This is a genomic window from Chromobacterium sp. IIBBL 290-4, assembly GCF_024207115.1.
Classification (GTDB): domain Bacteria; phylum Pseudomonadota; class Gammaproteobacteria; order Burkholderiales; family Chromobacteriaceae; genus Chromobacterium.
Window position 1 is genome coordinate 4,745,577 of the sequence record NZ_CP100128.1, and the last position, 230,686, is coordinate 4,976,262.

Here is a 230,686-nt window from a genome sequence, read left to right on the forward strand (position 1 = left end):
ATGCATAATTCGCCTCTGAGGAAGCGCCCACCTCCCTAAGCCAGCTGCGCATCTCTCCCGTCGGCGTGCCGCTCTCCAGGCAATGGGGACAGGCCAGCGGAGCCAGCCGCTGGGCAATCACGCCAAGAAAAGACACGCCCAAAGTGGCGGCATCGACGCCCAGATCCAACAACCGGGTCAAGGTTTGCACCGCTCCGTTGGTGTGCAAGGTAGACAGCACCAGATGCCCGGTATTGGCGGCCTGCATCGCAATGCCCGCCGTTTCGGCATCGCGGATCTCGCCAACCAAAATGACATCGGGATCATGCCGCAATGCCGCGCGCAATCCCTTGGCGAAAGAAGTCCTCCCTCCGCCGGCATCGAATTGCTGCACGCCGGGCAGCAAGCTTTCGACGGGATCTTCGAAAGTAATGATCTTGGTGTCGTCCCGGTTCAGCTCATTCACAATCGAATACAATGTGGTGGACTTGCCCGAACCGGTCGGTCCTACCATCAGAAACAGACCTTCAGGTTTATTGATGATGTCCTTCAGCGCCTTTTCGCAGGTCTCGGTCATTCGCAAACGCGACAAGCTGAAATGGCTGTTGCGGGAGTCCAGCAAACGCATCACGATGGAGTCGCCCAGTATCGTGGGCACCACGCTCACTCTCACATCCACGCGACGCCCTGCCGCGAAAAAGGCGATCCGCCCGTCCTGCGGCGTCTCACGGTCGGTAATGGAAACCCTGGAGGTGGCACGCACTTTCATCAGCATGTTTTCGCCGACATGCTCATTGACGGTCATCACAGTGCGCAGCTTGCCGAACTGCCTCAAACGCACGCGCACGCCATTCTCTTCGGACTCAAGATGAATATCGGATGCCGGCAAGTCAGCGGCCTCATCCAATAGATGATTCAGGATGGCGACGGCCTCAGCGTCTGGCCTCCCGGTGGAGATGAAACGTGTGAGGCCAGCTGGAATCCGTGTCGCCCCGCCTTGCGATTCGACACTCTTCCCATTCAGCGCGAGCTCCATGCCCTCACCCTCCCGTACCGGCTCGCCAGGCCGTATCAACAGAATTTGCCCGCACTTCCGGAGAGGTATCGGCGATATCGCCTCGCTCTCCTCTTTGCAATCGCTGCCATTTCTGCCAGATCAAACCGACATAGCGCTGCTGCTTCACGGCGCTGCGCGCGTTGTAGCAACCGACCGCCTTCCATGTGGCTCCATGCGCCTTCATGCACTGCTGCAAAACCCACGCGCCGGTTTGGACATTGAGGCAGGCATCGCTCAGCAATCTCTCCCGGGTGATGCCCCAACGCGATAATGTCGGCAGCCAGCCGGTATTGATCCCCATCCAGCCAATATCGACAGAACCGTTTCGATTGGCCGGATGCGTGATGGAACGAAAATCGGACTCCTGCCAAGCGATGGCTTTCAACAGCAGGGGATCGACTCCATATTTCCCGCCAGACAAATTGAAGCAACTGGCCTCGGCCTGCGCCGCGCAAATCATGGCAAACGCCACGCGACACAGCCTGATAGAAACAGTCATGCGCTCAGCCCGCATCGGCGATCAGGCTGGCCAACGCCGCCCCTGAAAGCAGGCCTGGCCTGGCTTTCACTTGGCCGGAGGCGGACTGATAAATCAGGTAGGGCGTGCCTCGAATGCCCCACTTGCCGGCAAATGCCTCGTTCTCATCCAGTCGAACACTCGCATTCGGAGCCAGAATGCCTCCGTCGCCGTAAATTGAAGCCAACGCCGCATTGCCGTTTCCTGCCGCGATGGCCGCGCGCGCCTTTCCCTCCCCCTCCTCGTTGAAGCCAATGAAAATCCAGCGGACCTTGACGACCTGCTGGTAATCCTTCAGCGCCTCATAGGCTTTGCGGCAATAACCGCAGTTGGGTTCAGCAACGATGTAGAGCGTCTTCGCGGCGCGCGGATCGCCGGTTTCAACATATCGCGTGCTTTGCGCCTCGCCCAACATTGCGCTCAAGTCCGGTTTTGGCAGCTGGACATCCAGTTCGCTCGCGGTCAAGTTCTTGCCATCAGGGCTGAAGACTGCCCCCGCCAGCACAAATTTTCCGTCTATATCGGCATACAAAACGATGGGATCCCCTCCCCCAGGCGGGTTGACGACAAAACCAGCCAAACCAGGCGCGGAGGGGTATTCCTTGACGATACGCTCGGAAGAGCCCAGAAACCTGACCACCGCATCTCGCGCCCCACTCGCCTGAGCGCTGAACGCAACCACTCCAAGCATCCATATCCACCGTTTCATCATTCCTCCTCGCGCAAAAGCATCCCCGGCGCCATCACTCTCGTTCGTCCGCTTGATGCAATCCGTGTCTCTGCTTTAGCCAAAGCCTTCACATCAAGAGGCAGCGCGGATCTGTCACGCTCCAGATACCGCTGCCATCCAGAAAAACAAACCACTGCCAGCAGAAAAATTCCTAGCATCAGCAGCAAGGCGGCTAAGTTTGAAAATATTTTCATATATATTTGACTACATTTGCACGTATTTATATTTTCCACGCAACAACATGCCAAGTCAATAAAAAAGCCCGCCTTACATACTGGCGGGCTAAAAAATTGTCATTCCACATCAACTCTTCATGGCGTCAGGCTGAATGTCGCCGACTTCCCCTTATCCGTTGCCGCCTCCAGCTCCACCAGCCGGATGCCATCTTTCACCTGTTGCGCCGACAACCAAATCGTCGCATTCTTCACCCCCGTCTCAATCCCATTGACTCGCCATTTGTAGCCCACCACATATCCTTCAGACACTTCGCACTTAGCGGCTACGCTCAATCCAGAGCTATTCCCAGACGACTTCAACTGGCAATCCGGCACCGCCGGCTCTTTCAAAGTAAGCGTCTTATCCAGCCGCCCGGTCGAACCCAGCACGCCTTCGCTCACGACGGAAAGACGTGTTTCCCCAGGCCGATCCAATTTGATCATGGCCGACGTGCCCTGTGTTTCCGCTTGCTTGTAGCCATTGACATAGATCGTCGATTTTGCGTAACGATCGCCTTGCGGCACTTTCAACTCCATGATCTGGACCATGGCCGTAGTCGGCGCCCTTTGCCACTTGTCCTCCACCGCAACCCGGAAATCCAGGCCGATCGGCTGTCCCACGTCAACCCTTACCGCTTCGGTCATCAATATCTGCTGATTCCCGCGAGAGTCTTTCACCGTCACCGATGGCTGGAACACGCCAGCCTTGGGAAAAGACAACAATGCCATGCCATCTTTGACCGACAACTGCGTCACGCCCTCCGGCACCGCCCATTCATAACTGAGCTTGTCCCCGCCCAAGGTGACAAAAGGCGTCTTCGGGGACACCGACAAATTCACCGTCAATGGCGTCTGATTCGTCATTGCCCGAGCGGTCAGCTTGAATTCCGGAAACTTGTAAGTCCATGTCTGCAGGCTGTAAACCGCCGTCGCTTTGACATTCGGCATTTCTTTGAACCAGCTCTCGAAGCCAATGCCTTTGTCCCCTTCTTTAGGCGTATATTCGACCTCTTCTCCCTCAATCCGGCGACCATCCGGCAATACCCACTCCCCGCGCTGCGTCAGCTCCGACTTGGCGTCCCTGCCGAATGGCGAGGACAGCACCGCCTTGAACACATAACGTTTGCCGACCTCTACCAGCCGGGGGCCGCTGATTGAGGCGGGATACAATTTCGCGGTTTGCACTCGCAACATCTGATAAGCGCTGGCAGGCGCCGCCGCATCGCTGGGCGGCGCGATCCGGTCCACGCCTATCAACTTGATGGTCAGGCTCTCAGTCGTCTTCGGATCTATCGTCAGGCTGGGACCGCTAGCGGTTTGCAGCACTTTGCCGCCCGGCCTGGAAACCTCCCAGCGATAATCGGCATCCACGCCTTGCTCATTCGACGCGGTCAAGCTCACCGGATACCCCTGCACCGTGGCATTAGGCCCTGCGATATGCAATTTCATCGAATGATAGGCCACCACCTCGACCGGAGCCGTTTCATACTGCTCCCCGGAGTAGCGATTCAACACCTTAGCCTTGACCAAGGTCTTGCCCGCCTTGGGCAGGCTCAACATCCAGTCCGTTCCTTGCGGCGGCTTGCCCCGCATATCCTGCGCGTCCGCCCAGGCCGCGCCGCCATCCGCAGAGACCAGCCACTGGATCGCCCCCACATCCCTGAACCGCTTGGGGTCCTCCAGAATCAAAGACAACTGCGCCAGAAACGGGACCGCTCCCGACAATCGCCGGCCTGTCACTCGGGATGCCAGCGTTGAGCCATTGTTCACTACCGCGACAACCCGCGAGCTCGACACAGGCTCACCCACTTCCTGCCCATCCGGCTGACGCACTCGAGAGTACGCCGTCAGATAGTAGGTATCCGCGGGCAATTTGCCCAAGTTCACGACGAACGCGCTGCCCGTCACTTTTACCGGTTCCGAGCGCTTGACTTCCTTGCCCTTCAAATCAACAACCTGAACCCAAACATCCCGCTGGCCAAACTCGGCCGGATCGTAGCTCAAACCATCCCGCGAGCCCCCGGTAGACTTTCCAATGGCGCCGCTGACCAAGGCATCGCTCACCGAGTTGTAAGTCTTGCGCTCCAACAGCAACACGGGATCGGATGGAACCACCAAGAGCTCGTAAGAAGCCTGATACGGCAAGTCTGGCGCATCGACATACCACCCCTTCAAACTCACCTTGAGCTTCTGCCATAACTCAGGCGCCTTCAGCAGGATTGGATAAGTGGCGGGACGCTCGGAACGATTGCCGCCGAATTCCACCTTTTTCAACACATCGCCGCTCAGTTCGACCACAAAAGGCACGCTATGCGGCGATTTTGCGACTGCGAAACCCACTCCGCTCGCCGGCCCGCGCTTTACCGTCTTGGGCGTTTCTGGCGAACGCGAGCCCTGCAATGCAAGTTGCAACGGGTTGGGCGCGATCACCGTCAAGGGCATGATCTTATTCACTGGGCCATGAGCCAGTTTGCCATCGATAAAGAACGAAACCTGGTAAGCCACCCCCTGACTGCCTTCCTTCAAAAGACGGGCCACCACCATATCGTCCTGAACCTTCTTGATGTCCAGCTCCTTGGCGTCCGGCAAGGTGATCAGGCAGTCCGCCCTTCCCTCGTCGCCAGAGGCCCGCCTGACCCGAATGCCTTGCAAAGCACAATAAGGCGAACTGGTTTTGGTCAAGAAGGAAATAGATTCAATGCTGCGTACAGCCGTCGCATTCTGCGGGGCCATTTCCACGCCCGCAGTCGCATCGATGACCTTTACCGCCCCGGCATAGACGGGAAAATTAGGCGCATAGGAGGTGATCAACAATCGTCCGCTGGCGGGCTTGGCTTCGGCGGACATCACCGGCAGCGAGACCGAGCCATTGGTCAATGAGAAATCATAGCCATTCAACATAAGCTCTGGATTCTCTTTCCCCAGCACGGTTCCAGCTATCTTCAGCTTGTCGGCGGGCGTATCGGGAAAGAATCTCAACCGGATATCGTATTTGCCCTGAATCGGGGTTCCTAAAATGGTGACCGGCTCAGTTGTCAACGGACTGGTTCCGGTTTTCCGGTCGCGATAAGGGATGGAGGAAACCGGCAGCATCACAATGGAATTGGACTCCAGCCCGCCAAGCAGTCCGACGCGCGGCGGCTTATAGGAGAATGCCCACTCTTTGGCCGCCTCATTGCCTTTCAAATCGCTCGACACGACTCGGAACTGGTAGGGCTTATCTCCCTCCTCTGTCGGCAACAGCGGCACATAACCGATCCGGAATTGGTTGTCGCCCGATTTGACAGCCGGCATCGAGTACACCAAGCCTTCGGGGGAGGTCAATGTCACGGCCAGGGCGTTGATCGGCTCGTTGGCCGTCAGGGTCAGATCGTCGATCGAGCCCGCCGAGAACGCATCGCCTACCGCCGCGCCTTTCACGGCAACCGTAATGACCGGCGGCGTATTGTCCATCGTGCTTTTGCCTGCGCTGCGCACTGCCACGTTGCCGTAATTATCAGTTGCGACCACCTCCAGCAGATAAGTCGCATCCTGCAGCGAACTAAATGAGAAGATGGCCTCCCGTCCCCCGGTGACCGGTTGGTTCACCTTCACAGGCTCCAGCGTTCTCACCTCTCCGCTATTTTCATTGCTTGCCCGCAATTGAACCTTGCTTACGTTCACCGTCCCCCAAAGAATCCCTTCAGCAACATCGCGGGCGGTGACCGTCACCGTTTTGGCTGACTCGTCCAGTTGCGGCTGCTCGATGAGCGGATCATCCAGGTCATACATGAAATTGAAGATGTCGTTATCCGTGATCGCCCTTTTGGGATTGGCGACATCGTAGACGCTGCCGCCTAATTCCCAACCACGCGTAATCGACGTTCCAGACTCAGGGAAAGCGAAGGGATAAGTGCAGACAGTTTGTCCTGGCGACAGCGTGCACAACGCATTGCCGCCTTTGGCCACCGTCACCGCTTGCGTATAAGCACGCGGCTCGACTTCTACGATGAAACGCCCCATGCCTTTGGGCACGGTATTTCTGTTGAAACGGCCGCTGGTATATTGCTGCCCGTCGTTGGCGACGTACTTCGCGCTCTTGATGACCGGCGGTTGAGTCGTGGTGATTTTGACCGACCAATTCAGCCAGCCAAGAGACCAGGTATAACCATCCACCACTGCGCAAGTCGCAGTCTGATTGCCTTGCTCCGAGATGTTAGGCTCGCAGACCTGGTAGACATAACCATTGATTGCCGCCTCCGGCCCCGCCCAGCCAGGAAAGGCGAAACTTCTACCCAGTATCAGATCTGCGCTGGCATGCTCCTTCAATGGCATTCTGGCCAATAACTTCAGCGACTCGCCCGAGATCGGCATGCCTGGCGTATAAGGCACAAACTGCGGGTAGCGGCTGGCCACCTCGCCATCCGCCATGCGCTGCCCCGCCGCGTAGCGAGCCGGGTCGAACAAGCCGACCACCTCGGCATTGAATGCGCCGCCATCATGCCGCGCCATGTTGTAGCGCTTTTCCGCAATATTGCCGGCCTTGTCGACGGCGCGGAAAATCACCGGCCTGAGCTTGGCATCAACAGGCAGCGGAAAGTTCAAATAGGCGCCGCCGGATTTCACGCTGGCAATCCGCTTGTCGCCGTCCCACGCGCCTGTCGCCAGCTTGGTTTCACTGCCATTTGGCTGCACCAGGAAGAAAGAGAAGTCGGCGATGCCGTTTTCATCCGTCACATTATCGACGCCATACTCGCTTATCTCGACCCCAGACAGGTAATAAGTATCGCCCGAGCCATAGATGCGATAAGGCCCCTTGCGGAAGAACTCACTCATCGATGGCGGCTTTCGGTCGACCACCACTGTCTTGGACTCGCTGGAAATGACAGTATTGTTCTTATCCAAAATCCTGGCGCTGAAGGTATACGTCCCTTCGGCTTGCAGATCGAATTTCAGTTCGAAACCGACATAGTTGGTATTCCCAAGCTTGAACACATTGCCAGGCGCTGCCAGATCTGTCTTCTGGCTTGAGATCACCGCGCCGTTGAAAGCCAGGTCGACTACAGCCTTCTTCTCAAGACCCGTTTCGACCAAAACCGCCACCCCGGATTTGGCATTGATGTACTGCACCGGCAAGACAGGAGCATTTTTGCCGTCGTAGACATACATCTGCATGGCCGCCCACGCGAAGCCCGGCAGCCACAGCATGGAAAATAGCAACAAGAAAACCATCTTCAAGTGAATTGTCTTAAACATCGCAATCCCCCGGCCGCACGCGCCTGGAATAGAAATAAATGCCAAAACTATGACATCAGGCGACGGATAAATTCAAGATAAAATTAGAAAAGTGCAACATTTGCACACATTTATAAAATCATGCGCGCAAGCGATCGTTGCCAGACTGGCAACAACAGACTGAACGGGGGGGAGATACGCCAAGAAGCCGCCAAAATTACTGGCTACGCGCCAAGAACGAAAGCTTCAGACGATGTCAGGAAGATAGGATGTCGAGCACACGGGGCCCGACGCGGCGCATGCGCCGCGACTGGACCAGACAGCGCGCCAATGAGCAGGGCCCGACAAAAATAGAAATGGAAGTCTCGGATACAGATAGGCAAGAGAGGCGCTTGCGGGCAAAGGCGTCCCTTTGCCGCTTTACGCCCAATCAATGCATGCGGCTAAGCGATCAGCGGCCGCAAACGCTTGCGGGCCTCTCGCAGCATGGACACGGTATCGTCCCAGCCCACGCAGGGGTCGGTGACCGAGCAACCGTAACGCAGCAGGCTTTGGTCGGCCGGGATATCCTGCCGGCCGGCCTCGATGAAGCTTTCTATCATCACGCCGCGGATGCTGCGGTTGCCATGGACAATTTGTCCCACCACATCAGCCAGCACCACCGCTTGGCGTTCGTACTGCTTCGACGAGTTGCCATGCGCGCAGTCCACCATGATGACGGGATCGATGGCGTGCTTTTTCATCGCGGCCTCCGCCAGCGCGATGCTGACCGAATCGTAATTGGGCCGCCCGCCACCGCCGCGCAACACCAGATGGCAATGCGGATTGCCGCGGCTGCGCACCACCGCCACTTTGCCGTCTCGGTCCGCGCCCAAAAACACATGCGGGCTGCAAGCCGACTGGATGGCGTGCAGCGCCGTATCCAGCGAGCCATCCGTCCCGTTCTTGAAACCGACGGCGGTTTCCATGCCGGACGCCAGTTCGCGATGGATTTGCGATTCGGTGGTGCGCGCGCCTATGGCCACCCAGCTCAGCAAGTCGGCCAGATACAGCGGCGACACCGGGTCCAGCGCCTCGCCGGCCAGCGGCACGCCCAGCTCGCTCGCCGCCAGCAGGAAGCGCCTGGCCATATGCATGCCCTCTTCCACGCAGCAGCTGTCGTCCATATAAGGATCGTTGATCAACCCTTTCCAGCCCACCGTGGTCCGCGGCTTTTCGAAATAAGCGCGCATCACGATCAGCAAGGTGTCGCCCAGCTCCGCCGACAAGTCAGCCAGCCGGCGCGCGTAATCCAGTCCGGCCTGCGTGTCGTGTATGGAGCACGGCCCCACCACCACCAGCCAGCGCGGATCGTTGCCGGCAAGCGCCTGCCGCACCGCCAGCCTGCCCAGACGCGCCTGCCGCGCGGCCTCCGGCGTCATCGGCAGGCGGGCCAGCAGCTCGCCGGGGCTGGGCATGCTGTGATAGCTCGCATTGGTGGCAGACAGCTCGGATGCCAGCGCGGCCTCGCGCGCGCTGGCCGGCAGGCCGACAAGCTGGTTCATGGAATATCTCCGCAGTGGGCCGCGGCGCCGGATCCAGAGCCGGCGGCCGCGGCAAGGGGCGATATGGCAAGCATATCGCCTTGAAGTTTGATAAAAGCGATGCCTCAGGCGCCCAGCGTGGCGCCGCCATCCACCACCAGGTCCTGCATGGTGAGATGGCCGGCGAGCGGCGAAGCCAGGAACAGCACGGAGGCGGCCACATCGTCGGGGCGCGCCAGCTTGCCGAGCGGAATGCCCACCCAATAAGACTCCGGCCTGCCGGCGATGGTGCGCGCCTCGCCGCTGTCATCGGCCCACATGCCGCGCAGCATCGGCGTATCGGTGGAGCCCGGCGACACCAGATTGCAGCGCACACCATAGGGCGCCAGCTCCAGCGCCACAATGCGGCTCATCGTGGCCATGGCGGCCTTGCTGGCCGAATAGGCCGCCAGCCCCAAGCGCGGCACATGCGCGGAGTTGGAGGCGATATTGACGATGGCGCCGGCCCGCCGCCGCTTGAAGTGCGGCAGCAGTTCGCGCAATAAATGGAAGGGGCCGTCGACATTGACCGCAAAGCACAAACGCCAGTCCTCCAGCGACAGCGCATCGGCATGTCCCTGCCTCAACACGCCGGCGGCGTTGATCAGCACGTCCGGCAGCGCCTCCTCAACTTCCAGGCGTCGGCACAGCTCGCCCACTTGGGCCGGGTCGGCGATGTCCAGCGCGATGCGCCGCCTGCCATCGAGACGCTCGTCGCCGGCAAACTGCTTGTCCAGCTCGATCACTTCCGCGCCGGCCTCAGCAAAGGCAGCGGCGATGGCCGCGCCTATGCCCTGGGCCGCGCCGGTCACCCACACCCGCTGCCCGGCAAAATCCAGTTTCAACATGCCCTACGCCGCCTCCGCCACTTGCGGAGCGATCAGCCCCCACCAGCCATCCAACGACGGATCGCGGGCCAGATCTTCGAAACTCACCTTGATGCCCAAAGCCTGCCAGCGGGCCACCAGGGCCATCACCTGCACCGAGTCCAAACCATAGTCGATCAGGTTGTCCTCTCCCGCCAGGCTATCGTCGCCATCCTCCAGCACGGCCAGCACCTGCGCCTTCAGCCAATCGCGCGTCGGCTTGTCGGCGGCCACCGCCAGCTCGGCATGGGAGATCACCTTGCCGCAGCGCGTGGCCACATAGCGCAAGGCCATGCGGTGCTCTTCCTCGCTGAAATCCGCCACGGCGTCGCCCACCAGGAAAGCCTGGATGTCGCGCATGAAGGCGTCCGCCGCCGTCATCATGCAGCCGATGTGGGCGTACACGCCGCAAATCAGCAGTTGGTCGCGGCCCCAGGCCTGCATGCGCTCTTGCAGATCGCTGCGCTGGAAAGCGCTGTAACGCCATTTGTCCAGCACGATGTCGCCTTCGCGCGGCGCCAGCTCCGGCGTCACCGCCTGCTGGGCCGGTTCGGCGCGGGTCAGGCCCGGCCCCCACATATCGTTGAGCAAGGCGCGGTCTTGCGCGCTTTGCTCGGTGGGCTGCGCGGTATACACCACCGGCACGCCGTGGCGGTCGGCCCACTGCCGCAAATCAGCGATGCGGGCGATCAATTGCTTGGCCAACGCGCTGTCCGGCCCGTAAAAAGCCAGGAAATAGCGCTGCATATCGTGAATCAACAACACTGCGCGCGATGGTTCCAAACGCCAATCGGTCTTGTTGGCGGGAAAATCGGCCGCTTGCGGCAAAGCGTACGCGTCTAAAGAGGGAATGCTCATTGCTTGTCTCAGGCTGAAACCGCCGCGGCCAGGTTTTGGCGCAGCGTTTGTTTGTCAATCTTGCCGACGTGGGTCAGCGGCAGGCTGGCCACCAGCTCCACGCGGTCGGGAATTTTGTAATCGGCCACGCCCAGTTCGCGCAGGAATCGGCGCAAGGCCACGGCCTTCAGGCCATCGCCGCGCGGCACGATGTAGACGCAGCTTTTCTCGCCCAGCAGCGCGTCCGGCATCGCCACCAAGGCGGCCTGCGCCACCTGTGGATGGCGCAGCAGCAGGTGTTCGATTTCCTCGGCGGCGATTTTTTCGCCGCCGCGGTTGACCTGGTCCTTGACCCGGCCCACCACGCGCAGATAACCCTGTTCGTCCCGCACCACCATGTCGCCGGAGTAATAGAAGCCGTCCTGATCGAAGGCGCGGGCATTGTGCTCCGGGCTCTGGAAATAACCTTGGAAGGTATACGGTCCGCGCGTGGCCAGCATGCCCGGCTCGCCTGGCGGCACCGGATAGCCGGCCTCGTCCACCACCTTGACTTCGTCGCCGTCGCTCATCGGCCGGCCCTGGGTGCCGAATATCTTGTCGTCGCCGTCGTCCAGGCGGGTGTAGTTAACCAATCCCTCGGCCATGCCGAACACCTGCTGCAAACGGCAACCCAATACCTGCGGCACTTGCCGCGCGGTGGATTCGGCAAAGCTCGCGCCGCCCACTTGCAACAGCTTCAGGCTGGCGAGACGATGCGCCTGCCCCGGCGCCGCCTGCAGCCACAAGGCCACGGCGGGCGGCACCAGCGCGGCGATATCCACCTGATGCCGCTCTATCAAGGCGAAGCAGCTCAACGGCTCCGGACTGGGCGCCAACACCACCGCGCCGCCGGCATGGAACACGCCCAGCGCGCCCGGCGAGCTGAGCGGGAAATTGTGCGGCGCCGGCAAGGCGCACAAGAAACGGGTATGCGGTCCCAGCTCGCAGATTTCCGCGCTGCGGCGCACGCTGTAGAAGTAATCGTTGTGGGTGCGCGGAATCAGCTTGGGCGTGCCGGTGCTGCCGCCGGACAGTTGGAAGAACGCCACCTCGTCAGCCGCGCTGGGGCCGGCGGTGTCCGGCAGCTCGGCATCGCGCTGCAAAATATCATCCAGGCCATCGCCCAACAGCGCTACCGTGGACAAGCCCGGCGAGCGCTGGCGCAGCTCGTCAATGAAGGCATCGCCGGCGAACAAGGGATGGCGGCGATCCGCTATCAGCAAACGCGGCTGGATCTGGTCCGCGTAGCCGGCAAGCTCCAGCCTTTGATGGCTGAATAAGGCATTGACCGGCGCCGCGCCGATGCGCAGCAGGGCGAACAGCGTCACATAGAATTCCGCGGCATTGGGCAATTGCACCAGGGCGGTGTCATGCCGGCCAACGCCCTGGCTCAGCAGCCAGGCGGCCAGATTGCGCGACTGGCGATCCAGCTCGGCGTAGCTCAGCGTCCTTTCGCCGCAGATCACGGCGGGCGCATCCGGCCGCAGCCGGCTGTGGCGCGCCAGCATTTCGCTCAGCGGCAAATCCGTCCAGTAGCCGGCCGCGCGATATTGATCCGCCAATGCTTGCGGCCAACGGGTGTAAGGAATGCTCATGCCAATGCCTCCGCCGCGGTCAGCCCGAAAGCGCCCAGCATGGTGCCCAGCTTGGCCTGGGTTTCCGCCCACTCCGCCTCAGGCGACGAGGCCTCGACAATGCCCGCTCCGGCAAACAGCCGGACGGTTTCCTGCTGGATGGTGGCGCAGCGTATGGTGACGACCCACTCGCCGTCGCCATGCTCGTCGCACCAGCCCACCATGCCGCTGAACACGCCGCGTTCGAAAGGCTCGATCAGATTGATCAGCTTGCGCGACAGCGCTGTCGGATAGCCGCAAACCGCCGGCGTGGGATGCAGTTGGCAAGCCAGCCCCAGCGACGACGACGCGCCATCCGCCAGCTCGCCATCGATGCGGGTGCCCAGATGCCACATGGCGCTGGTGCTCAGCAAATTAGGCGCTGCCGGCACGTCCAGCGCCTGGCAATGCGGCGCCAGCACGCGGCGGATTTCATCTATCACCAGGCTGTGCTCGTAGTGGTCCTTGGCCGAAGCCAGCAAATCCGCGCCGACGGCCTCGTCCTGCGCGGCATCGGCCTGGCGCTTGGCCGAGCCGGCCAGCGGGAAGGTCAGGATCTGCTTGCCTGACTTGCGCAGCAGCAACTCCGGACTGACGCCGATCAGCGAGCTGCCGTCCAGCATAGGCAGCCGGAACTGGTAGCCATGCGGATTTTGCCGGCACAGCGCGTCGAAAATCGCATCCACCGCCACCGGTTGGGCGAAACGCAGCTCGCAAATGCGCGACAGCACGGCCTTTTTGATCTCGCTGTGCTGGAAGTTGGCGATGGCCTGGCGCACGGCGGCCTTGAAGCCTTGCTCGTCCGGCATGCTGCTGGCACGCACCACTTCGCCGCGCGCCGCCTTGCCGGCCATGGCTGCGGCCAGCCGTTCGGCGCGGTCGAAGAAGCGCGCCTCATGCGGTATGAACAGCTGCGAGGGCTGGTCCAGGTCGAAAGGAATCGCGCCCATCAAGACCGGCTGCGCGATGCCGGCGGCGCGGGCCGCGCCAAACGCGGCGGCGACATGGCTGTCGAATCCGCCATCGCCTGCGGGTGTGTTGAGCCGCCTGAAAATACCGGAAGCTCGAAGACTGCGGTGGCCGGACAAAAACAGGTATTCATCTTGTCCAGCCTGCTGGCCGGAGGTGGAAGTCTGCGGATGCATGGAATAGTCCATTATGCGATTGCACATCACTTGATAATGATAATAATTATCATTCAATCTATATCTTGCGCCGCTGAATGTCAATAGCAATCAAACACAGTCATTTACATTCCAATATCACGCCCCTCCTGCTTCGCCGCACAGCCCGCGCTCCACAAGGCCGGGAGCGCGGCGTCAACACCCCGCAAGCAGGACTCAGCCAGCCCTGCTGCGCAACGCTGTGCAAGCTTAGCGTCGCCGACCAATCGCGAAGCTCGGCGGCGCCGAAACAAAGAGACGCCGCGCGGGATCAGGCCTTGTCGCGGCGTGCTGGACGCTAGCCTCCGCCGCCCAGCGCCCGATACAACACCGCCATGTTCTCCGCCTCGACCAGGCTGGCGCTGACCCACTGCTGGCGCGCGGATTGCGCGGCGCGCTGCGCCTCCAGCAGGCTCAGATAGCCATCCAGCCCCTGCCGATAACGCGCCTCCGCCAGCCGCAGCGAGCTTTCCGCGCTGGCAAGCGATGCCTGCCGCGCCTGCTTTTCCTCCGCCAGCGCCTGGCGCTGGCTCAAGGCGTCTGCCACCTCGCGGAATCCATTCTGCAAAGCTTTCTCATAGGCGGCCAGCGCCGCCAGCCGCTGCGCTTCCGCCTGATCTACTCCGGCCTTGGCCGCGCCGCCATCCAACAAGGGCAAGCTCGCGTCCAACGCCCAGCTCAACGCGCGCGCGGGAGTATTCAACAAGCTGGCCAGCGTTACGCCGCTCAGTCCTGAGCTGGCGCTAAGCCCCAGCTTGGGCCATAGGCCCGCCCGCGCGGCGTCCACGTCGGCATGGGCGGCCCGCAGCAAATTCTCCGCCTGGCGAACATCCGGCCGGCGCAGCAAAGCATCGGCCGGCGCGTCCACCGGCAGCGCCGCCAGCGTGTAGGGCTTGTCCTCCAGCGCCGCCGGCAAGCGCGCCTGCTCCAACTCCGCGCCGACCAGCAATTGCAGCGCCAAGCGGTCCCGCTCCGCCAGCCCCTGGTAGCGGGCGACATCGGCCCGCGCCTGCTGCCGCACCGTTTCCATGGAGCTGACATCGAGCGCGGAAGACGCGCCCAGCCGCAGCCGCTCGCGCGTCAAGGCCAGCGAGCGCTCGGCGCTTTGCAGCGTCGCCCGCGCCGCGGCCAGCTGGCTGCGGTCGGCGGCCAATGCCAGGTAAGCGTTGGCGGTTTCCGCGATCAGGCTGACCCGCGCCGCCTGCGCGCCGGCCTCGCTGGCCAGATAGCGTTGCCATTGCGCGTCGCTCAAGCTCCGCACCCGGCCGAACAGGTCCAGCTCGAACGCGCTGACGCCCAAGCCGGCGCTGACCCCGCGGCTGTCCACCGCCAACGACGGATCGCCGCCGCGGGTCAGCTGGCGGTTGGCGTTGCCCTGCAGCTGCACGGTCGGCAGCCGCGCCGCGTTCTGTATCCGGTACTGCGCCCGCGCCGCCTGGACATTGGCGACGGCCGCGCGCAAATCGCGGTTGTTGGCCAAGGCCTGGGCGATGGTTTCGCGCAGGCCGTCGTCGACGAAGAAGCGCCGCCAGGCCACATCCGCCAGCCAGCCCTCCGCGTCCGCCGCCGGCCAATGCGCCGGCACCGGCGCGGCGGGCCGTTGGTAATCCGGCTGCGGCGACGCGCAGCCAACCAAAACCGCGCCCATCAATAAGCAGAAAACTCGTTTCATGGCCGCGCCTCCGCCAGCTTCACACGTCGCGCTGCGACGCGTCCGGCCAGGCCCCGGATCAACACATGCGCCAGCGGCACGAAGAACAGCGTCAGCACGGTGGCGGACAACACGCCGCCCAACACCGCCGCGCCGATGGCGTTCTGGCTGCCGGCTCCGGGCCCGCCGGCCCAGACCAGCGGCGCCACGCCGAAGCCGAAGGCCAGCGAGGTCATCAGTATCGGCCGCAGCCGCTGGCGGGCGGCGTCCAGCGCCGCGTCCAGCGGAGCCGCGCCGCGCCGGATCGCCGCTTCGGCGAACTCGATGATCAGAATCGCGTTCTTGGCCGACAGGCCTATCGTCGTCAACAGCCCCACCTGGAAATAGATGTCGTTGGCCAGGCCGCGCGCCATCACCGCCAATACCGCGCCAAGCACGCCCAGCGGAATCGCCGTCATCGCGGCGCAGGGCACCAGCCAGCTTTCGTACAGCGCCGCCAGGCACAGGAAGACAAACAGGATGGACACCGCGTACAGCAACGGCGTCTGGCCGCTGGACAGCCGGTCCTGGTAGGACAGGCCGCTCCATTCGTATTGGGTGCCCGGCAGCTTGCCGGCGATCGCCTCCACCGCCCGCATCGCCTCGCCGGAGCTGATTCCGGCGGCGGCCGAGCCCGACAGCGGCAACGCCGGCAGGCCGTTGTAGCGGTTCAGCTGCGCCGGGCCGTATTCCCAGCGCGCGCGGGCGAAAGCGGAAAACGGCGTCATCATGCCGTCCGCGCCGCGGACAAACCACAGGCCCAGGTCCTCGGGCTTGGAACGGTAAGGCGCGTCGGCCTGCATCATCACTTTCTTCACCCGGCCGCGGTCGATGAAATCATTGATGTAGCGCCCGCCCCAGGCCGCGCCCAGCGTGTCGGCGACATTGGCGGGGTCCAGCCCCAGAACGGCCGCCTTGCGCTGGTCCACGTCCAACCGCAATTGCGGCTTGTCGTCGGGCGCGCCGGAACGCACCGCGCTCAGCCTGTCGTCGCCCTGCGCGGCCTTCAGCAACTGGTCGCCGGCCTTGGCCAGGACTTCGCGCCCCACGCCGGACGCGTCCTGCAGCCAGAATTCGAAACCGTTGGTCTGCCCCAGGCCGCCGATGGGCGGCAGCACCATGCCGAACACCTCGGCGTCGCGCTGCGAAGCCAGCGCGACGGTGGCGCGGTCGGCGATCGCCTGCGCGCTGTTGCCGGCGCCCGACCGCTGCGACCAGTCCTTCAACGCGACGAAGGCCATGCCGGCGTTCTGGCCGGAGCCGCCGAAGCTGAAGCCGGACAGCATGTACACCGACTCCACATTGGCCTTCTCGGTCTCAAGAAAATGCTTCTCCACCGCGCGCGCCACCTTGTCGGCGCGCTCGTGAGTGGCGCCAGTAGGCAGCGTGAACTGCACCATCACCGTGCCCTGGTCCTCGTCCGGAATGAAAGCTGTGGGCAGCTGCGGATACAGCGCGGCCAGTCCGGCGATCAGCGCCAGGTAAACCAGGCCGCCGCGCAATGGGCGGCGCAGCCAGCTTGGCAGCCAGCGGTCGGCATAGGCCGACTGCAAACGGAGGAAACGGCGCTCAAACGCGGCCAAAGGGCCGCTATCCGATGGCTTTTCCGGCCGCAGCAGCGTCGCGCACAAGGCCGGCGTCAGCGTCAGCGCAGTCAGCACCGACAGCGCCATCGCCGCGACGATGGTGATCGAAAACTGGCGGTAGATGACGCCGACCGAGCCGCCGAAAAAAGCCATGGGCAAGAACACCGCCCCCAGCACCAGGCCGATGCCGACCAGCGCGCCGCCGATCTCGCCCATCGAGCGCACGGTGGCCGTATGCGCGTCCACGCCTTGCTCGTGCATCACCCGCTCAACGTTCTCCACCACCACGATGGCGTCGTCCACCAGCAGGCCGATGGCCAGCACCATGCCGAACAGCGTCAGCGTGTTGATGCCGAAGCCGGCCGCCGCCAGCACCCCGAAAGTGCCCAGCAGCACCACCGGCACCGTCAGCGCCGGAATCAGCGTCGCGCGCCAGTTGCGCAGGAACACGTACATCACCAGCACCACCAGCACCACCGCTTCCAGCAGCGTTTCCATCACCGCGCGTATCGACAGCCGGACGAAATGGGTGGTGTCCTCCGGATAGGCGACGCGGATGCCGGGCGGGAAATTGCGCTGCAGCTCGGCGACGCGCGTCTTCACCGCCTCTGCGGTGGCCAGCGCGTTGGCGCCCGGCGCCAGCATCACCGCCAGGCCGGAGGCCGGATGGCCATTCAGCCGCGAGCTGCTGCTGTAATCCTCCTGTCCCAGCTCCACCCGCGCCACATCGCCCAACCGCACCGCGCCGCCGTCCGGCAACGCCTTGACCACGATATCGCGGAACTGCTCCGGCGTGGACAGCCGCGACCAGGCCGTCACCATCGCGTTGAGCTGCTGCCCGGCCGGCGACGGCCGAGCGCCCAGTTCCCCGACAGACACCTCGGTGTTCTGCTTGGAAACGGTGGCGCTGACGTCGGAGGGAATCAGGCCGTAGCTGTTGAGTTTGTGCGGGTCCAGCCATATCCGCATCGCGTATGGCGCGCCGAAGGCGCGCACCGAGCCGACGCCGTCCACCCGGCTCAGCGGGTCCTGCACATTGCTAGCCAGCCAATCGGCGATATCGGTGTCGCTGCGTTGGCCGCTGACATCGTAAAAGGAAGCGATCAACAGGAAGTCGCCCTGCATCTTCTGCACCGACAACCCGTTCTGCTGCACTTGCTGCGGCAGCCGCGCCAGCATCTGGCTGACTTTGTTCTGCACCTGCACCTGGGCAGTGTCGGGATTCGCGCCCTGGCGAAAGGTGAGCATGATCTCGGCCTGGCCGGACGAGGAGCTGGTGGAGCTGAAGTACATCAGCTTGTCCAGACCCTTCAGCTCTTGCTCCAGCACCTGGATCACGCTGGTCTCCACCACCTGGGCGGACGCGCCGGGGTAGCTGGCGCTGACCATCACCGTGGGCGGGGCGATGTCCGGATATTGCGACACCGGCAGCGCGCGCAAGGCGAACAGGCCGGCCAGCATGATGACGATGGCCAGCACCCAGGCGAAGACCGGGCGGTCTATGAAGAAACGCGCCAGCATCGCTCAGCTCCTCCCGGCCTGGGCCGGCAAGGCCACCGGCGTCGCCGCCTCGCCCGGGCGGGCGCGCTGCAGGCCGTCTACGATCAGCCGGTCGCCGGCTTTCAATCCCGTGGTCACCAGCCAGTAAGCGCCGTGGGTGCCTTCCGTCGTCAGCAGCCGCTGCTCCACCTTGTTGCCGGCGCCCAGCACCAGCGCGGTAGCGCGCCCCTTGTCGTCGCGCGCCACGCCCTGCTGCGGCGCCAATACTGCCAGGCGGCGCACGCCCTGCTCCAGCTCGGCGCGCACATACATGCCGGGCAGCAGCAGACCTTCGGGATTGGGGAATTCGGCGCGCAGCGTCACCGTGCCGGAGACGCGGTCCACGTTCAATTCGGTAAAGCGCAGCTTGCCGGGATGGCGGTACGGCGCGCCGTCCTCCAGCTTCAGCCTGGCGGCCGCGCCGGCGGGCTGCAGCTCGCCGTCGGCCTGCCGGCGCTTGAACGCCAACAGGTCCTGGCTGGATTGGACGATGTCCACGTACATCGGGTCCAGCTGCTGGATGGTGGCCAGCGCCGCGCTCTGGCCCGAGGTGACCAAGGCGCCCTCGCTGACGGCGGAGCGGCCGATACGGCCGGAAATCGGCGCCAGCACGCGGGTGCGCGACAGGTCCACCCTGGCCGCCGCCACCGCCGCCTCGCCGGCCTTCACCGCGGCCAGGCCTTTGCGGTAGTCGGCGTCCGCCTCCTCGCGCTCCTGGCGGCTGACGCCGTCTATCTTGGCCAGCTCGGCATAGCGCTCGGCGCGGCCCTTGAGGCTGCCCAGCGCGGCGCGGGCCGAGGCCAGCGTCGCGTCGGCCTGCTGCAAAGCCGCCTGGTAGCCGGCCGGATCAATCTGGTACAGCAAGTCGCCAGCTTTCACCAGGCTGCCCTCGGTGAAAGCGCGCTTCAATACGATGCCGTTTACCTGCGGCCGGACTTCGGCGCTGCGGAAGGCTACGGTGCGGCCGGCCAGTTCGGCCCTAATCGCCACGTCCTTCGCCTCCAGTTTCACCACCCCCACCTCGGGCGGCTTGCCCGCCTCCGGCGCCGTGTCCGTCCCCTTGCAGCCGGCCAGGCCCGCCGCCATCACCATCGCCATCACTATCCGCATGTTTCCGCGCATTCCGGCCAAGCCCAGGACCGGCCGCCTCGCGCCCAAACGCAAGACAAACCCGGCCCGGCGGCTGGCTCATTCCCATTCCATGACAGAAGCCGCCGCAGGCCGCGCGCAAGCGAAACGCAACGGCAGACCAACCGCCTCCCCGACTCGCCAGCGACCGGCCTATCTGGACGGCGCACCCTGGCATGGGCAATAATGCTAATGATAATACTTATCAATTGCAACAATTCGGCTTGCATTGAAAGACAAAGGACCGCTCCATGCCGCTCTCTTCCCTCTCGCGCCGTCGAGCGCTGCAACTGGCCGCCGCCGGCATCGTCATGTTGCTTTCCGCCTGCGACGCCTCGCCTGACGCCAAAGACGCATCCGCAGCCAGCCATGCCAACTGGCCGCGCACGCTGGACACGCCCAAGGGCAAGCTGACGCTGGAGCAGATGCCGCAGCGCATCGTATCCACCAGCGTGACCCTGACCGGCACCCTGCTGGCCATCCACGCGCCGGTGGTGGCCAGCGGCGGCAGTTCCGCCCATTCGAAAGTGACCGACGAGCAAGGCTTTTTCACCCAATGGAGCGCGGTGGCCAAGCAGCGCGGCGTCACTCCGCTCTACCAGGGCGAACCCAATGCCGAAGCCATCATCGCCGCCCAGCCGGACCTGATCGTGATGGCCGGCACCGGCGGCGACTCCGCGCTGAAACTGTACGAGCAATTGAGCCAGATGGCTCCGACCCTGGTGGTGAATTACGACGACAAGAGCTGGCAGGAGCTGGCGACGCTGCTGGGGCAAGCCACCGGCCGCGAAGCCGACGCCGCCAAAGCCATCGCCGATTTCGACGCCGAAGCGGCGAAACTGAAGGCCGCGCTGAAGCTGCCGCCGCAGCCGACCTCGGCGCTGGTGTATTACGAGGACGGCTCCGGCGCCAATCTGTGGACGCCGCAATCGGCGCAGGGCAAGCTGCTGCAGTCGCTGGGATTCACGCTCGCCGCCGTCCCGGACAGCGTCAAGGGCAATACCAGCATGGGTTCGCGCCACGACATCATCGAGCTGAGCGGCGAGAAGTTCGCCGATGGCCTGCGCGGCCAATCGATGCTGCTGTTCAACGCCGACCAGAGCCAAGTGCCGCAAGTGCTGGCCAATCCCTTCCTGGCCAGCATCCCGGCAGTCAAGGGCAAACAGGTGTACGTCGCCGGCCTGGACACCTTCCGCCTGGATTACTACAGCGCGCGCAATCTGCTGGCGCGGCTGCGCAAGCAATTCACCTAGCCTCGGCCGCCAGCCGCGGCCAAACAAAAAGCGGACCGAAGTCCGCTTTTTTCATACCCTCAGAAATTCAAGACCCTGCGGCCTGCTCCGCCGGCTCGCCCTCGGCCTCTTCCTGCGCGTGTCCGCCGGGCAGGCGACGCAGCGAGCCGAAGCCCAGGCACATCAGCAAACCCGCCGCCGCCGCACCGGCGCCGAACCAGGCCACCGCCATCAGCGGCGCCAAGGCGCGCGCCAGCGCGCCCAGACCCAACGCGCCCAGGCTGTCGCCCACCACGTCCTGCGCGTTCCACAGGCTGTTGACCCGGCCCAGCAGATGGTCCGGCGTCTGGCCCTGCACCAGCGTGAACTGCAGCAAGGAGGCGATGGAGCCGAGATAGCCCAGCGCCACCAGCGCCGCCAGCCCATAGGCCAGATGAGTGAAGGCGCCCAGAGACGCGATGGCCAGCGACGAGGCGGTGACGCAAGCCAGCATCATCGCGCCGGGACGGCTGAGGCCGCCCACCCAGCCGCTGGTGAAGGCGCCCAGCATCGCGCCCAGCGGCACCGCCGAATACATCAGGCCCACCTCAAACGCGCCGCCGCCGTAGCCGTCTTCGGCCAGCGACGGATACAGCACCCGCACCGCGCTCAGCACCGTCTGCAGCGTGCCCACCGCCACCACCGCGCCGACCACCTTGTTCTGCCACAGAAACTCAAAACCCTCCAGCAGCGAACGCAGCGGATGCGTTGGCTCGGCCTGCTGCGGCTTCAAGGAAGGCAGGCGAGTCAGCGGAATCAGCGTAGCCAGCGTGCCGATGCCCGCCAGCAGATAGTTCCAGTTCACGCCGGCGGCGGTGATGATCACCCCGCCCAAGAGCGGCGACAGCACCGCGCCGAAGCGCACCGTCAGCATGCTCAGCGCGCCGGCGGCCGGCAGGTTTTCGCGGCCGACGATGACCGGAATGGAGGCCATCAGCGAGGTGATGCCGATGCCGCTGAAAAAGCCGTCCCAGGCCGACACCACATACAGCGCCGTCACCGAAGGATGCGTCATGAAGCCGTTCAGGGCCAGCGCCAGAAAACCTAGCCCGCAAGAAGAGCGGCCCAGCAAGATCAGCCGGCGGCGGTCCATGCGGTCGGCCAGCACGCCGCCGCACATCAGGCCGGCGAACATGCCCATGCCGTCCAGCGCCATCGCCGCGCCCACCTGCAGCGTGGAGCCCGTCAACTGGTGGATCTGCACCGGCACCGCCACCATCAGGATGCCGAAGGCGAACACGGAGATCATCCGGGCGATGAAAATGGAGCGGAAATGGGGATTCAGCTTGAGCAAGCTGAAATCCACGAAGATGGACGATTTTTTCATTTTCTCAACGCAAGGATTCGTAACAGACGCGGCATGCCGCCAAACGGACGCCGCCTGAGGAATGACAAGCCCAGCCGCGGGGCTGTCCTTTCATGTGATAAGCATGGTAACATCACGCCTTGTTATTGGGAATCATTTTCATTTGCACATGACTGCCCGCTCTGTTTCCACCCGCCGGATCGGCCTCTTGCTGGCCTGCCTGGCCCTGCTCGCCCTGCTCTGCGCGCTAAGCCTGGCCCTGGGGGCCAAGTCCATCCCGCTGGACATCGTTTGGCGCAGCCTGCTGGGCCAGGCCGATGGGCCGGACAGCGTGATCGTGCTGCAAGGCCGGCTGCCGCGCACCTTGCTGGGCCTGTTGGCCGGCGCGGCGCTGGGCTTGTCCGGCGCGCTGATCCAGGCGCTGACCCGCAATCCGCTGGCCGATCCCGGCATACTCGGCGTCAATGCCGGCGCCAGCTTTGCCATGGTGCTGGGCGTAGCCTTCTTGTCCATCGACAGCCATAGCGGCTATATGGCCTGCGCGGCGACCGGCGCCCTCCTCTCCACCTTGCTGGTCTATGTTGTCGGCTCGCGCGGCCGTCGCGCCGACCCGCTGCGCATCGTGCTGGCCGGCGTGGCGGTCAGCGCCGTGCTGATGGGCTTGTCCACCGCCATCACCCTGCTTGATCCCATCGCCTTCAACCGGCTGCGCTTTTGGAGCGCCGGCACGCTGGACGTGCGCGACATGGCCGCCGTAGCGCAGACCGCGCCCGCCATCCTGGCCGGCAGCCTGCTGGCCTTGCTGCTGGCCCGCCCGCTGGGCGCGATGGCATTGGGCGAGGATCTGGCGCTCAGCCTGGGCAGCCGCCCCTTGCTGATCCAGGCGGGAACCGTGATCGCCGTCACGCTGCTGTGCGGCGCCAGCACCGCCGCCGCCGGGCCGATAGGCTTCGTCGGCCTGATGATTCCCCACCTCGCGCGCCGCCTGGGCGGCGTGGATTTGCGCTGGAGCCTGCCCTTCACCGCCTTGCTCGCCCCGATTCTGCTGCTGGCCTCGGACATCGCCGGCCGTTTGCTCACGCCGGGCGAGCTGCGCGTCTCCATCGTCACCGCCTTCATCGGCGCGCCGGCCTTGATCTGGCTGGCGCGCAGCCAAGGCGGAAACGGAGGCCGGGCATGAGAACGGCGGCGCTGCGGCTGGGCCGCCCGGACGGCCGCTTCAATTTCCGCGTCAAACCCGGCCGGCTATGGCCGGCGCTGCTGCTGATGGCAGCCTGCGCCGCGCTGGCCTTGATAAGCCTGCGCGCCGGGGCCTTGCACCTCAGCCTCGAACAAGTCTGGAACGCCCTGCAAGGCCGCGGCAGCCGGCTGGACGTGGCCGTGGTGCAGCAATGGCGGCTGCCGCGCGTGACGATGGCGCTGGTCATAGGCGCCGCCCTGGGCATGAGCGGGGCCATTTTCCAATCCTTGCTGCGCAATCCGCTGGGCAGCCCGGACGTGGTGGGCTTCAACACCGGCGCCTATACCGGCGCGCTGCTGGTGATCACGCTGTCCGGCGGCGGGCATTTCCAGATCGCCGGCGGCGCGCTGGCCGGGGGCCTGGCTTCCGCCGCCTTGGTCTACCTGCTGGCTTGGAAGCGCGGCGCGCAAGGCCTCAGGCTGATCATCGTCGGCATCGCCGTCAGCGCCATGCTGAGCGCGCTCAACAGCTGGCTGCTGATCAACGCCAGCCTGGAATCCGCTATGAGCGCCGCCATCTGGGGCGCAGGCACCCTCAACGGCATGACCTGGAGCAAGGGCCTGCCGTCCGCGCTGTTCTGCCTGTTGGCCATGCTGGCGGCGCTGGCCTTGAAACCGTGGATGCGCTTGCTGGAAATGGGCGACGACTGCGCCAGCGCGCTGGGCGTGCCGGCCGAGCGCGCCCGGCTGTTGCTGATGGGCCTGGGCGTGGCGCTGATCGCCTCCGCCACCGCGGCCGCCGGGCCGATTTCCTTCATCGCGCTGGCCGCGCCGCAGATCGCCCAGCGCCTGCAACGCGCGCGCGCCACCAGCCCGCTCACCGCCGCCTGGACCGGCGCGCTGCTGCTGTTGGCGGCCGACTACGCCGCGCAACATCTGTTCTATCCGCGCCAACTGCCGGTTGGCGTCGTCACCATCAGCATTGGCGGCCTGTATTTGCTGTGGCTGCTGCTGCGCCAAACCGGAGGCGCGAAACCATGACCACCCTGACCCTCAAGCTCTCCCCCGGCGCAGCCGTCGACGCCATCCCCTCCGCCGCCGGCCTGCCGCGCCTGTCTGGCGACCAGCTGCGCCTGGGTTATCGGCAAAGAGTGATTTGCGAACAGCTGAACCTGCGGATTCCCGACGGCTCCTTCACCGTGGTCATCGGCCCCAACGGCTGCGGCAAATCCACGCTGCTGCGCAGCCTCAGCCGCCTGTTGAAGCCGCTGGATGGCCAGGTGCGGCTGGACGGCCGCGACATCCACAGCCAGCCGGCCAAGGCGGTGGCCCGCCAGCTGGGCCTGTTGCCGCAAAGCGCCGTCGCGCCGGACGGCATCACCGTGGCCGATCTGGTGGCGCGCGGCCGCTACCCGCATCAAGGCTTGTTGCGGCAATGGAGCCGCGGCGATGAAGACGCGGTCAATCAGGCCATGGCCGCCACCGGCACCGCCGAATTGGCCGACCGCCAGGTGGACGAGCTATCCGGCGGCCAGCGCCAGCGGGTGTGGGTGGCGATGACCCTGGCCCAGCAGACGCCGCTGTTGCTGCTGGACGAACCCACCACCTATCTGGACATCGCCCACCAGATCGAGCTCTTGGAGCTGTTCCGCCGGCTGAACCGGGACGGCGGCCGCACGCTGGTAGCGGTGCTGCACGACATCAACCACGCCTGCCGCTATGCAACTCACCTGATCGCAATGAAAGACGGCCGCATCGTCGCCGAAGGCGCGCCGTCGCGCATCGTCACCGCCGAGCTGATCGAACAGGTATTCGGCCTGCCCTGCCTGATCATCGAAGACCCGGTCAGCCATACGCCCATGGTGATTCCGCGCTGAACGCAAGCCAGCGGAAATGGACATAGGCGCGCCCGAGGTCGCATTGGCCTTATATCTCACGTCGAGAAATTTCAATCCACGCGCCCGCGTGGGGCGCGACCAAACTGGCCTTGCTACTCGGTCACATCCTTGTCGTTTCAATCCACGCGCCCGCATGGGGCGTGACTGCAGGCCATGAACATTCACAGCGCGCTAGACCTGTTTCAATCCACGCGCCCGCATGGGGCGCGACTTACCTCGGCGTGGTGTGCGGCGTAGATGTCGTCGTTTCAATCCACGCGCCCGCGTGGGGCGCGACATAACGACTGGTTTTACGAATATATTTACGGCGGTTTCAATCCACGCGCCCGCGTGGGGCGCGACGCTTCTTCACCTCCGAGGACGACAACGCATCTTCGGTTTCAATCCACGCGCCCGCGTGGGGCGCGACAAGGATCGGTGCGCGGTGTTCTGCGCTGTTGAGTGTTTCAATCCACGCGCCCGCGTGGGGCGCGACGCTTCTTCACCTCCGAGGACGACAACGCATCTTCGGTTTCAATCCACGCGCCCGCGTGGGGCGCGACCGTTTGGTATTGTTGGAGCACAACACCAAAAGGTGTTTCAATCCACGCGCCCGCGTGGGGCGCGACACCCGCTGGTGCGTGACCGGATCAACCTCCTGTTTCAATCCACGCGCCCGCGTGGGGCGCGACCTGCTCTGACCAGATGATAGGCACGCCAGGCAAGGTTTCAATCCACGCGCCCGCGTGGGGCGCGACTTCACCGCCTCTGCAATCGAGCAGGTGCGCGTGATTGTTTCAATCCACGCGCCCGCGTGGGGCGCGACGTACGCCCTGCGCGGCACTAATTCCCAAGTGGTGTTTCAATCCACGCGCCCGCGTGGGGCGCGACACGGCGACCGGCATGCCCCGGTTCCCAATAGCCGTGTTTCAATCCACGCGCCCGCGTGGGGCGCGACCGGCCAATGACATGGGGGCGACGTAAGCCATCGCGTTGTTTCAATCCACGCGCCCGCGTGGGGCGCGACCGGCCCGGCGTACTCCATCGAAATCGATGCGGCGTTTCAATCCACGCGCCCGCGTGGGGCGCGACAGGGTGCTTCAAACTGTTTGTTTGCAAAAGATTTTTCGCCAGAAAAACGCGAACCCGGTCATGTCTGGCGACTTCATGAGCTTGTTTGCCCTGCTTGGCGAAAGAGAAGCAGGCGGCGCAAGGCTTTCCGGCCTTCGCGAACCTCCCCGGGTTTCGGCATCCGCTTGCGGTTCGCGCCGGACGGCCTCGCTCATAAAACCAAAGGGCCTTGCAAGTCCAACACGGGCTTGGCGCCGACGTGCTCGACTCTCTGCTTCCAGTTATTGCCCAGATAGTAAAAACGCAGGCTGTCCTGCTTGGGATCGATTAGCGAGCACAACTTGTCGCGCAACAGCACCCATTGCGCCGGCTCCAACTCGATTTCGAATACCGAGTACTGAGCGCGCTGGCCAAAGTCGCGGCAGGCCTTCGCCACCTTGCGCAGCCGAGCAGCCCCGTCCTTGTCCTGGGTGCGAACATCATAACTGACCAGCACCATCATCGTCCTTTCCTCCTATTTCCATAAGAATGGCGGATAGGCATCCAGATCGCCGCGCAAATGCCTGGCCAGCAATTGCGCCTGGATAGATGGAAACAGACCCAATTCGGCCTTTTCATCCAGGTAGGCGTGCAGCAGGCTGTCCCGTTTGCGCTCCTGATAAGCCACCAGCACCGTTTTGCGCGCCTCGTCGCTCAGCAGCACGCCGCCGTTGTCCTGGCCGCGAAAATCTTTGGCCGCCAGTTGCCGGCGGTTGAACAAGGACAAGGCCAGACGGTCAGCCAGAACCGGCCGGAACTCCTCCACCAGATCCAGCGCCAAACTGGGGCGGCCTGGGCGGTCCCGATGCAGAAAGCCCACCGCCGGGTCAAGGCCCACGCTCTCCAGCGCGGAGCGACAGTCATGCGTAAGCAGGGTATACAGGAAGGACAGCACGGCGTTGACGGGGTCGCGCGGCGGCCGGCGGCTGCGACCGGCAAAACCCAAGGCGGGATCGTCCACTCGCAGCAGATGCGGAAAAACGGTGAAATAATTCTGCGCCGCCTCGCCTTCCACCCCGCGCAAGGCGTCTAGGTCTTCGACATGCCATAGTTTGTCGGCCAGCCGGCTCAAACGTTTGCGCGCTTGCTCCAGTTCGCAGCGGGCTTCAGCGCTCAATCCTTCGCCATGATCGCGCAGCGCGCGCGACAGCACGGCGCGCTGATTGTGCAGCTTGCCCAGCAACAAGTGCCGCGCCAACGATGCGCTGCTTGATCCGTCGTCGCTGGCTCGATATTGGGCGCGGCGCAGCAACACATTGCCGGAGACCGGCCCTTCCACCCGAGCCAGGAAACGGCCATTTTGGCTCAAATAGCTGATGGAGATGCCTCGCTCGGCACAGAAGCCCATCAGAGGCGGCGACACTAGCACGCGGCCAAAGCAAACCAGGCCTTCCAGCATATGCACCGGCAGGCGGGCGCGCTCGCTGCCCTCCACTTCCATCACCAGATTTTCGCCGTCCTTGCGCAGCCACGCGCCTTCCGTGGTGACGTAAACCGTGTTGAGTTGTCGTCTCATCTCAGGCATCCCATTGCTGTTTCAGCCATTGCTCCACGCTCTGGGCGCGGTCTAGCAGGCGCGGCCGGCAGCATTCCAACAGCGAGCAGGCGTCGCAACGGCGCGCCTCATAGCCCATGCGCGGCGTCTGCCGGCTATCGAACATCGCGCGCGCGGCGGCTATCGTTTCCAGCGTCAGCCGCCGCAAGACGTCGTCGAACGCCACCTGCCGCCGTCTGCGCGTCTTGCCGTAATACAGCGCGCCTTCGGGTATGGCCGCGCCCAGCATGTCCTCCAGGCACAACGCCTGGGCGCAAAGCTGCACTTCGTCGGCGCGGTGCGCTTTGGGCCGTCCGCGCTTGTACTCCACTGGATAGGCCCGCTCGCCATCGGGCCCGCCGTGGAATTCGACGATGTCTGCGACGCCGACGATGCCCAGCCTTGGCGAGGCAAGCGCCATGGCGCTGGCAGTGCGCACTCCGCGCCGAGTTTCCATGCCCGGCCTGTCGGCCCGCTCGTGCAGCAAGCGCCCTTCGGCCGTTTGCGCGTTGTCTTCCCATTGCTGTTCCAAATGGATCAGCGCGCATTGCCGGGGGCAGTACAAATAATGTTGCAGGGCGGAGAGCGGAATCAGGTCATCGTCTTCCATCACGCCCTCTCCTACAGCAGCTCCAGCGCCTCCACGCCGGCGGGAAGGGCGGCGCGGTCCAGTTCTACCCGGTAATCAGCGAAACCGCGCGCCGGGCTATCCCCATTTTCGCCCACCCGGCTCACGCGGACAGAGTCAAACAGGCGGTGCGCAGGCGCGTTGCCCAGCGCGCATTCGTGCTTGAACACGATCAGCTTGCGCGCCGTCATTTCGCCACGCGCGGCGGAACGGTCATGCTCAAACATATTGATCAGGCCGCGCCACAACAGCTGCAAATCCTCCTCGCCGAAGCCGGCGCGCTCGGCCAGCTTGGCGGAAACAAAGCCATGCGCGCGGTAAAGACCGTAAGGGATGATGTGCTTGCGGCCCATTTCACGATCTTTCCTCTCAGCGTCTTCCTCACTAGTGACCGCAAGCCGAGTAATGGAAATCTCAAGTGGAACGACAGGTTCAATAGATGTTGCAAAAGTTAGTTGAACTGGCCCACGAACCTGCCCTGTATTGACTTTTGTAGTCATCACCGCGCCAAAGGCGCGGACATCGAAAAAGTTCTTGCACATCCAGGCGGTCAGCTCGCGGGCCTTGGCTTCGTCCTTGGGCAGCTTCTTCGGCTCCGGTTCCAGGCTCAACGCCTCGTAAGCGCGTTTGTGCTGGTGGTTCAACACCGATTTTTCCTGCATATAGATGGCGAAGCCGGGCTCGTTTTCCTTCTCCAGCGCCACATAGTTGCGCAGCTTGCGCTTGAGGCAGACATCGGTGACCAGGCCCTGGTTGGTTTCCGGGTCCAGCCGCGGCAGGTTGCCTGCGTCCGGGTCGCCGTTGGGATTGCCGTTGCTGACATCGAACAGGTAGACGAATTCATAGCGGTTGGCGAGGCTCATGGCGGGCTCCTTATTCTTCGGTTTCTTCGCTGGCGGCCGCATCGCCGCCCTTGTTGTGATAATGGGCATGGGCCTGGTGGTAGTAGCCGATGGCGAACTGGCCTTGGGCGGCGATGCCCAGATTGCGCGGCAAGGGCGCATCCAGTCCGTTGATGATGTCGGCCAGATCCCGCTCCAGCGTCTTCCACAAACCCGGCTTGTCCTTGCGCAGCCGGCTCAGATGGTGCTGGGCGTTGCGCAGCAACAGCGGAAACACATTTGCCGGCGTGGCGGAGGCCGCGCCGTAGTAGCGGTCGCGAATGGTGGCGTTGATCTTCTCGCCCAGCGCGCCGCGCTGGATGCTTTCCAGCTCGGCGAACAGGCGGCCCAGCAGATAGCCGGGATCTCGGTTGGCAATGTCCAGACTCACGGGTAGCTCCAGGTTGATGCCGGCGACTCCCAGACGCTGATCGCGCCCGAGCACGGCTTTGCACAAGGCGACACGCGTGCCGGACAACTCGCCGTCGGCGCGCATGCGCATGATTGCGTTGACAAGCAGACTTCGGGGATAACGGCCGCCGCCCAAGATGGAGCGGGCCAGCTCGCCGGCCAGTTGCGGCGGCACGTTCTCGGCCTTGCCCTGGGCGGCGACGGCGTACAACAACCGCCAGACGCCGGGCGGCCGCCTCCAAGGCGACGGCGCCAGTTCCAGATCGCGGTAGTGCGCGGCCAAACGGGCGGCGAAGCTTTCCAAGCGGCCGCTTTCCCAAAACCGGATGGACAGGCGGGAGGCGTTGGGAGCCAGACCCAGCACAAACAAGCATGTGTCCGGCTCCAGCCGTAGGCCCAGCTCGGCGACCGGGCGACCGTCGGCGATGTCCTGCAATGCCGCCAGCGCACGCTGGGTTTCGGAGGCATCGTCGGCCGGCGGATCCAGCCAGTCGGCAAAGGCGGCCTCGGCCGCCGCCGCGCCTTCGGCGCTAGCGGCCCGCGCCCAGAACACCACGGTGGCGTCTCCAATCTGCAGCCGCTGACGGTTATCCTCTTCTCGCCGCAGCAGGTGGTTGAGCGCCGCGGTGTAGGCAAAGGCGGCGAACTCGGAGATGGGCGCGTTGGCACCTTGGCTTTTCCCGTACGAGGCAAACGACTCCAGATTGAACGACACGATGGAAGCGCCCGAACTTTGCGCGCCATTGACGCCCTTGATCGCCGGATGCAGCCGGGCCAACGGCGCGGTTTCGCCGCTCACCAGGCACATGCCCATCTCGCCGCCTCCTTCGGCCAGCATGCGCGCGCGCAGCTGCTGCGCGGCGGGGCTTTCGTGCACATACTCGCGCCGGCCATCCAGCCGGAACACCACATTGGCGTCACGCAGGCTTTCTTGCAGCTCCGGCGGAAAGGCGTCGAACTGCTCCGTCCGCCAGTCCTGCAGAAAACGGCGCAGCGCGCGCAGCCCCTCATCCTCAGTGTCCGCCAGCCATTTCGCGTGCAGCATCTTGAAAGCCGCATGTTCATCGGCCACCCGGCCGCCTGCCTTGGCGCTGACGCCCAGGACATAGCTGGTCTTGTCCCACAGGAAGTTGGCCCGGATGCCCACTGTCCGCTTCTCTGGCTGCGGCACATTCAATGCCCGCCCTTCGTAACGCTTGCCCTTGGCCACGCGGATGTCGCGCGGCAGGTCGACTAACTGCCCTGCTTCGTTCAGCAACAGCGCGTAGCTGATCTTTTCGCTGCTGAAACCGAAACGCGGCACCGCGTCCAGCGCGGCCTGGCGCTGGTAGTAATCGAGCAGCTCGGTCAATATCATGCGCGCGCCTCCCGCCACGGCGGCACCGCGATCCAGCCGTCGAGCATCTCGGCGCGGAAAAAACGCGGGGTCATGCCGTCGTCGAAGTCGATATCGTGCAGCATCCAGCCCAGGTCGCGCGCGCCGGCCAGGCTGGCGTCGGGCTGCGGCCCCGCTTCGCCATCGTCCACCAACTCCAGGCTGGCGGCGAACTCCCGCGTGCCCAAGCAGGGCGCGTGGAAATGCTGTCCCTTGCGCGCGCGCCGCTTGAAGATGTCCAGGTGCTTGCCCTCGCTGTCGTCTGCCCCGGCCTTGCCGGTCAACTCGAAGTGGGCCTCAATCACATAGCCGACATCACGCAACACAGTGGCGGCGCGCTGCTGGCGGTCATCGTCCACCAACATCGCCAGGCCATCTATCCGGCCAGCCTTCATCGCCTTGGCCACGCTGGCGGCTGACAACTTTCCGCCCACTTCGTTGCGGCGTATCGATTCAAAACGTATCGGCTTCAATACACCAATGCGGTCCACTACCCAGCGGATGGCCGGCTTCCAATGCACCGCCTCCAAAATGCCGCGTGCCGCGGATGGCGTGATCACGTCGTAAGACACGCGCTCCACCTTCATCTCCGGCCTGGTGAAGCAGGCGCGCTCGCCCCAGACATGGATTCGGATTCCGTAGCTCATCATGCACCTCGTCTTGATACTGCCCAGTTCACCAAACATTCTTCTCCGCCTCGACAAAGGTCGGATCGTCCCAGCTCAGCCCATGCTCGGCGTCGTAGAGCGCCGGATTGAGCAACTGCATGAATTGGTCGCCGAAGCGACAGGGATTCACCGGCTGAATGGCCCCCGCCGCGCGCAGCGCGTCGAAGGCCCGGCGCGGTATCTGCACCAGATACGGTTGCAGAGCGCGAGCCAGCTGGCCACAACTCTCCGCGTAAGCCAGATCTGCCAAGGCCCTGCGCGCAACCTCATCGAAAGGCACGATGACCGGCTGCAGCGCCGATTCAATCATGCGGAAATCGCGATCCAGGCGTTCCATAGGCAAGTTATGAATCCGGCTGGCGGACAACAGAGCCAGCAGGCCATTCTTGTCCAATGCCCGCTCGCCCTTGTCCCAATACAGTTGCGTGAAGTAGCCATGGATCGCGGCTTGACCCAGCGGCGAGCCCTGGTGCCGGCGCAGCGTTTCGGCTGCGGCCTGCGCTGCCTGCCTCAGCTCGGGCGGCGGCGGCCAGCAGGGGCTGCGGAAGATCAGTACCTCGCTGTCCTTGGCCGCGCGCCGTCCCTCCCGGTTGCAGCGGCCCGCCGCCTGGGCCACGGCGTCCAGCCCCGCCTCTGCGCGCCAGACGGCGGGAAAATCGATATCGACGCCAGCCTCGATCAGGCTTGTCGCCACCAGTCGCACCGGCCGGCCTTCGCGCAGGTCCGTCTTGATTTCAGCCAATACCTGGGTGCGATGCCGCGCACACATCAAGGTGGTCAGATGGCGCGCGCCGGACAGGTGCCGGATTGCCTGATACAGCTCGCGCGCGTGGCGGCGGCTGTTGACGATGCACAGCGCTTGCGGCGAAGCGGCGAAACGCGCGGCTAGCGCGGCGTCATCCTCTTCGCCGATATGGCGCACCGTGACGCGCTCCAGCGCGCGGAACAAGCGCGCCGGGTCCGGCGCCAGCTCCTCGACCTGAGCGAAGCCGCCGGCAAAATCACACTCGCTCAAGGCTGGCTGGGTGGCGGTGCACAATACAACGCTGGTGCGATAATTGCGCGCCAGTTCGTCCAGCGCCGCCACGCAGGGCCGCAACTGGGCCAGGGGCAAGGCCTGCGCCTCGTCCAGAATAACGACGCTGCCTGCGATATTGTGGAGCTTGCGGCAACGCGAAGGCCGCGACGCGAACAGGCTTTCGAAAAACTGCACCGAGGTGGTGACCACCACTGGCCAGTCCCAGTTTTCCATCGCCAAGGCTAGCTTGTCGCGCGCTTCACGCGCTTGGCCGGGGTCATCGACAAAAGCGCTATGGTGTTCCAGCACCGCTTGCTCGCCCAAGTCGCCGAAAGCTTGGCGAAACACGGCGGCAGTCTGCTCGACCACGCTGGTAAAGGGAATGACATAGATCACGCGCCGCAAGCCATGCGCCAAGGCGTGATCCAAGGCGAAAGCCAACGAGGCCAGCGTTTTGCCGCCGCCGGTAGGCACGGTCAGTGAAAACAAGCCCTGAGACAAGCCAGCCTTGCCGCGCGCGGCGTGCAGGATTTCGCCTCGCAGGCTGTTGACCTCGCCCTCCGTGGGCAGGCCCGCCAAGTGCTGATCCAGTTTTCCCTTCAACTGGAACAGGCTGACAGCAGAGCCTCTAGATGGCCTCTGCGGTGGATCAAGGCGGCGGTAATAGGCTTCGGTATCGAGAAAATCGCCGTCCACCACACAAGAAAACACCATGCGCGCCAGGAAAGCCTGTTGGAAACCTCCGCGCGCCCTATCCGGCCTGAAGCCTTCCGGGGGGGGCAGCGTGTCAGGCAGAGCTATCTCCTGTTGCCACTGCGGGTCTAGGGCCGGCAACTCGCTCGCCATCCTCTCCCGCAAGGGCGACCGCTCTCCGCGCTCTTCGCCATTGGCCAGGCCCGCGTGATGACCAGCAATGCCGTAAGCCAACAGATGCCCCAGAGATTGATACTTGCGGCAAGCCACCACCGCGCCCCAACTGGCATGATCCACCGGCGGCCCGCCGCACAGCCGCTGCTGAAACCTGTCCGTATACTTGCCCAAGTCATGCAGCCTGCCGCCGGCCTGCCCCATGGCTTCCGCGCCAAATATGCGCGCAAACGCTCCAGCCAGCTCGCCGACATTGCCCAAATGTTCCATCAAGGTTTGCCAGTCGCTTTTATCGACAGCATTGCCGGTATGCGCGAAGAATCGGGTCATGTCGCCGCCTTGCCTGTCAAATTATGACCATGATATAGACATGGCAATTGAATTTGCAGGGAAGGTCAGACTAATGAATTCTTTACCTAATTAAAATTTCGCAAACCCTCCATGCTGACATGCATGCGACGCCCCATAATGAGAACGCCGCGCCTGTTCCCAGCCGCGGCGTTGGTCCTAAATCAGCGACCTATTTGGAGTGGTTAACAAAATTCAGTTTCACGCCCGAGGCAAGACGCGCCGACACAGACCGTACAAAGAGTGCGGCAAGTCGACGCAACGCAGCATCAGGATTCTTGTTGGCCACTCTTAACTCAGCCCAAGCTGCCCACCCCCTTCAGCATGCCATCCAGCAACGGCCCCAATGTCTCCAACGATTGCGGCGAGACAATGTCCTCGTGCGCGCAATCCAGCTCGTGCACATTGAGGCCGGCCAGGTGCGGCCGCCAGGTTTCCCGCACGTCCATGCCCTCGGGCAAGGTGCGGCGGGCGACGAACAGCGTGGCCTCGCCGTCGTAGCGCGGCGTGCGAGCTTGCGACAGCAGACGCACCGCGTCCTGGTAGTTGGCCACGATGTGGCCGAACATCTCGGTCTTCTCGCGCAGCATGAAGGCGTCGGCGGCGTCCTCGGTGGCGGACATGAACTGCTCCTGCTCGCGCGCCACTTCGGCCTTGGCCTCCTCCTCGGTCGGGCCGTTCCAGTCCTGGCCCTCCGGCGGATAGGTGTCGAGCAGACCCAGGAAGGCCACCTCCTCGCCCTGCTGCCGCAGCTTGGCCGCCAATGCCTGCGCCACCGTGCCGCCCAGCGAATAACCGATCAGGTGATACGGGCCTTGCGGCTGGATGCGGCGCAAACTGGCCAGATGGCGGTCGCACACCTCGTCCATGTCGGCGCAGCGGGCGATGGCGCCGTCAGGGCGCGGCGACTGCAGGCCCACCAGCGCCAGGCCCTGCCGCAGATAGCGCGACAAGCCGCTGTACTGCCAGGCGAAGCCCGAGGCCGGGTGGATGCAGAACAGCGGCCGCCCCTTGCCGGCGCGCAGCGGCAGCACTTCGCCGAAGCCGGCCAGCGCCGGGTCGGACGAGAGGCCTCCGTCGGACAACACCGCCGCCAGCTTGGCCACTGTCGGCGAGCTCATGATCTGGCCGACCGACACCGGCAGCTTCAACTCGCGGCGCAGCGTCGCCGCCAGCCGCATCGCCAGCAGCGAGTGGCCGCCCAGCGCGAAGAAGTCGTCGTCGGCGCGCACCGCGTCGCATTCCAAGATCTCGGCGAACAAGGCGGCGATGCGGCTTTCCAGGCCCGGACGCGGCTCGCGGCCGTCGGTCGGCGCCGCAGCCGACGGCTCCGGCAGCGCCTTGCGGTCCAGCTTGCCGTTGGCGCTGAGCGGGAAATCCGCCAGCCGCATCACAGCTACCGGCACCATGTGGGCCGGCAGAACCTTGGCCAGCGCCGCGCGCAGCGCGTCGGCCTCGGGCGGGTTGTCCTGATCCGCTGCGATCACATAGCCGACCAGCTGGCGGTTGTCGGCGCCGGCGGCATTCGCCGCCTGGCCGCCCAGCGCGCGGGCGTGGACCACCGCGCGCGCCACGCCCGGCTGCGCCAGCAGCGCCGCCTCGATCTCGCCCAGCTCGATGCGCTGACCGCGTATCTTCAGCTGATCGTCGCTACGGCCCAGATACTCCACCGCGCCGTCCGGCAGCCAGCGCGCGATGTCGCCGGTGCGGTACATCCGTTCGCCATCGGCGTACGGGTCGGCGACGAAGCGGCTGGCGGTCAGGTCCGGCCGGCCCAGATAGCCGTGGGCCAGCTGTACGCCGCATAGATAAAGCTCGCCCGGCGCGCCCACCGGCACCGGCCGCAGCGCGGCGTCCAGAATGCGCAGCGCGGTGTTCCACACCGGCAGGCCGATGGGCACGCTCGCCGATTCCGGCGCCGGCTTGGCCGCCGGCTGGTAGCTGACGTCCACCGCCGCCTCGGTCGGGCCGTACAGATTGTGCAGCGGCGCGTCTATCAGGCCGGCGTAACCGTCGGCCAACTCGCGCGACAATGCCTCCCCGCTGCAAAACACCCGGCGCAAGCTGGCCGTCTGGGCCGAACGCGCCGCCGCGTCGCCCTGCATGTGAGCCAACAGCGCCGCCAGCATAGACGGAACGAAGTGCAAGGTGGTGACCCCGCGCGCGGCGATCAGCTCCAGCAACGCCTCCGGATCGCGGTGCGCGTCCGGCGGCGCCATGAACAGCCGCGCGCCGACGATCAGCGGCCAGAAGAATTCCCACACCGACACGTCGAAGCTGCAAGGCGTCTTCTGCAGCACCACATCATCCGCGTTCAGGCCGTACTCGTGCTGCATCCACAGCAGGCGGTTGACGATGGCGCGGTGCGAAACCAGCACGCCCTTGGGCCGGCCGGTGGAGCCGGAGGTGTACAGCAGATAGGCGGCGTGATCCGGCGTCAGCGCCGGCGCGTCGAAGGCCTGCGGCGCTTCCGCCAGCTCGTCCTGCAGCAGCAGCGCGCCCATGGAAGCGAAACGCGGCGCCAGTTCGGCGCAGGTGACAATCAGCGCCGGCTTAGCGTCGGCCACCATATAGGCCAGCCGCTCGTCCGGGTAGCCTGTATCCAGCGGCAGATAGGCCGCGCCGGCCTCCTGCGCCGCCATCAGTGCCAGGCTCAGATGCGCCGAGCGCGGCAGCGCCACGGCGACGATGTCGCCAGGTTTGACGCCGGCCTCCACAAGCCGGCCGGCCAGATGGGCTACCTGGGCGTGGGTTTCGGCATAGCTGAGCGCGCGCGCCTCGTCCAGCAGCGCCGGCGCGTCCGGCGTCCTGGCGGCCTGCGCCGCCAGCAGCGACGGCAGCGTGGCTTCCGGTATCGCCGCGGCGGTGGCGTTGACCTGCTCGATCAGTTCGCTCTCGGCGCCGGTCAGCGGGTTGAAGGCCGACCACGGCAGCGCCGGCTGATAAGCCAGATGCGCCAGCAGCGCCAGCATCCGTTCCGCCAGTTGCTGCGGCTGCTTCACCAGGTTGCGGTACTCGATCAGCAGGCGCAGCCCGTCGCCCGGCAGCGCCAGCACGGTCAGCGGATAGTGGGTATGGCCTCGGTTGCGCAGCGCGGCGATGCGCGCGCCGTGGTAATCACGCGACTGCATGTCCTGGTCCGGGTAGTTTTCCACCACCAGCAGCGTGTCGAACAGCGTGGTCGCGCCGGCCAGGCGCTGGATTTCGCCCAGCCCAATGCCGTCATGCTCCAGCAAGCGGATCTGCCGCGCCTGCAAATCGGCCAGCTGCTCCCACAGCGGCGCGTCCGGCCGCAGCGCCACCCGCACCGGGATGGTGTTGCTGAACAGGCCGATGTGCTCGGCCACGCCGTCCACCGGGCTGAAGCGGCCCGAAACCGGCGAGCCGAACACCACGTCGTTCCGGCCGGTCAGCACCGACAGCAGCGCGCCCCACATGCCCTGCATCGCAGTGTTCAAGGTGAGGCCGCGTTCGCGGCAGCGCTCGGTCAGCGCGTCCTCCAGCGCCTTCGGCACCACCAGCTCCAGCTCGCGCACTTCCGGCGCGGCCGTCTGCTGACCGAACAGCAGCGTCGGCTTGACGCCGTCCAGCGTCTGCAGCCACAGCTGCCGCGCCGGCGTCAGGTCGCGCGCGGCCAGCGCGCGCACCACGCTGGGGTAATCGACGCGGATGGCCGGCAGCGTTTCCGGCCCGTCGCCATAGGCGGTCAGCAGGTCGCGCAGCATGATGGGCGTGGACCAGCCGTCCACCACCAGGTGGTGCGCGGTCAGGAACAGCGTGGACTTGCCGCCGTGGCGCGCCAGCGTCGCCTGCAGCAGCGGGCCGTCGCCAGGGCCGCCGACGGCGAAATCGCGGTCCAGCTCTTCATGCTCCAGCGCCTGCAAGGCCTGCGCCTCGTCGGCCGTCGCCGCCAGCTCCAGCTCGCGCCACGGCCATTCCGGCAGCGCCAGCGGCAGCAATTGCAGCGGCTCGGCCTGGGCCTCGCTGTCGAAACCGGCGGCCAGCTGCGGGTGGCGGCGCAATACCGCCGCCAACGACGCGCGCAGCCTGTCGCTGTCCAGCGGTCCTTCGAAGGTGACGCGGGTGATGGAGTTGTACTTGCCGGCCGCCTCGCCCAATTGGGCGTGGAACAGCAGGCCCTGTTGCAGCGGCAGCACCGGCAGCGCGGCGGCCAAGCGGCCATGGCGCGCGCTCAGCGCCGCCAGTTCGGCGTCGGCCAACGGCGCGCCATTGCCGCCCAGCGTTTCGGCGGCCACCAGCGTGTCGGCCGCGGCCAGCGGATCGCGTTCGGCCAATTGGGCCAGCGCGGCGATCGCGCTATCCATCCTTTGCCCCAGGCGCTCGATGGCGTCGGCGCCATACAGCGCGTCGGCCCAAGTCCAGTTGACCGCCACCCGCGGCGCGGCGCCGGACTCGTCGACGAACACATTGGCCTCCAGCCCGTATTGCAGCGGCAGGGCCGGGTCGATGTCGACGGCGAAGGCGTCGGCGAAGCGGCCGCCGGCGGCCAGCGGCATCCATTCGCCGTCGCCGGCCTGGAAGCGGCCCAAGTAGTTGAACAGCAGCGGCGGACGGTTTTGCGCCTCCAGCGCGCCCAGCACCGGGCCGTGCTCGTCGTCCAGATGGCGCAGCACGCCGTAGCCCAGGCCATGGTCCGGGATCGCCCGCATCACGCGCTTGACCGCGCGCAGCGCCGCCAAGGCCGCTGCATCGCCGGCCGGCTGCGCGGACAGGTCGAACAGCGCCGGGTACTCGGCGGTCAGCCAGCCCACGGTGCGGCCCAGGTCGATGCCGTCGTCCAAAGCGTGGCGGCCGTGCGACTCCAGGCCTACGCGCAAGCGCTGCGCGTCGAACTCGCCGCGGCAAGCCAGCAGCAGCGCCGCCAGCAGGATTTCCTCCACCGTCGCGCGGCAGGCGTTGGGCAGCCGCTGCAGCAAAGCCGCGCTCGCCGCTTCGCCGAGCAGCGCGCGCTGGTGGCGGGCGGCATCGTGGCGGTCGCGGGCGGCATCCAGCGCCTTGGCGCTGAGCGCGTCGGCCGGTTCGGCCAGCATGCCGCGCCACATCGCCAGCTCGCCGCGGCGGGCCGGCGCCTGAGCCGCCAGCGTTTTCGCCCATTCGCGCAGGCCGAATTCCTCGCGCGGCAGTTGGACGGTTTGCCCGGCCATCGCCGCTTCGCAGGCGGCCTGCAGCTCGGGCAGCAACGCGCGCCACGACACGCCGTCCACCGCCAGGTGGTGAACCGCCAACAGCACGCGCTTGCCATCCGCACCATCCCACAAGGCCGCCTGCAGCATCAGGCCGTCCGCCGGATCCAGCCGCTCGCAGGCGGTTTCGAACAGGCTGTCCGGGGTCGCGGCTGGCTCGGCATCAATCAAAATGCGGGCGTCCAGCGCGGCCGGCGCGGCATCTATATGCAGTTGGCCATCGATGGCGCGGCTGCGCAGCGCCGGGTGAGCGCGTTGCAAGGCCAGCAGGCCGGCGGCCAGGTGTTCGGCGCTCAGCGCAGCCGGCGCCTTCAGCCACACGCCCTGGACGAAGCGGCTGTTCAGACCGTATTGCTCGGCGAACCAGCTGACGATGGGCAGCTTGCCCACCGGGCCCGCCTTGTCGTCGGCCGCCGGATTGGCGGCGTTCAAGGGCTGCAGCGCCGCGGCCATGCCGGCCGGCGTCCGCTTGGCGAACACATCGCGCGGGCGCAGCAGGAAGCCGGCGCGGCGCAGCTCGGTGCCCAGGCTCATCGCCGAGATGCTGTCGCCGCCCAGCTGGAAGAAGTCGCCGTCGGGGCTGGTCTGCTCCAGATTCAACACTTTGGCCACCGCCGCGCACAGCAGGCGCTCGGCTCCATTGGCCGGCTCGCGGCCAGCGGCGGCGTTTTGCGGCCGGATCGCCGGCAGCGCCTTGCGGTCTATCTTGCCGTTGATGTTGACCGGCCACTCCGGCAACACCGCCAGCGCCGACGGCACCATGTAGTCGGGCAGCGTTTCCGCCAGTTGCGCCAGCAGCGCGGCGGACAGGCCCGCCTCCTCATGGCGGCCGGCCTCGGCCATCGTGCAGTAGGCGATCAGGCGGTGGCTGCCGCCGACCGCCTCGGCCAGCACCACGGCGGCGTTGACGCCGTCCAGGCTGGCCAGCGCGTGCTCAACCTCGCCCATCTCGATGCGGAAGCCGCGCACCTTGACCTGATGGTCGACGCGGCCGATGAAGTCCATCTGGCCGTGGGCGTTCCAGCGCACCAGGTCGCCGGTGCGGTACATCAGCTCGCCGTCGCCGAAGGGGCTGGCGACGAAGCGCGACGCGGTCAGCGACGGGCGGTTCAGATACCCCAGGCCCAGGCCGTCGCCGGCCAGGTACAGCTCGCCGGCCACGCCTATGGCCACCGGACGCAGAGCGGCGTCCAGCACCAGCGCGCGGGTATTGGCCACCGGCCGCCCCACCACCGGCTCCTCGGCGATGGCTCCCGGCGCGCCCAGCGCGGAAATGGTGTATTCGGTCGGGCCGTAGAAATTATGGAAATGCAGCTGCGTGTAACCGCGCATCTCCTTCCACAGCGCCGGCGGCACCGCCTCGCCGCCCACCAGCACCATGCCGGGCTGCCAATGGCCGTCGTCCATCAGGCCGCAATCCAGCATCTGCCGCAACAGCGACGGCGGCACGTCCATCTCGTCGATGCGCTCGCGGCGCACCAGTTCCACCAGCTGCTGGGCGTCGCGGCGCAACTCTTCGTCGCACAGATGCACTTCCTGGCCCATCAGCAACCAGAACAGTTGCTCCAGCGCGCCGTCGAAGGACAGCGAGGCGGTCTGCATCGTGCGCACGCGGCGGCCGCGGGAACGGACAAAATCGCCGAACAGTCCGCTCTGCTGGCTCAGCAGCAGGTTGAGGAAGCTGGCGTGGGCGATCATCACGCCCTTCGGCTTCCCGGTGGAGCCGGAGGTGTAAATCATGTAGGCCAGACGGCCGCCGTCCAGCGGACGCAGCCGCTCGGCGTCGTCCAGCGGCTTGGCCGCACGGGAAGCCAGGCGCGCGCGCGCCTCGGCGTCGTCCAGGCACAGCGCCGGCAGGTCCGGCAGCTGGCCGCGGACGTCGGAGCGGGTCAACAGCAAGGCCGGCGCCGCGTCCTCGCACATCATCGCCAGGCGCTCGGGCGGATAATCCAGATCCAGCGGCAGGAAGGCGGCGCCGGCCGCCAGCGTGCCCAGTATCGACACCACGGTGTCGACGCTGCGCGGCACGGCGACGCCGACCACGCTGCCGTCGCCAATGCCGCGCGCCAGCAGTTCGCGCCCCAATTGCGCGACGCGGGCCGACAGCTCGCCATAGCTCAGCCGCTCGTCGCCGCACACCAGCGCGATTTCGTTTTCGTATTGCGCGGCGCTGGCCAGGAACACGTCCACGACCGTGCGCACGCCGGCCGGCGCGTTGACGCGCGGACCGCGCGACCATTCGTCCAACGCCGCCTTCTCCGCGGCGCTGTGCAAGGGCGCCTCGCCCACCTTCGCCCCGCCGGCCAAGGCGGCGATGAAGCCGCGCAGCCGCCAGGCGTGCCATTCCAGTTCCGCCGCGTCATAGCGCGCCGGATTGGCGCTCAGCTCCACCACCAGGGTCTCGCCCTGCTGCCAGATGCCGAATTCGATGTCTTCGATCGGACCCACCGCCAACGGCAGCGTGGTGCCTTCCACCTCGCCCAGCCGCAGAGATTGGTCATAGATCTTCAGGTTCAGCGTCGCGCCGTACAGCGCGCGGCGGGAGCCGACCATGCCGCTGTCGCGCTGGATCTGCTCGGCGTCGTAACGCTCGCGGCGGCGCACTTGCTTCAATTCATCGGCCAGCCAGCGCGACAGCGTCGTCAAATCGTCGCTTTCGCTGACATCCAGCGCTACCGGTAAAACATTCACCACCGGACCGGTCGCGCGCAGCGCCGCCGAGCCCATGCGCCGCATGAAGGGCAAGCCCATCGCCACCCGATTCTTGCCGCTCATCCGCGCCAGATAGGCGAAGGCGGCCGCCATCGCCAGCTGCGGCGCGCCCAGGGCCGCCGCCTGGCTCGTCAAGGCCAGCGATGGCGCGCCCGCCCACTCTACCCGATGCCGCAGCACGTCTACATTGGCGGTCTGGCCGCCGGCCTGGAACTCGCGCGCGGACAGCGTAAGCGGCTCAGGCAAGGCGGCCGCGTAGCTTCGCCAGAAGGCGCGGTCATCCTCATAGCGCGGGCTGGCCTGATACGCCTCGCGCTCCGCGGCCACTTCGGCATAGGACACAAACGGCGATGGCGACGGCGCCGCGCCCTGGGCCAAGGCCTGATAGATGTCGGCGATGCGCCGCGACAAGGCATTGAAGCTATAGCCATCCACGCAGACATGGTGATAGCGCTGGTACCAGAACCAGCGTTCGCCGGCGCCATCCGCCAGCTTGAACAGCTGATGCAGGCTCAAGGGACGCTCGCCGTCCGCCGGCAGGTCCGCGGCCAGATCCGCGCGCATCCAGCGCCTGGCCTGGGCTTCGGCATCCTGTTCGCCGCTCAGGTCCAGATACGCCGGCAGCCTATCGTCGGACGGCTCGCTCCCGGCGGCCATGACCGGTCCGGCGGCGGTTTCCCGATAGCGGGCCATGACGGTGTCCGCTTCGGACAGGCCTTGGCGTATCGCCTGCCGCAGCGCGGCGGCGTCGATCAGGCCGCTCAGTTCGACGCAATGGGCGACGGTATAGGTGTTTTTCGGTTCGGAAATCTGGTCTGCCAGCCAAATGCCCAGTTGCGAGCCGAACAGCGGCAGCTCGCGCGCTGTTTCGGATGATCTTGTTTCCATGCTCAACACAATGCTTCCCTTGCTGGGGTAGCCGGACCCTGCGCGGAGTCCTGGCGATGGGAATAGGCGAATTAGGCGCCGCGCAGCGAGCGCGGACGGATATCTGTCCAGTTGCGGTCTAGATATTCCACGCAAGAGGCGCGGCTATCGGGCCCGAATACCTGACGCCAGCCCGCCGGCGCGGGCAGTTGCGACGGCCACAGGCTGTGCTGATCCTGGCTGTTGGCCAGAATGAGGAATGTCAGGCTTTCGTCGTCGAAAGGATTGGTCTGCTCCATGCTCATGGAAACGCTCCGCAAAACGAGCCGCCCCGCCGGCAGGCGCACAGCGCGCCGGGGGCAGTTCTATATCGTGTTTTTTCAAAGGACGGCCAAGGGCCGCCACAGACAGGCCAGACCCTGCAACAAGCCGCCGCGCCAGCACAACCAGTCGTGTCCGCCCTCGAACAGCTGGTAATGCACCTCATGTCCGGCGTGCTCCAAGGCAATGCGCATGGTCTCGTTCACATCCACCATCACCTCCTCGCGGCTGCCCACCTCCTGAAACACCCGCAAATGCCCTGGCGGCGTGGCGCCGGACGCCAGCCGCTCGGCCAGCCAGCCGCTGCTGCCCGGCAGCCTGCGGCCGCTCGCCGCGCGCGCTTTTTCATGCAATTCGACATGCGGCCACCAGAACGAGCCGGACTGGCTGAGCACGCAGCCGAAACGTTCCGGCCAATGCAAGCCGGCATGCATCGCCGCCAAGCCGCCATAGCTTTGCCCGGCGACGATGGTGCGGTCCGGGCGCGCGCTGAACGGCGCGATCAAGGCCGCCTGCGGCAGCAGTTCGCTCTGCAGCGCCTGCCAGAAGGCGTCATTGCACGGCAGGTCTTGTTCGCGATTGCGCCCATCCATGCTATCCACCAGCAGGTACACCGCCGGCGGCAAGCGGCCGCGACGGGTATCCTCGTCCAGGGCGGCGAAGACCGGCAGTTGCTCCGCCCAGCGCTGGCCATCCAGGAGCACCGCCAGGGGGCGTTCCGCCCACTGCCCGGCGGAGATGTCGCCGGTGTGGTAGACCCAGATTCGGCGCGCCTTGCCCAAGACAGCGCTGTCCCAACGGATTTCGGTCAAACGGCGCGGGTCCGCGCCCTGCCCGGCCTCATCCCACGCCCGCCAGGCGGACTGGTCCGGCGCATCCGGCAGATGCAGGGGCGACAGTGACGCGCCCCAGCTGCTGCGATAAGCGCAGGCGGGGTTGAGCGGATCGGCGACTGCTTTATCCATCACGCTTAGCCACCATTCGCGGTGGCGTTGCCTGCTGGCGCGGACATCATCGTCCGGAGCCGGCGGCGTCTGCCCGGCCGATACCGGGATATAAGCGTAGCTGCCGCGCCAGTCGGCCGGCAAAATGGCCTGCCACCACCAGACGTCGGTTTCGCCCAAGCGCGCCAAGGACTGCGGCTGCGGGCTGTGATGGTCGGTGACGGAGTTGACGTCGGCGTACACCCTTACCGTGGGCGACGTCGCCGGACCGCCGCATGGATCGCGCCATAAAAAGGTGACGCGCACATTCCCATCCGCCAGGCGCTCCCGCAGCGGCGCGCCCGCGGCGGCCAGCTCGCTCCACCATTGCGGCGTTCCCGCCGCATGGTGTTGCAGCCAGGCCGCACTCGCCGCAGCCATTTGATTCGATTCCAAAATTTCTCCCCTAAAACCAGATTCCGATCCCTTGCGGCTACCCGCCGACATATCGTTCCAGCTAAATTATTGCAAAATGTTAATGATAAATATTATCATTCGTATCTGTTGATCGCAACGATCCCGAACGGCCACGACGGCCGCTCATGTTCCGCACGCCGCAATAGCCAACGATTCCTCGCCAGCCAGACGACGCCGCAGAACTGACGCTGATCGGCTCACAACAATCACAATGAGGAATATGGAACGATGAAAAAAGCGCCGCGCCGCCAACATAAAGCCCTGACACAAGCCACTTTGCTGGCCCTGGCCTGCCTGGGCGGACTGCCCCACTCCGTCCAGGCCGCGCCTGCGGATACCCAAGACAATCAAACCACGCTGCCCGCCGTGACCGTCACCGGCGAGAAGGTCAAACGCTCGCTGAAAGACACCACCACCGCAGTATCCGTGCTGCGCGACGTGGACAACGGCGAAACCAAGTCCATTTACGATTCCGTAGTCGCCACCCCCAACGCCACTGCCAACGGCGCCGGCATCATCAATATCCGCGGCGTGGAAGGCACTGGCCCCGGCACCGGCTATAACACGCTGGCCTCCGGCTCCCGCCCGCGCGTCAGCACCACCGTGGACGGCCTGACGGAAAGCTGGAACGGCCAGCGCTATGTCGACGCCAGCCCGTGGGATGTGGAACAGGTGGAAGTGCTGCGCGGACCGCAATCGACCACCCAGGGCCGCAACACCCTGGCCGGCGCCATCGTGGTGAATACCAAGGACCCGACTTTCGACTGGGAAGGCGCATTGCGCGCCGGCTACGAAAACAAAGCTGGCAAAACCACGCTGGCCGGCATGGTTTCCGGCCCGATCACCGAAGAGCTGGCCTTCCGCCTGAGCGCCGAAGGCCTGGACGGCCACAGCTACATCAACTACCCCGGCGCCATGCCCTGGGACGGCTCCAAGGTGAGCAACAGCAATGTCCGCGGCAAGCTGCTGTGGAAACCCGGCGCCGTGCCCGGCTTCACCGCCAAGCTGACGGTTTCTCATCGCGAAAACAAGGGCGAGTACCTGAACTACGTCGATGGCTATTATTTCGACTACAATAATGGCCGCAAAGAAATTCAGGCCCGGACGCAGGACTCGTCCAACGACACCGTCAGCACCGATTTGCAATACCAGTTCAACAGCGACTGGAGCGCCAATCTGCTGCTGGGCCATGCCGACAATGTCAGCGCCTTCAAGGACACCCAGGATTTCCGCATGCGGCTGGACGAGAAGAGCAATACCGCGGAAGCGCGCCTGAATTACGCGCCGGAAAACGGCTGGCTGAGCGGCATGATCGGCGCTTACTACTATGACCGCGATCAGAACATGGACGCGCAAACCAGCATGAAGGCGAAGGACAAGGTCAAAACCACCTCCTTGTACGGCGAGGCCACCTTCCGCCTGAACCCGCAGTGGAGCCTGGGCCTGGGCGGCCGCATTGAGCGCGAAACCCAACGCCGCGACATCACCGGCGGTCCGGGAACGCCTCGCGAGGGCCAGGCCCACTACGACATCGGCGATACGCTGTTCCTGCCGAAAGCCGAAATCACTTATAAACTCAGCCCCACCACCACCCTGGGCGCATCGGTGCGCAAGGGATACAACGCCGGCGGTTCCGGCCTGGACGACAATACCGACAAGGTCACCAAGGTCACCACCTACACCTACTACACCTACGAAAAAGAAGAAGTCACTGCCTACGAGCTGAGCAGCCGCTCCACCTTCTGGAACGAACGCGTCAGCCTGAACGCCAACGCCTTCTTCAATCAGTACACCGATTATCAGGCCATCCTGAACCGGCGCTTCACCAACATCCCCAAAGGCGAGAGCTATGGCCTGGAGCTGGAAGCCAAAGCCCGCGTCACCCCCAAACTGACGGTCAGCGCCGGCCTGGGCCTGCTCAATACCGAAGTGACCCAAGGCACGGCCGCCAATCCGGAAATCAAGGGCAAACAGTTCAACTACGCTCCGCACATGACGCTCAACCTGGGCTTCAAGCAGAAGCTGATCAACGGCTTCTACGTGGGCGGCAGCCTGAATCGCGTAGGCTCTTACTACTCGGAAATCACCAATGACCGCTCGGCCATCGCCGGCGGCTACACGGTTGCCAATCTGAATGCGGGCTATGAGGATGCGCGCTGGGGCGTTCGCGCTTACGTCAACAACCTGACTAATCGCAACCAGCTGGTATCGCAGATCAGCGTGGCCGGCCAATACGTTGTCGGCGTGGTCGGCGCGCCGCGCACCGTTGGCATGACTGTGGATTACCACTTCTAAGCCAAGCTCTCGCCCCAAGGGCCAGGCAAGCGCGACAAGGCCGCCGATATGGCGGCCTTGTCTATACATCTGCCGTCCGGCCTTGCGCCGGCGCGGCTTTGCCGGGAAGATGCGCTTCATTGCCGCCGCCGGCGCCCCTCCCCACTCGACTCATGACCGCAAACACTCTCGCCTGGGACCGACCAAACCCATTCACGCTGGCGCTTGCGCCACAAGCCGAAGACATTGATGGCTTGCAGCACACCAATAACGCCGTTTATGCCCGCTGGTGCGAGCAGGCCGGCTGGGCGCATTCGCAAGAACTGGGCTTATCGATAGACGACTATCGCCGCCTGGACCGCGGCATGGCCATCCGCCGCGGCGAATACGACTACCTCCTCCCCACCGCGGAAGGCGAAGCGCTGCTGCTGGGCACCTGGCTGCAGCCGGGCGACAGCGGCGCGGCCATGCAGCGGCATTTTCAGCTGCTGCGGCTGAGCGATGGCAAAACGGTGCTGCGCGCGCGCTGGGATCTGGTATGCATCAAGCTGTCCAGCGGACGGCCCAAGCGGCTGCCGCCTGAGTTCAGCGCCGCCTATCTGTCCGCCATGGCGGACCAGTAAGCGCCGGCAGCAATCCCGAGCAGATCGGCCTCTGGCTTGAGGCCATGCCTCTAAAACCAGCATGGCCGCAAGCGCGGCCATGTTTTCCGTCCGCCTGGATAGCTTCGGCTACGCCGCTTTATCCAGGAACAGCATCTCTTTGAGCTTGTTGGCCAGTTTTTGCGGCTCGTCCTTGGATACGTAGGCATCCACGCCCACGGACTCGCCCAGCTTCTTATTGGCCATGCCCGACAAAGACGAGTGCATCAGCACCGGGATGCCGGCGAAACGGCCGTCCTCCTTGATCATCTTGGTCAGCATATAGCCATCCATCTCCGGCATTTCCACATCGGTGAGGATCAGATGCAGGTCCTGGTTGAGCTTGCGGCCTGCCGCCTCGGCCTGCTGCGCCATTTTCTGCAGCGTTTCCCAGCCGCGCATGCCGTTCATTTCCGAGCCATAGCGGATATGCATCGCATCCAGCGTGCGCTCGATCTGCTTGCGCGCCACCGCGCTGTCGTCGGCGAAGAAGATGTAACGATCCTCCTTCACCGGCTCGATGGCGATATAGCTCTGCGTCTCCTCCATCATGCAGGTTTCAGCCAGCACCTTTTCCACATCCATCATCATCACCAGCGTGCCGTTTTCCAGCTCGGTGACAGCCGTGACCAAGCCGGCCATCCGGTTGGTGATCATGTCCGGCGGCACCCGCATCGACGACCAATCCAGCCGCAGAATGGTGTCCACCCCCTCCACCAGAAAGCCTTGGGTATGGCCGTTGTATTCCGTGATGATCATGATTTCCGGCTTGTCCTGGGTCACGATGCCGGTGTATTTGGCCAGATCGATCACCGGCACCAGCGCGCCGCGCAGGCTGACCATGCCCTCCACCGAGGACGGCATCTCCGGCGCCGTGGTGATCTCCGGCGTGCGCATCACCTCGCGCACCTTGAATACATTGATGCCGAACACCTCCTTGCGGCCGGTGCGCTGGTCATCCCCCAAGGTGAACAACAGAATTTCCAGTTTATTGGTGCCGGCCAGCTTGGTTCGGGCATCGATTTTTTTCAGCAGGTCCGACATGGCGGCTTCCTTGGATAAAAACTGATTAAGTGTTTCTTTATAGTAAATATCAAAGACAAGACTGGTCTATCCCCAGCGACAGCCTGGCGGCTTGTTTGCTATGCTGGCGCATCTGGTCAGACCAATATTCCGCAACGGATTCATCACGCATCATGGCTTACCCCAAAGTCACCCTGCCCAAGCTGTCCGACATGATCGTGCAGCAGCTGGAAAAACGCATACTCGACGGCGTGCTCAAACCCGGCGATCGCCTGCCTCCCGAGCGCCAGCTGGCCGAGGAGTTCGGCGTGTCGCGGCCATCCCTGCGCGAGGCCATCCAGCAACTGGTTTCGCGCGGACTGCTGTCCAGCCGCCAGGGAGGCGGCACTTGGGTGACGGATCGATTGGAGACGGCGTTTTCCGATCCTTGGGAAAAGATGCTGAATCTGCACGAAGAACTGCATGGCGACCTGCTGGAGTTCCGCCGCGTGCTGGAAGGGACGGTGGCGCGCTGCGCGGCCAGCCGCGCCACGCCGGCCGACCTGGAGCGGCTGCAACGCTGCGTGGACCGCCTGCAAAAAGCCTACCGCGGCGGCGATCTCGCCGAACAGGCCCAGGCCGATGTGGAGTTTCATCAGGCAGTGGCGGAGGCTTCGCACAATGTCTTGTTCGCCCACCTGTCCGGCAGCCTGCTGGCCATGCTGCAGCGCCATGTGAAGGACAATATCGCCAACCTGTTCGCCGTCGGCGAGGTGGCCGAAGCCTTGCGCGAACAACATCTGGCGATCTGGCAGGCGATACGCGACCGTCAGCCCGATGCCGCGCAACAGGCGGCGGAGCGGCACATCGATTTTGTCGCCGACACGCTGCAAAACCAGATGCTGCAGGCCGAACGCGACGCCCGAGCCCGCATGCGGCTGGCCCAGGAAAACACCGGGCGTTGACTCCCGCGCAGCGCCATGAGAAAAGCCGCGCGTCTTTCGACTGCGCGGCTTTCGCATGCATCCCTCAGGCCTGCGCTCAGCCCTGGCGGCTCACCAGCCAATCCACATAGCGATTGACGCCCTCGCTCACCGACAACATCGGGGCTTGGTAGCCCGCTTCGCGCAGCTTGGCGATGTCGGCCTGGGTAAAGCTTTGGTACTTGCCCTTGAGCGCGTCCGGGAAGGGCACGTATTCGACGATGCCCTGGCTGACCATGTCCTCCAGGCTCAACTCCGGCTTGCCTTCGTGGCGGCGGCAGGCATTGACGGTAGCGTGCGCCACATCGTTGAAGGGCTGCGAACGGCCGCTGCCCAGGTTGAAGATGCCGCTCTTGCCCGGATTGTCCAGGAAGTGCAGGTTGACCTTGACCACATCCTCCACCGAGACGAAGTCGCGGCTTTGCATGCCGTCGCCCCAGCCGTCCCAGCCGCCGAACAGCTTGACCTTGCCGTGCTCCCGATACTGGTTGAAATGGTGGAAAGCCACCGAGGCCATGCGGCCCTTGTGCTGTTCGCGCGGGCCGTAAACATTGAAATAGCGGAAACCCACCGCCTGTGCGGACAGGCCTTCCTTGATGCGGCGGCGCAGCACCTGGTCGAACAGGAACTTGGAATAGCCGTAGACGTTGAGCGGGCCTTCGTACTCGCGCTGCTCCTTGAACTCGGTGCCCTTGCCATAGGTGGCGGCGCTGGACGCGAACAGGAACTGGATTTCCTCGTGCTGACAGTAGTCGAACAAGGCCAGCGTGTACTGATAGTTGTTGTCCATCATGTACTTGCCGTCATGGTTCATCGTATCGGAGCACGCGCCCTGATGCAGGATGGCGGACAGCTCGCCCTCGTACTCGCCGTCCAGCAGCAGATGCAGAAACTCGTGCTTGTCGAGGTAATGGCTGATTTCGCAATCGACCAGATTGTGGAATTTGTCGCCACTGGACAGATTGTCCACGGCGATGATGTCGGTGATGCCGCGCTGGTTCAAACCCTTGACCAGGTTGGAACCGATGAAGCCGGCAGCGCCGGTGACGACTATGGTCATGTCTTGATCCTTGTTCGGCTATGGACCGCTTGGGTCCGGAATTCGTTCAAAAGCCCGCGCCCGGCTCGGCCAGATAGGACAACTCTTCCGCGGTGCTGGTTCTGCCCAAGGCCGCGTTGCGATGCGGAAAACGGCCGAAACGCGCGATCACCTCGCCATGGCGGCGGGCGTAATCGTAAAAGTTCGAGCCCGGCAGCTGCGCGTCCAGCGCGGCAAACAGCTCAAGCGAGCGATGCTGGTCGGCCAGCGTCTCGCTGTGTTCGAAAGGCAGATAGACAAACACGCGCGCCATCGGCGGCAAAGCCTGATCCAGGCCGGCCGCCAGCGCCTGGCTCGCGCCCTGGCGGGCCTGGGCGTCGGTGGCGAAGGCCCGCGCCTCGCCGCGGAACAGATTGCGCGGAAACTGGTCGGCGACGATCAGCCAGGCCAGCGCGGCTCGCGGGCTGGCGCCATCGAACGGCAGCGCCCCGCGCTCCAGGCTTTCCCATAAGGCGAGAAAGCGTTGGCGGATGTCCGCGTCGAAGGCGTCGTCGCGCTGAAACCAGGCCGAGCGGCCGCGGCTCAGCGCCGCGTCGTCCGCGCCGTCGAACCAGAACGCAAGCACTTCGTCTATCTGTCCCGCGCGCATCGCCATGCCTGCTCCCGCTTGTCTTATTGGGCGAACAGCTCGCCCTGGCTGCATACTGCGGTGCCCAGTTTGCCCACCACCACGCCAGCGGCCGCATTGGCCAGGCTCATCGCCGCCGGCATCTCCAGCCCGGCGGCCAGCGCCAGGCCCAAGGTGCCGATCACGGTATCTCCGGCGCCGGACACATCGTAGACCTCACGGGCGAAAGTGGGCTGATGCAAGGCGCCGGACTCGCGGAACAGCGTCATGCCCTCCTCGCTGCGGGTGACCAACAGCGCGTCCAGGTTCAGCTCCTCGCGCAGGGCCTGGGCCTTGGCTGTCAAAGCGGCCTCGTCCTTCCAGCTGCCCGCCACCTGGCGGAACTCGCTGCGATTGGGCGTCAGCAGCGTGGCGCCGGCGTATTTGCTGTAATCATCGCCCTTGGGATCGATCAGCACCGGTTTGCCCGCCGCGCGCGCCAGGCGGATCATGTCCGCGACATGCGCCAGGCCGCCCTTGCCGTAATCGGACAAGATCACCACGTCATGCTCGGTCACAATCTCGGCGAACTCCTCCAGCTTGCCAGCCAGGATTTCATGGCTGGGCGCGTCCTCGAAGTCCAGGCGGATCAGTTGCTGCTGCCGCGCCACCACGCGCAGTTTCACGGTGGTGTCGATATTCGGGTCGCGTTTGAGCGAGGTGGCGATGCCGTCGGCCTGCAGCAGGCGCTCCAGCGCGTCCGCAGCCTCGTCGTCGCCCACCACCGATAAAATGGTGGCCAGGCCGCCCAGGCCGGCGATATTGCGCGCCACATTGGCCGCGCCGCCGGCGCGCTCCTCGCTGCGGGAGATCTTGGCGACCGGCACCGGCGCCTCGGGGGAGATCCGCGACACATCGCCGAACCAGTAGCGGTCCAGCATCACGTCGCCCACCACCAGCACGCTGGCCTTGGCCAGTTTCTCGGCAAGCAGGGCCGCATCCAGCCCCAAGTCTTGCATGATACCCATGTTCAGTCTTTCAGCGGCCTATGGCCAGGTAATCAAAGCCTTGCTCGCGCAGCCAGGCCGGGTCGTACATATTGCGGCCGTCGAAAATCAACGGCTGTTTCAAGCTGCGGCGGATCTTGTCGAAATCCGGCGCGCGGAACATCTTCCACTCGGTAACAATCAACAAGGCGTCCGCATCCGGCAGCGCCTGCATCATGTCGTCGACAAAAGCCAGCCGCGGAATGCCGGCCATCACCCTTTGCGCCTCATGCGAAGCCACCGGATCGAAGGCGACGATCTCGGCGCCGCGGCGGCTCAGCTCTTCCACCAGCACGCGGCTGGGCGCTTCGCGCATATCGTCGGTATTCGGCTTGAACGCCAGGCCCCACATGGCGAAACGGCGGCCGGACAGATCGTCGCCGAAGCGAGCCACGATTTTTTCGACAAGCCGCAGCTTTTGCGCCTCGTTGGCCTCCTCCACCGCCGTCAACACGCGCAGCGTATGGCCGTTTTCCTTGGCCGTCTGCACCAGCGCCTTGACGTCCTTGGGGAAGCAGGAGCCGCCGTAACCGACGCCCGGATACAGGAAATGGTAGCCGATGCGCGGGTCCGATCCCATGCCCAGCCGCACCTGCTCGATGTCGGCGCCCATGGTCTCGGCCAGATTGGCCAGCTCGTTCATGAAGGAGATGCGCGTCGCCAGCATGGCGTTGGCGGCGTACTTGGTCAGCTCCGCGGAGCGCACATCCATCAGCAGCACGCGTTCGTGATTGCGCTGGAACGGCTTGTACAGGCGGCGCATGATGTCCGCGCCGCGCTCGTCGTCCACGCCGATCACCACGCGGTCCGGACGCATGAAATCGTCGATGGCCGCGCCTTCCTTCAGGAATTCCGGATTGGACACCACGCTGAACGGCAGGTCCGCGCCGCGGGCGGCCAACTCTTCGGCGATGACGGCGCGCACCTTGTCGGCCGTGCCCACCGGCACCGTGGACTTGTCCACCACCACGCGGTAGTCCGTCATGTAGCGGGCGATATTGCGCGCGGCGGCCAATACGTACTGCAGGTCGGCGGAGCCGTCCTCATCCGGCGGCGTGCCGACAGCGATGAACTGCACCTCGCCGAAAGCGACCGACTCGGCCACGTCGGTGGTGAAATGCAGGCGGCCGGCGGCCACATTGCGCTTCACCATCTCTTCCAGGCCCGGTTCGAAAATCGGGATGCCGCCGTTTTGCAGAATCTCGATCTTGCGCGGGTCCACATCCAGGCAGCAAACCTGATAGCCGGTTTCAGCCAGGCAGGTGCCGGTGACCAGGCCTACATAGCCGGAGCCGATGACGGTGACTTTCATGACTGCTTATTCCGATAGTGCTGAATGTCTTGATTGATCGCGCGCAGCGTGGCCAGCGGATCGGCGGAGCCGGTGATGGAACGGCCGATCACCAGGTAATCGGAGCCGGCTTGCAGCGCCGCCAGCGGCGTCATCACACGGCGTTGATCGTCATTGCCGCTCTCGGCCAAGCGAATGCCCGGCGTGACCAGCTTGAAGTCCTGCCCCAGCGCCTGCTTCAGCATCGAGGCTTCCTGGGCGGAACACACCACGCCGTCCAGGCCGCAGTCGCGAGTCAGCGTCGCCAGACGGCGCACATGCTCTTCCGGAGAAACGGAAATGCCTATTTCGGCGAGGTCGGACGCGTCCATGCTGGTCAGCACCGTCACCGCGATCAGCAGCGGGCGCTGGCTATAGCCGGCCAGCGCCTCGCGCGCGGCCTCCATCATGCGGCGGCCGCCGGAAGCGTGCACATTGACCATCCATACGCCGGCATCGGCCGCCGCCTTGCAGGCATGGGCGACCGTATTGGGAATATCGTGGAACTTCATGTCCAGAAATACCTGGAAACCGCGCGCGCTCAGCGTTTCAACCAGGTTGCGGCCGCTGGAAGTGAACAATTCCTTGCCCACTTTCAAACGGCACTCGGACGGGTCCAGTTGGCTGGCGAAATCCAGCGCCTTGGCGGCGTTGTCGAAATCCAGCGCCACCAACACCGGCGAATCGATCCGCGCATCCGCGGCGGCGATCAAAGGGTTCATGCATGCTCCATCATTCTGTTGATTCATCGCGCGGGCATCCGCCGCGCGGCCAAGCCGCTCACGTTTCGGAGCGGTTGGCGGTAAAGCTTTCCCATTCGCCGCAAGCCGGGCAATGCCAGAAGAAGGCGCGCGAACGGAAATTGCAGCACTTGCAGCGATGCACGCTCAAGCGTTGCGAATGCTTGAAAATCAAGGCGCGGGTCACTTCCGCGTCCATGCGGCCTTCCGGCGACATTTCGTCCATCTGCGCATCGATCAGCCGGTAAACGCCGGCCAGGCTGGGACGCGCGTGCACAGCTTCGCGCACTCCCTCCAGCGCCTTGGCCTCGCCTTCGTAAGTGGCGATTTTCTGGTACAGCAAGTCCGCCAGTTCCAATTGCGGGAAGGTGCGCTGGTAGCCGCGCAGCAACGCGATCCCCTCCAGCGGGCGGCCTTGCTTTTCATAGGCGTCGAACAAACGCTCCGCAGCCATGGCCAGGTATTCGTAATTCTGCTTTTCAATGCCCTGCCAGGCCGCGATGGCGGCCTCGGCATTGCCTTCGGCGAATTCGATATCGCCCAGCAATAGGCTGGCGCGCACGCATTTGCGGTTGGCGGCCAGCGCTTCCGCCACATATTGGCGCGCCTGGCTATAACTGGATTTGAACAGCTCGCCCTGCGCCAGTTCGCAATAGAACTGCGCCACCTCGTGCTGGAAAGAATGCGCGTCGCTGCGCAGTTCTTTGGCGGTTTCAATCGCCTTCTGCCAGTCGCGGTCCTGCTGGTAGATGTCCAGCAACTGGCGGCGCGCCGCCAGACCCATATTGCCGTCCAGCAGTTTCAGCAAGATTTCCTCGGCGCGATCCACCAGGCCTGCCTTGCGGAAATCCTGGGCCAGCTCGTTGCGCACCAGGTCGCGCTGCTCGCCCGGCAAATCAGCCGAGTCCAACATTTTCTGATGCAGACGGATGGCGCGGTCATTCTCGCCGCGCTTGCGATACAGCTTGCCCAGAATATGTTGCAGCTCCAATGCGGAGCCCTGCTGCCGCGCCACTTCGGACAAGGATTGCGCGGCGATGTCGGTCTTGTCTTCGACCAAGGCGTCCAGGCCGCGGAAATACGAGCTGGGCACCGACTTCGCCTGCTTGAGCACGGTGCGCATGTCGACCCGGGCCGCGAACCAGCCCAGACCGAAGAAGGCTGGAAACAACAGCAGCCACCAAAGATCCAGTTCCAAAACAATCCTTTCGGGAAGGCAAAGACAGGGCCGCAGCGGGCCCTGGTAGACATTCTCAGTCGGCGATCGCGTCGCTGGGATCGCTGACCGTGCGCGCGGCCGGCGGACGATTGCGCAGCTCTTTTTTCAGCTGCGACAGTTCGCGGCGCGTCTTCAGATAGTAGCTGAACGTGGCGAGCAGGCCGACCAAGGCCCCAGCCACGAAAAACAGCAGCAGAAATACGATGAACGGCGCAGACCATGACTGGCCGAAGAACAGCTTGAATTCCACCGAATGGCTGTTCTGCACGGTCACGGCGATCAGCAGCAGCAAGAGAGCCAGTTCGACGATGCGCAAGAGATATCGCATGGATACGCCCGATGAGTTTGCCGGAGTGCAATTCTAAACGATAGGCCGCCACAACCCAAGCGGCGCTTGCAACGGAAACGAAAAAAGCGCCGCATGAAGCGGCGCTTTTCAGCACAAGACCAGTGAAACCGGGCGATCAGGCCTGAGTCTGTTCCAGAAGGGACAGGTCCACCCGTTCGCGCAATTCCTTGCCAGCCTTGAAATGAGGCACATATTTCTCAGGAACCGAGACGCTGGCGCCCGACTTGGGGTTGCGGCCGACCCGCGGCGGACGGTAGTTCAAATCGAAGCTACCAAAACCGCGGATCTCAATCCGGCTACCTTGCGCCAGGTTGCTGGCCATCGCATCCAAAATGGTTTTGACGGCCAGCTCAGCATCTTTGTAGACCAACTGAGAATTGCGCTCGGCAAGTCTCTCGGACAGCCGCGCGATCAGCTCAGATTTGGTCATGACGCTATTACTCGTTGGAACCGGACAGTTTAGCCTTCAGCAGGGCACCCAGGTTGGTGGTGCCGGCGGAAGCGCTGTCAACGGACAGGTTCTTCATAGCAACGTTGTCTTCCTGAGCGTCCTTAGCCTTGATGGACAGACTGATGTTGCGGGACTTGCGATCCACGGCAACGATCACGGCTTCAACTGCATCGCCATCCTTCAGGATGGTGCGAGCGTCTTCCACGCGGTCGCGGGACAGCTCGGAAGCGCGCAGGTAGCCTTCAACGTCGATATCCAGAGCGATAACGGCGCCCTTGGCGTCAACAGACTTAACGGTGCCCTTAACCAGAGCGCCCTTGTCGTTCATCGCAACGAAGTTGTTGAACGGATCGCCTTCCAGTTGCTTGATGCCCAGGGAGATGCGTTCTTTTTCCACGTCGATGGACAGAACAACGGCTTCAACCTCGTCGCCCTTCTTGAACTTGCGCACGGCTTCTTCGCCAGCTTCGTTCCAGGACAGGTCGGACAGGTGAACCAGGCCGTCGATGCCGCCCGGCAGGCCAACGAACACGCCGAAGTCGGTGATGGACTTGATCGCGCCCTTCAGCTTGTCGCCCTTGTGGAAGTTGTCGGCAAACTCGTTCCACGGGTTGGCCAGGCACTGCTTCATGCCCAGGGAGATACGACGACGGTCTTCGTCGATTTCCAGGATCATGACTTCCACTTCGTCGCCAACCTGAACCACCTTAGACGGGTGTACGTTCTTGTTGGTCCAGTCCATTTCGGACACGTGCACCAGGCCTTCGATGCCTTGTTCGATTTCCACGAACGCGCCGTAGTCGGTCAGGTTGGTCACCTTGCCGAACAGACGGGTGCCGGACGGGTAGCGGCGGGACAGGCCCACCCACGGATCTTCGCCCAGTTGCTTCAGACCCAGGGATACGCGGTTCTTCTCTTGGTCGAACTTCAGTACCTTGGCTTCCACTTCGTCGCCAACCGCCAGAACTTCGGACGGGTGCTTCACGCGGCGCCATGCCAGGTCGGTGATGTGCAGCAGGCCATCGATGCCGCCCAGGTCAACGAACGCACCGTAGTCGGTGATGTTCTTGACGATACCCTTGATGACTGCGCCCTCTTTCAGGGTTTCCAGCAGAGCCTTGCGCTCTTCGCCCAGGGTTTCTTCCAGCACGGAGCGGCGGGAAACCACGACGTTGTTGCGCTTGCGATCCAGCTTGATAACCTTGAACTCGATCTGCTTGTTTTCGTACGGGGTGGTGTCTTTCACCGGACGCACGTCAACCAGGGAGCCCGGCAGGAAGGCGCGGATGCCGTTGACCATGACGGTCAGGCCGCCCTTGACCTTGCCGCTGATCAGGCCGGACAGGATGGTGCCGGCTTCCAGAGCTTCTTCCAGCTCAACCCAAGCGGCCATGCGCTTGGCTTTTTCGCGGGACAGCTTGGTCTCGCCGAAGCCGTTTTCCAGCGCGTCGATAGCGACGGTCACGAAGTCGCCGATGGCAACTTCGACCACGCCTTGGTCGTTCTTGAACTCTTCGGCCGGAATCAGGGATTCGGACTTCAGGCCGGCGTTCACGGTAACAAAGTTGGAATCAACAGCCACAACTTCGGCAGTGATCACTTCGCCCACACGCATGTCGTGCAGGGTCAAGCTTTCTTCAAACAGCTGGGCGAAGTTTTCCATGGAGAGGGTAGTCATCAAGCGTACTCTCGGTTGCACGCCTCACGGCGTGCGGGGTTAGGGTTGAACACGCGCGGGTTTTGCAATGCAACAAAACCAACGCTTAAAAAAATCAATGGCCGGAAACCTGTCTTTCCTCAAACCACACGAGGACCTTGTCGACCGCCTGGTCTATGGTCAGCTCCGTGGTATCGAGCAATAAGGCGTCCGGCTCCTGGCGCAGCGGCGCTACCGGCCGGGCGGCATCGCGCGCGTCCCGATCGATAATGTCCTGCATAATCCGGGGGAGATTAGCAGATTCCCCCTTGCCGATCAACTGCTTATGACGGCGGCTGGCGCGCTCGTCGGCGCTGGCCGTCAAAAATATCTTCAAAGTCGCGTCCGGAAACACCACCGAACCCATGTCGCGGCCATCAGTCACCAGGCCCGGCGCCAGCCGAAAGTCGCGCTGGCGCTGCAACAGCGCCTCGCGCACCTCGGGCAGCGCGCCCACCTTGGACGCGCCGATGCCGATTTCTTCCGCGCGGATATCCTGGCTGGCGTCGTTGCCTTCCAGCCACACCGCGCCGTCGGAGAACTCCACCGGCAAGTTCGCCGCCGCTTCCGCCAGCTCTATCTCGCTGGCCCAGTCAATGCCGTGGCGGCGCGCATACAGCGCCAACAGGCGGTACAGCGAACCCGAATCCAGGTAGTGGAAGCCAAGCCGCTCGGCCACCAGCGCCGCGACCGTGCCCTTGCCGGAGGCCGAGGGGCCGTCGATGGTTATCACCGCTACTGTCATCTGCAATCTGATCCTGTTTAATCCCGAGGCCGCGCGGCGCGCATCGTCGATGGCGGCGCGGCCAAACCGCGGATTGTAACCCAAGATGCGGCCCGCCGCTCGCCCGAGCGCGCAGACAAACGATTGCAAGACCCTTGCGCCGCCGGGTACAGTGTTCCCATCCGACGACTAGACACACCTTCGCCCGAACCCTATGGAACAACTCGCCCTCGCCCCCTGCCGCCGCCTGCAAGGCGCCATCAAACTCCCCGGCTCCAAGAGCATTTCCAACCGCACCCTGCTGCTGGCCGCGCTGTCCAGCGGCAGCACCCTGGTGCGCGATCTGCTGGATTCGGACGATATCCGCCACATGCTGGCGGCGCTGAAGCTGCTGGGGGTGAAGATAGAGCAACTGGGCGACAGCCGCGACTTCCGCGTGCAAGGCTGCGGCGGCGCCTTCCCGGTGAAAAACGCCGATCTGTTCCTGGGCAACGCCGGCACCGCATTCCGTCCGCTCACCGCCGCGCTGGCCTTGATGGACGGCCATTACCAGCTGTCCGGCGTGCCGCGCATGCACGAGCGCCCGATCGGCGACCTGGCGGACGCGCTCAACGCGGCCGGCGCCGACATCCAATATCTGGGCCAGCCCGGCTTCCCGCCGCTGGCCATTTCGCCGGCCTCTGTGCGCGGCGGCGAGCCTATCCGCGTCAAAGGCAATGTTTCCAGCCAATTTCTCACCGCCCTGCTGATGGCGCTGCCGCTGTTGGGCACGCGCAGCGAAATCGAAGTGGTCGGCGAGCTGATCTCCAAACCGTATATCGAAATCACCCTCAACCTGATGGCGCGCTTCGGCGTCAAAGTGGAGCGCCAGGGCTGGGAGCGCTTCGTCATCGCCGCCGATCAGCCGTATATCTCGCCGGGAGAAGTGTATGTGGAAGGCGACGCTTCCAGCGCGTCCTATTTCCTGGCGGCTGGCGCGCTGGCCGGCGGACCGGTGCGGGTGGAGGGCGTGGGCGCGGCCAGCATCCAGGGAGATGTGAAGTTCGCCGACGCGCTTGCCCTGATGGGCGCGGATATCCGCAGCGGCGACAACTGGATCGAGGCCAAGGCCGAAGGCAAGCTCAAAGCCATAGATCTGGACTGCAACCACATCCCGGACGCGGCGATGACGCTGGCCGTGCTGGCGCTGGCCGCGGAAGGCACAACAACCTTGCGTAATATCGCCAGCTGGCGCGTCAAGGAAACCGACCGTCTGAGCGCGATGGCGACCGAGCTGCGCAAAGTGGGCGCGACAGTGGAGGAAGGCCCGGATTACATCCGCGTCACGCCGCCGGCCGAGCTGACGCCGAACGCCGTGATCGACACCTACGACGACCACCGCATGGCGATGTGCTTCTCGCTGGTTTCGCTGCTGGGCGCGCCGCTTGTCATCAACGACCCAGGCTGCACGGCCAAGACCTTCCCGGATTATTTCGAGGCGCTGGCCGCGCTGCAACCGCAATAATCACAATATATTGATTCATCATCGCCCAGGCTTCACAATATATGGAAAGGAGCCTAGCCATGAGCAATCTATTCGAAATGCGCCGCGACTTCATGCGGCGCTTCGACATCCCCTCCCCCGCCCATCCCGAATTCCAACCGGAACAACTGGCGATGTGGCAGACCATGCTGGACGAAGAGCTGGCCGAGCTGCGACAGGCGCTGGCGGATTATCGCCAGCTGCCCGGCCAATCTCCCGAGCAACAGCTGCAAAGCCGCGCGGAGCTGACCGCCGAGGCCGTCGACGTGCTCAATGTGGTATGCGGCTTGCTGTTGTCGCAAGGCCTGCCGCTGGAGACCATGTGCCAGGCGATACACGACGCCAATCTGCGCAAGTGCGTGGACGGCAAAGTGGTGCGCCGCGAAGACGGCAAAGTGCTGAAACCGGAGGGCTGGCTGCCGGCCGACAAGACCGGCGTCATTCTGGCGGCGCAAACCATGGCTAAAAAGCGCTGATCGAGACATAAATCGCTGCAGCAGGCGGCTTGCGGTCAATACTTGCTCAATAATTGCGCTATAAAATGACCGGGTTGAATTCAGAAATGGAGCCGCCATGCTGCGCAATTCCCAACACAGCTACGGCCGCGTCGCCCGCGCCCTGCACTGGCTGTGCGCCGCCGCCATCATCGCCGCCTTGGTTTTCATCGAGATCAAGGGCAATTTCCCCAAAGGCAGCGATGTCCGCAGCGGCCTCAGCTACGCCCACATCCAGGCCGGCCTGATCGTCCTGCTGCTGGCGCTGCCGCGCCTGCTGTGGCGCCTGGGCAACCGTCCGCCGGACATCACGCCCAAGCCGCATCGCCATGCCGACCTGCTGGCCCATGCCGGCCACTGGGCCCTGTACGCCTTGATGATAGCCTTGCCCATCCTCGGCATCGCCTTCATCCAGGCCAAGGGCCGCGAGGTAGGCCTGTTCGGGCTGGCCTTGCCGACTTTGGTGTCGCCCGATCCGGCGCTGGGCGGGCAATTGAAGGACCTGCATGAGCTGCTGGGCAATGTGCTGTTGTGGCTGAGCATTCTTCACGCCGCCGCCGCAGTATGGCACCACCGCTTCCTCAAGGACGACACGCTGACGCGGCTGATCGGCCCGCTGCGCTAAACCCGCCGCCGGCTGGAGCCCCGCGCCACCAGCCGGCCGGCCAGCACCACCTTGCGCGCCGCGCGCTGCGGATCCTGCAGCCGCTGCAGCAGCATCGCCATCGCCTCCGCGCCTATCGCTGCCACCGGCTGCTCGATCACCGTCAAGCCTTCGCCCACCAGCTCCGTCCAGCCCTCGTTGTCGAAGCCCGCCAGCGCCACGCCGCCGGGAATCGCCGCCCCCTGCCCGCGCGCCGCCTTGACCGCGCCCAGCAGCAGCAAGCCATTGCTGGCAATCAAGGCCTCCGGCGCGTCCGCCCCGGACAGCCACGCCGCCGCCGCGCGTTCCGCCTCTTCGGCGCTGGGCGCAACGAACCGCGCCGGCGCGTCCAAACCTGCCTGGCGCATCGCGGCCTCGAAACCGGCATGGCGCTCCGAACCGGTGCTGCTGGTATTGCCGAACAGGCCGCCGATGCGGCGATAGCCCTGCTCCAGCAGATGCGCCACCAGCAAGCCCGAGGCCGCGCGATTGTCCAGCACCACCGCGTCGCAGGCGGCATCGGGCGCGGCGCGGTCTATCATCACCACCGGAAAGCCCAGCGCCCCCGGCCGCCAATCCGCCGCGCCGCTGCGGGTGGCGGCCAGGATCACCCCGCTCACCCTCTCCTCCTGCATCAGCCGCAGATACATCGCCTCCTTGGCCGGGTCTTCATCGGTATTGCACAGAATCACCCGCATCCCGGCCGCGTAGGCGGCGTCCTCCACCGCGCGGCTCACCGCGGTGAAAAAGGGGTTGCGGATATCGGACACGATCAGCCCCACCGTCTGGCTCAATTGCGAGCGCAAACGGCGGGCCGACAGATTGGGGCGATAGCCGCACTGCGCGACGGCCGCCTCCACTTTGGCTTTCAGTTCCGGGCTGACCGGGCCATTGCCTAGCGCCCGCGACACGGTGGCCACGGAAACGCCGGCCAGCGCGGCGACATCCTTGATGCTGGTGCTCATGGCTTGGTAATCGTTTTCATCACAGCTGGCGATGCTGCACCATTGCCGCCGCCATTGCAAGCCATGGCATAAAACCAATCCCGCAACATGGCGGCGCTTCTCATTGCGGCGCACGATTGACAGCAGTTATGTAATCGTTTTCAATGCAAGCCATCCCGATCCGAGACAAGAGGTGCGCCGTGCCCGACAACCCGCTGCAAGCACAACTGATCCGGCTGGGCTGCCGCCCGGCCAGCAAGGAAGACGCCATCCGCCAGGCCGGCCAGATGCTGGCCGACGCCGGCTGCATCGCGCCGGACTACATTGAAAGCCTGCTCAAGCGCGAGCAAGTGGCCAACACCTATCTGGGACACGGCATCGCCATTCCGCACGGCATGGTGGAGGACCGCGCCATGGTGCTGCGCACCGGCGTCGCCATCCTGCAAATGCCGGACGGGCTGGAATGGAATCCGGGCCAGACCACCCATCTCCTTTTCGCCATCGCCGCCCGCAGCGACGACCACCTGGTGCTGCTGCGTCAGCTGACCCGCCTGCTGCAAGACGAAGCGAGGCTGCTGCCGCTATTCTCCACCGCAGACAGCGCCGACCTGATCGCCGCGCTGGACGCGCCCGCGCAGGAACTGCCGCCGGATGCCGAAGCGCAGGATCTGGACCATGCGGCGGAATGGCGCATCGACTACCCCAGCGGCCTGCACGCCCGCCCCGCCGCGCTATGGGTGGAGGCCGCCCGCCACAGCGCGGCGCAGCTGCAAGTCCGCCACGGCAATCTGATCGCCGACGCCAAGAATCTGATCTCGCTGCTGCAGCTGGGCCTGCGCCAGGGCGATCTGGTCTGCGTCTCCGGCCGCGGCCCGCAAGCCGATGCCGGCGTGCGCCGCCTGCTGCAGGCGATGAAAGAAGCCAGCCTGGCCGAGCAGACCGCCGCCGCCATCGCCGCCCAGCGCGCGGCTGGCCACAGACAGCGCGCCGCCTGGCGTCCGCAGACGCCGCTGGTCTCGCTGCCCGGCCTGGCCGCCAGCCCCGGCCTCGCCATCGGCACGGTGCGGGTATTGAAATCCGAACAACAAACCGTGCCCGACCGCCCGGTCAGCCTGGCCGAAGGCGGCGACCGACTGCACCAGGCCCTGGCCGACACCCGCCAACAACTGGCCAGCCTGGCCGACGCCACCCAGGCCACGCTGGGCGCGGCCGAAGCCGGCATTTTCCGCGCCCAGGCCGAGCTGCTGAACGATACCGACCTGATCACGCTCAGCTGTCAATTGATGGTGGCCGGCCACGGCGTGGAGTGGGCCTGGCATCAGGCCGTGGAACGGCTGGCCGACAAGATTTCCGCGCTGGGCAATCCGCTGCTCGCCGCCCGCGCCGCCGATCTGCGCGACGTGGGCCGGCGCGTGCTGTTCGCGCTGGACCCTGCGCTGCAAGGCCATGCCTTGGGCGAATTCGGTCCCGACACCTTGCTGTTGGCCGCCGATCTGGCGCCGTCCGACACCGCCAGCCTGGACCTCGCCAAGATCAAAGGCCTGGCCACCGCCCATGGCGGCCCCACCGCCCACACCGCCATCCTCGCCCGCACGCTGGGCTTGCCCGCGCTGGTAGCGGCCGGCGCGGCGCTGCTGGACGTGGCCGACGGCAGTCCGGCCATCCTGGATGGTGACAGCGGCCGCCTGTATCTCAATCCCGGCGAAGCAGATCTCGCCGCCGCCCGCGCCTGGCAGCGCAAGCAACTGGAAGAGCAGAAACAACAACTGGCCGAACGCCAGCAAGCCGGCCAGACGGCGGACGGCAAGCGCATCGAGATCGCCGCCAACATCAACCGGCCGGATCAAGTGGCCGCGGCGCTGGAAGCCGGCGCCGAGGGCGTGGGCCTGATGCGCACCGAGTTTCTGTTTCTGGAGCGCGACTCCGCCCCGGACGAAGAAGAGCAATTCGCCGTCTATCAAGCCATGCAGCAGGCCCTGCAAGGCCGGCCGCTGATCGTCCGCGCGCTGGACATAGGCGGCGACAAGCAGGTGCCCTATCTGGAGCTGCCCAGCGAGGACAACCCCTTCCTCGGCGTGCGCGGCGCCAGGCTGCTGCTGCGCCGCCGCGAACTGCTGGAGCCGCAGCTGCGCGCGCTGTACCGGACGGCCAAGAGCGGCCAGCCGCTGTCCATCATGTTTCCGATGATCAGCTCGCTGAAGGAAATCACCCGTCTCAAGGGCATCTGCGAAAGCGTGCGCAAGGAGCTGGACGCGCCGCCGCTGCCGATAGGCATCATGGTGGAAGTGCCGGCCGCCGCCCTGCTGGCCGATCAACTGGCCCCCTATGTCGATTTCTTCTCCATCGGCACCAACGACCTCACCCAATACGCGCTGGCGATGGACCGCCAGCATCCGGACCTGGCGGCCGAGGCCGACAGCCTGCATCCGGCCGTGCTGCGGCTGATCCGCCAGACCGTGCAAGGCGCGAAGGCCCACCAGCGCTGGGTGGGCGTATGCGGCGGCATCGCCGGCGATCCGCTGGGCGCGGCCGTGCTGGCCGGCCTCGGCGTGGACGAATTGTCAATGAGCCCGCGCGACGCCGCCGCGGTGAAAGCCATGCTGCGCCGGCATGACAGCGCCCGCCTGCAAAACCTGGCCGAACAAGCGCTGTCCTGCGACAGCGCCGAGGAAGTGCGGCAGCTGCTGGAGGCGCTGGCATGAGCGCGCAGCTGCATACCGTCACCGCCAATCCGGCGCTGGACCAGACCGTCAGCTTGGATGCCTTGCAAGCCGGCAGCGTCAACATCGCGCGGGAAGCGCGGGTCAACGCCGGCGGCAAAGGCGTCAATGTGGCCAGTTGCCTGGCCGACTGGGGCCTGCCCGTCGCGGCGCATGGCCTGCTCGGCCGCGACAACAGCGGCCCGTTCGAGCAGCTGTTCGCCGACAAGAACATCGCCGACCGCATGCTGCGAGTGAAAGGCGCGACGCGGACCAATATCAAGCTGGCCGACCTGAGCCGCCATGACACCACCGACATCAACCTGCCCGGCCCGGCCTGCGGCGAGACGGATTGGGCCACGCTATCGGACAAACTCGCCGCGCTGGGTTCGGGAGACATCGCCGTGCTGGCCGGCAGCCTGCCGCCCGGCCTGGCCGCCGACAGCTGGGCGCGGCTGTGCGCGCAATTGAAGGGGCAAAGCGTCTGGGTGCTGCTGGACAGCAGCGGCCCGGCGCTGGCCGCAGCCCTGGCCAATCCGCCCGAAGCCTTGCCCGACTGCGTCAAGCCCAACCGCGAGGAGCTGGCGCAATGGGCCGGCCGGCCGCTGGGCTCGCTGGATGAGGTCGCCCGTTGCGCCCGACTGCTGCAACAAAGCGGCGTGAGCCTAGTGGCGGTGTCGCTGGGCGAGCAAGGCGCTTTGCTGGACGACGGCGAACAAAGCTGGCTGGCCAGCCTGCCGCCGCAGCAGCCGCTGAGCACGGTAGGCGCCGGCGACGCTTTCGTGGCCGGCCTGGCCGCCGCGCGCTGCGCCTCGCTCGGCCAGGCCGACAGCCTGAGGCTGGCGATGGGCTTCGCCGCCGCCAAGCTGCGCCGGCTGGGGCCGCACCTGCCCGATCGCGAAGACATCACCGCGCTGGCCGCCCAAACCAGCCTGCGCGCGCTACTCCCAGGGGAGACATCATGAAAATCGCCGTTCTGATCCGTTCCGAAGGCCGCAGCACCCAGGCCATGCTGGCGGCGGAAGCGCTGCGCGCCGCCGCCAAGCATCATCAACACGCGTTGAGCATCGAGATCGACGGCGCGCCGCCGCTGCCGGACGAACAGCTGCGCGCCGCCGACATGGCGCTGTTGATCGGCTACCCGGAAGACCAGCGCCCTTTGCCGGAGACGCGGCACAGCGTGTCGCTGGACGAAGCGCTGAGCAATCCGGCCGCGCTGCTCTCCCCCATAGTCCGCAACGCCTCGGCGCAAGCCGCCGCGGCGCGCCCGCTGCGCATCGTCGCCATCACCGGCTGCCCCACCGGCATCGCCCACACCTTCATGGCGGCCGAGGGGCTGATCCAGGCGGCGAAAAAACTGGGCCACGCCATCCGGGTGGAAACCCAAGGCTCGGTGGGCGCGCAGGACGCGCTTAGCGCAGGCGAAATCCACGATGCCGACCTGGTGGTGATCGCCGCCGACACCCAGGTGCAGTTGGACCGCTTCGCCGGCAAGCGTCTGTTCAAGAGCGGCACCAAGCCCGCCATCAACGACGGCCAGGCGCTGCTCAAGCGCGCCATCGCCGAAGCCCAGCCCTGGCAAGCCAGCGCCCAAGCGGAAGCCAAGGCCGTCTCGGCGGAGAAAAGCCAGGACGGCCCCTATCGCCACCTGATGACCGGCGTGTCCTTCATGCTGCCCTTCGTCACCGCCGGCGGCATCCTGATCGCGCTGGCCTTCGCGCTGGGCGGCATCTACGCCTTCGACGACGCCCACAAGGGCACGCTGGCCTGGGCCCTGTTCCAGATCGGCGCCAAATCGGCCTTCGCGCTGATGGTGCCGATATTGGCCGGCTATATCGCCTACTCCGTGGCCGACCGCCCCGGCATCGCCCCGGGCATGGTGGGCGGCATGCTGGCGGCCAGCCTGGGCTCGGGCTTTCTGGGCGGCATCGCCGCCGGCTTCATCGCCGGCTACGGCACCCGCGAGCTGAATCGCAGGATCAAGCTGGGCCAGCACCTGGACGGCCTCAAGCCGGTGCTGATCCTGCCGGTGTTGGGTTCGCTGTTGACTGGCTTATTGATGATCTATGTAGTCGGCCAGCCCGTTGCAGCCTTGCTGGAGGCGCTGACCACCGCGCTCAAGGGCATGCAGGGCAGCAGCGCCTTGGCGCTGGGGGCCTTGCTGGGCGCGATGATGGCCTTCGACATGGGCGGCCCGGTCAACAAGGCGGCTTACGCCTTCGCCACCGGCCTGATCGCCAGCCAGGTGTACACGCCAATGGCGGCGGTGATGGCGGCCGGCATGACGCCGCCGCTGGGCATCGCGCTGGCCACCCGCTTGTTCCGCGACCGCTTCAGCGTCGACGAGCAAGAGGCCGGCAAAGCCGCCGGGGTGCTGGGCCTGGCCTTCATCAGCGAAGGCGCGATCCCGTTCGCCGCGCGCGACCCGCTGCGGGTGATCCCGGCGCTGATCATAGGCTCGGCGCTGGCCGGCGCGCTGTCGATGACATTGGGCGTGGAGCTGAAAGTGCCGCACGGCGGCGTATTCGTGCTGCCTATCCCCAATGCGGTGGAGCATCTGGGCAGCTATCTCATCGCCCTGGCCTCCGGCACGGTGGCGACGGCGCTGACGCTGGGTCTGTTCAAACGCAAAGCCGCGCTCGCGCCGGTAGCCTGACATCCGGTCTATCCTTGCCGCGCCCTCAGCCGGGCGCGGCAAGGCCGCTTTAAAATGCACGCTCCTTCCGCGATACGCTGCGCAGCGCGCACTTCTGCAGCCTGGTTCAATCCTCCCGCTCAAGCCGAAAGTACGTCACCACGCTATGGGCGATCACCCGTTCGCTCTCATCGCTGATTTCCGCTTCGCCATACACCAGCTTGCGCCCGCTGCTGATGATGGAAGCGCGGCAATACACGTCCGATCTCGCCGGCTTCAGGAAGGTGTTCTTGATATCCAGCGTGACGATGGGCGCATCGCGGCCGACCTCGGTCATCGCCGCCAGCCAGACGCTGACATCGGCCAAGGTCAGGATGCAGCCGCCCTGGATGATTTCGCCTGGGCGATAAAACTCCGGCCGCGCCCGCAAGCGGGTATGCACCTCGCCGGGCATCACCGACAGCGCCTCGAAACCCCACATCCGGTTGAAAGGCGACGCATCCAGCACCGCTTGTGCTTCTTCCTTGGTCCTCAGCTTGGCCAAGACCTGATCCTGCCCCGCTTTTCCCATCTCCGCCCCTTGCATTCCGGTCTTCCAACTCGATGATCACGCACGATAAATGATATTGACATGGTGACGAAAATGGCAAATGATTAACAAACTCTGCGATACAGAGAACTCTATGGTGAAGAAAATGACAAGCTCGCAACAAGCCAAAATCTTGCTGCAGGAAATAGAACAAACCGAACAACGCGGACGCGCCCTGCTCGGCTATTGGCGCTATGGCGCGCTGGCGCAAATCTGGGGAGCGGTATGGGCATTTGCTTATCTGGGAGATTATTTCTTCCCCGGCCATGCCAATTGGTTCTGGCTGATAGGCGATGGCATAGGGTTGGCGGCATCGATGCTGATCTCCAGCCGCCATGAAGACAAAGCGTCGGACAAACGCGCGATTTATGCTTTCGGCTTGCTGATCGTGTTCGGCCTTGTCGCCAGCAGTCTGCTGGCCAACAAGGAAGCCGCCGGCCTGGTGTGGACTTGGCTGTTCATGACCCCGTACATGATTTGGGGCTTATGGTTCGGCAAACGTTGGTTCGTTCTCGGCGCAACCATCGTGACGCTGAGCGCGCTGGCCTACTGCTTTCTAACGCCCTGGTTCCAGCCGGCCATGGCCATTCTCGCAGGCGGCGGCCTGATGCTGGGCGGGCAATGGCTGCGCCGCGCGCGTTGAACCGGAGCTTATGATGTCCACATTCGACGAAGTGATTCATCAAAGCACGCGGCTGCGCATCATGGCGGCTCTCAATCTGCTGTCCGACGGCGAAACGCTGAGCTTCAGCCAGCTGAAGGCGCTGCTGGGCGTCAGCGACGGCAATCTGGGCACCCATCTGGACACGCTGGAAAAGGCGGCTTATATCCGCATCACCAAGCAGTTCGTCGGCAAAAAGCCGCAGACCAGCATCCAGGCCACGCCCGAAGGATTGCATGCCTACCGCGCGCATATCTTGCAGTTGAAACAACTGCTGGCGCTTTGACTTTATCAAGCGGGAAACCAGCGACGCCCGGCATGGGCGTCGCGGAATGGCGCGTGAAACGCCGCGCCGATAGAGAAACCAAGCAGGGCTAGCCGCCCGCCGAGGCCAGCACCGTCAGCAGGCGGCCGCCCAGCGCGCGCCACTCGCCATGGAAAACCATGCCCGCCGGCAAGCTTGGCGCGAGGCTTTGGCGCAGTTCGATGGAAAAAGCGCCGCCCAGCCCCTTGCCGGCATCCATGCGGATCAGCCTGGCGGCCTCAAAACCGAAATATTCTCCCACCTGGGGATACAAGGCCTTGAACAGGCTTTCCTTGGCCGAAAACGCCAGTGTCAGCAAGCGCTCGCGCGGCCAGTCGCTGCTCAAGGCATCCAGCTCTCCGGGCTGGACCAGCGAGCTTTCCAGCTCGTGGCATTGTTTGGGCGACATCCAGGCCTCCACGTCCAGCCCCAGATACGCCCCCGGCTCTTCTGGCGCCAACGCCGCCACCGCCATATCGCCGCAATGGCTGATCGACCCTAGCCAGCCTTCCGGCCATAGCGGCTCCCGATTCCGGCCGCTGCCCACCTGAGTGGGCAAGCCTTGCTCGCTTAACAGCCGCCGGCACAGGAAACGTCCGGCCAGATACTCCGCCCGCCGCTTGGGCACCGCGCGGGCCAGGGCATCCGGCATGAGCACGCCGTGCGAGGAAAACATTTCATCCTGATAAGCCTTGACGTCGAAGCGGCAAAAAAAACCCATGCCGACCGGCAGGGTGAGTGTAGAGAGATCGCTGATGAATTGGTAAGCATGAGGAGATAGCTGCAATTCCATACATGCCCGTCCTTGAGGCTTGAAATGCCAAAAGATTAAGCATCTAGCGGATGGCTGGCAAGCTTTCCCGATATAAGCCGTCCCCACAGCGCCCCGTCGGCCGCGGACTTGCTCAAAACAGCCGCGGCAGCGAGGGAAGCAACGCCTCGCCGCCGGCTTGCAAACGCAATTCGTCCTGATGCCCATGCGACACCAGCAGCGGACGCCAGCCCAGCGCGGCGGCGACCTCGGCATCGTGCAGCGTGTCGCCGATGAACAACACGCGGTCGGGCGAGACGCCCAGACCGGCTTGCAGCGCCCTCGCCTCTTCCAGTTTGCCGTGCGCCTCTTTGTGCTTCAGCCCTACGATCTGGTCAAAATAGCCTGATACGTTTTTAGCGCGCACGGCCGCATCCAAAGCTTTCTGATGCGAGGCGGAAAGAATCGACAAGCCCAGGCCCGCCGTTCGCGCCTGCTCCAGCAGCTCGACCACGCCCTCATGCAGGCCGCAGTCCGCCGCGTGGCGGTCAAAATGGGAAAGATACAGCTCGACGATTTCAGCGAAGGGCGCGGCGTCGAAATCAAAGCCCAGATCGGCGTAAAAGTCGGCGATGGGGAAACCGAAGGCGCGGCGATAACGCTCCCGCGTCACCGCCGGCGCCCGATAGCGGCGGCAGCACAGATTCACGCCTTCCACCGCCAGCTCGATGTCGTCCAGCAAAGTGCCGTTCCAATCGAAGACGATGTGTTGCACGCCCTCAAACCAATGCCTCGCCGAAGGACTCATCATGCCTCCTGCGCTGACTCGGGAACGTAGCGGTTAAGCGTCTCTGCGATGTAATCCAGCTCCTCGCTGCTGAGGTCGGGATGCAAAGGCACGGTGGTGAGCGAGCGCAGCAGGCTAGAAGCATGGGGACAATCGCGGCGATACGGCGCCAGCAGGGCGCGTTCGTACAAGGGCCGGCTGTCGAACTTGCCCACCTCGGACGGAATGCCGCGTTCTTGCTGATAGCGCACCAGCTGGCGGCCGTCATGTCCTCGCGCCTGCAGCAGCAAGGCGAAGCCGTTCACCTCGCCGCCCGGCACAATGGGCAGCTCGCGAAACGCCGGATTGTCCAGCATTGCCAGCAAGCGGCTGCGATTGCCCAAGCGGCTGGCCAGATGCGCGCCCAGCCTCCGCACCCTGGACAAGCCCAAGGCGGCCTGCATGGCGCCCAGCTTCAAATTGAGTCCCACCGTCTCGCCGGCCAGGTTGCCGAAACGGGTATAGGCGCGCACCCGCTCGGCCAAGGACTCGTCGTCGGTCAGCACGAAGCCGCCCTCGCCGGTGGACATGAACTTGCAATCCTGGGTGCTGAAGCAGCGGACATCGCCATACTGCCCCAGGAAACGTCCGCGCAAGCGAGTCAGATGGCTGAGCGCCAAGTCCAGCACCAGCGGAATCGCCCTGCCCTCCAGAATGGCGGCGGTTTGTTCGACATCGACCGGGTAGCCCCACATCGGCACCTCGATCACCGCGCAGGTGCGCGGGCTGAGGCAATGGCGCAAATCATCCGGATCCAGCCCGAACCCGTTCGGCGCGACGTCGCAAAACACCGGGGTCAATCCCAACGATAAAATGGGGTAGACCGTGCAGGTCGGGCAGGTCGGCGCCACGATCACCTCGTCGCCCGGCTGATGCGGCAGGCTGGCCAAAGCCGCCAGCACCGCGGCCGCGCCGGACGAGACCGCGATGGCATGGCGGGCGTCGTAAACCTTTTTGAGCTCGGCCTCGTATTCGCCGACGATGTCGGCCGTGCCGGACAAGCCGCCTTGCAGCGCCCGCGTCAGCTCGGCTACGTCTTGCTGGCTGACATGATTGCAGGTTTCGGCGATCTGGCGCCGGCTCTGGATTTCGGTATGCATCATCTCGCTCCTTGATTCAGGACGGCGCTCCACGCCTGCCTGTCGTCGAACAAACCCTGCAGCATGCGGCGAAAACTGGGAAACATCTCCAGCCCGGCCAGTCGATCATGGCTGAAGAAACCCGCCTCGCCCGCCTCCCGTTCCATCGGGCAGCGGCGGGAGGCGGTCCGCGCCAGGTAGATCAGATCCAGGTGATAGTGCGGATCGCGCGCATCGGCGATGTATTCGCATAGCACCCGGTAAGGCAGATGCAGCGGCGTGACATCGGCGGCGGCGTCCGCCAGCCCGGCATCCCGCGCGCCCATCAACTCGGCCGCTATCCCGGTTTCCTCCCGCAGCTCGCGCAGCGCGGCCTGGTCGGGCGTTTCATCGCGCTCGACATGCCCGCCCGGATACAGCCACACCCCCAGCTTGCGATGGCGCAGCAGCAGCACCTCGCGCGCGGGATTGAGAACAAAAACCGAGGCGGTGAAATGTTTTTCCAATTCCGGCCGCGCCGGCCCCTCAGTCGCCGTCGTAGCCATTGACGCAATCCGCCATATAGTCGAGATCCGCCTCGGACAAGCCCGGATGCGCCGGCAGCGTGGTCATGCTCGCCAACAAGGCCTCTGCCTGCGGACATGGCCGTTGATAAGGGGCCAGCGCCGGAAAACGGTACAGGGCCTTGCAGCCATAGCGCTTGATGTCGGAGGGAATGCCGCGGCGATCCAGATAATCGATGAAGGCGCGGTTGTCGGCGAAATCCAGCTGCAGATTGAGGAAGTAATAATTGGGCTCGCCGCCCGCGATGATGGTTTTCTCCTTCACCCGCGGGTGGCTGAGCCGCTTGAGCAGCCGGCGCGCGTTGGCGCGGCGCTGGGTGATTTGATCGGCCAGCCGCGGCAGCCTGCTCAAGCCCAGGGCGGCGGCCAGGGCCGACAGCTTGTAATTGAGGCCGAAATCGCGGCCGGTCAGATGGCCGAAATCGATATAGCTGCGGCAACGCCTGGCCAGCTCCTCGTTGTCGCTGAGGATGAAACCGCCCTCGCCGGTGGCCAGCGGCTTGCGCTCATGGGTGCTGAAGCAGGAGAGATGGCCATAGCGGGACAAGGGCTGGCCTCGCAGCGTGCTGCCGTGCGAATGCGCCAGGTCCAGAATCAACCGCAGCCCGGACGCATCGGCGAAGCCGCGCAACTCGTCCACCTCGGTGGGATAGCCCCACATCGGGATATCGATGATGGCGCGGCTGCGCGCGGTCAGACGCTCGGCGATCGATGCCGGATCGGCGCCGAAGCCATGCGGCCGGGTATCGACGAAGATAGGATTGGCGCCGGCCTCGATGATGGGAAACACGGTGCACAGCGGGCAGCTGGGCGTCAGCAGCACATCGTCGCCCCGCTCCACCCCGGCGGCGAACAACGCCGCACTGAGCGCCGCCCCGCCGGACGACACCGCCACCGCGGCGCGCGCGTCGAACCACTCGGCCAGAGCGTCCTCGTACTCCGCCACCATGGGGCTGAAGCCGGACAGCGGCCCACTCAGCGCGCGCTGCAGTTGCGCCAGATCGTTCGGCCCGGAGGCGCGGTATTTATCGCTGATGGTTCTCAAAGCGGATGGCGCGGCGATTGCAATATCGGTCATGATCACGGCTCCCCAAACATTCACGCGGACAATGTTTCGAAATCGACGGCAGGCAGCAGGCTTCTGCCCTGTTTGCCACCTTGCTCATCGGCAGCACAGATGGCCTCGATGACCCGGTAAGTGGGCAGCAGGCTGGCGAAGTCGGCCTCGAAGCGCTCACCGTGGCGGATGGCTTCGAAGAATTGATGCAATTCGCCGAAATAGCCGCTGCGCTCATAGCCTGAGTCCAAAGGTCCCGGCTGCCAGGCGCCGCGCCAGCGCTTGGCGGTGCCGGTGGGGCGCGTGCCATGTTCCGGCTCATGCAGGGTGATGTTCCACAAATTGTCCAGTTCCACCAGGATGGAGCCGGAGCTGACCAGCTTCATGTCGAACTCGAAATACGGGAAGGTGGTGCCGGCCAGCAGGCTGGCGCTGGCGCCGGATGAGAATTCCAGCTCAGCCTTGACTATCATCGCGTCGCCGTGGCGCTGCACATTGGAACCGATCTGCGTCAACTCGCCCTTGCCGAAGGTGACGGCGAGATCGATGGTATGGATGGCCTGAGCCAGCAAGAAGGAACGCAAGGTGGAACTCAAGCCCCACAAGGGCGCGCGCGGCTTGCTGGCATAGTGGTTGAGCTGGATATGCAGGGTCTGGCCGAATTCTTCGCACTCGGTCATCTCATGCAGCTGCCGCACCGGCCGGGCGAACTTGAAGTTCATGCCGACGCCGGACACCACCTGCGCGCGATGGCAAGCCGCGATCAGCGTCTGCAGCTCGCCCAGATTGACGCAAGGCGGCTTCTCGACGAAAACGTTGACGCCGCGCGCCATGGCCAGCATGGCCGCATTGAAGTGCACCTGCGGCGGACAAGCCAGCACGATGGCGTCCAACGGCACCGCATCCAGCATGGCCGCCGCTTTGTCGAATACCGGCAAGTCCGACAGGAAGCGATGGATGCGGCCCGCGCTGGCCTGATTGCTGTCGCACGCGGCGGCGATACGGATATCCGGCATTTGCAGCAGCGCCGGCAACAGGTTTTCCTGCATCTGGGCGCCTATGCCCACCAAGCCAACTTTCAACACGCTCATTGCGACTCTCCTGAAATGATGCCGGCCACCGCATGACCGCCAATGCGAACGAAGCCTCGGTCATTTTCAACAATATCAATCAAGTAGACCGATTGATTTTAAAGACTAGAACAATGAAATCGGCTTGGAACTGCGGCGAAATACTTAAGTAGAAATAAATCAATGGCTTGCAATGGGAACGCGCCGCTCACGGCTTGAGAAAGCTGCCGGGTATCGTGGGATTGAGAAATAAACTTTCTGGCGTAACCCATCGTCCGCAAAAAAATTGCCGCCCAAGCGGGCGGCAAGCAGGACTTGCGAAACTACTTAGCAGCTTAGCCTTTCTCGTCGGCGACCTCTCCGTCGGCGGGCAAGGACAAGTTGTCGGGCGGACGGGTGTACTCGCACAAGCCTCCCCAGCCCGGCACCGTGCACAAAGGCTGCTCGCCCAGAACGCCGAATCCCTTAAGCTGGGTTCCATCTTCCGCCACCTGGCCATCCACCGGACGCGGCCGCAAATCCAGCCGCGGCAGCAGCGTGGGAGCCAGCACTTTGAGGATTTGCACCGGCAAGGCGCTGGTGAACTTGTAGTTGGCGGCCTGCTCGCCGGCGACATACGCGACGATGGTGCCGAAGTAATGATCGCCGATATAGAACACGAAGGCGCCGGAACGGCTGACCACCCGCTCCGAGGTCAAGCCGCCGCCTCGGGAAAAGGTTTTGAAGCGGTTGTCGCCGGTGCCGGTCTTGCCGCCGATCAGCGTGTGCTCGCCCTTCTGGTCGAAAGCGCCGGAGACGCGCCGCGCCGTGCCTTTGTCCACCACTTCGGACAGCACTTGGCGCACCAGTTGCGGAATTTCCGGCGGCAGCACCCGCACGCCGATGGCCGGCGCTTCTTTCAGCGAGGTTTCAAACGGCGTTCCCGCAGCGAACTGCATCTTGTCGATGTACACCATGGGCAAACGCACGCCGCCGTTGGACAGTATGCCCATCAGCTCCGCCAACGCGGCCGGCCGGTCCGCCGACGCGCCCAGCGCGGTGGCGTAAGACGGCACCAGCGAGTCGAAGGGATAGCCCATCTTCTTCCACTGCAGGTGGATCTGGCGGAAGGCGTCCAGCTCTTGCATCTGGCGGATGCGGCTGTCCTGCCCGCCTTTGCGCTTGCTGTTGAACAGCCACTGATACACTTCCTGGCGCTCGTCCTCGCTGGCCTGAACCAGCTCGGACCAGTCCGCCTTCGGATGCTGATGCAAATAGGCCACCATCCATAGCTCCAAGGGGTGGACGCCGGCCAGATAGCCGCGATCCGCCAGATTGAAGCGATCCACGCCCAGTTCGGTGTAAAGCTTGGTGACGGATTTGGGCTCGAGTTTGGACGGGACCAGCAGATTGGCGCGGATGAAGGCCGCCATCTGCTCCTCATTGCCTTCCGGATGGACGCTGCGATAGATCACCGCCAGCCGCTTGGCGCTGCGGCGCGCCTTCTCGATCAGCAGGCCATCCCATTCCTCGGTTTTTTTGCCATGGTATTTGCGATAGAAGCCGGCCAGGAAGGTGCGTCCCTCGCGGTCGGCGAAGCGGCGCAGATACTCGGTGCGGCGCGGATCGCGGCCATCGCCCAGCGCCTTGGCGTCGTAATCGGCCGGATACATGTAATAGCGCGCCACATCGCGCATCACCCGGATATAGACCAGGTTGACGGAACGCTGCGTCGCCTCGCGCACGGTGAGAATGCGGCCGTTGTCGTTCTTGTCGAAATTTTCAAAGGTATGGCGGCCGCCGCCGGTGAAAAAGCTCTCGCCCGGACTGGCGCTGTATTTTCGCTCCAGCGAAGCCTCCAGCATGGCCGGCAGGCTGCGGTCCTGGGTCTGCTTGAGATAGTCGATGGCCCAGCGCCGCAGGATGGATTCGTGCTCTGAGGTCTTGATCTTCTTCAGATCCTCCGCGCTGACGCCGGCGTATTGCTTGTGCAGATCGGCGATCACTTGCAGATAGGTCACCAGCGTGCGCAGCTTGGACGTGGAGCCCAGGTCCAGCTTGGTGCCCTCGTTGATATCGAAGGGTTGATCGAAGTTGTCCGCCTGCACCCTCACCTTATTGCCGTTGGGCGTGCGTTCGATCAGCGTGAAGCTATAGGTCACGCCACTGGGCGAGCCCTGCTGCAACAGATATTTGTCGTTCAAACCGGCGGTCTGGGCGAAATCCGGATCGCGCAGCTTCATCAATTCCGCCGTCACCGATTGCTGCAGGCCGGAATCGAGGGTGCTGCCCACAGTCAGGTCGATATGGTCCAGATCATACATCCGCGGCACGCCCAGCAAGGCTGACAGCTTCACCCGCACCGCGTTGGCGCCCTTGCGCTCTATCGGCGCCAGGGTCTGCAATTTGACCTTGTCCTTCTGCTGCTTCAGCGACACATTCAAGGCCGCGTCGCGCATCTCATTCGAAATCATTCTGTCCTTGGCCATCAGCCGCAGATAGGAGTCGGTCAGATTCTCCAGTACCTTCATGTCGCCGTTGAGATAAAACGACGGGCTGCGCTGGGAAATCATCAAGCTCAACGCCTCCTTGAACACCGTCGCCTGCTCGCTCACCGACAACAGCGAGCCGCTGGACAAGGTTTTGTTCACCTCGTCGAAAGAGCGTCCATACCAGGCCCACATGCCGTCGCCGATGCCGGACACCTCGCCAAAGCCGGCGCGCGCGGCCAAGGGCACGGTATTGAGGTAGGCCACTACCAGTTGCCGCCGCGCCAGCGTGGTGTCGTCGCCGCCTTGATAGGCGCGCACCGAAGCCGACAGCATCTGCTTCAGTTTTTCTTTGGGCGAGCCGGTGCGGCCGCCCGGGGAATGGCGGAATTTCTCGATCTGGGTCGCCAAGGTGCTGGCGCCGGCCGAATGGTAGCCCGGCCGGAACAGGTGCGCGGCCTCGTCCGCCAAGGCCTTGCCGAAGCGCGACCACTCCACCGCCGGATTCTGCTGCGGATTGCCGTCGTCAAGCAGGGTGTGGTTTTCGATGTAGAGCAAGCCGGTCACCAGCAAGGGCGGCAAGGCGTCGAAATCCTTGTAGACGCGTTGCGGATATTGCGACTGGTAGATGGAGCGGCCATAGCCGTCATACACCTGCAAGCCGGCCTGGTCTTTCTCGTGATACGGCAGGAACAGGCCCAGCGGCGCGACCGGCCCGGTCACGCCGCTGTCGGCCAGTTGCACCATGCCGGAAGATTGCCGCGCCTGGCCGCTGATCAGGTAGCCGCGGTCCTGCAAGCGTTTGAGATAGCCTGGCAATCCGGCGTAGCCCATCCGGATATCGTATGGACCGCCAGGCGCGGGGAAGCGGATGTCCGGGCTATGGCCCGGCTTGACTTCGTAACTGGCCTGCCTGGCCGCGCGTCCGAAAAACCATGACTGCCAGCGCGAAGTATGGATTTCATTCAACAGCAGCACGCCGCCCAGACCGAGCAACAAGGCCGCCAGGATGATCAGCGCCCACCATGTAGAAGAAAACGGTCCGCCCAAACGCAAGCGTATTCTGGCTTCCGAAGTATCTATCATGATTTCTGTCCGGCCTGCCCGGCCGCCCCCACAGCATGAACTGGAGAAAGTGCTGAAACCCGTGCGCGCTTGGCGGCGCATCCGCCGACGGACACGGCGAAACCGCTCCGCCCAATCTCACTATCGGACAGCCTTCGCGCTTTCGAAAGGTGCTTAACAAGGTCAAATGGCCTATTCACATTTGTGAATGAAATGCCTCGCCGCATTCTGGCCGCTCCAGACCGTCCGCCATGAAAAACGCGCCACGGCCATATCCGGCCGCGGCGCGCTCCATCCGACGCAAAACAGGTTTTCCAGCGGGCTTCGCGCGGTTGCCCGAATCCGCCAGGCCCCATCTTCATCCGCCCAACTGGAACACCTCCTCGCCGATCGGGCCCGTTTGCAGATTGGGGAAGTCGCGCACCGACACGCGCCCCCGCTCGCTCTCGGTCACCATGCGCAGCAAACGGTCGGTGCCGGCCTGGAAATACAGGGTAATCGGCCCCTTGCCCGGCCGCGCGCATCGCCAGCCTTCGGCCTCCACGCCCAACACCACGGCAGGCTCGACGGCCTCAGTCTCATGGCGCGTCAACAAGTCCCTGGGCAGAAACAGCTCGGCGAACGGGCCCAGCTCGTCGTCCAGCAACGCGTCGTGCAGGCGCACGCCATCCGCTTCGCGCTCCCTGGCGTAAGCCACTTTGCGCTTGAATGTGCGGCCGCGGGCGGCATCGCCGATTTCCGACATCCACAGCCGATAGCCGGTCTTTTCCTCCGACCAGGGGTTGAACAGGCCGTCTATTCGGCAGATGTTGCGCCCGTAATCGAACCAGCAAAAACCGGAGGTGAGCTGGTCATCCTCCTGCATAGGCGACCAATAGGACACATAAGCGCCGCTCCAGCGCTCCGGCAGCAGCGGCGGCTCCTGATTGCGCATGGCGGGGCCCTCTCAGCGTTCCAGGGCGTAGCGCAAATCGCGCGCCAGCGCCTCTGGCATGGAGGGCAGCGACTTGCGGCGGGCGTCGAAGCTCTGGGCGAATTCCTGGCTGCTCAGGTGCATGCGCTCATCCACGGTTTCGAACCACTGCCGGCTGTTGTTGGCGTGGGCGCGGAACAGCTCCACCAGCGGCATGGCGCGGGCGTCGAAGCTGGCCAGCGCGGCCCCTACGTTCGCCTCCGAACACAGCGCCTTGACCAGCAACTGCGCCACCACCACCGCCATGGTGGTGCCGTGGCCGATGGAGAAGTGGCCGGACTGCAGCGCGTCGCCGATCAGCGCCAGCTTGCCGTGATAGGTCTTGTCGTGGCTCAGCGTCATGAAGTTGCGCCACCCCAGGCCCGGCTGTCCCTCCAGACGGTGGCCGTCCAGCTCGTGGCGGAACACTTCGGCGATGTAGTCGGCCGATTGCCGCTCGCTCATTTCGTCCAGACGGGCGCGGCGGTAGGTTTCCTCGCTGCACTCCACCACGAAGGTGCTCATCTCGTCCGAATACTTGTAGGCGTGGGCGACGAAAATGTCTTTGCCGTGGGTGCGGAATACCAGGTTCATCTGGTTGAAGCGCTGGCTGGTGCCGTACCAGATGTATTTATTGCTGCCGTATTCCACTTGCGGCGCCAGCGCCTCTTCAAAATAGGATACCTTGTGGTTCACGCCGTTGGACAGCACGATCAGGTCGTAATCGGCCACCGGCAGCTCCTCGCCGGTCAGCAGCGGCGATTCGTAGCGGATGTCTATGCCTTGCGACACGCACTTGGCGCGCAGGGCCTGCACCAGGCCGCGCCGCTCAACGCCGCACAGCAGCACCCCGGTGCTCATCAGGAACGGTTCGTTGTGGTGGACCAGTTTGAACTCTTCCAGGAACTGCGGGCGCAGCTTCTCCGGCGCATCCAGATAAGACAGCGGGTTGGCCGGATGCTGGCCCGGTTTGCCCGGCAGCACCACCCCCCAGCCAGTCACTTCTTCGCGGTCGTTTTTCTCGACGATGTCGATATGCCATTGTGGTTTCGCTTGCTTGAGCTGGCTGGAAAACACCAAGCCGGCCGGACCGGCGCCGATTACCAGGACTTTCATCAGTTGACCCTTCCTATCTTGTACCAGACGTTTTGCTTTCTCTGGATGGTTTGCAGCCGGTCATACGGCTCCGAGGTGAAGTACAGCTTTTCCGCCATATCCGGCGGATAGAATTCCGGGAAGCGGCGGTGCATGTAGCGGGTGTAGCGCGCCCGCATGAAGAAAATGGGATTGGAGCAGCTGAGCACGTCGTAATTGGCGCGCGCCATGTCCTGCATCGCATCGGCCTGCACCTTGCGCTCCGCGGTGAAGGCCGCGAAGGCCTTCTCCTGATCGCCCTTGAACCGATCCAGCATGCCCACCAGAGTTTGGGCGTCTTCCAGCGCCATATTCATGCCTTGCCCCAGGAAGGGCGCGGTGGCGTGGGCCGAATCGCCCAGCAACGCCACATTGCCCTTGTAGTGGAAAGCGCTGCAGCGGACATTGATCAGATCGTTGCTCGGTTTCTCCAGGAACTGGCGCAGCATTTCCGCCCGCACGCTCTCGGACAAGGCGCCGAAATAGCGGGCGAAGAAGCCGCGCATGACGGCCTCATCCTGCGTGCTCAAACTGATTTCGCCGCTGTAAGGCAGGCAGACGGCGATGCTGACGCTGCCATCCGGAATGGTGGCGGCGCGGCCGGCGAACAAGCCCTTGGAATCCATGCCGAAAAAGTAGAGCAGATCCTTGCGGTAGCCCAAGGCGGCCGCGTCCGGCAGCACCAGCGTCTTGTAGCCGTGGCGGAAGAAGCTTTGTTCGAAGAAAAAGCGCCGGGTGCCGCTTTGCATCGCCTGGCGCACCGCCGAGTGCGCGCCGTCCGCGCCGATGATGAAGTCGCCATGCAAGCGCTTGAGTTCGCCGTCGGCGGACTGCGCCAGCACCGACTTGCCCTCCAGATCCACCTCCAGGCATTTATGTTCGAAGTGGTAACGCACGCCCGCCAGCAGCGCGTATTTATTCAGCAGTTGCTGAAACGCCGCGCGGTTGAGCGACAAGGGGCGGAAATCCTCCAGCGGCTTCAACTCGCGCACCCGGTACTTGCCGCCGACGGAAAAGGCCATGCCGACGATGGGCTCGCCGCACAAGTCCAGCTCCTCCCGCGGAATGCCGGCGGCCAATACCGCCTTGATGCCCCGCACCGTCATGCTGACGCCTATCGCCCGCGAGCTCACCAAGTCCACGTAATGGGACAGATCCCGCAGCGGGTCGCCGCGCTTTTCCACCACATGGACTTCGTAGCCGCGCTTGGCCAGATAGATGGCGGTCAGCCCGCCCGCGAGCCCGCCTCCGACTATGATCGCCTTTTGCATGTTTACGCCTCTCTCACGCTTCTCTTGTTAGTTTTCCGCTTGCCAGATCCAGCAGATGCTTGTGATAAAAGTGCAGCAGCTCCCGCGGCGCGGCCGGCAACGTCGTTTCCGCCAGGCCATCCGCTTCCTTGGCCAGGGCCTGGCAGCGCTTGGCCAGCGCGGCGCAGCCCAGGCTGTAGTCCTCATAGCTTCTGGGCCGCGCCGCGCCAGGCAAGGGCGGCCCGGCAGTGCGCCCCGCCTCTCCCGACGGCATGTTCATCAAGGCGCAGGACACAGGCCTCAGCAATCCGGTCATCAAATCGATGGCGCCGTTCATCAAGCGGGAGCGCCGCAGACTGGCCAAAGGCTTGACAGCGAAATGCTGCGCCATCATCGCCGCCATCAACTCGTAAACGCCCAGATACAGCCGCATCAAGGCCCTGGCCTCGCCGTCCTCTACCCGGCTGAGGCCTGCGCCGGCTTCCAAAGCCGGGTTTTTCAGCGCGGGCAGTCCCGGCTCGAAAGGCTGGGGCTGCGCCGCCAAACGGGAAGACAAATCGCGCAGGCGCTGGAAGTGAGAATGCGGGTAATGCGGAGAATCCAGCGAGCCGCCCTCGCCCTGATCGGTGACGAAGGCGATGCCGAACAGCGCGCTGTCGCGATCGGACACCTCCAGCTGATAGGCGGGGTGGGCGCGATTGACCAGTTCGCTGAGGAAAAGATGATGCTCGCCGCCCAGCTTGCCCGCCGCGTCCTCGAACAGCTCCGGCAACGTCTGCAGCGCCTGGCGGATGCCGGCATAGAAATCGGCGATATTGCGGCCGGGAGAAGGCAGAAAGCCCGGCCACTCCAGCCGGATGAAGCGCGACAGCGCCGCCTCGGAAAACGGCTCGCAGGCAAACTCGGTGTCCAGCCCGAAGGCCAGCCGGGCCTCCTCTCCCATCCGCGCCACGCCGGGGCGGAAAGGTTCGCCCAAGGCCATCAGCACATTGTTCACCACCAGATAGTGGATCATCTCCTCATGGGCGATTTCCAGCAGCGCCGCGCGGATGCCGCCGTCGCGCCGCCTATCACCGCTGCCGCAAGCCAGGGCCAGCTGCTCCGGCGTCCATTCGCCCGCCTCCGCCCGCTGCTCGCCTTGCGCGAAATTGGGGATGGAATAGGCGGCATAGAGGTACTGCAACATTACCGACAGCTCCAGATCCACCGCCGTTTCCAAGGCGGCGATCAAACCGGCCTTGTCGGCGATGGCCCGCGGCTCGGCCTGCCGGGTTTGCAAACGCTTGGCCCCGCCCTCCACATGCTCCAGATACTTGAGAAACAGCCTGGCCTTGGGCGCGGACAGCTCGCGCGTGCTGGGCATGTAGTAGCTCTTGTCGCGGTTTTGCGGATCGCACATCTGCCACATCAGCCGCGCATAGGTTTCGCACTTGCAGCGGTCGGCCAGGCTGAACACCTTGTCCGACATGAAGGGGTAGATCAGCTCGTAATACATCATCACGTGGCGGTACAGGAAAGCGTAATCCACCTGCTCCGCCGTGGCCGCGTCCAATGCCCAATCGTCCGGCAGCACCCTGAAACGCAGGCATTCCATCCCGTCATCCAGCTCGATCCGGCCCGGCCCCGGCGTTTTGCCGGCAATCAGCCACTCGATGTCGCCGTCGCGCGTCCGCGCCTCGATGCCGACCAAGCCCTGGCCCCGCAGCCGGTGAGACAAGGATGGCCTGGGCCGCCGTTCGCCCCGATAAAAGCTGCGAATCGACACCCGCCGCGGAAAACTCAGCCCTTGCCGGCGGTCTGGCGCTTCCAAGTACAGATTGTCGGCATCGGTCTGGCTGACCCATTCCTGCTCGCGCCATTGCGCCAAGGCGCCGACCAGTTTCAGCGCCCCCTCAGGGCGGGCGAGCAGCGGCCGATCGAAAATGCCCTGGTTGCCGGCATAATCCAGATACAGGGTTTGCGGTATCCGGGCGACCAGCTTGCCGTTCTCATCCTGCAGCTCCAGATCACCCAGCGGCAGCTTGCCGCCCAGGGCATGTCCCGGCGCGTCCGGCATGGGGGCCGGGCTTCGCGTGGCGAACGGCAGGGCCGCCGCCATATTGAACGACACCCGGCCCTCGCCCACCCGCAAAGCGAGCGGCCCCAAACCCTTGCCCTGCGGCCGCAATACTCTCCCAGCCGGATAGCTGGCCAGCTCGTCGCGCCGCCACAGGCCGATCGCGCCTGACAACTGATGGAACACCGCCGAATTTGGCTGCGGCGGCGTGGACATATTGAACAGCACGTATTGCACCGTCAGGCCGAGCACATCCTCATCCGCCAGCGCGGCCTGCAAGCGCGCCAAAGCCGACGAACGCGCCGCATCGGCGTGAAACAGGAAGTGCGGCTCGTTTTTGCCGATGGAGAACTGGAACAAGCGCGCCAGTCCTATTTCATCGTCCAGGAAATGGCCGCCGCGCTCGTGGATGTGCCCCTCGGTAGTCCAACGCGCCGCGTGCGGGCGCTCGATGTCGGCGGTGAACAACAGCGGCGTTTCGGCGCTCGCTCCGGCCGGGCTGATGGCGAACTGACCGGCGTAGATGGACACCGCGTCGCGCTGTTCGGGATCGCAATCCACCCAGCGCGCCCGGTTGAAAGTGGTGCGCAGGTATTCATTGTAATGGCCCCACAGGGCCAGCCGGGCGCCGACCAGCGGATCGGACGCATCCCTGCCGCCGTCGGCCAGCTCCACTGCCGAAACCGTCACCCCTTCCCAGGAAAAGTGGTTGTTGCCGCCGGCGTTGTAACCCATGGCCGAGCTGAACGGCCCATCCGGATTCGGCTTGCCATCCAGCCCATAACGCACCCCCTGCGCATGCAGCGCCTGCTGGAAGGCCTCCGGAGGAAACGAGGGATCGACCGGCGCGCCGTTCAGCGAAACGGTATTGCTGGCCATGTCGATGGCGCCATGACTGTTGCGATTGGCGGTTGGCGCGTTGACGCGCGCCCAGCCGCCGAAATGCACGCGGGGAAAATCCAGAACACTCATGCCGCAGCCTCCCATCCCGCCATCATCGATATCTTTCTCATGCGCACAGACAGGATTCGATTTGTTCCAGCAGCAAGGCGCTGCCGGCGCGGGCGCTGATCAAGGCGCCCTCCATCCAGCCGCAATGCTCGGTGAAAGCGTCGGAACAGGCGATGATGGCGCTCTCCGGGTGTTGAATGGCCGGCGCATGGCCCGCGCCGGCGTCCCGGCAAAACTCCACGCCATGCGGCCAATATTGCTGCACATGGCTGGCCGGCAAGGGCACCGCCTCCAGCGGCAAGTCCAAAGCCTGGGCCAGGCAACTGCGGACATGCTCCAGATACCATGCCTCGCCGTCCGACAGGGTGACGCGCCAGTAATCGGCCGCCGCGCTGTCGGTGTAGAAAAAGACGTGGCGATCGCCCTTGAAATAAATTTTCCGCAACGGGTTATCGACAATGCGCACCTGGTCGCGCAGACCCAAGGCATCCCACCAGGGCTGCTCGTAAACCAGAAAGGCCTTGAATAAGGGCAAGGAGCCATAGCGCGTCTCGCCCCACGCTGCGGGAAAATCCACGCCGGCTTTTGACAAGGCGGAAGGCGGCATCGCCAATACAAGAAAGCGGCAACGCAATATATGCTTCTCGCCGCTCTCATCCAGCAAAACCAGCTCATGCCTGCCGGCGCCGCCGCGCGTCTCGATCAAGCGCAAGCCCAAATGGAATTGAACGCCTTGGGCCTGGGCATATTGCTGCAGGCTGTCGGTCAAATCATTAAACCCATCCGCGGCGGAAAACCATGGATGCTCATCCTGACCGGCGATATTCTGGACCTCCGGATGCTTGCCGATAATATCGTATGCCATTTCTGCAGAAATGATAGGCAGAAACAAGGCATCGTAGCCCAAAGAGCGGATCAAATCGAAAGCGCGCCCTTCCCCATGAAAGCGGGCGACAAAATCCATGAAGGGCATATGACCAAAAGCCGCCAGATTGCCTTCCATTTCACGCAACAAAATTCTCATATCCTGCTGCGCGGCGTTTTCAACGTTGATTTTGGTGAAAGGGAAAGTCACGCTGCGAATGCCGTGCTGCTGCAAAGCCTGGTGAAAGTTTGGGTGCCAATGAGGCGAATAGCGGCCAGCGCCCAGTTCTACCACGCTGCCGCAATCCAGGCTGCGCGAGCGGACCCTTCCCCCGGTGGCCGGCCTGGCATCGACAACGCTGATCGTCAACTCCCGACACAATGGAGATTCAAGCAGATGATTCACGCAGCTCAAGCCGCTCATGCCTGCCCCTACAATGCAAATATCTGCTTCCAATGCACCCACTCCCTTGCCTGACGAGCTAATACATTCAAGTTTGCGACCGCCCATGACGGCGCAGAATGCAATTAACGCAGCCTTGATTTGAACATGGAAAATACAGACGACAACTTACCAACTAAGAATGCAACGACAAAAAACAGTTTCAAACACCACTACACATGCTGGACAACGCTAATTTAAACAAGAGGAAATTTCAAAATTATTGCCTGCCAAAATTAAATAACTGTCCAATATGTCAGATCAAACTGTGCCAATTCATCTAAAACAAACGATTAAATTAACATTCATATAAAAATAATCATTAAAAAGACAATACTGCATCAGCGTCCTTGAAATGCGCTTGTCATTCAAATGTATTTCAGACAATAAAAAACGCGAAGCTTTTCAGCTTCGCGTTGCATTTCCTGACTGGCAATATTGCCTTGAGGACTATTGATCCAGATGTTTCAGCAAGTCCAAAGGATGATCGATATCGATATCGGCGCCCCACTCCTGCGGCCTGTCTTCTGCGGCGATATAGCCCCAATTCGCCAACACCGTCTTCATGCCGACAATGCGCCCGGCCTGGATGTCGCGCTCGGCATCGCCCACATAAACGCAATGCTCCGGCGCGATGCCGATCAGCCCGGCCGCATACAGCATGGGCTTGGGATCGGGCTTAGGCACCCCGACCGTATCCCCGCTCACCGTCACCGCCGGCGGGATGACGAAAGGCAGCCACGGCACCAGCCGGTCGGTAAAGCGCATAGACTTGTTGGTGATGATGCCCCAGGCCAGGCCGCGCCGATCCAGCTCGGCGATCAGCTCATTGACGCCATCGAACAAGGTGGTTTCGCCGGTGAAGCTGGCGTCGTAATGATCCATGAAGCGCACCCGCAACGCCTCGGCGCGCTCAGCGTCCAAGCCCTCTCCAAAACCCAGCCTCACCAATGCGCGCGCGCCGTGGCTGGCCATGGGGCGAACCGCCTCATAAGGCTGCGGCGGCATGCCCTCCTCCGCCAGCAGTCGGTTCAGCGCCGCGCCCAGGTCGCGCGCGGTGTCGGCCAGAGTGCCGTCCAGGTCGAATAACACGGCTTTGATCATCTTGCTCACTTCACAGAATCGCGATAATCCGCCATTGCACCATCAACGGATGGTCTTGCCAAGGAATAGCCGGTAGGCCGGGTTATGAGTTTCCTCGACACAGGGGTAGCCCAAGGTGTCCAAAAACTGCTGGAAGGCTTGCACGTCGTTGGCGGGCACCTGGATGCCCACCAACACCCGGCCATAGTCCGCGCCATGGTTGCGGTAATGGAACAGGCTGATGTTCCAGTCGGTGCGCATCGCTTCCAGAAAGCGCATCAGCGCGCCCGGACGGTCGGGGAATTCAAAGCGCAGCACCCGCTCGTCCTTCAGTTGCGGCGCGTGGCCGCCCACCAGATGGCGGATGTGCAGCTTGGCCAGTTCGTTATCGGTCAGGTCGATGCCATCCAGCTCCTCGGAGCGCAAATCGCCCAATAGTTTTTCCACATCGTCCTTGCCGGCGATCTGCACCCCGACGAAAACATGCGCCACGCTGGGGTCGGCGAAACGATAGTTGAATTCGGTGATGTTGCGGCCGCCTATCACCGAACAGAAGCGCTTGAAGCTGCCCGGCTTCTCGGGAATGGTGACGGCGATGATGGCCTCGCGCCGCTCCCCCAGCTCAGAGCGTTCCGACACATGGCGCAGCCGGTCGAAGTTCATATTGGCGCCGCAGGCGATGGCCACCAGCGTCTTGTCCCTACAGCCCTCGCGCTCGACATAGGCTTTGGCGCCGGCCACCGCCAGCGCGCCGGCGGGCTCGACGATAGAGCGGGTGTCCTCGAAAATGTCCTTGATCGCCGCGCAGATGGCGTCGGAATCGACCAGGATGATCTCATCAAGCAGTTCGCGGCAGATGCGGAAGGTTTCCTCGCCCACCAGTTTCACCGCCACGCCGTCGGCGAACAGGCCCACGTCCTTGAGCTCGACGCGCTCGCCCTTTTCTATCGACTGGCGCATGGCGTCGGAATCCACCGGCTGCACGCCGATCACTTTCACCTCCGGCTTCAGCCGCTTGATGAAGCTGGCCACGCCGGCGGCCAGGCCGCCGCCGCCGATGGCGACGAACACCGCGTCCAGATCGTCCGGGTGCTGGCGCAGGATCTCCATGCCCACCGTGCCCTGGCCGGCGATCACGTCCGGGTCGTCGAAGGGCGGAATATAGGTGCGGCCGCTTTCCTCTGCCAATTTCACCGCGTGCTGATAGGCTTCGTTGAAGGAGTCGCCAGACAACACCACCTGGCCGCCGCGCTGCTTGACCGCGTCAATCTTGATCTGCGGCGTGGTGATCGGCATCACGATTACCGCCTCGCAGCCCAGCTTGCTGGCCGACAAGGCCACGCCCTGAGCGTGGTTGCCGGCGCTGGCGGTGATCACGCCGCGCGCGCGCTGCTCGGCCGTCAGCTTGGCCATTTTGTTGTATGCGCCGCGCAGCTTGAACGAGAACACCGGCTGCAGATCCTCGCGCTTGAGCAAAATGCGATTACCATAGCGGCGCGACAGATTAGGCGCCAGGTCCAGCGGCGTTTCCACCGCCACGTCGTAAACCCGCGAGGTGAGGATGCGTTCCAGATAGTCTTGCTTATTGCTCATGGCGCTGCTTTCGTCCCTGTAGTTTCTTATCTTTGAACTGTCAGACTAACAGGAACTCCAAAGCGGCGGGAAGCCTGGGCGACGTTCTTTTTTTGCATTGCAGCAACAAGCGTGTCGGACAGGTTTTTTCCGGCCTCCCTGGTAGCCTGAGCGTGTATAATCTTCGGCTACTGTTTGTGTCACCCCATGCAAGCCCACGCCAGAACATGAAAAAACTCACCTCTGCCCTGGTAGCCGCCGCGCTGGCGCTGCCCTCTTTCGCCTTCGCCAATGCCGCCTTCACGCCGCCGGCCCCGGACATCGCCGGCAAAGCTTATTATCTGTTGGATTACAACAGCGAGCAGGTGCTGGCGCAGCGCGATCCCGACAACCGCATCGAGCCGGCCTCGCTGACCAAGCTGATGACCGCCTACCTCACCTTCAAGGCGCTGAAGGAAAAGCGCCTGACGCTGGAGCAGACGCTGACGGTATCGCAGCGCGGCTGGAAAACCGAAGGCTCGCGCATGTTCCTGGACCCGAAAGTCCCGGCCAAGGTGGATGACCTGATCAAGGGCATGATTGTCCAGTCCGGCAACGACGCCTGCGTGACGCTGGCTGAAGCCATCGCCGGCAGCGAAGACGTGTTCGCCCAGATGATGACCCAGCAAGCGCAAAAGCTGGGCATGAAAAACACCACTTTCAAGAACGCCACCGGCCTGCCCAATCCCGAGCACCTGACCACGGTGCACGACCTGGCCATTCTGGCCTCGGCGCTGATTCACGACTTCCCCGAGTTCTACCCGATCTACTCGATGAAGTCCTTCACCTACAACAATATCCAGCAGCCCAACCGCAACCTGCTGCTCTACCGCGACCCGAATGTGGATGGCATGAAAACCGGCTACACCGACAACGCCGGCTACAATATGGTGACCTCCAGCCACCGCGACGGCCGCCGCGTGATTTCCGTCGTCGTCGGCACCGCCAGCCCCGAGGCGCGCGCGGTGGAAAGCTCCAAGCTGCTGAACTACGGCTTGCAATTCTTCGATACGCCCAAACTATATGCGGCGAACACCCGCGTTTCCGATGTCGCCGTCTACAAGGGCAGCGAGAAGAAAGTGGAAGTGGGCTTCGGCCATGACGTGTTCGCCACCGTGGCCAAGGGCCAGGCCTCCAAGCTGAAGGCCGACCTGACCACCATGCAGCCCTTGATCGCGCCGATCAAGGCCGGCCAGGTGGTGGGCAAGCTGGTGGTTTCTCTCGATGGGAAGCCATTGCTGGAGCGTCCGGTGGTAGCATTGAAGGCCGTCGAGGAAGGCAACTTCTTCAGCCGTTTGTGGGATAGCCTGAAACTGCTGCTCGGCTGGAAGTAATTCGCAGTAGAATCATGTAGTAAGCAGCGCCGCGGCCTGACCGCGGCCTGTTTGTTTTGCAATTGCGTTTGAGTAGATGAAAATGTCCGACGAAAAACAGGAATTGATGGAATTCCCCTGCCGCTTCCCGCTCAAGATCATGGGCGAGCGTCATGACGAATTTGTCGCCACCATGACCGAAGTGGTCCGCATCCACGCGCCCGATCTCGCCGAGATCGACGTGGTGCTGCGCGAAAGCACCGGCGGCCGCTTTTACGCGCTGACCATCACCGTCACCGCCACCTCGCGCCAGCAGCTGGACAGCATCTACCTGTCGCTGACCGGCCACCCGATGGTCAAGATGGTTCTCTAAGACAAAGCCGGGAGTTCAGGTGCCACGCATCGTCAAACAACTGGGCCGAGTGGATTACGAACCCACTTGGCGCGCCATGCAGGCCTTCACCGATCAGCGCCAGCCGGACACGGCGGATGAGCTGTGGGTGGTGGAGCATCCGCCCGTCTATACCCAGGGCCTGGCCGGCAAGCCGGAACACCTGCTGGAGCAACATGACATCCCGGTGGTGCAGACCGACCGCGGCGGCCAGATCACCTACCACGGTCCCGGCCAGCTGGTGGTGTATCTGCTGATCGATTTCAAGCGCATGCATATCGGCGTGCGCGAGCTGGTGCGCCACATCGAGCAGGCCGTCATCGACATGCTGGCCGAGCAAGGCATCGCCGCCAACGGCGACGTGGACGCCCCCGGCGTGTACGTGGACGGCGCCAAGATCTGCTCGCTGGGCCTGCGCATCAAGAACGGCGCGGTCTACCACGGCCTGAGCCTGAACGTGGACATGGACCTGACGCCGTTTAGCTGGATCAACCCTTGCGGCTACGCCAACCTCAAGGTGACCCACATGAAGAATCTGGGCGTGAACCTCACGGTAGCCGCAGCGGCCGACAAGCTGCTGCCGCACCTGGAACGCCACCTGAGCATAAGCAAGGAGACCGCATGAAGCCGGACAACCAGGCTGGGGTGAAGCACAAGGGCGAAGCCAAGACCGCCCGCATCCCGATCAAGATCGTGCCGCTGGATGAAAAGCTGAAAAAGCCGGAATGGATCCGCGCCAAGCTGCCCAACGGCCAACGCTTCCACGAAATCAAACAGATCCTGCGCGAGCAAAAGCTGCACACGGTCTGTGAAGAGGCCACCTGCCCGAACATCGGCGAATGCTTCAGCAAGGGCACGGCCACCTTCATGATCATGGGCGATATCTGCACCCGCCGCTGCCCCTTCTGCGACGTGGGACACGGCCGCCCCAATCCGCTGGACGAAAACGAGCCCAAGCATCTGGCCGAAAGCGTCGCCGCGATGAAGCTGAAGTACGTGGTGGTCACCTCGGTGGACCGCGACGACCTGCGCGACGGCGGCGCCCAGCACTTCGCCGACTGCATCAACGCCGTGCGCGAAATGTCGCCCAACACCCAGATCGAAACGCTGGTGCCGGACTTCCGCGGCCGCCTGGACATCGCCGTCGACATCCTCAGCCAGACCCCCCCGGACGTGATGAACCACAATCTGGAAACCGTGCCGCGCCTGTACAAGCAAGCCCGCCCCGGCGCGGATTACGCGCACTCGCTGCAGCTGTTGAAGGACTACAAGGCCAAGAATCCGGACGTCCGCACCAAATCCGGCCTGATGGTGGGCCTGGGCGAGACCGACGAGGAAATCCTGGAAGTGATGCGCGATCTGCGCGCCCACAATGTGGACATGCTGACCATAGGCCAGTACCTGCAACCGTCCAACGGCCACCTGCCGGTGCTGCGCTACGTGCATCCTGACGTGTTCAAGATGTTCGAGGAAAAAGCCTACGAAATGGGCTTCGTCCACGCCGCGGTCGGCGCCATGGTGCGCTCCAGCTACCATGCCGATGTGCAAGCGCATGAGGCGGGCGTGTAAGACGCCTTCCGCCGCAAGCAAGCGCTGCTGAAGAAATGGGGAGTCCGCGGACTCCCCATTGTTTTATACTGCCTCATCCCCTTCCCTCATGCGCCTATGCACTGGGATGCCATCCCATGACGCTCACTCACTGGGCCTGGCTATTCACTTTGGCCGCGCTGCTCCACAATCTGGAAGAAGCGTTATGGCTGCCCGCCTGGTCGCGCCGGCAGCGCCGTTATCCGCAGCTGGACGCGCGCGCCTTCGCCATAGCCAGCGGCCTCGTCTCGCTGTTCTTCATCGCAAGCTCGCTTGGGCTTGCGCTGCAGATGGGGCTGGCCTTGGCGATGGCTGTCAATGCCCTTGCCCATTGCGCCGTCACGCTGCTGCAACGCGCCTACATGCCCGGCGCGGCCAGCGGTTTGCTGCTGATTTTCCCCTTTGCCGGCGGCCTGCTGGCAAAAGGATGGCGAGATGGCGCGCTGCAATCCGCCTGGCCAACGGCCCTCATCATCGCCGCCGCCTCGCTCGCCTTGATTCCTTTTCTTTTGCGCGCAGGCGAAATTGCGGGAAAATGCCTTTTCCGCATTTCAAATGAATAAGATCCTGCCGCCTTTCATTTCCTTGGCGGAATTCCCACAGCTTTACAATATAAAAAGAGATTTATTTGATAAAAGGCCGAAATCGGTTTATAGTCGCAGTGTCATTAATTTTGCAAAGGGCTACCGTGGACAACGACGGTTCCAGTCGATCTTCGATCAACTAGCCTTGCAGGATTACAGCAGAACGAACTCCCTTCCTCTGCCGCATCCTGCAAAGCCAGGATGTGGTGTCAAAGCCGGCCAGCTCCGGCCCGCTTCAACAACCCAAACATGCCGTTCTCCATCATCGCGCGCCATGCGTCTTGATGCTTGATCGACAGGGTTGCAGCTACACCCCCATCGACAGATTTACAGACAGATTGTTTACGCAAGCTATTGTTTCGCCTCGGAGGTTCCATGCCAGAAGAGCCAGAACCGCGAACGCCTGCGAGCTTTTCCGGCTAAATCCCGCAATCTGACGGGAATAACCGGAACCGCCTGCGCGCATATTCGCAATGATTCGATATCGCATTGCGCCCGATACGGTTTTATTTAAATCCGGAAGGGCCGGTTATTACCTGTAGTATTCGTAATGGGGGATTAAAAACATGCAAACCCTGAAACTGTTCCAGCTGCTGAAATATTTCAACCGCCATCAAGAACGCGACACCGCGGAATTCCGTTTATTTATCGTCTGCGATAAAGCAGTCATCACAACGCTGCGCAAACGCCTGTTCTGGGAAATGCACGAGCTGGGCCTGCGCGCCTCGCAAGTCACCATTGGACCGGACGCATCGGAACAACAGTGCAAACTGTCCGTCATCATGTCCTGCCCGCTGTCGCAGCGTCCGCAACTGGATGACATGGCCCTGCGCCTGAGCCAGCTGCCGGAAATCCATCGCGTGCACTGGGGCCGCCGCTTGTCGTCCGTTCGTCCGGCCCATCGCCTGGGCGCGTTTGCCCAAGCCCGCGCCAAAGCCGCCTGATCCCACCCTTTCCGCCATTTCGCGCGGCCGGCGATGCCCATGCCGGCCTGACGCGTCCAGACAGGAGTTTCGCGATGCCAGAAGAGCCCGAGCCGAATCCCGTTCCCAGCCCGCGCCATTAAGGCATCGTCCCTCCGCATCCCGCTCCCGGACATGCCTTGAAGGCATGAATCCGTTCCCGCCCGCCGCATCCCACGCGACGGAGCGATCAAGCGTGCGCGCTGCAAACAGCGCGCCGCAGGAGCCTGACATGCAAAATCTGTTCGTTCGTCCGCGCCAACAGCAAATCTATCAGCTGTCCATCATTTGCCCATCGATGTCGCTCGGCCACGCCCGCCGCGAGATACGCGGCCTGATCCAGAAAAACGGCCTGCGCATCCAGCAATGGCTGGAGCAACCGCAAGCCGTCGCCACCGGTTCCAGCCCGGCGCTGTCGCCGTGGCTGATCAGCGCCGACTTCCGCTGCAGCTCCGAAACCTGCATGCACTTGCTGCAAGGCATCGCTGTCAGATTAGGCTCCATGCCGCTGACCCGCATCAAACTGGACTGCCTGTCCGCCTTCGCTAACGACCATCGCGCGCGGGCCATCTAAGCGATGCCGGCCGAACCCAAACGTTCGGCCGCCCTCTTTTCACCTGGAGAAGTCATGCCATAAGAAACGCCATTTCTGAATGAGATGCCACCCGCTGGGGCGTTCGCCGAGAGCACCCCAACGGGCGGCAATGTTCTCTCGAAACCTTCGAGCTGACACATTGTCGGCGCTGATGCCTCACGGCAGGACTGGTCACGTCCGTCGTCAGCGCCAGGAGATTCGCCATGACCAAACGCACCCAATCGCTCAAACAAAGCCAGGGCTTCATCGCCGCGCCCGGCAAACAACAAAATCCATATCGACTCGCCCAAGAGGCGCTGCTGTCGCCAGAGGAGACGTTTCAACGCCTGCGCAGCCAGCCCGACGGGCTGACCGTCGCCGAGGCCGCCCATAGACTGCAGCAGTTCGGTCCCAACGAAGTGGCGCACGACAAGCCGCCCCACCCGCTGATCCAATTCCTGCAAGCCTTCAAAAACCCCTTCGTGATGGTGCTGATCATCCTGGCCGCCATCAGCTATGTGATGGACGTGGCCATGGCGCCGGCTGACGATCAGGACTGGACCAAGGTCATCATCCTGTCCGCCATGATAGGCATCAGCGGCGCGCTGCGTTTCTGGCAGGAATACCGCTCCGCCAAGGCGGCGGAGAAGCTGAAATCGCTGGTGCGCAATACCGCCACCGCGCAGCGCCGCCCCTCGCAGCAAGCCGCGCCGGTCAAGCTGGAAGTGCCGATGACCGAGCTGGTGGTGGGCGACATCGTCCATCTGCAAGCCGGCGACATGATTCCGGCCGACATCCGCCTATTGGAATCGCGCGACCTGTTCATCAGCCAGGCCGTGCTCACCGGCGAAGCGCTTCCGGTGGAAAAGTACGACACGCTGGGCTCGGTGGCCGCCAAATCGGCGGATGAGCAAGCCGACGGCGAAGCCGGCCTGCTGGATCTGTCCAATGCCTGCTTCATGGGCACCAATGTGGTGTCCGGCACCGCCCGCGCCGTGGTGGTGGCTACCGGCTCCGATACTTATTTCGGCTCGCTGGCGCGCAATGTGGTCAGCCACAAGCGCATCGAAACCAGCTTCGACAAGGGCGTCAACAGCGTGTCCTGGCTGCTGATACGCTTCATGCTGGTGATGGTGCCCATCGTGTTCATGATCAACGGCATCACCAAGGGCGACTGGATGTCCGCCCTCACCTTCGCGCTGGCGGTGGCCGTCGGCCTGACCCCGGAAATGCTGCCGATGATCGTGTCCGCCAACCTGGCCAAAGGCGCAGTGGCGATGGCGCGGCGCAAGGTGGTGGTGAAACGGCTGAATTCGGTGCAGAACTTCGGCGCCATGGACGTGCTGTGCACCGACAAGACCGGCACGCTGACCCAGGACAAAATCATCCTGGAGCATCATTACGATATCCATGGCGACAAGGACGAGTCGGTGCTGCAGCTGGCCTGGCTCAACAGCTTCCACCAGAGCGGCATGAAGAATCTGATGGACATCGCCATCGTCGAACATGCCGACGAACTGGGCGAGCACATCAAGCTGCGCCATTACGCCAAGGTCGACGAGCTGCCGTTCGATTTCGAACGCCGCCGCCTGTCGGTGATCGTGGAGGACGTCAACGGCCAACAGCTGATGGTGTCCAAAGGCGCGGTGGAGGAGATGCTGGCAGTCTCCAGCCATATTCAGCACGGCGGCGAAATCCACGCGCTGAACCCTGAGGCGCGCGCCGACATCCTGCGCCGCAGCGAGGAATACAACGCCGAAGGCTATCGCGTGCTGCTGGTGGCCACCCGCCATATCCCAATCGATGCCCGCAAAGCGGCTTATCAGACCGCCGACGAGCACGGCCTGGTGGTGCGCGGCTTCCTGACCTTCCTCGACCCGCCGAAAGACTCCGCCGCGCCGGCCATCAAGGCGCTGAACGAGTACGGCGTGGCGGTCAAGGTGCTGACCGGCGACAATCCCATCGTCACCGCCAAAGTCTGCCGCGACGTCGGCCTCAATCCGGGCAAACCGCTGCTTGGCCAGGAGATCGAGGCGATGGACGACGTGGCGCTATGCGCCGCCGTCAAGCACACCACCATCTTCGCCAAACTGACCCCGCTGCAGAAATCCCGCGTAGTGAAAGCGCTGCAAGCCAATGGCCACACCGTGGGCTTCCTCGGCGACGGCATCAACGACGCGCCGGCGCTGCGCGACGCCGACGTAGGCATCTCGGTGGATAGCGGCGCCGACATCGCCAAGGAAACCGCCGACATCATCCTGCTGGAAAAGAGCCTGCTGGTGCTGGAAGAAGGCGTGATCACCGGCCGCGAAACCTTCGGCAACATCCTCAAATACCTGAACATGACCGCCAGCTCCAATTTCGGCAATGTGTTCTCGGTGCTGGTGGCCTCGGCTTGGCTGCCCTGGGAGCCAATGCTGGCGATGCAGCTCTTGCTGCAGAACCTGATCTACGACCTGTCGCAGATGTTCCTGCCCTGGGACAAGATGGACCCGGAATTCCTGAAAAAACCGCGCAAATGGGAAGCCGGCAACATCAAGCGCTTCATGCTGTGGCTGGGGCCCACCTCCTCGGTGTTCGACATCACCACCTACATCCTGCTGTGGACGGTGTTCGGCGCCGGCGCGGCCTATCACCTGCATGGCGGCGACGGCGGCCAGCTGATCATGAACTCCGGCTGGTTCATGGAAGGCCTGATCTCGCAAACCCTGGTGGTGCACATGCTGCGCACCCGCAAGATTCCCTTCCTGCAAAGCACGGCCTCCTTGCCGGTGATGCTGTCCACCTCGATCGCCATCGCCATCGCCTGCTATCTGCCGTACTCGCCGCTGGCGGCCTCTCTGGGCTTCATCCAGTTGGACACCAGCTATTTCTGGTGGCTGCTGCTGACCATGGCCGGCTACCTGGCTCTGACCCAGACGGTGAAAACGATTTACATCAAGCGCTACGGGCAGTGGTTCTAAACCCCAAGCGTTAAATCTGGAAACGCCGCCCGCGTGCATCGTGAGGCGGCGTTTTTCATGCGATGGCTCCCTCCATCCGGATCCGCGACAAGCTGTCTTGCCAACCGCGCCACCGGCTACAACACCTGTCCTTTTAGACAGCTAGCAATGGTACTTAGCCCAATAACAGCTCATTGAAAATCAACAAGATAGATACCAAACAAGCCCCAATCGAGATACCCTCTCTTATATCTGACAAGAATATATTCATATCGCTCCCCCACCCGCTGCATTAACAAAAACGTATCGCTTCGCATTTTCACGCGGGAGGGCAGCATGAGCATCGATGAAACCGCCGGCCAAAAGCGCTGGGCGCGCGACTATGTTTTCGACATCCTTAGCCAATTGGGCATACACCGGATTTTCGGCGTGCCCGGCACCAATGAAATCCCCATCATCGATGGCACCTCCTACCCGGAAAACCGGGTGGAGTACATCGAGTGCCTGCATGAAAACATCGCCATCGGCGCGGCGATGGGCTCGGCTCGGATGACCGGCAAACCCGGCGTGCTGGTGGTGCACGTCACCCCAGGCATCGCCCACGCCATCGGCAATCTGTTCAACGCCTGGCGCTCGCAAGCGCCGCTGGTCATCTTGTGCTGCCAGCAGCAGAACGAACTGGTCACCCAGGAACCGTTGCTGGCCTCCAATCTGGTGGATCTGGCGCGCCAATACACCAAGTGGGCGCACGAAGTCCGCACCGAGCAAGAGTTCCCCATGGTGCTGCAACGCGCCTTCAAGGAAGCGATGGCGCCGCCGAACGGGCCGGTTTTCGTCGCCATTCCATGGGAATTCACCATGCGCCGCATCGGCGACGACGACCGCATCAAGGGCGTGACGCAGATTTCGCCGCATTTCACCGCCGACCGCCAGGCGATTGAGCAAGCCGCCAAGCTGCTGCGCGAAGCCAAGAATCCCCTCATCGTCACCGGCGATGCGGCCGGCTATGCCCAGGCCTGGCCGGAGCTGCAGAAAATGGCCGAGTTGATCGGCGCGCCGGTGCTGCAGCAAACCTTCAGCAGCGTGGCCAACTTCCCCAACAACGACTACCACTGGCAGGGCGAGTTGCCCGGCAGCCAGGCCGGCGTACAGCAGGTGTTCCAAAACCATGACGTCGCCTTCCTGTGCGGCTTCAGCAATCAGGCCCAGATCACCGTTTACAAGTACAGCGACGGCCCGCTGATCCCGCCGCATGTCACCCAGGTTTATCTGAGCAACAACACCTGGGACATCGGCAAGAACTACTACGGCGAGACGGCGCTGTTCGGCGACCTGAAAGCCACGCTGCCCTTGATCAATCAGTTGATAGGCGAACAGCCTTCCGAGGCCGCCAGCGAACGCAATCGCCTGCTGAAGAAATTCGCCGCGGAGCGTGCGCAAGACTGGAACATCTATCTGGACGAAGCCATGGGCCAGAAGGAAATCTGGGCCGTGGTGATCGCCGACGCGCTGCGCAAGGAAATCGCCGAACGCAAGCTGGAAAAGCAGTTCGTCTATGTGCATGAGGCGGTATCCGACCCCGCGCCCTTCCAGTATCTGCTGCCCTTCACCGACGAGGCGGCCAAACCCATCAGCTATTACTGTGTTGGCGGCGGTTCGCTGGGCTGGTCCATGCCGGCCACGCTGGGCATCAAGCTGGAGCAGGATGGCTATCAGGGCATAGACACGCGCTTCGTGGTGGCGGCCACCGGGGACGGCTCCTCGCTGTTCTATCCGCAAACCTGGTGGACCGCTCAACACCGCAAGCTGGGCGTGCTCTACATCATCACCAACAACCATGAATACCACACGTTGCAAATGGGGCTGACGCAAGTGGAAGCCATGTACGGCGACGCGCCGGGCTACGAGTGGACCGCCAAGACGCAAGATCCGGAATACCTGCGCATCCACCGCCCCAAGCCGGATTTCGTCACGCTAGCCAAGGCTTTTGGGGGCATGGAGGGCGAAATCGTCCGCCACCCCAAAGAAGTGGCCGACGCGGTGAGCCGCGGGATAGACCACGCCCTGAGCGGACACGCCTATGTGCTGGACATGCACACCATAGGCCTGGATCAGCCCACGCCCAGTCTGCAGCCCGATCCACGCTATGAAAAACAGCCCTTGCTGGATTGCTTCCATTTCCGCGCGCAAACCGGCCTGCGCGGAAACGGCCCGGGACAACCGGGCAATGTGCCGGTGATCTTCTAACTCTCGCCTTTTCATAAGGAGCAGACCGCATCATGGCTCAAGAACATTTCGACATCGCCATCGTCGGCGGCGGCGTGTCCGGCGTCTACAGCGCCTGGCGCCTGAAACAGACCCACCCGGGCAAGAAGATCGCCGTATTCGAGGCCAGCGACCATATCGGCGGACGCCTGCTGTCAGTCCGGCCGCCGGACATTCCGGACATGGTGGCCGAACTGGGCGGCATGCGCATCCTGCCGGCGGTGCAGCCGCTGGTCACCCAGCTGATTCACGAGCTGAACAAGGAGCTGCCGGACAGCGAGGAAATCCGTCTCTATGACTTCCCGGTGGACCAGCCGCAGAACATCGCCTTCCTGCGCGGCATCTATCTGCGCTTGGCCGACTTCACCCAGAATCCGGAACTAGTGCCCTATCAGCTGAACTTCATCGACCAGGGCCAAAGCGCCGGCGCGGTGATCGTCAACGCCATCGAGCAGATCGTGCCGGGCATCACCAACCCCAAGCTCACCGAAGCCGAGCGCCGCGAACTGGCGCAAAAGGCTGAATTCGGCGGCGTGCCCTTGTACAAGCAAGGCTTCTGGAATGTGCTGCTGCGGGTCATCACCGGCGAGGCCTATCAATACGCCGAGGATGTGGGCGGCTACGACTCCACGCTGTGCAATTGGAACGCAGCCGATGCCATTCCCTGGTATTTGTCCGACTTCGGCGTCAACCCGGAATACAAGGGCTTCAGCAACGGCTTCCAGCAAGTGCCGCTGGCGCTGGCGCAGCTGTTCGAGAAACTGGGCGGAGAAATCCGGCTGAAATCGGAGATTTCCCATCTCACCCAGCAGGGCGACGGCTTCGAATTCCGCGTCAATGGACAACAGGCGACCGCCGGACAGCTGATCCTGGCCATGCCGCGCCGCTCACTGGAGTTGCTGTCGGCCAGCAGCCCGCTGCTGCAGAACGAGAAGGTGCAGAAGCTGGTTTCCACCGTCACCGCCCGTCCGCTGTTCAAGTTGTTCACTACGTATGACAGCCCCTGGTGGCGCAACGCCGGCTGCAATATGACCGACAGCCAGGGGCAAACAGCCTATGTGCCCTTGCAAGCCGGCCGCTCCGTCACCGATTTGCCGGTCAGGCAGACCTATTACTGGCCCAAGAGCGACGGCAAGCCGGCCACCGCTGGGCACGCCATGCTGCTGGCCAGCTACGATGACGGCGACAACACCGGCTTCTGGGATGGACTGCGCGCCCGCCGACGCCAGCCGCGGGAGCGGGGTTGCGATGTGGCGCCGCTGGCCGACCCGTTCATCGGCGCGGATGACAATGTGCAGCGCAACGAGCTGACTTGGCACAAATACAAGGCGCCGCGGATGATGACCGAGGAAGTCACCCGCCAGTTGACTGTAATGCACAGCCTGTCTTTCACGCCCAAGGTCCGCAACGCAGCCTTCCGCGACTGGGGCGACGATCCCTTCGGCGGCGGCTGGAACAGCTGGAACATCGGCGTGAAGAGCTGGGAGGTCAAGCACGCCATTGTGCAGCCGACTGACATGCCTTTCTACATTTGCGGCGAGGCCTATTCTGACGCCCAGGGCTGGGTGGAGGGCGCGCTGCAGACTGCGGGCTATATGCTGGAACGGATGGGCATCGCGCCCTTCCCGGCCTAAGCCGCCTGCATGCAAAACGCGCCACGGACCTGTTCGCAGATCCCGGCGCGTTTTTTCCACGCGGCAAACCATGCCAATTATGGCTTGAACAGCCTATGCAGCCTCAGCCATCCACCGCTCTCGCCTCGCCTACCGTCTCTCTCAAACGATCAGCCGTGACCGGCTTGACGATGATGGCGTCAAAGCCCGACTTCATGATCTTTTCGCACTCATCGGCCAAAGCATGCGCGGTATAGGCCACTACCTTGAGGTGGCGCCATTGCGGATTGGCGCGAATCTTCTGACACACTTCCAGCCCGCTCATGCCCGGCATGCTGATATCCAGCAGCACGCAGTCGTAAGTCTGCCGCTCCAATAACTCCAACGCCTCCTGGCCGCTTTCCGCCTGGTCAACCCGCCAGCCCTGCTTGGCCAGAAACAAGGTCGCGACTCTGCGGTTGATGACGTTATCGTCAACCACTAACGCCGTCGACTGCTGCATAGGATTTCTCCACTTGCGTCAAAGGAAGGGTCACATGAAACGTGGTGCCCACATTTTCCATCGATTCGAAACTGATTTTGCCGCCTTGCAGCCGCACCAGATTGCGCACCAAGGCCAGCCCCAGCCCAGAACCGCCATGTTTGCGCGTCAGAAACTCAGCCCCTTGATGGAAGCGATCAAAAATGAAGGCCTGTTTATCCTCAGGAATGCCCGGCCCGCTGTCGGAAACCATCAGGCTCAGAACGCCGCCCCTCACTTCGGCCTCAACCGTTACCCAGCCGCGATCGGTGAACTTGATGGCATTCTGCACCAGATTATTGACAACCTGCACCAAGCGGGTTCGGTCCAACATATAACAATCCGACTCTCCCTCCGCCGAGCCTATCGATAGCGTCAGCTCCAGGCCCTTTTGCTCCGCCGTCGAACGGAAGGCTTCCACCGCCCCCTGCAATAACAGCGATAAGCGGGTTTCGGACAAATCCAGCGTCATCCTCCCCGCTTCGATCCGGGCCATATCCAAAACAGAATTGACCAGACTCAACAAGTGCTCGCTGCTGGAAAAAATCAGTCCAGCAGCCTCTTGCTCGTCCGGTTCGACCAGCACCTGACGCAAGTAATCGGCCCCGCCCAGAATGCCATTCAAGGGCGTGCGCAATTCATGCGATATATTCGCCAGGAATTCCGATTTCATCCTATTGGCCGACTCGGCCTGCACTTGGCTGCGCCGCAAGCGCAGCGCCAGGATCATCAACAGATAAGAGGAAACCGCAACCGCCAGCGACAACAACACCGCCCCGCCAAGATACATTTGCCGGCGATGATAGTAATCCGCCATCGCTTCTTTTTCCGACACGCCCATGATCACGGCCAAGGGGTAGCCCGGCACCGATCGGAAGCTGTAGAAACGGTCTATGCCATCCACCACGCTGTGATTGAAGTAATTCCCCTCATTGCGCCCCGGCCAATATTGAAACAGCTTGGCGTTGCGAATGGATACGCCGATGCCGCTGCCGTTGCCCGCGGAACGGGCTCGCACGATGCCGTCCTGCCCCACCAAGGTCACCACGCCATTCTTGCCGATATCGACATCGCTGTAAAAAGTGGTGAAATAGAATGGATCGACCGACACCACCACCACGCCGCCGAAGCTGCCATCCGGGCGATTGATGCGCCGAGTGAACTGCAGCGACCACTTGCCGGACACCTTGCCCAACACAGGCTTGCTGATGAACAGCTTGCCGCTGTCGGCATTCTTGTGAACCTTGAAGTGCTCCCGTTCGCTCAAGTCGATACGCTTAGTCGAGTGGATATTGGACATCACCAGCCAGCCATCCGGACCGATGATGGCCATCTGCACGAACATATCTCGCTGGATGATGCCATTTTGCACCAATTGGCCCAGATCCAGCTTGCTTCCCTCGGCTTCATACTCAAACTTGATGAAGCGCACCGTTTGGTCGATGGCATGCACGGTGCGGGAGACGTGTTCCTCGAAAGTCCTGACCAGATTGGCATTCTGTCGATACACTTCCTGCTCGGCGCGCATTTGCTCATTGCTGATTTGCAGCCAGGCCGTCAGCCAGATGCCTGCTATCAAAGCGCAGACAAATACGGGCAGCACCCAGAGCAGGTTGAGGCGATTCAACCAAGACTCTGGCAACCATGCTTCCGGACGCAGCAAACTCATAGGCGCTCCTGATCCAGGCAAGGACAAACGCCAAACGCCGCGCGCAAGCTAACTGGCGGCTATGGCTCAGATTTATTGATAGCCGATACGCCAATTAATTACATCATCCCTCTGGATTCAAGCGGCTTGCGGCGAGTCCTGATCCACCAAGCCCAAGCGCGGAATGATCGCGCCTTCACACAGCGCGGTTCCAGGCGACAACACCGCGTTGGCGCCGACCCGGACATGATCCCCCAGCAGCGCGCCCAGCTTTGTCACGCCGGGGTGAATGACTGGGCCGCCCAGATGCAGCCGTATTGTCTTGTCGTCCCGCTCATTCCAGTAATTAGCCAGAATCGCGCCCGCCTCCAGATTGACATCTGCGCCCAATACGGAATCGCCCACAAAATTGAAGTGCGCCAGCCGGCTGCCGGGTCCGATGATGGAGGTTTTGATCTCGCAGCCTGGCCCCACTGTCACGCCAGGGCAAAGCGCGACGCCGCCGCGCAGATAGGCATGCGCCGCCACCCGGCAATTCGGGCCTATCCACAGCGGCCCCTTGAGAACAACGCCAGGCTCGATGACCGCGCTGCGGTGGATCATGCTCTCCCCTGCGACAAGCCAGTCGGCCTCCGAAGCCAGCTCTCTTTGAGCCGCCAATGTGCTTGGCAACGAATTCAGCCACTGCCAGGGCGCTTGCGCGGCATCCAACCAGGGCATCGCTTCAAGAACGGATCGCAGCAAGTTTTGAAACTCCGACGCCATAGCCCTCTCTCCTACCCAATTCATACACTGGCATCTTGCCAGATCGGCCCCGCAAAACAAAACCGCCGTTCCCTCTAAAGAAGGAACAGCGGTCCGTGTCGCGACTACGCGAATGTCAGCCCATCCGCGTCATCCTGCATCCAGGCCAGGCTGGATTAGAAGGAGTGAACCATGTTCAAGCCCAGGCCGCGCAGCTTGCTGCCGGAGCTGGAGTTGTCAGCGGTGTTGGAGAAGATGTTTTGATCAGCCTTGATCTCGCCGTATTGCATGCCGACCACTGTGCGCTTGGACATCTGGTAATCCACGCCTACCAGGAATTGCTTGTAGCCGGAGTCAGGCATGGTGTTGCCGTCAACCTTGTAGTCCTTGGCTTGGGCATAGGTGATCTTCGGCGTGAAGGCGCCCATCGTGTAAGCGGCGGTCAACGCGTACTCTTGCGACTTGTACTTGCGGCCGTCAGCCGGAACATTGGCGCCGGTCAGGAAGCTGAACGGGGTGATGGTGCTGTCGCCCTTGTCATTGCGATAGCCGAAGGCCACCAGCAGGTTGTTGGCGTTGTAGCCGGCTTCCAGACGATGGCTGTCGTTGGCCTGGGTCTGAACGCCTTTAGCCAGCGTAACCGCGGTTTGATGGATGTACTGGTACTTGCCGAAGAAGCCGCTGTTCTCGTAGGACAGGCCCAGGTTGTAAAGCTCGCGCTGGGCGGAATCAGTGGCCGCATTGGCGAACACGTCGTTCTTGTCTTCCTTGGTGCCATACAGGAAGGCGCCGTGGAAGCCGTTGTAGTTGGCGGTGTCGAAGCGGATGGCGTTCTTCACGCGCTCGTCGTCGCGAGCGAAGGCGTTCAGCTGCAGCGCGTTGTTCGAGCTGGTCCACGGATTGACCACGCTCATGTCGGAATCGCTGAAGGTGGAGATATTACCCAGACGCACCTTGCCGAAGCCGGTGTCCAGACCAACGAAGGATTCGCGGCTGGCCAGGGTGCCGTAATTCTGACGATTCGTGCCGTCGATGTCGAAACCGCTTTCAACCTGCCAAATCGCCTTCAGGCCATTGCCCAGCTCTGCGCTGCCCTTGAAGCCGATGCGGGAACCCATATCGTCGATATTGGTTTTGTTGACGCCGCCTGCGTCCACATTCTCAACGCCGCCTTTGATCTGGCCGTAGATGGTGACATCAGCGAAAGCGGCTGCCGGCAGAGTGGCAACAGTCAGAGCGATCAGAGTCTTTTTCATGGTGACATCCTTTGAGCTTGTCTTAGATAGCGATCACATACTAGTTACACAGACTTGTTCTTGGCAAGTCCACGCATGCGAAACCGTTGTAATAGTGCAACTGTTTTGCAAAAAAAACAACACAATGAAGTTTCAAATACGACCAATTACCGCAAATAAAGTTCCGAAAAACAAATTAAAAGCTTTGTTTATTTTCGTTAAGGAACTTTTATGAAAAAAAGGCCCGCAATGCGGGCCTTGTAAAAGGTAGACTTGACCTGAGCATGCTCATGCAGATTGACGCCAAAACGCCTATCTCACGCTCAATTTAGATTGTATTCGCTTACATTTTAATAAACAAGGCGCAATCGCCTCTCAACTGTCAAATTCTGTTAAGCGCTACCGATGAAACTGGGCGGAGCGCCTGAGCCAAGACTGGTAGGCCAGGCTGGCAATGCAAATCGTCCGGCAAGGCGGCGCGACACTGGCGCAAACAGGTCGGCGCGCTTAACTCGACGAGGCATCCAGCCTTTTCGCGGCGATGTTCAGCTCCGCGCACAAGCCGCTTTGCGGGTGATTGGACAGAACGATATCCCCCTGATGCTCGCGCGCGATCGCCCTGGCGATAGCCAAACCCAAGCCGCTGCCGCCCGTGTGTTTGGCACGGGAATGCTCCAACCGGACATAAGGCTCGAACACCCTTTCCAGATCCGCCTCGGCAATGCCCGGCCCATGATCCCGCACCCGGATTTCCACTCGGCCTTGCCATTCCCGCAAGCTGACCTCGATTTTTCCGCCGCCGTATCGGCGCGCATTCTCCAACAGATTGGCGATGCAACGCCGCAAGGCCTGCGGCTTGGCGTAAATAGGCCTGACCGGCTCAGAGCGGTAAGACACCTCCGCCCCCAAAGCCTCCACGTCTTCGATCACGCCTTCCAGCAAAGCATCGATATTGAGCAGCACGCTCCCTTCGTTGTTATGCCCCATGCGCAAATACGCCAGCGTATCGCCGATCAGTTGATCCATTTCGCCCAAATCGCGCTCAATCGCCTGCCTTGCTGTCGACTCCTGCACTTGCTCCAGCCTCAGGCGAATGCGGGTGATGGGCAAACGCAGGTCATGCGACACGCCGGCCAGCATCTGGCTGCGGGTTTTCAGATAGCGTTGCAAATCCTGTTGCATGCGATTGAATGCCCGGGTGGCGTTGACCACCTCCTGGCTGCCGGTTTCCGGCAGGGCCGCTTGATCCAGATTGCTGGCCAGGCCGCTGGCCGCCTCGGAAAACAAAGCCAGCGGACGGGTCAGCCGACGCACGGCCCAAGCGGATACCGCGGCGACAACGATCGCCACCAGCAGCAGCCAGGCGATCACGCGCCAGGGCGTATCTTCCAAAAAGGCGATTTGGCCGATGCGGAACGTCGCGACGGTGCCATCGCGCAGCACCACCTGCACGGTCGCCATCTGCAATTTGAACGCGTCGCCCCCTTGCCCGCCATTCGGTTTGGCTTTTACCCAAAACTGGCGGTCCGCCGTGAACACATGGCGGCCAGGCTCAAGAAAGGGCCGCAGCAGGTCCGCCGCCGCATCGGGAGAATCTTCCCGATAAGACAACACCTGCATCTGGAATGGGAAATTGAGCTCCTGCCGGATCAGCTCATTCAACCTCAGCGCCTCCGGCCATGAGGCCGGCTGGTTTTTCAGCCAGGGTCGGCCAAGCAAAACCTGGGCGGAGGGAGACGTCAGCGCGCCGGCCAAGCGGGGACGGTTGGCCGCGCTGGTTTCATCCAGCAGATTGATCATGTCGGCCAGATGCTGCGCCACGTATTCGACCCGCAAGGTGCGGGTCAGGCGTTCGCGGTCGGTCAGCACCAGCGCGATGCCGACCACATTGGCCAGCAGCACGCTGCCCAACAACATCAGCAGCAACTGGCCGTACAGGGTGCGCGGCAAGCGCCTCATCTCACCGGCACCACCTCACAGGCCAGCATATAGCCGCCGCTGCGTATGGTTTTGATCAGCAAGGGCTCGCGGGCGTCGTCGCGCAAGCGGCGGCGCAAACGGCCTATCATCACATCGACGGTGCGGTCGAACGGCCCAGCTTCCTTGCCGTTCATCGCCTCCATCAATTGATCTCGCGACATCACCCGCTGCGGATTTTCCGCCAAGGCTTGCATCAGCTTGAATTCGCCGCCGGACAATGATGTCACCACGCCGCAGGTATCCACCAGATGCTGGGCGCCCAGATCCAGTTTCCACTCGGAAAACTGCAAGGCTTTCAATGAAGCGCTGTCGCGGCGTTCCTCCACCCGGCGCAGAATGCTGCGCACGCGGGCAAGCAGCTCGCGCGGGTTGAAAGGCTTGGGCAAATAATCGTCGGCGCCCATTTCCAGGCCAATGATGCGATCCAACTCATCGCCCCTGGCCGTCAACATCAAAATGGGCAGGCTGGAGCGAGAGCGCAAATCGCGGCACAAAGTCAGGCCATCGGTGCCCGGCAACATCAAATCCAATATCAGAATATCGAAAGACTGTTCCGCCAGAATGCGATTCATCGCATCGCCATCCCCTACGGCCTCGACAATCATACCCTGGTTGCTCAGATATTCGCTGAGCAGTTCGCGCAAATCGGGATCATCATCGACGATAAGCAATCGGGACGCTTGGGACATCTGCATATTCCTATCCATATCACAACATACAAGAATATCGCGCGGCCTATTCGGCCGCACTGAATGTAAATAACCGTTTACATATTATTTCAATGTTTCAGTCATTCGTTTGAGCGCCCCATCGGCATATTGGTTCCATTCGGACTGAATAAACATCCGCAATCAAATCGCATCGCGCGGATTCGAGGTTTTCAACCAGGAGACCAGCACGCCGCCGCCCAGCAACAGCATGGTTAAAATCAGCGACCACTCCGTCGGCAGTTTGAAACCTATCCACCCCGCGTCATGGAAATACGCCAATCCCACTTTCACGCCTATCAGCACCAATACCAGGGACAGCGCATACTTCAAATAATCGAAACGATGCACCATCGCCGCCAGCGCGAAATACAGCGCTCGCAAACCCAGAATGGCGAAAATATTCGAGGTGTAAACCAGGAAGGGATCTTGCGTCACCGCGAAGATCGCAGGGATGCTGTCCAGGGCGAATACCAGATCGGCGGACTCCACCAAGATCAGCGTCAGCAACAAGGGCGTAGCCCACCAGCCGGCGGCTAAACCATGCTTTTCGCCGCGCACGGCAAAGGCATTGCCGTGCAAGCCGGCAGTCAACCGCATGCGGCGGCTCAGCCAGCGATACAAGCCCTGCTCCGCCAACGGTTTGCTGTCCTCATCGCCGGAAAACAGCATTTTCAAGCCCGCGATCAACAGGAATGCGCCGAACAAAGGCAGCACCCAATGGAAGCTGGACACCAAAGCCGCGCCCGCCCCTATCATCACCGCCCGCATGACGATGGCGCCCAGGATGCCCCAGAACAACACCCGGTGCTGATAGGCCCGCGGCACCGCCATGCTGCCGAAAATCATCGAAATGACGAAAACATTATCCAGCGACAGCGACTTTTCCAACAGGTAGCCGGTCAGATACTGCACGCCCGCGTCAGCGCCGCGATACCACCATACCCAGCCGCCGAAGGCGAGGCCGACGCCTATATAAAAGGCGGACAGCTTCAAGCTCTGTTTTACGTCGATCTCGCGGCCGTCTTTTTGCAGCACGCCCAGATCGAAAGCCAGCAGCGCCAGCACGCCGCCCATGAACATCAACCAAACCCACAAGGGATATCCCGCCATCGCGGAAACCAGCCACTCCATCACTTCCACGCTCCTATTTTTTCCATTGCGCGGCGACGCGCTCGGACGCCGCCGCCTCTATCATCAGCCGCGGTGTTCCAGCGCCGCGATGCGCTCTTCCAGGCTAGGGTGGGTGGCGAACAAACCCAGCAAGCCGCGGCCGCCGGCGATGCCGGATGCGGCCAGGCTTTGCGGCAGGCCATCCGCCTCGATGCCGCCCAGTCGGCGCAGCGCCTTGGCCATAGGCTGCGGCGAACCCAACAGCTCGGCGGCGCCGGCGTCGGCGCGGAACTCGCGTTGGCGGGAGAAATACATCACCACCAGCGACGCCAGAATGCCGAACAGGATCTCGCAGACGATCACGGTGATGAAATAGCCGATGCCGGTGCCGGCGGCGCTCTCCTCCTCATCGCGCTTGAGCCAGCTGTCCACCAGATACCCGGCTACGCGAGCCAGGAAGAACACGAAGGTGTTGACCACGCCCTGGATCAGCGTCAGCGTCACCATGTCGCCATTGCGGATGTGGGCGATTTCATGCGCCAGCACCGCTTCCACCTCATCCTCGGTCATATTGGCGAGCAGCCCGGTTGAAACCGCCACCAGCGAATTAGAGCGGCTGGGACCGGTGGCGAAGGCATTGGGCTCGCCCTCGTATACCGCCACCTCCGGCATGGCCAGGCCGGCGCGGTCCGCCAGCTTGCGCACGGTAGCCAGCAGCCAGGCTTCGGTCTGGTCCATAGGCTGGGTAATCACCCGCGCGCCGGTGCTCCACTTGGCCATGGTTTTGGACATGGCCAAGGAAATGAAGGCGCCGCCAAAGCCCAGCACGGCGGAGAACAGCAGCAGCATGCCCAGGTTGAGCCCGCCCGAGGTGATGAAGCGGTCCAGCCCCAACAGCCGCACGCTCAGGCTCAACACCAGCATCACCGCGATATTGGTGGCGATCAGCAAAATCACTCGTTTCATTTTTTAGTCTCCGATAAACAAACAATGGTGGCTCAGGCCACACTGCAGTGTATGCCATCCTATACATCGAAAAAATAAAGTAATATCTGAGTATCTATTCGATTTTTTCGAATCATATGCGCGCACTCAACTACAAACACCTGCAGTACTTCTGGAGCGTGGCCCGCGCCGGCAGCGTCACTCGCGCCGCCGAGCAGCAAGGCGTCAGCATGCAAACCATCAGCGGCCAGGTCGGCAAGCTGGAACAGCAGCTGGGCCGGGCGCTATTCCGCCAGCAGGGCCGCGGCTTGGAACTGACTGAAGCCGGCAGGCTGGCGCTGGGCTATGCCGACCAGATCTTCATGCTGGGCGAGCAATTGGAAGAAGCCCTGGGCGACGATGCCTTGGACCAGACGCTGCGGCTGGCCGCGGGTGTCTCGGACGTGCTGCCCAAAAGCATCGCCAGCCAGTTGCTCAGCCCTGCCCTGCAAAGCGGGCAGCCGATGCGGCTCAGTTGCAGCGAAGGGGACTTCGACGAGCTGATGGGCGAACTCGGCCGCCATCGCCTCGACCTGGTGCTGGCGGACCGCCCCGCCGCCAGCAATGAACAGCAGTTCCAATCCTGGCGGCTGCTCAGCTGCCCGGTGCAGCTTTTCGCCAGCGCGGACCTGCATGCGCGATACGCTCTGGACTTCCCCGCCCGCCTGAACCATGCGCCCCTGCTGCTGCCCAGCCGCGACAATGTGCTGCGCCGGCAGCTGGAGCATTGGTTCGACACCCATGGCCTGCGCCCTGTGGTGGTGGGAGAGTTTGACGACTACGCCCTGATGGAAACCTTCGCCAGACAGGGGCTGGGCTTGTATCCCGCTCCCTTCGCCGGGCCCGGCGACACGCCGTCGCCTGAGCTGAAGCGGCTGGGCGCGCTGGACGGCGTGCAGGAGCACTATTACCTGACCATCAGCCGTCGCAAACTGCAGCACCCCGCGGTGCAAAGCCTGATCGACGCTCTGCAACCCGCCCGAAACCAAGCTCCATCGACAGACGGCTGACAGCGCCGGACCGGCGGAGCCTTAGGATGTTTCAATCCGGATTTCCCATATCCGATAATGTATTCAAGCAAACATCCAATCAAACGGGGGCCGGCAAGCAATCATGGACAGGACCCAAGGTTTCACCTTGATGGAGTTGCTGATCGTCATGGCCTTGCTGGCCGTGGTGCTGGCGCTGGCCGTGCCCTCGTACCGGAACACCATCGCCGCCAACAACATCCTGTCCGAAAGCAATAATCTGCTGGGCGATCTGCTGCTGGCCCGCAACGAGGCGATCAAGCGCGGCCAGGTCATGCTGGTTTGCGCCTCCAGCAACGGCACGGGATGCAATGGCGCCAGCACCGCCACCAACTTCGCTAGCGGCTGGGTGGTGATGCTGGCCGCCAACAACAGCTGCGGCGATACCACCGGCACCGTGTTGCGGCGCCAGGCCGGCTTCAGCAGCGGCGACAGCGCCAGCTACGGCAACACCAGCAACACCAGCTTCTGTTTCAATCGCCTGGGTTACGCGCCCTCCGCCAATACCGGCATGGTCACCTTCAATACCTCGTCCAGCCTGCAAGCCAGCCGACGCTGCCTGGCGCTGGGCGCGGTCGGCCATCCGCAAATCCTGTCCAGCGGCCAAACCGACGCCAGCGGACTGTTCTCATGTCCATGATCCCGCGCTCTCGCCGCCAATCCGGCTTCAGCATGCTGGAGGTGCTGGTGGCGCTGTTTGTCATCTCGCTGGGGCTGCTGGGCATCGCCGGCATGCAAGCGGCGGCCATCAACAATGTCAGCATCGCCCGCACCCGCAGCCTGGGCGCCATCGCCGCGGAAAGCATGGCCGCGGCCATGCATGCCAACACCGCCTATTGGGGCAATCTGTCCGCCACCGCCAGCAACACCTGGACAGTCAACGCCAGCTCGGTCACCGGCACGCCCACGCTGAGCCAGACGCTGGATTGCTCGGTCGCCGGCAATAGCTGCACCGCCAGCGGCGTCGCCGGCTACGACGTCACCCAGTGGGGCAGAAGCACGCTGGCGACGCTGCCGGGCGCGAGCGGGCAGATCGCCTGCACCGCAGGCAGCGGCTCCTCGCCCACCGCCTGCACCATCACCGTGTCCTGGCTGGAGAAGAAACGGTCCGTCAACGCCGCCACCACAGCATCCGGCACGCTCACGCAAAACTATCAGATGGTGGTGGAGCCATGAACGGGCGATGCCGGCGCCAATGCGGCAGCGGCCTGATCGAAGTGATGGTTTCCGTCACGATCGGCCTGTTCCTGCTCAGCGTGCTGTTGATGATCTTCGCCTCCACCGAAATGGCCGAAACCGACGAAAGTGGACTGGCGCAATTGCAGGACAACCAGCGCAGCGCGATGACCATCATCAACACCATCGCGCAGTCCGCCGGCTACTACCCCGCCCCGCAAACCCAGACCCTGGCCGCGGCGCTGCCGGCCAGCGGCGCTTTCGCCGCGGGCCAATCCATCGCCGGCACAGTCGGACCGCCCGACACGCTGAGCATACGTTTTCAAACCGCGCCCAACGACGGCGTGCTCAACTGCAACGGCAGCGGCAACAGCGGTTCCGGCAACACGATCTACATCAATCAGTTCGCCATCAGCAACGGCCAGCTCACCTGCGCGGTCAATGGCGGCTCCGCGCAAGTGCTGGTGGACGGCGTCAGCAATATGAGCGTGCTGTACGGCGTCGATGAAAACGGCGGCGGCTCGGTCACCCATTACTACAACGCCTCCAGCATTCCCGCCGGCGACACGGTGCGCTCGCTCAAAGTGACGCTGACCATGGCCAACCCTTTGTCCAGGCAAGCGGGCCAGCCCGCCAGCGTGACCATGTCCTGGCTGATCGGACTGATGAACCAGCTATGAGCGCCCGCCTCCGCCAGCACGGCTTCACGCTGATCGCCGCCTTGATGATCCTGATCGTCATCACCATCATCGGCCTGGCCATGATGCGCAGCGTCGGTTTGCAAGGCCGGATGGCCGGCAATACGCGGGAAAAAGGCCGCGCCTTCGAATCCGCCCAGTCGGCGCTGCAGTACGCCGAGTGGTGGCTGACCCAAAGCGGCAACGCCAACGCGCAGGCTGTGAACTGCAGCAACGCCAGCACATCGGTCGCCATCTGCAGCAATGCGCTGGCCACGCCCGCCACCACTCCTTGGGCTGCCGGCTATAGCTACGCGCCGCCCTACATGAGTCTGCCCGCCAGCGGGACGAGCGGCGGCAGCCAAACCTTCTACCAAGACCCTCAGCTATACATCCAGTATCTGGGGCTGAACGCGGCGGGCAACGGGGCGCTGTACCAACTCACCGCGCTGGGATACGGCGGCAACGCTTACTCGGTGGTGGTGCTGCAAAGCACTTTCACTCTGTACTCCGGCGTATCGAACCTGGGGAAATGATCATGAAACGCCATCCTCTGCGTCTTCTATTCTGGCTCTGCCTGTTGTGGCACAGCGCCGGCCATGCCGTTGCCGTGTCCGACAACTTCACCGGCGCCAGCGCCCAGTTGAACTGGCTGGTCTTCGGCGGCGCCTGCATGACGGCGGGCAGCGGCAGCGGCTCCATTCCCGCCTGCGGCAGCAAAGACCCCAGCGGCAATACCCAGGTGGGCGGCAACAGCGGCAGCCTGCCCGACCCGGTAGGCAGCGGCGCGCTCAGGCTCACCAATGATGCCGGCAGCCAATCCGGCGCCATCATCTACAACAGCCTGTTTCCGTCCAGCAGCGGCTTGCAAGCCACCTTTACCACCTACACCTACGAGGGCGACTCCGGCGGCAGCGCCCGCGACGGCGCCGACGGCATGAGCTTCTTCCTGCTGACCGCCATCCCCAGCGCGGTCGGCTCCTTCGGCGGCAGCCTGGGATACAGCTGCTCCAACGTCAACTCGCCCTACAACGGCATCATCGGCGGTTACCTGGGCCTGGGGATGGACGAATACGGCAACTTCCCGAATGGCGGCAGCGGCAACGACAACACCTCCACCGGACCAGGCGCGGTGCCGCAGAACATATCTTTGCGCGGCGCGGGCTCGGTGGCGGCCAGCGCCCTGGCCAGCCAGTTCGGCGCCAGCTTCAGCTCATCCATGGTGCAAAGCGTGTGCAAGAACGGACGCTACGGCACCACCAGCGTGATGAACTACCCCTTCATCAGCATCGCCGGCACCAGCAACGGCGTCTATCAATTGCCATCCAACCAGCCCATGGCCAATGAGGCCGCCACCAAGCGCAGCCAGGCTGTGCCGCTCAGCTACAAGCTCAAGATCACCCCTGCCAATCTGCTCAGCCTTTGGTACAGCTATAACAACGGCGCCTATGTGCCGGTAATCTCCAACTACGATATCAACAACACCTCGGTCAGCGGCCCGCTGCCCAGCCAGATCACCTTCGGTTTCGCCGGTTCGACCGGCGGCAGCCGCAATATCCACGAAATCGCCTGCTTCCAGGTGCAGCCCTCCACCCAGTCGGCCAGCTCCAGCGGCCTGAACAGCCAGCAAACCAGCCTGATCAAGACTGGCACCCAGCAATACGTGGCCAGCTACCATTCGGATGACTGGTGGGGCGAGCTATCTTCCTATGCCCTGATGGGCAATAGCAGCACCGGCCAGGTCACCGTCGCCACCGCCGCCACCTGGGACGCCTCCTGCGTGCTGAGCGGCGGCAACTGCACGGCCACCGGCGTCAACAATATGACGGCGCAGACCAGCCGGGCCATCCTCAGCTGGAGCGGCTCGCAAGGCATTCCCTTTGAATGGGCCAATCTGACCGCGGCGCAGCAAACTGCGCTGAGTCCGGATGGAAACGGCTCGGCGCGACTGTCCTATCTGCGCGGCAGCCGCAGCAATGAGGTCAATACCCTGGGCGTGGGCCTGTTCCGCGACCGCGACAGCGTGCTGGGCGACATCGTCAACAGCAGCCCGATCTGGGTGGGCTCGCCGCAGAACAACTACCCGGCCAGTTGGACCGACAAGCTGTATTCCAGCGCGACCATCCCGGAAAACGCCAGCGGCGCGCAGAGCTACGCCACTTACAAGTCCACCAATCTCACCCGCGCCAATGTCATCTACAGCGGCGGCAACGACGGCATGATGCACGGCTTCCGCAGCGGCGCGAACGACAGCAACGGCAACTACTCCACCAGCGCCACGCCCAATGACGGCCAGGAAGTGATCGCCTACCTGCCCGCCGCCGTGATGTCCAATACCATCCAGTACAGCACGCCGACCTACGGCCACCAATATTATGTGGACGCCACGCCGGATGCCGACGATCTGTTCTTCAACAACAACTGGCACACCTGGCTGATGGGCGGCCTGGGCGCGGGCGGGCAGGCGCTGTATCTGCTGGACATCAGCAATCCCGCCAATTTCTCCGAAACCAATGCCTCCAGCCTGGTATTGAATGAAATCACGCCAGCGTCGATCAGCTGCGCCAACAAGACCAACTGTGGCAACGATCTGGGCTATACCTTCGGCACGCCGGTCATCGCCCGTTTTCACAACGGGCAATGGGGCGCGGTATTCGGCAACGGCTACAGCAGCGCCAACGGCCATGCAGTGATCTACATCATGCTGGTCAGCAGCAGCGGCGCGCAGACTTTTTACGAACTGGATACTGGCAGCGGCGCCAGCAACGACCCATCCGGCGGCGGCAACAAGAACGGCATTTACTACGCCACGGCGGTCGACCTGGATGGCGACGGCATCACCGACTATCTCTACGCCGGCGATTTATTCGGCAATGTCTGGCGCTTCGACGTGACCTCCAACAACCCCTCCAGCTGGAGCGTGTCGCAATACGGCACCGGCGCCGCCGCGCCATTGTTCACCACGCAGTACACCTATTGCACCAACACCCAGGTCAGCAACGGCACCTGCACCCGCAGCCTGCAGCCCATCACCTCCAAATTACTGGCCTCCGCCATTCCCACCGGCAATGCCAGTCCGCGCGTGCTGCTGGCCTTCGGCACTGGACAGAAAATCCCCTTCACCACCTCGTCGGCCGACATCTACGCCAGCGGCACGCAAAGCCTTTACGGCGTTTGGGACTGGGACATGTCGGGCTGGAACACGCTGGCGGGGCAAACCGAGTACTACAGCCAGAGCGCTCCCAGCGGCGGGCTGGCGCTGAGGCCTAGCAATCTCACCAGCCAAAGCGTGACCGCCTCCTACAGCTCCACGCTCAGCACGGTGCAAGGCTACCGCGCCCTGTCCAACAACCCGGTTTGCTGGCAAGGCAACACCGCCTGCACCACCAACAACAGCTATGGCTGGGCGCTCAATCTGCCAGGCAGCCGCGAGCAAGTGGTCTACAACCCGGTGAACGAGCTGGGCACCTTCACCGTCAACACCACCATTCCGCCCAACAACGATCCTTCCTCCTGCACGGTAGCGTCGGCCACCGGTTTTTCGATGTCGCTGAACATGAAAACCGGCGGCGCCACCGCCCGCTCCTTCTACGCCAACGATTCCGGCAATTTCAACGGCATCAGCGGCAGCGTGATCAACGGCATCGCCATCAATATGGCCGGCAGCCCCAGCGTAGTGGGCTATCAGAACAATTATTTCGTGATCGGCAGCAGCATCAACGGCGGACCGATCTCGTCGCCGCCGCAGATCAATCCGGCGGCATTCGACCTGCACGCCAGGCTGAACTGGATAGAATTGCGCTGAGGCGCGCTCAATCAAGGGGAGGACATGAAACGAATATCGGAAGGCTTCAGCCTGATGGAACTGGTCATCGCAGTGGCGGTGCTGGCCATCTTGATCGGCATCGCGCTGCCCTCTTACCAGAGCTTCATCCTGCAATCGAATCGCGCCTCGGCCAAAACCGCCTTGCAGGATTTGGCGACGCGCCAGGAAAACTATTACGCGCTGCAAAACACCTATGCCTCGCAACTTGCCACGCTGGGCTACGCCAGCGGCACGATCTACGTGCCGGGCAACGGCAATAATCTCTACGCGCTCGCCATCTCCAGTTCGACAGCCAGCGCTTACACATTGACGGCCACGCCGCAGGGCAACCAGGCGCAGGACAGTTGCCAAACCTATCAATTGGACAACCTGGGCAATCAAAGCAATATCAACGCCAGCGGCACGGCCCTCAGCGTCAGCGGCTGCTGGTAGGCGCGATCGCGCCCAATGCAAAACGGCGCCATCAGGCGCCGTTTCGCTTATCCGCTTGCCTGCCGGATCAGTCGGCCAGCAGCTTGTTCACCACGTCGACGTATTCCTGCATCGCCGCATCGTTAGCCTTGCCCTTCAGCTTTTCCCACGCATCGAACTTGGCGCGGTTGATGAAGTCCATCATGCCCGGGCGCTCGCCGTGGGCATCGCCCTCGGTGGCTTGCTTGAACAGCGCGTACAGCTGCAGCAGGGTTTGGTTGTCCGGACGCTCGGACAGGGTTTTGACATCGGCCTGGGCCTGGGTGAACAGCGTCTGCAGATCAGACATGGCGTATCCTTTGTGTCGTGAACCGGGGCGGTTCGTCCGCCCCTGGTGGTGTTAGCCCTCCGGCATGCGCCGGAACGGCAAACAATGTATCACGAAGCCACTCAATGCGACAGAGGCGGGGCGGCGGGAGAATTATCCGGCTGAGATTCGATCCGGATGCGTTTGTAGCTCTTCACATCCTGGCCGTTCTTGCGGGCGGGATGATAGTCGGCCGAGCGGAAAACCGGCGCGATGGCCGCCTCCAGCTGCGGCGTGGTCTTGCCCTCGAAACGCACCGCGTCCACCCTCCCCGCTTCGCTGATGAACACCACAATGGTCAAACTGGGAATGCCGGGCGGCAAGACGATGTCGGGCAAGGCTATCGCGCCCTTCTCCTCGGCCAGCCGGTCAAGCTCCCGCGCGGGATAATAGATATCCGCGCCCAGGCGCGCTTCGCCGCCGGCAGGCGCGAAAGCGCGGCTGCCCGCCGAGGCGGCTTCCTTGGCGGACGCGGGAACAAAGGGCGATTCAACTGGCGGCGCGGCGGGCGCCGCCGACGGCGAGGCCTCTCTGGCCGCCAGACGCACCCGCAGGCCTTGAAAAGCATGGCCTGTCGGCGAACCAAAAGGCACAGGCAGCCACAGCAAGGCCGCATGCGCCAGAATGGACAGCCACAGGGCCAGCAACGCCTTCTCCGCCACGCTCCAGCGCCGCCTCATCGCTCGAATCCGCCCATCGCCATCCCATGCGAAAGGGCCGACGATGCCGGCCCTTGATCCGCTTACTTCGCGCTCAACAGCTTTTCGATGTCGTCGCCGTCGATGGCGCCCGGCACCACGCGGCCGTTCGCGAAAATCAGCGCCGGCGTGCCGGTGATGCCCATCTTCTCGCCCAGCGCCTGGATCTTGTCCAGCGCGGCGGTATCGCAATTTTCCGGGCCGGTCAGCGGCTTGCCGTCGCGCATGAATGCGGTCCAAGTGGACACCTTGTCGGCCGAGCACCAGATTTGCTTGGACTTGCGCATCGCGTCCGGATGCAGCTGGGTCAGCGGGTACAGGAAGGTATAGATGGTGACGTTGTCGATATCCTTCAGGCTTTCGCGCTCCAGCTTCTTGCAATACGGGCAGTCCGGATCGGTGAAGATCGCCATCTTGCGCTCGCCCTTGCCTCGCACGTCCTTGAAGGCATATTCGAACGGCAGCGCGTTGAAGTCCACCTTGGACAGTTCGGCGACCTTCTTCTCGGTCAGGCTTTCCTTGCTCTTGGTATCGATCAGATCGCCGACGAACAGATAGCTGGCGTCGCTATTGACGTACACCACTTGCTTGCCGTCCACCACCACCTCATAAATGCCCTTGACCGGCGTGGCGCTGACGCTCTTCACCTGCTTGCCCGGGAAGTGGCCGACGAAGGCCTTCTTCACCTCGTCGAGGTTGCTGCCGGCGGCCTGGGAGCAGGCGGCCAGCGTCATCAGCGTGGCGCTGGCCAGCGCCAGCGTTTTGAGTTTCTTATTCATCGATCAAAGGGTCCTCAGGGATCAATATCCAATGGCTTGCCGGGCGAACTGCCGCTTCAACGGCGTCAGGCAGTTGGTCAGGCTCAAGCCGGTGTTCCGCAGCCAGGACAGCCCCGGCGCGCGGGCATGGAACAAACGGTACAGGCTGTCACAACCGAGTTGCATGGTCATGACGGCTTCTTTTCTTTGCCGCTGATAGCGGCGCAACAGCATCCAGTCGCCGCAATCGGGTTCGCCTTTCAGCAATTCAGCCAATTGAGCCGCGTCCTGGAAGCCCAGGTTCACGCCCTGCCCCGCCAGCGGATGCACGGTATGGGCGGCATCGCCTATCAGCGCCACCCGCTCCGCCGCCACCGCCTCGGGCTGGATCAAGCGCAAGGGGAAAGCCGCCGCCGGCGTCAGCGTGGCGAAAGCGCCCAGCTCATGGCCGCCCGCCGCCGCCACGCGTTCGGCCAAAGCCTCCGGCGACAATTGCAGCAGAGCGTCTGGATCAGAGGTTGACCACACCATGGAGATTCGGTTCCCCGCCATCGGCAGCCAGGCCAGCACGCTGTCGCCGGTGAACCATTGCCGCGCCACGCCGCCATGCGGCTTCTCGCAGCTGAAATTGGCCACCACGCCGCTTTGGCCGTAAGGCTTGACGCTGGCCGCCAAACCCAATTGCCCGCGCACCCAGGAGTTGGCGCCGTCCGCGCCGACCAGCAGCTCGGCGCGCAGCGCGCGGCCATCCTCCAGAGTCAGGCGCGCCTCTTTGGCGGACGTGGCCAAGGAGCTTGCCCGCGCGCCGCAGATCAGTTCGATATCGCATTCGCGCAGCCGCCGCCACAAGGCGGCCAGCATCCAGCGGTTTTCCGCGATCCAGGCCAGCGCCTCCGCGCCGGCATCGCGAGCGGAGAACTGAATGCGGCCGCCGGCATCGCCGCGCACATCCATGGCCGCGATGGTGCCGACGCGCGCCATCTCCGGCCACGCGGCCAGGCTTTCCAGAAAACGGCGGTTGGCCGGGCTGACGGCATAAATCCGCGCATCCCAGCCTTGATCCAATGCCTGCTGATCCGGCTCGCCAGCCTCAAGCAAGGCTACTTTGCGGCCGGTTCGCGCCAAGGCCAGCGCCAGGCTGGCGCCCACCAGGCCGCCGCCGACGATCACGGCGTGATAACTATCGTCCCGCATTACGCGCTTCCCACTCCAAACACCAGATGGCTGGCGAATTTTCGCCTCAACGGCGGCACCGTATCCAGGGCGATCATGCCCATGCCTCGCAGCGCATTCACCAGCGGGTGGTGCCCATCGAATAATTTGATCAAACCATGGGTGAAACCCACCACGGCATGGCTGTCCAGCTTGCGGCTGTCGGCATAGCGCTTGAGCGCGCGCGCGTCGCCGGCATCCTTGACGCCCTCCAGGGCCAGGCTTAAGCCCACCGCGTCGCGCAGGCCCAGGTTGAGCCCTTGCGCCGCCACCGGGTGCATGGTCTGGGCGGCATTGCCTATCAGCGCCACCCGGCCGCTGACCACCTGGTTCACCTGGCGCAGCGCCAAGGGGAAGCTCGCCCGCGGGCCGATGGACAGGATTTGCCCTTGCCTCTCGCCTATCGCTTGCTGCAGCTCCTGGCGCAGCACGGCCTCATCGGCCTCCACCAGCCGCGCGGCGTCCTGCTGGCTGCGCGTCCACACCAGCATATAGCGATCCTCATGCGGCAAGAGCGCGAACGGCCCGTCATGGGCGAAACGCTCGTAAGCCACGCCCTGATGCGGCAGCTCGGTCTCCACCTCGGCCAGCACCGCGCATTGATGGTAATCGTGCGTCAGCCGGCGCACGCCGGGCAGGCTTTCCGCCAAGGCGCCGCCTTCGGCCATGGCCACCAGGCTCGCGGTCAACAGCAGCTTGCCATCCGGCGTATCCACCTCGGCGCAGGCATACTGGCTCAGGCTTTTCACGGACAGCACGCGGCTTTGCCACAGCACTTGCACGCCGGCCTGCTCCAAGGCCTTCGCCAATCCCGCCACCAAGGCCGGGTAGTCCACCACCGCGCCCAAGTGCGGCAGCGCCAGATCGCTTTTGTCCAGCCGAGTGCGGCCGCAGCTGCCTTGCTGCGACACATGCACCACATCGATATCGGTGGCTGGCAAGCCAGCCGGCCATGCGCCGGCGTCGGCCAGCAGCTCGCGGCTATGCCAGGACAAGGCCAAGGCGCGCGCGTCCTTCACTTCCGCGTCGCGGGCGCGGGCCTCCACCAGCGTTACGCTGCGGCCCTGCCGCGCCAGCCTGAGGGCCGCCAGCGCGCCCACCGGGCCGCCGCCGACCACCAGCACATCCGCGTGTTCGCTCGTCATTGCTTTCATTGTCTTTACTCTCCGCGCATCAGCGCTTCGATTGCCGCGACCGTTTTGGGCACGCCCGCGGTGTAAACCTCATTGCCGCTCTCCGTCACCAGCACATCGTCCTCGATACGCACGCCGATATGATGGAAAGCCTCCGGCACGTCTTCGGCCGGTCGGATATACAGGCCAGGCTCGACCGTGGTGCACATGCCGGGCTGATAGCTGCGCCACTGGCCATGCACTTTGCGCTGGCCGACATCGTGAACGTCCAGCCCTATCATGTGGCCGACGCCGTGCATGTAGAAGCGGCGGTAGTCGCCCGACTCGATGACGCCGTCTACCGTGCCGGACAGCAGCCCCAAATCCAGCATGCCCTGCGCCAATGCTTTCAAAGCCGCGTCGCCGGGCGCATGCCATATCGCGCCGGGCCTGATGGCCTCGATCGCCGCCAGCTGCGCCGCCAACACCACCTCGTACACATCGCGCTGCGGGCCGCTGAAGCGGCCGTTCACCGGAAAGGTGCGGGTGATGTCGCCGGCGTAGCCCTGCCATTCGCAACCAGCGTCGATCAGAACCAGCTCGCCCTCGTTCAGCCAGCCATCATTGGCCACATAGTGCAGCGTGCAGGCGTTAGCGCCGCCGGCGACGATGCACTCATACGCCGGATGGCGCGCGCCGCGGCTGACAAAAGCATGCAGCAGCTCGGCCTCCAGCTGATATTCGCGCATGCTCGGCCGCGCCGCCCGCATGGCCTGGACATGGCCGGCGGCGGAGATGGAGCCGGCCTCGCGCAATAATTCGATCTCGGCAGCGTCCTTGACGATGCGCATCTCGTCCAGCAAGGCGCGCAGGTCTCCATAGTGGGCCGGCGGACGGGCGCCGGCGCGCGAGCGTTGCCGCACCGCGTCCAGCCAGACATTGACCCGGCGATCAAACGATTCGTCATGCCCCAGCGGCCACCACAACTGATGGCGGTCGGCCAATAGGTCGGGAATCCGTTCCGCCATTTCGCTGAGCGGATAAGCCTCGTCGAAGCCGAAAGTTTCGCGCGCCCGCTCCGGGCCGTAGCGGAAACCATCCCAGATTTCCATATCCGGATTGCGCTCGCGGCAAAACAAGATGGATTTGCCGCTGCGGCCATCCAGCAGCAGCACCGACTCCGGCTCGGCGAAACCGGTCAGGTATAGGAAATGGCTGTCCGCCCGGAAGGGGTAATGGTTGTCGGCATTGCGCACAGACTCATGCGCGGTGGGCAATAAGGCGATGCCGTCGCCGATGATGGTCAACAAGCGATGGCGGCGTTCCGCGTGCGGCTGGTGCATAGACGGCAAGCTCTCCCGGCGGCGTGACAGTTTGATTAAGCCGCCAGTTTACACCGCGCGCGCGCGCCGCCCAAGCCCGTCGCCGCCGCAGCCGCCATGAAAAAACCCGGCCGAGCCGGGTTTCAGGGCAATGCGCGATGGATGGCGCTTATTCGCCGATCACCACAGAGGTGTAGACTTCCTGCACATCGTCCAGGTCTTCCAGCGCGTCCAGCAGCTTTTGCATGCGGACGGCTTCGTCGCCGGTCAGCTCGGTTTCATTGTCGGCGCGCATGGTCACTTCGCCCATCTCGGACTTGAAGCCCTTGGCGTCCAGCGCGTCCTTGATGTCGGAGAACTCGTAGGGGCCGGTGATCACTTCGATCGAGCCGTCGTCATTCGCCACTACGTCTTCGGCGCCGGCTTCCAGCGCGGCTTCCATCAGCGCGTCTTCGTCCACGCCCGGCGCGAACACCAGATAGCCGCAATGCTTGAACTGGAAGGACACGCAACCGTCGGTGCCCATATTGCCGCCGTACTTGGAGAAGGCGTGGCGCACGTCGGCCACGGTGCGGGTCTTGTTGTCGGTCAGACAGTCCACCATCACCGCCGCGCCGGCTATGCCATAGCCTTCATAACGGCATTCGACGTAATCGACGCCATCCAGCTGGCCGGTGCCGCGCTTGATCGCGTTTTCGATATTGTCCTTGGGCATGGATTCGGCCTTGGCCTTGTCCACTGCCAGGCGCAGGCGCGGGTTCATGTTGACATCGCCGCCGCCCATTTTGGCCGCGACGGTGATTTCCTTGATCAGGCGGGTGAAAATCTTGCCACGTTTGGCATCCTGGCGACCCTTGCGGTGCTGGATGTTAGCCCATTTACTGTGACCTGCCATATTTGCCTCTGTTGGTTTTCGGGTTCGGACGAACCGGATCGTCGATCAAAATTTCGCGGTATTTTAACAGAAAGCGGGCGCAGTCTACGAGTATCGCCGCTACTTGGCCTGCAGCATGCGCAGCATCATTTCAAAGCCGGCCTGGTACATCCGCTCTATCACCGGAATCATCATCGGCATCGTCACATACAGGGTGCCGAAACCTATCATGATGGTCAGCGGGAAACCGAAGGAGAAGATGTTGAATTGCGGCGCGGCGCGGGTCATCACCCCGATGGCCAGGTTGGTGATCAACAGCGCGCCTATCACCGGCATGGCCAGCAAGACGCCCCACTCGACCAGATGGCTGCCCCACAACACCAGGGACTTGATGCCCTGCGCCGGCATGGACAAGCCTATGGGCAGCACCTTGAAGCTTTCAAACAAAGTGTGCAGCACCACATGATGGCCGTCGAAGGCCAGGAACAGAAAGAACGTGAACAGCGACAGCATCTGCGACAGCACCGGCACCTGGGCGGCATGGATGGGGTCGTAGAACATGGCGAACCCCAGGCCGGTTTGCGCGCCGATGATGAAGCCGGTGATTTCCACCGCGCTGATCACCAAGCGCATCACAAAACCCATGGCCAAGCCAATCAGCAGTTGCTGTATCAGGATCGCGATTCCCTCCGCCGACACCAGCGGCACGGCCGGCAACGGCGGCAGCAAGGGCGCCATCAATACGGTCAGCATCAGGGCGAAGCCGGCTTTGAACGAGCGCGGCAGGCCGCGGTAGGCGAAGATGGGCTCAGCCAGGAACAGCCCGACAATGCGGGCGAACGGCCAGACGAAGGCCGATACCAGCGCGTTGATCTGAACATCGCTTAAAGTCAGCATCAGCCTATCACGTTGGGTATGCTTTGGAACAAGCGGGTGGTGTACTCGATCAGGGTATTGAGCATCCACGGCCCCGCCAGCACCAACACCAGAAACATCGCCAGCAGCTTGGGAATAAAGGTCAGCGTCATTTCGTTGATCTGGGTAGCCGCTTGCAAAACGCTGACCAGCAAGCCGACCAGCAAGGAGGTCAGCAAGACCGGCGCGGCGACGATGATCAGGATGTACAAAGCATTCTGAACAATGCTGATGACCAGTTCCGGGCTCATTTTTCCTCCTCGCGCCAGCCGCCTTTGGCCAGCAGCCAATTATCGATTTCCACGCCATTGCGGACGATGCGATTGGCGCGCAGCAAGCGATAGCCCGCGCGCTCGAATACCGGCCTGGCGGCATGGCTGGCCCAGGCATGCAGGGCGATGACGCCCTCTCTTGCCGCCTGCGCCTCCAGTTCGGCGATCATCGCGCTCGCCAATCCTTGCCTGCCGCACCAGGGCGCGACGAACAACATGTCGAACTCGCCGCCGCGCTTGAGCCAGGCAAAGCCGGCCAGTCGGCCGTCATCCGCCACAGCCTTGCAGGCCCAGGCGCCAGCCAGGCGCTCGCGCCACCCTTGCTCAACGCCATCGCTCCAACTCCGCATCGGCGCCCAGGCTGCGCACTGCTCTCGCGTGTAGGCGCCGCCGGCCAAAGCGTGCACGCTCTCCTGGAACAACTGGAAGCAAGCCGGCCAATCCTCCCGCTCCAGCTTTTGCAAACGCGCCGTCATCCGGTGTAAAAACTCTGCACCAGCGAGCCCATCAACAGCGTCCAGCCGTCAACCAGCACGAACAACATCATCTTGAACGGCAAGGAGATGGTGACCGGCGACACCATCATCATGCCCATCGCCATCAGGATGCTGGCCACCACCAGGTCGATGATCATGAAGGGGATGAAAATCATGAAGCCGATCTGGAACGCCGTCTTCATCTCGCTGATGGCGAAAGCCGGAATCAGCGTTTTCATCGACACGTCTTCCTTGGTCTGCGGCTTGGGCGACTGGGATATCTCAATGAAGAAAGCCAGATCCTTTTCCCGCGTCTGCCGCAGCATGAAGGCCTTCATCGGCTTGCTCGCTTCGTCCAGCGCCTGGTTGAAACTGATCTTGTCGTCGGAGAACGGCACCCAGGCCTTGCTGTACACTTGGTCGAAGGTCGGCCCCATGACGAACAGCGTCAAAAACAGCGCCAAGCCGACGATGACCTGGTTAGGCGGGGTTTGGGTGGTGCCCAAGGCCTGCCGCAACAAAGACAATACGATCACGATGCGGGTGAAGGCCGTCATCATCAGCATCATCGCCGGAATGAAGCCCAAGGCGGTCATGAACAGCAGCATCTGCAGGCTGAGCGAATAATTCTGCCCGCCGCCCGCCGCCGGGCTGCTGGTCATCAGCGGCAAGCCCGCCGCCGCGTCCGCCAACAAAGGCGACAACAAGGCCGCGCCGCTGGCGAGGCCGATCACAATCTTTTTTTTCATTGCTTGTCCCGTGTCGCCGCTCCGGCGCGGCTTTTATCCAGGGCTTGCTTCAACCAACGGGCAAAGGGTTCGGCGGGCGTTTGCGGCGCGGTTTCGGCGCCTTCGGGACGGGGCATCTTGTTCAGCAAATTGACCTGATTGGGCGTCACACCCAGCACCAGCCATTCGCCTTCCAACTCGACGATCACCACCCGCTCCTTCTGTCCAACCATGGCGCCGCCCACAACCCTGACCCGGCCAGCCGTGCCCAGCATGCCGCCGGACACGCGGCGCAACAGCCAAGCCACGCCGACAATGGCGCCCAGCACCACCGCCAGCGCCAATACCACTTGCAGCAAACTGACAAAGGGCGACGGCGACGGCGCGACCGGCGCCGCGGCAGGCAGCGCCGACGCCATGGCGGAAGCTAGAACGCAAAATGCGCCCGGCAGCGCCAGACGCACTTGGAAAACTGGTTTGATGTTCATTATTTCTGCAATCGACGTATGCGTTCGGCTGGCGTGATGATATCCGTCAGGCGGATGCCGAACTTGTCGTTCACCACCACCACTTCGCCCTGGGCGATCAGACAACCGTTCACCAGCACGTCCATCGGCTCGCCGGCCATGCCGTCCAATTCCACCACCGAGCCCTGGGCTAATTGCAACAGGTTGCGGATGGCGATCTTGGTTCGACCCAGCTCCACGGTCAGCTGCACCGGGATGTCCAGGATCATGTCCAGATTCTGCGGACCGCTTACCGCGCTGCTGGCGCCCAACTCCTGAAACAGGTTCTGCGCCGGCACCGCCTCGACAGGCGGCTGGCTGTCGACCGTCTCCTGCTCCGCCATCGCGGCGGCCCAGTCGTCCATCGAAATTTCTTCTTCCGCGCCGGCGCCGCCGGCTTGTGCTTCTTCGCTCATTGCTCTTTCTCTCCCGGGGATTCCAAGAACTCATGGGCCCCCGCCAGAATCTTTTCCACTTTCAGCGCATACCGCCCCTGCACCGTGCCGTAACTGGCTTCGAATACCGGGATTCCAGACACATCCGCCTCCACCCGCTCGGGTATGTCCACCATCACCACATCGCCGTTTTTCAGATTCAGTATCTGTCCCAGCGTTACCTTGGCGTGCGCCAGGCTCGCCACCAGCTCCACCTCGGCCGCCTGCACCTGGTGGGTCATCAGATTGACCCAGCGGTTGTCCACCTCGGTGCGGTCGGCCTGCATGGTGCTGGACAACAAGTCGCGGATAGGCTCGACCATCGAATACGGCAAGCAGATATGGAAATCGCCGCCGCCCGCGCCCAGTTCGATATGGAAGGTCACCGCCACCACCACTTCCGTCGGCGTGGCGATGTTGGCGAACTGGGTGTTCATCTCGGAACGCAGATACACGAACTCGATCGGATACACCGGCTCCCAGGCTTTCTGGCATTCGGAGAACACCACCTCCAGCAGGCGATGGATGATGCGCTGCTCGGTCGGCGTGAAATCTCGGCCCTCCACCCGAACGTGGTAGCGGCCATCGCTGCCGAACAGATTATCCACGATCAGGAATACCAAATCCGGATCGAAAATCAGCAAGCCGGTGCCGCGCAAAGGCTTGACGTGCACCAGGTTCAGGTTAGTCGGCACCACCAGATTGCGGATGAACTCGCTGTATTTCTGCACCCGCACCGGTCCCACCGAAATTTCGGCGTTGCGGCGCAAAAAGTTGAACAGGCCTATGCGCAGATTGCGGGCGAAACGCTCATTGATGATTTCCAGGGTCGGCATCCGGCCCCGGACAATGCGTTCCTGCCGGCCGATATCATAGCCGCGGACACCTTGGGCGTCCTGCCCGCCTTCCTCGTCTTCGTCCTCTCCGGAGACGCCGCGCAGTAGCGCGTCGACCTCCTCCTGGGACAGGATATCGTCGCCCATCGCCTCTTATTGCTTCTGAATGATGAAGGATGTGAACAGCACGCTATCCACCGGAGGATCTTCGCCAGCATCCATCGCTTCGTTGATGATCTGCTTGACCTGAGCCTTCAGCTTGACCTTGCCGTCCGCCGTGCTGATTTCCGCCGCGCTCTTGGATGACAACAACAGGATCACCGCGCTGCGGATCTTGGGCGCGTAGTCGGTGAACTTCTTCTTTGCCTCTTCGTCGCTCAATTCAGCCTGCATGTCCACTTGCAGCAGGCTGCCGTCATTGCCGGCCAGATTGACCACGAAGGTGTCCATTTTCTCGAACACCGGCGGGCCCTCTTTTTTCTTCTTCGGTTTTTCCTTGACCTCTTCGGTCTGCGCGCCGCCCGGCGCTTTATGCATGCTGGTGAACATATAGACGGCCAGCCCGCCCACCGCGGCCAGAACCAGGACCAGCAGGATGATGACGATCAGCATCAGCTTGTTGCCGCCTCCGCCCGCCTTCTTTTCCGCTTTTTCCGCCTTTTTATCATCAGACATATGTTATGACCTGTTCTTTAAGATGTGCCTAGTGAAATCTTAAACGATTTCCCGGCCGTATTTTCCAGTTTTCTCGGCCATCTGAACAGTATCGATATCAAATTCGGGTCAGGCAAAGATGCTAAGTATGCCGCGCGCGGCCTTCAGCGCCGTCAAAGCGTCCACGCCGGACACCTCCGCCGGCCCCTCCGCCTGCTGCTGCCCCTTCTTCTGCTGATAAGCTTGCCGCTGCTGATCGGACTGCCCGCTGGACACCTGGGAGTCGGTCAACTGGATGCCATTGGCCGACATCATCGAGCTCAGCCGGTGCATATTGTTTTCCAGCGCCTCGCGCGTCGCCGGCACGGCTGCGGTGAACATCACCTGCGCCTGATCGTTGCCGTTCATTTTGACGGTAACCTCGATCGGGCCCAGTTGCGGGGGATTGAGCTGGATCTGCGCCTTGTCCATCTTCAAGTTCACCATGCCCAGCACCTGCTCGCCCAGCGCCTTGCCCCAGCTGGGATCGGTGAGCTGCTGCGGCAAGGAAAGCTGCGGCATATTTGTGGGGGCGACTTGTTGCGGCTGCTGATTGCTCTGCGCAGCCTGCTGCGCGGCCTGAAGCGGCAAGAATTGCGCATTGGCGGCATCCGGGTCCGGCAATTTTTGCTGAAGCGGCTGCCAGTTGAAGCTCTGCTTGGCTTGCGACAAAACCGTAGGATCGATCTTCGCCGCGACCTGCTGCAGCAAATCGGGCGCAGCCTGTTTGACATCCACCGGAGAAAGCTGGCTCTGCATGGCGGCGGCCAGCGGCATGGCCAACACGGCTTGCATCGAGGCGTCCGTCGTGGAAGGCTTGTCGTCCTTGCTGTCCGTTTTCGTATCGACAGCGCCGTCGCCCAAGCCTTGCAGCCCGCCGACCGAACTCAGCTGCAAACCCAGCAGGCTGGCGAACAAATCGCCCGCGCCGCCTTGCGCGGGCCCTGCGGCACCGCCGGAAGAGGCGCCGGTGGAAGGGGCGGTCTTGACGGCAGCGGTGGTGACAGTGATGGTCATGGCAAAACCTCGGCAGATACGTTACGGCAGAACTAAAGCAAACAATGTGCCAGATCCTAACTAGCCGCCGTGCGTACGGTCCCAGAACTGCCGGGTGGCAAACTCGTCGGTCTGCTTTTGCTGCAACTTGGCCTCTTTCTGCGCCTCGCGCTCGATCTCGCGCTGCAACAGCTTTTCATAGGCTTTGAATTTCTTGTATTCCATTTGCCAAGCTTGCCTCTCCATCACAAAACGCTGGGTGCAACGCTCCACCTCTTGCGTTTGCTGCGTCATCGCCTCGTCCAGCCTAAGCAGAAACTTGCAGAAATCCTGATACTGCATCACCGAGATGCCCTTGCCGCCGCTATCGACCAGGCGGTGGCGGTACTCCTCGCGAAAATCGTGCAATTGCTGCTGCCGCGACTGCGCCTGAATCAGTCGGTTCTGGGCCGCGCCCATGCGCTCCGCCGCGGCCTGCTGCTTCTCATCCGCCAGTTGAATCAACAGCTGATACTTGCTTTGCGCCATCGCTCACCTCTCAAGCCAGCACCATGGCCAGTTGCTCGCAACAAGAGGCGTAATCCTGCGACTCATGCATGGGCTGGGTCAGGAAGCTCACCATGGGCAGCTGCCGGCGCATCGCGTCATCCAGCACCGGGTCCGAGCCGGGGACATAAGCGCCCACGCTGATCAAGTCCCGGTTGCGCTGATAACGGGAGTACAGCTGCTTGAATTGGCGCGCCAGATCGGTTTGCGACTGCGGCACCACATCCACCATCACCCGGCTGATGGACTGTTCGATATCGATGGCGGGATAGTGGCCGGCTTCGGCCAAGCTGCGCGACAGCACAAAGTGGCCATCCAGAATGGCCCGCGCCGAGTCGGCGATCGGATCCTGCTGGTCGTCGCCTTCGGACAAAACCGTGTAGAAACCGGTAATGGAGCCGCCGCCCTCCTCGCCATTGCCGGCCCGCTCGATCAGTTGCGGCAGCCGCGCGAAAACGGACGGCGGATAACCCTTGGTTACCGGCGGCTCGCCGATCGCCAGCGCGATTTCGCGCTGCGCCATGGCGTAACGGGTGACCGAATCCATCAGCAGCAGCACATCCAGGCCCTGGGCGCGGAAATACTCGGCCAGAGCGGTCGCATACGCCGCGCCGTGCAAACGCATCAAGGGCGGCATATCGGCCGGCGCGGCCACCACTACGGAACGGGCGCGCCCCTCCTCGCCCAGGATGTTTTCGATGAAGTCCTTGACCTCGCGCCCCCGCTCGCCGATCAGGCCCACCACCACCACATCGGCCTTGGTGAAACGGGCCATCATGCCCAGCAACACCGACTTGCCGACGCCGGAACCGGCGAACAAGCCCAGGCGCTGGCCGCGGCCGACGGTAAGCAAGCCGTTGATGGCGCGCACGCCCACATCCAGCACATCATGCACCGGCGTGCGATGAAGCGGGTTCATCGGCTGGCTGTACAAGGGAAACCAGGCATCAGGATGGATAGGGCCGAGGTCATCCAGCGGACGGCCCAGCGAGTCCAGCACCCGCCCCAGCAGACTCAGCCCCACCGGCACCTGGCGGCCGCTGGCCGCCATCGCCCCCGCCGCGCGGTGCGCATGGCCGTAGCGCGGCGGCGCCAGCCCGGGCAGAGGCAATACCGGCGTGCCCGGCAGCAGGCCGTGCACATTGCTCAGCGGCATCAAAAAGACTTTATCGTCGGAGAAGCCCACCACTTCCGCTTCAACCGCCTTGCCTTCAGGCAGCATCACCTGGCAGGCGCTGCCCACCGGCAGCTTGATGCCGACCGCCTCCATCACCATGCCGGTGACGCGCACCAGGCGGCCGCAAGGCTGCCACAAGCTGGCGGCCGCGGCCGCCTCGCCGCATGCGGCCAGCCATTCGCGCTGACGCTCAATCAGATGCCGGCTCATCGCTCTCGGCCTCCAGGCCAAGCGCGCGGGATAGCGCGGCCAAGCGGGTTTCCATGCTCATGTCGAGACGAATCGAAGACGCATCGATCACGCAGCCGCCGCGGGCGATGGCGGGATCCTCAATCCACTGCCACACCGTCTCCGGCGACTCCTGCTCCAGAAACGCGCGCGCGGCGGCAAGATCGGCCGGATTGACCCGCAAACGCGCGCCCGCCAGCGTGGACGGCAACTCGCTCAAGGCAGACTGCAGCAAGGGCAGCAACGCCTGCTCATCGCATGCGATCTGCCGCTGTACCACCTTTTGCGCCAGCTGCCAGGCAAGCTTGAGCACATCGCCGGCCAAAGCCTCCTCCACCCGGGCCAACTCGGCGGAAAAGGCATCGCTCATCTTGCGCAAGGATTGCCAAGCCTCTTCCAGTTGCGGCGCCAACTCCGCGCGCGCCGCCGCGGCGCCTTGTTCCTGGCCCGCCTGCAAGCCCTGCTCGAACCCTTCCGCCCGTCCGGCTTCCAAACCCGCCTCATGGCCGGTTTGCCAGGCCTCCTGATGGATAGCCTCCAATTCGGCGGCGGTAGGATAGCTCAGCGCAGGCTCTTCCTCCTGCTCCGCCACCTCTTCCCGCTCCGCCATGGCCTCGGCTTCGGCCAATGAAACCGGAATCTGCTGGGCGCCTTCTCCGGCCGCGATCTTCTCCGCCAGGCTGGCGCCGGGACGGCGCGTCTGGCTCATCGCCATCAACTGGGCGGGATTCAAGGCTTGCGTGAAGCCATCCAGGGACGATGGACTCCAACTGGTCCAGCTTTCCAGTTGCTCGCCGGGAATGATGGGACTGTTACTCGACGAGGCCTTCATCGCCGCCCTTGCTGCCTAGCACGATTTGACCGTCGTCGGCGAGCTTGCGCACCACCTTGAGGATTTCCTTCTGCTCGGCTTCCACTTCCGACAGTTTGACCGGCCCTTTGGACTCGAGATCGTCGCGCAGCATTTCCGCCGCGCGTTGCGACATATTGCGGAAGATTTTTTCTTTCAGGTCGTTGCTTGTGCCCTTCAAGGCGATCACCAGGGAGTCGGTCTGCACCTCGCGCAAGATGGTCTGGATCGAGCGATCGTCAATATCCAGAATATTCTCGAACACGAACATTTTGTCCTGAATGCGCTGCGCCAGCTCCGGATCGTACTCGCGGATAAAGCTGAGGGCGGACGCTTCGACATTGCCACCCATGAAGTTGAGAATTTCCGCGGTGAGTCCCACGCCGCCGGACGCGCTCTTCTTGATGCGGTCCGAGCCGGACAGCAGCTGGGTCAGCACATCGTTCAGCTCGCGCAGCGCCTGCGGCTGCACGCCTTCCAGCGTGGCGGTCCGGATCAGCACTTCATTGCGCATGCGCTCGGGGAAGAAAGACAGGATGGAACTGGACAGATCCGGCTCCAGGTGAACCAGGATGGTGGCGATGATCTGCGGGTGTTCGTGGCGGATCAGGTCAGCGGCCGAAGACGGATCCATCCACTTCAGGCTTTCAATGCCGCTGTGATCATTGCCCTGCATGATCTTGTCCAGCAGGTTGGAAGCCTTGTCCGGCCCCAGCGCCTCGATCAACACATTGCGCAGATATTCGTCGGACGCGCCTATGCTGGCGCGGGCGTCGCACTCCTTGCGGAAGTCGGCCACCACCTCATCGATCTGCTCGTAGCTGAGGTTGTTGATCGCCGCCATCGCCAGCGAGATTTTCTGCACTTCCTTGGGGCCCAGGTATTTGAACACCTCAACCGCCTCGTTCTGGCCGAGACTGAACAGCAGCACGGCGCTCTTGCGGATTCCGTTATCACTCATCGGCGGTTATCCATTCCTTGATGATCTGGGCCGCCATGCGCGGATCAGACTTCACCAGCTCGCGCACGGCCTCAAGATTGCTGGAGTACTGCTTCCTCTGCGCCTCGCGCGGATCCACCGCTCCGGCGGCCCCATCCACAGCCAGCGCGGCCATGGCGGTTTCGCCTTCCTCGCCGGCCACGCCGAGCAGCCGGCCTCCCGCCCCCGCCGCGCCGCCCTCTCCCGCAGAAGCCTGGGGACGCACCAGATCGCGCATGATGGGCCGCACCACGCCAAACAACAAGTACAACACCGCGATAGCGATCAGGCCGTACTTGACCAGGCCGGTGCCGTTGTCGGACACATAATTGACCACGCGCTCCTGCACCGTCACCGGCTGCGCATTGTCCGCAAACGCCGCGTTGACCACATTCAGCGTATCGCCGCGGCCCGAGTTGTACCCCATGGCCTCTTTGACCAGATTATTGATCTGCTGCACTTCCTGCGGCGACAGCGGCGTCGGCTTCATTTCGCCGTTCTTGTCCGGCATGCGGCGATAGTTCACCACCACCGCAGCCGACAAGCGCTTGACCGAGCCGGTCGGCATCTTGGTGTGCTGAACGGTTTTATCCACCTCGTAATTGGTGGTGATGTCGCGCTGCAATGCTCCGCTGGCGCTTACGCCTTGTCCGGACAGATTCGCCGTGCCCGGCGCGGCGCCCGGCGGCAGCGTGATAGGCGCGGACGCGGCGGAAGGCGGCTGATTGGACAGCGCGCCCGGCACGCCGGTGGGATTGGCTGAGCCATTGACCAGCTTTTCGCTGATCTGCTGGCTGCGCGTCGCCGAGGGGTTGGGATTGGAATTGGGCCGGAAGGTTTCCGAGGTTTGCTCCGTCTCGGAAAAATCCACATTGGCCGTCACCTGGGCGCGGGCATTGCCGTGGCCGAAGATAGGCTCGAGGATGTCCTCAATGCGTTTGACGTAGCCATCCTCGATCTGGCGCACAAAACCCAGCTGGCGCTGATCGAGGCCCGAGTTTTCATCCGGCCCCATCTGCTTGGACAGCAGATTGCCGTCCTGATCGACGATGGTGACGTTCTTCACCGGCAGATTGGGCACCGAGCTGGACACCAGATGCAGGATGCCCGCAACCTGGCCGGCGTCCAGAATCCGCCCGCCGTAAAGCTGCAGCATCACCGAAGCAGTGGGTGCCTGCTGCTCGCGCACGAACACGCTCTGCTTGGGGGTGGCGATATGCACGCGGGCGCTTTGCACCGAGGAGATGGCCTCGATGGTACGGGCCAGCTCGCCCTCGATGGAACGCTGATAGTTGACCTGCTCGGCGAACTGGCTGATGCCGAACTTCTGGTTGTCCATCAGTTCGAAACCCACGCCGCTGGCCTTGGGCAGCCCTTGGGCCGCCAATTTCAAACGAACGTCGTACACCCGGTCCGACGGCACGGAAATCACGCCGCCGTCGCCCAGCTGATAGGGAATGTTCATTTGCTGCAGCGCAGCCGTCACCTGGCCGCCGTCGCGGTCGGCAAGATTGGAGAACAGGATTTTATAAGAGGGGGTGCGATTGAGGAAAACCGCCCCTACGACGACGGCGAAAATTGCCGCCAGCGCCGTCAGAAACAAGATTTTCTTGTTGTTGGGCAGGGCCTTGAAGCGATCATTCGCTTCGTTCAGGCGGCTGCGCCAAGCTGGTGTTGCGTTTTCTTCTGCCAGATCAGCCATACGGTGGTGTGAGGTTTAGGTCCACCGCTGCCCGAAAGGAGTCCGACAGCGCTAGACTTGGGTATTCATGATTTCCTGATAGGCGCTGACCAATTTATTGCGCGCCTGCACCATGGTCTGGAACGAGAGGCTGGCTTTCTGCAATGACATCATCACATCTTGCAGATTCACCTCTTTATTATCGCCCAGCTGAAACTGCTTTTGCATCTCCTCCGATGTCTGCTGCGCCGAGTTGACCTGCTCGATGGTAGATTTGAGCACGTCCGAAAAGTCGACCTGCGGCGTTTCCTGCGTCGCATGCGCTTGCTTGCCGGCGGCCAGCGCCGCCGCGCTTCGCAATTCGCCCAGCAACTGGTCGATATTATTGACTGACATGGCTACTCCGTGCCATTACCCTCCGAAACATCCTGGTCTGTCGCGCCCTCATCACGGTAGCGCTGCAGTTTGTAACGCAAAGTGCGCTCGCTAATGCCCAGTTTTTCCGCCGCCAGCTTTCTCACTCCGCCGACTGCTGCCAATGTTTCCAGAATATGGCGTTTTTCAAGGGTTTTCATGTCGGCTTCATCCGACACCGAACTGTCTTTCTCAGACACCGTCCGGGTACACATCCCCGCGCCCATCATGTCGTCCAACAACAAATCGGCGGCAATAATTTCCGCCCCGGCGGCAAGAATGACCGCCCGCTGCACGACATTATCCAGTTCGCGGATGTTACCCTCCCAACTATAGGCCGTCAAATGACGTTCCGCATCCCTGGAAAACACCAGAGATGCCCGTCCCGCGGCCTCCGCATATCTTCTAAGCAGGAATCGTGCCAAGGGCAGAATATCATCAGGGCGATCCGCCAGCGCCGGGATGCGCAAGGGGAAAACATTCAGCCGGAAATATAAATCCTCGCGGAAGCGCCCCGCCTCCACTTCCGCCTGCAAATCTCGATTAGACGTCGCCAACACCCGGATGTCCAATTTAACCGTCCGGGTGCTGCCGATGCGCTCCACCTCGCGCTCCTGCAGCACGCGCAGCAGCTTGGCCTGCAGCGCCAAGGCCATTTCCGTCACCTCGTCCAGCAGAATGGTGCCGGCCTGGGCTTGCTCGAATTTGCCGGGCAAGGCCTGCGCCGCGCCAGTGAACGCGCCGCGCTCATGGCCGAACAAGGTGGACTCCAGCAAATTATCCGGTATGGCCGCGCAATTGACCGCCACAAACGGCCCGGCGTGGCGCTTCGAATGCCGGTGGATGTAGCGCGCCAACACCTCCTTGCCGGTGCCGCTGGGCCCGCTGATCATCACGCTGGCGTCGCTCTGCGCCACGCGCCCCGCCAGGGCGAACAGCTGCCGCATGGCGGCGGACTCCGCCACCACCTCGCCGCCGTCGTCGCCCGGCATCGCCAGCAAATGCTTCTCCACCTCGGCCAACAGGCTTTGCGGCTCGAAGGGCTTGAGCAAGTAATGCGTGGCGCCCGCGCGCAACAGTTCAATCGCCCTCTCGATCACGCCATAGGCGGTCATCAGGATGAAAGGCACGCCGGGATATTGCTTCTTGACCTCCTCGAACAGCGCGTAGCCGTCCATCGGCGCCATTTGCGCGTCGGAAATGATCAAGCCCACCGGCTCCTGCTTCAAGCGCTGCAGCGCTTGGCCGCCATCCGCGGCCTCCAGCGTCGGATAGCCCGACAAAGACAAAGTATCAATGATGGCCTCGCGCAAATCCGCGTCGTCTTCGACCACCAGAATCGGTAAGAACTTCATGGAATCCTAAATAGAAGGCTGGCGTTGATGCACCAGCGTCACCAGCCGCTGCGCGATGCTGGTCAGGGGCAGCACCTCGTGCGCCGCGCCCAGCGCGATCGCTTCTTTCGGCATGCCGAACACCACGCAGCTAGCCTCGTCCTGAGCGATGTTCCAGGCGCCCGCCTGCTTCAGCTCCAACATGCCGCCAGCGCCGTCGCGGCCCATGCCGGTCAAGATGATGCCTATGCAGTTCTTGCTCACCAGATTGGCCGCCGAACGAAACAATACATCTACCGACGGCCGATGCCGGTTTACCGCCGGGCCGGCATTCAAAGACGTGCTGTAGCCTATGGTCGGCGCGTTTTTGATCAGCAAATGGGAATGTCCCGGCGCGATGTAGACGGTGCCGGCCTGCAAGCGCTCATTATCCTCCGCCTCCTTCACCCGCATCCGACACAGCGTATCCAACCGTTGGGCGAAAGAATGCGTAAACATTTCAGGCATATGCTGAGCGATGAGTATGGGCGGCATATTCGCGGGAAGAGCGGTCAACAGCGTGCGCAGCGCCTCCGTTCCGCCGGTTGAGGAGCCGATGACGATAACCGTCTGGCTCGCCAGCGGCGTCTTGCCCGGCTGGCGCGGCAAAATGACGTCCGCGCTGTGGCTGGGAACGATCTCCAGCGGCGCCCTGGCGCCCCGTTCTCTCGATGTCAGAGCCATGGCGCGCCCCAATAAGCATAAGAGGTGGATTTCCGGGACAGCCTTGTCTGCATCGTCAGTCTTTCAACAGGCGGGAATGATTGGTTGTTAACATAGCTTAGCAGCCGATAGCGAGCAGGTCAGCCCGCCATAGGGTCAGAATCTCTACTTAGACAGCCGCGCCAGCCAGCGCTCGCATGCCTCCTCAAGCAAATCGAGCACGCCCTCGAAACCCTGGCTGCCGCCATAGTAAGGATCAGGCACCTCGCGCCCTTCGCCCAGCGGCTCCAGCATCAGGCGCAAACGGCCTTGCAGATCCGCGGGACAGCGTCCGCGCAAGTCCGCCAGATTATGTTTATCCGCCGCCAGGATCAGATCGAAAGCCGCGAAGTCTGCATCATTCACCTGCCGGGCGCGCTGGCCGCTCAGATCATATCCCCTCTTCGCCGCGGCGCTAGCGCTGCGCGCATCCGGCGGCTCGCCTACATGGTAGCCATGCGTGCCGGCCGAGTCGACGGCAATGCTTGCCGCCAGCCCGCGCGCCGCCAGCATGTGCCGCATGACACCCTCCGCCGTCGGGGAGCGGCATATATTGCCATGGCACACGAACAATATGGAATATCGCGCTCTAGCGTCAGCCATCCCTCTGCATCCTTATCCGCCACAGGCATTGTGGCAATGATGGAAACATGCACACCCTTCAGCCGGCAAGGATATTACGGCAAAACCCCAACAGCCAAGCGCGCAATTTGTCAAAATTCATGTTGACAGCCATAAACAAACCCCAAGCCCTCATGCCTGCCCTTTTATCCCACGGGCGATGTCCTGTAAACGCCCTTTCATTGCCAGCACCAGCCGCCACAGGTGTTCCGCGGCGGGAGACAGGGTTCGGTTCCGGCGCCGCAACAATACAATGCGCCGGCTGGCTCTAGGCTTTAGCGGCACCACAGTCAGATGGCAGCCCTCGGGAAATGGCAACGCCAAGCCCGGCGTCACGCTAAGCCCCATGCCGGCATCCACCATCTTGAAAACCGAGTGCGAATGCCCCAGCTCCACAATCACTTGGCAATTCAAGCGATGGCGGCTCAATAAGCGGTCTATCAGCGGCCGACTGCCCGAGCTGGCATCTAGCAAGGCCAACTCTTCGCCGTCCAGCTGTTCCCATTGCGCCTCCGCCAATGTCGCCAGACGATGATCGTTTCGGCATACCAGCCAGAAGTCATCAACCAACACTTCCGCCTGCTCCAGGTCGTCGCAATCCCCTTGCTCCACCACCAGGCCGAAATCCGCCGCGCCGCTGCGCACCGCCTCCACATTCAGCCGCTGCACCTGGTCCTGCAGATGCAGCTTCAATTGCGGATAGCTTTCCCGGCAGGCGGCGATGATGGATGGCATCAGGCTGGCCGACAGCGTGGGGCTGCAGGCGACGCGCACGCTGCCCATCGCCTGGCCGCCCTCCTTGCGCGTGGCATCCAGCACCTCATCCAGCTCATCCAGCGCGCGGCAAAGCTTGGGCAGCAAGCGCCGGCCGGCTTCGGTCAAGACCACCTCACGGGTGGTGCGATCCAGCAGACGCAAGTCCAGCGTCTGCTCCAGTTCTCGCACCGCCCGACTGACCGCCGGCTGGGTCAGGCCCATATCATCGCCGGCGCGGCTGAAGCCGCCCTGCTCCGCCACCCGGCGGAACACCCGCAGCTGCCGCAAAGTATAATTCATGATTTCTATTTATTAATTGATCAGATAAATACATTTGTATTCTGAATTGGACTGCGTTTCAATACTTGCATCCACTCTTTCGTCGAATCATTGCCATGCCCAAGCTACTGGATTCCTTCACCCTGGCGCTGATCTGCACCGTGACGCTGGCCAGCCTGCTGCCTTGCCACGGCGAAGCGGCTCAAATATTCAACTTGATCACCAACCTGGCCATCGGCCTGCTGTTTTTTCTGCACGGCGTCAAACTGTCGCGCGAAGCGGTGCTGGCCGGCATGGGCCACTGGCGGCTGCACCTGACCGTGCTGGCGTGCACCTTCGCGCTGTTCCCCATACTGGGACTATTGCTCAAGCCGGTGCTGACGCCGCTGGTCACGCCCGAGTTGTACCTGGGGGTGTTGTATCTGTGCATGCTGCCGTCCACGGTGCAATCGTCCATCGCCTTCACCTCGATGGCACAAGGCAATGTGCCGGCGGCCATCTGCAGCGCCACCGCCTCCAACCTGCTGGGCATCTTCATCACGCCGCTGCTGGTAGGCTGGCTGGTAGTCAGCCATGGCGGCCTGGACCAAAGCATGGGATCGGCGCTGGACATCGTTTACCAGCTGCTGCTGCCCTTCATCGCCGGTCAGATCGCGCGGCGCTGGATAGGCCGCTGGGTGGACCGTTACAAGGCCATTCTGAAATATGTGGACCAGGGGTCGATTCTGATGGTGGTCTATACCGCCTTCAGCGCGGCGGTGATCAGCGGGCTATGGCGGCAAACGCCGCCGACCGCCCTGGCAGGCCTGCTGGTGGTCAACATCATCTTGCTGGGCTTGCTGCTGGGCATCACCACGCTGGCGGGCCGCAAGCTGGGCTTCAATCGCGAGGATCAGATCACCATCCTGTTCTGCGGCTCGAAAAAGAGCCTGGCCAGCGGCGTGCCCATGGCCAAGGTGCTGTTCGCCGGCCACGCCATCGGCGCCATCGTGCTGCCGCTGATGCTGTTCCACCAGATCCAGCTGATGGTATGCGCCATGCTGGCGCAACGTTTCCGCCAGCAGCACCTGCACGCCGGACGCATGCAAGAAAAATCCCCGCTGGTTTAGCGGGGATGCGGAGGACAAGTACCAGCGGCTATAGCTCGCCGAGCCAGGCCTTTTCCTTCAGCTGCTTCAATTCGTCTCGGATGCGCGCGGCGCGCTCGAACTCCAGATTGCGCGCCGCCTCCATCATTTCCTTCTCCAGACGCTTGATCTCCTTGGCCAGCGTCTTCTCGTCCATCATCGCCACTGCCGCCTCGTCCACCAGCTTCTTGCGCTCGGCCTCGACGCTGTAAACGCCGTCGATGATGTCCTTGATCTTCTTCTCCACGCCCTTGGGCACAATGCCGTGCTCGGCGTTGAACGCCATCTGCTTGGCGCGGCGGCGCTCGGTTTCGTCCATCGCCTTGCGCATGGACTCGGTGATGCGGTCGGCGTAGAGCAGTGCCCTGCCGTTCAGGTTCCGCGCGGCGCGACCTATGGTCTGGATCAGGCTGCGCTCGCTGCGCAGGAAACCCTCTTTATCGGCATCCAGGATCGCCACCAGGCTCACTTCCGGGATATCCAGGCCTTCGCGCAACAGGTTGATGCCGATCAGCACGTCGAACACGCCCAGGCGCAGGTCGCGGAGAATCTCCACCCGCTCCACCGTATCGATGTCGCTGTGCAGATAGCGCACCTTGACGCCGTGTTCGGTGTAGTAGTCGGCCAGTTGCTCGGCCATGCGCTTGGTCAACGTGGTGACCAGCACCCGCTCGCCGCGCTCCATGCGGTCGCGGATTTCGGACAGCAGGTCGTCCACCTGGGTCGCCACCGGTCTGATCTCAAGCTGCGGGTCCACCAGGCCGGTCGGCCGCACCACCTGCTCCACCACCTGGCCGGCATGATCCTTTTCATACACCGCCGGCGTGGCGGAGACAAACACGGTCTGCGGCATCAGCTGTTCGAACTCGTGGAATTTCAGCGGCCGGTTGTCAGCGGCGGATGGCAGACGGAAGCCGTACTCCACCAGGTTGGCCTTGCGCGCGGCGTCGCCCTTGTACATCGCGCCCACCTGCGGCACGGTGACGTGGCTCTCGTCGATGAACATCAGCGCGTTCTTGGGCAGGTAGTCGATCAGCGTCGGCGGCGGATCGCCGGGTCCACGGCCGGAGAAATGGCGCGAATAGTTTTCGATGCCCTTGCAGAAGCCCATCTCGTACAGCATTTCCAGGTCGAAGCGGGTGCGCTGCTCGATGCGTTGCGCCTCCACCAGCTTGCCTTCCTTTTGATACCACTCGATGCGGTGGCGCAGCTCGTCCTTGATCTGCTCGCAGGCGCGCAGCACGGTGTCGCGCGGCGTCACGTAGTGGCTGGACGGAAACACGGTGAAGCGGCCGACCCGTTGCTTGGTGGCGCCAGTCAACGGATCGAACAGCGTCAGCGCTTCAACCTCATCGTCGAACAGACTGACGCGCAGCGCGGTGTCGCTGCTTTCCGCCGGGTAGATGTCGATCACGTCGCCGCGCACGCGGAAGGTGCCGCGGCCGAAGTCCAGATCGTTGCGGCTGTACTGCATGGTGGTCAGCCGGCTGATGATGTCGCGCTGCGGGGTGGTTTCGCCTTCCTTCAGATGCAGGATCATCTGGTGGTAGTCGGACGGATCGCCGATGCCGTAAATCGCCGACACCGTCGCCACGATGATGCAGTCGGGACGTTCCAGTATCGACTTGGTGGCCGACAGCCGCATCTGCTCGATGTGCTCGTTGATGCTGGAGTCTTTCTCGATGAACAGGTCGCGGCTGGGGACGTAGGCTTCCGGCTGGTAGTAGTCGTAATAAGAGACGAAATATTCGACCGCATTGTGCGGGAAGAACTCGCGCATTTCGCTATACAACTGCGCCGCCAGCGTCTTGTTGTGCGCCATGATGATGGCTGGCCGGCCGGTCTGGGCGATGACGTTGGCCATGGTGTAGGTCTTGCCTGAGCCGGTCACGCCCAGCAGCGTCTGATAGGACAAGCCGTCGGACAGGCCTTCCACCAGTTGCTCGATGGCGGCAGGCTGGTCGCCGGCCGGCGGAAATGGCTGGTTCAGCTGGAAGGGGCTGTCGGGATAGGTCAGCAGCATGGCGCGGGTTTCGAGGTGGCGAAACCGCTGATTTTACGCCTGTCCGCCGCCAATCTCACCCCTTTGTTCGAGTCCATGGAAAACCTGGCGAAAATGCGCTTTTCTCAACGGAAAATGCGAGGTTTTTGTTCTACACAGACCGGTAAGATTGTTTAAAATGCAATCAGGACTGCATGAGCGGCCATTGGCAACGATGCTGCCACCTTCAACGAAGTTGGCGGCAAATGCCGACATCATGCCGTCTAAATCTCCACAAAAACACGCGCACACGGAGTGACGCATGATCAAGAAAATCGCAAGCCTGCTGGTATCGGCGGCCCTGGCCATGCCGGTAATGGCGGCTCCGCCGCAAGGCGTGCTGGTAGCCAGCGAAATGGCTGGCTACGCCGCGCCGCGGCTTAATTCGCATTCTGTGCTGGTCATCAACGGCAACAGCGGCGAAACGCTGTATGAGAAAAACACCCATATGCGGATGCCCATCGCCTCCATCAGCAAGCTGATGACGGCGATGGTGCTGCTGGATTCCGGCGCGGCGCTGGACGAGCGGGTAACCGTCTCCAACGCCGAAATCGACCGCGTCAAACACACCACCTCCCGCCTGGCCGTCGGCACCACCCTCACCCGCAAGGAAATGCTGCTGCTGGCGCTGATGTCGTCGGAAAACCGCGCCGCCGCCACGCTGGCGCGCACGGCCTATCCCGGCGGCACCGCGGCTTTCGTCGAACGGATGAACCGCAAGGCGCAGAGCCTGGGCATGACGGAAACCATCTTCCGCGACCCCACCGGCCTGGACGTGCGCAACACCTCCACTGCGGCCGATCTGGCCAAGATGGTGCAGGCGGCGCAGAAATATCCGCTGATCCGCGAGTTCACCACCACCGAAAACCACGAGATCTTGTCCACCCGCAACCGCGTGCTGCATTACAAGAACAGCAATGCGCTGGTGCGCGAAGGCGATTGGGACATCGCGGTGCAGAAAACCGGCTACATCCAGGAAGCCGGCCGCTGCATGGTGCTGCAAGCCATCGTCGGCTCGCAGCCGCTGATCATCGTGCTGCTGGACGCCCGCGCCAGCTCGGCGCGCGTCAACGACGCCAAAAACATCAAGAACTGGCTGGAGGCCCATCCAGGCAACTGGCTGGCAGGCTGAGGTCTCCCACTTTCCCATCCAAGCCGGCTTGCCCGGCTTTTTTCATGCCCCGCCGCATGACTGGCAATCAAAGCGCCCAATCCAAGATGGCACTGTCTTAGTGCTGGTTTCTTTCTTGCATACAGCCACATAAATAAAACTGCCGCCAACACACAAAGCCAAATGCATAAGCAACAATAAAACCGGCACTCATGCTCAGTTGTCAAGGCTGGCCAAACGAGGCTTTGATCATGGCTTGTAGCTTAGGTAGGCCGTCAATAGCACGGCTACCAGCGCGTTGTATAGCGAATGGGTGGCAGCCGTGGTCCAGAAAGCGTAGGGGCATGAGCGCTCACGCCAATGTAGATAGCAATAAGTCAGAGAGAAACCCATGAATATGCCGGAGACAATGCCGTAGGGAAAATAACGCCAAGCATGGGGTAGAAACATCACGAGGATACCCAGTAAGTACTGACTGGGCACGCTGAATCGGCAGCGTCGAGCAAGTTCGATGACTAAAACCTGGAAGATGAATGTTTCGAGCAGCGGCGCAAAAATAACCGCCTGCAACGCTTTTGCCCACCAGGATGCTTGCCAAGCTGCTATAGCGCCGGGACGGCTGGATGAAAAAGGGCCAAGAGTGACTCTCAAGGTTTGACTTAGACTGGTTATTAGCAGAAAGTTTATGGTAGCCAACGTGGAACAAAAGAATACAGGCGAGAGCTGGCGATGACGGGTGCTAGTTTGGTGCAAGAAAGACTGTGTTCGACTGAGCATAAGATTCGCACCTGCTTGGAAAAATAGTCATCAAAAACCACGTTGGCTGCAAGATAGCCGAATCAGCTAGGCTAAATTATTATTTGGCGCCGCCGCAATAACCGCCATTGGCGCAACTGCTGGCGGGGTAGTTTCTTCGGCTATCCAGCCATTTCCCTGCAGAGTTAGCCGCATCTTTTGCAACGTCAGACCAAAAATCAAAGAACATGCCAGCAACAGCGTCTCCAGGGCCTCCACTGTTATTGTCATCTCCTGGTGAACTTTCAAGCATGCCCTGTCGAAAAGCTATTGCGGTGGCCACTCAGATAACTTGCGACATTTCTATTTCGTTCAATTCCGTCAACATTCAATTCTCCTTGGCATTGGTGGAGCTTAATTATATTTTCAACAAAAAAAAATGACAAATTCATATTTTTATTAAGTTTATATTTAATTACTATGCTTGCTCGACAATTTATAGGTACAAGTCCAGGTCTACGCACTCGAATTACATGGCGCCGATGTGATTTTGACATTCTCCCTAGCGCCCTGCGGACCCTACAGGGCCGTAGATACCGTCTTAGCGGTCAAGCGCTTTTTGCGTAATCCACTCGATATGACAGCCGTGCTTTCAACACGCCAAAGCACAAGTGCATCAGCTCGCGCTTGGCGGCGCCCACAGCAGCCATTTTCGACTTGCCTCGCGCCAACAAGCGCTCGTATTGCGCTTTGATGGGCGGGTTATGGAGATTGGCAACTAGGGCAGGCATGAATAACAAGACGCGGATCTGTGATGGACCCGCGTTGGACGAATGGGCGCATCCCTGCAAGAAGCTGCCCGACTACCGCTCCATCAGCACCAAGCCCAGGTAAGCCGCCAATAGCTCGGCGCTGTCGAAGAGATGAAAACTTAGAATGATCGCCCAATGAAATGGAGCATCATCGCAGGACTATTCCCGCCTTCATCTAAAGCTGTCATGGATGGGCTGGAACTCATATCTAGATGCACAGGAGTTCTAACGGCAAGCCAGCAGCTGCCGCTTCACCCACTGATGCGCGGCGTCGCCGGCATGGCGCTGGTGGCTATAGATTTTCAATTGATAGGGCGGGATCGCGAATGGCGGCGGCAGTAGCCGGATGCCCGCGGCCTCGGCCAATATGCGAGCCGCGCGGCCCGGCAGCGTCATGATCAGCTCGCTGCGGCCGATGATGAAAGGCGCGGCCAGCACCGATGGCAGCTGCAGTGCCACATCGCGCGCCAGCCCCAATTGCTCCAACACATGATCCACCACCCCGCGCGGCTCGTTCCACGGCGTCACCACCGCGTGGCGCTCGGCCAAATACGCATCCAGCGGCAGCGTTTCACCTATGCGCGGATGATGCGCAGACGCCGCCGCCACATATTCATCTTCCAGCCAGTCGAATTCGTCCACGCCCTCCGGCGTGGAGCCGCCCTGCTCTGAATAACCCAGCGCGAAGTCTATGCTGCCCGCCAGCAACTCCTCCAGCGGCACTTTCTGGCCAGTCTGCAGCACCCGGAAACGCAAGCGCGGCGCTACCCGGCCCAGGCTCTCCCATAAAGCGGGCAGCACCGCGAGGGCGGTGTAATCGGTTGCGGCCAGCGTAAACAGCCTGTCGCTGCTGCCGGGATCGAAGTCCAAGCCCTGCCGCAAACCGTCAGCCAAGAGCGACAGCGCCTGCTCCACCACGGCCGACAAGCGCCGCGCACGCTCGGTCGGCCGCATTTCCCGTCCGGTGCGCAGGAACAGCTCATCCCCAACGGCGTCCCGCAGCCGCGACAGCGCATGGCTGCATGCCGAAGGGCTGATGGCCAGCGCATCGGCGGCGGACTGCACCGAACGGCGGCGGTACAAGGCATCGAACACCCTTAGCAGATTGAGATCCAGGCCGCGCAGACTATCGTGAATATTGTTCATTTCATGCTGAAAATAATGCACTGTATTCATTCTACCAATCCGCATTAAGATGAGGCCATCAATCGTTTACGGAGCCCCTCATGGCCGACATCGCCATCACCGCAGCCCAACCGCAGGACGCGGCCGACATCCATCGCTTCATCACCGAGCTGGCCATCTACGAGCGCGCCGAGCATGAGGTGACGGCCAGCGTCGCCGACATCGAAGCCACCCTGTTCGGCCCCGAAGCCAAGGCCCAGGCCCTGATGTGCCGCGTCGACGGCGAACTGTCCGGCTTCGCCGTCTACTTTTTCAGCTATTCCACTTGGCTGGGCAAAAACGGCTTATACCTGGAAGACCTGTACGTCACGCCGGAACAACGCGGCGCGGGCGCCGGCAAGGCCCTGCTGCAATATCTGGCGCAACTGGCCTGCGAGAAAGACTGCGGCCGCTTCGAATGGAGCGTGCTGGACTGGAATCAGCCGGCGATCGATTTTTACCAGTCGATAGGCGCCAAGCCGCAGGCCGAGTGGATACGCTACCGCCTGGCCGGCGACGATCTCAGACAATTCGGCGCAGCCGCATCGCGCGAGCGCGCGCCCGCCTAGGCCAGTGTCCGCCGGCCGCGCCAGCTGCTACAGTCTCCATCGGCATGCCGCGCGAGCGTCGCGGCGCAAGGCGCGAGCGTTTCGGCATAGCAAGCTCAGCCGGTTTCGCGCATGCTTTCCCTACCCGCAAACAAAGGAGAATCGAAATGCGCGTTACTCTGCTGATCGCCAGCCTGTTCACCCTGCCGCTGGCCGCCCAGGCCGATGAGTTCAAGCTCGTCAGCGCCAATATCGCCGAAGGCCAAAGCTTGAGCCTGAAGCAGGTCTATCGCGGCTTCGGCTGCGAAGGCGGCAATGTCTCGCCACAGCTGTCCTGGAGCGGCGCGCCGGCCGGCGCCAAGAGTTTCGCCATCACCGCCTACGACCCGGACGCGCCGACCGGCAGCGGCTGGTGGCATTGGACCGTGGTCAATCTGCCAGCTAACGTCCATTCTTTGCCGGAAGGCGCAGGCAGCATCGGCGGCAAATTGCCCGCCGGCGCCGTGCAGGGCCGCACCGATTTCGGCGAGTCGCGCTTCGGCGGCGCATGCCCGCCGGTCGGCGACAAACCGCACCGCTATCAATTCACCGTCTGGGCGCTGAAAACGGACAGGCTGCCGGTGGACGCCAACGCCAGCGGCGCGTTGGTGGGCTATATGCTCAACGCCAATGCGCTGGCCAAAGCCACCCTCACCGCCACTTACGGCCGTTAAGCGCTTGATGTCCGCCCCCAGCCACCGCATCAGCCGCATAGAGGCCGGAGAAATCCGCGCCCGCCTGCCGCAAAACATCAAGCGGGTGCCCGTGTTCGCGCCGGCGCTTTGCCGCGTCCGCCTGGGCGTCAAACGCATCTGGCTGGGCGAGCGGGAAATGTCGGCGGGGCCGGAGCGGCTGGTGCTGCTGCCGGCCGGCATCGAGGCGGACATCGCCAATCTTCCCGGACCGGACGGCTATCTCGCCGACATCGTCAGCCTGCCGCCAGGCCTGTTGAACGACTTCCGCCTGCGGCACGGGCCGCTGCTGCTCCAACAGAGGCCGGGCTTCGAGCTCTGCCCGCGGCTGGAGCCGCGCGTCGAATCTGCCTGGAATGCCCTGCTGGACAGCCTGCGCGCGAATGACCCGCCGGAAATGTCGGCTCATCATGCTTGCGGCGTGCTGCTGGCCCTCGCGTTGGCGGGGCAGATCGAACCGCTGCTGCGCCCCGCCGCCGGCGGCATCACCGAGCGGGTGCGGCATTTGCTGCTGCTCGATCCCGCCGCCAGCTGGAGCGTGGACATGGCGGCGCGCCGGCTCAATCAAGGCGCGTCGACCTTGCGCCGCCATCTGGCCGAAGAAGGCAGCAGTTTTCGCGGCATACTGGAAAGCCTGCGCATGGGGCTGGCCCTGCAGCAAGTGCAAAACGGCGAGCGAGCCATCGCCGACATCGCAGTCAGCAGCGGCTATGCCTCCGCTTCGCGCTTCAGCGCCCGCTTTCGCCAACGCTACGGACTGACGCCCAGCGAACTGCGCCGCACGCTGTGACCGCGCCGCTCACCCCAGCTCAATCAAACTTCTGCATGGCCGGCCTGCCGCAGCTCCAGCAGATTGCCTGCGGGGTCGCGCAGGAAAAGCTGCGTCAACCGGTCCGCCGCCACATTGCGCTGGCTGAAAAACTCCACACCCAGACTGTTTAGCGCCTCTGCGGCCTGGGCCAGGCTGTCCACGGTCAAGGCGACATGATTGGCCACCGGATCCCGTCCCGGCCCCTGGGCATAACGCGACTCACCCGCATTGCCCAGCACATGCAGCTGCCGCGCATCCGGCAGATCAAGAAAACATCCCGGCACCCCGGGGATGTCCCAACGCGAGGCATCGGTCTCCAGGCCCATGACCTGTTGATAAAAATCCCGCATGGCTTCCACTTTTCCCGGCGGAACGGCAAATCCCACATGATGAAGCGCTTGTACTGAAATTTTCATGACTGCTCCTTGTTGAATGGCGCAGAGAAAATAATACGCTTAGCTTATAGTTAGTTAACCTAACCATATCAATATATCGACGATTTGTTGCTTTTCCACTAGCATCCAAGCAGCTCCCAGACTGTGCGATCCATCATGCCCATTGCCGACAATGAAGACGACTCCCCGCTGCCAATGCCCCATCTGCAACTGATGCGGGAAACCATGTCTGCGGGCGAGGCGGCCGATGGCGCGACGGCGGGATTGCTGTTGCTATGGCTGGGCGACGACGCGCTCAAACTGGTCAATGACAGGCTGGATGAGCACGGCTTGTCGGAGAACAAGCTGCAAGTGCTCATGCTGTTCCTGCTGCAGGAAAAGGGCTGCTTTGGCGAGGATCCGCCCACGCCCTCCAGCATCGCCAACTACTGCAGCATCACCCGCGCCTCCGCCACCGGCTTGCTGGACTGGCTGGAGAAACGCGCCCTGATCGCCAGAGTTCCCCACCCCACCGACCGCCGCAGCTTGCAGTTGAAGCTGACAGACCACGCCCGAACCTTGCTGGAGCACGCGCTGCCAGGCTTCTGGCGCGCATGTTCGGCGCTCACCGACGCGCTGAGCGCGCAAGAAAAAAGCCAGCTGCTGCAACTGCTGGCCAAAATATGGCAGGCGACGCAGGCCAAATGATTTGACCTGCGCCGGATCGGAACCCGCCCGAATCAGCGGAAACGCAATAGCGCCGATTCATCCACTCCCATGCCGATTTTTCCGCCTATGAACAGCGCCCCGCCCAAGCGCGCGGCCTCTCTGGCTGACAAGGTCAGAACCAGTTCGCCCCAAGCCGTCGCCGCTTTGACTTTCACACCCTCCGCCAACGCGCTCAATTCGACAATCGTCGCGGCAGGCTGATCGTCCCCCAGCAGGATGGCGGCCGGCGGAATCGCCGCCTGCTCGCCGACATTGTCGTAGCCGATGAAGCGCGCCAGCCACGCATCGGCCGGCTGCGCCAGCAGCGCTTGCGGCGCCGCGCATTGCAGCAGGCGTCCCGCTTTCAACACCGCCACCCGGTCGGCCAGCGCGAAAGCCTCGTCTCTATCATGGGTGACGATGATGGCCGGCATGCCGGCCTCGCGCAGCAAGCCGCGGAATTCCCCTTGCAATTGGCGGCGCAAGTCCGCGTCCAGGCTGGAGAACGGCTCGTCCAGCAACAACAGCCGCGGCTGCGTCGCCAGCGCCCGCGCCAGCGCCACGCGCTGCTGCTCGCCGCCGGACAGCGTCCACACCTTGCGCTTGCCGTGCTCGGCCAGGCCCACCCTATGCAACATGGCCTGCGCCCGGGCGGCGGTCTCGCGCCGGTTCGCGCCCTGCTCGATCAGGCCGAACATCACATTGCCCAGCGCGTCCAGATGCGGAAACAGCGCGAAATCCTGGAACATCAGCGCGAAGCCGCGCCGCTCCGGCGGCAGCCGCGACACATCCGCGCCGTCAAAGCGCAGCTCGCCGCTGTCCGGCGCCACCAGGCCGGCTATCATTTTCAACAGCGTGCTCTTGCCGCAGCCGGAAGGCCCCAGCAAGGCCAGCGTTTCGCCCTCAGCCATGGCGAGCGAGACATCGTCGGCCACCACGCGCGAGCCGAAGCGTTTATTCAGATTGCGCAGCGTCAGCACGGTCGCCCTCCTTCGCGCCGGCGCCGCCGGCGGTTTCAATGATCCAGAATGCCAGCAAGGCCAGCAGCATCAACAGGCAGGAAAGCTGCATCGCCGCGTCGGCGTTGGCCTGCCCCGGCCGCCCCAGCCGCTGATAGATCAGCGTGGTCAGCGTCAGCCATTCCGGCCGCGACAAAAACAGCGTGACGGCGAACTCCCCCACCGCGGTGGCGGCGGCGAAAGCCAGGCCGCGCCGCAAAGCCGGCTGCAGCAGCGGCCATTGCACGCGCAGGAAAGTCCGCCAGGGGCTCGCGCCCAGGCTGCGCGCCGCGGCGGCCCAGTGCGCCGGCTGCCCGTCCAGCGCCGCCAACACCGCTTTAGCCACAAAGGGATAAGCCAGCAAGGCGTAAGCGCCCAATAGCAAGCCCGAGGCGGCGCTCCATTGCGGATACAGCAGCAGCAAACCGAACGCCGCGCAAACCGGCGAGATGATGAAAGGCAGAAACATGGCGGCGCGCATGGCCAGGCTGCGGCCGCTGGCGAAAGCGTGCAACAAACCCAGGCCGCCGGCCAGCAACACCGTCAAAGCGGTGAAGCGGGCGCTGTTCCACAAGGCCAGCCGGACATCCTCATCCCACAAAGCCAGCCAGGACGATGCGGCGCCCAGGCCGCGCCAGCACACGGCCAGCAAAGGCAAGCCGCCGAACAGCAGCAAGACCGCCATCGCCAAGGTCAGCGCCAGCCGCTCCAGCGGATTCGACGCCGGCCTGAGCGGCAAGGGCTCCGCCTTCGCCGCCGTCGCCAGCCGACGCGCCAGCCAGGCATAGGCCGCCGCCGCCGCGCCGCACACCAGCAACACCAGCAAGGCCAGCGCGCCGGCGTCGGCCAGATTCAATTCGTAAGCCACCAGCGAATAGATTTCCACCTCCAGCGTGGCATAGCGCTGGCCCCCCAGGATCAGCGCCAGGCCAAAACCGGAAAAACAATACAGAAACACCAGGCACAGGCTGGACAGCAGCCAGGGCAGCGCCGCCGGCCACTCCACCCGCCAAAACGCCCGCCACGGCGACGCGCCCAGGGTGCGGGCAGCGGCCAGACGGCTGGCCGGCACTTGGGCAAAGCCGTCGCAAGCGGCGCGCACCACCAGCGGCAGATTGAAAAACAGATTGCCGTACAACAGCAGCCAGGGCGTGTCCTGCAGATTGACGCCGAACAGGCCGTGCGGGCCGAACAAGGCCAGCACGCCCATCGCCGCCACCAGGGTGGGCATGACGAAGGGCAACATCAACAGCCGTAAAACCACGGCGCGGCCGTAAAAGCGGTAGCGCGCCAACAGCCAGGCCAAGGGCACGCCGACCAATACGCAGGCCAGGCAAGTCGCCGCGGCCTGGCCCAGCGACCACCACAGCCGGCCGCGCAGATAAGGATCGCTCAGCAAATCCAGGTGGAACTGCATGCCGCCCTCGGCCAGCAGCCGGCACAAGGGCGCAATCGCCAACAGCAGTAGAAATGACAAAGGCAGGCCGGCGAGCGCCAGCCTGGATGCGGCAAACTGCTTCAAACACATACTCCAGACAACGGCCAATCGGCCGTCAACACATCCTCGCAACCGTCTTCGTCGCGCACCTGGCCCACTTTGGAGAAACCCAGCTGCGCCGCCAGCGCCTGCGAGGGCAGATTGCCCGGCTCGATGGACAACACCAGCCGCTTGACGCCGCCCTGCGCCGCCGCCCAGCCCGCCATCGCCAATAGCGCCTCGCGGGCATAGCCCCGGCGGCGGAAAGCGGGATAAACGGCGTAGCCCAGCTCGACATCGCCATAGCCGTTGAGATAAGGATGGCCGGGCCGCGTGTGGAAATTGATATGCCCGACCATGGCCAGATCGTCGCGACGCAGCATGGCGCGCACCGACCATGGCGCGTAAGCCGGATCGTCCGCCATGTCCTGCAGCCGCATCGCCATCAGTTCCCGCTCCCGCAGCCAATCGGCATCCGGCGGAAAACCCAGGGTTCGCGCCGCCGCGCCGGCATCGCCGCGCAAACAGGCTTGCAAGCCGGCGGCGTCCAGATGGCGCAGCATCAGCCTAGGGGAAACAATATCGTCAATCATCGCGGCGCTCTTTAGATAAACATGCTTCGATCATGACAGAAATCGACCGAAGCATGCCATCGCGGCATCAGTTGCCCGACTTCAGCACCACTCGCGTCCAGCGGCTGACCCAGCCGCGCTGCTTGGCGGCCAGGACGGCGCTGTCAGGCGTGTCGTGCGCCGCCGGCTGTTCGGCATGCTTGTACACCGGGTCCAGCGCGATATTGTCCAGCGCCGGGTACATCCACATCCGGGTGGGGATGTCCTTTTGCACCGCGTCCGAGCGCAGGAAGGCGATGAACTGCTGCGCCACCTTGGCCTCCTTGCCGCCCTTGACCAGTGCCGCGCCTTCCACCTGGCGGAACACGCCGCCTTGCAGGAACAGATTGCCGGTCGGCGCGTCGGCCAGCTTTTCCTTGCTGTAGAACACTTCCGCCGCCGGGCTGGTGGCATAGCTCAGCACGATGGGACGGCTGCCGCCATTCTTGGAGAAGTCGGTGTAATAGGCTTCGGTCCAGCCCTTGCTCACTTTCAGGCCGTTGTCGCGCAGCTTGCCCCACAGCGCGAAAGCCTTGTCTTCGCCGAAAGCGTGGATAGTGGAAGCCAGGAAAGCCAGGCCCGGGCTGGAGGTGGCCGGATTTTCCACCACCAGCAGATTCTTGTAGGCCGGCTGCGTCAAGTCGCTCAAGGTTTTGGGCAGCGGCAGCTTGTTCTTGGCGAACCAGGCCTTGTCGTAGTTCAAGGCCACATAGCCATAGTCGATGGCGGCCGCGCCGGGCAGGCTCACCTTGCCGCGCTTGGCCAGTTCCGCCGGCAAAGGCGCCAGCGCGCCGGCCTGCTCGGCCTTGCCGATCAGACTGTTGTCGATGCCGAACACCACGTCGGCGATGGGATTGGACTTGGTCAGAATCAGCTTGTTGACCATCTCGCCGGCGTCGCCGGCCTTGATGATGGATACCTTGGCGCCGGTCTGCTTTTCGAAAGCGGCCAACTGCTGCTTATCAAGGCTGAAGGAGCTATGCGCCAATACGCGCAGTTCGGCGGCCTGGGCGGACAAGCCCGCCAGGCTCAGGGCGAGGACAACAAGCTTGGATTGCAACTTCATGGAATTCTCCGTGCGAAAACGACGGAGCAAGCGGGCCAGGCGGGACGCATTCCCGCGCATCACGCTCCCTCCGCTGGCATGACCCAGATCAGGTTCTCAGGGTGTCTCTCAGCCCGCATGGCGGGCACCCCCGGCGACAGTCCGCCAGTATAGCCGACCTGATGTCTTTCCGGCACCCATCTCAGGCAGCGTGAACAGCGTAGCCACTCGTTCAGCTCCAAAATTTCCTGGACCCAGCACTTGAAGATGTCTGGCGCCGGCTCAAGATAAATGCTGAAAGCATTAATTCGCAGCCAGGCTTCATGCCTTCCACTTATCGAATGGATAAAACGCATGCCGACACCTGCCCCAAACGCCATATCCGTGAAAATGCGATGATCGAATGACTGAGAAATTCATTTCCGCGATTCAACGAATCCGCTTCTCCTTTATGCAGCTCCGCTGGAGAAAGGCGCTGATCGGCTTGGCAACTGCCATGCTCTTTCTGATGCTATTGTCCCCGGAGCTTGCTTTCTTTAGTTTTTTACTGGATGCAGTCGTGATCGACGCCATCCTGATCTTCGCCGGGTTTCAGCTGGCTCACTATTGGGCATATGTCAAATATGTCTTCGGTCAAATATCCCAAACCCTCCGCGCCACAATCAAAGAAAAGCAATAGCACGAGCAAAGCCAACCCCCTTGATGACATTCAAATCCCAGTCGACTCGCGGCCAAAAGCCTTTGCCTTGATGCCATAAACATTCCCTCACAGTTTCCGCCCCGCCTTCACATCCAACTAAAAATAGGCCGCTAAGCTGACATGGCTACGCTTGGACCCGGACTCTCCGCCATGCTCAAAAAAATATTCCTCGCTTCCGTGCTGTGCGCGCTGCCGCTGGCGGCGCTGGCCGACATCGGCGTCGACGGCGCGCGCCATCTGCTGCTCCGCACCGGTTTCGGCGCCAATCCGGCGCAGATCGCCGCCTTAGCGCCGCTTAGCCGCGAGGCGGCGGTGGACAAGATTCTGGCCGGCGTCCGCACCCAGGCCGTCACGCCGCCGCCCGGCTGGGCCAATGACCCCTTTGAACGCCCCGGCCAGCCCGGCCTGAGCGAAGATCAGAAAAAAGCGCTGCAGCAGGAACGCAACCAGCACGCAGTAGAGCTGCGCAGCTGGTGGCTGACCGAGATGCGCGACACCCCTTCCCCGCTGACCGAGAAAATGACCCTGTTCTGGCACAACCATTTCGTGTCGGCGCTGGACAAGGTGAGATCGCCGCAAATGATGTATCAGCAGAATTTGCTGCTGCGCCATTACGCGCTGGGCAACTTTGGCCAGCTGTTGCACGCGGTGGCGCGGGATCCGGCGATGATGCGCTATCTCGACACCGCCAATAACCGCAAGGAACAGCCGAACGAGAACTTCGCCCGCGAAGTGATGGAGCTGTTCACGCTGGGCGAAGGCCATTACAGCGAGCAGGACATCCGCGAGGCGGCGCGCGCCTTCACCGGCTGGGGCCTGGATCATGACGACCAATTCATCGTCCGCCCGCGGCTGCGCGACAGCGGCGAAAAAGTGATTTTCGGCCAACGCGGCAATTTCGATGGCGACGACGTGATCGAACTGTTGCTGCAGCAGCCGCAAACATCGGTGTTCATCACCAATAAACTGTGGCGCAACTTCGTGTCGCCGACGCCGGACCCGGCCGCGGCGGCCAAGCTGGCCAATGACTTCCGCCATAACCACTACCAGCTCAAGCCGCTGATGCGCGCGCTGCTGCTCAGCCCGCAGTTCTGGCGCAGCCAGGGCCAATTGGTGAAGTCGCCGGTGGAGCTGACCATAGGCACGCTGGTGACCTTCGACCTGACGCCGCCGGATTGGCGCGTCATCGCCGGCCTGAACCGCCAACTGGGCCAGGACGTGTTCGCCCCGCCCAATGTCAAAGGCTGGCCCGGCGGCGAGGCCTGGATCAACAGCGCCACCCTGCTCACCCGCAAGCAGTTTCTGGATCGCATCGCGCATGATGCCGCGCCGGCGCGCGATGCCTTCGCCCAAGCGGACGGCAGCATGAACGAAATGGCCGGCCGCGAGGCGCGCATCAACCGCTTTGTTGCCAAAGGCGTGGCGTCGATGAAGCTGCAACCGGATGAGTGGGCGGCGATTTACGACGCCCGCCGCGCCGGCGACGCCGCCCGGCTGCTGCTGGCCGTGCCGCCGGCCAACCCGCTGCCGCCGGATGCCAGCGGCGCCAAAGCCATCGCCCAGTTGCTGCTGGACCCGGCCTATCAGGTGGAATGAGGAGCCTGCCATGTTCAAACGACGCGAATTCCTGAAGGCCGCCGGCGCGGGATTGATGATGTCCATACTGCCCAATCTGTCCTGGGCGCTGGCGCCGGCCGGTTACAAGCGGCTATTGGTGCTGGTGGAGCTGAAGGGCGGCAATGACGGCCTCAACACCGTGGTGCCTTACGCCAGCGCCGACTACTACCGGCTTCGCCCCGGCATCGCCATCGCCCGCGAGCAGGTTTTGCAGATCAACGGCGAAATCGGCCTGCATCCCTCGCTCGCCCCGCTGATGCCGCTGTGGCAAGACAAACAGCTGGCGCTGCTGCAGGGCGTGGGCTATCCCGACCCCAATCTGTCGCACTTCCGCTCCATCGAAATCTGGGACACCGCCTCGGCCAGCCAGCAATTTTTGACCGAAGGCTGGCTGACGCGGCTGTTCCGCGAGCAGCCCACGCCCAAGAACTTCGCCGCCGACGGCGTGGTGCTGTCCAGCCAGGTGCTGGGCCCGCTGGACGGCGGCGCCCGCGCCGTGGTGCTGTCCAATCCGCAGGACTTCGCCCGCCAGGCCAAACTGGTGGCCGACCAACAGCCCGGCCACGCAGGCTCGGCGCTGGAGCATATCCTGAAAGTGGAAGGCGACATCCGCCAGGCCGCCGCCAGCCTGGCGCCCTTGCCGCGCACCGCGCCCAGCGAAGCGCCGACAGCGGGGCCCAAGCCCAATGGCGGCTTCGGCAATGCGGTGCGCACCTTGACCGACACCCTGGCCCGCGGCGTGGACATCGCGGTGGCCCGCATCACCCTCACCGGCTTCGATACCCACGGCAACCAGCAACCGGTGCAGGCGCGGCTGCTGGCGGAATTGGCGGATGGCTTGGCGCAGCTGAGGAGCGAGATGACACGGCTGGGCCGCTGGGACGATACCTTGGTGCTGAGTTATGCCGAATTCGGCCGCCGCCCGCGGGAGAACGGCAACCGCGGCACCGATCACGGCACCGCCAATGTCCATTTCGCGCTGGGCGGCCGCGTCAACGGCGGACTCTTTGGCCAAACGCCGCAATTGGCCGGCGTCAGCGAGGGCAATCTGCAACATGCGATCGATTTTCGCCAGCTTTACGCCACGGCGATGGAGAGCTGGTGGGGCAAGGACAGCCGCAATGTGCTGGGCGGACGCTTCGCCGCCTTGCCTCTGCTGCGCGGCTGAAGCTCAGGGATCGGGATAAGCCATGGAGAAATGGCTGCGGTAGAGCTTGTCCACCGTGCCATCCCGCTTCATCCGCAGCAATTGCGCGGAAAAAGCCCCGCACAGCGCTGGCGACACGCTGCTCTTGCTGAAAACATAAAAAGCGCCTCCCACCCGCCATACCGGCGGCAGCGCCACGATCGCCGGTTGCTGCGGCAAGCGGGCCAACTCATTCGGCACGGTATCCATGGTAGCCAGCAACAGGTCTACCCTCCCGAGTTGCAGCTTGCGCAGTCCGCTTTCCAAGGTCTCGCCAGTATCGATGCGCACCGAGGGCGGCGGTTTTTTCAGCCAGCCGTCCACTCTCTCGCCATAGCTGTCTCCGCGCATCACGCCCAGCCGGAGCAAGCCCACGCGGCCCAGGTCCTCCAGCTTGGACACCGGCCACTGCGCCTGATGATCGCGCCTGACCCACAGCCGCACCAGCGAGATGCTGTAGCCCGGCACAAAACAGGCGTACGCCTCCCGCTCCTTCGTTCTCAGCGCCTGCATCGCGACATCCAGCGTGCCCAGCCGCAGCTCCTGCAACGTGCGCGACCAGGGCATTCGGCGATAGCTCAGGCGGCAGCCCATATTCGCGGCCGCCTTGCTCAGCAGCTCCACCGAGTAGCCCGCGGGCCGGCCATCCCGTCCCAAGTAATGATACGGCGGCCGCTCCTCCCACCCCACGCTCAAGGGGAGGGGACAGCGCTCAGCCCAAGCCGGCGCGGCGATCAGCATCAGCGCCAAAGCTGTCCGATATTCGATCAAGATCGCCTCCTTGCGAAAAAACGCTTATCCGGCATGCGGATCAAGTCTTCCCTACAATGTAGGATAGAATCTCATGCTGTCAGCTTGGCCTCCATCGACAACACCCAGAGCAAACACACTCAATGGCTTCAACCAATAACACCAAGGGCAACGGCCACCCGGCGCCCGCCGAAGAACTGCCGCTGCCGCCGCCGGAGACCGAGACTTCGCTGGCCAACCAGGCCATCATGCTGGGCGAAACCATCCTGACCATCCAGGCCGGCGGCACGCCGGTTTACGGCATTCTGCAACGCAGCCGGGCCATGACCAGCCAATCGGACTATTTCAGGCTGCAATTCCGCGGCTACGCCAAGGCCGAAGGCCAGCACTGGGTCATGCTCGATGGCGACGACAGCCGTTTCCACGCAGTCTACAACCTGGCCTGGGTGAGAGTGGACAGGCCCAGCAAAACCGTCACCTTCGGCCCCAAGGGCGGCATCCAGTGCAGCCCCGGCATGACAGGCAGCGGCCTGGACACCTATTTGTTCGCCAATGTGATCAACTGGGCCAAGGGGGTCTGCCCGGAATACGCCATCTCCCCGGGCATGGTCTCCATCGGCCAGCCGCCCACCGAAGACGAGAGAGTGCAGAAACATGCCTTCTACGCCGGGCAGGCTTTCCAGTTCGAATGGCAGGATCCGGCGCAACGCACCGGGCTCTATTTCAAGGACAAGGTCAGCAAGCTGCTTGGGGTCTGGAACAAGGACTCGGTCAAGGAATTCGGCGGCGAGGACATGCTGAAGACGCTATCCGGCCTGGATGAAAGCCGGGCGGAGCTGCAGGCGCAGATGGAGCGGCTGGAGAATGCCCATGAAAGCATGAGCCGGGCGCTGCAAAAAGAAAAAAGCACCTCGCAGATCCTGACCGGGGTGCTGATTCTCGTCGCCCTGATTGCCATCTGGGCAGTCATTTAAGCTTCAAAAAGACGCGCCCGCCCGCGCGGCCTGCTCGTAAATCCCCGCCAGGCTGCGCATCAACTGGGCCAGTTCGCCGATAGCCGGATTGGCTACGCCGCCATCGCTAAGCGTAGCCATCAGGCATTGCTCGCGCACTTGGCGATAACGCTCGCACAGTTCCCTCCCCCGCTCGGTCGTGGCGAACAGCACCTCCTTGCCCCGCTTCTCGCTTTTGACATAGCCCGTCTTCACCAGCTTTTTCAGGGCGTAAGACACCACATGGGTATCTTCCATATTCAGCACGAAGCAGATATCGGCCAGTTTCTTCTGCCGCCCGCGGTGATTGACATGGTGGACCAGCAGCACTTCGGTCGGCGTCATATCCTTCTCGCCCGCGGCGGCCATGCACCTCACCATCCAGCGATGGAAGGCGTTGTTGACCACAGTCAGGCTGAATTCGAACTCCGACAATTCGGGACTACGCTCGGACACCAAATGCTGCGATGAGACTATCCTAGGTAAAGCATTTGTCATTTTCGCACTCCCTCGTCACAATGCCCTATCGTTGCCGCTACAATGACAAATTGACGAGAATTTATATAGTATGTATCGGCACAAGCAAATAACCATCAAGCATAAAGATATCGCATAGATATTGCCACCCCAATTTCATGAGCAACTCCTCACTATCGCTATATTGGCTCAGCACCCAGGTGCTGATATTGGAAGCGCCGCCGCCCCACGGCCTGCGCTGCCAGCAAATGATCTGGCGATTAGCCGAAGTCCTGAGAGGGCAAGCCTGGCTGCGCGAGATCGTGCCTGGCATGAACAACCTGACCCTGGAGCTGAGCCCCGACTCTCCGCCCCCATCCCGCCTAGCGGCCAGACTGCAAGACATCTGGAGCCGTTGCGAACAAGAAACGAACCATAGCCGCGGTCGCGAGATCGATATTCCCGTGCGCTATGGCGGCCGCCACGGCCCTGATTTGGACACGGTGGCCCGGCATTGCGGCCTCAGCCCCGACCAGGTCATCGAGAGACACAGCGCGGCGGCTTACATCGTGTACTTTTTAGGTTTCCAGCCTGGATTCGCCTACCTGGGCGGACTCGACCCCTTGCTGGCCACGCCCAGGCGCGACTCGCCGCGGCTGCGCGTGCCGGCCGGCTCCGTCGCCATAGGCGGCGGCCAGACCGGCGTTTACCCGGCCGACTCCCCCGGCGGCTGGCAAATCATAGGCCATACCTCCGTTTCTCTGTTCGACCCCAGGAACAGCGGTTCTCCCAGCCTGCTCTTGCCTGGCGACACGGTGCGCTTTGTGCCGCAGAAAGGCCGCGCATGCTAGACATCATCAAAGCCGGCCCGCAAACCACGGTTCAGGATCTAGGACGCTTCGGCGCGCGCCATCTTGGCATTTGCCGTTGCGGCGCGATGGACGCGCTGTCCCTGCGGCTGGCCAATCGGCTGGTCGGCAATTCAGCCGGCGCCGCCGCGCTGGAAATCACCCTGCCCCCGGCCAGCTTCCGGCTGAGGCGCGACGGCATGCTGGCCTTGACCGGGGCCGACTGCCAGGCCACGCTGGACGACCAGCCGCTCTGGCCGGGCTGGAGAGTGCGTTTTAACGCCGGCCAAATATTGAAACTGTCGGCGCCGCGCGTCGGCATGCGCGCCTATCTGGCGATAGACGGCGGCTTCGCCATACCGGAAGCGCTGGGCTCAGCCAGCACCGATCTGCAAGCCGGGTTCGGCGGCTGGGAAGGCCGCGCGCTGAAGGACGGCGATAGCTTGCCTTTGCGCCCGCCCTTGCCGCCGCGCCGTAAGATAGGCATTTGGCAGCCCCCCGCCTCCGGCCCCATCCGCGTGGTGCCCGGGCCTGAGTTCTCGCGCCTGCCCGCTCAGCAGCAGGAGCGCTTTTGGCGCTCGCCCTGGCTGATCACGCCCAACAGCAACCGGATGGGCTATCGCTTGTCTGGCCCAGCGCTGCAACTGGCGGGCGGCGGCGACATGCCCTCCCACGGCGTGCTGCCCGGGCTGATACAACTGCCGCCGGACGGCCAACCCATCGCGCTGATGGCGGATGCCCAGGCGACCGGCGGCTACCCCCGCCTCGGCATGGTCATCGCCGCCGATCTCTGGCGGCTAGGCCAAGCCAGGCTGGGCAGCGCCTTGCATTTCCAGGCGGTGGATGCCCGCGCCGAAACCGCCGCCGCGCAAACCCTGCAACGGTATCTGGACCGGATAGAAAGGCTGCTCGATGAAAATTGATCTCAACGCCGACCTGGGCGAAGGCTGCTGCAGCGATGCCGAGCTGCTGGCCCTGGTCAGCTCCGCCAACATCGCCTGCGGCTGGCACGCCGGCGACGCGCCGACCATGCGCCAGGCCGTCCGACAGGCGCTGGCCAACGGCGTCGCCATCGGCGCCCATCCCAGCTTTCCCGACCGCGAGCATTTTGGCCGCCGCGAAATGGCATTGCCCTTGGAGGACGTTCGCGCCGGCATGCTGTACCAGCTAGGCGCGCTGGACGCCATTGTCCGCGCCGAAGGCGGACAGCTGCGCCACGTCAAACCGCACGGCGCGCTGTACAACCAGGCGGCCCGCGAACCCGCGCTGGCGGCTTGCCTGGCGCAAGCCATCCGCGACTTCAATCCCGGGCTGCGCGTCGTAGGCCTCGCCGGCAGCTTGTTCATTGAGGCCTGCCGCGCAGAAGGCCTGGCCGTCTGGCGGGAAGCCTTCGCCGATCGCGGCTACCGCGCCGACGGCAGCCTGGTGCCGCGCGGCCAGCCGGGCGACTTGCTGACATCGGAAGACACCGTGCTGAGCCAGGTCGGCGACATGGTCCAAAACCAGCGCGTGCTGTCCATCGAGGGCCGAAGCGTGCCTTTGCGCGCCCAAACCCTCTGCCTGCATGGCGACGGCCCCCACGCCTTGGCCTTCGCCCGCAGGCTGCGGCAATACCTGGAGTCGCTTGGCGTGGAAATAAGCGCGGAATAAGCGCCCCATCCCGCCGACGACACAAAAGCGCGAATCGCCAAATAAAGAACAAACATGGATCAACTTGTCAATTTATGGCCCTTGCTAGGCGTCGCCGTAGTCATCGCCGGCTTCATGCTGCGGCTCAATCCGCTATGGGTGGTCTGTTCGGCATGCATAGCGGCGGGCTTGGCTGCCGGCATGACGCCATTGGCCATTCTGGCCAAGTTCGGTCAAGGATTTCTGAAAACCCGCAATATCTCCCTGGCCGTGCTGCTGGTGCTGCCTGTGGTCGGATTGATGGAGCGTCATGGCTTGAAAGAGCAGGCGGAGCAATGGATGCGCCAGATAAGCGATGCGACGGTCTCCGGCCTGCTGGTGGTGTATCTGCAAACCCGGGAGCTCACCTCGGCTCTGGGCCTGAGCGCGCTCAGCGGCCAGGCTCAAGTGGTCCGGCCGATGCTGGCGCCGATGGCCGAGGCGGTCTGGTCGCAACAACACGGCCCGCTTAACGGCAAGCAGCGGGAAAAACTGCGCGCCATGTGCGCGGCGACGGACAATATCGGGCTGTTCTTCGGCGAAAACCTGTTTGTCGCCTTCAGCGCCGTCATCCTGATGCACACATTCCTGCAGGAAAACGGCCAGAACAGCGAGGCGCTCCATATCGCGCTGTGGGGACTGCCTACCGCCTTATTCGCCTTCATCATTCATGCTGCGCGTTTGCTCGCCTTCGAGAAAACCTTGCTGCGGCTCGGGGGCGGAGAAGCGCTCGGGAGCCGATGATGAGTCTGGACATCCGCTATTTCTACTGGCTCGCCGGCGTCCTGCTGATAGGCATCGCGGTCCAGACCTTCCGAGACGCCCAGCATCCGAGACGCATCCGTCAAACCGTCTTCTGGACCCTCTTCGGCCTGTTGTTCCTGTTCGGCGACAGCTTGCCTGCCGAAGCGTGCGGCGCCATGACGCTGGCCATGATTGGCGCCGCGATCAGCGGCAAAGCGGCGGCGCCATCACAGCCGCCAAGCGGGAGCCGATCGATCGGGAACAAAGTGTTCTGGCCCTGCCTGCTGCTGTCTGCCCTGACCGCCATGCAGATTGTTGCGGCCAAAGCCCTGCCATCCCTACCCTTTCGCCTACCCGCCATGCAAAGCGATTTGCTGTCCTTGGGAGTGGCCAGCCGGATTTCGCTGGCTCTGGCTTGCCGCCTGGCGGGGGCGCGCCCGGCGCAGGCCGTGCAGGAAACCCGCCGCTTGCTGGAAAAAATGGGACCCGCGTTCTTGCTGCCCCAAATTTTGGCGGTGCTCGGGCTGATGCTGGCCGATGCCGGCGTCGGCAAAGCCGTTGCGCATGTGGCCACCAGCTATCTGGCGCTGGACATCCGCTGGGTGGCGGTGCTGGCTTATGTGCTGGGCATGGCTTTGTTCACCATGATCATGGGCAACGCCTTCGCCGCCTTTCCGGTAATGACCGCCGGCATCGGCATCCCCTTCCTGATCGGCGTCCATCACGGCGATGCGGCGGTGATGGCGGCCATAGGCATGTTCTCCGGCTACTGCGGCACGCTGATGACGCCGATGGCCGCCAATTTCAATATCGTGCCGGCCGCCCTGCTGGAGTTGGACGACAAGAACGCGGTGATCAAGGCGCAAACGCCGACTGCGCTCGCCTTGCTGGCGGTCAACGCCCTATTGCTGAACTGGCTGATGTTCCGTTGAGGAGTCTGAATCGATGAAAACCGTATTGCTCACCGGCTTCGAGCCTTTCGGCGGCGAAACCGTCAACCCCTCCTGGGAGGCTGTCAGGCAACTGGATGGCGCCGTGATAGCGGGCGCGCTCGTCTGCGCCCGCCAGTTGCCCTGCGTCTTCGGCCAGGCCTTGTCTGAATTGGATCGCCACCTGGAAGAGTTGAGACCGCAGCTGGCCATCGCCGTCGGCCAGGCAGGAGGCCGCCCGGACATCACCGTCGAACGGGTGGCCATCAATGTGGACGATGCCCGCATGCCCGACAACGCGGGTCTGCAGCCCATAGACCAAGCCGTCGCCGCGCAAGGCCCGGCTGCATACTTCGCCACGCTGCCGATCAAGGCCATCGTCGCCGGTCTGCGCGAAAACGGCATCCCGGCCTCGGTTTCGCAAACCGCCGGCACCTTCGTCTGCAACCATGTCATGTACGGACTGCTGCATCGCCGCCAGCCGCGCGCCGGCTTCATCCACATTCCCTTCCTGCCGGAGCAGGCCGCCCGCCATCCCGGTTCGCCCAGCATGAAGCTGGAAGATTGCGTCGCGGCTATCCGCCTGGCGGTGGAAATCTCGTTGACGCGCGAGCATGACGTCAAATTTGCAGAAGGCGCGACTCATTAAGGCCAGATACCCCACGCTTCCCGCCCAGCCGTCGCAGCGCGGCCGGCCCAGGAGCGGCCCATCGACCGCTGAAGCCTCGCGTTCAGGGCATTCTTCTCTTGGGCAAAGAGTCGAACAGATCGAGAAATTGGCCGGCCACGCGCGGCCACGCGCGCTCGCGCCCCAGCCTAGCGGCCTGCGCGCCCCAGCGCTCGGCCAAGCCGGGCTGATTCAGCAGACTGTCCAACACGCGAGCCAAAGCCCTGTAATCGCCCTGCGGGAACAGCGCGCCATTGCCATGCGACAACTCCTCGGCGAAAACGCGCGCGTCGGAGCAAATCGCCCCTCTGCCGCAAGCCGCCGCCCAAGACAGCGCGCCGCTGGCGCCGCGCATACGCTCCAGCCAGACCCATTTGCGCGCCTCCCGGTAAGGCAAGGCCATGACATGGTGCGCCTGGATCAAGCGCGGGATATGCGCGGCCGGCAGATTCAAGCGCCACTCCAGCAGCGGCTCCGCCAAGCCCAGCCTCGCGGCGTAGTCGCGCAAGCGCTGCGGGTAGCCCTGCAAGTTGCCGCTCGCGGCATCCGCGACGACGCCGCCCGCCAAGGTCAAGCTCAATTCTTCGCTCAGCGCCGGTCTGGCCGCCTGCAACAAAGCCAGGGCCTGCAACAAATCTTCAATGCCCTTGTCCGGGTGAAAAAAACCGAAATACAGCAGCTTTAACGGCCCTGGCGGCAAAGGCGCATCCGCCGCCGCGGCGTTGCCATGGGGAATGACGGCCACCCGGCTGACAGGCAATCGCATTTTGCTTTGCAAGCACCGCGCGCCAGTCGTCGTCAGCGCGATCAAGCGCGACAACTGGCCTGCCAGCCGCCGCTCGCGCGCCAGCAGCAAGGGGGCGGACAAGCATACCGCCGCCTGGCGCAACGAGCGCGGCAGCCCCGTGGCCTGAGACCATGGCCATGGCAAGCTGACGGGCTGCCAGATCAGCCGCCCTGGATCGTGAACAGTGGCAGTCAGAGGCAGATAGGGATAGCGGCGCGCCAGCCACTCCAAGGCCAAAAACTCATTGCCGCAACCTTCCCCCAATTCAGCATGAACCAGCTCCGCCTCGCTCCAATCCGCCTTCTCCATCTGCTTGTCGAGCAACAGCGCATGCGGCGACAAGCTCTGTCCTCGCAAGGGCATCGCCACGTCCGCCCCGGCCGCGCGCAAGGCCTCGCCCCAGGCGTCGGCATAATCGGCGATGCCATTTTGCGCAGGCGGCAAAGGCGCCAACAAGGCGATGCGCATCAAGAGCCGCCTTTCCGCCATGCCGATGCGGCCGCCAGCGGCATCGGCATGGCGGGTGTCTTCGGCCCTTGCGCCCACAACAACGGATCGACACTCCGCAGCGGCGCGGGCAGGCCAGGATCGGCGAGAAAAGCGGACGCATCCGCCACGCTCGCAGCGACCAGCACCGCCCAGCCGCGCTTTACGACCGACAACGGGCGCAGCCATGGAAGCCAGCCACGCCCCTCGCGCCAGAGGCTGTCATGCCCGCCGGAATTCGGGAGAATGCTCAGTCGAGAGAAAAAGATTTTGGACTGGCGATGATGCGCTGGCGGAGTCGCCAAAAGATTGCCGCTGCGGTTTGCGCTCCGCGCGCGGCCTGCCCGCGCCCTCAGCAGACGGTTCATGCGCCAAAGATGCATTGTCTTCGCCACGGACAGATTCCGCTCCTTTCCGAACAAAGCCGACGCGCGCCCAAGACGAGGCCGCGCTCGACCCTGAGTTGCTGCATTTTCTTATCATAGGCGGTGATCCAGGCTTTCCACGCCTTCCCCCCCAGATGCTCAGCGGCCTGCCCCGCCATGCTTGGATATCGGCGCTGCGGCGCTTGCCGACGCGGCGTTGAGAGCAAGCCCCTTGCCAGGCCAAAAACTCCGCAGCGGCGACGGCTGAGGTCGAGAATGGCCCCGCATCCCAGAACAGTCATCCGCCGTGCTTGGCCGCTTTATCCCCAGTAGCCGGGAGACAGGCTCAGGCGGCGCTTGAGCCGCTTGGGCAGCAAGCGTTCCATCTGCCCCAGCCGGTAGCCCGAAGACTTCAGCGCCGCGCGCAATAATGCGCTGCCCGGCCGCCACCACCGGCCGCCTCCGCCCGCCGACTCCGAGCGGATGAAACGCAGCTCCGCGCGTCCCGCGCGGCCAAAATGCTCGGCGATCCAGATCTCGCGGCCATAGAACACGCCAAGATCGAAACAACGCCTCACCTCCCCCAGCAAACTGGAATCGCGCGCGTGGCAAACCCGGGCCTCCGCGTCATAGCGCAAGGCCCAGCCAGCCAGCAGCATCCGCCCGGCGACATGGGTTTCCTCGGCGCAGATCACATCGGCGGGAAAACCTCCCACGGTTTCCAGCGCCACCCGGCGGTAAGCGCAACAGGCGTCGGAAACCAGGCAGGTTTTGACGCCCAACTCGGCCGCATCGCTCAGCCGCTTGGTGCGCGATGCGGCGGGATAGTCGAACAGGCCAGGACAAGCCTCTTGAGAACCCGTATTCCCCTGCGGCAATGTCCTGCCATAGGCCATGCCGATATCCGGCGCCATCCACACCGCGTCGCGCAAGCGGCGCAGGCAATCCGGATCGGCCGGAATCGCGCCCTGGGTCAGAAAGATCAACACATCGCCGCCCACCAGCCGGCTGGCCAGCCCCCGGATGCCGCCCCGGTTGAATTCGCGCGCCGAGATCGTCATCACCTGCGCGCCAGCCGCTCGCAGCCGCTCCCCGCAGCCATCGGCGGACTCGCAATCCAATGCCAGCCATTCGTCGGGTTTCAAGGTTTGGCTGGCCAACGCCGGCAGCAGCACATCGAGATAGCGGCTAGCGTTGCGCACCGTCAAAATCAGCGAGGTAGCCGTCACCGCGCTCTCCCCCGGCCATGGCGGATGGAGAGATGGACAAAACCGCCCCCTGCAAAACCCTGTCCTCGCGACGCTTCTATCATCACCAGATCACGACTCCCGAGATTACTCACGCGCCTTGCCCATTCGAGATGGCCGCGAGGCGCGCGCGAAGGACGCATGCCATCCGCGCATTGATATCTCTATAGCCTTTAGCGAACGCGATAGGCATAAAAAAGGCTATGTCCCAATTCCGTGTTGGGAGCTATGCTGAATACAGTAGCAGACCGGGAGTCGCGCCATGGATGCCCAGAGTTTTCAGCGTTTTCTTGCCCAACTGGATCAGCTCACGCTCAAACAGAGGAGCTTGCTGTCTTCTGCGCTTAAACATCCCACTCACCATGACGCCATTCAGGACGCCTTGCCTGACCTGACGGCTTGCCCACACTGCCAGGCCGAGGCCAACCAGTTGGCGTTATGGGGCTGGAGCCGAGGCCTGCGGCGTTATCGCTGCAAACAGTGCCACCGGACCTGCAATGCCTTGTCGGGCAGTCCATTAGCCAAATTGCGCAAGGCCGATCGCTGGCTGAGCTACGCCCAAGCACTGCAGGATGGCTTGACCGTGCGAGCAGCCGCTCGTGCATGCGGCATCAGCAAGAACACGGCTTTCCTATGGCGGCATCGCTTCTTGCATCGCGCATCAGACCATCTGGCGGCGCAAGCCCGAGGCATCGTCGAAGTAGATGAAACCTTCATTCTGGAATCATTCAAAGGGCAGCGGTGCCTCCCCCGCGCGCCGCGCCAGCGGGGTGGCGTCAGCCAAACACGGGGAACCGGGCCGGATCAGATTCCCATCATGGTGGTGCAGGACCGAGAGGGACATATAGCGGACTTCAAGTTGAAGAAGCTCAATGGCGCTCATGTGGAAGCGGCTTTAGCCCCGTTGGTGGATAGCGACGCCATCCTGTGTTCGGACGGCGCAGCGGTGTACTCGACCTTTGCCAGGCAGCATGGCATTACCCATCGAGTCGTGCATGCCAAGACGGGACAGCGGGTACGCGAGGGGGCGTTCCATATCCAGCATGTGAATGCCTACCATAGCCGCTTGAAGCTTTGGATGGCTCGATTCCACGGGGTTGCCACCAAATACCTTGAAAACTATCTGGGGTGGCGACGGATGCTGGAGCGCTATCAGCAAACCATGCAGCCTTGCCACTGCTTGCAGGAGGCAGTGGGTCGTCCCTTGCAACACATTATTGGGACATAGCCATAAAAAAGCCCGCATGAATGCGGGCAAGGTGGCAAATCTTTGGCTCAGACGTCGTCGCTGTCGGCCCATCCCTGGCGATCGCCGACATTCAACACTTGGTCGGAGGGCGCGATATCGCCCGCCCCCCAAGCCTTGGCGTCCGCCAGTTGCTGGTAATACGGCGAGAAGTCCGGCGCAGTGGCGTCGAACAGCTGCTGGAAGCTGTCGATCACGAAGTAGGTCTTCTGGAAGGTGTCGATGCGGTAGCGCGTATTCATGATGCGCATCAGATCGAAGCCCACCCGGTTGGGGCTGGGACTTTCCAGGCAGTAGATGGATTCGGACTTGCTGGACACGATGCCGGCGCCGTAAATGCGCAAGCCTTGCGGGGTGCGGATCAGGCCGAACTCCACCGTGTACCAGTACAGCCGCGACAGATTCGGCAGCGCGCCCAGGCTCTTGGCTTTCATGCCGCCCTTGCCGTAGGCCTCCAGGTAGTCGGCGAACACCGGGTTGATCAGCAGCGGCACATGGCCGAACAGATCGTGGAACACATCCGGCTCTTGCAGGTAATCGAGCTGATGCGGCTCGCGCAGCCACCAGGTCACCGGGAAACGCCGGTTGGCCAGATGCTCGAAAAACACATCGTCCGGAATCAGCCCCGGCACCGCGACGATCTGCCAGCCTGTCGCCGCCATCAGCTTTTCATTCAGCTTGGCGAAATCGGGCACCCGGTCATGGTCCACCTCCAGCCGGGCCAGGCCTTCCATGAATTCGTCGCAGGCGCGGCCCGGCAGCAGCTTGCTCTGCCGCTCGAACAGCGTGGCCCAGGTGGCGTGGTCTTCGGCGGTGTAGCGATCCAGCGGCTGCGGCAGGGTGTAGTCGTCGGGATGATGGCCCAGTCCGACATTTTTGCGCGTGGTGATGTCGGGCACCACAAAATCTGCGCGGTCATTCATCTCAAGCTCCGGTTTGGGTGGTTTACTCTAGTTTAGCCCGGCGCGTATGCGGCAAGTCCGCAAAATTTGCCGAATAAACGGATTTTTTGCATAATTGCCGCATTATTTGTCATGAAATGAATCAAATGCGCAAAATCGAACTCGACCGCTTCGACATGCAGATTCTGCATCAGCTGCAGCACGACGCCCGCGCCACCCACCAGAAACTGGCGCAGCAAGTGCCGCTGTCCGCCTCGCAAATCGGCCGCCGCATCCAGCGCATGGAGCAGAGCGGCATCATCCAGGGCTATCAGGTGGCCCTCAGCCCGGAGCAGGTGGGCCTGTCGGTGATGGCCTTCGCCAATGTCAGCCTGGAGCGCCACAGCGAGAGCGCGCTGCTGGAATTCGCCCAATCCATCCATGCGCTGCCTGAGGTGCTGGAATGCTATGCGGCGGCCGGCGAAGCCGATTATCTGCTACGCATCGTGGTGCAGGATCTGCCCTCGCTATCGGCCTTTGTGATGAACAAGCTGATGCAGATGTCGCTGGTGCGCAGCGTCAAATCCACCATCGTGCTCAACGCCATCAAGCAAACCATGAAACTGCCGCTGGCCTCGCTGCCCTGAGCCCGCGCCAGTCCCTTAGACAGGTTCCTTCCCGCGGCGCCAAGGCTATACCGAAGGCGCGCTTTCCCGCCGTCTGAAAATGCATATGTGTAAATTCATATAACAAAAGCATTTTTTAGAGCGGAAAATTGTAGAACCTTGCGCCCGCACCGCGCCCTTCGCCAGGAGAGAACCATGCCGAGACTTCACCCCTCACCGCTCTTCGACGCCCTCCGCTTGCAGGATGAGCTGGCCAGGCTGTTCGAAACGTCCACCCTGCCTAGCCCGGAGTCCATTCGCCAGTTTCTGCGCGGCTTGCGGATTGCTCCTGAAATATTGGCGCCGTTTCGTCGTTTTGGAGAAGAGAGCTATCGCCGCAACCGGATTTACCTGGACGAGCATTGCGAGATGCTGCTGCTCTGTTGGCGCGCGGGGCAAGCCAGTCCAGCGCACAATCATCGCGGCAGCCTGTGCGGCCTGCGGGTGATGGAGGGCGTCGCCACGGAAACCGCCTTCTATCCGCTCAGCGCGGGCTTGGCCCTCGCCCGGGAGACGCGCGAGCTGGCCGCCGGCAGTTTGCTGGTCAATGCCGACCAGGACATTCACCGCATCGCCAATCTGCAGGCAAGCGGCGCGGACCTGGTGACGCTGCATCTGTACGCGCCGCCATTGCGCGACATGGCCGTATTCAATCAGCCGCTCGCCACGTCCGCCGCCCGGGAACAGCATGCGATGCCCGACTATCAGATCTAGCGGCTGGCATGACAAAGGCGCGGCCGAGGCCGCGCCTTGTTCAATACAACACAGCTTGAATCAGAAGCGGTATTGCATCTGCACGCCGATCAGCTGGCCGCTGATGGACGAGTAATCGCCTTGCAGGCGGCTGCTCGTGCCGAAGGGGCTGTGCGAGGTGTTGTCGATCTTGGTATCGCCCACCGCGCGCAGATAGGCGTAGGCCACGTCGACAGACGCCTGCTTGTTGATCTTGTAGCTGGCGCCCAGGCTCAGCCACAGACGGTCGGCATCCGGAATCAGCGCGTTGCGGTGCTGCGGATTCGGCACCGGGGTGGTTTCGTAGCCGATGCCGGAGCGCAGGGTCAGCGCTTCGCTATAGAAGTAGTCGCCGCCTACCGAGAACATCCAGCTGTTCTTCCAGTGGTTGTCGATGGTGGTAGTGGTGTCGACCGACATGCCCAGCTGCTTGAAGGCAGGGCTGCCCTTGACCACCAGTTGATCGAAGCTGCTCCAATGCGTCCAGCGCGCGGTGGCGGCGACGGCGAACTTGTTGTTCAGCTTGCTGTAAGCGCTCAGCAGCAGCGATTCCGGCGCGGTCACATCCGCGGAGCCGCCGAAAGTGCCGTTCAACTGGGACAGCTTGACATTGAGCAAAGGCATCGCCTTGATGCCCGTCGGCACGGTCAGATCCTGGAATCCCGCATTGGTGTAATCGCCTTCTGCCTGATGATGGATCTTGGAACGATAGGACAAGCCGAAGCGGGTATCGGCGCTGGCGGAATACATCACGCCCAGGTTATAGCCGAAGCCCCAGCTGTCGGCCTTCAGCTCGCCGCTCGCGCCGGGCAGGTAGGCGCCCTTCTTCAGATCCGCCTTAGCATACTGGGCAGAAACGCCGCCGCCGAAGCTCCAGCGGTCATCCAGTTTGTAAGCCAGGGAAGGATTGATGTCCAAAGTTTGGATCGAGCTGGAAATGCCGTTGTCGCGGCCGCCCCAGTTTTCGTTGTAGCGCGCGCCCAGGCCGAACGGCGTGGTCAGACCCAGGCCGGCATACAGCTTGTCGCTGATCTGATGGGTAAAGTAGGCATTCGGAATCGCCTCGCCCGGCGCGCGGCCATTGTCAGATGCGCTGGCCGTGGAAGAAACCAGCGGCTGATGGGTGATCGGGTTTTCGCTGACCGTGGTATTGCTGCCATTGAACGGCGCATTGATCTCGGCGTAAGTGAAACCCGCTTGAGCGCGAGTGCCGGACAACAGGGTCAGGCCGGCCGGGTTGTAGAAGGCGGCGGACAAGTCGTCGCCAGCCACGCCGGCGCCGGCGTAAGCGCGGCCCATGCCGGCTACGCTCTGTTCGGTCAATTGGAAACCCGCGGCTTGTACCGCCTGGGCGGCGAACAAGGAGGAAACGGCAAGGGGAAGCACGCGAAGGGACAAACGGGCAAAGCGATATTGCATCAGGGAAAAACCTCAGTCTTATGTTTTGGTTTGCGGCTATCCGCCACAGCAGCGCCATGCCAAATGATAAATAGACAGCACTTGCATCCTAATTAGGCGATGGAGTCTAAACTCGAACTGTCCTCGTCGCAAGAAAAAAACACAGCTTTTTGAGCAAATGTAAACGTCCTCGCCTCTCGCCTGCGCCCTGATCAAGCCTGCGGGCTGTGCTAGAATCGACCTCCCATATCAGCCGACCCACAGTTGAAATCATGAAAAAACTGATCTGCGGCCTGGCCCTGGCCGCCCTGCCCGTTCTGACTTTCGCAGCCCCGGTGGTCGAAATGGCCACCAACAAAGGCAATATCGAAATCACGCTGGACCAGGCCAAGGCGCCCAAGACCGTCGCCAATTTCATTGCCTACGCCAAGGCGGGGCACTATAACGGCACGGTGTTCCACCGCGTGATCGATGGCTTCATGATCCAGGGCGGCGGTTTCGACACCAAGCTCAACCAGAAACCGACGCGCGCTCCCATCGCCAATGAAGCGAACAACGGCTTGAAAAACGCCGTCGGCACCATCGCCATGGCGCGCACCGCCGACCCGAGCTCGGCCACCGCGCAGTTTTTCATCAATGTGGCCAACAATGAGTTTCTGAATTACAAATCGCCGTCGCCGGAAGGCGCCGGCTATGCCGTGTTCGGCAAGGTGAGCAAGGGGATGGATGTGGTCAACCGCATCGCCAAAACCCGCACCGGCAGCATGAACGGCATGGATGACGTTCCCTTCGAACCCATCGTCATCCAGAAAATCACCATCAAACCGTAAGCCTGCCCGCGCGGCAGCCACGCAAAGGAAAGCAAAATGATCAAACTGACGACGAACTTCGGCGAAATCACGCTGGAACTGGACCATGAAAAAGCGCCGAAAACCGCGGCCAACTTTGAGCAATACGTGAAAAGCGGCCATTACAACGGCACCATCTTCCATCGCGTGATCAACGGCTTCATGATCCAGGGCGGCGGCTTCGATGCCCAGATGAATCAAAAGCCGACGCAAGAGTCTATCCAGAACGAGGCCAACAACGGTCTGTCCAACAAGACCTACACCGTCGCCATGGCCCGCACCATGGACCCGCACTCCGCCTCGGCGCAGTTCTTCATCAATGTGTCCGACAACGACTTCCTGGACTTCAAGTCCGAAACCTCGCAAGGCTGGGGCTACGCCGTATTCGGCCAAGTCGTGGCGGGCCAGGACGTAGTGGATCGCATCAAGACCGTACGCACCGGCCGCAGCGGCATGCACCAGGACGTGCCGGTAGAAGCGGTCGTGGTCGAAAAGGCGGAAATCGTCTAATTCGCATCAGTACTTACCCAGCCGGGGCCATGCCCCGGCTTTGTCTTGCCCTCAGAAAACGCGCGCCATGGCCATTCATTTCATTTCCGATCTGCACCTCGCCGACGACACACCCGCTCTCACCCAGCTGTTCCTCGATACGCTCGCCGCCTGGCGCGGCCAGATCGAGGCGCTGTACATCCTCGGCGATCTGTTTGAATACTGGGTAGGCGACGACGACGATTCCGCCTATCTGGACACCCCGCTGGCGGCGATGCGCGAGTTTTCGGCCCAAACGCCGCTCTATGTGATGCGCGGCAACCGCGACTTTTTGCTGGGGGATGGATTCGAAGCGCGTAGCGGCGCCAAATTATTGGAAGACCCGACCTTGATCGAGGCGCATGGCCTGCGCGTTCTGCTATGCCACGGCGACGCGCTCTGCACCGACGACGCCGCCTATCAGCAATTCCGTGCCATCAGCCGCAATCCGCAATGGCAGCAGGCGATGCTGGCCCGTCCCTTGGCGGAGCGCCACGCCATCGCGCGCCAGGCGCGGATGCAAAGCGAAATGAACAAGCAGGCCAATGGCTTGACTGCGATTTCCGATGTCACCGAAACGGCGGTTCGCGAACTATTGGCCGCGCGCGACTGGCCACTGCTGATCCACGGCCATACCCACAGGCCGGCCGAGCATAGTCACCAGGATCAAGACCGCAGCGCCCAGCGCTGGGTGATCCAGGACTGGCACGGCGAGCGCGGCGGCTACCTCAAGCTGGACGAAACCGGCGTCAGCGCCTGCCCCCTCGGCGCCTGAGGCTGCCGCCACGACACGGCGGCATAGATCTTGCCGCCAGCGCTGTTTCAGCACGCTTCCAACTCTTGCCGAAGACGCGCCAACCTCTGCTCCGCCTTCAATTTTGGGCAACTGCTGCACCACTCGCCATCGCGGCAACGGAAGCTCTGGCAGCAAGCCTTGCGCGCCAAGGCCAGTTTTTCCGTTCCATCAGCCAGCGGCACCCTCACCAGATCGCAGGCGCCTTCCAAATGGAAAGCGGCCAACCAGCGCTGTGCCGTTTTTTCGATACGCTCCAGGCCCCAGCCCGCGTGGTTTTGGCCAAAATGCAGCACCGCCGCCACCAGGAAATCGGCCTGAAAGCGCCCTGCCAGCTTGGGATGCAGTTTTTGCTTGGCACTAAACGATGCGAACAGCGTCGTACACAAAAGCCGGCACTCCTCGGCTGCCGCGTCGATCAAGCCCTGCTCGCTGCCTGATATCGGCGCCGCATCGCGCAAACAGAATCCACTGACCACGCCCTCTCGCAAACGCTGGCTCATGCCGGCAAGACGCGGCATCAAGCCGCAGCCATGGGTGGCCAGCACCGCCAGATAGAGGGGTTGCCACACCAGCATCGCCCAACTGCGCGCGGCCCAGTAATGCGGACCGGCCTCAGGATGCGCCACTTGCCAATGGCGCAGCAAGGGCTCCAGCAGATCGGCGCTGCCGCCCGCGACGATATCCTCCGGTTGCGCTTGCCCGATTCGCCCATCCAAACTCGGCAGCCAGCCGGCTATCGCCGCCAAGGCCATATTCAGTGTCATCCCTCTCCCCTGCTCCGATATCCGGCGGCCCGCCGCCTGGCGAAATGGCCGACTCGCGCCATCAAGCGCTCAGCCGCGCCTGACATACCGTCCTGCGCCTTGACAATCTTCCATGCCAAACACATTAATACGATTGATAATTATTTTCAATTGAAATTAGCGTTTAATGCCATGGAATTATCAAGCTCAGGGCTATTTCATCCATTCATTGAGAAACAAGCAACGACTGCCAGCCAGCCACGATCTCGCCTTCACCGGCCACCATGGACGGCGGCCCGGATGACGTCCCGCCTGCCAGGCCGTCTTGCCTGGCTCGCCGCGCGCGAAAATTACGCCAAAAGCAGATGCCTGCCCAAGAGAGAGCTCTCACACCGCATGCCGACGCTTTCCACCGCACCACAAACAAACGTTCGCTTATCAAGCGGCGACAGTGTCGTTTTCTTGGCAAACGATCACGGCAGAGCAAGCTGCCACGGCGCCGACAGTGAGTTTCGCCCGCGCCCTCTATCTGAAGGGAATTCCAGTCGCTCGGAAATTTAATTCCATAAGAATTAAATTTATATTTTTGATTTTATTGGAAATTAATTTTATGTGTAGATAAAGAATCTTCATCAGAATAAAAAACAAAACACAACTTACTTGCAATAGCCCAGAGAATTTCATGTAAAGACATATTTCTTTATTATTTTTGCAATATGTGTTTCTTGAAAATGAAATGACAATAAACTAGATTTGCCGCTTCAAAAGTACTTTCAAGGCAAAATATGTCGATCCAGGCTGAAATGTCGCCATGAACGCAGCCAATGCGTCCAACACCGCATTTCAAGCAGAACAACATGTAGCCATGAGCCCGTAGCGCCGCTCCTCGGTCTCATCGCCGCCTCGCTGACTCCTATTTCCGCCTTGCGCCACTCCCGATTGCCGCCTTGCAGGCAGGAGTCCGGCCGCACGCGAAAAAGAACAAACGCATCAATATTAAGCAAGTCTGGCTCAAAACAGGAAAAATAGAATGAAACACAATTTTTATCTGCAACCGTTGGCGTTCGCCGTGCTGGTCGCGCTGGGCAGCCCCGCCGCCCAAGCTGATGACGGGCAGTTGGAGAAAGTGACCATTACCGGTGCCGGCGACAAGCTGGGCGTGGGGTTGCTGCAACAGCAAGATGGCGCGCGCGCGCGAAGCGACGTCAACAAGGCCGCGCTGGAGAAGCAAAGCCCGACATCCAATATTTACCAGGGCATCAATATGCTGCCCGGCGTTAATGCCTCCAGCCAGGACAACTCCGGCATGTTCGGCGGCGCATTGACCATACGCGGCTTCAACTCAGACCAGATCGGCGTCACCATCAACGGCGTGCCGGTCAACGACTCCGGCAGTTACGCAGTCTATCCGCAGGAATTCGTTGACCTGGAAAACCTGTGCCAAGGCTCTGTTACCCAGGGTTCCAGCGATACCGACGCCCCGCATATGGGCGCCAGCGGCGGCAATATGAGCTTTGTCACCTGTGATCCGGAAAAAGAACGCCGCGTGCGCATCGCCCAAAGCCTGGGCAGCAACAGCCTGCAGCGCACTTATATCCGCGGCGACACCGGCCTGTTCGCCGACGGCAAGGCGCGCGCCTTCATGAGCTACTCGCATAGCGAAGTGGACAAGTGGAAAGGCGCCGGCGGCATGAAGCGCGACCACATCGACACCGGCGTGCGCTACGATTTCAGCGGCGGCTACATCAACGCCTCCGTGCTATACAACCGTCAGCTCGGCAATGCCTTCGGCACGCCTACGCTGCAACAGCTGCAACAAACCGGTTACAACTTCGACAACTCGACCAGCTTTGCCCCCGGCCATTTGCCGCCGCAATTCGGCACCACTCAAAAAGAAACCGGCCCGACTCCAGCCTACTATCAGCTGCAGCAAAACCCGTTTGAAAACGTGATTGCCAAGGTTGACGCCGTACTCAAACTCAGCGCGGACACCCGCATCAAGATCCAGCCCTACTTCTGGTATGGCTACGGCGGTGGCACAAGCCAACAAACCCAAGCGGAAAATGGCTTCCTGAATCCGGCCACCCACACCAATACCGCGTCCAAAGACTTAAATGGCGACGGTGACACACTGGACACCATCGTGGTCAACGGCAGCTCCATCACCCGGACCCGCCGCCCAGGCATCACCATCACCATGGAGCAGAGCTTGGGCAACCACCTGCTTCAAGCCGGCGTCTGGTATGAGCGCGCCCAACATATCCAAACCGGCCAAGAAAGCCTGACTAACGCCGATGGCAGCCCCTCCGATCCGTGGATGCGGTCCAATCTGCTCACCCGTCCGGACGGCAGTCTGTACCAGTACCGCGACTGGGAAACCATCAGCACCGCCACCCAGCTGTTCGCCATTGGCACCTTCAACTTCCTGGATGACCGCCTGAGTTTCAACGCCGGCCTGCGCACGCCGCAGATCAAGCGCGACTTCACCAATCATGCCAATGAAGGCTGTTCCGGCAAAACCGCGTGTCCAGCGGCTTACGACTACACCATCAACAAGACTTACCGCGAAACCCTGCCCAGTTTTGGCGCGCGTTACTTCCTGACACCCAAGCAGCAGATGTTCTTCAACATCACCAAGAACTACCGCGCGGTGCCAAACTATGCGTATAGCGGCAGCAACGGCAATGTCCAGGTGATCAATGGACAAGTTGTTCTGGTGAACGATGTGCAACCGGAAACGTCCGTCAATACCGACTTGGGCTACCGCTGGCAAGGTGACCTGCTGACCTTCAGCGGCTCGCTGTTCAATGTGGACTTCCGCAATCGCCAGGCCAGCTCTTACGACCCGATCACCCAGAAATCGGTCAACATAAACGCCGGCGACGTTCACACTTGGGGCGGCGAGCTGGAACTCGGCACCGTGCCAGTCAAGGGGTGGAGCGCCTATGCTTCCCTTACCAGCAATCACAGCGAAATCAAGAACAATCTTGATTGGAAAAACAACGGCACCGTCACGCCTTTGCTACTGCAAGGCAATGACTTCCCGCTGACGCCGCGCTGGATGGCCGCTCTGTCGCTGCAATACGCGCCGGGCGCCTGGTATGTCCGCACTGACGTGAAGCACACAGGCAAGCAATTCGCCACCCTGGCCAATGACGAAGTGGTGCCGGAATACACCACCGTGGATCTGGATGCAGGCTACCGCTTCGGCAATATGGGCGTGCTGAAGAATCCGACGCTGAAGTTGAACGTCAGCAATATGTTCAACACCAGCTATCGCATTCCCACTTCGTCCAAGGTCAATGCGGCGGACACCGTTCGCTACAACCTTGGCGCGCCGCGCAGCGCATCCGTCACCATGCAGGTTGACTTCTAAACGCTTGCGCAATACCGGCAAACGGAAAGCCCTGGCTCTATCCAGGGCTTTTTTGCATTGGCGCTCTCAATCGCCGAACCCGCGTGGCAAGCTCCCCAGCGGGGCGCAACAAACGCCATTGTCATTAATCGAACTTTCCCGCATCATGTCTCAATCAACATGATTACTACTCGGAGACATTCTTGAGCCGCACCGCCACACGCCCCATCCTGCGCCTGACCCTGCTGGCGCTTAGCCTCGCTTGCGCGGGACACGCGCTTGCCCTTCCCTCCCCGCTGCCTGCCGGCCCCGCCGCCGTGGACACTCGCGAGCTGGGTTATTTCCGCCAGGCCGCCGCCGGGCCGGACAATATTGTTTTCGCCGCGGATGGCGAACTGTGGAGCGTGCCCTACAGCGGCGGGCAGGCGCGGCGCCTGACCAGCCGTCCGGCCGAGGCGGCGTCGCCGGCCGTGTCGCCCGACGGCCGCTGGCTCGCCTTCGTCGCTCGTTACGACGGCTCGCCGGAGGTCTACGTGATGCCGGCCGAAGGCGGCGCCACCCGCCGGCTGACGGTGGACGGCGACCGCGGCATCAAGGTGGAAGGCTGGAGCCGCGATGGGCAAGTGCTGGTTTCCAGCAGCCGCTACAGCGGCAAGCCGGATACCCGCTTGTTCCTGATTTCTCCGCAAACCGGCGTGCGCAGCCCTGTCCCGCTGGCCGAGGCCGCCGAGGCCTGCCTGGACGCGCGCGGCAATCCGACGCTGTTCGCCCGCGAGCCGGTGCCCAGCGACAATGTCGTCGGCTATGTCGGCGGCAAGCGCCAGCAATTGTGGAGCTGGCAGCCGGGCCGCGAAGCCCGGCCGGCCTTCCCCGGCCACCCCGGCACCAGCCGCCAGCCGATGTGCGACGGCGACACCGCTTATTTCATCAGCGACAAGGGCGGCCGGCTCAATCTATGGCAAGGCCGCCTGGGCGCGGACGGCGTCATCGCCGACAGCCGCCCGCTCACCCGTTATCAGGATTTCGAAGTGCGCGGCGCCAGCCTGGCCCGCACCGCCGCCGGCGTTCGCATCGTCTTCACCCGAGCCGGGGATATTCATGTGTTCGATCCGCAAACCGGCAGCGACAACACGCTGAAAATCGCGCTGAATTCCGATTTCGACCAGTTGCGCGCCAAGATGATCGCCAACCCGCTCAGCTATGTCGAAGACCTGGCGCTGTCGCCCAAGGGCGACCGGGTGGCGGTGCAGGCGCGCGGCTACGTGTCCATCTTCCCGGTCGGCTCCGGCCGCCGGGTAGACATTCTGACTGATGCCGGCCAACGCGCCCGCAATCTGGTATTCAGCGCCGACGGCAAATCGCTGCTGCTGGTCAGCGACAAGAGCGGCGAGCAGGAAATCTGGCGCGTCGGCACCCGCGGCGGCGAAACCGCGCAGCAGCTCACCCATGGCGGCGCCTCGCCAATCGACCAGCTCAACGCCTCGCCCGACGGACGCAAGCTGGCCTACACCGACAATCTGCGCCGGCTGTGGCTGCTGGATCTCAATACCCGCGAAAAACGGCTGGTGCGCCAGCTGGACCAGGGCGGCTATGACGGCTTCCAGTGGTCGCCGGACAGCCGCTTCTTCACCTATACCGCCGACGCCGTCAACGACTTCAGCCGGCTGTGGCTGTACGACACGCTAAGTCATCAAAGCCAGCCGCTGGCCAGCGACCGCTACACGGCGCGCAGCCCGGTGTTCTCGCCTGACGGCAAAGTGCTGTATTTCCTCAGCGACCGCAATCTGGACTCGGAAGTGCGCAGCCCCTGGGGCGCTCGCGAGCCCAGCGCCTATTTCAACAAGCAAACCAAGATCTACGGCCTGATGCTGAGCGCCGCGGAACGCTGGCCCTTCCAGCCCAAGGATGAATTGGCCGGCAAAACCGACGAAGCCGCCAAAGACAAAGCGGAAGACGGCGACAAGGACAAGGCCGGCGGCAAGGACAAAGGTCCAAAGCCGGTGAAGATAGAAGGCGGCGTCAGCCATCGCCTGTATGAGGTGCCGCTGGAGCCGGGCAATTACGACGGTCTGCAGGCGGACGCCAAGCGCCTCTACTTCACCCGCGCCGACAATATCTACGCCGAAACCCGCCAGGTCGTTTCGCTGGAGATAGACGCGCCCAACCCCACCCCCAGCAAGCCGGAAACGCTGGTCGACGGCGTGCGCGAATTCCGCCTGTCCGCCGACCGCAAGAGCCTGCTGCTGGTCAAGGATGTGAACCGCCTGCCCTCGCTGATGGTGGTGCCGGCCGGTCCCAAGATGCCCGGCGACGCCGACAAATACAGCATCAACCTGCGCGACTGGGCCTTGCCGCTGGATCCGCGCGTAGAATGGAAACAGATCTTCCTCGACACCTGGCGCATGCATCGCGACACCGTGCATACCGCCACGCTGAAGGAAGTGGATTGGGAGGCGATCCGCCGCCGTTTCGAGCCTTTGGTGGACAAGGTCACCTCGCGCCAGGAGCTGAACGACGTCATCGCTCAAATGACCGCCATGGTAGGCATCCAGCACAGTCAGATAGGCTTGCGCGAAGTCACGCTGCCCACCGTGGACGTGCCGGTGGGCCAGCTGGCGGCAGACTTCCAGCCGGTTGCCGGCGGCTTGAAGGTGGCGGCAATCTGGAATGGCGATCCAGAGCTGCTGGAGGAGCGCTCGCCGCTGTCCTTGCCTGAGGCCGGCATCCGCGTCGGCGACGTCGTCCATGAAATCAACGGCCAGCCGCTGGTCAGCGAATACGCGCTGGCCAGCGCGCTGCGCGGCCAGGCCGGCAAGCAGGTGTTGCTGAAAGTCAGCCGCGGCGGCGCGGCGGCTCGCACCGTCATCGTCAAGCCGGTATCGCTGTCCCGAGACCGCGATCTGCGCTACCTGGCCTGGGAAGGCCAGCGCAAGGCCATGGTGGAGAAGGCGTCGCGCAACCGCATCGGCTACCTGCACCTGCAAGCGATGGGCAAGGACGACGCCGGCCGCTGGGCGCGCGAATACTACCCGGTATTCGACCGCGAAGGCCTGATCCTGGACCTGCGCGACAATAATGGCGGCAATATCGACCGCTGGCTGCTGGAAAAGCTGCTGCGCAAGGTGTGGGTGTGGTGGCAGGGCGGCAATGAAAAGGTCACCATGGCCAATCCGCCTTACGCTTTCCGCGGCAAGGTCGTCGCCTTGATAGACGGCGACACCTATTCCGACGGCGAAACCTTCGCCCTGGGCCTCAAGCAGCTGGGCATCGCCACCCTGATAGGCAAAACCACCGCCGGCGCCGGCATGTGGCTGAGCGACCAGAACTGGAGCCGCGACAAGGGCATCGCCCGCGCCGCGCGCATGCCGCAGTTCGTCGTCGGCAAGAATGGCGACAAACGCTGGGTGGTGGAAGGCCGCGGCGTGACGCCGGATATCGAGGTCGACAACCTGCCCTGGGCGTCCTTCAAGGGACAAGACGCGCAACTGGAAGCCGCCATCCGCTATCTGCAGCAAGGCTTGCCGGCCCAGCCGGCCAGCAATCCGCAGCCGCCGGCCGGCGGCGCGCAAGGCTCGCGCTTCAGAGGCTTCTAAGCGCCAAAATGCCGCCCTTCCGCTTTCGGGGAAAGGGCGGCGCCGCTCGCGAAAGACGGGATGCCCAGCAAGCATCCCGCTCTATCTACCCTCCGCGAAAAGCCAGCCGCCAGGCCGCGGGCGAAACGCCCAGCCGCTGACGATACAATCTGCGCATTGTCACCGCGCTGCCTAGGCCCGCCCGCTCGGCAACCTCATCCATGGACAAGTTGGTGGACTCCAGCAGCCGCTGACTGTGCGCCAGCCGCTCATGCGCCAGCCATTCGCCCAGCGTGCAACCGGTCAAAGCATGGAAATGGCGGGAAAAGGTGCGGCGGCTCATCGCCATGCTTTGCGCCAAACCATCCAGCGTATGCTCGGCCTGCAAGCTGGCGCGCACCCTGTCCAGCAGCGCGCCCAGGCGGCTGTCCTGGCCGGTCTGCGGCAAAGGCTGATCGATGAACTGGGCCTGGCCGCCCTGCCGGTGCGGCGCCACCACCAGCCGGCGCGCCACCTGGTTGGCCCACTCATTGCCCTTGCGCCGCCTCAGCATATGCAGGCAGCAATCGATCGCCGCCGCGGTGCCGGCCGAGGTGAGCACATCGCCGTCCTCGACATACAGCACGTCGGGATCCAGCGCCACTTGCGGATAGCGGCGGGCGAAGTCGTCGGCATACGCCCAGTGCGTCGTCGCGCGGCGGCCATCTAGCAAGCCGGCTTCCGCCAGCACGCAAGCGCCCAGACACAAGCCCACCAGCTGCGCGCCGGCTGCGCTGGCCTCCCGCAAGGCTTGCAGCACCGCCTCACCGGCGGGCTGGGCGGGCGAGGGCCAGCTGGGCACGATCACCACGCTCGCCTGGCGCAAGCCCTCCAGGCCGTGCTCGACCACCAGATCGAAACCGGCGCTGGTTCTCACCCTGCCCGGCCGTTCCGCGCATACGGTCAAGGCAACCTCCCGGTCCGCCCCTTGTTCGCCCAGCACGAGACAGGGCACCGATAAATGGAAAGGGCTGATGCCCTCGAACGCCAGCACCGCTATGTTTTGCATGATTGCCCCGAATGGCCCGATATGATCGTATTTTGTCATTCGGGCCACTCTCCGCCAAGGCATTCCGTCAGGATAATAAGCCCATCGACACCCCACACCGGAGACGCGAAATGCAAACCCAAGCCCGCACCGCCCTGCTGATCATCGACCTGCAAAACGATTATTTCCCCGGCGGCAAATACCCGCTGGCCAACACCGCCGCCGCCTTGGACAACAGCCTGCGCGCCATCGCCCAGGCCCGCGCCCAAAACATGCCGGTGATCCTGGTACAGCACGTGGCCGCCAGCGCCGCCTCGCCCTTCTTCGCGCCGGACAGCGAAGGCGTGCGGATACACCCGCAAGTACTGGCCGCCGCGCCGGACGCGCCGGTGGTGATCAAGCAGCATGCCGACAGCTTCCTGAACACGGACTTGAGCGCGCTATTGCAAAAACTGGAAATCAATACCCTGCTGATTGGCGGCATGATGACGCAGAACTGCGTCACCCACACCGCGCTGTCGCGCGCCGCCGATCCTTATCAGGTCAGCGTGCTGCAGGATTGCTGCGCCACAGTGGACGGCATGGTGCACGCCATCGCGCTGCGGGCGCTGGGAGACAAGGTGCCGCTGCTGGATGGGCAGGCGGCCTGGATGTGAAGACAGGCAGAATGCTTGAATGAGACACGGCGGCGGACAAGCTCCGCCGCCGCTTCGGCGTTTGCCGAGCGCTAATCAGCGTGGAATCACTTGCGCAGCGGCCAAGGCCGCCACAAGGGCCACCAGCCGGGCTGAGAGGCCGCGGCGTGCGAGACGGCGATGCCGGGCACCGCCAACAGCGCGCCGTCCGCGCCGTAAAGCAAGGGCCAGCGCTGGCGCAAGGGCGGCGGCAAACCCGCCTCGCGCATCAAATCCTTGACCTCGCGACGTCCCGCCTTGGCCGGCAGCTTTTCGCCGCCGGCTCTGGGCATCAGCCGCAGGCCCGAGGCCAGCGCCATTTCAGGCAGACCGCGCTCGCGCCATTCCCAGCTCAGCTCGCCGCCCCACTCGGGCAGATCGCATGCTTTGCCGCCGCTCAAATCGGGCAGCAGGCTCCCCTCCGCCGGCGGGGTCGATTCCAACAGTAGCTGGATCGCGCCGCCGAATCGGAACAATAAGCCGCCAGCCAGCGGCAATAGCGGGCAAGTCTCGACGCGCGCCTGAGTCAATTGGCGCTGGAATTCAAGCAGGCCGGCGGGCTCGGGCAAAGGCATGCCCTGCCGCTCCAGCCAGCCCAACAGCGCTTGCCTTTGACGGGACGATGACAAGCCCAGCCAGCGGGCGAGATCCAGGCCTTGCGGATGCGCGCAGGCGTGGATGTCCATGGCAGCCACCTCGTCCAGAATCGCGGCGGCGTCGGCCTGCAGGCTGGCGGCGCGCGCCAGATGGCTGCGGTAATGCGGCAAACTGGCTGCCAGCACAGGGAAAATGTCGTTGCGCAGCAGATTGCGGCGGTAACGGTTGTCGCGGTTGCTTTCGTCTTCCACCCAGGCCAGACCTTGCCATTGGACATAGCGCTCCAACTGCGCGCGGGTGAAGTCCAGCAAAGGCCGCCACAGCAGCTTATCGACTGACAAGGGCCTCAAGGCCGGCATCGCCGCCAGCGCCTTGACCCCGCCGCCGCGCAGCAATTGCAGCAACACGGTTTCGGCTTGATCGTCCTGATGGTGGGCCAGGGCCACCACCTGGGCGGCGCCTTCGCGATAAGCCTGGTAGCGCGCCTCGCGCGCCGCGGCTTCCACGCCTTCGCCGCGCGCCGCGCGCACCGTGACCCGCGCGATGCGCAAAGGCACGTTCAGATCGCGGCACAAGGCCTGGCAATGCGCGGCCCAGGCATCGGCGTTGGGGCTCAAGCCATGGTGGACATGCACGGCGGCAACCGCCAGATCCGGCCGGACATCGCGCGCGCGCGCCAGCAGCGACAGCAGCGCCACGGAATCCAGTCCACCGGACAAGCCGACCTCAAAAGCACATTGGCCGGACAATTCGTCCGGCCAATGCTCAAGAAGCGGCTTCAGCAGATCAGGCTGCGTCTTCCTTGAAGCGGCCATAACTCATCAACCGGTCAAAGCGGAGCTTCAACAGCTCCTCGATGCTCTTGTTCTGCGCTTCTTTCAGCTCTTCCTGCAATACGCGCTTCATCGTGGTCATCATCTGCGCATGATCGCGATGGGCGCCGCCCACCGGTTCGGTCACCACGCGATCGACCAAGCCCAGCGTCTTCAGGCGCGGCGCGGTGATGCCCAGCGCCTCGGCGGCGTCGGACGCCCGTTCCGCCGTCTTCCACAGAATGGAAGCGCAGCCTTCCGGCGAAATCACCGAATAGGTGGCGTATTGCAGCATATTGACCTGATCGCCAACAGCGATGGCCAGCGCGCCGCCGGAACCGCCCTCGCCTATCACCGTGACGATGATGGGCACGCGCAGGCGGGTCATCTCATAGAGATTGCGGCCGATCGCCTCGGACTGGCCGCGCTCTTCCGCGCCTATGCCCGGCCAAGCGCCGGTGGTGTCGACGAAGGTGATCACCGGAATGCCGAACTTTTCGGCCAGCTTCATCAGGCGCAGAGCCTTTCTATAGCCTTCCGGGTGCGGCATGCCGAAGTTGCGGCGGATCTTCTCTTTGGTGTCGCGGCCTTTTTGCTGGCCGATCACCATCACCGACTGGCCGTTGAAACGGGCCAGGCCGCCAACAATGGCGGCATCGTCTGCAAAGGCGCGGTCGCCGTGCAGCTCTTCGAAATCGGTGAAGATCGCTTGTATATAGTCGAGTGTATAAGGACGCTGCGGGTGACGCGCCACCATGGCGATCTGCGACGGCGTCAGCTTGGCGTACAGCGTCTTGGTCAGTTCCTGGCTTTTCTTCTGCAGGCGGGCGATCTCCTCGGAGATATCCAGCACCGAGTCATCCTGCACGAATCGCAGCTCTTCAATCTTGTTCTCGAGCTCGGCAATCGGCTGCTCAAAATCGAGAAAGGTCGGCTTCATTCTTCACATCATCCGTCAAACCTTAATCGACGCATGATACATGAGCCACGGAGAAACCGTCACCCGGCAGGCCGGCAAAACGACAAAAAATTGGAGTAAACATTCAAAAACTTCGATTCATGAAAAAAACTTCATAAAATCGCTTGCGCAAGCTGAAACCCTGTGCTTTAATTCGCCTCCTCGCTGAGACGCAAACGCAACAGCGAAGCGGAATTCAGGGCGTTTAGCTCAGTTGGTAGAGCGTCTGCCTTACAAGCAGAATGTCGGCGGTTCGACTCCGTCAACGCCCACCAAAGTTTTACGGTTGGAGTGGTAGTTCAGTTGGTTAGAATACCGGCCTGTCACGCCGGGGGTCGCGGGTTCGAGTCCCGTCCACTCCGCCAACATATAAAGCAGTACCCGTATATCGGGCGTTTAGCTCAGTTGGTAGAGCGTCTGCCTTACAAGCAGAATGTCGGCGGTTCGACTCCGTCAACGCCCACCAAAGTTTTACGGTTGGAGTGGTAGTTCAGTTGGTTAGAATACCGGCCTGTCACGCCGGGGGTCGCGGGTTCGAGTCCCGTCCACTCCGCCAACATATAAAGCAGTACCCGTATATCGGGCGTTTAGCTCAGTTGGTAGAGCGTCTGCCTTACAAGCAGAATGTCGGCGGTTCGACTCCGTCAACGCCCACCAAAGTTTACGATTGGAGTGGTAGTTCAGTTGGTTAGAATACCGGCCTGTCACGCCGGGGGTCGCGGGTTCGAGTCCCGTCCACTCCGCCAACATATTAAAGCAGTACCCGTATATCGGGCGTTTAGCTCAGTTGGTAGAGCGTCTGCCTTACAAGCAGAATGTCGGCGGTTCGACTCCGTCAACGCCCACCAAAGTTTACGATTGGAGTGGTAGTTCAGTTGGTTAGAATACCGGCCTGTCACGCCGGGGGTCGCGGGTTCGAGTCCCGTCCACTCCGCCAACATATTAAAGCAGTACCCGTATATCGGGCGTTTAGCTCAGTTGGTAGAGCGTCTGCCTTACAAGCAGAATGTCGGCGGTTCGACTCCGTCAACGCCCACCAAAGTTTTACGGTTGGAGTGGTAGTTCAGTTGGTTAGAATACCGGCCTGTCACGCCGGGGGTCGCGGGTTCGAGTCCCGTCCACTCCGCCAACGGTTTCAAAGCAGCAATACAGTTTTCTGGGCGGTTAGTCTCAGTTGGTAGAGCACTGCCTTCACACGGCAGGGGTCGCTGGTTCGAGTCCAGTACCGCCCACCAGAAAACGGAGTGGTAGTTCAGTTGGTTAGAATACCGGCCTGTCACGCCGGGGGTCGCGGGTTCGAGTCCCGTCCACTCCGCCAACAGTTTCAAAGCAGCAATACAGTTTTCTGGGCGGTTAGTCTCAGTTGGTAGAGCACTGCCTTCACACGGCAGGGGTCGCTGGTTCGAGTCCAGTACCGCCCACCAGGAAAACGGAGTGGTAGTTCAGTTGGTTAGAATACCGGCCTGTCACGCCGGGGGTCGCGGGTTCGAGTCCCGTCCACTCCGCCAACCAACAAAAAAGGCAGCCTAGGCTGCCTTTTTTGCTTTTCATCTTAATAATAACAATCCCAAATAAAACATGCTGTTATCAAGTTGCCAAACGGCGCGACAGCGGCAATACTGACGGGCTTTTCACAAGGCTTATCAGAGAATTCATGATGAAACGGGTCGTATTGTTGCTGGCTGCGTTCTGCGCCCCCCTTGCCTGCGCCGAAGAAGCCGCCGTCGATGGCGCCACATGGCAATACAAGGTTCAGAATGGCGATTCCTTATGGACGGTCTCCGGCCGGCATTTGCAATCGATGGCCTACGTCCCCAAGCTTCAAGCATTGAACCGGGTGCCCAACCCCTACCATCTGCAGCCCGGCAGCACGCTCAACATTCCCTACGCCTGGATCAAGCAAGCCGACGCCAACGCCACACTGGAAGAAATGGCCGGACCCGTCAGCATCCAGGGACGCAACGGCGCCTCGCTCAACCCCGCCGTCGGCCAACAATACGGCAGCGGCACCCGCCTTTCCACCGGCAAGGACGCCATGCTGCGCCTGCGTTTCCGCGACGGCTCCGCCCTGCTGCTCAACGCCGGCACCACCCTGACCCTGGGCAACCAGGTGTTCTATCCCAGCACCGGCTCCATCCGCTCGCAAAATCAGCTCGCCGCCGGCAGCACCAACAGCTCGGTCATCCCCAATCCGCTGATGCCCAGCCGCTACCAGATCCAGACGCCTTCCGCCGTCACCTCGGTGCGCGGCACCGAATTCCGCGTCCGCAGCATCGCCGACGACAACACCGCGTCGGAAGTGCTGCGCGGCAAGGTCAATGTGCAAAGCGCGGCGCATGAGGTTTACGTGCCGGCAGGCTTCGGCAGCCTGAGCAAGGGCGACGGCCAACCGATGGCCCTGCCGCCCGCCCCGCGGCTGAAGGATTTCGCCGTCGCGGCGGAATTCAATCCCGTGCGGCTGAGTTGGCGCGCCGAAGCGGAAGAAAAAGGCTACCGCGCCGAAATCTCCCGCCTGGACGACGGCAAACCGCTGCTGGACCGCAATACCGACACGCCCTCCCTGGTCTTGCCGCTGGCACAAAGCGGCCGCTATCAGCTGACCATACGCGCGCTCAACGCCGCCGGTCTGGAGGGCTATGACAGCCAACGCAGCTTTACCATCCAGCCCCTGCCCTATCCGCCGCTCTGGATCGCCGCCGAAAATCCCAGGCAGAAAAACAGGATTTTCAAACCCGGCCTGATGGTGGATGGCGCGCATGCCGCCAGACTGCAGATATCCGCCAGCGGCGATTTCAGCCAGCCGCTGTTCGATGTCAAAGTCGACAGCCCGGATTGGGCCATCGCCCTGCCCCGCGCCGGCGACTGGCATTGGCGCGCGGCGATGTACGATGCGGACGGCGGCAACGGCCCGTTCAGCGGCGAGCAAACGCTGAGAATGGAAGACGGCGTCAGCTGGCTGAGCGGCCAAACGCTTTATCTGCAAATCCGGCGCTACCCTGTCTCCCAAGCCAGATACACCTTGCAGCTGTTCAAGCCGGGCCAGGACGCTCCCATCGCCTCCCTGGCCTCGGATCGTCCCGCCTGGCCGGCAAGCAAGCTGCCGGCGGGCCGATTCGACGCCAAGATCCAGATTGATGCAGAAGGCTACCGCGCGGAAGAGACCCATCCCGGCCTGACCTTGCCGGGAAGTTCGCTGTTCTGATACCCGGCATGATCCCGCCCCATCTTCGCCCCCTCGCCAAACTGACGCCCGCTCTGCTGGCCGCGGCCGGGTTGTTGTTGACCCTGTCGCAGCCCCAGACTCGGCTGGACGCCTGGCTATACGATGGCTTGACGCGGCTCCGTCCGGCGCCGGCGGGCGACGCCGGCATCACCCTGATCGCCATCGATCAGAAAAGCCTGGCCGAGCTGGGGCGCTGGCCCTGGCCGCGAGCCTATCACGCCCTGTTGCTAGACAAGCTGCGCGGCGCGCGCGCCGTCGGCATGGATATCGTGATGGCCGAGCCCAGCGGCGAATACGACGATTTGCAGCTGGCGCAAGCCATACGCGGCAACGGCAAAGTGGTGTCGCCGGTGTTTCCCGAGCTGCAGGAAGGCCGGCTAACCGAAACCCGGCCCATCCCCTTGCTGACCCAAGGCCTGGCCGCGCTGGGCCACACAGATTACGAGCAAGACGACGATGGCGTCATCCGCCGCGTTTTCCTGCGCGCCGGGCTGGGCGCGCCCCGCTATCCCAGCTTTGCCCAGGCCGTCGCCGACACCGCTTCCCGCCGCGCCGCGCCGCCGCTCCCTCAGCCGGACAGGCCAGCGCTGACCTGGCAACGCAGCCAGCCGCTGATGATCCCCTTCTCATCAGGCGCCAAGCCTTATCAAACCGTATCCTATGCCGATGCCTTGCTGCGGCTGCCACCCGAAACCTTCAATCAGCGCATCGTATTGATCGGCGCCACCGCCACCGGGCTGGGACAGCGCCACCTGACGCCGGTTTCCGCCCACAATCTCGGGCTGAGCGGCGTCGAAATCAATGCCTATGCCACCTACGGCCTGCTGACGGATCAGGGCATCACCCCCCTTCCACCCATCTGGCGCGCCCTTGCCGCCGCCGTGGCGCTGCTATTGGGCGATTGGCTGCTATCCAGACTTTCCGGCTCCAAAAGAAAACTCGCCGGCTACGCGCTCGCCAGCCTGGCGCTGCCCAGCGGCTCAGCCATTTTGCTGTACGGCGCGCGCATCTGGATTGGCGGCGGCATACCCGCCTCGCTGCTGCTGCTGGCGGGACTGGGACGCTTTGTCGCCGGCCACGCCCGGCTGCAGCAACTCGCCAGCACCGACGGCCTGACCGGCCTGAACAATCGCCGGCAGTTCGATGAAAGCTACGCCAAAGCCCTGCAAAAGCATGGCAAGCACGCCAAGCCGCTGGCGCTGCTCATCATCGATCTGGACAATTTCAAAGGCTATAACGACCGCTACGGCCACGCCGCGGGAGATGAGATATTGCGCCAGGCCGCCGGCGCCCTGACGCAATGCTTCACGCGGCGCGGGGAACTGACGGCGCGCCTGGGCGGAGAAGAGTTCGGCGTGCTGCTGGACGATTGCGGCCTGGAAACCGCGCTGATGGCCGCGGACCGCTTCCGCCGCAAGCTGGAAGGACTGGCCCTGCCCCACGCCGCCTCGCCCTCGGGCTTTGTCACCTGCAGCATAGGCGTAGCCGCGCGCGTTCCGCGAGGCCACGGCGACGGCCGCATGCTGTTCGAGATGGCGGACCAGGCGCTGTACCAGGCCAAGAGCGAAGGCCGCAACCGGGCGGTTCCCGCGGCGGGCTAAAAACGACAAAGCCGCCAGAACGCGGCTTCAGACTGGCAAGCAAGGCCGCCCTCAAGCGCGGCGGCGCGACACCAGCCACAGCGTCCAGACAATCACGCCGGCGAAGAACACCGCCACCCAGAACGGCATGGTCATGCCCAGGAAGCGTCCATGGATTTCGGCGCATTCGCCGCTGCCTTTCAGCACCCGGGACAGGACATCCCACAAGGGGAAAGACTCCATCAGATACTCCAGACCCGGCCCGCACTGCGGCACCTGGTCCGCGGGCAGGCTTTGCAGCCACAGCTGACGCAAGGACACGCCGCTGCCGGCCAGCGCGGCCAACACCGTCAAGCCGCCCCAGACGCGCGCGCCCGTCCTGCCCGGATTATGCAAAGCCGCCAGCAAGGCCAAAACCCCTGCCGCCATCACGCCGATGCGCTGAAAAATGCACAGCGGGCAAGGCTCCAGCCCCAGCTGATATTGCGCGAACAACGCAAACCCCATCGCGCCGGCGCAAGCGGCCGCCACCAGCAGAAAACCCTGTCTATTGCTCAAATTCAAAACCTGCCCCCTCATGGAAGATATGGCGCCCGCCTGCCGGCGCGCCGCCGAAGACCGCTTATCATCCGCCTCGCCGACGAAATGGCCCGCTGCAATCCAAGCTCACTTCCGGCCAGACGAGCGCGACCCATTTTGCATGCATCCGGCGCCACTGGAAAGACTGAGATTTTAGTACGGCGCCAAAGTTCCGGGCAGTTCAAAGTTCGAGAAACTGCCGGATCTCTTCCCGATGATGCAAGGCGTCGCGATAACCCAGCGCGATCAGCTCGCGGCAATAATCGGGCTCGAACAATAGATAGGTCGCCAAAGCGGTGCCGCGCTGGCGCGTGGCGCCCGCGCCTTTCATGATGAAGCGGAGGATGGGGGGAAACAGACGGGTATGCCGATAAACAATGCCTTCCAGCGATCTGCTGGGATTGAGCTGGAAAATCTCCACTTTTTTCAGCCGGGTCTGGCACGCCAAGGCTTCATTGCTCTGCAATAGCGAAACCGTGTGGTTGATCCGCGTCAGCCGCTCCATGTCCACCGCCATGCTGTCGATGAACACGCTATTGAGCAGGTGGCCGAATATTTGCGCCGGCATAGGATATGCGCCGATATTGCGCCTTTCGATGGTGTCCGGCCTTTGGCTGGCCAGCCCCACCACAAACAGCTTTTCCGCGCCCAGATGCAGGGCCGGCGACAAGGGCGACAGCTGCCGCACCGCACCGTCGCAGTAGAACTTTTCGCCTATCCGCACCGAGGGGAAAATCAGCGGAATGGCCGATGTCGCCATCACATGATCCAGCCCTATCTGCTCCCGCAGGCCCAGCCGCTGATAGCGCGTCCACTCCTCCAACTCCTCCTGGCCCTGGAAGAAGGTCACCGACATGCCGGTGGTGTAGCACGACGCCGTCAACGCCAGCGCCTCCAGATAACCGCCATCTATCGCCGAAGCGATGGCGCCGAACTGCATGGTTTGGGACAGCGTGGCGCGCAGCGGCGCGTTGTCGAGAAAGCTTTGCGGATTTGGCCAGGCATGCCCGGCGCTGAGCAGCGACACGCCGAAGTGCAGGAAGGTTTTGACGAAGTAGGCGGTGCTGGCATCGTAAATATCCGGGATGTGCAGCTGCTTCCACACCTTGGCCAGCGTCGCCACCGCCAGCTGGTAATTGCCCGCGCCGGAGGCCAGCGCCACCGCATTGATGGCGCCGGCGGAAGTGCCGCAGATAATGGGAAAAGGATTGCGCTGCGGGTCCGGCAGCAGCCTGGCAATACCCAGCAACACCCCTACCTGATATGCGGCGCGCGCGCCGCCGCCGGACAAGACCAAACCGATTTTGCTGGGCCTGCGCATGGCAGCCTCTTTCTGAACGTCTTATTTGTTCTATTAGAAATAGTCAAAAAGACGACGCAGCGGCAAGCCTCAAAACCCTCCAGCCTGCAGCAAGGCCCATAGATGCGCGCCCACCAAGGCTCTCCAGGGAGAGAACGGCGCCAGCCAGGCCTCGGCCTCAGCCTGGCTCGGACGCTCCTGCGCGCCCCATACCCGCTGCAAGGCGTTGCGCACCGCCACGTCACCATGCAGCGAGCCATCCAGCCAGCCAAAGCCTCGCAACAAGGCATAACTGACCGTCCACGGGCCTATGCCCGGCAAAGCCAGCAATGTTTCGGAAATAGCGGCGGCGGGCACACCCTCCAGCCAATCGTCCAATGGCAGCTCGCCGCTGGCGGCGGCCTGGCTCAGCGCCAGCAAGGCCCGGCTTTTGGCGCGCGAAAAACCAGACTCGCCCAGTTGATCGGCGGATAAAACCGCCAACCGCGCGGGATCGGGATGGCACAGCAGGCCGGAGGAATGTCGGCAATCGCACAACAGCAGCATGCGCCGCCGCAGCGTCACCGCCGCCGCCACGCTGATTTGCTGACCGGTGATGGCCCAGGCCAGCGCCTCGAACGGCGTGGCCGTCTGCGGCACCCGCAGCCCCGCGCGGGCGGCGATCAACGGCCCGAGCTGCGGATGCGCGGCGTACTCGCGCTCAAAGCGCTCCACCGGCTGGTTCAAGCCCAGCATGCGGCGGCCCATTTTCGCCAAGGCCTCCGCCGCCGCTCCGCCCGCCTCGCCATCCACCGCCAAGGCAAGCCGCGCCTGCCCCGGGCTGAAGCGAAAATCCAGACAGGCGGGCTGGCCGCGCCACAGCAAACCCTTGCGCAGGCCATCCTCATCCACTTGCTCGGCCAAACGTTCGCCATCGCGGCGATGAAAGGCCAGGATGTCCTGTAGACGGAAACCAGAAGGCAAAGTCAGGGAAACTTGAATCTCGGACATGAATCAGCGGGCCTTGCGGAAAGTCAGATTGATGCGGCGCTCGCCCAGCAAGGGATGGCTGCCGGGCTGCACCGGCCGCACGCCATGAAAGCGCATCCGGTCCGGTCCGCCCCACACCAGCACGTCGCCATGGAGAAGTTGGATGCGCGCGCTAGGGTCGCCTCTGCGCATGCCACCCAACAGAAAGACTGCGGGCAAACCCAGCGACACCGACACGATGGGCGCGGCAAAATCGCGCTCGTCCTTGTCTTGATGCAGGCCCATGCGTGCGCCGGGCAGATAGCAATTGATCAGGCAGGCGTCGGGATCGAAGCCGGCGAAACCCGCCTCGGCCGCCGCGCCGCGAGCCAGCGTCCGCAGCGCGTCCGGCATCGCCGGCCAAGGCTGGCCGCTGTCGGGATCGACGGCGGAATAGCGATAGCCGCGCCTATCCGACACCCAGCCCCAATCGCCGCAACTGGAGGTGGCGACCGACATCGCCTGCCCGCCCGGCGTCACCATGCCGCGCGGCGGCGACTGCCGCAGCACCGTCTCCACCGCGGCGCATAATGCCGCGTCGTCGGCGCAGGCCCAGCCGTGCAGCAAGACCGTGCCGGCTGACAGCGGCTCGGCCCACGGGCCGTTTTCCGGCGCGAACAGGCTGCCGCTCACTCCTCGCCGGCCACCATCATGCCGCCTATCAGCACCGAGCCGATGCGGCGGCCGCCGCGGTCCAGCTCGTCATTGGCGATGGCTTCAATATTGAGGAACATCTCCCGCAGATTGCCGGCGATGGTGATTTCCTCCACCGGATAGACGATGACGCCGTTTTCCACCCAGAAACCGGCCGCGCCGCGCGAGTAATCGCCGGTGACGGTGTTGACGCCCTGGCCCAGCAGCTCGGTCACCAGCAGGCCGCTGCCCATCTGCGCCAGCAGCTCCGCCTGGCTCTCGCCGGTGGAGTGCACCACCAGGTTGTGGGCGCCGCCGGCGTTGCCGGTGGTTTGCATGCCCAGCTTGCGGGCGGAGTAGCTGGACAGCAGATAGCCTTGCAGCACGCCCCCATCCACCAGCCGGCGCGACTGGGTGGCCACGCCTTCGCTGTCGAAGACGCTGCTGGCGAGCCCGCGCAGCAGGAAAGGATCTTCATCGATCACCACCTGCTTGGACATCACCGGCTTGCCCAGGCAATCCAGCAGGAAGGACGACTTGCGATACAGGCTGCCGCCGCTGATGGCGGAAGCGAGATGGCCCAGCAGCGACATCGCCACCGGCGCTTCGAACAACACCGGATATTGGCCGGTCTTCACTCGGCGGGCGTTCAGGCGGCGCACCGTGCGCTCGCCGGCGATGCGGCCCACTTCCTCCGCCGGCAACAGGTCGTCGCGATGGCGCGCGGCCGAATACCAGTAATCGCGCTGCATCGCCTGGCCGTCGCCGGCCACCACCGCGGCCGACAAGCTGTGGCGGCTGCTGGAGAAGCCGGCGTTGAAGCCATGGCTGTTGGCGTAGATGAACTGGCTGGCCTGCACCGACACGCTGGCGCCCTCGGAATTGCGGATGCGCGCATCCACGGCGCGGGCGCTGTTTTCGCAACGGCGGGCCAGCTCGATGGCGTCCTCCACCGGCAAGGACCAGGGATGGTAGAGATCCAGGTCCGGAAACTCGTCTGCCAGCAATTGCGCGTCGGCCAGGCCGGCGCAGTCGTCCTCAGCGGTGTAGCGGGCGATATCCAGCGCCGCGCGCACCGTTTCCTCCAGCGCCGCTTCGGAAAAGTCCGAAGTGCTGGCATGGCCTTTTTTCTGCCCCAGGTAGACCGTGACGCTGACGCTCTTGTCCTGGTTGTATTCGATGGTTTCCACCTCGCCCAGCCGCACGCCCACCGACTGGCCCACGCCCTCGGAAACATCGGCCTCGGAAGCGCTCGCGCCCTGCCGGCGGGCGATGTCCACCACGCGTCCGGCGATGTCGGAAAGCGCATCCGAGCTGAAACTGAATGTCTTATCTGCCATAGTATCTTTCAGAACTGTAGAAACGGCCGACGGCCTTTTCCGGTATCATACCAGCCTTGAAAACCGATTGAGACTTAGCAACAATGACCGACTACCAGAACGACGACGGCTACGTCAGCAAGTCCCAGCGCAAGCGCGACATGGACGCGCTGCAGGATCTGGGCCGAGAGCTGGTCGACTTGTCCAAGGATACGCTGAAAAAGATGCAGCTGCCGGAGGACCTGCTCACCGCCGTGCTGGACTACAAACGCTTCAACGCCAACGGCGCGCTGCGCCGCCAGATGCAATACATCGGCAGGCTGATGCGCGACATCGACCCCGAGCCCATCCAGCAATACCTGAAAGTGCTGAAGGGCGAATCGTCCGAGCACATCGCCTGGCAAAAACTGCTGGAACGCTGGCGCGATAAGCTGATGGCCGACGACAAGGCGCTGTCCGACTTCCTGGCCGCCTTCCCCGAGGGCGACCCGCAGCAGCTGCGCACGCTGATGCGCAACGCCCGCAAGGAACTGCAGGACAACAAGCCGCCCAAGGCCTACCGCCAGCTTTTCCAGGAAATCAAGGCGCTGATCCCGGAACCGGGCAAGCCGCGCCTGTGGCAAAAGGACGAGGAAGAGGACGCCGAATAATGCTGAAAATCGGCCTGGTTTCCATTTCCGACCGCGCCAGCCAAGGCGTATACGAAGACAAGGGCCTGCCGGCGCTGCAAGCCTGGCTGTCCCGCGCCCTCGCCACGCCGTTTGAAACCGTATGCCGCCTGATCCCGGACGAACAGCCGCGCATCGAAACCACGCTCAAGGCGCTGGTAGACGACGATGGCTGCCATCTGGTGCTGACCACCGGCGGCACCGGCCCGGCGCCGCGCGACGTGACGCCGGACGCCACCCTGGCGGTGGCGGACCGCGAAATGCCGGGCTTCGGCGAACAGATGCGCCAGATCAGCCTGCGCTTCGTGCCCACTGCCATCTTGTCGCGCCAGGTCGGCGTGATCCGCAAGCAAAGCCTGATCCTCAATCTGCCCGGCCAGCCCAAAGCCATCCAGGAAACGCTGGAAGGCCTGCGCGGCGCGGACGGCAAGGCGGAAGTGCCCGGCATCTTCGCCGCGGTGCCGTATTGCCTGGATCTGATCGGCGCGCCCTATATCGAAACCGACGAGACGGTGGTGAAAGCTTTCCGCCCCAAATCCGCGCTCAAACCCGCCACATGAACTACCGCCCCCCGCGCTGGTTGCGCGGCGGCCACGCCCAGACCATCTGGCCGGCGCTAGCCGTCAAACTGGATCCTCCGCCTTACCGCCGCGAACTGTGGGACACGCCGGACGGCGCCCGCATCGCGCTGGACTTCGTCGACGGCCAGGCCGGCGCGCCGCTGGTGGTGCTGTTCCACGGACTGGAAGGCAGCAGCGCCAGCCATTACGCCAAGGCGCTGATGCATGCCGTGGCCGCGCGCGGCTGGAACGGCGTGGTATCGCACTTCCGCGGCTGCGGCGGCGTGGACAATCCGCTCCCGCGCGCCTACCACGCCGGCGACGCCGCCGAAGTGCGCTGGATCTTGCAGCGCCTGTCCGGCCGCTTCGCCAGGCTGGCCGCCGTCGGCGTATCGCTGGGCGGCAGCATGCTGCTCAATTATCTGGCCGAGGAAGGCGCATCCGCCTTGCCCCAGGCCGCGGCCGCCGTCTCCGCGCCGCTGGATCTGGTGGCGGCCAGCACTCGGCTGGACAAGGGGCTGGGCAAGCTCTTGTACACCCGCATGTTCATGGACACGCTCAAGCCCAAGGCCATGGCATCGCTGCAGCGCCACCCCGGCCTGTTCGACGCCAAGCGGCTGCGCGAGGCGCGCACCTTCATCGAGTTCGACGATCTGGTCACCGCGCCGCTGCATGGCTTCGGCACCGCGCTCAATTACTGGACCCAGGCCAGCAGCAAACCCAAGCTGACGCGCATCGCCCGCCCCACCCTGGTGCTCAACGCCCGCAACGATCCCTTTCTGCCGGAAAGCGCCTTGCCTGAGCCGTCGCAGGTGTCGGCGGCGGTGACGCTGGATTTCCCGCCGGACGGCGGCCATGTCGGCTTCGCTACCGGTCCCTTCCCCGGCCACATCGATTGGCTGCCGCAGCGGCTGCTGGAATTCATCGCGCCGCATCTGCAAGATTGAAATGTCATCGGCATTGACAGTTTGGGCGCAAACCGGGCATGGTGAACTCCCCCACCAGGAGATCCGCCATGACTGCCGAGCAAAAAACCGAACGCACTCTCACCGTACAGTGGGATGACCCGATGACCGGCGCCCGCGCCGCGCTCGACCTATCCGGCCTGGATTATCTGCAGGCCATGGCCGACGGCCGCCTCCCGGCGCCGCCTGTGGCGAAGCTGCTGGGTTTCGATTTCATCCGCGCAGAAAAAGGCGAGGTGGAATTCGCCTTTCATCCCCACGAATCGCAATTCAACCCGATAGGCACGGTGCACGGCGGCGTGATCAGCACGCTGCTGGACTCTGCCATGGGCTGCAGCGTCCACTCCACCCTACCGCAAGGCAAGGCGTACACCACGCTGGAGCTGAAAGTGAACTTCGTGCGCGCCGTGCTGCCCGCCAATGGCAAGCTGATCTGCCGCGGCAAGGTGATCCACGCCGGCGGACGCATGGCCACGGCGGAAGGCCATTTGCAGGATGAGGCCGGCAAGCTGTACGCTCACGCCACCACCACCTGCATGATCTTCGACACCCCGGCCCGATAAGCGGGCCGCTCGACACCGAGGGCCGACATGTTACGCCGCACGTTTCTCATCGCCGCCATCGCCGCGCTCACCGGCTGCGCCAGCATGGCGGACAAGCTGCAAGGCTCGCTCGCGCCGCCGCTGGGCCAAGCCTATGCCATCGTATCGCTGGTCGGCAAAGCCTTTGAGCCGGATCGCGCCGTCGTCGGCCTGCAAATCCGCGACGCCGCGGGACGGGAAGCCGCGGCAGACGTCGCCAGCCTCAATACCGACACGGTATTCGGCGAGGAAGGCATGTCGCCGGTGGAAGGCAAGCTGATGCTGTTGCCGCTGCCGCCGGGAGACTATCGCCTGGCCAATGTCTGGGGCCATTGGGCGGAGGACGGCGCCTGGGGGCCGTATCTGCAGATGAAGCAGTTCAAGCAGAACGCGCCGTTTCATCTGGATGCCGGCGAAACGGTTTATCTGGGCGAAGTGAAACTGGAGATGTCCTTCCTGCCGGAAGTGAAGTACGGGAATGAAGCCAGGCGCGATTTCGGCCATATGCGGCGCGTCTGGAAAGTGAAGGACTTGAGCCAGGTGAAGATCCGGCCGCTCGCGCCCGCCAGCGGCGCGCAATGACTCAGGATTTATGCCACAGCCGGTATAGAAAGGACGGATTGCAGCCCGCCAACACCGCCGCCACCGGCTCCACCACCTGGAACATCTGCTGCCGGGTGTCGCGCAACAGCCAGTCGGCGTAAGGCGGGCCGTCCAGCCGCCTCAGCGCGGCCACCTTGGGCGCGTTGGCCTTGTCGCCCCGATGCGTCACCACCGCCACTTCATTGTTATACAGCCGCACAAAGCTGCCGGGCGGATAAACGCCCAACTCCTTCACCAACAAGGACACATGTTGAGAAGGAAACGCGCCCAGTTCGCCGCGGAACAGACTGCCCAACACCCAGGCCGGCAATTGCGGCCCGCCCTGATGCACGCATCCGCAAACCAGATCCACCATCTGCAGCAGCAAGGCGTCGCTTTCGATTTCGTCGCCGGCCAAGCCCAAGGGATAGCCGCTGCCATCCTGCCGCTCATGATGCTGCAGCACCAGCCTGTGCCAGCTCTCCTCCGCCACGCCCGCTTCGCGCAGCATGGCCGAAGCCAGCACCGGATGGGCGAACATCTGCTCCTGCTGGGCCTCGTCCATGGGCGCGGTTTGCGCGGCCAATTGATTGAGCAGCCCGGTAATCGGCAGATTCATCGCCAGCGCCGCGCCGACCAGGGGCAGCAAACTTTCGTCGTCCAGGCCCATCTTGCGTCCCAGCACCGCGAGAATCGCCGCCACATGCACGCTATGGGCGCTGCCGATATCCTGGTACGGCAACAGGAACACGCTGGCCAACACGCCGTCGGGATGCCGCTTGCTGAGGATCAGCAAGCCTTCCGCCATGCCCAGCAAGCTGCCGGCCAGATCGCGCACCGCCAAGCCATGCAGCAACACGCCCTCAGCCCGCCGCAGCAAAAATGCCATCTCCTGCAGCGGCTTGCCGCTGTTGCGCTGCTGTTCGGCCTCTTTTTCGCGTTGCGCGGCGCGCTCCAGCCGCTCCCGCTCCAGACGGGCCTCGACCTCTTCGCCATCGCCATGGCCAAGCCTGGCCAGCCTATCCCGCTGCTCCTCGGTCAGGACGTAATGTCCTTTCTTCAGCAGCAACACGCCGTTCTTGGCATAGACATCCACAGGCGTCTGCCTGCCGGGCCGCAGAAAATTCCGCGGCAGCTTCACCTTGCCTGAAGAGTCCGTCATAATTCGACCGACATAAGTGGTTTCCACAACTGTTGGACCATCAATATTGCTTATCGACATTCCCCGCGCTGTGTTCAAGCTTTAATCAGCAATATTTGTAAAAGATTCCTTGCCAAGGAGAGCCGCATGTCGCATCAAGAGACCGATCCTACCCGCCGCGCCCTGCTGGCCGGAGCCGGCGCGGTGGGCTTCGCCCTCGCCATCCAGCCGGTTTCCGCCTCCGCCATCTTCACCGACAGCCAAGCACTGCAAACCGGCGCGCCCGATATCGACACCGGCAAAGGCGTGATGGGCGGGTATTACGCCAAACCGGACAAAGCCGCGGGACCGTTGCCGCTGGTGATCGTGATCCAGGAAATCTTCGGCGTGCACGCCCACATCCAGGACTTGTGCCGCCGCCTGGCCAAGCAAGGCTATTTCGCGGTCGCGCCCGAGCTGTACTTCCGCCATGGCGATCCGGCCAAAATCGCCGATATCGATACGCTGATGCGCGATCTGGTCCGCGCCGTGCCGGATGCCGAAGTGCAGAGCGATCTGGACGCGACCTGGCGCTGGGCCGGCGCGCATGGCGCGGATCTGAAGCGCGGCGCGGTGACCGGCTTCTGCTGGGGCGGACGCCAAACCTGGCTGTACGCGGCGCGCAACCCAGACCTGAGGGCCGCCGTGGCCTGGTACGGCAAACTGGAAGCGCCGGCCAACGACATCACGCCGCGCCATCCGCTGGACATCGTCAAGGAGTTGAAAACCCCGGTGCTGGGACTTTACGGCGGGCAAGACAAAGGCATTCCGCTGGAGTCGGTTGAGAAAATGCGCGCCGCGCTGCAAAGCGCCGGCAAGGAGGGCGAGATCGTCATCTATCCGGACGCCGATCACGCCTTCAACGCCGATTACCGCCCCAGCTACAACGCCCCTGCGGCGCAAGACGGCTGGAAGAGAATGCTGGACTGGTTCGCCCGCCACGGCGCGCATTGAAGCGAGCCGCCCATCCGCCGTAGCGCGGGCTGGCTCCGCCATGCCCGCGAACGGCTTTCAGCGCCCGCCCACCACGCTGCGCAGCTCCAGCCGCGCGCGGATCACCCGGTTGAACAACTGCAGCCATGCCGGATCGAACTGCCGCTCCGAGGCGTTCAACTCCGCTACTGCCCGCAGCATGGAGCGGCGCTGCCCTTGCTGCTCATGCTTGAGCGTCACAGACTCGAAGGCGTCGATCAAGGCCAGCAAGTACGCGCCCCCGCAAATGCCCCCCGCCTTCAAGCCAGCCGGATAGCCTCGCCCATCAGGCGTTTCATGATGCTGCCACACCATCTTCGCCGCGACATCCCAGCCAGGCATGCGTTCCAGCAAGCCTGCCGCCCAGCCGGGGTGCGCCGACATCTCTTGGCGGTCCGACTCGCTCATCCGCCCCGCCTTCAACCACAAGGACTCCGGCAGCAGCATCATGCCGATATCGTGCATGTACACGGCGGCGGCCAGTTGCTCCATGTCCAGCGGCGTTTCCGCCAGGCGGTTGGTTTCCAGCGCCAGCGCCAGATTGCGTTCGGTGCGGCCATGAAACTCCGGCAATCGCTGCTCGAATTGCAAAGCCAGCGAGCGGAAAAACTGCAGATCGGCAAAGCGCTGGCCCAGCCTCTCGACCGGCTGGGAGGGCGCGGCGGGCGCCGGCGCGGCCTGGCCCATCATGCTAGCGACCAACTTGGCGCAGGCCGCCGGCAACTCCGCCGCGCCCATGACCGGCAATTTCTCCAGGGACGACAACAGCTTTTCCAGCCGCAAGTCCTCCAGCGGCTCGCCATGCGCCATCGCCTCCAACACCAGCACCAGGCGATCCAGCACCAGCAACAGCACATCGCCTATCACTTCCAGATATGGCGACTCGCCGTTACGCACTCGCTCCAGCAGATTTTCCAGCGCATGCACATAGGGTTCGACAAACACCACCTGGCACAGGCTGGCATCTCCTTTGATGCTATGCAGAATGCGGAACATCTGGGCGATGGATTCAGGAGTCCCGCCGCCGTCTCCCAGCCGGCAAACCAGCTGCTCCAACTGCGGCGCATAGTCTGAAATCGCGTCGCGGAAGTCCTGAAAACCCACCGGATCCAAAATTTCCGGCATTACCAACTGCCTGGCCATGATGACATTTCCCAAGCCTCATCGATTTACCCAGTATAAGCAAACGCAGGCAAAACAAAGGGCTAGCCTTGCCGATCGTCTTGGGCTTAGTTAAAGGAAATGTAAATGTCCTGGCCCAAGGTATTAAATATTCGTAAAAACGGCCATTTCTTACAGAAAACGCTTGCCATGGCGCAGAACTATAGGCACTATCCGTTCCGCAGGATGCTCAAGTTGTGGATGTGTAGTTGTCGTAGTGGCAATAGGCCGTACCTCAGTCGCCATTTCCCTTGAACTTCGTGCCTTTTATTTCAACTGCTCGTTTTGAGGATTAAACAAAATGGCAACTGGTACCGTTAAGTGGTTTAACGACTCCAAAGGTTTTGGCTTCATCACCCCGGACGAAGGCGGCGACGACGTGTTCGCTCACTTCTCCCAAATCAACGCCAAAGGCTTCCGCACCCTGGCTGAAAACCAACGCGTGAGCTTCGACGTGGTTGACGGCCCGAAGGGCAAGCAAGCCTCCAACATCCAGCCGCTGTAATCTCTTCAAGAGATCATCAAGCTAGATGAGAAAACCCGGACACGTCCGGGTTTTTTTGCATTTCGGCCCTCAGGGCCAGCCAGGAGCCGCCATGTCCGACCAGAACGAAATCGTCATCGCCGCCACCCGCGAGTGGCTGGAAAAGGCCGTCATCGGCCTCAATCTCTGCCCCTTCGCCAAATCGGTGTACGTGAAGAACCAAGTCCGCATCCAGGTGAGCGAAGCCACGGACCCGCAGCAGCTGGCCGAGGAACTGGCCGCCGAACTGAAGCTGCTGGCGGAAACCGACCCGCAGGAAATCGACACCACGCTGCTGGTGCACCCCAAGGCGCTGACCCGTTTTCTCGACTTCAACGAATTTCTCGACATCGCCGACGCCATCGTCGACGAGCTGAAACTGGAAGGCGAAATCCAGGTGGCCAGCTTCCACCCGCGCTTCCAGTTCGAAGGCACCGGCGTCAACGATATCGAAAACTACACCAACCGCTCGCCCTATCCGACGCTGCACCTGATACGCGAAGCCAGCATAGACCGCGCGGTGGAAGCGTTCCCCGAAGCGGAAGCCATCTTCGAGCGCAATATCGAAACCGTTCAAAAACTGGGACTGGAAGGCTGGAAAGCGATGTTCGCCAAGCCCGAATAAGCAAAATCCATACAGCATGAAAAAAGCGCAATCGGCCGATTGCGCTTTTTATTTTCAGATCAAACTTCAGCGAGGATAGCGCCCCCGCTTGTCCGCGTAAAAGGCCCGGATCTTTGGCATGTCCGCCTCGATATCGCCTGTCGGCTGGAACATGGGGCCGAAGCCGCCTTCCTTCCGTCCATAGTCCAGATAGGCCAGCGCGATCGGCACGCCCGCGCCTCGAGCGATGTGGTAAAAGCCCGTCTTCCACTCCGTCACCGCCTTGCGGGTGCCTTCAGGCGGAATCGCCACCACCAGCCGCTCGCTGCTCTGAAACACATCCACCATCTGCTGCACCAAAGAGTTGTTCTGATGGCGCATCACCGGAATGCCGCCTAGCCAGCGCATCACCGGCCCCATCGGACCTTTGAACAGCGTGTGCTTGCCCATCCAGTAAATTTTGGCGCGCGCGGCGAAGCACAGACCCAGCGTGATGGGGAAGTCCCAATTGCTGGTGTGCGGCGCGCCTATCATCACGTACTTGTCCAACGTGGGGAACTCACCCTTCAGCTTCCAGCCGCAGAGCTTGAGCAAGGCGATGGACAGCCAGCGAAAAAGATCGCGCACAATGGGCGTGTCGAAAATGGTGAAATGCATGATGGTCCTGAGCAAGGCCGGACCGCCGGGCACCGCGCGGGGCTCCAGGCCGCCCCAAGCGTCGGGGGCTGGCGCCAACCACGTGGAAAAACGCGGCACTGTACCGGAGAATCCCCCTGCGGTAAATGCGGATTGCAAAATACAATCGGCCGCTGCAAAGCCATGAATCTCCATCGGATTATCGTAGCTCTTTCCCCCATTCGCCAGCCGGCATCCCTGCCTCCTGGAAAAGCCGTCACATCCCCTTACGAATGGTTACCAAGTCCGCAGAACCTCCCGCTCTCAGCGAGAGTCCTAACGAGACAAGAACTTCCATTCTGGGGAAAACCATGACTCATACCATCCAGCGCCCTGCCCGCTTGCTGCTCGCCGGCGCCATGGCCCTCTCACTGCTGTCCGGTTGCGCCAGCATGAGCCATCGCCAACAGAACACCGCCGTCGGCGCCGCGGCAGGCGCCGTGCTGGGATCCGTGCTGACCGGCGGCAGCGCCGTCGCCACGCTGGGCGGCGCCGCCATCGGCGGCGTCATCGGCCACCAGACTGGCCACCGCTGATCCTCCTGACAGGAGCCGGCCTCACGCCGGCTCTTTTGTTTTGTTGCGGCCGCACATATCATCGGTAGGACTCCACACCGGGCGACATCATGAGCCAAAGCATGAACTGGGAGAGCCTGCTCTCCACCCGCCGCTTCAAAATCATCCAGGGCGAGGTCAAGGAAACCCGCACGCCGGCCACCCAAGAAGGCGGTTCCGGCCTGCGCACCGACTTCCACATCGACCACGACCGCGTGGTGTTCTCCAGCGCCTTCCGCCGCCTGGGCCGCAAAACCCAGGTGCATCCGCTGGCCCGCCATGACCACACCCACAACCGCCTCACCCACAGCGTGGAAGTGGCCAGCGTGGGCCGCAGCCTGGGCAACCGCGTGGGGGTCATGCTGGAACACGGCGGCCAGCTGCCCGCTGGCTACACCCCGCACGATATCGGCGCGGTGGTGCAAGTGGCCTGCCTGGCGCACGATATCGGCAATCCGCCCTTCGGCCACACCGGCGAAGACGCGCTGCGCGACTGGTTCCGCGCCGAGCGCAACGCCCACTGGCTGCAGGGGCTGAGCCCGGCGGAAATCCGCGATGTGCAAACCTACGAGGGCAACGCCCACGGCCTGCGCATGCTGTCCACGCTGGAGATGTATACCGGCGAAGGCGGCATGCGCCTTACCGCCGCCGCGCTGGGCACGCTGATCAAATACCCGTGGACAGCAGACGCGCCGCCCGCTTATGAACGCGACAAATTCAACATCTACCGCACCGAGCTGCCCTATTTCGAGCGCGTCGCCGATGAACTGGGCCTGATCCGCCACAGCCCGCTGCAATGGAGCCGCCATCCGCTGTCCTATCTGATGGAGGCTGCGGACGACATCTGCTACGCCATCCTCGACCTGGAGGACGCGGTGGAAATCGGCATTCTGGATTTTCACGAGTTCGAAAGACTGTTTTCCGGCTTCGCCGAGCACGAGCGCGTCTGGGGCGTGCACAACGTCAGCCAGAAATGCGGCACGCTGCGCGGCGTGGCGATAGGCCGCTGCGTCACCGAGGTGGCGGAAAAATTCATGCTGCACCACCCCTCGCTGCTGCATGGCGAATTCCCCGCCAAAGACCTGATCAATCTCTGCGAACCGGCGGTGCAGGACGCGCTGATCCAGGCCAAGGAGCTGGCCAGCACCAAGGTCTACCGCCATCGCACCAAACTGGTCACCGAGCTGGCCTCCTATCCCTGCATCTCCACCATTCTGGACGCGCTGGTGCCCGCCGTTCACGCTTACGCGGCGCGCGGCGGCAAAGAGCTTACGCCGCGCGAACACCTGGCGATGGGTCTCCTGGAAGGCCATATTCAAAACGGGGACAGCCTGTACCAGGCTTATATGAAGATACTCGACTTCGTCGGCGCCATGACCGACAACTACGCCGCCAATATGGCGCGCGAGCTGTCCGGCGTCGGCATCCTGTAACCGCTAGCGAAAGGCGACAATGGCCCAGCCCGTCACCCGCTTCTGCCTGGTTCGCCACGGCGAAACCGATTGGAACCGCGAATACCGGCTGCAAGGCCACACCGACATTCCGCTCAACGACACCGGCCTGGAACAGGCCGAACAACTGGCCCAAGCCTTCCGGCCAGGCCAAGCCTTCCAGGCGCTGTACGTCAGCGACCTGACCCGCACCCGCCAAACCGCCGCGCCGCTGCAAAACAAGCTGGGCCTGCCTGCCCATTACACCCACGCCCTGCGCGAACGCAACATGGGCGCGCTGCAAGGCCTGACCTATGCCGAAGCGGCGGAACAGATTCCCGATCTTTACCACCGCCATCAAGCGCGCGATCCGGACTACGACCTGGACGGCGGCGAGAGCCTGCATCGATTTCAGACCCGCGTATTGGAAGGCTTCGCCGACATCGCCGCCCGCCACCCCGGCGAAACGGTGCTGATCGTCACCCACGGCGGCGTGCTGGACATCATGTATCGCGCCGCCACCGCCAAAGCGCTGCGCGACAAGCGCGACTTCCCCATCCCCAACGCCGCCTTGAACTGGCTGGACTACCAGGACGGCGGCTGGTCATTGCGGCGCTGGGCGGACGAATCCCACCTTGCTGGCGCGCTGGACGAAATCCAGTAAGAAAACCCATTCCGGCGCGACCAATCGACACAGCGCAATGCCCCGCGGCAAAACCAGCGATGGCAACCGGGCCTCTGGCGAAGACGCTCGCCAGAGGATTGCAACGGCGCCCCACCCTCAGACATCGCCAGTTTCCGCCGCCGGCATTATGATGATGTCCATAGCATCGCGACATTTGGCCAGATGGCGGCAAACCGCGCCATCCGCCCAAGACCCCATAAGGAGCCGACCGTGACCATCCAGAAAACCGACGCCGAATGGCGCGCCCAATTGACGCCGGAACAATACCGCGTCGCCCGCCAATCCGGCACCGAGCGTCCATTCAGCGGAGAACACTACTTCCACAACAAACAGGGCGATTACCACTGCGCCTGCTGCGGCGCGCTGCTGTTCCACAGCGACACAAAATTCGATGCCGGCTGCGGCTGGCCCAGCTTCTGGGCCGAAGCCGCCGGCGCCAACATCCAGCGCATCACCGACACCAGCCACGGCATGGTGCGCGTGGAAGTGCGCTGCTCCAACTGCGACGCCCACCTCGGCCACGTTTTCGAAGATGGGCCGGACCCAAGCGGGGAAAGATACTGCATCAATTCGGTGTGCCTGGATTTCAAGGCGAAGTGAGCTGTTGTGTTGTTGTGTAGGGGATCGTGATTGTTGAAAAATTTTTCCATAAAAAGTGAAGCAGTCACAAACCGTCACAATCCCCGCTTCAGGATTTAAAACCAACTGTTGCAAATTAAATTTTTACAAATTCCTTTTATTCCCTCTTAAAAATCTGATCTGAAATTATCCCCCTCCTCAAATCCTCAATTGCGTTTCAATAAAAAAACAACACCCCGCACTAGAAACCCCACCCAACACCAATAAAATTACAATGGCATAAAAGTGTCAGGACCTCTCAAAAAAACCCCGCACTCAATACAGCACCCAATGTCCACAGTCAAATCGAAAACCCTACGATTTTCCGCACCATTCTGGAAATCGCCCTAAATTTCCTTGAAATTTTTTTGATTAAAAAATAATGATAATCATTCAATAATTTATGTATTGAGCAGCCCCCTCTTGTGTTTTGTCCCGGCGCGCGGCTAGCATAATTTCATGCGGGACAGGTCTAAACTGAACCTAACAGGCGATGCTTAACGAACGATGGAGGATGGCGATGTAACTAGGGCAACGAAGGAAGGCAACTGAGGTACCTGAGACTATAAGGACGAACAGGGCAAACCCACGGGAATGGGAGCCCTGTCGCATGTGTGATGATCACACGATACTGCCAACTCACAACCAGTATCGAGTTCCATCAGCATCTCGTCAAGTCTCCCTATCGCAATTTCTTAAATATCTCGAGCCAGGGAGGGATTTCTGCAACCTCCTGGCCGAGAGGGAGAGCACGCATGAGCGCACCAGAATTGCATCACACCGCCAGTATCACTCAGATGATCCAGGCGATCCTGAACGCCACAAACCCCGTCAGGGAGGCATTCCACCGGCACGGCAATTCATACCGCGGCCTGGTTGCCTCGACAAAGGGGCCCAACGGCGGCCCCATTCCACACGAATCCGGTCTAGCAGGCCGAATCACGCTCATGCTGGATCTCGCCCCAGAGGTGCTGAGCATCATCCCAGAACCGGGCCGCATACCGTACATCCTAGAGGAGCGGCTATGTTCATACACACCGGATTATCTGATTGTGCTACGTGATGGCCGGCGCTGCCTAGTCGAGGTCAAATATCACGCGGAGGCCGAGAGGCCAGACAACAAACGTCGATACGATACGGTTACACCATTGGTGGAACAGGCTGGGGGTTTGTTTGCCGTATTCACCGAAAAAACCCTCAATCAGGCAGGCCTACGCACCAACCTACCGCTGCTGGAGCAGTATCGTTTCAACCTGATCCCTACTGCTGCCCGATCATGGATTGCCACGAACCTAGGGCTGCGCCCACAAGCATTTTCCATAGTTGCCAATGCGCTCGGGCGTGAAACTGTGCTGGCTGCCATAGCACAGGGGCTGATTCGAACGGATATTCGTCGAACGCCGATTGAGGCCCAATCACGCATCTGGAGGGCCTAACATGAGCTCCCTGGCCAAACCGGGGAGCCTGCGCTCCCCAACGAAATCCCATACAGAACAGGGTCGTTTATTTGACACGCTCCCTGGGACTCTGCAGCAGGCCGCACTACGCCGGCGTCAATACGTTGATGCCATACAGGCATCGACATACAGGGGAGGAAGGTTCACCAAACGACATCTGACCGAACTCGCCGTTCGAGTCGCCCTGCAAATTGGCGATACCAACACGCCATCGCCAAGCTCACTGTATCGTTGGTTCAAACAGCTACAAGCGGCGGACGGAGACCCTCGTAGCCTGATCCCCAATACACAGAATCGAGGCAGCCGGGCTCCACGACTACACCCAGAGGTAATTGGCCTGATAGACGAGTGCGTTCAAAAAACATACCTATCAAATCAGCGCCTGCCCATCCGAGCCACCTACGATGCTCTGCTGGTTCGAGTCGCCCAAGAGAACGCCTGCCGCACTGATCCTCTAGCGATTCCGAGCTACGCGACAGTCAGACGCTACGTTAATACCCTACCACGCTACGAGGTGGATCTGGCGCGCTATGGTCGCGAGTACGTCCGAAAAAAGTACCGGCACAGCAGCATCACACCCGCCACGATGTACCTGCTGGAACGCGTCGAGATTGATCATACGCCGCTGAATTTGTTCATCATTGATGAGACATCTATGCTGGTGCTGGGCCGCCCGTACATCACGGTGATCATCGATTGCCACACCCGCATGATCCTGGGCTTCTACTTGTCGTTCTCACCGCCCAGCATCGAGGCGGTGCTGCGTTGCTTGCAGCACGCCATCGGCAGCAAAGACTATGTGAAAGAGCGGTATCCCGACATCCAGCATGACTGGCCATGCCATGGCATTCCCACCACTGCGGTCGTCGACAACGGATTGGAGTTTCACTCCCAGGACCTGCTGCGCGCCACTTTCGAACTGGGCATCAACTACCAGTTCTGCCCGCCCCGCACACCATGGTTCAAACCCATGGTCGAGCGATCGCTGCGGACGCTGGCGGAGCAGTTCGCCCATCAACTGCCCGGCAGCAGCTTTGCCAATTGGTTCGACCGCTACGGCTATGACCCACTGAAAGAGTCGATCGTCACCCTGTCAGAGCTGGTCCACGCCCTGCACATCTGGATCGTCGACATCTACTCCCAGACCTACCATCGAGGCCTGAAGCAGACCCCGTATGCCGCCTGGCAACGCGCGGCGGAAATCGTCACACCTCGCACCATCGATCCTGATCGCTTGCGGCTGGTGCTCTCCAAGCAGGCTGAGCGGGTACTGGGCCATGCCGGCATAGAGCTGCATGGTCTGCGTTACAACTGCAAAGATTTGCTCCCCTGGCGGAAACAACTTGGCGACCGCATCAAAATTCAGGTCCGCTTCGACCCGGACAACCTGGGTTCGATATTCGCTTTGCATCCGGCATCACAAGAAGCCATCGCGGTTCCTTGCCTCACCCCAGACTACGCCGAAGGACTGCAACTGCACCAGCACAAGCTGATTCAGGCAGCGCTACGCAGGCAGGGCCTGGCATCCACCGATCCACTATCACTGGCCCGGGCCAAGGTACACATGCAAGAGGTGGTCGGCCAATTGCTGCAAAGCCGCAAACTGGCCGACCGTAAACGCGCCGCACGAGTCAAAGGCACCCACTCAAGCAAGGTGATGACCACCGGCAAGCTGCCTCCTGCGATTTCAGAGGACACGGAACTCCCCCCGACAGACAACTGGTCACCGCCCAGCACGTTACCCGTGCTCGCGTACGATCCTGAAGGAGATCGCCATGAGTGAACGCTACACGTTGGCGGATCTTCGACGCGCGGAGCGGATCCAGATCCTGCACCCACAATTCAGCACGGCGCTGGAAAGACTGTCTCACAGCCATGCCTTGTCGCGCCAAGGTGCTGCAGCCAGGCATCTGCTGCTGATTGGCGCATCCGGCACCGGCAAAACCTCGGTGCTGCAGAGTTTTGCCAAACAGCATCCCAGCTATGAAACGGAGGAGGCGACGATACGCCCGGTGGTGTATGTCCAAGTGCCCGCCCACCCGACCATCCGAGGCCTGGCGGAAGCCATTCTGATCGCGCTAGGGGCCGGCGTGCAACTTCGGGGCAGCACCGCGGAGAAGACCAACCAGATCGTGCAGCTGATCCGCGGCGGCAAAACTGAGGCATTGCTGCTGGATGAATTCCATCACTTCGTCGATGCCGGCCGCAGAACCTTCGAAGAGGTCACCGAGTGGCTCAAGACCCTGATCGACCAGATCGCCATTCCGACGGTGCTGTCCGGCCTGCCAGAGTGCGAGTGGATACTGCGCTCCAACGAGCAGTTGCGCCGTCGGTTTGCCGCACGCGTGGCACTAACGCCGATTGGCTTCTCCTGCAACGCCGACAAGTCCTTGTTCCGCGACGTCGTCCATGCCTGGGACACGCAGATCAATCAGGGGCGTCCAATCTGGGGACTCGCCGAGTGGGACTGCGTCAGGCGCCTACACTACGCCAGCAATGGTCTGCTCGGTTATCTCTCCAAGGTGATTCTGGGAGCGCTGGAATGCTTGATCGAACAGGATCGGCACGATCTCGACCAAAACATTTTGGCCATGGCGTTCTCCAACTATGTCTGGCGAGACAGCCCGCCTGAGCTGAATCCCTTCGATGCCAACTTTGTGTTCCGACGTCTAGATCAACCAGGTGAGCCTTTCGAGCCTACCCGGTTCTCCCGCCGAAACGCACCCAAATCACCCCCAACCACGCTGTAAACCCATGAGGGCCGCCACTCGGCGGCCCTTCAATGGAGTACGAGACCATGTCCTTTCCACTACTACAGATCCGCCCCAAACCGCAAGCGGGCGAAAGTCTGCTCGGCTATTGCCTGCGCCTCGGGCACGTCAATGGCTACCCAGGACAGACCTGGCTATCGTTATTCGTCAAAAAAACCAACTCCGCCTGGCAGAATCTGACCCAGCTCACCGGGCATGATCAGACTAGCCTGGCATGCCTGACAGGTCCGGCACCTGCAAGCCTGGGCCGTCACGGCTACCATCGGTTCGGTCTCAAGGTGACGTACTGGAATCACCATCACCGCCGCTGGTGCCCCGTCTGCCTGGCCGAGCACGGCATCTGGCAAACGGAATGGCTGCTGACCCTGCAAATAGCCTGCCCAACTCATCGTCTGCTGCTGCGAGAAAAATGCCCCGGCTGCAACCAACTCATCCGCTGGCATCAAGGCACCATGTTTACCTGCAGCTGCGGCGCGGACTTGCGCCATGCCGCCACACGACCAGGCACCGCTGCCGAGTTGACTCTCGCCAAACTGATTGCCCAGGCCATCCGGCCGCTGATCGGTTTGCCCGACCTCACTGTCAGCAACATCCCCACGCCGCCGGAGTTAGATCATTTACACCTGGCACAGCTATGCGACCTGCTCTGGTTCTTTGGCGCCTATGCCTCGCACAGGCCCAATACCCGGCCGCAAAAAATAGCCGATCATGGCCGGATCGAAATCATTCAGCCCTATCTGCAGTTGGCCATGCAGATCGCTCAGCATTGGCCACAACGCTTCCATCAACTACTGGAGGAGTACACGCTGCCCATATCCGGCAATACGGCATCCCTGCGGGTGTACTTGCGAGAAATACATCAGGCCCTCTACCGGCTGCTGATTCATCCAGAGCTGCTATTTGTACGGGAAGAATTCGAGCGTTATGTCCATGAGCGATGGCCAGACAAACTGATCCTGCAGCAGGACCTGCGCCAGGCCCATCCCATCATCAGCTTGGCCAAGGCAGCGGAACAGCTGAATCTCTCAACAGGCGCGGTACACAAGCTGATCCAAAGCGGCGCCATCAAAGGCTGCCAGTCCTCATCGGCTAAAGGCAAAGCTATTTGGCTGGTAGAACGCAGCTCCCTGGAGGCCTACGCCCGCAATGAACATGGCACGCTGACCATTTTGGAGGTGGAACGCATGCTACGCATCACCCCCAAACGAATCCGTTTGCTGATCGAAAACGGCCTCCTGCAGCCGTTGCCTCACGATAAGAAACGCACCCGGTGGTGCTTTCAGCTGGAAACCATCAACGCCTTCCTGGAGCAGTTGAACCATGGCCAGATCAGCCCAGAACCGGACAATCCAGAGCTGCTATCGGTGTGGGAAATCACCAAACGGTGGATGCAAGGCAGCGAGCCCTTCTTGGCGGTGATCCGCGCCCTGCGAGATGGTTCGCTAGAGGTTATAGGCCGCAACCCAGCTGATCATGGCCTCCGTGCGCTGCTGGTTTCCCGGCAGCAATTCACACTCTGGCATGAGCAATACCGCCGCTCCCGCGGCTTCTTCACGGTCAGGGAGGCCGCAGAAGCCATCCAGATGGACGTCAACCTGCTCTATCACCTGATTGGGGCTGGGCATGCCCACGCCAACCAACAGCAATATGGCTATGAGAAGCGTATGCTGCTGGGTCTAGAGGCCAAAGAGCTGGAACGGCTGACCAACGACTACATCTGGGGAGAACGCTTGGCAGAAATGGTCGACAAACCGGTGCGACAGGCCGCCAAACACTTGGTCAAACAAGGGCTGCGTCCCCTCTGCGGGCCGGCGGTGGACGGCGGAGACGAGTATATGTTTTGGCGCACGGATGTAGCAGCATGCCTGACTAGAGGCAGGCAATAAAAAATGCCATTAACATGAATCGCACAGGTATGTAATCGAACAAGCCTGACCACCCAATCAGACATGACATATGGGCAAATCATCGCTGCCAGCTATGCAATACACCGCAATTTTAATTTCCAGCGCCATATAAAACGGCTTTTGGAATACACTCGAAGTTGAAAGTAACGAGAAAATCCTATGCCAAAACTTGCACCCATCCTCCCCGCGCCCGCATCTGTGGTCGCTTACAACGACTACGTTCGCCAAGCCGTTCAGGCTGCGCTGGATGATCCGCGCCCCAGCATTCCACATGAGGAGGCCAAACTCTACTTTGCCCACAAACGCGCCATTCTGTTGCAACGCCCGACGCCCAACCAAGAGCCACCAGCAAAACTTGCTACTGACCTTCCTTCACGTAAGTGCTAGCTTCTAATTGGAATTTTCTGAGCTTGCTCTTGGCGGTCACTTACGATTAATGACTGACTTGCTGGGTGTTAGGGACGATCGTCGCATCTAGAAACGTCAATGACGCCGATTTCAGGCTGCGGTCCCGCTGGCGATTTGCTTCGGATACTTACGGCCAAAGCGCGAAGCCGCTGCACCACCCCCTCAAAATCTAGGTAGGCACCGTCAGGTAGTTTCCAGCCCTTTGATCGGGTTTTCTGATGAACCAGGAGAAGGATACCTTCGCGCCCCTCCTGTCCACGCAAATATTGGCCACATAGCTGGATGACCAGCGCATCCTCAAGCTCCTTCATCGACCAACTTTCCGCGACTTTGATTTCTGTCGCCACGGTGACGTCGCTTGCCTTTGCTCTTAAACGCAGATCTGGCTCCTTCTCATCAGCAACGTGCACTTCGCGCTCGATCGAATATGCGGCCCCCTGTACCTGTCTTAGCCGATCTGCCACCCACTTTTGCACCTCCTGCTCATCAGGCAAGGCGCACAGGGTTGTGCCTTGCTGAAAATCGCCATGAACAAGATCGTGCTGCAAGTCTTCCAAACGTTGCAACACAACACGTTGCAGCTCTCGGCCGGTTACCGGTGGCTTTTCAAAGCCCTGCTCAAACTGGAACGGATCATCAGCACGCCAGGCAGTGTGCTCCGCGTCATTAGCCGCCCGAGCAAGTGCCAACGCGAGCAAACGAGATCGAGGTACAGGGAAATTAGGTGTATCCATCAAGCGCAGAATAGCGGCATACGTGGCATGCCCCGGCGTGTTGACCAAAGCAGAGAATGCTGCTGAACGCGCCCTTTTCACTTCATCACACTCGTCTTGCGAATACACGCCCCCGGTCACGCGATTACGGTTATCTTCTAGCGGTATCATGGCATATGCAAGAAGAACCAATCTTTCCAGAACCGCTGCATCAAGATGCATGTCAGCAAGCTCCGAAAGTGGCCAGCGCGAGCCGAAGATCTGAGGCAGCGCCTGTTGGACAAGTGCTGTCTTCTCAACTTCGCCCAAGAGATCAAGCTTCGCCATCAGCGCGTCTGTCGCTCTATAAGCATTGATCGCATATGCGACCTCCAAGTATTGAGCACTAACATGCGGATCAGACGAAAACTGAAATCTACTAAGGGCCAATGCACAGAGGTCCTTTTTTTTATCTCGAAGCAGCCCACGATTGAGAATGAACAACAGCAGCCGTAATGCCTCGCGGTCCAGATTGGAACGGGCCTCCAGTTCACTCAATAATGAGGGAGCCATCAGTTGAACAACGCTTTCATCGGATCGGCGAAGGGCATCCAAGAGTTGGTAGTATCCAAGCGGTGTCGGGTCATCCAAACTGTGCACCACCTCTTGAACAAACACCTTCTCCACCGCGGCAGGCCAAGCTGCCACCAGTGCGGCAATCCAATCGGGGATACCGTTTATCTCCAGCGTCGCATATTCTGCGGCGCGAATTGCCTCCGGTTCGGTCAGACACAACGCCCAATCTTTCCTTATGGCCGCCTCAATCGAGATCCCGGCAATGCCCAGGCAATCAATCGTGCTAATCTGATTTCGTTCCTCCGCCGGGCGCACACTACGTAACGTCGGCTTCCAAGCTCTCCAAATTTCGGCAAGCCCCGCAGCAAAAGCCGCGGCGACCTCCTCTCCGGCCAGCTCAACAAGAGGCTCAACGCTGTTGATCGCATAACACGAGTTATTACTGGATGCCTCACTCAGTAACTGCCAAAGGCAATAGATCCGTCTATCAATACTTGTTTCTGTGGTCGGATGTAGTCGACGCAATTGCACCGGATTTTCTTTCAAATCAGCGATGAAGTCGATCCAGGATTGCTCCTGCTCAGCCTGCGCCAACTCGCCAGCTCGCCGGGCCTCTGCCAAATCTTCATCACTCTTGATTTCTTCTGCCGACTTAGTATGCGGCGTCATCCACTCGGTGTAGGTCTCTTGCATCTCGAGGTCCGTCGTAGCAACGTCGGAGATACGTCTCTTCAATGCCTCAGGCTTCCCTTCCGCGGACCAAATATTGAGCGCGGAATTAATAGCCAATTTCCGTTCAGTCGCTCGTCCCCGGGATGGGCCATCGATCAGAAGCCAATCAATATCATCGAGCACCAACTTAAGCGGCCAGCCAAGGAGCTGCATCTGGAAAAGGTAGAGCAACGGGTAATCCACCGAGCTTCTGTAATTGCGTAGCCGTTCGGCAGCCCTCCAAAAGGCTGCACGACGCCGCTCAGCCGTTCGATGCAACCGTTCGACCACATCGGACGCACTGCTAATCCGACGCTGTATCATATTCTGACGTCGATCACTGATACGCAAAGCCGCATCGATTGCGGCAGTAGGCGCAACATCGTCTGGAGACAAATCCAGCAGACGCAATGCAGCCGCACCGAGAGCAGCAGCATACTGCTCGTCCCTTGGCGACTTTTTTACAGTACCTACTTGCGACTCAGCTTCTAGCTGTTGCAAAAGCCCGTTGATCAATCGAGTCAGATCAGGTGGGCTCTTCAAGCGCTCTACGAGCTCAGCCCCGTTCCAGTCGAACCGGAAGCCCCCCCCTTCGGCATCACCCAGATGAATGACCGCTAGGATCGCCAGCAGATCATCAACGTCTATAAGTTGCGGGAATAGATCATCGACAGCTTCCCAAACCAGCGTTGGCGGAATTACTGCACACTGCACCTTTATATATTCGGCGTACTCCCTGCGTACACCCGCATCACCAGCTGCAAGCAGCGCACGGCCAGCCGTCATCGCAGTACTAAAGTCTTGATATCTGCCGAAAGACGCTTCAATCGCCAAATCAGCACAATCTTTGACCTTTCCAAGCCAGATCAAGCGCAGCACGAAATGACGGATTTCGTCGTGCTCCTTGTCCGTAGCCCAGACGGCACGCAGCGCTGGGACGATATCTGGCAGGACAAATCGCGCAAGGCTGCTGAGATCCAGCAGTGGCACTTCTTCGTCTCGGCGCATCCGCTCCACCAGTGCCGTCAGCAATGCTTGCCTTGTCTCATGTGAAAGGCTTGCCGGATCTCCTGCGGTGAACAGTACAAAAGGCGCTCGACGTACAACCTCGCTGGCAACGCTTTCATCCCAGAGTGCAAGCCAAGCTGCCGTTTCCAACATCGAAGGCTTGACTAGGTCGACTTCATAGATCCTAGAGAAGAGCAGATTATGCAGTTGGCGTTGCGGCAGGTTGCACTGCCGTAGTCGCTGCAGCCAACGCGCTGCCAGATAGGCGCGGACCACACCTTCGTTGTCGTTGTGTAATCTAGCCCGACCGAAGGTCGCGGGGTCGAACGCCGGCCGCAACAGCAACTTCATCCGATCTTCACTAGACCAGTCGGGCAGGACGTCTTCAATTTTTGCTACGGTTCTTTCTGTTTCGGTGCGGGCATCGTTATCTGGTATTGCGATGGTCGTCTGCCGCCCAAACACCAAGGCGGCGCCGATCCGTTCAAGGCCGTGTTTAGCCCGCTCAGCATCAAGGCTATCACGACGACCACGTTCCGGATCAGTCTCTTGGAGTCGTTCACGCAGGCTCACTTCGATCATTACGGTGAAGCTGCCTAGACGATCATGGCGCTGCCAGTAACGCACGATCCAGTCTAGGTCTAGAGGCCGGCGCGCGAATCCCCATAGGCTCGCGGCCTCAATCGCGGCCATCAGCCCATCAAGTTTCCGGGCATTTTTGGCTGCGGCATAAGTTCGTACCTGTTCTCTATCGAGCTGGGCCATCACCACAATCAGCGCCGTTTCGACAGGCATAGGTTCTGGGCGTTTTTCGTGGCGGAGGATGCGGCGGACCAGCGTTTCAAGTGAAGGGAGAGGTTCGACCAAATTGTTATGCGGCAGTGGCAATTCGTCGTTCAACCGCTGAGCATCGCGTGCGAATTCCCAATCGGTGTGACGACCGGACAGAACAATATGGGCGCGGCTCTCTCCACCGGCGATTCCTTCGGCAATTTGCCGCAGTGCTTTTTCAAGGCGAATATTGTCGAGTTTTGCCTCATCAATGGAGTCGATGAAAAACCATCCCGGTTCATTGCCGACACGCCAAGCATTCAAACGCTGCCGGTCCACCAGGCGCAAGGCCTTATCGAGCCCGTAGCGGCCAACATCTTGAACCGTCGCATAGACAGCAAACCTGCCAGCAGCCGTCTGCTGCCGTGCTTGCTCGACCAGTTCCTCAGTCTTGCCACTACCTGCCTCAGCAAGAATTACGACACGGCGTCTGACTAGCAATTCGGGCCAGCCTAGCAAACCATTCGACAAGCCAGCAGCGGCTCGATACCTTAAGAGGGCCAGCTCGTCTGTTTTTTCTTTCCACTCGTAAAACTGGCGATTAAGCGGGATAGTAGTCATTGGTAGCCTTGAGTCACATAGCAACAAAAAAATGTCATTGGCATTTCACTTAATCGAATCCCCATTTTGATAGCACACGATTGCCATATCAATTCAGCTTGTCGATCATTCCCTTCATTCCAATTCGCCTTCGATAAAGGTCCGCAACGTCGTGTGGCCGCAACACAGGACAAACCCGGCTCCTGCCAGCATTCCTACCCCATAATCACTATGGCCTACCAAGTGCCATCCTAGAGAGTCTACTCAGGGATGGCCTGCACCTCGCCAGGCTTGAACCACTTGCTCTTCTGGGCGTATGCCAGGGCCTGGGCCGAATCCTTTGCCCACAGCACCAACGCCAGGCTCTCCCTCGCGCGGCTGCAGGTCACGTAGAGGAGCCGTAGCGTCCGGTCAATCGACGTCTCCTTTCCTTCCGCCACGTTCTTGACATCGGAGTCGCCGAGAGGGGCGCCGAACAAGCGGTCGTAGGCAAAGTGATTGCCCGCGGCATCCTCGTCGTCCATCACGACCATCACATGGTCGAACTCCAATCCCTTGACCACCTGGTGCGTCGCGAGATGAGACTTTCCGCTCAAGTAGGTTTTGAACCGACGCAGCTGAATCCAAGGCGACTCAAAGAGTCCATGCCAGCCGCGAGCAAATCTGTTCTCGAGGGTCTCTGGTTGCCTTGGCTTTGGAGCAGGTGGCGGAGGGTTCATATCGTTGAACGCCGCCACCAGTCGCTTGTCTGGCTCGAACAAGCCAACCTGTAGCACTGGTGCGAGCACCTCGCGCACGGTCACTGCGGGCTTGACACACGCCATAACAAAGTCTTCGACAGCCTGCTGGTATGCCTTGAGCAACTTCATGCGAGACTCAACGTCTTCGGGTAGCTGCTGGAGCCGGCCGTAGCGATGCAGCACTTCTGTGACGGCGAAGTCTGATGGGACACCGCCATCCTTGATACAGTCGGCGAGGTCCATCATTTCCCGTAAGAGCATCTGGACTGCTGTTGGTCCGGAGATATCGCCATTTGCATCTGGATGAACCGAGTCTGGGTCAAGGAGCGATAGGGCCTCAAAGGCCTCCAAGAAGTCGCCGCGGCGGGCTACCAGCGAGTGCTCCAGGGCGAGCACCTTGTGCCCCAAACTACCTGGCTCCCAATCGGCAAAGCCCGTCTGGATCTTCATCGCAGCCTCGCAGAGTGCCTCTCGATGCAGCTTGTCCTCGGCCGAGGCTGATGCATTGCCGATAAATATCCGGACGAGCCCCTCGGACTTCTCTTCTCGTGGATATTGGTGCACGGCCTTCCGGGACTGGGTTCGTCCCTCCAAATCAGAGTCCCAAATTTCATTGATGAGGTCTACGATGCGCCGTTGGCTTCTATGGTTCATCTCCAGTCTTGGAGTTGCCCAAGCCTCCGGAACCAGGCTCGGAAGGTCCGCATGTCCATCTAAGTAAATCCGTTGGCGGTGGTCGCCAAGCAGCCCCAGCATCAGCCTTGACGGGGCTTCGGCAACGACCTCTAACAGTGAGTCTAAGATGCTCTTCATCGTGTCCTGGGACTCGTCGATGAGGATCACGGGATGCTGGTCTCGAAGGATGCGACGCAGCGTAGGCTTCTGCTTAAGCAACCAGGAAGCTAAAGCCAATACCTGCGAATGATTCAGTGCGCCGTCACCATGACGTTTCCGGTCCGGACTGTAGGTGAACTGCGGTGTCGCTGCGAGAGCTGCGGCCTTGGCCTCTAGCTCCCCAATCTTCTCCTTGTCTTTATCGGTTGGACCCTTCTTTCGCCTCGCCGCAGCATCATTTGCCTTCTGAAGCGCATTCGCGTTCATGGCCAGCAGTGCTTCACGGATATCTTCGTCAAAGCCCGCAATCAAGTCCCAGCAGAATGAGTGGATCGTAGTGACCTGCGTGAGATCGTTCGAGCCAAGGCGGCCCGTGACCACGAGCGCAGCGTTCTTCGTGTACGTGATGACTAGAATCGTCTGAGCACGGGCCCTCAACTCTCGGGCAAATCTGACCGCAGCGTCATTCGCCGTGAGCCCGGGCTCTTCCTGCGCATCCACTGTTCCGATACCCGTGATCTTGCGAAGCACTGCCACCAAAGTGCGCGTCTTACCGGACCCGGCGCCGGCAAAAAGGAAGAAGCTTCGTGGTGGCGTGCTGGTGACATAGCCGACGATTTCGTCGACGACGCCAGCATCACGTTCATTGGGATCATGTTTCACGGAAACCATCAGCCCCCCTCCTCGTCGAAGGTGCCAGTTCCTTGTCGAGCCAAGCCAGTGCGTCGGCGATGTAGGCGGGGCAAGCCACCTTGTCGCCCAGGCTGATGCGCTCGAACATGGTTGCAGCAAACTCAGCCTTGGCAAAGTTCTCCCGCAGCATTGTATGAAGGTCCTTCGCGAGTAACGAGAGGTCCGGTTGTGCTACAACGGTCTCAACGGCAACGCGCAGCGGGCCCGCCAGCTTTGGCGGCGGGGCCTCGCCTTCGGCAAGCGGCTGGTTCTTCTTTTGTTCGACGCCCTTAAACCAGTCAATGTTGGTCAGAATCAACGAGTCTTCAAAAGAACTCGGCCATGGGCTGCCCTTTCGAACGGGGACCTGCCACGCAAATCGCACCCGTCCTCCACTCCCATTGCTCCAGACGAGGTCTGCTTCCTTCGGTTCCGCCAAGAGGTGCAGTTTCTTCTGCTTGGGATGCCAACTATTGAGCGTGTCGTTCCCGCACTCAAGTAATTTGGGGTCGTCGATGGCTGCAGCCTTCCGAACGGTCTTTCCGCTGGCGTTCTTTGTCACCACTACAGGGTCCACATCGGTGATGACCACCGTCGGGATACCAAGCCGCTCCACGAGCGGGCGCAGCCGATGTGCGTGACGCCCGCCAAGGTCGAGAAAGGAGATGTACCGCTTGTCAAGGTCATGGAAGTCGCGCTCAATGAACAAAGGGACGAGCATCCTCTCCGCAGCGCCTTCGACGAAGATTGCAGCATCCGCGAACAAGAGATCCGTGTGTTGAACTCGGAAGTACCGCTCTGCGAAGGTTCGCGTTTCCTTGTCGGTACCGAATGCAGTGGCGAGGTCGATGACGTCTGAGCTCGGCATCCCGCCCACAACCGTAGTAATTCGCCGGACGTAGCGCAAACGGTCAAAGTTCTCAGCGTGAGCCAAGTGACTCGCGTGGGTGCTAATGACTAGTTGGCTACTTAAATGGGCATGCTCACGCGCCACTGGGCTGATGAGTTCTGCCGCGCGTCGAGGGAAAATGCGCTGTACTTGAACATGAAGGTGCGCCTCCGGCTCCTCCACCAGCACGATATGCACGGCGGCGGGGCTGCCTTCGGCCGGCTTCAACCTAGAGTCTCGGAACGAGACCAACTGGTAGCTCAACGATTGCAGGTTCTGGTAGCCGAGCCCGATTGAATACTCTGGAAGGTAGACATCCACCTGCTGGCCGTCGAGGCGGTATTGTACCGCTGTACTGTGGTCAAGCAGGTCGCCAGTCTGGATTCGAGTTCTGAAATGAATCTCCTGTGGATCGTGGAGCGTCGGATACCCAAGCTTCTTCACATCCTCAATGGCGGGCGTCAGCGCGACCTTAATGCGAGCATCGAGGTCGCGTTGCGCAGTGGCGATGGCAGCTACGAGTTCCGGTTGATGGCCTTGACCTGTCGTCGCAACGTTAAGGTGTTGCCGCGCGTACTTCAGCAACTGGTTGGAAAATAGGCCGACACGGTGCACGCCCGCAGTGGATCGAGTCTCTGCTTCCTCCGATCCGAGGCCGCGTTGCGCTGCGACGAAATCTACGCGCAAGAGCTTCGAGAGCTTGGTGCGGTCTACGGGCGTTGCCTGTGGCATCAAGGCTTGCGGCCCACTTGCTGGCGGATTCGCAAGTGGTCCATGGGCAGGGTCTAGCTTGTAGACAAGGACGTTTCCAAGATCGGCCGGGTAGCGAAGCCAGTAGTCGATGAGGTCGGCCGGCCACGCGTTAGCCTCCTTAGGGAGAGCCTTCACTGGCTGTCGGGCCTCTCGGTATCGCCAAGCCAACTTTTGGAGCGTCTCCACCGAAGTAGCGGGCTCTAGGCGCAGTCGAACGCCTACGGCGCCCCCGCTCCAGTTCAGGGAGGTGATGAAGGGTGCAACCAAGTTGTAGGACCCAGACTGCACATCGAACCATAGGTCCAGCGTGGGCATGCAAGCCAGGAGTGCAGAAAGCTGTCCTTCCCACTTGGTTACATCGCCCGCGGCTGACGCGGGATCTTCCGCCAGCTTCTCCCATTCTTCGCCAAGCGCTCGCAGCGCGGGCCACTGCTCGAGACTGATATCGAAGCCGCCGAATACCTGTCCCGTCGTCGCCAGAAAATTTCGGACAGCAATGAGAATTGAAGTCTTGCCGCTGTTGTTGGCACCAACCAGAACCGTCGTCTTCTTGTCGATTTGAACCCGGACTTGGGCTAGCCGCCGGAAACGGCTGAGCTCAATGCATGCTAGGCTGACGCTGGGTGCTTGTGGGTGCCTGAGGGACTGCTCGCTCATCTACACTCCTTCGAATTAATAAGACTTTTTCTGTCAACGAGTTGAACCCAGACTGAATCGCCCCAAATTTCTAGTAAACGCAGAAGGCATGGATGAGCCTCCTCGGTCTAAAAACAATCGTGTTAGCTGCATAACGGTCATTGGCTGCAAACCGCAGTCAGCCTTTACCAAGCCTTGGCGCGAATCAAATGAGCTTCATCTATTGACGGATACCCACCACCTTACTATTAATACATAACGCATAAAAGGCACCCTCCCCCTTTGTCATGGCTGCTATCCAGCTCCACCTAATATATCCCCCGCGGCTATGTGGTTGGTCTGTCCCGGTCCCCGTGGACTCTAACTTAAGGTGGATGGACTGCCCCGGCTCCTGTAGGCAATCATGTCCTATGAAAACGGCAATGCCCGGTCTGTACACAGAACCGGACATTTGTTTTTGAACCGTTCATCGACAGCTTCAGCCGACTGGTGGCCTTACCAGTAGGAGCAGTGGCAGGTTGCATCTTCCTCACACATGAAAATCTCAAACACGACCTGGCAGTAAGTACAGGCTTGGGAATTACATAAGGATTCACTGTTGTTATCGGCATAGGTCAAGAGATAGGATACAAGGTTTAAGTCTTCGTGCTACCTGCCCTCATCCGAGGGTATTTTTATGTGAGAGAGTTGATGGACCTGAGTACCCTCCTTGCCAGCTTCGCCTCCGCCTTCACCCAGGACCGCCGCCAGCTGACGCTGTCCCTCGGCAACGGCAGCATCGCCGCCGAACAGCTGCTGCCGCTGGCGCTGGACGGCGAGGAAGGGGTGTCCCGGTCCTACCGCTTCACCGTCACCTGTTTGTCGCCCGACGGCGCCATCGAACTGAAGACCCTGCTCGGCCAGCCGGCCCGCATCGGCATCGCGGACGCGTCTGGCGGCGAATCGATCCGCTGCGGCGTGGTCAGCCAGGCGGAGCTGACGGGCGCCGACGGCGGCTTCGCCAAGTACGCGCTGACCATCGAGCCGCCGCTGGCGCTGCTGCGCCACCGCCGCACTTCGCGCGTGTTCCAGGACCTGACCGTTCCGCAGATCATCGAGCAGATCCTGCAGGAGCATCAGGCCGCCAACCCCGCCTTCGCCCGCGGCCAGGCGCTGGCGATGCAAGTCGGCCAAGCCGATGCGCGCAGCTACTGCCTGCAATACCGCGAGAGCGACTACGACTTCATCGTGCGCCTGCTGCACGAAGAAGGTTATGCCTGGCGCTTCGAACATGTGGACGGTGATTCGCCCCAGGTCAAGCTGGTGGTGTTCGACGACGTCTACAGCCTGCCGCCGGCCGAGATCGAGCGCGTGCGCTTCCACCGCAGCGACGCCACCGAGGAAGAAGACGGTCTGACCGAGTGGCAGAGCCGCCGCCAGATCGTGCCCGGCCAGGTGGCGCTGGCGACGTTTGACTACCAGCCGGTGTCCACCCAGCAAGTGGGCGACCAGAGCCGCATCGAACAAGGCAAGGACGGCGCGGCGCTGCAATCGACCTTGCAGGACTACGACCCGCAAGGCCTGTACTACGCCGGCGACGCCGAACAGCTCGCCCGCTACGCCCAGCTGCGCCAGCAGGCCTACGACGCCCAGGCCAAACAATTTGAAGGCGGCGGCACCCTGCGCGGCCTGACCGCCGGCCAGTGGTTCCGCCTGGACGCGCACCCGGCGCACGAAGCCGACAGCGCGCAAGACCGTGAATTCGTCGTCACCGGCCAAACCCTTCAGGCCCGCAACAACCTGCCGCAAGACCTGGCCAAACAGCTGAGCCTGGCCGCGCCGGGCCTGCTGGCGGCAGGGCTCGCCACCGACGCCGTGCCGTTGGGCGAAGACAAGGCCGCCCCGTTCACCACCCGCATTCAAGCGCAGCGCCGCGGCATCCCGTTGACCCCGGCCTACGCCGGCACGGCCCAGGCCAAACCCACCTCGCGCGGCGTGCAAACCGCCACCGTGGTCGGCCCGGCCGAGCCGAGCGACCAGGTGGCCGACGAGATCTACACCGATGGCCAGGGCCGCATCAAGGTGCAATTCCACTGGCAAAGGCCGCAGGAACACGCCCAGTTCGGCGCCAATCTCGACGACAAATCCAGCTGCTGGCTGCGCGTGGCCATGCCCAGCGCCGGCGTCGGCTTCGGCCACCAGTTCATCCCGCGCATCGGCCAGGAAGTGCTGGTCGACTTCATCGAAGGCGACATCGACCGCCCAGTGATCACCGGCGTGCTCTATAACGGCAGCCACCCGACGCCGGACTTCAGCGGCGCCGGCAGCCTGCCCGCCAACAAGACGCTGTCCGGCATCAAGTCCAAGGAACATCAGGGCGGCGGCTACAACGAACTGCTGTTCGACGACACCCCGGGCGAAGTGCGCGCCAAGCTCAGTAGCGAATCAGGCAAGACCCAGCTGAACCAAGGCTTCCTGACCCACCCGCGCAGCAACGGCAAAGCCCAGCCACGCGGCGAAGGCTTCGAGCTGCGTACCGACCAGCACGGCGCCATCCGCGCCGCCCACGGCCTCTTGCTGTCCACCGAAGCGCAAAACGGCGCCGGCGGCAAACAGCTGGCGCGCGAGCATGCGCAAAGCCAGCTGCAGTCGGCCGTCGCGCTGAGCCAGGCGCTGGCAGAAACTGCCACCGCTCAACTCGCAGATACGATGGAAACGGGACCGGATGGCATTGGCGACGATAACGCCAAGAGCGGCAAGAAGGACAAGGGACATATCCAGCACCAACTGGATGCCCTGGCTGCTTGGGAGGCGGGATCGAACACGGACAAGGACGGCAAGACTGCCAAGGATCAGGCAGGCCAGCAACCACAACTGATTCTGTCAGGCCCTGCCGGTATCGCCAGCGTGACCGAGCAAAGCCAAACGTTAACTGCCGGCACGAACCTCAACCTCGTCGCTCAGCGCGACGCTAACCAAACCACCGGCCGGCGCTGGATTCACAATGTCGGCAAGAGCATCAGCCTGTTCGTCGCCGGGGTGAAAGACAAGGTGGCGATGAAGCTGATCGCCGCCAAGGGCAAGGTGCAAATCCAGGCACAAAGCGACGCGATGGAGATCACGGCAGACAAGGATGTGACCATCACATCCTGCAAGGAGAGGATCGTCGTCAATGCCAAAAAGGAAATTCTGGTAACGGCTGGCGGGGCTTACTTTCGCATTGCGGACGGCAATATCGAAGTGCATGCTCCCGGCACGGTAAGCGTCAAAGGGGCAAGCCACGACTTGAACGGGCCGGATAGCATGAACGTCCCGCTGCCGACGCTGCCCAAAGACAAATACACTCCACCCAATTCTCATCCGTTCTCGGAATAAGCGGATATCAGCATGATCATCAGTCCCCCGATTCTCAAAACGCCCCAAGGCACGGCCACCGATGAACAGTGGCTGGCTGGTTTGATGCCGTTTACCTCTCGCGGAGGCTTTCCTATCGCCAGCCGTATGGCCTGGCATGGGGGCCAACATATCGAGCATACCGATACCGGCGCGCATGGCGAGCCGGTTCGCGCGATTGCGGATGGAGTGGTGGTTTACAAGCGAGACCCATCTCCTGATGCGGACAAGAAGCCTTTGGCCTATCAAGGAGAGACTGACAATGGCTGTGTGGTGATCAAGCACAGCACAGAAATTGGCGAAGGACCAGACGGGCAAGTCGAGTACTACTCGATTTATATGCATCTCAAACAGGTTTTCGTCAAAAAAAAGCAGCCGGTCAATCGCAAGGATAGTTTAGGCAGCGTCGGAACCTGTAACGGGAACAATGCCATCCATCTCGAAATTATTTGCGACGATGCCAATCTGAAAAAAATCGTCGGCAGAAGTTCAGGCAAGCTGGATATCAGCAAGGATGGGCGGGACAAGATCGTCTACGGCGATATGCATTTCTATCTGCCGCCAGGCACACCGTTTTTTGCTTCTATTGCATCGCCACAAGCCCCCGCAGGAAGTGGCGCTGCCGTTCATACCTCCACTGTCCCTCTGTTTGTGACGATGCGTTTTGAAAATGGAAAATGCCTCTTGGCAACACGGCAAGAAGACCCACAACAAGAGGGTTTATACATAGAGATCGGCCAAGAGCTACCGGAAAAAGACAGCGAGTACGAATATAATCTCTATGCTAAGGCAAACAAGCTGGCAGATGCTTTTCATATTGCTCCTAGCGCAACCTATGAACTGCTACGTTTTGGCAGGGTGATCAATACAGAGCATGAGACCCCCATTGCTCCAGGTACAGTGCCTCATTGGCACAAGGTAAATTACCCAGGCGGACAAGGATGGGTCAATCTAAATGCGATTGGGGTAAAAAAATTTAGCGATGCTGATTTTCCTCACTGGATAGGTTGGGCACTAATTAATGATGACCCTACACCGGATAGCCAGTGCAACTCCCCAACGCTAGAGAACTGGATTGTAGGAAATACAGGGAAGAAACTAAATAAGGACGCTCTTGCTTCTGCTATTGCCGATGAAAAAATTCAATCCAAACTCTCTCGTACCATATGCAAGTTCCCAACAGAATGGGAAAAAGCGCAACTGGACACGCGTTATGGCTGGCTGAAGCAGAAAAGTGACATCCTTGATGAGCCCATGACGGACGAAAAGTATGCTGAGTTCAAAGCGTACGTTGAAGCCCTTTGCTTCTGGGATGAGGCGTCTATAGGTATAGATAGCAGCCATTGGCATCTTTGCCCAAGGATGTTTATCTTGCAATTCAGGAAAAATGGCTGGCTAAGCAAGGCTGAGCTCGCCAAAGTATATCCAGACAAGTTGATTCCAAAGATGTCTGGTCAAACTCCTGAGCAATTGCGCGAGCAATACAGACTTCACCTCAATAAGGTTGCCAGAAAATACCTATACAACACACCTGTTAAACTTAGCCATTTTTATGGGCAGGGTGCAGTAGAATCTGGACTATTGACCAAGATGGTTGAGCAAAGTCAAAAACAGGACTACGTTAACAAAAAGGGCCTAGGAATAGAACCTAAATCTCTAGTTTCAGAGAAAGTTCTTGGTCACTGGTATGGTACTACCCCTAGCGAACAAGATTTATACTATTCCAAAGAAAAATATAATAGCAAGGGGATTAGAATTACAGGATCCTACAGTTGGCTTAATGGAAACTGTGGCGATGTAGATGCACAAAAATTCAGAGGCAGAGGATTTAAACAGCTAACGGGTCGTTCTAACTATGCAGCCTACTGGGTGTATCGCGGATACCTGAAAAAAAGTCAATTTGATGATGGCTGGTGGAATGATCACGCTTACAAAAGCAAAGATGCCAAAGCCATGAAAAAGCGTCCTGCGCCAATAGATGACCCACAGAGAATATCTATAGATGATTACAACTGCATCGATGCAGGAGGTTTTTACCTTGCATTTGAGCGGCCAAAATCTTTAAAAATTATGGGGCAACGCGGCCCTGATGCAGTGCGACTGATCACTTTAGCAATTAATGGAGGCGAAATTGGACTTCCCGATAGAAAAGCACATACAGCACGTATTGAAAAAATACTCCTTGAATAGCCTTGCTTGCATAGCATTTATTGCTTCCGGAATAGCCTATGCAGACAACAGTTATCAGTTACCGATAAGTAGCGGGTATACTTTCACTGCGGCCTCGAGCAATACTGTTATGGTGACGGGAGCTGGCAAGAAATGTACCATCACAAACTTAACGGCCTCAATGGGATCCGACCCCAGACTCCCACCAAGATTAAGCAATGATGGCGAGTATGTAATACTATCCGAGCATGACTATATAGATAAAAATGAACTTACCTCCTGCACCAACAAAATCAAAGCCCAATCGATAAAGAGCTTTCTATTTGATATAAACAAAAGCAAAGGACTAGTGCTCAGCGCAGACATCTATTCAGCCCCCCCCGATGGGTACTTGGCAGAACTATATGATATAAAAACAAAAAAAGACGTGATACAGGCCAAAGGTTTTTTTGATAAAAAAACGCCTGCAAAAAAACAACTAGAGAATGTATTCAGCCTAACTGGCAATGGAATCATCTCAAAAGACGGACAATATGTTTCCGTCAATGGCGATCCCGACTGCACCGGCGACTCGTACCCTGGAGTGTATAACTTAAAGACAAGAAAATTAGTAAATAGAACTACACTGGGCGGACTTGATGGTGACGCTTTAGATGCCGCCTGCAAGAAGCTTTTTGAATAGATTAGCCCAAATCTAAGGCGGTCAAGCAAGGTACAGCCATCGTGCTGGAGATGGGTCAGGCTGACAAGAGCTTTTCGACATTCGGACGCGGCTTCTGCTTGGCCTGCCAAAGCTCCCAGGCAGTCTGCATGCCGAGTCACAATTCTGGACTCGTACCCAAGACCTCGGCAAGTCGCAACGCCATATCTGCGCTAATCCCAGCATGGCCGTGCAGAATCCGCGACAAGGCAGCTCTGGTCACTCCCAGCTTACGGGCAGCTTCCGTCACGCTGACGCCTTCGAACCATTCTTGCAACACCTCACCTGGGTGTGCAGGGTTGTACATGCTGCTCGTGCTGAAAACTCCTAGCAATAACCTTGACTGCTCCGAATCTAGTAAAGCATGCGAGCTCCCGCCTGGTTAGACCGTGCTTGAGGGTTTCGTGCTTGGAAAATATTTTGCTTTCTGGCGCACCAAATCGCTTCATATTGGCAGACGATAACCATTCATGACAAAATCCTAAAAAGACTATTATCTATCAAGACTCACCCCTAACAATTGCGAGACCAGCTAGAAGTTGCAGGAGACAAGCTCTCGTTACTAGCCTTATTAATTAATGCAGCAGGATAAATAAATTTCAAAATATAGCGATTTAGTGAATCCAGGCCATCAATTCGAAAACACTGTTGAAATTCTTGAAAGCACGCTACCATCATTGAGAAATCCAAGACTACTGCATAAAGCTCATCCAACCTTAATAATACATTCCAGTTCCTAAATTGCGACCCATGCCCTTTGATCCGAAATCACTTTTAGTCATGCTGACTAACCTTTGCCGCGATCAAATACATCAGGCAGGACAAAGGTATACACCCGGCATTGACCCTAGTGCGCCAAATCTTCGGATTGCGGACTTGTCCATTGCCATCGACAACGTCGCATGTGGTGATGAAGCACGAGCACGCTTCCTGTCGGTCCTCAACGAATTCACTGAAGCTTGGCAGAATGCCAAGCAACATAGCCAACGACCAGCGGAAATCGAGCAGCTGGTTGTCGCCGCAAGTGCATCATTGCCGGTAATGATGAACCGCCTACGTTTGCGCGATGCCGCTGCCGCCGATGAATGGATAGTTAGGCTGTCACAAGTCGATGCCTGCTTGATCGATGATGTCGCCTATTGGCAAGCAGAGGAAGCCAAGCTTGGCTCCAACGACGGGAGCTACTCTTCTGTACGTAGTTCCGTGCGTGGAAATATAAATGCGCTTAACCGTTGTGTACGCATTGTCCGCGATGAGGCTGAGTACGCGGCCAGCCCTTCATTCAAGTTGCTCTTCGATCCGATCCTTCTGATTAGTGGTGAGTGGGGAACAGGAAAGACGCATCTGCTATGCGATGTCACCAGTGAACGCCTTCGCCGTGAAGCCCCCACAGTCTTAGTCCTAGCAAAGAACTTCGAGGGCAACGTGCTTTCAGATATTTGTGCACGCCTCGGAACCGAGATTTCGGTCGAGAACATGTTCGCTGAACTGGAAGATGTCGGCCAAGGGGTACAGGGACGAACTGTTTTCATCGTCGATGGCGTAAATGAAGGACGTCGACGCGAGTGGCGACAGGCGATTGCTACCTTGCTCTCGCTCGTCGCAGAGTATCCCAACATAGGATTGGTCGTGACATGCCGGACTCCATTCGAGACCATAGCCATCGGCAAGTCAGACTTGGGGGAATTTCATCGCCTTCAACACTACGGTTTCGACGACCAAGAATTCGATGCACAGGCTGCATTCTTTGAATACTACAAGTTGCCACTGCCGGAAGTTCCGCTGTTGGATCGTGAGTTCTCGCGCCCTCTCACACTGAAACTCATATGCCAATCGTTGCAGAACCTGTCAGGCAAGAAACTGGCAAAGGGCTTCGCAGGTATCGCCTCTGGGCAGCGCGGCATGACGTTCGTCTTGGAGTCATTCGTCAATCGTGTTGGGCAGCCTATCGAAGACCAGTTCGGGCTACGGGGCAAGGGGTGCTGGATATTGCTGAAGGGTGACGACCAGTTCTCTGACAAGCGAATTTCTGGTTTTGCTCCTTGCATGGCAGCGAACCTCCGCAGCTATGTTTTCCCGTCAGAAGCAGACCGAATTGTTGCCGCGAGCTACCCGACACTGCGACCTGCTCAACGACACAAGCTTCTAGAAACGATGCGCACGAGTGGGCTCATTGAAGAGGATGTCATCTGGTACTCAACGCAATCTGGACAGCACAGATCCCGAGTGGTGTACCGCTTACCCTACCAGCGGTTCAGCGATCACTTGATAGCTAGGCACCTGCTGAGGGCATACCTAGATGTGTCGTCGTCAGCGGCAATCAAGAGAAGCTTTGCTGACTCTTCTCCGCTCGGAAGCATCTTCCAGCTAACCAATCGGGACTTCGGCCATTATGCGGAGCCCGGTTGGGCTCAAGCTTTGATTACCGAGTTTCCGGAGCGC

The 230,686-nt window shown here is 62.4% G+C and carries 198 protein-coding genes, 14 tRNA genes, 1 CRISPR repeat array and 1 riboswitch (2 of these 214 only partly in view); of the genes, 95 read left to right on the forward strand and 117 right to left on the reverse strand.

What is annotated here, in order from left to right; genetic code table 11:
• The 13 genes from NKT35_RS22355 to NKT35_RS22415 form a co-directional block, all read right to left on the reverse strand.
• Positions 1-1,015: the 5' portion of a GspE/PulE family protein gene (locus NKT35_RS22355; RefSeq protein WP_254297447.1), read on the reverse strand. Its footprint begins 242 nt before the window's first position; the window shows 1,015 of its 1,257 coding nt (coding positions 1-1,015); it begins with the start codon at positions 1,013-1,015; its stop codon lies off the left edge, out of view.
• Positions 1,016-1,019: 4 nt separating this feature from the next.
• Positions 1,020-1,535: a lytic transglycosylase domain-containing protein gene (locus tag NKT35_RS22360; protein ID WP_254297449.1), complete on the reverse strand. Its 516-nt coding sequence runs from the start codon at positions 1,533-1,535 to the stop codon at positions 1,020-1,022.
• A gap of 4 nt (positions 1,536-1,539) precedes the next feature.
• Positions 1,540-2,262, reverse strand: a complete 723-nt coding sequence (locus NKT35_RS22365) for a thioredoxin fold domain-containing protein (protein ID WP_505190935.1) — start codon at positions 2,260-2,262, stop codon at positions 1,540-1,542.
• Positions 2,262-2,477 (reverse strand): hypothetical protein, encoded by a 216-nt coding sequence (locus NKT35_RS22370; RefSeq protein ID WP_254297454.1) that lies wholly within the window; start codon positions 2,475-2,477, stop codon positions 2,262-2,264. Before NKT35_RS22370 ends, NKT35_RS22365 begins: the two co-directional genes overlap by 1 nt.
• Positions 2,478-2,594: 117 nt before the next feature.
• Entirely contained in the window at positions 2,595-7,733 is a 5,139-nt protein-coding gene (locus tag NKT35_RS22375) for an Ig-like domain-containing protein (RefSeq protein ID WP_254297456.1), read from the reverse strand.
• A gap of 422 nt (positions 7,734-8,155) precedes the next feature.
• On the reverse strand, positions 8,156-9,256 hold the full coding sequence (locus NKT35_RS22380; protein ID WP_254297458.1) for a 3-deoxy-7-phosphoheptulonate synthase: 1,101 nt from the start codon (positions 9,254-9,256) through the stop codon (positions 8,156-8,158).
• A 104-nt stretch (positions 9,257-9,360) separates the two neighbouring features.
• Positions 9,361-10,122 carry a 2,3-dihydro-2,3-dihydroxybenzoate dehydrogenase gene (dhbA, locus tag NKT35_RS22385; RefSeq protein ID WP_254297461.1) on the reverse strand — a complete coding sequence of 254 codons (762 nt, stop codon included), beginning with the start codon at positions 10,120-10,122 and terminating at the stop codon, positions 9,361-9,363.
• A 3-nt stretch (positions 10,123-10,125) separates the two neighbouring features.
• The gene (locus NKT35_RS22390) at positions 10,126-10,998 is read right to left on the reverse strand and encodes an isochorismatase (protein ID WP_254297463.1); all 873 of its coding nucleotides are present in this window, start codon (positions 10,996-10,998) and stop codon (positions 10,126-10,128) included.
• Positions 10,999-11,006: 8 nt separating this feature from the next.
• Positions 11,007-12,611, reverse strand: coding sequence for a (2,3-dihydroxybenzoyl)adenylate synthase (locus NKT35_RS22395; RefSeq protein ID WP_254297466.1), 1,605 nt, complete (start codon positions 12,609-12,611; stop codon positions 11,007-11,009).
• Positions 12,608-13,774 carry an isochorismate synthase gene (locus NKT35_RS22400; RefSeq protein WP_254297469.1) on the reverse strand — a complete coding sequence of 389 codons (1,167 nt, stop codon included), beginning with the start codon at positions 13,772-13,774 and terminating at the stop codon, positions 12,608-12,610. The genes NKT35_RS22395 and NKT35_RS22400 overlap by 4 nt, the downstream gene beginning before the upstream one ends.
• 316 nt (positions 13,775-14,090) lie before the next feature.
• Entirely contained in the window at positions 14,091-15,464 is a 1,374-nt protein-coding gene (locus tag NKT35_RS22405) for an efflux transporter outer membrane subunit (protein ID WP_254297470.1), read from the reverse strand.
• On the reverse strand, positions 15,461-18,589 hold the full coding sequence (locus NKT35_RS22410; RefSeq protein WP_305883446.1) for an efflux RND transporter permease subunit: 3,129 nt from the start codon (positions 18,587-18,589) through the stop codon (positions 15,461-15,463). Before NKT35_RS22410 ends, NKT35_RS22405 begins: the two co-directional genes overlap by 4 nt.
• Before the next feature lie 3 nt (positions 18,590-18,592).
• The gene (locus tag NKT35_RS22415; RefSeq protein WP_254297472.1) at positions 18,593-19,717 is read right to left on the reverse strand and encodes an efflux RND transporter periplasmic adaptor subunit; all 1,125 of its coding nucleotides are present in this window, start codon (positions 19,715-19,717) and stop codon (positions 18,593-18,595) included.
• Positions 19,718-19,986: 269 nt separating this feature from the next.
• Between NKT35_RS22415 and fepB the strand changes: the two genes are divergently transcribed.
• The gene (gene fepB, locus NKT35_RS22420; RefSeq protein ID WP_254297474.1) at positions 19,987-20,988 is read left to right on the forward strand and encodes a Fe2+-enterobactin ABC transporter substrate-binding protein; all 1,002 of its coding nucleotides are present in this window, start codon (positions 19,987-19,989) and stop codon (positions 20,986-20,988) included.
• A gap of 67 nt (positions 20,989-21,055) precedes the next feature.
• Here fepB and entS read toward each other — a convergent pair whose 3' ends face one another.
• Positions 21,056-22,333 (reverse strand): enterobactin transporter EntS, encoded by a 1,278-nt coding sequence (gene entS, locus NKT35_RS22425; RefSeq protein ID WP_254297476.1) that lies wholly within the window; start codon positions 22,331-22,333, stop codon positions 21,056-21,058.
• Between the two features lie 148 nt (positions 22,334-22,481).
• Between entS and fepD the strand changes: the two genes are divergently transcribed.
• Genes fepD through NKT35_RS22440 form a run of 3 tightly spaced genes read left to right on the forward strand, consistent with a single transcriptional unit; the run spans position 22,482 to position 25,368 of the window.
• Positions 22,482-23,492, forward strand: coding sequence for a Fe(3+)-siderophore ABC transporter permease (fepD, locus tag NKT35_RS22430; RefSeq protein WP_254297478.1), 1,011 nt, complete (start codon positions 22,482-22,484; stop codon positions 23,490-23,492).
• Entirely contained in the window at positions 23,489-24,532 is a 1,044-nt protein-coding gene (gene fepG, locus NKT35_RS22435; RefSeq protein WP_254297480.1) for an iron-enterobactin ABC transporter permease, read from the forward strand. Before fepD ends, fepG begins: the two co-directional genes overlap by 4 nt.
• The gene (locus NKT35_RS22440; RefSeq protein ID WP_254297482.1) at positions 24,529-25,368 is read left to right on the forward strand and encodes an ABC transporter ATP-binding protein; all 840 of its coding nucleotides are present in this window, start codon (positions 24,529-24,531) and stop codon (positions 25,366-25,368) included. Before fepG ends, NKT35_RS22440 begins: the two co-directional genes overlap by 4 nt.
• 68 nt (positions 25,369-25,436) lie before the next feature.
• A CRISPR array of direct repeats spans positions 25,437-26,460; the repeat unit is 32 nt; unit sequence GTTTCAATCCACGCGCCCGCGTGGGGCGCGAC.
• 190 nt (positions 26,461-26,650) lie between these two features.
• Here NKT35_RS22440 and cas2 read toward each other — a convergent pair.
• The 10 genes from cas2 to fes form a co-directional block, all read right to left on the reverse strand.
• On the reverse strand, positions 26,651-26,941 hold the full coding sequence (cas2, locus tag NKT35_RS22445; RefSeq protein WP_254297483.1) for a CRISPR-associated endonuclease Cas2: 291 nt from the start codon (positions 26,939-26,941) through the stop codon (positions 26,651-26,653).
• 12 nt (positions 26,942-26,953) lie between these two features.
• Positions 26,954-27,994, reverse strand: a complete 1,041-nt coding sequence (gene cas1c, locus NKT35_RS22450) for a type I-C CRISPR-associated endonuclease Cas1c (RefSeq protein WP_254297486.1) — start codon at positions 27,992-27,994, stop codon at positions 26,954-26,956.
• A gap of 1 nt (position 27,995) precedes the next feature.
• A complete protein-coding gene (gene cas4 / locus NKT35_RS22455) occupies positions 27,996-28,622 on the reverse strand; it encodes a CRISPR-associated protein Cas4 (RefSeq protein WP_254297488.1) in 627 nt (208 codons plus the stop codon).
• A gap of 11 nt (positions 28,623-28,633) precedes the next feature.
• Complete coding sequence (gene cas7c / locus NKT35_RS22460; RefSeq protein WP_254297490.1) at positions 28,634-29,503, reverse strand: type I-C CRISPR-associated protein Cas7/Csd2; 870 nt, start codon at positions 29,501-29,503, stop codon at positions 28,634-28,636.
• 10 nt (positions 29,504-29,513) lie between these two features.
• Positions 29,514-31,289: a type I-C CRISPR-associated protein Cas8c/Csd1 gene (cas8c, locus tag NKT35_RS22465; protein WP_254297492.1), complete on the reverse strand. Its 1,776-nt coding sequence runs from the start codon at positions 31,287-31,289 to the stop codon at positions 29,514-29,516.
• Entirely contained in the window at positions 31,286-31,954 is a 669-nt protein-coding gene (gene cas5c, locus NKT35_RS22470) for a type I-C CRISPR-associated protein Cas5c (protein WP_254301426.1), read from the reverse strand. The genes cas8c and cas5c overlap by 4 nt, the downstream gene beginning before the upstream one ends.
• Before the next feature lie 28 nt (positions 31,955-31,982).
• Positions 31,983-34,190 (reverse strand): CRISPR-associated endonuclease Cas3'', encoded by a 2,208-nt coding sequence (locus NKT35_RS22475; protein WP_254297494.1) that lies wholly within the window; start codon positions 34,188-34,190, stop codon positions 31,983-31,985.
• 314 nt (positions 34,191-34,504) lie between these two features.
• Positions 34,505-43,012, reverse strand: coding sequence for a non-ribosomal peptide synthetase (locus NKT35_RS22480; RefSeq protein WP_254297496.1), 8,508 nt, complete (start codon positions 43,010-43,012; stop codon positions 34,505-34,507).
• A 71-nt stretch (positions 43,013-43,083) separates the two neighbouring features.
• A complete protein-coding gene (locus NKT35_RS22485; RefSeq protein ID WP_305883447.1) occupies positions 43,084-43,296 on the reverse strand; it encodes an MbtH family protein in 213 nt (70 codons plus the stop codon).
• A 75-nt stretch (positions 43,297-43,371) separates the two neighbouring features.
• Positions 43,372-44,676: an enterochelin esterase gene (gene fes, locus NKT35_RS22490; protein WP_254297498.1), complete on the reverse strand. Its 1,305-nt coding sequence runs from the start codon at positions 44,674-44,676 to the stop codon at positions 43,372-43,374.
• A gap of 264 nt (positions 44,677-44,940) precedes the next feature.
• On the opposite strand from fes, the gene NKT35_RS22495 reads away from it, so the two are divergent.
• Both NKT35_RS22495 and NKT35_RS22500 read left to right on the forward strand, forming a co-directional pair.
• On the forward strand, positions 44,941-47,007 hold the full coding sequence (locus tag NKT35_RS22495; RefSeq protein ID WP_254297500.1) for a TonB-dependent receptor: 2,067 nt from the start codon (positions 44,941-44,943) through the stop codon (positions 47,005-47,007).
• A 152-nt stretch (positions 47,008-47,159) separates the two neighbouring features.
• Positions 47,160-47,609: an acyl-CoA thioesterase gene (locus tag NKT35_RS22500; RefSeq protein ID WP_371926407.1), complete on the forward strand. Its 450-nt coding sequence runs from the start codon at positions 47,160-47,162 to the stop codon at positions 47,607-47,609.
• Positions 47,610-47,717: 108 nt separating this feature from the next.
• On the opposite strand, the gene NKT35_RS22505 is transcribed toward NKT35_RS22500, so the two are convergent.
• A complete protein-coding gene (locus tag NKT35_RS22505) occupies positions 47,718-48,671 on the reverse strand; it encodes a chemotaxis protein (protein WP_254297503.1) in 954 nt (317 codons plus the stop codon).
• 152 nt (positions 48,672-48,823) lie between these two features.
• Here NKT35_RS22505 and NKT35_RS22510 point away from each other — a divergent pair, with 152 nt between their 5' ends.
• Positions 48,824-49,594, forward strand: a complete 771-nt coding sequence (locus NKT35_RS22510; protein ID WP_254297505.1) for an FCD domain-containing protein — start codon at positions 48,824-48,826, stop codon at positions 49,592-49,594.
• A 76-nt stretch (positions 49,595-49,670) separates the two neighbouring features.
• Here the strand turns inward: NKT35_RS22510 and rfaD are convergent, their stop codons facing one another.
• From rfaD to cmk, 10 genes are all read right to left on the reverse strand, one after another.
• Entirely contained in the window at positions 49,671-50,672 is a 1,002-nt protein-coding gene (gene rfaD / locus NKT35_RS22515; RefSeq protein ID WP_254297506.1) for an ADP-glyceromanno-heptose 6-epimerase, read from the reverse strand.
• Positions 50,673-50,718: 46 nt separating this feature from the next.
• Positions 50,719-51,306, reverse strand: a complete 588-nt coding sequence (locus NKT35_RS22520) for a DUF924 family protein (RefSeq protein ID WP_254297507.1) — start codon at positions 51,304-51,306, stop codon at positions 50,719-50,721.
• A 17-nt stretch (positions 51,307-51,323) separates the two neighbouring features.
• Positions 51,324-52,286 (reverse strand): D-glycero-beta-D-manno-heptose-7-phosphate kinase, encoded by a 963-nt coding sequence (gene rfaE1, locus NKT35_RS22525; RefSeq protein ID WP_305883448.1) that lies wholly within the window; start codon positions 52,284-52,286, stop codon positions 51,324-51,326.
• 10 nt (positions 52,287-52,296) lie between these two features.
• Positions 52,297-53,616 (reverse strand): UDP-glucose dehydrogenase family protein, encoded by a 1,320-nt coding sequence (locus NKT35_RS22530; RefSeq protein WP_254297508.1) that lies wholly within the window; start codon positions 53,614-53,616, stop codon positions 52,297-52,299.
• Positions 53,613-54,356 (reverse strand): orotidine-5'-phosphate decarboxylase, encoded by a 744-nt coding sequence (gene pyrF, locus NKT35_RS22535; RefSeq protein WP_254297509.1) that lies wholly within the window; start codon positions 54,354-54,356, stop codon positions 53,613-53,615. The genes NKT35_RS22530 and pyrF overlap by 4 nt, the downstream gene beginning before the upstream one ends.
• A gap of 58 nt (positions 54,357-54,414) precedes the next feature.
• Positions 54,415-55,572 (reverse strand): lipopolysaccharide assembly protein LapB, encoded by a 1,158-nt coding sequence (gene lapB / locus NKT35_RS22540; protein ID WP_254297510.1) that lies wholly within the window; start codon positions 55,570-55,572, stop codon positions 54,415-54,417.
• 55 nt (positions 55,573-55,627) lie between these two features.
• Positions 55,628-55,921 carry a LapA family protein gene (locus tag NKT35_RS22545; RefSeq protein ID WP_254297511.1) on the reverse strand — a complete coding sequence of 98 codons (294 nt, stop codon included), beginning with the start codon at positions 55,919-55,921 and terminating at the stop codon, positions 55,628-55,630.
• A 136-nt stretch (positions 55,922-56,057) separates the two neighbouring features.
• A complete protein-coding gene (locus NKT35_RS22550) occupies positions 56,058-56,372 on the reverse strand; it encodes an integration host factor subunit beta (RefSeq protein WP_254297512.1) in 315 nt (104 codons plus the stop codon).
• 7 nt (positions 56,373-56,379) lie between these two features.
• Positions 56,380-58,071 carry a 30S ribosomal protein S1 gene (gene rpsA / locus NKT35_RS22555; protein ID WP_254297513.1) on the reverse strand — a complete coding sequence of 564 codons (1,692 nt, stop codon included), beginning with the start codon at positions 58,069-58,071 and terminating at the stop codon, positions 56,380-56,382.
• Positions 58,072-58,165: 94 nt separating this feature from the next.
• Positions 58,166-58,834, reverse strand: coding sequence for a (d)CMP kinase (gene cmk / locus NKT35_RS22560; protein WP_254297514.1), 669 nt, complete (start codon positions 58,832-58,834; stop codon positions 58,166-58,168).
• A gap of 193 nt (positions 58,835-59,027) precedes the next feature.
• Here cmk and aroA point away from each other — a divergent pair, with 193 nt between their 5' ends.
• From aroA to NKT35_RS22575, 3 genes are all read left to right on the forward strand, one after another.
• Positions 59,028-60,317, forward strand: a complete 1,290-nt coding sequence (aroA, locus tag NKT35_RS22565) for a 3-phosphoshikimate 1-carboxyvinyltransferase (protein WP_254297515.1) — start codon at positions 59,028-59,030, stop codon at positions 60,315-60,317.
• 59 nt (positions 60,318-60,376) lie between these two features.
• Complete coding sequence (locus NKT35_RS22570) at positions 60,377-60,811, forward strand: pyrophosphohydrolase domain-containing protein (protein ID WP_254297516.1); 435 nt, start codon at positions 60,377-60,379, stop codon at positions 60,809-60,811.
• A gap of 97 nt (positions 60,812-60,908) precedes the next feature.
• Positions 60,909-61,454, forward strand: a complete 546-nt coding sequence (locus tag NKT35_RS22575; protein ID WP_254297517.1) for a cytochrome b — start codon at positions 60,909-60,911, stop codon at positions 61,452-61,454.
• Here the strand turns inward: NKT35_RS22575 and NKT35_RS22580 are convergent.
• Positions 61,451-62,437, reverse strand: coding sequence for a LacI family DNA-binding transcriptional regulator (locus NKT35_RS22580; RefSeq protein WP_254297518.1), 987 nt, complete (start codon positions 62,435-62,437; stop codon positions 61,451-61,453). The genes NKT35_RS22575 and NKT35_RS22580 overlap by 4 nt on opposite strands.
• Positions 62,438-62,616: 179 nt before the next feature.
• Here NKT35_RS22580 and ptsP point away from each other — a divergent pair, with 179 nt between their 5' ends.
• Genes ptsP through NKT35_RS22595 form a run of 3 tightly spaced genes read left to right on the forward strand, consistent with a single transcriptional unit; the run spans position 62,617 to position 67,771 of the window.
• Complete coding sequence (ptsP, locus tag NKT35_RS22585; protein WP_254297519.1) at positions 62,617-65,118, forward strand: phosphoenolpyruvate--protein phosphotransferase; 2,502 nt, start codon at positions 62,617-62,619, stop codon at positions 65,116-65,118.
• A complete protein-coding gene (pfkB, locus tag NKT35_RS22590) occupies positions 65,115-66,080 on the forward strand; it encodes a 1-phosphofructokinase (RefSeq protein WP_254297520.1) in 966 nt (321 codons plus the stop codon). Before ptsP ends, pfkB begins: the two co-directional genes overlap by 4 nt.
• Entirely contained in the window at positions 66,077-67,771 is a 1,695-nt protein-coding gene (locus NKT35_RS22595; protein ID WP_254297521.1) for a PTS fructose transporter subunit IIC, read from the forward strand. The genes pfkB and NKT35_RS22595 overlap by 4 nt, the downstream gene beginning before the upstream one ends.
• Before the next feature lie 106 nt (positions 67,772-67,877).
• Here the strand turns inward: NKT35_RS22595 and NKT35_RS22600 are convergent, their stop codons facing one another.
• Positions 67,878-68,294 (reverse strand): PaaI family thioesterase, encoded by a 417-nt coding sequence (locus NKT35_RS22600; protein ID WP_254297522.1) that lies wholly within the window; start codon positions 68,292-68,294, stop codon positions 67,878-67,880.
• A 151-nt stretch (positions 68,295-68,445) separates the two neighbouring features.
• Here NKT35_RS22600 and NKT35_RS22605 point away from each other — a divergent pair, with 151 nt between their 5' ends.
• Positions 68,446-68,982 (forward strand): hypothetical protein, encoded by a 537-nt coding sequence (locus NKT35_RS22605; protein WP_254297523.1) that lies wholly within the window; start codon positions 68,446-68,448, stop codon positions 68,980-68,982.
• 13 nt (positions 68,983-68,995) lie between these two features.
• Positions 68,996-69,286: a transcriptional regulator gene (locus NKT35_RS22610; protein ID WP_505190936.1), complete on the forward strand. Its 291-nt coding sequence runs from the start codon at positions 68,996-68,998 to the stop codon at positions 69,284-69,286.
• An 88-nt stretch (positions 69,287-69,374) separates the two neighbouring features.
• Here the strand turns inward: NKT35_RS22610 and NKT35_RS22615 are convergent, their stop codons facing one another.
• The 14 genes from NKT35_RS22615 to ilvA form a co-directional block, all read right to left on the reverse strand.
• Positions 69,375-70,097, reverse strand: coding sequence for a 4'-phosphopantetheinyl transferase family protein (locus NKT35_RS22615; RefSeq protein WP_254297525.1), 723 nt, complete (start codon positions 70,095-70,097; stop codon positions 69,375-69,377).
• 112 nt (positions 70,098-70,209) lie between these two features.
• Positions 70,210-70,866, reverse strand: a complete 657-nt coding sequence (locus NKT35_RS22620) for an HAD family hydrolase (RefSeq protein WP_254297526.1) — start codon at positions 70,864-70,866, stop codon at positions 70,210-70,212.
• On the reverse strand, positions 70,863-71,984 hold the full coding sequence (locus NKT35_RS22625; protein WP_254297527.1) for a DegT/DnrJ/EryC1/StrS family aminotransferase: 1,122 nt from the start codon (positions 71,982-71,984) through the stop codon (positions 70,863-70,865). Before NKT35_RS22625 ends, NKT35_RS22620 begins: the two co-directional genes overlap by 4 nt.
• Positions 71,981-72,505, reverse strand: a complete 525-nt coding sequence (locus NKT35_RS22630) for an NUDIX hydrolase (RefSeq protein ID WP_254297528.1) — start codon at positions 72,503-72,505, stop codon at positions 71,981-71,983. Before NKT35_RS22630 ends, NKT35_RS22625 begins: the two co-directional genes overlap by 4 nt.
• Positions 72,486-73,601 (reverse strand): DegT/DnrJ/EryC1/StrS family aminotransferase, encoded by a 1,116-nt coding sequence (locus NKT35_RS22635; RefSeq protein ID WP_254297529.1) that lies wholly within the window; start codon positions 73,599-73,601, stop codon positions 72,486-72,488. Before NKT35_RS22635 ends, NKT35_RS22630 begins: the two co-directional genes overlap by 20 nt.
• A 20-nt stretch (positions 73,602-73,621) precedes the next feature.
• Positions 73,622-74,671, reverse strand: coding sequence for a Gfo/Idh/MocA family protein (locus tag NKT35_RS22640; RefSeq protein WP_254297530.1), 1,050 nt, complete (start codon positions 74,669-74,671; stop codon positions 73,622-73,624).
• A gap of 314 nt (positions 74,672-74,985) precedes the next feature.
• On the reverse strand, positions 74,986-78,204 hold the full coding sequence (locus NKT35_RS22645; protein ID WP_254297531.1) for a transglycosylase domain-containing protein: 3,219 nt from the start codon (positions 78,202-78,204) through the stop codon (positions 74,986-74,988).
• A gap of 337 nt (positions 78,205-78,541) precedes the next feature.
• Positions 78,542-79,117, reverse strand: coding sequence for a violacein biosynthesis enzyme VioE (vioE, locus tag NKT35_RS22650; RefSeq protein ID WP_254297532.1), 576 nt, complete (start codon positions 79,115-79,117; stop codon positions 78,542-78,544).
• A 12-nt stretch (positions 79,118-79,129) separates the two neighbouring features.
• Complete coding sequence (vioD, locus tag NKT35_RS22655) at positions 79,130-80,251, reverse strand: flavin-dependent violacein biosynthesis monooxygenase VioD (protein ID WP_254297533.1); 1,122 nt, start codon at positions 80,249-80,251, stop codon at positions 79,130-79,132.
• Positions 80,251-81,540, reverse strand: coding sequence for an NADP-dependent violacein biosynthesis oxygenase VioC (vioC, locus tag NKT35_RS22660; protein ID WP_254297534.1), 1,290 nt, complete (start codon positions 81,538-81,540; stop codon positions 80,251-80,253). Before vioC ends, vioD begins: the two co-directional genes overlap by 1 nt.
• A gap of 13 nt (positions 81,541-81,553) precedes the next feature.
• Positions 81,554-84,547 carry an iminophenyl-pyruvate dimer synthase VioB gene (gene vioB, locus NKT35_RS22665; protein WP_254297535.1) on the reverse strand — a complete coding sequence of 998 codons (2,994 nt, stop codon included), beginning with the start codon at positions 84,545-84,547 and terminating at the stop codon, positions 81,554-81,556.
• A 37-nt stretch (positions 84,548-84,584) separates the two neighbouring features.
• Positions 84,585-85,901, reverse strand: coding sequence for a flavin monoamine oxidase family protein (locus NKT35_RS22670; protein WP_371926408.1), 1,317 nt, complete (start codon positions 85,899-85,901; stop codon positions 84,585-84,587).
• Positions 85,902-86,282: 381 nt separating this feature from the next.
• Positions 86,283-86,936, reverse strand: a complete 654-nt coding sequence (locus NKT35_RS22675; protein ID WP_254297537.1) for an HAD family hydrolase — start codon at positions 86,934-86,936, stop codon at positions 86,283-86,285.
• Positions 86,937-86,978: 42 nt separating this feature from the next.
• Positions 86,979-88,508: a threonine ammonia-lyase, biosynthetic gene (gene ilvA / locus NKT35_RS22680; RefSeq protein WP_254297538.1), complete on the reverse strand. Its 1,530-nt coding sequence runs from the start codon at positions 88,506-88,508 to the stop codon at positions 86,979-86,981.
• Positions 88,509-88,714: 206 nt separating this feature from the next.
• On the opposite strand from ilvA, the gene NKT35_RS22685 reads away from it, so the two are divergent.
• The 11 genes from NKT35_RS22685 (at position 88,715) to NKT35_RS22735 (ending at position 100,778) form a co-directional block, all read left to right on the forward strand.
• Complete coding sequence (locus NKT35_RS22685; protein WP_254297539.1) at positions 88,715-89,860, forward strand: D-alanyl-D-alanine carboxypeptidase family protein; 1,146 nt, start codon at positions 88,715-88,717, stop codon at positions 89,858-89,860.
• Positions 89,861-89,942: 82 nt separating this feature from the next.
• Positions 89,943-90,212, forward strand: a complete 270-nt coding sequence (locus NKT35_RS22690; protein ID WP_254297540.1) for a YbeD family protein — start codon at positions 89,943-89,945, stop codon at positions 90,210-90,212.
• Between the two features lie 19 nt (positions 90,213-90,231).
• Positions 90,232-90,855, forward strand: coding sequence for a lipoyl(octanoyl) transferase LipB (gene lipB, locus NKT35_RS22695; RefSeq protein WP_254297541.1), 624 nt, complete (start codon positions 90,232-90,234; stop codon positions 90,853-90,855).
• Positions 90,852-91,799 carry a lipoyl synthase gene (gene lipA / locus NKT35_RS22700; protein ID WP_254297542.1) on the forward strand — a complete coding sequence of 316 codons (948 nt, stop codon included), beginning with the start codon at positions 90,852-90,854 and terminating at the stop codon, positions 91,797-91,799. The genes lipB and lipA overlap by 4 nt, the downstream gene beginning before the upstream one ends.
• A 116-nt stretch (positions 91,800-91,915) precedes the next feature.
• Positions 91,916-92,380 carry an HXXEE domain-containing protein gene (locus NKT35_RS22705; RefSeq protein ID WP_254297543.1) on the forward strand — a complete coding sequence of 155 codons (465 nt, stop codon included), beginning with the start codon at positions 91,916-91,918 and terminating at the stop codon, positions 92,378-92,380.
• Positions 92,373-92,693, forward strand: coding sequence for a hypothetical protein (locus tag NKT35_RS22710; protein ID WP_254297544.1), 321 nt, complete (start codon positions 92,373-92,375; stop codon positions 92,691-92,693). The genes NKT35_RS22705 and NKT35_RS22710 overlap by 8 nt, the downstream gene beginning before the upstream one ends.
• Positions 92,694-92,967: 274 nt before the next feature.
• Positions 92,968-93,345 (forward strand): hypothetical protein, encoded by a 378-nt coding sequence (locus tag NKT35_RS22715; RefSeq protein ID WP_254297545.1) that lies wholly within the window; start codon positions 92,968-92,970, stop codon positions 93,343-93,345.
• Positions 93,346-93,595: 250 nt separating this feature from the next.
• Complete coding sequence (locus NKT35_RS22720) at positions 93,596-93,937, forward strand: hypothetical protein (RefSeq protein WP_254297546.1); 342 nt, start codon at positions 93,596-93,598, stop codon at positions 93,935-93,937.
• A gap of 224 nt (positions 93,938-94,161) precedes the next feature.
• Positions 94,162-96,900 carry a magnesium-translocating P-type ATPase gene (mgtA, locus tag NKT35_RS22725; RefSeq protein WP_254297547.1) on the forward strand — a complete coding sequence of 913 codons (2,739 nt, stop codon included), beginning with the start codon at positions 94,162-94,164 and terminating at the stop codon, positions 96,898-96,900.
• 315 nt (positions 96,901-97,215) lie between these two features.
• On the forward strand, positions 97,216-99,126 hold the full coding sequence (locus tag NKT35_RS22730; RefSeq protein WP_254297548.1) for a thiamine pyrophosphate-binding protein: 1,911 nt from the start codon (positions 97,216-97,218) through the stop codon (positions 99,124-99,126).
• A 32-nt stretch (positions 99,127-99,158) separates the two neighbouring features.
• The gene (locus NKT35_RS22735) at positions 99,159-100,778 is read left to right on the forward strand and encodes a flavin monoamine oxidase family protein (RefSeq protein ID WP_254297549.1); all 1,620 of its coding nucleotides are present in this window, start codon (positions 99,159-99,161) and stop codon (positions 100,776-100,778) included.
• Positions 100,779-100,881: 103 nt separating this feature from the next.
• Here the strand turns inward: NKT35_RS22735 and NKT35_RS22740 are convergent, their stop codons facing one another.
• The 8 genes from NKT35_RS22740 to htpX all read right to left on the reverse strand — a co-directional run bounded on the left by NKT35_RS22740 (position 100,882) and on the right by htpX (position 109,670).
• A complete protein-coding gene (locus NKT35_RS22740; protein ID WP_254297550.1) occupies positions 100,882-101,259 on the reverse strand; it encodes a response regulator in 378 nt (125 codons plus the stop codon).
• Positions 101,231-102,946: a sensor histidine kinase gene (locus NKT35_RS22745; RefSeq protein ID WP_254297551.1), complete on the reverse strand. Its 1,716-nt coding sequence runs from the start codon at positions 102,944-102,946 to the stop codon at positions 101,231-101,233. Before NKT35_RS22745 ends, NKT35_RS22740 begins: the two co-directional genes overlap by 29 nt.
• 117 nt (positions 102,947-103,063) lie before the next feature.
• Positions 103,064-103,669 carry an LbetaH domain-containing protein gene (locus NKT35_RS22750; protein WP_254297552.1) on the reverse strand — a complete coding sequence of 202 codons (606 nt, stop codon included), beginning with the start codon at positions 103,667-103,669 and terminating at the stop codon, positions 103,064-103,066.
• A gap of 176 nt (positions 103,670-103,845) precedes the next feature.
• The gene (locus NKT35_RS22755; RefSeq protein WP_254297553.1) at positions 103,846-104,925 is read right to left on the reverse strand and encodes a porin; all 1,080 of its coding nucleotides are present in this window, start codon (positions 104,923-104,925) and stop codon (positions 103,846-103,848) included.
• Positions 104,926-105,411: 486 nt separating this feature from the next.
• Positions 105,412-106,863, reverse strand: a complete 1,452-nt coding sequence (locus tag NKT35_RS22760) for an ATP-binding protein (protein WP_254297554.1) — start codon at positions 106,861-106,863, stop codon at positions 105,412-105,414.
• Complete coding sequence (locus tag NKT35_RS22765; protein ID WP_254297555.1) at positions 106,860-107,573, reverse strand: response regulator; 714 nt, start codon at positions 107,571-107,573, stop codon at positions 106,860-106,862. The genes NKT35_RS22760 and NKT35_RS22765 overlap by 4 nt, the downstream gene beginning before the upstream one ends.
• 162 nt (positions 107,574-107,735) lie before the next feature.
• Entirely contained in the window at positions 107,736-108,725 is a 990-nt protein-coding gene (locus tag NKT35_RS22770; RefSeq protein WP_254297556.1) for a TerC family protein, read from the reverse strand.
• Positions 108,726-108,788: 63 nt separating this feature from the next.
• Positions 108,789-109,670 carry a protease HtpX gene (gene htpX / locus NKT35_RS22775; RefSeq protein ID WP_254297557.1) on the reverse strand — a complete coding sequence of 294 codons (882 nt, stop codon included), beginning with the start codon at positions 109,668-109,670 and terminating at the stop codon, positions 108,789-108,791.
• Positions 109,671-109,786: 116 nt separating this feature from the next.
• Here htpX and nhaR point away from each other — a divergent pair, with 116 nt between their 5' ends.
• The 7 genes from nhaR (at position 109,787) to NKT35_RS22810 (ending at position 116,827) form a co-directional block, all read left to right on the forward strand.
• A complete protein-coding gene (gene nhaR, locus NKT35_RS22780; RefSeq protein ID WP_254297558.1) occupies positions 109,787-110,698 on the forward strand; it encodes a transcriptional activator NhaR in 912 nt (303 codons plus the stop codon).
• Positions 110,699-110,801: 103 nt separating this feature from the next.
• The gene (locus NKT35_RS22785) at positions 110,802-111,356 is read left to right on the forward strand and encodes a GspH/FimT family pseudopilin (protein ID WP_254297559.1); all 555 of its coding nucleotides are present in this window, start codon (positions 110,802-110,804) and stop codon (positions 111,354-111,356) included.
• Positions 111,347-111,892 (forward strand): type IV pilus modification protein PilV, encoded by a 546-nt coding sequence (gene pilV, locus NKT35_RS22790; protein WP_254297560.1) that lies wholly within the window; start codon positions 111,347-111,349, stop codon positions 111,890-111,892. The genes NKT35_RS22785 and pilV overlap by 10 nt, the downstream gene beginning before the upstream one ends.
• Positions 111,889-112,572 carry a PilW family protein gene (locus NKT35_RS22795; RefSeq protein WP_254297561.1) on the forward strand — a complete coding sequence of 228 codons (684 nt, stop codon included), beginning with the start codon at positions 111,889-111,891 and terminating at the stop codon, positions 112,570-112,572. The genes pilV and NKT35_RS22795 overlap by 4 nt, the downstream gene beginning before the upstream one ends.
• Positions 112,569-113,105 carry a pilus assembly PilX family protein gene (locus tag NKT35_RS22800; RefSeq protein WP_254297562.1) on the forward strand — a complete coding sequence of 179 codons (537 nt, stop codon included), beginning with the start codon at positions 112,569-112,571 and terminating at the stop codon, positions 113,103-113,105. Before NKT35_RS22795 ends, NKT35_RS22800 begins: the two co-directional genes overlap by 4 nt.
• A gap of 2 nt (positions 113,106-113,107) precedes the next feature.
• The gene (locus NKT35_RS22805) at positions 113,108-116,374 is read left to right on the forward strand and encodes a pilus assembly protein (protein ID WP_254297563.1); all 3,267 of its coding nucleotides are present in this window, start codon (positions 113,108-113,110) and stop codon (positions 116,372-116,374) included.
• A 24-nt stretch (positions 116,375-116,398) separates the two neighbouring features.
• Positions 116,399-116,827: a type IV pilin protein gene (locus tag NKT35_RS22810; RefSeq protein ID WP_254297564.1), complete on the forward strand. Its 429-nt coding sequence runs from the start codon at positions 116,399-116,401 to the stop codon at positions 116,825-116,827.
• Between the two features lie 67 nt (positions 116,828-116,894).
• Here NKT35_RS22810 and NKT35_RS22815 read toward each other — a convergent pair whose 3' ends face one another.
• From NKT35_RS22815 to NKT35_RS22940, 26 genes are all read right to left on the reverse strand, one after another.
• The gene (locus NKT35_RS22815) at positions 116,895-117,155 is read right to left on the reverse strand and encodes an acyl-CoA-binding protein (protein WP_254297565.1); all 261 of its coding nucleotides are present in this window, start codon (positions 117,153-117,155) and stop codon (positions 116,895-116,897) included.
• A 101-nt stretch (positions 117,156-117,256) separates the two neighbouring features.
• Positions 117,257-117,853 (reverse strand): hypothetical protein, encoded by a 597-nt coding sequence (locus tag NKT35_RS22820; protein WP_254297566.1) that lies wholly within the window; start codon positions 117,851-117,853, stop codon positions 117,257-117,259.
• 62 nt (positions 117,854-117,915) lie between these two features.
• Complete coding sequence (locus NKT35_RS22825) at positions 117,916-118,650, reverse strand: DsbC family protein (protein WP_254297567.1); 735 nt, start codon at positions 118,648-118,650, stop codon at positions 117,916-117,918.
• A gap of 21 nt (positions 118,651-118,671) precedes the next feature.
• Positions 118,672-119,823 (reverse strand): UbiH/UbiF family hydroxylase, encoded by a 1,152-nt coding sequence (locus tag NKT35_RS22830; protein ID WP_254297568.1) that lies wholly within the window; start codon positions 119,821-119,823, stop codon positions 118,672-118,674.
• Positions 119,823-120,986: an FAD-dependent oxidoreductase gene (locus NKT35_RS22835; protein ID WP_505190937.1), complete on the reverse strand. Its 1,164-nt coding sequence runs from the start codon at positions 120,984-120,986 to the stop codon at positions 119,823-119,825. Before NKT35_RS22835 ends, NKT35_RS22830 begins: the two co-directional genes overlap by 1 nt.
• A gap of 14 nt (positions 120,987-121,000) precedes the next feature.
• Positions 121,001-122,296, reverse strand: coding sequence for an aminopeptidase P N-terminal domain-containing protein (locus NKT35_RS22840; protein WP_254297570.1), 1,296 nt, complete (start codon positions 122,294-122,296; stop codon positions 121,001-121,003).
• A gap of 148 nt (positions 122,297-122,444) precedes the next feature.
• On the reverse strand, positions 122,445-123,170 hold the full coding sequence (locus tag NKT35_RS22845; protein WP_254297571.1) for a YebC/PmpR family DNA-binding transcriptional regulator: 726 nt from the start codon (positions 123,168-123,170) through the stop codon (positions 122,445-122,447).
• A gap of 99 nt (positions 123,171-123,269) precedes the next feature.
• A complete protein-coding gene (gene fliR, locus NKT35_RS22850; RefSeq protein WP_254297572.1) occupies positions 123,270-124,046 on the reverse strand; it encodes a flagellar biosynthetic protein FliR in 777 nt (258 codons plus the stop codon).
• Positions 124,046-124,315: a flagellar biosynthesis protein FliQ gene (gene fliQ / locus NKT35_RS22855; RefSeq protein ID WP_254297573.1), complete on the reverse strand. Its 270-nt coding sequence runs from the start codon at positions 124,313-124,315 to the stop codon at positions 124,046-124,048. Before fliQ ends, fliR begins: the two co-directional genes overlap by 1 nt.
• Positions 124,312-124,812, reverse strand: a complete 501-nt coding sequence (locus NKT35_RS22860; protein ID WP_254297574.1) for a GNAT family N-acetyltransferase — start codon at positions 124,810-124,812, stop codon at positions 124,312-124,314. The genes fliQ and NKT35_RS22860 overlap by 4 nt, the downstream gene beginning before the upstream one ends.
• Positions 124,809-125,561, reverse strand: coding sequence for a flagellar type III secretion system pore protein FliP (gene fliP, locus NKT35_RS22865; protein WP_254297575.1), 753 nt, complete (start codon positions 125,559-125,561; stop codon positions 124,809-124,811). The genes NKT35_RS22860 and fliP overlap by 4 nt, the downstream gene beginning before the upstream one ends.
• Complete coding sequence (gene fliO / locus NKT35_RS22870) at positions 125,558-126,028, reverse strand: flagellar biosynthetic protein FliO (protein WP_254297576.1); 471 nt, start codon at positions 126,026-126,028, stop codon at positions 125,558-125,560. Before fliO ends, fliP begins: the two co-directional genes overlap by 4 nt.
• On the reverse strand, positions 126,028-126,462 hold the full coding sequence (gene fliN, locus NKT35_RS22875) for a flagellar motor switch protein FliN (RefSeq protein ID WP_254297577.1): 435 nt from the start codon (positions 126,460-126,462) through the stop codon (positions 126,028-126,030). Before fliN ends, fliO begins: the two co-directional genes overlap by 1 nt.
• Entirely contained in the window at positions 126,459-127,463 is a 1,005-nt protein-coding gene (gene fliM, locus NKT35_RS22880) for a flagellar motor switch protein FliM (RefSeq protein WP_254297578.1), read from the reverse strand. Before fliM ends, fliN begins: the two co-directional genes overlap by 4 nt.
• A 6-nt stretch (positions 127,464-127,469) precedes the next feature.
• Positions 127,470-127,991 carry a flagellar basal body-associated FliL family protein gene (locus NKT35_RS22885; RefSeq protein ID WP_254297579.1) on the reverse strand — a complete coding sequence of 174 codons (522 nt, stop codon included), beginning with the start codon at positions 127,989-127,991 and terminating at the stop codon, positions 127,470-127,472.
• 108 nt (positions 127,992-128,099) lie between these two features.
• A complete protein-coding gene (locus NKT35_RS22890; protein WP_254297580.1) occupies positions 128,100-129,026 on the reverse strand; it encodes a flagellar hook-length control protein FliK in 927 nt (308 codons plus the stop codon).
• A 60-nt stretch (positions 129,027-129,086) separates the two neighbouring features.
• Positions 129,087-129,533 (reverse strand): flagellar export protein FliJ, encoded by a 447-nt coding sequence (fliJ, locus tag NKT35_RS22895; RefSeq protein ID WP_254297581.1) that lies wholly within the window; start codon positions 129,531-129,533, stop codon positions 129,087-129,089.
• Positions 129,534-129,543: 10 nt separating this feature from the next.
• The gene (fliI, locus tag NKT35_RS22900) at positions 129,544-130,938 is read right to left on the reverse strand and encodes a flagellar protein export ATPase FliI (RefSeq protein WP_254297582.1); all 1,395 of its coding nucleotides are present in this window, start codon (positions 130,936-130,938) and stop codon (positions 129,544-129,546) included.
• Complete coding sequence (locus NKT35_RS22905; protein WP_254297583.1) at positions 130,919-131,788, reverse strand: FliH/SctL family protein; 870 nt, start codon at positions 131,786-131,788, stop codon at positions 130,919-130,921. Before NKT35_RS22905 ends, fliI begins: the two co-directional genes overlap by 20 nt.
• Positions 131,769-132,767 carry a flagellar motor switch protein FliG gene (gene fliG / locus NKT35_RS22910; protein ID WP_254297584.1) on the reverse strand — a complete coding sequence of 333 codons (999 nt, stop codon included), beginning with the start codon at positions 132,765-132,767 and terminating at the stop codon, positions 131,769-131,771. The genes NKT35_RS22905 and fliG overlap by 20 nt, the downstream gene beginning before the upstream one ends.
• Positions 132,760-134,487, reverse strand: coding sequence for a flagellar basal-body MS-ring/collar protein FliF (fliF, locus tag NKT35_RS22915; RefSeq protein ID WP_254297585.1), 1,728 nt, complete (start codon positions 134,485-134,487; stop codon positions 132,760-132,762). Before fliF ends, fliG begins: the two co-directional genes overlap by 8 nt.
• A gap of 51 nt (positions 134,488-134,538) precedes the next feature.
• Positions 134,539-134,862: a flagellar hook-basal body complex protein FliE gene (fliE, locus tag NKT35_RS22920; protein WP_254297586.1), complete on the reverse strand. Its 324-nt coding sequence runs from the start codon at positions 134,860-134,862 to the stop codon at positions 134,539-134,541.
• A 2-nt stretch (positions 134,863-134,864) separates the two neighbouring features.
• The gene (locus tag NKT35_RS22925; RefSeq protein ID WP_254297587.1) at positions 134,865-136,235 is read right to left on the reverse strand and encodes a sigma-54-dependent transcriptional regulator; all 1,371 of its coding nucleotides are present in this window, start codon (positions 136,233-136,235) and stop codon (positions 134,865-134,867) included.
• Between the two features lie 6 nt (positions 136,236-136,241).
• The gene (locus NKT35_RS22930) at positions 136,242-136,937 is read right to left on the reverse strand and encodes a chemotaxis protein CheB (RefSeq protein WP_254297588.1); all 696 of its coding nucleotides are present in this window, start codon (positions 136,935-136,937) and stop codon (positions 136,242-136,244) included.
• 144 nt (positions 136,938-137,081) lie between these two features.
• Positions 137,082-137,558 (reverse strand): low molecular weight protein-tyrosine-phosphatase, encoded by a 477-nt coding sequence (locus NKT35_RS22935; RefSeq protein ID WP_371926410.1) that lies wholly within the window; start codon positions 137,556-137,558, stop codon positions 137,082-137,084.
• 150 nt (positions 137,559-137,708) lie between these two features.
• On the reverse strand, positions 137,709-138,632 hold the full coding sequence (locus NKT35_RS22940; RefSeq protein ID WP_254297590.1) for a LysR family transcriptional regulator: 924 nt from the start codon (positions 138,630-138,632) through the stop codon (positions 137,709-137,711).
• Between the two features lie 95 nt (positions 138,633-138,727).
• Here NKT35_RS22940 and NKT35_RS22945 point away from each other — a divergent pair, with 95 nt between their 5' ends.
• Positions 138,728-139,720, forward strand: a complete 993-nt coding sequence (locus NKT35_RS22945) for a bile acid:sodium symporter family protein (RefSeq protein ID WP_254297591.1) — start codon at positions 138,728-138,730, stop codon at positions 139,718-139,720.
• Between the two features lie 28 nt (positions 139,721-139,748).
• On the opposite strand, the gene uvrB is transcribed toward NKT35_RS22945, so the two are convergent.
• Both uvrB and NKT35_RS22955 read right to left on the reverse strand, forming a co-directional pair.
• Positions 139,749-141,761, reverse strand: a complete 2,013-nt coding sequence (gene uvrB / locus NKT35_RS22950; RefSeq protein WP_254297592.1) for an excinuclease ABC subunit UvrB — start codon at positions 141,759-141,761, stop codon at positions 139,749-139,751.
• Between the two features lie 33 nt (positions 141,762-141,794).
• On the reverse strand, positions 141,795-141,998 hold the full coding sequence (locus NKT35_RS22955) for a hypothetical protein (protein ID WP_254297593.1): 204 nt from the start codon (positions 141,996-141,998) through the stop codon (positions 141,795-141,797).
• A gap of 43 nt (positions 141,999-142,041) precedes the next feature.
• Here NKT35_RS22955 and NKT35_RS22960 point away from each other — a divergent pair, with 43 nt between their 5' ends.
• The gene (locus tag NKT35_RS22960; protein WP_254297594.1) at positions 142,042-142,911 is read left to right on the forward strand and encodes a serine hydrolase; all 870 of its coding nucleotides are present in this window, start codon (positions 142,042-142,044) and stop codon (positions 142,909-142,911) included.
• Between the two features lie 228 nt (positions 142,912-143,139).
• Here the strand turns inward: NKT35_RS22960 and NKT35_RS22965 are convergent, their stop codons facing one another.
• Both NKT35_RS22965 and NKT35_RS22970 read right to left on the reverse strand, forming a co-directional pair.
• Positions 143,140-143,541 (reverse strand): CPBP family glutamic-type intramembrane protease, encoded by a 402-nt coding sequence (locus NKT35_RS22965; protein ID WP_254297595.1) that lies wholly within the window; start codon positions 143,539-143,541, stop codon positions 143,140-143,142.
• Positions 143,542-144,662: 1,121 nt separating this feature from the next.
• Entirely contained in the window at positions 144,663-145,613 is a 951-nt protein-coding gene (locus NKT35_RS22970; RefSeq protein ID WP_254297596.1) for a LysR family transcriptional regulator, read from the reverse strand.
• A 50-nt stretch (positions 145,614-145,663) separates the two neighbouring features.
• Here NKT35_RS22970 and NKT35_RS22975 point away from each other — a divergent pair, with 50 nt between their 5' ends.
• The 3 genes from NKT35_RS22975 (at position 145,664) to NKT35_RS22985 (ending at position 147,670) form a co-directional block, all read left to right on the forward strand.
• Positions 145,664-146,170 (forward strand): GNAT family N-acetyltransferase, encoded by a 507-nt coding sequence (locus NKT35_RS22975; RefSeq protein WP_254297597.1) that lies wholly within the window; start codon positions 145,664-145,666, stop codon positions 146,168-146,170.
• A 146-nt stretch (positions 146,171-146,316) separates the two neighbouring features.
• Positions 146,317-146,862: a kinase inhibitor gene (locus NKT35_RS22980; RefSeq protein ID WP_254297598.1), complete on the forward strand. Its 546-nt coding sequence runs from the start codon at positions 146,317-146,319 to the stop codon at positions 146,860-146,862.
• A 7-nt stretch (positions 146,863-146,869) separates the two neighbouring features.
• Positions 146,870-147,670, forward strand: a complete 801-nt coding sequence (locus tag NKT35_RS22985) for a helix-turn-helix transcriptional regulator (RefSeq protein ID WP_254297599.1) — start codon at positions 146,870-146,872, stop codon at positions 147,668-147,670.
• 23 nt (positions 147,671-147,693) lie between these two features.
• Here the strand turns inward: NKT35_RS22985 and NKT35_RS22990 are convergent, their stop codons facing one another.
• The gene (locus tag NKT35_RS22990) at positions 147,694-148,107 is read right to left on the reverse strand and encodes a VOC family protein (RefSeq protein WP_254297600.1); all 414 of its coding nucleotides are present in this window, start codon (positions 148,105-148,107) and stop codon (positions 147,694-147,696) included.
• A 135-nt stretch (positions 148,108-148,242) separates the two neighbouring features.
• Here NKT35_RS22990 and NKT35_RS22995 point away from each other — a divergent pair, with 135 nt between their 5' ends.
• Positions 148,243-148,773 carry a MarR family winged helix-turn-helix transcriptional regulator gene (locus NKT35_RS22995; protein ID WP_254297601.1) on the forward strand — a complete coding sequence of 177 codons (531 nt, stop codon included), beginning with the start codon at positions 148,243-148,245 and terminating at the stop codon, positions 148,771-148,773.
• Between the two features lie 32 nt (positions 148,774-148,805).
• Here the strand turns inward: NKT35_RS22995 and NKT35_RS23000 are convergent, their stop codons facing one another.
• From NKT35_RS23000 to NKT35_RS23015, 4 genes are all read right to left on the reverse strand, one after another.
• Positions 148,806-149,753, reverse strand: a complete 948-nt coding sequence (locus NKT35_RS23000) for an ABC transporter ATP-binding protein (RefSeq protein WP_254297602.1) — start codon at positions 149,751-149,753, stop codon at positions 148,806-148,808.
• Complete coding sequence (locus NKT35_RS23005; RefSeq protein WP_254297603.1) at positions 149,728-151,299, reverse strand: ABC transporter permease; 1,572 nt, start codon at positions 151,297-151,299, stop codon at positions 149,728-149,730. Before NKT35_RS23005 ends, NKT35_RS23000 begins: the two co-directional genes overlap by 26 nt.
• The gene (locus NKT35_RS23010; protein WP_254297604.1) at positions 151,290-151,841 is read right to left on the reverse strand and encodes a GNAT family N-acetyltransferase; all 552 of its coding nucleotides are present in this window, start codon (positions 151,839-151,841) and stop codon (positions 151,290-151,292) included. Before NKT35_RS23010 ends, NKT35_RS23005 begins: the two co-directional genes overlap by 10 nt.
• 67 nt (positions 151,842-151,908) lie before the next feature.
• Positions 151,909-152,925, reverse strand: coding sequence for a thiamine ABC transporter substrate-binding protein (locus NKT35_RS23015; protein WP_254297605.1), 1,017 nt, complete (start codon positions 152,923-152,925; stop codon positions 151,909-151,911).
• A gap of 47 nt (positions 152,926-152,972) precedes the next feature.
• A riboswitch (TPP riboswitch) is annotated at positions 152,973-153,067 on the reverse strand.
• Positions 153,068-153,307: 240 nt separating this feature from the next.
• Here NKT35_RS23015 and NKT35_RS23020 point away from each other — a divergent pair.
• The 3 genes from NKT35_RS23020 (at position 153,308) to NKT35_RS23030 (ending at position 156,389) form a co-directional block, all read left to right on the forward strand.
• Positions 153,308-153,583, forward strand: coding sequence for a hypothetical protein (locus tag NKT35_RS23020; RefSeq protein ID WP_254297606.1), 276 nt, complete (start codon positions 153,308-153,310; stop codon positions 153,581-153,583).
• A 171-nt stretch (positions 153,584-153,754) separates the two neighbouring features.
• The gene (locus NKT35_RS23025; RefSeq protein ID WP_254297607.1) at positions 153,755-155,200 is read left to right on the forward strand and encodes a DUF1800 domain-containing protein; all 1,446 of its coding nucleotides are present in this window, start codon (positions 153,755-153,757) and stop codon (positions 155,198-155,200) included.
• Between the two features lie 10 nt (positions 155,201-155,210).
• Positions 155,211-156,389, forward strand: coding sequence for a DUF1501 domain-containing protein (locus tag NKT35_RS23030; RefSeq protein ID WP_254297608.1), 1,179 nt, complete (start codon positions 155,211-155,213; stop codon positions 156,387-156,389).
• Between the two features lie 3 nt (positions 156,390-156,392).
• Here NKT35_RS23030 and NKT35_RS23035 read toward each other — a convergent pair whose 3' ends face one another.
• Positions 156,393-157,178, reverse strand: coding sequence for a substrate-binding periplasmic protein (locus NKT35_RS23035; protein WP_254297609.1), 786 nt, complete (start codon positions 157,176-157,178; stop codon positions 156,393-156,395).
• Between the two features lie 122 nt (positions 157,179-157,300).
• Between NKT35_RS23035 and NKT35_RS23040 the strand changes: the two genes are divergently transcribed.
• Positions 157,301-158,131 (forward strand): hypothetical protein, encoded by an 831-nt coding sequence (locus tag NKT35_RS23040; RefSeq protein WP_254297610.1) that lies wholly within the window; start codon positions 157,301-157,303, stop codon positions 158,129-158,131.
• Positions 158,132-158,134: 3 nt separating this feature from the next.
• On the opposite strand, the gene NKT35_RS23045 is transcribed toward NKT35_RS23040, so the two are convergent.
• On the reverse strand, positions 158,135-158,605 hold the full coding sequence (locus NKT35_RS23045) for a winged helix DNA-binding protein (protein WP_254297611.1): 471 nt from the start codon (positions 158,603-158,605) through the stop codon (positions 158,135-158,137).
• Between the two features lie 179 nt (positions 158,606-158,784).
• Here NKT35_RS23045 and pxpB point away from each other — a divergent pair, with 179 nt between their 5' ends.
• Genes pxpB through pcp form a run of 6 tightly spaced genes read left to right on the forward strand, consistent with a single transcriptional unit; the run spans position 158,785 to position 163,443 of the window.
• Positions 158,785-159,456: a 5-oxoprolinase subunit PxpB gene (pxpB, locus tag NKT35_RS23050; protein ID WP_254297612.1), complete on the forward strand. Its 672-nt coding sequence runs from the start codon at positions 158,785-158,787 to the stop codon at positions 159,454-159,456.
• The gene (locus NKT35_RS23055; protein WP_254297613.1) at positions 159,450-160,376 is read left to right on the forward strand and encodes a 5-oxoprolinase subunit C family protein; all 927 of its coding nucleotides are present in this window, start codon (positions 159,450-159,452) and stop codon (positions 160,374-160,376) included. Before pxpB ends, NKT35_RS23055 begins: the two co-directional genes overlap by 7 nt.
• The gene (pxpA, locus tag NKT35_RS23060) at positions 160,366-161,103 is read left to right on the forward strand and encodes a 5-oxoprolinase subunit PxpA (RefSeq protein WP_254297614.1); all 738 of its coding nucleotides are present in this window, start codon (positions 160,366-160,368) and stop codon (positions 161,101-161,103) included. The genes NKT35_RS23055 and pxpA overlap by 11 nt, the downstream gene beginning before the upstream one ends.
• A 54-nt stretch (positions 161,104-161,157) precedes the next feature.
• The gene (locus tag NKT35_RS23065; RefSeq protein ID WP_254297615.1) at positions 161,158-161,865 is read left to right on the forward strand and encodes a DUF969 domain-containing protein; all 708 of its coding nucleotides are present in this window, start codon (positions 161,158-161,160) and stop codon (positions 161,863-161,865) included.
• Positions 161,865-162,797, forward strand: coding sequence for a DUF979 domain-containing protein (locus tag NKT35_RS23070; RefSeq protein ID WP_505190938.1), 933 nt, complete (start codon positions 161,865-161,867; stop codon positions 162,795-162,797). Before NKT35_RS23065 ends, NKT35_RS23070 begins: the two co-directional genes overlap by 1 nt.
• A 13-nt stretch (positions 162,798-162,810) precedes the next feature.
• Positions 162,811-163,443, forward strand: a complete 633-nt coding sequence (pcp, locus tag NKT35_RS23075) for a pyroglutamyl-peptidase I (protein ID WP_254297617.1) — start codon at positions 162,811-162,813, stop codon at positions 163,441-163,443.
• Between the two features lie 82 nt (positions 163,444-163,525).
• Here pcp and NKT35_RS23080 read toward each other — a convergent pair whose 3' ends face one another.
• The 3 genes from NKT35_RS23080 to NKT35_RS23090 all read right to left on the reverse strand — a co-directional run bounded on the left by NKT35_RS23080 (position 163,526) and on the right by NKT35_RS23090 (position 166,328).
• A complete protein-coding gene (locus NKT35_RS23080) occupies positions 163,526-164,794 on the reverse strand; it encodes a glycosyltransferase (protein ID WP_254297618.1) in 1,269 nt (422 codons plus the stop codon).
• Positions 164,716-165,102, reverse strand: coding sequence for a hypothetical protein (locus tag NKT35_RS23085; RefSeq protein WP_254297619.1), 387 nt, complete (start codon positions 165,100-165,102; stop codon positions 164,716-164,718). The genes NKT35_RS23080 and NKT35_RS23085 overlap by 79 nt, the downstream gene beginning before the upstream one ends.
• Positions 165,103-165,419: 317 nt before the next feature.
• Positions 165,420-166,328, reverse strand: coding sequence for a glycosyltransferase family 2 protein (locus tag NKT35_RS23090; protein WP_254297620.1), 909 nt, complete (start codon positions 166,326-166,328; stop codon positions 165,420-165,422).
• A 280-nt stretch (positions 166,329-166,608) separates the two neighbouring features.
• Here NKT35_RS23090 and NKT35_RS23095 point away from each other — a divergent pair, with 280 nt between their 5' ends.
• Positions 166,609-167,574, forward strand: coding sequence for an IS1595 family transposase (locus NKT35_RS23095; protein ID WP_254293992.1), 966 nt, complete (start codon positions 166,609-166,611; stop codon positions 167,572-167,574).
• Between the two features lie 47 nt (positions 167,575-167,621).
• Here the strand turns inward: NKT35_RS23095 and phhA are convergent, their stop codons facing one another.
• On the reverse strand, positions 167,622-168,515 hold the full coding sequence (phhA, locus tag NKT35_RS23100; RefSeq protein ID WP_254297621.1) for a phenylalanine 4-monooxygenase: 894 nt from the start codon (positions 168,513-168,515) through the stop codon (positions 167,622-167,624).
• Positions 168,516-168,640: 125 nt separating this feature from the next.
• On the opposite strand from phhA, the gene NKT35_RS23105 reads away from it, so the two are divergent.
• Positions 168,641-169,120: an Lrp/AsnC family transcriptional regulator gene (locus tag NKT35_RS23105; protein ID WP_254297622.1), complete on the forward strand. Its 480-nt coding sequence runs from the start codon at positions 168,641-168,643 to the stop codon at positions 169,118-169,120.
• A 174-nt stretch (positions 169,121-169,294) separates the two neighbouring features.
• Positions 169,295-169,852 (forward strand): cysteine dioxygenase, encoded by a 558-nt coding sequence (locus NKT35_RS23110; RefSeq protein ID WP_254297623.1) that lies wholly within the window; start codon positions 169,295-169,297, stop codon positions 169,850-169,852.
• A 60-nt stretch (positions 169,853-169,912) separates the two neighbouring features.
• On the opposite strand, the gene NKT35_RS23115 is transcribed toward NKT35_RS23110, so the two are convergent.
• Entirely contained in the window at positions 169,913-171,289 is a 1,377-nt protein-coding gene (locus NKT35_RS23115) for an OmpP1/FadL family transporter (RefSeq protein ID WP_254297624.1), read from the reverse strand.
• Positions 171,290-171,540: 251 nt separating this feature from the next.
• On the opposite strand from NKT35_RS23115, the gene NKT35_RS23120 reads away from it, so the two are divergent.
• The 3 genes from NKT35_RS23120 to NKT35_RS23130 all read left to right on the forward strand — a co-directional run bounded on the left by NKT35_RS23120 (position 171,541) and on the right by NKT35_RS23130 (position 173,419).
• On the forward strand, positions 171,541-172,098 hold the full coding sequence (locus NKT35_RS23120; protein WP_254297625.1) for a peptidylprolyl isomerase: 558 nt from the start codon (positions 171,541-171,543) through the stop codon (positions 172,096-172,098).
• 36 nt (positions 172,099-172,134) lie between these two features.
• Positions 172,135-172,626, forward strand: coding sequence for a peptidylprolyl isomerase (locus tag NKT35_RS23125; protein ID WP_254297626.1), 492 nt, complete (start codon positions 172,135-172,137; stop codon positions 172,624-172,626).
• Between the two features lie 67 nt (positions 172,627-172,693).
• Positions 172,694-173,419, forward strand: a complete 726-nt coding sequence (locus NKT35_RS23130; protein ID WP_254297627.1) for a UDP-2,3-diacylglucosamine diphosphatase — start codon at positions 172,694-172,696, stop codon at positions 173,417-173,419.
• Between the two features lie 47 nt (positions 173,420-173,466).
• Here NKT35_RS23130 and NKT35_RS23135 read toward each other — a convergent pair whose 3' ends face one another.
• Entirely contained in the window at positions 173,467-174,204 is a 738-nt protein-coding gene (locus NKT35_RS23135) for a siderophore ferric iron reductase (RefSeq protein ID WP_254297628.1), read from the reverse strand.
• A 1,009-nt stretch (positions 174,205-175,213) separates the two neighbouring features.
• On the opposite strand from NKT35_RS23135, the gene NKT35_RS23140 reads away from it, so the two are divergent.
• Together NKT35_RS23140 and NKT35_RS23145 are read left to right on the forward strand one after the other, a co-directional pair.
• A complete protein-coding gene (locus NKT35_RS23140; protein ID WP_254297629.1) occupies positions 175,214-177,559 on the forward strand; it encodes a TonB-dependent receptor in 2,346 nt (781 codons plus the stop codon).
• A gap of 182 nt (positions 177,560-177,741) precedes the next feature.
• Positions 177,742-181,131, forward strand: coding sequence for a S41 family peptidase (locus NKT35_RS23145; protein ID WP_254297630.1), 3,390 nt, complete (start codon positions 177,742-177,744; stop codon positions 181,129-181,131).
• Between the two features lie 85 nt (positions 181,132-181,216).
• On the opposite strand, the gene NKT35_RS23150 is transcribed toward NKT35_RS23145, so the two are convergent.
• Complete coding sequence (locus NKT35_RS23150) at positions 181,217-182,158, reverse strand: GlxA family transcriptional regulator (RefSeq protein ID WP_254297631.1); 942 nt, start codon at positions 182,156-182,158, stop codon at positions 181,217-181,219.
• 110 nt (positions 182,159-182,268) lie between these two features.
• On the opposite strand from NKT35_RS23150, the gene NKT35_RS23155 reads away from it, so the two are divergent.
• On the forward strand, positions 182,269-182,793 hold the full coding sequence (locus NKT35_RS23155; protein ID WP_254297632.1) for a cysteine hydrolase family protein: 525 nt from the start codon (positions 182,269-182,271) through the stop codon (positions 182,791-182,793).
• An 86-nt stretch (positions 182,794-182,879) separates the two neighbouring features.
• Here the strand turns inward: NKT35_RS23155 and tilS are convergent, their stop codons facing one another.
• Together tilS and NKT35_RS23165 are read right to left on the reverse strand one after the other, a co-directional pair.
• The gene (tilS, locus tag NKT35_RS23160) at positions 182,880-184,223 is read right to left on the reverse strand and encodes a tRNA lysidine(34) synthetase TilS (RefSeq protein WP_254297633.1); all 1,344 of its coding nucleotides are present in this window, start codon (positions 184,221-184,223) and stop codon (positions 182,880-182,882) included.
• Entirely contained in the window at positions 184,195-185,160 is a 966-nt protein-coding gene (locus NKT35_RS23165; RefSeq protein ID WP_254297634.1) for an acetyl-CoA carboxylase carboxyltransferase subunit alpha, read from the reverse strand. Before NKT35_RS23165 ends, tilS begins: the two co-directional genes overlap by 29 nt.
• 217 nt (positions 185,161-185,377) lie before the next feature.
• Here NKT35_RS23165 and NKT35_RS23170 point away from each other — a divergent pair.
• The 16 genes from NKT35_RS23170 (at position 185,378) to NKT35_RS23245 (ending at position 190,002) form a co-directional block, all read left to right on the forward strand.
• Positions 185,378-185,453: transfer RNA gene (locus NKT35_RS23170), tRNA-Val, on the forward strand.
• 13 nt (positions 185,454-185,466) lie between these two features.
• Positions 185,467-185,543, forward strand: a tRNA-Asp gene (locus NKT35_RS23175).
• Positions 185,544-185,568: 25 nt separating this feature from the next.
• A tRNA-Val gene (locus NKT35_RS23180) sits at positions 185,569-185,644 on the forward strand.
• 13 nt (positions 185,645-185,657) lie between these two features.
• Positions 185,658-185,734: transfer RNA gene (locus tag NKT35_RS23185), tRNA-Asp, on the forward strand.
• 25 nt (positions 185,735-185,759) lie between these two features.
• Positions 185,760-185,835: transfer RNA gene (locus NKT35_RS23190), tRNA-Val, on the forward strand.
• A 12-nt stretch (positions 185,836-185,847) separates the two neighbouring features.
• Positions 185,848-185,924: transfer RNA gene (locus tag NKT35_RS23195), tRNA-Asp, on the forward strand.
• Between the two features lie 26 nt (positions 185,925-185,950).
• A tRNA-Val gene (locus tag NKT35_RS23200) sits at positions 185,951-186,026 on the forward strand.
• A gap of 12 nt (positions 186,027-186,038) precedes the next feature.
• Positions 186,039-186,115: transfer RNA gene (locus tag NKT35_RS23205), tRNA-Asp, on the forward strand.
• 26 nt (positions 186,116-186,141) lie between these two features.
• A tRNA-Val gene (locus NKT35_RS23210) sits at positions 186,142-186,217 on the forward strand.
• Between the two features lie 13 nt (positions 186,218-186,230).
• Positions 186,231-186,307 (forward strand) — tRNA-Asp (locus NKT35_RS23215).
• Between the two features lie 29 nt (positions 186,308-186,336).
• Positions 186,337-186,413 (forward strand) — tRNA-Val (locus NKT35_RS23220).
• Positions 186,414-186,419: 6 nt separating this feature from the next.
• A tRNA-Asp gene (locus NKT35_RS23225) sits at positions 186,420-186,496 on the forward strand.
• A 29-nt stretch (positions 186,497-186,525) separates the two neighbouring features.
• Positions 186,526-186,602, forward strand: a tRNA-Val gene (locus tag NKT35_RS23230).
• Positions 186,603-186,609: 7 nt separating this feature from the next.
• Positions 186,610-186,686, forward strand: a tRNA-Asp gene (locus NKT35_RS23235).
• A 146-nt stretch (positions 186,687-186,832) separates the two neighbouring features.
• A complete protein-coding gene (locus NKT35_RS23240) occupies positions 186,833-188,380 on the forward strand; it encodes a FecR domain-containing protein (protein ID WP_254297635.1) in 1,548 nt (515 codons plus the stop codon).
• A gap of 8 nt (positions 188,381-188,388) precedes the next feature.
• A complete protein-coding gene (locus NKT35_RS23245; protein WP_254297636.1) occupies positions 188,389-190,002 on the forward strand; it encodes a CHASE2 domain-containing protein in 1,614 nt (537 codons plus the stop codon).
• Between the two features lie 51 nt (positions 190,003-190,053).
• Here NKT35_RS23245 and NKT35_RS23250 read toward each other — a convergent pair whose 3' ends face one another.
• The 5 genes from NKT35_RS23250 to pmbA all read right to left on the reverse strand — a co-directional run bounded on the left by NKT35_RS23250 (position 190,054) and on the right by pmbA (position 194,841).
• A complete protein-coding gene (locus NKT35_RS23250) occupies positions 190,054-190,539 on the reverse strand; it encodes a disulfide bond formation protein B (RefSeq protein ID WP_254297637.1) in 486 nt (161 codons plus the stop codon).
• A 202-nt stretch (positions 190,540-190,741) separates the two neighbouring features.
• On the reverse strand, positions 190,742-191,881 hold the full coding sequence (locus NKT35_RS23255) for a patatin-like phospholipase family protein (protein WP_254297638.1): 1,140 nt from the start codon (positions 191,879-191,881) through the stop codon (positions 190,742-190,744).
• A gap of 69 nt (positions 191,882-191,950) precedes the next feature.
• Positions 191,951-192,850 (reverse strand): DNA-3-methyladenine glycosylase 2, encoded by a 900-nt coding sequence (locus NKT35_RS23260; RefSeq protein ID WP_254297639.1) that lies wholly within the window; start codon positions 192,848-192,850, stop codon positions 191,951-191,953.
• Positions 192,851-192,853: 3 nt separating this feature from the next.
• A complete protein-coding gene (alkB, locus tag NKT35_RS23265) occupies positions 192,854-193,501 on the reverse strand; it encodes a DNA oxidative demethylase AlkB (RefSeq protein ID WP_254297640.1) in 648 nt (215 codons plus the stop codon).
• Positions 193,498-194,841, reverse strand: coding sequence for a metalloprotease PmbA (gene pmbA, locus NKT35_RS23270; protein ID WP_254297641.1), 1,344 nt, complete (start codon positions 194,839-194,841; stop codon positions 193,498-193,500). Before pmbA ends, alkB begins: the two co-directional genes overlap by 4 nt.
• Before the next feature lie 83 nt (positions 194,842-194,924).
• On the opposite strand from pmbA, the gene yjgA reads away from it, so the two are divergent.
• The 5 genes from yjgA (at position 194,925) to NKT35_RS23295 (ending at position 198,176) form a co-directional block, all read left to right on the forward strand.
• Positions 194,925-195,470: a ribosome biogenesis factor YjgA gene (yjgA, locus tag NKT35_RS23275; RefSeq protein ID WP_254297642.1), complete on the forward strand. Its 546-nt coding sequence runs from the start codon at positions 194,925-194,927 to the stop codon at positions 195,468-195,470.
• On the forward strand, positions 195,470-196,048 hold the full coding sequence (mog, locus tag NKT35_RS23280) for a molybdopterin adenylyltransferase (protein WP_254297643.1): 579 nt from the start codon (positions 195,470-195,472) through the stop codon (positions 196,046-196,048). Before yjgA ends, mog begins: the two co-directional genes overlap by 1 nt.
• Positions 196,045-196,995 (forward strand): YheT family hydrolase, encoded by a 951-nt coding sequence (locus tag NKT35_RS23285; RefSeq protein WP_254297644.1) that lies wholly within the window; start codon positions 196,045-196,047, stop codon positions 196,993-196,995. The genes mog and NKT35_RS23285 overlap by 4 nt, the downstream gene beginning before the upstream one ends.
• A 68-nt stretch (positions 196,996-197,063) precedes the next feature.
• Positions 197,064-197,576, forward strand: coding sequence for a PaaI family thioesterase (locus NKT35_RS23290; protein ID WP_254297645.1), 513 nt, complete (start codon positions 197,064-197,066; stop codon positions 197,574-197,576).
• Between the two features lie 27 nt (positions 197,577-197,603).
• Complete coding sequence (locus NKT35_RS23295; RefSeq protein ID WP_254297646.1) at positions 197,604-198,176, forward strand: hypothetical protein; 573 nt, start codon at positions 197,604-197,606, stop codon at positions 198,174-198,176.
• A gap of 1 nt (position 198,177) precedes the next feature.
• Here NKT35_RS23295 and NKT35_RS23300 read toward each other — a convergent pair whose 3' ends face one another.
• Positions 198,178-199,338, reverse strand: a complete 1,161-nt coding sequence (locus tag NKT35_RS23300; protein WP_254297647.1) for an HD-GYP domain-containing protein — start codon at positions 199,336-199,338, stop codon at positions 198,178-198,180.
• Between the two features lie 126 nt (positions 199,339-199,464).
• Here NKT35_RS23300 and NKT35_RS23305 point away from each other — a divergent pair, with 126 nt between their 5' ends.
• Entirely contained in the window at positions 199,465-200,310 is an 846-nt protein-coding gene (locus NKT35_RS23305) for a dienelactone hydrolase family protein (RefSeq protein ID WP_254297648.1), read from the forward strand.
• A gap of 57 nt (positions 200,311-200,367) precedes the next feature.
• Here the strand turns inward: NKT35_RS23305 and NKT35_RS23310 are convergent, their stop codons facing one another.
• Positions 200,368-201,453, reverse strand: a complete 1,086-nt coding sequence (locus NKT35_RS23310; protein WP_254297649.1) for an HD-GYP domain-containing protein — start codon at positions 201,451-201,453, stop codon at positions 200,368-200,370.
• 337 nt (positions 201,454-201,790) lie between these two features.
• Between NKT35_RS23310 and NKT35_RS23315 the strand changes: the two genes are divergently transcribed.
• Together NKT35_RS23315 and NKT35_RS23320 are read left to right on the forward strand one after the other, a co-directional pair.
• Positions 201,791-201,994 carry a cold-shock protein gene (locus NKT35_RS23315; RefSeq protein ID WP_254297650.1) on the forward strand — a complete coding sequence of 68 codons (204 nt, stop codon included), beginning with the start codon at positions 201,791-201,793 and terminating at the stop codon, positions 201,992-201,994.
• A 91-nt stretch (positions 201,995-202,085) separates the two neighbouring features.
• Complete coding sequence (locus NKT35_RS23320) at positions 202,086-202,637, forward strand: DUF1415 domain-containing protein (RefSeq protein WP_254297651.1); 552 nt, start codon at positions 202,086-202,088, stop codon at positions 202,635-202,637.
• 66 nt (positions 202,638-202,703) lie between these two features.
• On the opposite strand, the gene NKT35_RS23325 is transcribed toward NKT35_RS23320, so the two are convergent.
• The gene (locus NKT35_RS23325; protein WP_254297652.1) at positions 202,704-203,273 is read right to left on the reverse strand and encodes a lysophospholipid acyltransferase family protein; all 570 of its coding nucleotides are present in this window, start codon (positions 203,271-203,273) and stop codon (positions 202,704-202,706) included.
• Between the two features lie 329 nt (positions 203,274-203,602).
• Between NKT35_RS23325 and NKT35_RS23330 the strand changes: the two genes are divergently transcribed.
• The 9 genes from NKT35_RS23330 to NKT35_RS24250 all read left to right on the forward strand — a co-directional run bounded on the left by NKT35_RS23330 (position 203,603) and on the right by NKT35_RS24250 (position 213,100).
• The gene (locus NKT35_RS23330) at positions 203,603-203,827 is read left to right on the forward strand and encodes a YMGG-like glycine zipper-containing protein (protein WP_254297653.1); all 225 of its coding nucleotides are present in this window, start codon (positions 203,603-203,605) and stop codon (positions 203,825-203,827) included.
• Positions 203,828-203,916: 89 nt separating this feature from the next.
• Entirely contained in the window at positions 203,917-205,278 is a 1,362-nt protein-coding gene (locus NKT35_RS23335) for a deoxyguanosinetriphosphate triphosphohydrolase (RefSeq protein WP_254297654.1), read from the forward strand.
• Positions 205,279-205,297: 19 nt separating this feature from the next.
• Positions 205,298-205,939: a histidine phosphatase family protein gene (locus NKT35_RS23340; protein WP_254297655.1), complete on the forward strand. Its 642-nt coding sequence runs from the start codon at positions 205,298-205,300 to the stop codon at positions 205,937-205,939.
• A gap of 183 nt (positions 205,940-206,122) precedes the next feature.
• Positions 206,123-206,560, forward strand: a complete 438-nt coding sequence (gene msrB / locus NKT35_RS23345; RefSeq protein WP_254297656.1) for a peptide-methionine (R)-S-oxide reductase MsrB — start codon at positions 206,123-206,125, stop codon at positions 206,558-206,560.
• A gap of 773 nt (positions 206,561-207,333) precedes the next feature.
• A complete protein-coding gene (locus NKT35_RS23350; protein WP_254297657.1) occupies positions 207,334-208,014 on the forward strand; it encodes a TnsA endonuclease N-terminal domain-containing protein in 681 nt (226 codons plus the stop codon).
• Position 208,015: 1 nt separating this feature from the next.
• A complete protein-coding gene (locus NKT35_RS23355; protein WP_254297658.1) occupies positions 208,016-209,818 on the forward strand; it encodes a TnsB C-terminal domain-containing protein in 1,803 nt (600 codons plus the stop codon).
• Positions 209,811-210,785: a TniB family NTP-binding protein gene (locus NKT35_RS23360; protein ID WP_254297659.1), complete on the forward strand. Its 975-nt coding sequence runs from the start codon at positions 209,811-209,813 to the stop codon at positions 210,783-210,785. Before NKT35_RS23355 ends, NKT35_RS23360 begins: the two co-directional genes overlap by 8 nt.
• 32 nt (positions 210,786-210,817) lie before the next feature.
• Complete coding sequence (locus tag NKT35_RS23365; protein WP_254297660.1) at positions 210,818-212,692, forward strand: TniQ family protein; 1,875 nt, start codon at positions 210,818-210,820, stop codon at positions 212,690-212,692.
• A 180-nt stretch (positions 212,693-212,872) separates the two neighbouring features.
• Entirely contained in the window at positions 212,873-213,100 is a 228-nt protein-coding gene (locus NKT35_RS24250; RefSeq protein WP_371926413.1) for an antitoxin PaaA2 family protein, read from the forward strand.
• Positions 213,101-213,168: 68 nt separating this feature from the next.
• Here NKT35_RS24250 and hyoA read toward each other — a convergent pair whose 3' ends face one another.
• The 3 genes from hyoA to NKT35_RS23380 form a co-directional block, all read right to left on the reverse strand.
• A complete protein-coding gene (hyoA, locus tag NKT35_RS23370) occupies positions 213,169-217,500 on the reverse strand; it encodes an NACHT domain-containing antiphage protein HyoA (protein WP_254297661.1) in 4,332 nt (1,443 codons plus the stop codon).
• A gap of 239 nt (positions 217,501-217,739) precedes the next feature.
• Positions 217,740-219,725, reverse strand: a complete 1,986-nt coding sequence (locus NKT35_RS23375; RefSeq protein WP_254297662.1) for a UvrD-helicase domain-containing protein — start codon at positions 219,723-219,725, stop codon at positions 217,740-217,742.
• Positions 219,706-222,024 (reverse strand): AAA family ATPase, encoded by a 2,319-nt coding sequence (locus NKT35_RS23380; protein ID WP_254297663.1) that lies wholly within the window; start codon positions 222,022-222,024, stop codon positions 219,706-219,708. The genes NKT35_RS23375 and NKT35_RS23380 overlap by 20 nt, the downstream gene beginning before the upstream one ends.
• Before the next feature lie 669 nt (positions 222,025-222,693).
• On the opposite strand from NKT35_RS23380, the gene NKT35_RS23385 reads away from it, so the two are divergent.
• The 3 genes from NKT35_RS23385 to NKT35_RS23395 are packed head-to-tail and all read left to right on the forward strand — an operon-like array spanning position 222,694 to position 228,226.
• A complete protein-coding gene (locus tag NKT35_RS23385; RefSeq protein ID WP_254297664.1) occupies positions 222,694-225,357 on the forward strand; it encodes a type VI secretion system Vgr family protein in 2,664 nt (887 codons plus the stop codon).
• A gap of 12 nt (positions 225,358-225,369) precedes the next feature.
• Positions 225,370-227,565 (forward strand): peptidoglycan DD-metalloendopeptidase family protein, encoded by a 2,196-nt coding sequence (locus NKT35_RS23390; RefSeq protein ID WP_254297665.1) that lies wholly within the window; start codon positions 225,370-225,372, stop codon positions 227,563-227,565.
• Positions 227,558-228,226, forward strand: a complete 669-nt coding sequence (locus NKT35_RS23395) for a hypothetical protein (RefSeq protein WP_189338876.1) — start codon at positions 227,558-227,560, stop codon at positions 228,224-228,226. The genes NKT35_RS23390 and NKT35_RS23395 overlap by 8 nt, the downstream gene beginning before the upstream one ends.
• Before the next feature lie 136 nt (positions 228,227-228,362).
• On the opposite strand, the gene NKT35_RS23400 is transcribed toward NKT35_RS23395, so the two are convergent.
• Positions 228,363-228,551 (reverse strand): HigA family addiction module antitoxin, encoded by a 189-nt coding sequence (locus NKT35_RS23400; RefSeq protein WP_254297666.1) that lies wholly within the window; start codon positions 228,549-228,551, stop codon positions 228,363-228,365.
• Between the two features lie 569 nt (positions 228,552-229,120).
• Between NKT35_RS23400 and NKT35_RS23405 the strand changes: the two genes are divergently transcribed.
• A protein-coding gene (locus NKT35_RS23405; RefSeq protein WP_254297667.1) for an NACHT domain-containing protein crosses the window boundary here: on the forward strand, positions 229,121-230,686 show its beginning. It continues 2,217 nt past the right edge of the window; 1,566 of the gene's 3,783 nt are visible here — the first part of the coding sequence; the start codon lies at positions 229,121-229,123; its stop codon lies beyond the right edge, outside the window.

Bases quoted from the DNA above. Each gene is read 5' to 3' on its own strand.
- NKT35_RS22360 (WP_254297449.1), bottom strand. From the start codon at position 1,535: ATGACTGTTTCTATCAGGCTGTGTCGCGTGGCGTTTGCCATGATTTGC.
- NKT35_RS22365 (WP_505190935.1), bottom strand. From the start codon at position 2,262: ATGAAACGGTGGATATGGATGCTTGGAGTGGTTGCGTTCAGCGCTCAG.
- NKT35_RS22370 (WP_254297454.1), bottom strand. From the start codon at position 2,477: ATGAAAATATTTTCAAACTTAGCCGCCTTGCTGCTGATGCTAGGAATT.
- NKT35_RS22375 (WP_254297456.1), bottom strand. From the start codon at position 7,733: ATGTTTAAGACAATTCACTTGAAGATGGTTTTCTTGTTGCTATTTTCC.
- NKT35_RS22380 (WP_254297458.1), bottom strand. From the start codon at position 9,256: ATGAACCAGCTTGTCGGCCTGCCGGCCAGCGCGCGCGAGGCCGCGCTG.
- dhbA (WP_254297461.1), bottom strand. From the start codon at position 10,122: ATGTTGAAACTGGATTTTGCCGGGCAGCGGGTGTGGGTGACCGGCGCG.
- NKT35_RS22390 (WP_254297463.1), bottom strand. From the start codon at position 10,998: ATGAGCATTCCCTCTTTAGACGCGTACGCTTTGCCGCAAGCGGCCGAT.
- NKT35_RS22395 (WP_254297466.1), bottom strand. From the start codon at position 12,611: ATGAGCATTCCTTACACCCGTTGGCCGCAAGCATTGGCGGATCAATAT.
- NKT35_RS22400 (WP_254297469.1), bottom strand. From the start codon at position 13,774: ATGCATCCGCAGACTTCCACCTCCGGCCAGCAGGCTGGACAAGATGAA.
- NKT35_RS22405 (WP_254297470.1), bottom strand. From the start codon at position 15,464: ATGAAACGAGTTTTCTGCTTATTGATGGGCGCGGTTTTGGTTGGCTGC.
- NKT35_RS22410 (WP_305883446.1), bottom strand. From the start codon at position 18,589: ATGCTGGCGCGTTTCTTCATAGACCGCCCGGTCTTCGCCTGGGTGCTG.
- NKT35_RS22415 (WP_254297472.1), bottom strand. From the start codon at position 19,717: ATGCGGATAGTGATGGCGATGGTGATGGCGGCGGGCCTGGCCGGCTGC.
- fepB (WP_254297474.1), top strand. From the start codon at position 19,987: ATGCCGCTCTCTTCCCTCTCGCGCCGTCGAGCGCTGCAACTGGCCGCC.
- entS (WP_254297476.1), bottom strand. From the start codon at position 22,333: ATGAAAAAATCGTCCATCTTCGTGGATTTCAGCTTGCTCAAGCTGAAT.
- fepD (WP_254297478.1), top strand. From the start codon at position 22,482: ATGACTGCCCGCTCTGTTTCCACCCGCCGGATCGGCCTCTTGCTGGCC.
- fepG (WP_254297480.1), top strand. From the start codon at position 23,489: ATGAGAACGGCGGCGCTGCGGCTGGGCCGCCCGGACGGCCGCTTCAAT.
- NKT35_RS22440 (WP_254297482.1), top strand. From the start codon at position 24,529: ATGACCACCCTGACCCTCAAGCTCTCCCCCGGCGCAGCCGTCGACGCC.
- cas2 (WP_254297483.1), bottom strand. From the start codon at position 26,941: ATGATGGTGCTGGTCAGTTATGATGTTCGCACCCAGGACAAGGACGGG.
- cas1c (WP_254297486.1), bottom strand. From the start codon at position 27,994: ATGAGACGACAACTCAACACGGTTTACGTCACCACGGAAGGCGCGTGG.
- cas4 (WP_254297488.1), bottom strand. From the start codon at position 28,622: ATGGAAGACGATGACCTGATTCCGCTCTCCGCCCTGCAACATTATTTG.
- cas7c (WP_254297490.1), bottom strand. From the start codon at position 29,503: ATGAGCCTCGCCAACCGCTATGAATTCGTCTACCTGTTCGATGTCAGC.
- cas8c (WP_254297492.1), bottom strand. From the start codon at position 31,289: ATGATATTGACCGAGCTGCTCGATTACTACCAGCGCCAGGCCGCGCTG.
- cas5c (WP_254301426.1), bottom strand. From the start codon at position 31,954: ATGAGCTACGGAATCCGAATCCATGTCTGGGGCGAGCGCGCCTGCTTC.
- NKT35_RS22475 (WP_254297494.1), bottom strand. From the start codon at position 34,190: ATGACCCGATTCTTCGCGCATACCGGCAATGCTGTCGATAAAAGCGAC.
- NKT35_RS22480 (WP_254297496.1), bottom strand. From the start codon at position 43,012: ATGGAAACAAGATCATCCGAAACAGCGCGCGAGCTGCCGCTGTTCGGC.
- NKT35_RS22485 (WP_305883447.1), bottom strand. From the start codon at position 43,296: ATGAGCATGGAGCAGACCAATCCTTTCGACGACGAAAGCCTGACATTC.
- fes (WP_254297498.1), bottom strand. From the start codon at position 44,676: ATGGCTGCGGCGAGTGCGGCCTGGCTGCAACACCATGCGGCGGGAACG.
- NKT35_RS22495 (WP_254297500.1), top strand. From the start codon at position 44,941: ATGAAAAAAGCGCCGCGCCGCCAACATAAAGCCCTGACACAAGCCACT.
- NKT35_RS22500 (WP_371926407.1), top strand. From the start codon at position 47,160: ATGACCGCAAACACTCTCGCCTGGGACCGACCAAACCCATTCACGCTG.
- NKT35_RS22505 (WP_254297503.1), bottom strand. From the start codon at position 48,671: ATGTCGGACCTGCTGAAAAAAATCGATGCCCGAACCAAGCTGGCCGGC.
- NKT35_RS22510 (WP_254297505.1), top strand. From the start codon at position 48,824: ATGGCTTACCCCAAAGTCACCCTGCCCAAGCTGTCCGACATGATCGTG.
- rfaD (WP_254297506.1), bottom strand. From the start codon at position 50,672: ATGACCATAGTCGTCACCGGCGCTGCCGGCTTCATCGGTTCCAACCTG.
- NKT35_RS22520 (WP_254297507.1), bottom strand. From the start codon at position 51,306: ATGGCGATGCGCGCGGGACAGATAGACGAAGTGCTTGCGTTCTGGTTC.
- rfaE1 (WP_305883448.1), bottom strand. From the start codon at position 52,286: ATGGGTATCATGCAAGACTTGGGGCTGGATGCGGCCCTGCTTGCCGAG.
- NKT35_RS22530 (WP_254297508.1), bottom strand. From the start codon at position 53,616: ATGAAAGTCACCGTCATCGGCTCCGGCTATGTAGGCCTGGTCACCGGC.
- pyrF (WP_254297509.1), bottom strand. From the start codon at position 54,356: ATGAACCCTTTGATCGCCGCCGCGGATGCGCGGATCGATTCGCCGGTG.
- NKT35_RS22545 (WP_254297511.1), bottom strand. From the start codon at position 55,921: ATGCGATATCTCTTGCGCATCGTCGAACTGGCTCTCTTGCTGCTGCTG.
- NKT35_RS22550 (WP_254297512.1), bottom strand. From the start codon at position 56,372: ATGACCAAATCTGAGCTGATCGCGCGGCTGTCCGAGAGACTTGCCGAG.
- rpsA (WP_254297513.1), bottom strand. From the start codon at position 58,071: ATGACTACCCTCTCCATGGAAAACTTCGCCCAGCTGTTTGAAGAAAGC.
- cmk (WP_254297514.1), bottom strand. From the start codon at position 58,834: ATGACAGTAGCGGTGATAACCATCGACGGCCCCTCGGCCTCCGGCAAG.
- aroA (WP_254297515.1), top strand. From the start codon at position 59,028: ATGGAACAACTCGCCCTCGCCCCCTGCCGCCGCCTGCAAGGCGCCATC.
- NKT35_RS22570 (WP_254297516.1), top strand. From the start codon at position 60,377: ATGAGCAATCTATTCGAAATGCGCCGCGACTTCATGCGGCGCTTCGAC.
- NKT35_RS22575 (WP_254297517.1), top strand. From the start codon at position 60,909: ATGCTGCGCAATTCCCAACACAGCTACGGCCGCGTCGCCCGCGCCCTG.
- NKT35_RS22580 (WP_254297518.1), bottom strand. From the start codon at position 62,437: ATGAGCACCAGCATCAAGGATGTCGCCGCGCTGGCCGGCGTTTCCGTG.
- pfkB (WP_254297520.1), top strand. From the start codon at position 65,115: ATGAGCGCGCAGCTGCATACCGTCACCGCCAATCCGGCGCTGGACCAG.
- NKT35_RS22595 (WP_254297521.1), top strand. From the start codon at position 66,077: ATGAAAATCGCCGTTCTGATCCGTTCCGAAGGCCGCAGCACCCAGGCC.
- NKT35_RS22605 (WP_254297523.1), top strand. From the start codon at position 68,446: ATGACAAGCTCGCAACAAGCCAAAATCTTGCTGCAGGAAATAGAACAA.
- NKT35_RS22610 (WP_505190936.1), top strand. From the start codon at position 68,996: ATGTCCACATTCGACGAAGTGATTCATCAAAGCACGCGGCTGCGCATC.
- NKT35_RS22615 (WP_254297525.1), bottom strand. From the start codon at position 70,097: ATGGAATTGCAGCTATCTCCTCATGCTTACCAATTCATCAGCGATCTC.
- NKT35_RS22620 (WP_254297526.1), bottom strand. From the start codon at position 70,866: ATGATGAGTCCTTCGGCGAGGCATTGGTTTGAGGGCGTGCAACACATC.
- NKT35_RS22625 (WP_254297527.1), bottom strand. From the start codon at position 71,984: ATGATGCATACCGAAATCCAGAGCCGGCGCCAGATCGCCGAAACCTGC.
- NKT35_RS22630 (WP_254297528.1), bottom strand. From the start codon at position 72,505: ATGGCTACGACGGCGACTGAGGGGCCGGCGCGGCCGGAATTGGAAAAA.
- NKT35_RS22635 (WP_254297529.1), bottom strand. From the start codon at position 73,601: ATGACCGATATTGCAATCGCCGCGCCATCCGCTTTGAGAACCATCAGC.
- NKT35_RS22640 (WP_254297530.1), bottom strand. From the start codon at position 74,671: ATGAGCGTGTTGAAAGTTGGCTTGGTGGGCATAGGCGCCCAGATGCAG.
- NKT35_RS22645 (WP_254297531.1), bottom strand. From the start codon at position 78,204: ATGATAGATACTTCGGAAGCCAGAATACGCTTGCGTTTGGGCGGACCG.
- vioE (WP_254297532.1), bottom strand. From the start codon at position 79,117: ATGCGCAATCAGGAGCCGCCGCTGCTGCCGGAGCGCTGGAGCGGCGCT.
- vioD (WP_254297533.1), bottom strand. From the start codon at position 80,251: ATGAAAGTCCTGGTAATCGGCGCCGGTCCGGCCGGCTTGGTGTTTTCC.
- vioC (WP_254297534.1), bottom strand. From the start codon at position 81,540: ATGCAAAAGGCGATCATAGTCGGAGGCGGGCTCGCGGGCGGGCTGACC.
- vioB (WP_254297535.1), bottom strand. From the start codon at position 84,547: ATGAGTGTTCTGGATTTTCCCCGCGTGCATTTCGGCGGCTGGGCGCGC.
- NKT35_RS22670 (WP_371926408.1), bottom strand. From the start codon at position 85,901: ATGGGCGGTCGCAAACTTGAATGTATTAGCTCGTCAGGCAAGGGAGTG.
- NKT35_RS22675 (WP_254297537.1), bottom strand. From the start codon at position 86,936: ATGATCAAAGCCGTGTTATTCGACCTGGACGGCACTCTGGCCGACACC.
- ilvA (WP_254297538.1), bottom strand. From the start codon at position 88,508: ATGAGCAATAAGCAAGACTATCTGGAACGCATCCTCACCTCGCGGGTT.
- NKT35_RS22685 (WP_254297539.1), top strand. From the start codon at position 88,715: ATGAAAAAACTCACCTCTGCCCTGGTAGCCGCCGCGCTGGCGCTGCCC.
- NKT35_RS22690 (WP_254297540.1), top strand. From the start codon at position 89,943: ATGTCCGACGAAAAACAGGAATTGATGGAATTCCCCTGCCGCTTCCCG.
- lipA (WP_254297542.1), top strand. From the start codon at position 90,852: ATGAAGCCGGACAACCAGGCTGGGGTGAAGCACAAGGGCGAAGCCAAG.
- NKT35_RS22705 (WP_254297543.1), top strand. From the start codon at position 91,916: ATGACGCTCACTCACTGGGCCTGGCTATTCACTTTGGCCGCGCTGCTC.
- NKT35_RS22710 (WP_254297544.1), top strand. From the start codon at position 92,373: ATGAATAAGATCCTGCCGCCTTTCATTTCCTTGGCGGAATTCCCACAG.
- NKT35_RS22715 (WP_254297545.1), top strand. From the start codon at position 92,968: ATGCAAACCCTGAAACTGTTCCAGCTGCTGAAATATTTCAACCGCCAT.
- NKT35_RS22720 (WP_254297546.1), top strand. From the start codon at position 93,596: ATGCAAAATCTGTTCGTTCGTCCGCGCCAACAGCAAATCTATCAGCTG.
- mgtA (WP_254297547.1), top strand. From the start codon at position 94,162: ATGACCAAACGCACCCAATCGCTCAAACAAAGCCAGGGCTTCATCGCC.
- NKT35_RS22730 (WP_254297548.1), top strand. From the start codon at position 97,216: ATGAGCATCGATGAAACCGCCGGCCAAAAGCGCTGGGCGCGCGACTAT.
- NKT35_RS22735 (WP_254297549.1), top strand. From the start codon at position 99,159: ATGGCTCAAGAACATTTCGACATCGCCATCGTCGGCGGCGGCGTGTCC.
- NKT35_RS22740 (WP_254297550.1), bottom strand. From the start codon at position 101,259: ATGCAGCAGTCGACGGCGTTAGTGGTTGACGATAACGTCATCAACCGC.
- NKT35_RS22745 (WP_254297551.1), bottom strand. From the start codon at position 102,946: ATGAGTTTGCTGCGTCCGGAAGCATGGTTGCCAGAGTCTTGGTTGAAT.
- NKT35_RS22755 (WP_254297553.1), bottom strand. From the start codon at position 104,925: ATGAAAAAGACTCTGATCGCTCTGACTGTTGCCACTCTGCCGGCAGCC.
- NKT35_RS22760 (WP_254297554.1), bottom strand. From the start codon at position 106,863: ATGAGGCGCTTGCCGCGCACCCTGTACGGCCAGTTGCTGCTGATGTTG.
- NKT35_RS22765 (WP_254297555.1), bottom strand. From the start codon at position 107,573: ATGTCCCAAGCGTCCCGATTGCTTATCGTCGATGATGATCCCGATTTG.
- NKT35_RS22770 (WP_254297556.1), bottom strand. From the start codon at position 108,725: ATGGAGTGGCTGGTTTCCGCGATGGCGGGATATCCCTTGTGGGTTTGG.
- htpX (WP_254297557.1), bottom strand. From the start codon at position 109,670: ATGAAACGAGTGATTTTGCTGATCGCCACCAATATCGCGGTGATGCTG.
- nhaR (WP_254297558.1), top strand. From the start codon at position 109,787: ATGCGCGCACTCAACTACAAACACCTGCAGTACTTCTGGAGCGTGGCC.
- NKT35_RS22785 (WP_254297559.1), top strand. From the start codon at position 110,802: ATGGACAGGACCCAAGGTTTCACCTTGATGGAGTTGCTGATCGTCATG.
- pilV (WP_254297560.1), top strand. From the start codon at position 111,347: ATGTCCATGATCCCGCGCTCTCGCCGCCAATCCGGCTTCAGCATGCTG.
- NKT35_RS22795 (WP_254297561.1), top strand. From the start codon at position 111,889: ATGAACGGGCGATGCCGGCGCCAATGCGGCAGCGGCCTGATCGAAGTG.
- NKT35_RS22800 (WP_254297562.1), top strand. From the start codon at position 112,569: ATGAGCGCCCGCCTCCGCCAGCACGGCTTCACGCTGATCGCCGCCTTG.
- NKT35_RS22805 (WP_254297563.1), top strand. From the start codon at position 113,108: ATGAAACGCCATCCTCTGCGTCTTCTATTCTGGCTCTGCCTGTTGTGG.
- NKT35_RS22810 (WP_254297564.1), top strand. From the start codon at position 116,399: ATGAAACGAATATCGGAAGGCTTCAGCCTGATGGAACTGGTCATCGCA.
- NKT35_RS22815 (WP_254297565.1), bottom strand. From the start codon at position 117,155: ATGTCTGATCTGCAGACGCTGTTCACCCAGGCCCAGGCCGATGTCAAA.
- NKT35_RS22820 (WP_254297566.1), bottom strand. From the start codon at position 117,853: ATGAGGCGGCGCTGGAGCGTGGCGGAGAAGGCGTTGCTGGCCCTGTGG.
- NKT35_RS22825 (WP_254297567.1), bottom strand. From the start codon at position 118,650: ATGAATAAGAAACTCAAAACGCTGGCGCTGGCCAGCGCCACGCTGATG.
- NKT35_RS22830 (WP_254297568.1), bottom strand. From the start codon at position 119,823: ATGCGGGACGATAGTTATCACGCCGTGATCGTCGGCGGCGGCCTGGTG.
- NKT35_RS22835 (WP_505190937.1), bottom strand. From the start codon at position 120,986: ATGACGAGCGAACACGCGGATGTGCTGGTGGTCGGCGGCGGCCCGGTG.
- NKT35_RS22840 (WP_254297570.1), bottom strand. From the start codon at position 122,296: ATGCACCAGCCGCACGCGGAACGCCGCCATCGCTTGTTGACCATCATC.
- NKT35_RS22845 (WP_254297571.1), bottom strand. From the start codon at position 123,170: ATGGCAGGTCACAGTAAATGGGCTAACATCCAGCACCGCAAGGGTCGC.
- fliR (WP_254297572.1), bottom strand. From the start codon at position 124,046: ATGCTGACTTTAAGCGATGTTCAGATCAACGCGCTGGTATCGGCCTTC.
- fliQ (WP_254297573.1), bottom strand. From the start codon at position 124,315: ATGAGCCCGGAACTGGTCATCAGCATTGTTCAGAATGCTTTGTACATC.
- NKT35_RS22860 (WP_254297574.1), bottom strand. From the start codon at position 124,812: ATGACGGCGCGTTTGCAAAAGCTGGAGCGGGAGGATTGGCCGGCTTGC.
- fliP (WP_254297575.1), bottom strand. From the start codon at position 125,561: ATGAAAAAAAAGATTGTGATCGGCCTCGCCAGCGGCGCGGCCTTGTTG.
- fliO (WP_254297576.1), bottom strand. From the start codon at position 126,028: ATGAACATCAAACCAGTTTTCCAAGTGCGTCTGGCGCTGCCGGGCGCA.
- fliN (WP_254297577.1), bottom strand. From the start codon at position 126,462: ATGAGCGAAGAAGCACAAGCCGGCGGCGCCGGCGCGGAAGAAGAAATT.
- fliM (WP_254297578.1), bottom strand. From the start codon at position 127,463: ATGGGCGACGATATCCTGTCCCAGGAGGAGGTCGACGCGCTACTGCGC.
- NKT35_RS22885 (WP_254297579.1), bottom strand. From the start codon at position 127,991: ATGTCTGATGATAAAAAGGCGGAAAAAGCGGAAAAGAAGGCGGGCGGA.
- NKT35_RS22890 (WP_254297580.1), bottom strand. From the start codon at position 129,026: ATGACCATCACTGTCACCACCGCTGCCGTCAAGACCGCCCCTTCCACC.
- fliJ (WP_254297581.1), bottom strand. From the start codon at position 129,533: ATGGCGCAAAGCAAGTATCAGCTGTTGATTCAACTGGCGGATGAGAAG.
- fliI (WP_254297582.1), bottom strand. From the start codon at position 130,938: ATGAGCCGGCATCTGATTGAGCGTCAGCGCGAATGGCTGGCCGCATGC.
- NKT35_RS22905 (WP_254297583.1), bottom strand. From the start codon at position 131,788: ATGAAGGCCTCGTCGAGTAACAGTCCCATCATTCCCGGCGAGCAACTG.
- fliG (WP_254297584.1), bottom strand. From the start codon at position 132,767: ATGAGTGATAACGGAATCCGCAAGAGCGCCGTGCTGCTGTTCAGTCTC.
- fliF (WP_254297585.1), bottom strand. From the start codon at position 134,487: ATGGCTGATCTGGCAGAAGAAAACGCAACACCAGCTTGGCGCAGCCGC.
- fliE (WP_254297586.1), bottom strand. From the start codon at position 134,862: ATGTCAGTCAATAATATCGACCAGTTGCTGGGCGAATTGCGAAGCGCG.
- NKT35_RS22925 (WP_254297587.1), bottom strand. From the start codon at position 136,235: ATGAAGTTCTTACCGATTCTGGTGGTCGAAGACGACGCGGATTTGCGC.
- NKT35_RS22930 (WP_254297588.1), bottom strand. From the start codon at position 136,937: ATGGCTCTGACATCGAGAGAACGGGGCGCCAGGGCGCCGCTGGAGATC.
- NKT35_RS22935 (WP_371926410.1), bottom strand. From the start codon at position 137,558: ATGGCTGACGCTAGAGCGCGATATTCCATATTGTTCGTGTGCCATGGC.
- NKT35_RS22940 (WP_254297590.1), bottom strand. From the start codon at position 138,632: ATGAATTATACTTTGCGGCAGCTGCGGGTGTTCCGCCGGGTGGCGGAG.
- NKT35_RS22945 (WP_254297591.1), top strand. From the start codon at position 138,728: ATGCCCAAGCTACTGGATTCCTTCACCCTGGCGCTGATCTGCACCGTG.
- uvrB (WP_254297592.1), bottom strand. From the start codon at position 141,761: ATGCTGCTGACCTATCCCGACAGCCCCTTCCAGCTGAACCAGCCATTT.
- NKT35_RS22955 (WP_254297593.1), bottom strand. From the start codon at position 141,998: ATGATGTCGGCATTTGCCGCCAACTTCGTTGAAGGTGGCAGCATCGTT.
- NKT35_RS22960 (WP_254297594.1), top strand. From the start codon at position 142,042: ATGATCAAGAAAATCGCAAGCCTGCTGGTATCGGCGGCCCTGGCCATG.
- NKT35_RS22970 (WP_254297596.1), bottom strand. From the start codon at position 145,613: ATGAATACAGTGCATTATTTTCAGCATGAAATGAACAATATTCACGAT.
- NKT35_RS22975 (WP_254297597.1), top strand. From the start codon at position 145,664: ATGGCCGACATCGCCATCACCGCAGCCCAACCGCAGGACGCGGCCGAC.
- NKT35_RS22980 (WP_254297598.1), top strand. From the start codon at position 146,317: ATGCGCGTTACTCTGCTGATCGCCAGCCTGTTCACCCTGCCGCTGGCC.
- NKT35_RS22985 (WP_254297599.1), top strand. From the start codon at position 146,870: ATGTCCGCCCCCAGCCACCGCATCAGCCGCATAGAGGCCGGAGAAATC.
- NKT35_RS22990 (WP_254297600.1), bottom strand. From the start codon at position 148,107: ATGAAAATTTCAGTACAAGCGCTTCATCATGTGGGATTTGCCGTTCCG.
- NKT35_RS22995 (WP_254297601.1), top strand. From the start codon at position 148,243: ATGCCCATTGCCGACAATGAAGACGACTCCCCGCTGCCAATGCCCCAT.
- NKT35_RS23005 (WP_254297603.1), bottom strand. From the start codon at position 151,299: ATGTGTTTGAAGCAGTTTGCCGCATCCAGGCTGGCGCTCGCCGGCCTG.
- NKT35_RS23010 (WP_254297604.1), bottom strand. From the start codon at position 151,841: ATGATTGACGATATTGTTTCCCCTAGGCTGATGCTGCGCCATCTGGAC.
- NKT35_RS23015 (WP_254297605.1), bottom strand. From the start codon at position 152,925: ATGAAGTTGCAATCCAAGCTTGTTGTCCTCGCCCTGAGCCTGGCGGGC.
- NKT35_RS23020 (WP_254297606.1), top strand. From the start codon at position 153,308: ATGACTGAGAAATTCATTTCCGCGATTCAACGAATCCGCTTCTCCTTT.
- NKT35_RS23025 (WP_254297607.1), top strand. From the start codon at position 153,755: ATGCTCAAAAAAATATTCCTCGCTTCCGTGCTGTGCGCGCTGCCGCTG.
- NKT35_RS23030 (WP_254297608.1), top strand. From the start codon at position 155,211: ATGTTCAAACGACGCGAATTCCTGAAGGCCGCCGGCGCGGGATTGATG.
- NKT35_RS23040 (WP_254297610.1), top strand. From the start codon at position 157,301: ATGGCTTCAACCAATAACACCAAGGGCAACGGCCACCCGGCGCCCGCC.
- pxpB (WP_254297612.1), top strand. From the start codon at position 158,785: ATGAGCAACTCCTCACTATCGCTATATTGGCTCAGCACCCAGGTGCTG.
- NKT35_RS23055 (WP_254297613.1), top strand. From the start codon at position 159,450: ATGCTAGACATCATCAAAGCCGGCCCGCAAACCACGGTTCAGGATCTA.
- pxpA (WP_254297614.1), top strand. From the start codon at position 160,366: ATGAAAATTGATCTCAACGCCGACCTGGGCGAAGGCTGCTGCAGCGAT.
- NKT35_RS23065 (WP_254297615.1), top strand. From the start codon at position 161,158: ATGGATCAACTTGTCAATTTATGGCCCTTGCTAGGCGTCGCCGTAGTC.
- NKT35_RS23070 (WP_505190938.1), top strand. From the start codon at position 161,865: ATGAGTCTGGACATCCGCTATTTCTACTGGCTCGCCGGCGTCCTGCTG.
- pcp (WP_254297617.1), top strand. From the start codon at position 162,811: ATGAAAACCGTATTGCTCACCGGCTTCGAGCCTTTCGGCGGCGAAACC.
- NKT35_RS23085 (WP_254297619.1), bottom strand. From the start codon at position 165,102: ATGAACCGTCTGCTGAGGGCGCGGGCAGGCCGCGCGCGGAGCGCAAAC.
- NKT35_RS23095 (WP_254293992.1), top strand. From the start codon at position 166,609: ATGGATGCCCAGAGTTTTCAGCGTTTTCTTGCCCAACTGGATCAGCTC.
- phhA (WP_254297621.1), bottom strand. From the start codon at position 168,515: ATGAATGACCGCGCAGATTTTGTGGTGCCCGACATCACCACGCGCAAA.
- NKT35_RS23105 (WP_254297622.1), top strand. From the start codon at position 168,641: ATGCGCAAAATCGAACTCGACCGCTTCGACATGCAGATTCTGCATCAG.
- NKT35_RS23110 (WP_254297623.1), top strand. From the start codon at position 169,295: ATGCCGAGACTTCACCCCTCACCGCTCTTCGACGCCCTCCGCTTGCAG.
- NKT35_RS23115 (WP_254297624.1), bottom strand. From the start codon at position 171,289: ATGCAATATCGCTTTGCCCGTTTGTCCCTTCGCGTGCTTCCCCTTGCC.
- NKT35_RS23120 (WP_254297625.1), top strand. From the start codon at position 171,541: ATGAAAAAACTGATCTGCGGCCTGGCCCTGGCCGCCCTGCCCGTTCTG.
- NKT35_RS23125 (WP_254297626.1), top strand. From the start codon at position 172,135: ATGATCAAACTGACGACGAACTTCGGCGAAATCACGCTGGAACTGGAC.
- NKT35_RS23130 (WP_254297627.1), top strand. From the start codon at position 172,694: ATGGCCATTCATTTCATTTCCGATCTGCACCTCGCCGACGACACACCC.
- NKT35_RS23135 (WP_254297628.1), bottom strand. From the start codon at position 174,204: ATGACACTGAATATGGCCTTGGCGGCGATAGCCGGCTGGCTGCCGAGT.
- NKT35_RS23140 (WP_254297629.1), top strand. From the start codon at position 175,214: ATGAAACACAATTTTTATCTGCAACCGTTGGCGTTCGCCGTGCTGGTC.
- NKT35_RS23150 (WP_254297631.1), bottom strand. From the start codon at position 182,158: ATGCAAAACATAGCGGTGCTGGCGTTCGAGGGCATCAGCCCTTTCCAT.
- NKT35_RS23155 (WP_254297632.1), top strand. From the start codon at position 182,269: ATGCAAACCCAAGCCCGCACCGCCCTGCTGATCATCGACCTGCAAAAC.
- tilS (WP_254297633.1), bottom strand. From the start codon at position 184,223: ATGGCCGCTTCAAGGAAGACGCAGCCTGATCTGCTGAAGCCGCTTCTT.
- NKT35_RS23165 (WP_254297634.1), bottom strand. From the start codon at position 185,160: ATGAAGCCGACCTTTCTCGATTTTGAGCAGCCGATTGCCGAGCTCGAG.
- NKT35_RS23240 (WP_254297635.1), top strand. From the start codon at position 186,833: ATGATGAAACGGGTCGTATTGTTGCTGGCTGCGTTCTGCGCCCCCCTT.
- NKT35_RS23245 (WP_254297636.1), top strand. From the start codon at position 188,389: ATGATCCCGCCCCATCTTCGCCCCCTCGCCAAACTGACGCCCGCTCTG.
- NKT35_RS23255 (WP_254297638.1), bottom strand. From the start codon at position 191,881: ATGCGCAGGCCCAGCAAAATCGGTTTGGTCTTGTCCGGCGGCGGCGCG.
- NKT35_RS23260 (WP_254297639.1), bottom strand. From the start codon at position 192,850: ATGTCCGAGATTCAAGTTTCCCTGACTTTGCCTTCTGGTTTCCGTCTA.
- pmbA (WP_254297641.1), bottom strand. From the start codon at position 194,841: ATGGCAGATAAGACATTCAGTTTCAGCTCGGATGCGCTTTCCGACATC.
- yjgA (WP_254297642.1), top strand. From the start codon at position 194,925: ATGACCGACTACCAGAACGACGACGGCTACGTCAGCAAGTCCCAGCGC.
- mog (WP_254297643.1), top strand. From the start codon at position 195,470: ATGCTGAAAATCGGCCTGGTTTCCATTTCCGACCGCGCCAGCCAAGGC.
- NKT35_RS23285 (WP_254297644.1), top strand. From the start codon at position 196,045: ATGAACTACCGCCCCCCGCGCTGGTTGCGCGGCGGCCACGCCCAGACC.
- NKT35_RS23290 (WP_254297645.1), top strand. From the start codon at position 197,064: ATGACTGCCGAGCAAAAAACCGAACGCACTCTCACCGTACAGTGGGAT.
- NKT35_RS23295 (WP_254297646.1), top strand. From the start codon at position 197,604: ATGTTACGCCGCACGTTTCTCATCGCCGCCATCGCCGCGCTCACCGGC.
- NKT35_RS23300 (WP_254297647.1), bottom strand. From the start codon at position 199,338: ATGACGGACTCTTCAGGCAAGGTGAAGCTGCCGCGGAATTTTCTGCGG.
- NKT35_RS23305 (WP_254297648.1), top strand. From the start codon at position 199,465: ATGTCGCATCAAGAGACCGATCCTACCCGCCGCGCCCTGCTGGCCGGA.
- NKT35_RS23310 (WP_254297649.1), bottom strand. From the start codon at position 201,453: ATGCCGGAAATTTTGGATCCGGTGGGTTTTCAGGACTTCCGCGACGCG.
- NKT35_RS23315 (WP_254297650.1), top strand. From the start codon at position 201,791: ATGGCAACTGGTACCGTTAAGTGGTTTAACGACTCCAAAGGTTTTGGC.
- NKT35_RS23320 (WP_254297651.1), top strand. From the start codon at position 202,086: ATGTCCGACCAGAACGAAATCGTCATCGCCGCCACCCGCGAGTGGCTG.
- NKT35_RS23325 (WP_254297652.1), bottom strand. From the start codon at position 203,273: ATGCATTTCACCATTTTCGACACGCCCATTGTGCGCGATCTTTTTCGC.
- NKT35_RS23330 (WP_254297653.1), top strand. From the start codon at position 203,603: ATGACTCATACCATCCAGCGCCCTGCCCGCTTGCTGCTCGCCGGCGCC.
- NKT35_RS23335 (WP_254297654.1), top strand. From the start codon at position 203,917: ATGAGCCAAAGCATGAACTGGGAGAGCCTGCTCTCCACCCGCCGCTTC.
- NKT35_RS23340 (WP_254297655.1), top strand. From the start codon at position 205,298: ATGGCCCAGCCCGTCACCCGCTTCTGCCTGGTTCGCCACGGCGAAACC.
- msrB (WP_254297656.1), top strand. From the start codon at position 206,123: ATGGCGGCAAACCGCGCCATCCGCCCAAGACCCCATAAGGAGCCGACC.
- NKT35_RS23350 (WP_254297657.1), top strand. From the start codon at position 207,334: ATGAGCGCACCAGAATTGCATCACACCGCCAGTATCACTCAGATGATC.
- NKT35_RS23355 (WP_254297658.1), top strand. From the start codon at position 208,016: ATGAGCTCCCTGGCCAAACCGGGGAGCCTGCGCTCCCCAACGAAATCC.
- NKT35_RS23360 (WP_254297659.1), top strand. From the start codon at position 209,811: ATGAGTGAACGCTACACGTTGGCGGATCTTCGACGCGCGGAGCGGATC.
- NKT35_RS23365 (WP_254297660.1), top strand. From the start codon at position 210,818: ATGGAGTACGAGACCATGTCCTTTCCACTACTACAGATCCGCCCCAAA.
- NKT35_RS24250 (WP_371926413.1), top strand. From the start codon at position 212,873: ATGCCAAAACTTGCACCCATCCTCCCCGCGCCCGCATCTGTGGTCGCT.
- hyoA (WP_254297661.1), bottom strand. From the start codon at position 217,500: ATGACTACTATCCCGCTTAATCGCCAGTTTTACGAGTGGAAAGAAAAA.
- NKT35_RS23375 (WP_254297662.1), bottom strand. From the start codon at position 219,725: ATGGTTTCCGTGAAACATGATCCCAATGAACGTGATGCTGGCGTCGTC.
- NKT35_RS23380 (WP_254297663.1), bottom strand. From the start codon at position 222,024: ATGAGCGAGCAGTCCCTCAGGCACCCACAAGCACCCAGCGTCAGCCTA.
- NKT35_RS23385 (WP_254297664.1), top strand. From the start codon at position 222,694: ATGGACCTGAGTACCCTCCTTGCCAGCTTCGCCTCCGCCTTCACCCAG.
- NKT35_RS23390 (WP_254297665.1), top strand. From the start codon at position 225,370: ATGATCATCAGTCCCCCGATTCTCAAAACGCCCCAAGGCACGGCCACC.
- NKT35_RS23400 (WP_254297666.1), bottom strand. From the start codon at position 228,551: ATGTACAACCCTGCACACCCAGGTGAGGTGTTGCAAGAATGGTTCGAA.